The sequence below is a fragment of the Nocardia heshunensis genome (assembly GCF_054782115.1).
Genome location: NZ_BAAGTC010000009.1, coordinates 169,861 through 394,464, shown reverse-complemented (window position 1 = coordinate 394,464; position 224,604 = coordinate 169,861). Strand labels below are relative to the sequence as shown.

Sequence of the window (224,604 nt, the reverse complement as noted above, 5' to 3'; positions counted from 1 at the left end):
TGGTTCAAGAGCAGCTACAGCCAGGCCGGTGGGGAGTGCGTCGAAGTTGCGTTTCTCGATGCAGGAACCGTCGGGGTCCGCGATTCGAAGGATGCCGGCGGTCCGGCGCTGGTTTTCTCGCCACGCGCGTGGGACGCGTTCACCAGCGGTGTTCGCAGCGGCGAATTCGATTGAGCCACGGCTACGTGGCTGCGCGGTGTTGTTCCCGGGCCAGGAAGTGGGCGGTGGATTTGGTTGCCTCGTAGAGGGATCGGTAGTGGCGGTAATACGCGTCGTACTGGGCGGTGTGGGCAGGGTCGGGATCGACCGTGGTGATGATCGGGTTCCAGGTGGAGGTGTCCAGGCCCTGGGATTCGGCGGCTAGGAGGGCGTTGCCTAGGGCTGCGCCTACCGTGTCGGCTGGGAGTTGTTGGGGGAGGCCGGTTATGGCGGAGACTATGCGGGTCCAGAGGCCGCCCTTGGTGCCGCCGCCTACGGCTACCAGGCGGGTGGCGGGGGTGGGGATGGTTTCGAGGTTGTGACGGACGCCGTAGGCGGTGCCTTCGAGGATGGCTCGGTAGAGGTCGGCGCGGGTGTGGGTGAGGGTGAGGCCGGCGATGATGCCGCGGGCGTCGGGGTCGAAGAGGGGGGTGCGTTCGCCGGCGAAGTAGGGGAGGACCAGGAGGCCGCGGCTGCCGGGTGGGACGTGGGTCGCCTCGTCGAGGAGGTCGGTGAAGTCGGTGGCGGTGAGGGTGCGCAGCCAGTCGGTGACCGCGCCGGAGGTGGCCATGCCTGCCGCGGAAGTGTAGGTGCCGGGCCAGGTTCCGCAGGTGGTCCAGAGGCCGGGGTGGGGGTGCGGGGTGGTGAGGACCTGGGTGAGGAACATGGTGGTGCCGTACATGATCATGCAGTCGCCGGGGTGGCGGACGCCGACGCCCGCTGCCTCGGCCCAGGCGTCGATGGTGCCGGTGGTGACGGGGACGCCGACGGGGAGGCCGGTGGCGGCAGCGGCCTCGGGAGTCACTCGGCCGACTATCTCGGTGGGCCAGGCCAATTCGGGTAATCGCAGGCCGGGGGCGACGGATTCGGCCCAGTCGGTGGCCCAGTCGCGGGCGAGCAGGTCGTACATGGGCACGCATTGGCTGGCGGACTGGTGGTCGAGGACGTAGCGGCCGGTGAGGCGATGGACCAGGAAGGAACTGGCCATCAGCAGCATTCGGGTGGACTGCCACACCTGCGGTTCGTGGCGGATCAGCCAGCGTAGCTTCGGGCCGATGGCCTGACTGGTGAGCGGCGACCCGCAGCGCTCCAGCACGGTGTGCGCGCCCAATTCCGCGTTCAGTTCCTCGATTTCGACGCTGGCACGGGTGTCGACCCCGTAGAGGATGGCGGGGCGCAGCGGGTTGCCGTCGGCGTCGGCGGGCAGCAGGCACGGACCGATACCGCTGACCGCGAGCGCGTCGATCGGCTCGCCGTCGGCGGCCTGCACGAGGTCGCGGGCGATCGCGACGAAGTCGGCCCACCATACGGTTTCGGCGTCATGTTCCACCCACCCGGGCCGGGGTGTCGAAACCCGGTGCGGCCGTTCGGCTCTCATTGCGACCAGGCCGGAGTGATCGACCAGGACGCCCTTGGACCCGGAGGTGCCGATATCGATGCCCAGCAGCATGTCAGCTCGCCCTGGTGAATTCGTCCAGGGTGACCCCGAGCAGCTCACAGGCCCCCCGCACGGTCGCACGATGGTCACCCGGCACGGCGTGAATGTGATTGGCGCCGAAGCGGGACAGGAAATCCCCGGCGTCCGCGTCGAGCCGGGCGAAGGCGTGCGGCCACTCCCAGGTGGACTGCTTCATCAGCGACTCATTGGTGGCCGCGTCGTAGGTCTCGAACTCGCCGAGCATCAATTGCATACGGTAGGAACCGTTTCGGCGGGTGAGCCGGGCCAGCGTCATCTGCCCGGGCGCGGCCAGATGATGCACCGACGCACCTCCGGCCGGGAAGAAGAACACCTCGGGATACAGGTGCACGCGCGCCAGATTCTCGGCCGGATCGTCGCTGCGGGCTGCGTACCAGGTGGCGTGCTGGCCGGAATTGCACAGATCCCAGATGTCGCGGTCGGCGTGATAGTGGCGGACATCGGCGAAAAGCACCGGGGTGTCGGCGATTCGGTGCAGCAGCTGCATGGTGAGCGCGCCGTCCATGTCCGCCTCGGTGGCGCAGATGTGCGGGCGTTTGGGCCCGTTCCAATCGTACGGATCGTTGAGGAACGCCTCGGTGATATCCATGGTGGCGAAGTACTGGGTCAACTCCGGCTGCCCCTTGATGCCGGAGAAGTCCAGATGCCATTCGGCGATCAGATCCCGCATGGCCAGGTAGGCGCGGATCTGGCGTTCGAGCAGTTCGGGCGTCAGCTTGCGGCCGTCGTAGTGGACTCCCGCGGCATTGCGCTCCAACCATTCCCGCGCCGCCTTGGCCTCACCGGGATCGGCGAGTTCGGCACGGCGCACGATCTCCCACTGGTCGATCTCCTCCACGTCGACCCCGAACAGCCGCTGCCACTGATCGGTATTGGCGACCGCGGTGTTCATACCCATGGGCCGACCGCCGATGCGCCCGAAGGTGCTGCCGCGCAGGCTCGCCACCGCCGCCGCGGCCCGCGCCCGCTCCCCGATGGCGGCGATCAGTTCCGGATCGGCGGGATCGCCCCACAGCCGGGCGTGTTCGCGCCCGATCTGATCGAGTGCGCCGCCCGCGGCCAGCATGCCCACCATGCCCGGCTGTACCGGATCGATATTCGACAGCAACAACAGCGGCCCGTCGAGGGCTCCGGCCGCCAGCATGGTGAAGTGCGGGAACGCCCATACCGCGTAGTGCAGCACGGTCAGATCCACCCCGGCGGCCGCCACCTGCCTGGCCACCGTCACCGCGCACTCGTTGCCGCCGATGGGTTCCACACCGCGAATCACGGTGTGCCCGGCCGCGGTCAACTCGGCGACGAGCCGATCCTCCGCCGTCCGAATGAATCCGACGATGCCGCCGTGCACGTAGTCGCGGCCGTCGGAAAGACTGATCACGCCGATTCGGGCCATGCGCCTGCCTCCCCGCACTGGGTGGGACTCTCGACTCCCGATTCAGAATCCCAGTTCAGACCGCACGCCACGCCCGAAATCGGATTATCGGTCCGTTCGGGAAAGGCTCGCTCAGGCCGGGAAGTGCAAGGGCGCGAGGAAGACTCCGCCCTGTCCCCAGCCAGCATGGGTGATCCACGCGGTGCCGTCGTGGACGAGCACCTCGGCGGCGTGCGCGGGAATGTGCCCCACGCGGTCGGACGTGTCGAAGTGAAAAGGGTTGTCGCTGCGAAAGATCTCGGTACCGACGTAGTCCGGGCGGGGGCCGATCAGGAGATACCAGGCGTCGTCGTGGCCGAGAACGAACGGTGATTCGGTATTGCCCGCGCCCGTGCCGGTGGTCGGATCGGTGTAGGCGATGCGGCGATCGCTCCAGTGCACGAGGTCCGCGCTGGTGCGGTAGGCGACGACATGGTGCCCGCCGCTGGGAGCGCTCGTCGCGCAGTAGTACATGACCCATTGATCGTTCAGACGAAGGACCATGGGGTCGCGGGCGTCGTAGCCGTCGCGGAAGACCGGGCTGCCGGGATGCCGGGTCCAGTGGAACAGATCGGTGGAGGTGGCCAGGCCCATACCCGTTGCGGTGCGGTCGGTTCCGCCGCCGTCGTAGAACATGAAGTAGCGGTCACCGTCGTGGACGACGAACGGAGCCCACAGGTGGGTCTCGCCGCGCTGTGGGTCGACGGTCAGGACCGGCGGATGCTTGGTCCACGGTCCGTGCGGGTCCGCGGCGCTGGCATGCGCGAATTCGGTCTCGTCGAACGGGTCGGCGGGTTCGGGATGGGTGATCCCGAACAGATGCCAGCGCCCGGCGGCGTCTCGAATCACGCAATGATCATTGATGTACCAACACTGATCCGGCTCACTCGGGTCGTAGATGTGCCGGAACTCCCCCGCTCGCACCCCGTCCATAATCTCACCCTCCATCTAGGACCAGAACTGTCCTACTCGGCATCGACACTGGATTCATGCCGGAACTCTCACTGCGCACCCTGAACCGCACCCTGCTGCTGCGTCAGCAGCTGAACGAGCGGGTCACCATGCCCGCCGCCGACCTGATCCACCATCTCGTCGCAGTCCAAGCGCAGGACCCGAACTGGGCCTACATCGGCCTGTGGACCCGGCTCACCGACTTCCGCCACGACGACCTGACCTCCCTGCTGCGCGACCGAACCGTGGTGCGCGCCACTATGATCCGCCGCACCGTTCACCTGGCCACCGCCGCCGACTACCGCTGGCTGTACCCGACCGTGCGCCCCGACATCGAACGCACCCTGCGCTCGTTCTACCTCCGAGACGCCACCGCGAACCTCGATATCACCGAATTCGCCACCACCGCACGTCAATTGCTGACCGGCCGCACCCTCCCCCGCCGAGACCTCGGCAAACTCCTGACCGAACACTTCCCCGGCCGCGAACCCGGCCACCTGGTCCACGCCCTCGGCGTCGTCCACCCGCTGCTCCACGACGACGCCGCGGGCACCTGGGGCGCCTGGCGAGGCCGCTCGGTCGCGGTCTCCCTGGCGGAGGAATGGCTCGACGCGCCCCTCGAATCCCCCCAACCGGAAACCCTGATCCGCCGCTACCTCGCCGCCTACGGCCCCGCCACCGTCGCCGACATCCAGGAATTCGCCGGCGTCACCCGCCTGGCCGAGGTAATGACCCGCCTCCGCCCCGACCTCCGCATCTACCGCGACGAATCCGGCCGCACCCTCTACGACCTCCCCGAAGCCCCGATCGCCGACCCGGATCTGCCCGCCCCGGTCCGTTTGCTCCCGGCCTTCGACAACTCCTGCCTGGGCCACCGCGACCGCACCCGCATCATCGGCGACAGCGACCGAGCCCGCATAGCCAAAACCGCCTCCGGCGGCGTCCCCTTCTACCTAGTAGACGGCTTCGTCCACGGCCGCTGGGACCTCGACGGCTCCACCATCCGCATCACCCCCTGGCATCCGCTCTCCAAGTCCGTCGAAGCAGCCGTTCGCGCCGAGGCCGAACAGCTGCTCCCGGTGATCGCACCGCACGAGGACGGCAAGATCGTGATCGAAGGCCGTTGATTCAGCCGCGGCGGGTGGCGCGGAGGAGGTCTCGGTTGAGGCGGCCGATGACGTCCTGGGGGATTTCTTTCGGGCAGGCGAGGGTGCATTCGCCGGTGTTGGTGCAGCCGCCGAAGTCGAGGTTGTCGTGGGTTTCGAGCATGGCGGTGACTCTGGAGCTGCGCTCTGGTTGGCCTTGGGGGAGGAGGCCGAGGTGGGTGATCTTGGCAGCGGTGAAGAGCATGGCGGAGCCGTTGGGGCAGGCGGCTACGCAGGCGCCGCAGCCGATGCACTCCGCCGCTTGGAAGGCGAAGTCGGCGTCGGGTTTCGGGACGGGGACCGAGTGGGCTTCGGGGGCGGTGCCGGTGGGGGCGGTGATGTAGCCGCCGGATTGGATGATCTTGTCGAAGGCGGAGCGGTCGACGACCAGGTCCTTGACGACCGGGAAAGCCTTGGCGCGCCAGGGTTCCACGGTGATGGTGTCGCCGTCGGAGAACTTGCGCATGTGGAGCTGGCAAGTCGTGGTGGCCTTTTCGGGGCCGTGCGGGGTGCCGTCGATGACGAGCGAGCACATGCCGCAGATGCCTTCGCGGCAGTCGTGGTCGAAGGCTATCGGCTCCTCGCCCAGGTCGGTGAGCTGTTCGTTGAGGACGTCGAGCATCTCGAGGAAGGACGCGTCGGGTGAGATGTTCACGCGGTAGTCGACCAGGCCGCCCTTGGCGCTGGAGTCGCGCTGCCGCCAGATCCGCAGTGTGAGTTTCATTTCCGGTGCTCCCCTAGTTGTACGACCGGGTGGTCGGGTGGACGTGCTCGAAGGTGAGCGCCTCGCGGTGTAGCGTCGGCGGCTGCCCGCCGGTCCATTCCCAGGCCGCGACGTACGCGAAGTTCTCGTCGTCGCGGCGGGCCTCGCCGTCCTCGGTCTGCGACTCGGCACGGAAGTGGCCACCCGCGGATTCGGTGCGGTGCAACGCATCGACGACCATGAGTTCGGCCAGTTCGAGGAAGTCGGCGACCCGGCCCGCGCGTTCGAGCGACTGGTTGAGATCGTCACCGGAACCGGGCACGTTGACCCGCTCCCAGAACTCCGCGCGCAGGGCGGGAATCAGCGAGAGCGCCTTGCGCAGACCCGCCTCGGTGCGTTCCATGCCGCAGTACTCCCACATGAGGTGGCCGAGTTCCCGGTGGAAGGAGTCGACCGTGCGGTCACCCTTGATCGAGAGCAATCGGTCGATCATCGAAACCACCCGCGTCTCAGCGGCTTTCACCGCCTCCTCGGGCACTTCCCCGATCGGCCCACGAGCCAGGTAGTCACCGAGCGTGGCGGGCAGCACGAAGTACCCGTCGGCCAGCCCCTGCATGAGCGCCGATGCGCCCAGCCGGTTCGCCCCGTGATCGGAGAAATTGGCCTCCCCGATGACGAATAACCCGGGAATGGTGGATTGCAGGTCGTAGTCGACCCACAGCCCGCCCATCGTGTAATGCACGGCCGGGAAGATGCGCATGGGCCGCGCGTACGGATCCTCGCCGGTGATCCGCTCGTACATCGTGAAGAGGTTGCCGTACTTGGCTTTCACGGCATCCAACCCGAGCCGCCCGATCGCCTCGGCGAAGTCCAGGTAGACGCCCAGCCCGCCCGGCCCGACCCCGCGGCCTTCGTCGCACACGTTCTTGGCGGCCCGCGACGCGATATCGCGCGGCACCAGATTGCCGAAGGCGGGGTAGATGCGCTCGAGGTAGTAGTCCCGCTCGTCCTCCGGAATGTCTTCGGGCGCACGGTGATCGCCGACCCGCGCGGGCACCCACACCCGCCCGTCGTTGCGCAGCGACTCCGACATGAGCGTCAGCTTCGACTGATGGTCTCCCGACACTGGGATACAGGTCGGATGGATCTGGGTGAAGCAAGGATTGGCGAAGTACGCGCCGTGCTTGTGAGCACGCCAGGACGCGGTGACATTGGAGCCCATGGCATTGGTCGACAGGAAGTAGGCGTTGCTGTACCCGCCCGAGGCCAGCACCACCGCATCCCCGGTGTAGGACCGAATCTCCCCGGAGATGAGATCGCGCACGACCACACCCCGCGCCACCCCGTCGACCATGATCAGGTCGAGCATCTCGTGCCGGGCATGCAATTCCACTGTGCCCGCGTCGATCTGACGCATGAGCGCCTGATACGCACCCAGCAGCAACTGCTGTCCCGTCTGCCCGCGCGCGTAGAATGTCCGCGACACCTGCGTCCCGCCGAAGGACCGATTGTCCAGCAGCCCGCCGTACTCGCGTGCGAACGGAACCCCTTGCGCCACACACTGATCGATGATCTGCGTGGAGATCTCCGCGAGCCGGTGCACATTCGACTCTCGCGACCGGTAGTCCCCGCCCTTGACGGTGTCGTAGAACAGCCGATGCACACTGTCACCGTCGTTGCGATAGTTCTTGGCGGCATTGATACCACCTTGCGCCGCAATGGAATGCGCGCGGCGCGGCGAATCCTGGAAGCAGAACTGGACGACGTGATAGCCCTGCTCCCCCAGGGTCGCACCCGCCGAGCCACCGGCCAGCCCGGTCCCGATGATGATGACCGTCTTCTTGCGCTTGTTCGTCGGATTGACCAGCTTGGCCTCGAACTTGCGGGTGGTCCAACGCTCGGCGATCGGCCCGCCCGGAGCCTTGGTGTCGGTGATCGGTGCACCGACCTCGAAAAGGGGTTCACTCATTGCTATTTCACCCATCCGAACGTGACGGCAATCGGGACGGCCAGGAACCCCGCGACCAACAGGCCCGAAACAAAGGCCGCCACCCGGTCATAGGCCCGATAACTGACGGAGCTCGCCAGGCCGAGTGTCTGGAAGGCACTGCGCACCCCGTGCCGCAGGTGCAGCCCCACCAGCACGATGGCGACGACATAGAACACGGTGACGTACCAGTGCGACGGCGCGAAGTCGGCGACCACCTTCTCGTATGGAGTCGCATTGCGCCCCAACGGATTCACCGCGCCGAAGGTCAGATCCAGCAGATGCCAGACCACATACAGCGCGATGATCACCCCGCCCCACCGCATGGTGTGCACGGCATACCCGTTGGCATGCGACTTCTTCTTCGCCGCGTACCGCACCGGCCGCGCCCGCCGCGCGGTGCGCGCCAGCGACACCGCCGACCACATGTGCGCGATCACGCTCACCCCGAGCACGACCTCCGCCGCCGACAACACCCCCCGCCGCGGGATGGCGGGCTCGCCGATGGTGCGCAGCCACTCGGCGTAATGGTTGAACTCGGACGCGCCCAGAAAGACCTTCAGGTTCCCGGCCATGTGGGCGATGAGGAAGAGAACAAGGATGCCCCCGGTCACCGCCATCACGGCCTTCTTGCCCACCGTCGTGCGGTAGAGCTCAGGTAATGCGATAGCCACGAGCGGAAAGTACGTCCGCCGCGCGCACCCGGTCCAAGTCCGCTTGGGTCTGGTGACCATGACCCTGGCCTATGGACCGAGCTGTGCACCGAATTACTACTGCCGGTAGTGAATTCGGGGCGTGAAGGATGTCACACGGCGACTGTGATCATCGACTCGGCATCGAAATTCCGAAGTCCATAGTCCTAGGCTATCGGCGTGCAGTTGCAGCAGTTGACGTACTTCCTGGGCGTGGCGCAGGCCAGGCATTTCACCAAGGCCGCCGATGAACTCGGCGTCGCCCAGCCCTCGCTGTCCAAGCAGATCCGCACCCTGGAAACCGAACTCGGCACCGAGTTGTTCAGCCGCGCCCGCGGCAATATCACCCTGACCCCGGCCGGTGAGGCGCTGCTGCCACTGGCCACCCGCATCCTGGCCGATGTCGACACCGCCCGGCTCGAGGTGCAGGAACTGGCCGGACTGCGGCGCGGCCGGGTGCGGCTCGGGGCGACGCCCTCGCTGTGCTCCGGGCTGCTGGCCGACATCCTGCACCGCTATCACGACGCCTACCCGGGGATCAGTCTGCTGGTCGAGGAGGGCGGATCCCGCGATCTGGTGCGCCAATTGACCAGGGGCGCACTGGATTCGGCGCTGGTGATCCTCCCGCTCGCCGAAGACACCCCGTTGGCCACCACGCCGATCCTGCGCGAAGATCTGGTGATCGCCACCAGGACCGGCGACGACTCCCTGCCACAGCGCCCGCACCTGCGCGTCACCGACCTGAGGGATCGGCCCCTGGTCATGTTCCGCACCGGCTACGACCTGCGCGAAGCCACGATCAGCGCCTGCCGCGAGGCCGGCTTCGAACCCCGCTTCGCCGTCGAAGGCGGCGAGATGGATGCCGTGCTGCGCTTCGTCGAGGTCGGCCTGGGCATCGCGGTCGTACCGAGCACGGTGCTGGCCGGACGCCCTGGACTGCGCGGCATCCCGCTCTCGGGCGACGGCGGCCATGCCGCCCACGGCCTGCACCGCACGGTCGCCCTCGCGCATCGCAAGGACGTCACCCCCACCCACGCGGCCCGCGCCTTCCGCACCACCCTGGAAACCTTCATCCGCGAGGCCGCCCTGACCGGTGACCTCCCGACGGGTGTGCGGTCACTGCTGCCGGTGGCGTGAACTGTCCGCATGTGGCGTGACGGCGTCGGACCATCCCACCAAATCGCTTCTTACGCTCCATAAGTCGATATCCGCCATGCGATGAAGGAGCAACATGAGTGAGCTGACCGGCAAAGTAGCGTTGGTGACCGGAGGCAGCCGCGGCATCGGCGCGGCCATCGCCCGGAAGCTGGCCGACGCGGGCGCGGCCGTCGCGATCACCTACGCCCAGTCGAAGGATCAGGCGCACGCGGTCGCCGAGCAGATCGAAGCGGACGGCGGCCTGGCGCTGGTCATTCACGCCGACCTGACCGACCCGACCACCGCGGCGGCCGCCGTCGAGGAAACGGTGAACCAGCTGGGCCGCATCGACATTCTGGTCAACAACGCCGGATTCCTCGCCTACGGCCCGCTGGCCGAGACCACCGCCGAGGACCTCGATCGGGTGCTCGCCGTCGACGTCAAGGCGATCTACCTGGCCGCCCAGGCCGCAGCCCGCCACCTGGGCGAAGGCGGGCGCATCATCAATATCGGCTCCTGCTTCACCGGCCGCGTCCCCGGCGAGAACTTCGTGCTGCAGGCCATGGCCAAGACCGCCCTCATCGGCCTCACCAAGGGCCTCGCCCGCGAGCTCGGACCGCGCGGAATCACCGCCACCACAGTGGATCCCGGCCCCATCGATACCGACATGAACCCGGCCGACGGCGATTCCGGCGACTTCCAGCGCGACCTCACCGCGCTGGGCCGCTTCGGCGAGGCCGAGGACATCGCCGCCGCCGTGGCCTACCTGGCGGGCCCCGGCGGCCGCTACATCACCGGCACGTCGCTGGCGGTGGACGGCGGCTACACCGTCTAGGACTCGACCAGAACCTCGCGCAGCCGCTGGAGCTCGGCGGGCGAAAGGCCGTTGGCCAGTAGCCATTCGGCCGCGCCGCCGTGTTCGGCGTGCAGGTTCTTCAGGAAGCCGAGCATGACCTCCGGGGTGACAGCCAGAATGCCCGTATTCGCCTGCGGGAGGCCCTCGTACGACGGGAGGGCGTCGAGCCGGTCACGCACGCGCTGCATGCGCTCATTGGTGAGGGCGTAGTCATCGGCAATGGGCTCGGCGGGCACGCCGACCGCGTCCAGCAGGACGGCGGCCAGCACGCCGGTGCGGTCTTTGCCTGCGGCGCAATGGAACAGGACCGAGTGGCGAGCCGGATCGATGATGAGGCGGACCGCCTCGACAATGTGCTCGCCACTGCCGACGAGCAGCAGCCCGTACAGCTCGGTCAGGTCGACGCGGGTCTTGTCGGGCACCAGATCCCTTGCCGCCAGCGAGGACTGGGGCGACTTGCGGATCGGGAGGTTGGCGATGTGGACGTCCGCGTCGCCGATCAGGCCGTAGCCCTCCCGTTCCACCTCGTCGGGCAGGCGCAGGTCGATGACCGTGCGCAGGCCCTGGGTGACGAGCAGCTGCGCGAGGTCGTCACAGGTGGCCTGCTGCAGGGTGCTGGAACGCAGCACGACGCCGAATCTGGTGGTGCCGCCGCCGGTTACGGGGAGGCCGCCCAGATCACGGACATTGTCGATCTGGGCGAGATCGACCCAGCGGCTGTTCACGGGCTCGGTGGCTGACACACGCTCAGTGGGCACGGCCGGCCGCCGCTTCTTCCGCACGGGTCAGGCCGCACAGCCCGATCAGATCTTCGTGTAGCTCGAACCAGACAGTGTGGTAGCTGTCCATGATCGGGCGCGCCACATAGGTGTGGTCACCCTCGCCGATCCGCTCCACCGCCCGGTCCAGCCGGTCCAGGTAGCGCGACAGGCGCGGGGCCAGACCACCCAGCCGCCCGATGAGCGGGCGCAGCCGCCGATGCGTGTCACCCAGGCGAGCCAGCACCGACGCGTCGTACTCGGCATCGGCGTGATCGTTGACGGTGGCCGCGTCCTTCATCTGCCAATCGGTGATGATCACCTTGAGATCGGCGTTGTAGACACAGAATTCGTCGTAGGCGGCGGTCATGGCGGCCGCGTCCACGGTGGCGCGCTCCTCGGTCAGCAGGTGCTCGAGACGCGGACGGCCCTCCGGGGTGATGCGGAAACCGGCGGGCGTCGTCGCGCAGTACCCGGCGGTCACCAAATGCTCACAGCAGGCGGCGATCTCGGTGGTCTCGGCGAACAGGCTGGCGGCCAGATTGTCGGCGTTCACCCGGCCCTTGATGCCGACCAGCCGCAGCACGGCCAGTTCGGTGACAGGAGCGTGCACGGAAACCTCTTCCTGCTCGGTGCTTTCCGGCTCGGTGTCTTCCGGACCGGCGGACTCGCCGCTGACAGGAGCGCGACGCTCCAGCCGCTCGGCCAGCTCCGCGCCGTCCACGCCCGCCCACTGGGCGAGCTGCGCCACATCCGCGAGCACGGCCTGCTCGACCGGCTTGCCGGTCACCTCGCCCGACAACACCAGCCCGGCCCCGCCGTCCACGGTCACGGTCCGGCCGACCAGCGCGTCGACCACGCCCGGCCCGCACCCGACCACGCAAGGGCGGCCCAGTTCCCGGCTCACCAACGCGGCATGCGAAGTGGTGCCGCCCAATTCGGTGACAACGGCCCGTGCGGCGATCATGCCGTGCAGATCGTCGGGGCTGGTGGTGGGACGCACCAGAATGACGTCCTCCCCCGCCTCCGCCCGCGCCTCGGCCTCGTCCGGATCGGTCACGACCACACCGGAAGCCAGTCCGGGGCAAGCGGATTCGCCGCGCGCCAACGGTTCCTGACCGGCACTGTCACCGGAGGCCGGGCGCAACACCTCGCGCACCTGCTCGGCGGTGACCCGATCGAGGGCCTCGTCGGCGCTGATCAGCCCCTCGGCGACCATAGCGACCGCCGCCCGCACCGCGGCCCGCGCCGAACGCTTGGCCGCACGCGACTGCAACAGCCACAACGTCCCGGATTCGACCGTGAACTCCACATCCTGGATGTCACGGCCGTCGCGCTCCAGCAACTGCACCGCGGTGATCAGCCGCTCGTGCACCGCGGGCTGGGTGGCGGCCAGCTCGTCGAGCGGGCGCGGGGTCAACCGGCCCGACACCACGTCCTCGCCCTGCCCGCCGACCAGCCACTCGCCGTAGACGGGCCCGTCGCCGGTGTTCGGGTTGCGGGTGAAAAGCACTCCGGTGCCCGAGGATTCGTCGAGATTGCCGAACACCATGGCCTGCACGGTGACCGCGGTGCCGAGGGTGTCGGACACACCGCGATTGGCGCGATAGGTCTTGGCGCGCGCGGAATCCCAGGACCGGAACACCGCCTCGACCGCGCCGCGCAACTGCTCCCACGGATCGGCCGGAACGTCACCGGCCGGATCACCGAGCACGGTCTCGCGGTACTGGTGCACGAAGCGCTGCCGGGTGTCCTGCGCGTACTCCGGATTGCGGGTCTCGGCGGCCAGCGCCTGCTGCACCGCATCGGTGATGCCGAGGTTCAGGACGGTGTCCATCATGCCGGGCATGGAGATCGCCGCACCCGAACGCACCGACACCAGTAGCGGCCGTTCCGCGGAACCGAAGCGCCGCCCGGTGCCGCGCTCGATCATGGCGATGCCGTCGCGCACCTGCGCCCAGATCTCCTCGGCGATGACGCCGCGGCGGGTGTAGTCGGCCCAGCCGTCGGTGGTGATCACGAACGCGGGCGGCACCGGCAGCCCGAGGGCCCGCATGTGGTCGATGCTCCACGCCTTGCCGCCGATCCGCTCGCGCGACAGGCCGCACGCGCCGTCGAGTTCGACAACGGTCGCGGTGTCCGCATCGGGACGCCGCACCAACTCCGTTCCGGCCGTCATGTCACTCCTCCGAGATCCTGGATTCATTTCGCACTCCAGCGCTCCGCCGCTGCTCGAGCGGCCTGCCGGGCAATCTCCCGTCCCCCACGGGACCACAACAACGAGCGTGCCGGGTGACCGCCCCCACACCCAAGTCCCATCCCGATCAGCGGACTGCCGACCCACGTCACGTTGCCCAACGCGACAACTGATCTCGCGCCGACCGGGGTAACTCCCCGGGTACCCCCAAAATCGGTGACCCTCCTGACCGCCGGCACGGATGCGAATCCGGCGACGTCTCCCAAGCCGTCCGCCAAAGGCGCGGGGAGGCGGAACAGCATGCACCTTGGCACGGCCGGTCAGTGGGATGGCACAGCGAAAATGGGGATTCATCGAGTGGCGCTGGGGCAGGATGGGCGGATGGATCGGCGGCACTCGGGCGGGAGCTCCACGGTCGGACCCGTGACGACCATCCCGGCACTGGTGGCGGACAGAGCGCGCCGGTACCCGGAGGCAATGGCCATGGCCGGCCCGACTGGTCGCCTGACATTTGCCGAACTGGCCGAAGAGGTCGCTGCGGTGACCCGGGCCGCCATGGCGTCCGGGTTGGAAGTCGGCGATCGGGTCGGGATCTGGGCGCCCAACAGTGTGCGCTGGGTGGTGACCGCGCTCGGAATGCTCGGCGCGGGAGCCACTCTGGTGCCGATCAGCACTCGGTTGCGCGGACCGGAGGCCGCCGACGTGCTGGCCCGCAGTCACGCCAAGGCGGTGTGCACGGTGCAGGAGTTCCTGGGCCGGGACTATCCGGGCATGCTGGTCGAATCCGGCGTTCCGCTACCGGATCTCGAGCATCTGATCCTGCTCGACGACGCCCGCGGCGAGGGCGAGACGGACTGGGACATCAGCTCGTGGGAGGGATTCCTCGCCCCCGGCACCGTGATCGCGCCACAGTCGACCACCGAACGCCTCGCCGAGATCGAACCGGACGCCGTCTCCGACATCCTGTTCACCTCCGGCACCACCGGTGCGCCTAAGGGCGTGCTCGCCACCCACCGGCAGAGCCTGGAGGTGTTCGCGCAGTGGGCCGATGCGGTCACGCTGCGCGCCCGCGACCGGTACCTGCTGGTGAATCCGTTCTCGCACACCTTCGGATACAAGGCCGGAATCCTGGCCTGCCTGCTCAAGACCGCGACCATGGTGCCGATGGAGCGCTTCGACGCCACCCGCGCCCTGCAGCTCATCGAGACCGAACGCATCACCGTGCTGGCCGGTCCGCCAACGCTTTTCACCGATCTTCTGGCCGCCGACCACGACAACCACATGCTGGGTTCGCTACGGCTGGCAGGCACCGGTGGTGCGACCATCCCCACCGAACTGGTGCGCCGCATTCGTGACGACCTGCGGGTCCCGTTCGTCTTCACCGCCTACGGCCTCACCGAATCCATCGGCGTCGTCTCCATCTGCCCGCCCGACGCCCCCGCCGAATTGGTGGCCGGGACGGTGGGAAAGCCGATGGCGGGCAGCGAAGTCCGCATCCTGGACCGCGACGGCAAGGACGTGGAGACCGGTGAGCCCGGCGAGATCGTCGTGCGCGGCCCGAACGTGATGCTCGGCTACCTCGACGACCCGGAGGCCACCGCCGCCGTCATCGACGACGGCTTCCTGCACACCGGCGATATCGGCACCCTCGACCACGACGGCTACCTGCGCGTCACCGACCGGCTCAAGGACATGTTCATCGTCGGCGGCTTCAACGCCTATCCCGCCGAGATCGAGCGAATCCTGCTGCAGCATCCCGATATTCGCGACGTCGCGGTGATCGGTGTTCCGGACGAGCGGCTGGGTGAGGTCGGCCGCGCGGTGGTGGTGGCTGCCGACGGGGTCACCCTCGAACCGGCCAGCGTCATCGAATGGTCGCGCACGCGGCTGGCCAGCTACAAGGTGCCACGGGAGGTCGTCCTCGTCGACGACCTCCCGCGCAATACCGGCGGCAAGGTGCTCAAACAGCAGCTGCGCGAACCGAACTGAATCAGTTCCCGAGCACCGGGCCGTCCGCCCACCGGTAGAGATGCGCGATGGCCGGTTCCACGATCGCGCCCGGGATCTCCGCGTCGAACCAGCGGTCCACGTGCGTCCAGTGGTAGGGATGCAGCAGATAGTCGCCGTTGAGGCCGTCCGGATCGGCGAACTCCTGCTCCCACACGTGCGTCCAGCGCGGGTGGCCCGGGACCCGGCTCAGCGACCAGGACTTGATGGCGGGGATGTGGGCGGGCATGGCCATCAGATCGGATTCGAAGCGCGCCACCGTTTCCGGCGAGGTGTCGTGCCGCACCGTGAGCAGCAGCGTGCGTTTGATGCGACGGGCCGAGTCCAGCCGTGCCACCCGGGCGTGCACCGGGGCCAGCGGCACCACATCGGCGTCCGCGGGCAGGCCGGGCAACACGGTGGCGGGCGCGGAATCGGCGACCAAGTCCCACAGTGCACCCTGCCCGCCGGTGCTGCCGGGCAGATCGACACCGGCCGAGCAATGCGTGACACCGGAGGCCGCTGCCGCTTTCGCGGCCGCGTCGGCGAGCCCGGCATCAACGTCCGCCCCGCTCGGTGCGCTCGAGAGAATCACCCAGCGGCTCATGGCTTCTCCTCCTGTACCGCCAGCACGTGACGCTCACGGGTGACGGCGACGGCATCGGTGTCCGACCAGAAGGCCGCGACCGAGGGATCGCCTGCCGCAGCGCCCCGCATTCCGTAGAAGTCGTAGATGCCGGGCAGCTCCCAGACGATCTGCACGGCCACGGAATCCGTTCCGGTGTACTCGCGCAGCACCTGCGGCGCACGCAGCCCGCGGGCGGTCGCACCGGGCAGGTAGTCGCTGCGCCAGAAGGTCAGCCAGCTCTCAGCGCGGTCGACGGGCAGCACGATGCGATCGACGACGCGGACCGCGGTAGCGGGGTTCACAGCTTCGCCTCCACCTCGTTGCGATACCGATCCACGTACCCCGCAAGGCTTTCCACGCCATTGAGCAGGGATTCGGGGCCGAACATGGGCGGGGTGAGCACCAGGCGACTCGCCCCGGCGGCGACATAGGGGCGCACGTACTCGGGATCGAACTCGCGGGTGAAGTCGAATGAGCCCGGCCAGATCGTCATCTCGACGGCGTCCTCGGAACGTCCTGCCGCGGCGCCGATCTCACGAATCTTGTCCGCGCCGCGCGCGAAATCCTCCGACGAGATGGTGTACGGGAACCAGCCGTCACCCACCTTGGCCGCCCGCCGCACCGCCGGAGCGCTGTTGCCGCCCAACACGATCGGGATCGACCGCTCCGGCTGCGGCAGACAGTTCTGCCGCTCGAACGACACATGCTCGCCGCTGAAGCTCGCCGGCGCCTGCGTCCACAGCGCGCGCATGGCCCCGATGCAGTCGTCCAGCCGCGCCCCGCGCTCCTCGAACGGCACGCCGATGGCCGCGTATTCCTCCTTCTGCCAGCCGATTCCGAGACCGAGCAGCACTCGCCCACCGGACAGCCGGTCCAGCGTCGCGGCGCGCTTGGCCAGCACCACCGGGCTGTGCAGCGGGGCGACCACCATGGCGGTACCCAACGTCAGAGTGCTGGAGGCCGCCGCCAGGAATGCCAGGGTCTCGAGCGGATCCGTCATGGGCACCGCGAGATCCCCGCCGGGCATCTTCCCATCCGGCGAATACGGATACAGCGGCTCGTAATTCTCCGCCACCACAACGTGTTCCACGGTCCAGATGGAGTCGAGTCCGCATTCCTCGGCGGCCGCCGCGAACTCCCGCAGAAATCCCCCCGAAGTAACCAAGCCATCCAAATACGGCATGAGCATGCCAATCCGCATCGGCCGCCCTCCATCCTTACGAGTACGTCCCCTCAACGGGCCATACCTTCGAGCCTGGCGTGTAACCGCAGTCACAAACGGGGTCGATCCCGGTCAGCGAGATTCGAAAAACAGCAGGTCAAGTGCCGTAGTCCGGGTTACGAAGGCTAGCCCCGCACCAATCGGTGCGGGGCTGGCCTAGGCGTCATCCAGGCGTGCGACCACCTGTCATCCCGGCGTGTTTGTGGCCGGGATCCACACCCGCAGCGTTGGATTCCGGCCAAAAGCACGCCGGAATGACGGGGGTGGAGTTGCGCTACGGGTTCAGATTTCCTTGCGCATCTGGGCGGTCAGGGGCTTCATGTAGCCGGAGCCCAGGAGCCGGCGCATGATGTTCATGGCCTTGGCGTCCTTGCCGATCAGGATGAGCGGCTTGTTCTTTCGGATGCCGCCCACGATGGTTTTGGCGCAGTCCTCCGGGCTGGTCTGGGCCAGGCGGTCGAAGTTGGCGGCCAGGTCGTCGCGGTCGCGGGTGGCGGCGGCCCTTGCCTTCCAAGCGATTTCGGTCTTGATCATGCCGGGGTGGATGCTGGAGACGCCCACGTTGTACCCGGCGATGATCATCTCCTGGCGCAGCGCGTCGCTGATGGCGTGCATGGCGTACTTCGACGAGCTGTAGCCGCCCTGGCTGGGGCAGGCCACCAGGCCGAACATGCTGGAGACATTGGCGATGTGCCCGTCACCGGAGGCGATGACGTGTGGCAGGAACGCCTTCACACCGTGCAAGGTGCCCCAGTAGTTGATGCCGAAGATCCACTCCAGGTCCTCCCAGGAGACTTCCTCGATATTGGCGGTCAGCGAGACACCGGCATTGTTGATGACGATATTGACCTTGCCGAAGTCGGCGACGACCTCGTCGGCGTGCGCGTAGACGGCGGCGCGATCGGTCACGTCGAGCTTGTAGGCGCGGGCCTTCGCGCCCTCCTTCTCGCACAACGCCGCGGTCTCCGCGACGTTCTCGAGATTGCGCCCCGACAGCGCCAGCTGCGCACCGTTGCGAGCCAGCTCCAGGGCCAGCGCCCGGCCGATGCCCGCGCCCGCACCGGTGATGACGGCGACCTTGCCGTGGAAGTCCTTCATGGGTGTTTCCTTGTCTCGCAACGGAGTTACTACTGAGAGGTGAAGCCGCCGTCGGCCACGAATTCGGAGCCGGTGCTGTAGGAGGAGTCGTCGGAGATGAGGAACAGGACGAGATTGGCCAGTTCCTCGGGGCGGGCGGGCCGGGCGATGGGCTGATTGGCCGCGATATTCGCCGAACGGTCCGATGCCGCAACCATTTCGGTCGCCACGATGCCCGGGTGCACGGAGTTGACGCGGACATTGTCGACCGCGAATTCCTGTGCGGCCGTTTTGCTCATGCCGCGCACGGCCCACTTGGAGGCCACGTAACCGAGGATGTTGTTGTAGCCGATCAGGCCACCGGTCGAGGAGATGTTCACGATGGAACCGACCCCGGCCCGACGCATGGAACCGATGACGGCCTTCATGCCCAGGAACACCCCGACCTGATTGACGTCGATCACCTTGCGGTAGTCGGCTTCCGAGAGCTTCTCGATCGGATCCACGTGCACGATGCCCGCATTGTTGACCAGACCCGAGACGGGCCCGAAGGCCGCCTCGGTCCGCGCGACCACGTCGTTCCACGCGGCCTCATCGGTGACATCCAGCGGGAAGAACCTTGCGGCATCACCGATTTCGGCGGCGACGGCCTCACCGGCCTCGACCAGCACATCGGTGATCACCACCTGCGCGCCCTCGGCCGCCAGCTTGCGGGCGAAGGCCGCCCCCATGCCGCGCGCACCACCGGTGACGATGACAACCTTGGAATCGACCCGTCCCATATCAGTTCTCCTGTGCCGCTGCGGATTCGATGTCAGCGAGATGGTTGGCGGCGATATAGCCGAACACCATGGCGGGACCGATGGTCGCGCCGGCACCGGCGTAGTCGTTGCCCATCACGGCCGCGGAGTTGTTGCCCGCCGAGTACAGGCCCGGGATGACCGTGCCCTGATCGTCGAGCACGCGAGCATGCTCATCGGTGACCAGACCGCCCTTGGTGCCCAGATCGCCCGGTACCATCTCGACCGCATAGAACGGGCCGCGCTCGAGCGGGGCCAGAGTCGGGTTGGGCTTGACGGTCGGATCGCCGTAGTAGCGGTCGTAGGCCGAGTCGCCACGCGCGAAGTCCTCGTCGCGGCCATTGCGCGCGAACCCGTTGAAGCGCTCGACGGTGGCGGCCAGCTTGTCGGCCGGAACACCCAGCTTGGCGGCCAGTTCCGCGAGGGTGTCGGCCTGCTTGATGATGCCCGCGTCGAAATACTTCTGGGGCAGCGGCCGCTTCGGGAAGTTGCCCAGGAACAGGTACCGGTCACGGAAGTTCTGATCGAAGATGAAGTGCGCCGGAATGCTGCCCGGGGCCTTCTTCTCCTGCTCGTACATGGTGTGCACGACATTCACGTACGGCGCGGACTCGTTGACGAAGCGCTGACCGTTGGCGTCGACCACGATCGCGCCGGGCTGCGAGCGCTCGGCCAGCATGAAGAACGGCGGGCCGTCGGGGTTGCGGACCGAGGGACCCCACCAGGCGTCGTCCATGAGATCGACTGCGGCACCGGCCTTCTGGCCCGCCAGGATGCCCTCGCCCACGTTCTCGGTCGCGCCGACGGTCCAGCCGGTGTCCTGCGGCCCGTCGATGTACTGCTTGCGCATCTCCAGGTTGTGCTCGAAACCGCCCGCGGCCAGCACCACACCGCGCCGGGCCTTGATGGTGACCGGACGGCCCTCGTGCTCGGCGTGAATGCCGACCACGACACCGTTCTCCACGATCAACTCGGTGAGCGGGGTGTTCAGCCACACCGGCACGCCCGCGTCGCGCAGCGACAGCCACAGCCGGGCGGCCAGCGCCTTGCCCAGGCTCAACGGCTTCGCGCCCTTGATCATGTTGAGCGCGGTCTGCGCGCCCACCTTCATGGCGGTCTTCTTGCCCGCCCAGGTGCGCGCGATCATGTTCAGGTCGTGGAAGTCCTTGACCGTGATGGCGATGCCCTTGGGCGCGGACATGGTCGGGCGGTTGATCTTGTCCAGATCCGCGCCGAGCAGGCGGCCGTCGATGATCTTGGGCTCGATGCTGCGCCCCTGCGCCAGCCCGCCGGGGAACTCGGGGTGGTAGTCGGAGTAGCCGCGGTCGTAGGCGAAGGCCCAATGCTTGGAGCGAGCGCCGATGTAGCGGAACATCTCCGGGCCCTGCTCCAGGAAGGCCCGCTGCTTGGCTTCCGGAACCCGGTCACCGACAACGGCTTTCAGGTAGGTGCGGGCCATCTCCGCGCTGTCCGGCACGCCCGCGGCCTGCAGCACCGGGTTGTTCGGCACCCAGATGCCGCCGCCCGAACGCGCGGTGGAACCGCCGAAGAGGCTGCTCTTCTCGATCAGGGTGACCGACAGGCCCCGGTAGGCGGCGGTCAGCGCGGCGGTCATGCCCGCCGCACCGGATCCCACGACGACGACGTCGAATTCGAATTCCATGAATCTCGATCCTTAATAGCCGCAGCTGGTCAGCATGCCGCCGTCGACGACGAATTCGCCTCCGGTGCAATAGCTCGAGGCGTCCGACGCCAGGAACAACGCCACCTCGGACACCTCGACGGGCTGGCCCCAGCGCGGAATGGGCAATTCGGAGAAGAAACTGTTGCCGTCCACCCCGGACGCGCCCGCCACGGACGCGGTCATGGGGGTGGCGATGCCGCCGGGATGAATCGAGTTCACCCGGATACCCGAGTGCCCCAGCTCCCGGGCGGCCGACTTGGTGAGCCCGCGCAGCGCGAACTTGCTCGCGCTGTAGGCCGACAGCCCGGCCGCACCGACGAAGCCCTCGACCGAGGACACATTCACGATGGACCCGCCACCGGCGCTGGTGAGGGCGGGCGCGGCCGTCTTGATGCCGAGGAAGGAGCCGGTGACGTTGATGTTCATGATGGTCTGGAACTCGTCCAGGCTCATCTCCACAATGCGCTTGAACCGCAGGATGCCCGCGTTGTTCACCAGCACATCCAGCTTGCCGAACTTGGTGGTGGCCGCGGAAACCGCTGCCTGCCAGTCGGATTCACTGGTCACGTCGTGATGCACGTAGTGCACCGCGTCGCCCAGCTCGGCAGCGAGGGCCTTGCCCTCGTCGTCCAGCACATCACCGAACACGATCCGCGCGCCCTCGGCAACGAACCGGCGCACATGCTCCGCTCCCATGCCGCGCGCGCCACCGGTCACCAGCGCTACCTTGCCGTCCAGCTGTCCCACCGAATCCTGCCTTCCTCTGCTCGTCTCCCGACGCTAAGTCCGGATGCGCGGACCCGGCACGGTGTGGTCCCGGCCACTGAGACATCCCGATGACCTGAGGCTTTGGGTGCAGAAGTATTCCGGTTAGGCATAAAGGCCCCGTGGGGTGCGGCTGAAACATTTCGGCACGGAGCCAGGGCGCGGCAAGGAGTCCGGATGAAGTTCTCGATGATCTTCGAAGCGCAGATGACCGACCCGACCGCTGCGCACGAAGCCCAGGTATTGCGCGATTGCGTGGAACAGGCGGTGCTCGCCGACGAGATGGGTTTCGACGCCGTGTGGGCGGTCGAGCATCACGGGCTCAAGTGGTACGCGCACATGAGCGCCCCGGAGATCTTCCTGACCTACGTGGCCGCCAAGACCACGCGGGTGCGCATCGGCCACGGCGTGGTCTGCATGCCCTTCGGCTTCAATCACCCCGTCCGCACGGCCGAACGCGCGGCCATGCTCGACGTGCTTTCCGGCGGCCGCCTCAACCTCGGCGCGGGCCGGGGCGCGACCGCGGTCGAAACCTCCATGTGCGGAGTCGATCCCGACCGTACCTATCAGGAGGTCGAGGAATCGCTGCGGATGATCGCGACGGCCTGGCAGGACCCTGAGGGCGAATTCGAATACCACGGTGAGCTATTGGACATCGATCCGCATCACCTGCTGCCGCGCCCGGTTCAGCGGCCACACCCGCCGCTGTTCATGGCGTGCACCAAGAAGGACACCCTGAAACTCGCCGCCGACTACGGAATCGGCGCGCTGGTCCTGGGTTTCGCGGGTATCGAGGAGATCGCCGAACTACGCGGCATCTACGACGCCGCCATTGCCGCACGCACCGGGGAACGCTTCGTCTCCACCGTCGTCAACGATCACTTCGCGGCGCTGTGCCCGACCATCGTCCTGGACGACCGCGAGCAGGCCCAGCAGATCGGCGCGCGCGGGCAACGCTTCTTCGCGCAGTCCATCAAGTACTACTACGGCGCGGGCCCGGTGCCCGACGAGGCCGTGGAGCCCGGCGTCGACGAGATCGCCAAGATGCGCGAAATCGCCGACGAGCACGTCGCTTTCCTGCACGAGGCCAAGATCCCGGTGAAGTCCGGGTCCACCGCGATCTTCAATACCGAGCACGCCTACGGCAATGCCGACGACGCCATCGCGTATGTCGAGCGACTGCACGAGGCAGGGGCCGACGAGATCCTGTGCCTGATCCAGATGGGCACCGTGCCACAAGCCGCATGCATGGAGACCATCCGCCAATGGGGCGAGAAGGTCATCCCCCACTTTCGCAACAAGTAGAAGGAAGTCGAAATGGCTGATCTGACAGGCAAAGTCGCCCTGATCACCGGTGCCGCGCGCGGCCAGGGCGCGGCCGAGGCGCGACTGTTCGTCGAGCGCGGCGCCAAGGTGGTCATCACCGACGTGCTCGAGACCGAAGGCAAAGAACTCGCCGAATCCCTCGGCGAGGCAGCGCGTTTCGTACGCCACGACGTCACCGACGCCGACAGCTGGGACGCCGCCGTCAAGGTCGCCGTCGATACCTTCGGCAAGCTCGACGTGCTGGTCAACAATGCCGCCATCTACATCATGAAGCCGCTCACCGAGACCAGCCCCGAAGAGCTGGACCGGATTCTGCAGGTCAACCTGGTCGGCGCGTTCCGCGGCATCAAGGCCGTGCTGCCCGCCATGACCGCGGCCGGCGGCGGTTCCATCGTGAACATCTCCTCGCAGGCCGGGCTCGAGGGCCTGATGAACCACTCCGCCTACGGCTCCTCCAAGTGGGGTCTGCGCGGCCTGTCCAAGATCGCCGCCCTGGAGCTCGGCCCCGCCCAGATCCGGGTCAACTCCGTACATCCCGGACCGATCGCCACCCCGATGGTCCCCTATCTGACCACCGGCCCCGGCAGCTTCCCCACCCTGCCGCTGGAGCGCACCGGCCTGCCCGAGGAGGTCGCCGAACTGGTCGCGTTCCTGGCCTCGGACGCCTCGGCCTACATCACCGGCGCGGAGGTGACCGTCGACGGCGGGCTCGCGGCGGGCAAGTTCATTCCGCGAAACATGTAGTCGGACAGCATGATCCAGGAAGGCCCGCAATGACCCTGTCCCCCGAATGGCAGACCTTCGTCGATGCCGCCACCGCGGCATTCCCGGCGCTGGGCACCGACGTGCTCGACGCCGCCGAAGCGCGGGCCTTCCTGGCCGCCCGCTCCGCCCCCGCCGTCGAACCGATTCCGGTTGCGGCGGTCGAGGACTGGCTGGTTCCCGGCCCCGAGGACGCCCCCGAGGTGCCGGTGCGGCTGTACCGGCCGCTGGATGCCGAGGCCGTGCCCGGCGTGGTGGTCTTCTATCACGGCGGCGGATTCGTGTTGTGCGACTTGAATTCCCACGACCGCTTCTGCCGCACCATGGCCAATACCGCCGGTGTCATCGTGATTTCGGTCGACTACCGCCGCGCCCCCGACGCCCGCTTCCCGGCCGCCGCCGACGACGCGTACGCGGTGCTGCGCTGGGTGGCCGACAATGCCGAATCCCTGGGCGGCGACCCCGACCGGCTGGCCGTCGCCGGCGACAGCGCGGGCGGCAATCTCGCCACCGTCGCGGCGCTCACCGCGCGCGACAACGGCGGTCCCGACATCGTCTTCCAGCTGCTCATGTACCCGATGCTGGACCCGAACTGCGACAGCCGTTCCTACACCGACAATGCCGAGGGCTACTTCACCACGGCCGCGCACCTGCGCTGGTATTGGCAGCAGTACCTGTCCTCGGACGCCGAACGCTCCGACCCCTACGCGAATCCTCTGATCGCGGACCTGACCGGACTGCCACCCGCGCACATCGCCACCGCCGAATTCGATCCGCTGCGCGACGAGGGCGAGACCTACGGCCGACTGCTGCGCGAGGCGGGCATCGAGGCCGAGATTCACCGCTGGAACGGCACCGTGCACGGCTTCATGTCCATGGCCTATCACCTGCGAGAGACCCAGCGCGCCAACACAACCGCGTTCGAGGCGCTGCGCCGTGCACTGTCCCGCACACCCGTCATGTGAAATTCCCAGTGGGTTCACAACCCCAGGGGTTAGCATCGCTTGCGTTCATCCGTTTGAAACGTGAGGAAATCACTTGTCGGTCGCACGCCACATCTCGTCCGTGACAGGCACCGCTCTGGCGGCCATGACCCTGGCCGCCGCCGTCGCCGGATCCGCACACGCCGCGCCCGGCAGCTATGGCACCCTGGCGCTTTCGCGCCTGAAGAACAGCGCTGTCGCCGAATCCGAGACCAGCAAGGTCGCCGCCGACGCCGCCGCCATCCGCAGCTGCTCCTACTACGACTGCGAGATCGTGCTGCGCTTCACCGACGGCTGCGGCGCGGTGGTCCAGGGCGCGGACGGCACCTGGGGCTGGGCGGTCGGCGGCAGCCTCGACGAGGCGCAGCAGAACGCCATCACCAGCCTGGGCCAGAGCGCTCCCCCGTTCCCGGACCTCGGCAGCGCCCAGCCCGTCGCCGCCCACGTGGTCGCCAGCACCTGCACCAAGGACTATCAGTAACAACGACTTTCGAGCCGAGGCTCAGTGCGGGTGCTGGGCCTCGTACGCCGCACGCTCGGCGGCACGACGGGCCGCGCGGGTCGGGTTCTCCAGATCCTCCGGGAACCCGTGCTTCACGAGCCGGTGCGCCCGGTTCATCGGCATGTAGGCCACGATGTAGAACAGCGCCAGCAGCACACCCAGCAGAATCACCGCGAGCTTCAGCGCCAGCTCACCCGGCAGCAGGAACGCCAGCGCGAAAACCGGGAGCATCGGCACCATTTGGCGCACGATGTGGCGGGGCACCGCCCAGGTGCCGGTGAGATCGTTGCGCACCCACTCCCGTAGTTCTTCGGGCAGTACGCGCCCGCAGGTGTAGCCGATCCACTGAACAGGGTTGGGGCGCTTCATTTCCGGCTTCCCTTCGTCGACACTTCGGGCTCCGCCAGGACCGATCGCCGCGCCGCCGCATTGACCCGGCCGAGCACCTCGCGCAACTCCTCGAGATCGGCCAGGCTCACCCCCAGCCGCGCCACCACCGCGGGCGGGATCTTCTCGGCCTCGGTGCGCAACTCCCGCCCGGCGGCGGTCAGATCCACCACGAGGTTGCGCTCGTTGTGGACGTCCCGCCGCCGGGTGATGAGCCCCGCCGCCTCCAGCCGCTTGAGCAGCGGGGAGAGCGTCGGCGAATCGAGCTGAATGGCCTCACCGATGTCCTTGACCGACATCGGCGCCTCACCCCACAGCGCCAGCATCACCAGATACTGCGGATGCGTCAGCCCCATCGGCTCGAGCAGCGGCCGATACACCGCCAGCACCGCCCGATTGGCGACCGCGAGCGCGAAGCACACCTGCCGGTCCAGCTGCAACGGGTCGATCGCCTCGACCCCGGTGTCTGCCGTCGGTTCCACCGCTACGCCCTCCTCGATCACCTTTGTTAGGGCAACAATAGTTAATGCACTAACTGTTAGTCGACGACTCGGCGAGTAATTGGCGTCACATGTCAGCCCTGCTGCTGCGCCAGCGACGCCATCAGCGTGACGATGCGGCCGGTGTCCATGTAGTCGCGGAACAGCGTGACCAGGCCGTCCTCGACGCGAATCACGTTGACGGAGCTGCGAACCCACTCGCGCGGCCGATCCGGGCGGGTGATGTCGATATCGCACTCGGTGACGAAGAGGCCTGGTTCGGTGGTCTCGTGCACGGTCGGACGGATCCCGTGCACCTCGACCCCGGCCATATGACTGCCGGACCAGCGCGCGGCCAGATACTCCCGGATCTGCTCGCGCCCCTCGATGCGGTCGGGCTGACCGGGGATCAGGAACGGGATCTCGAAGACGGCATCCGGTGCCATGAGCTCGGCGAAGCCGCCGGGATCACGCGAGGGCAGGCCTTCGAAGAGCCGCAGCACGACGTCGCGAGGGGTTTCGACGGATGTGGACATCACTACCTCCAAAACGGAACGTTGGACCCGCTTAATATTCGGGGCGTACGCCCCGGTTGTCAACGGGTAGGTAGGCTGACGGAGTGACGGAACGCCCCCTGCGCGCCGATGCCCGCCGCAATCGCGAGCGGGTCCTGGCCGCCGCCCAGGAAGCCTTTGCCGCCGAAGGCATTTCGGTGCCGCTCGATGAGATCGCGCGCCGGGCGGGCGTCGGGGCGGGCACCGTGTACCGCCACTTCCCCACCAAGGAAGCACTTTTCGAGGCCGCGATCCTCGATCAGGTCGAGCGGATCACCGCGCACGCGCACGAACTGACCGAAGCACACGATCCGGGCACGGTGTTCTTCGAATTCCTGGCCAAGCTGGTCTTGCAGGGCGGTGTCAAGCGCGACCTGGCCGACGCACTGCGGAGCACCGGCGGGCAATTCCCCCGCACGGCGTCCGACGACCTCAAATCAGCTCTGGCCATCCTGCTTTCCCGCGCCCAGTCGGCCGGGGCGGTGCGACCGGAGATCAGCGTCGACGACCTGCTCGCCATCATCAAGGGCATCTTCGTCTCTGTGCACGAGGCCGGAGCGGACCCCGGATTGCGCGACCGCATCTTCGCCGTGATCACCGACGGTCTGCGCGCAAATAACGGGCAATAAGTCGCTGAAATATTGCGGAAAGAACTGAAACGAGGGCGAATCGCCCGCATAGTTCCGCAATGTCCGCACGTTTTTGCAACTCTGATGATTTGATGCACCATGTGCTGATCGGTTGCCCTTTGGGCACCGCAGCCCGGGGCTGTTCTTCGAAGTTCATTCGTGCGAGTCGACGACAGGAGATCAGGTTCGATGAAGCGTGCGATCCGTGCCGTCGCCGTTACGGCTGGTCTGGCAGTGGCAGCCTGCGGTAACACCCCGAAACCCGACGCCGCGCCGCAACCGCCACCCCCGCGCACGCTGACCGTCGGCATCAAATTCGATCAGCCCGGACTGTCGGTCCGGGGACCCGACGGCAAACCCCACGGCTTCGACGTCGACACCGCCGTCTACATCGCCGACAAACTCGGCGTCACCCCCGACCACATCACCTGGCGCGAGGCCCGCTCCGAGCAGCGCGAGGACCTGTTGAACTCCGGCGCAGTCGATTTCATCGTCGCCTCCTACTCCATCACCGCCGCGCGCCAGCAGCTGGTCTCCTTCGCCGGGCCCTACCTGCTGGCCGGCCAGGACCTGCTGGTGCGCCAGAGCGAACGCGCCATCGACCAGCCCGAGGACCTCGACGGACGCACCGTGTGCACCGCCGAGGGCTCCACCTCCGCCGACAAGATTCGCCGCAGTTTCGCCCACAATGTGAAGCTCTCCACCCGAGACACCTACGCGCAGTGCGTCTCCGACCTGATCGCGGGCACCATCGACGCCGTCACCACCGACGATGTCATCCTGGCCGGGTACGCCCACGAACATCCCGGCGTGCTGCGCGTGGTCGGACACCGCTTCACCCGCGAGCGCTACGGCGTCGGCGTGCACAAGGGCGATCTCGACCTGCAGAACCGCATCACCTCGGCGATCCGGCTGATGATCGACGACGGCAGCTGGCGCCGCGCCATGGAGGCGAATCTGGCTGCCAGCGGCTACAAGCCGATGCCCGCGCCGGTGGTCTTCAATGCCCCCGATAAAGCGGTCGAACCCGGCGATCCGACCACCCTCGATCCCGAATTGGTGAATGCCGCCAAGGCCGTCGCCGCCACCTCCAATGCCCGTGACTGGGAAGGTTTTCGCTCGCTGGTCTGCCCCGAAACCGCCGACACCATCGACGAAATCGTTTTCCAGTACACCCCGCAATTCGACAAAAACCTCGGCGCGGAGGTGAAGAACGCGGGCTACACCAATACCGTCACCGGCGTCACCCAAAACGACCCGAACTCCGCGACCTTCGCATTCCACGAAACCTTCACAAACGTCCCCGAGAAATACCGCAGCTACTTCAAGGACATCGACTACACCGGCAGCATGGTCCGCCGCAACGGCTCCTGGAAACTCTGCAGCCTCGCCGCCGACTTCGTCGAACCCTGAGCCAGCACCTACCGCCGAAATAATGCGGTGCACCGGGACGGGCGGTGCACCTACCCTCGACGGCAGTCGAAAGAAAGGACAGTCCAATGTTTCCCGTCGAGCTGCGCGGTACTCGGGCGCAGACGCTCATGTGGGCCCACGAGCACGAGGTCGAACCGGCCGCGCTGCAGCAGCTGCGCAATATCGCACAACTGGAATGGGTCTACGGCGTACGGGTGATGCCGGACGTACACCTGGGCAAGGGGGCGACGGTCGGATCGGTCATCGCCATGAAGGACGCGGTCGCCCCGGCGGCCGTCGGGGTGGATATCGGCTGCGGGATGGAAGCGGTGCTGACCTCGCTCACCGCCGCCGATCTGCCGGACAACCTGCACTCGCTGCGGTCGCGCATCGAAGCGGCGGTGCCGGTCGGGTTCGCGGCGCACGACGACCCGGTGAACGTGAACCGTTTGAACGCAGAGGTTTTCGGCCAGCGCGCCGCGGGCACCACCATGCGCGCGGGCTGGGATCGCTTCTGGAAGTCGTTCGATGCGCTGGATCCTGCCGTTCAGTCGCGTGAGTCCAAGGCACACAAGCAGATGGGCACCCTCGGCGGAGGGAATCACTTTTGCGAGGTATGTCTGGATTCAGAGGGTCGCGTCTGGATCCTGCTGCACTCCGGTAGCCGCAATATCGGCAAGGAACTCGCCGAGCGGCATATGGCCGTGGCGCGCACCCTGCCGCACAACGTCGACCTGCCGGATCGCGATTTGGCCGTATTCCTCTCCGGGACACCGGAAATGGATGCCTACCGGCGCGACCTGACCTGGGCGCAGGAGTACGCGGCACGCAACCGGTCCGTCATGCTGGCCCTGGTCTGCCAGGCCGTCAGCACCGAATTCGACGGGTTGGCAGTGCGTTTCGAGACGCCGATTTCGTGCCACCACAACTACGTGGCCGAGGAGGTCATCGACGGGATGCCCATGCTGGTGACCCGTAAGGGCGCGGTGCGGGCGGGCGCGGGGGATCTCGCGCTGATCCCGGGCTCCATGGGGACGCGGTCGTATGTGGTTCGGGGCAAGGGAAATCCGGCCTCGTTCCAGTCGGCGTCGCACGGTGCGGGGCGGCGGATGAGCCGTAACGCCGCCAAGCGGCAGTTCACGGTCGCCGACCTGGTCGCGCAGACCGAGGGCGTGGAGTCCCGCAAGGACGCCGGGGTGATCGACGAGATCCCCGCGGCGTACAAGGACATCGATCAGGTCATCGCGGCTCAGGGCGACCTGGTCGACATTGTCGCCACGCTCCGCCAGGTGTTGTGCGTCAAGGGCTGAGCCAGGTGCTGTGTGTGAAGGGTTGAGTCAGGGGCAATGTGACGGGTTCAGCGGCGGCGGAAGGTCGCCGCTGCACCCGCACCGACCAGCAGGATGCCCACGATGAGCGGGAATCCCGTTTGCAGCCACTGGAACAACGCGATGTGCATGTCATCCGACACCGGCAGATCACCGATCAGCCGGAAGGTGTCGTCCGGGAAGATGAAGTGGATGATCCCGGGCAGCACCCCCCACACCAGCCCGGCGACGATGGTGCCCGCCGGCGAATAGGCGGCCATGGCCGCGACGATCAGGAACAGGATCGCGGCGGCCAGGATCTCGAAGGTCGAGCCGACCCGATCGGCGAAGTCCCCCAGAATCGTCCACTGTCTGGTGCCCGCCGCACCGCGGGCGGCGAGAGCGATGCCGACGGGGGTGATCAACAACCCCACCAGCGACGCGGTCACCGTGCGCGACACCCCTCCGCTACTGCGAAACTGCGCCCCGGGCGGAGTCCACCCCGCGGGCGATGGAAACTTCTCCGGCATCTGCGTCTCCCTGCGCACCCCCGGACGCCCTTCGTGCCCGGACCCCTATTGTCCGTCCGCCCACGGGATTCCGCGCGATCTTGACCGCTCCGCAACCAAGGCGCTGTTCACCGGTGTTTTACAGCGCGAATGCGTGTCCGGTTGGGAGTATTTGCACGTTTGTCTCCGGTGTGAAATCGGCTGCTGCGGCGGCGAAATGCTCCGCGCCGGATCGGTCACCCTTGGTCATGAGTCGGTCGCCGAGCGGCCCGCTGGAGAAGGCGTAGTGGATCGGCACGGCCACTCGGGGACGCAGGACGCGGGCGAGATCGGCCGCCTCCACCGCATCCATCACCACCTGCTTGTTGAGCGCCGGGCGGATACGCAGGCCGTTGACCGGGAGCAGGGCCAGGTCCAGATCCGGGAAACGCCTTGCAATGTCGTCCAACTCGGCGATGCGCAGGGTGTCCGCGCCGAAGAAGACGGTGTGCCCGTCCGCGCGCAGCACGAAGGTCACCTCGGGGACGCCATGGCTGGCCGGGGCAGCGGTCACCTCGACCGGGCCGAGGTGGGTGGACTGCCAGGGCGCGAGCTCGACAACGTTCGTAAAACCGGCCGCGCGCACCCTCTGCGCCAGCCCCGGCACCACCGCGAAGGGCACCGACTTATCGGGATAGGTGATGAGCGCAGCCAGATCACAGTGGTCGTAGTGGCCGTGACTGATGACGATGCCGGATAACTCCGGCAGCTCGGCCGCGGTGGCGAAGGCGCGCGGCTCACCCTGGCGGTAGAAGCGGGTCTCCGACAGCCACGGGTCGGTGAGGATTCGGGCTCCGCCGAAATCGATGAGGGCACTGGCATGAACGACGCGGGTGACCGTGAGCATGGCGTTTCCTAACAAGACGGGCGTCTACTTACTTTAAGTAGACGCCCGTCTTGTTACCCTGTCAATGTGCCGGACCAGCCCACCACCGCCCGCAATCGCAACCGCCGAGGCGAGGGCGCACGCTTGCGCGACGAACTCGTCACCGCCGCCAGCCGCCTGCTCGAAGACCTCGACGGCCAGGAAGCCCTGTCCCTGCGTGCCGTCGCCCGCGCCGCCGGAGTCGCCCCGCAGAGCGTCTACCTGCACTTCGCCGACAAACGCGAGCTCCTCACCGCCGTCTACCGACTCCGCTTCGGCGAACTCCGCGAAGCCCTGCTCACCGCCCTGGCCCCGATCCCCGAAACCGCTGCCGCCGAACGTCTTTCCGCCCTCTGCCACGCCTTCGTCGACTACGGCGTCACCCACCCCGGCCATTACCGCGTCCTCTTCGGCACCGCCGGAACCCCAGGCTGGGAACCCACCTCCGGCCAGCTCCCCGGCCTACCGACCATGGAACTGCTCACCACCACCGCGGCCGCCACCGGCACCCCCGACCCGGCCGCCACCGCCCAATGCCTCTGGGCAGGCATGCACGGCCTCATCACCCTCCGCCAAGACCGCCCCAGCTTCCCCTGGCTCCCCCTCGACCACCTGGTAGACACCCTCGTCACCGCTCACCTGGCCGGGGGCCGCTGATCCGTCCGATTCGCGGGCTTGGCGACCGCCCCCAGGGTGCGGAGTCCGGTCAATCGGGTGCGGTGTCCGGCCAACCGGGGGGTGCGAAGTTGGGGGAAGTTGCGGGCGGCGTGGGCGTGGTGTCGGTGCGGTGGGGCACGATGGTCGGCGTGACCTCAGCCGACTCGAACGCCTCCGACCTCGTCCCTGCTCAGCCCGGTGCGGGGGGATTGCGCGAGGATGCCGAGCGGCTGTTGCGGGAGCTGGCGGGGCCCGCGGCGCGGCTGCGGGAGGATCAGTGGGTTGCCATCGAGGCGCTGGTGGTGGGGCGGCGGCGGGCGCTGGTGGTGCAGCGGACCGGGTGGGGTAAGTCGGCGGTGTACTTCATTTCGGCGAAGCTGCTGCGGGCGCAGGGGCGGGGGCCGACGGTGATCGTGTCGCCGCTGCTGGCGCTGATGCGCAACCAGGTGGCGGCGGCCGAGCGGGCGGGAGTCGTTGCGGCGACCATCAATTCGGGGAATGTCACCGAGTGGGACGATATTCACGCGCGGGTGGCGTCCGGGGATGTGGACGTGCTGCTGGTGAGCCCGGAGCGGCTGAACAATCCGGACTTCCGGGATTCGGTGCTGCCCAAGCTGGCCGCCGACGCGGGGCTGGTGGTGATCGACGAGGCGCACTGTGTCTCGGACTGGGGGCATGATTTCCGGCCCGACTACCGCCGCATCCGCACGCTCATCGCCGATCTCGGGTCCGACGTACCGGTGCTGGCCACCACGGCCACCGCCAACGACCGGGTGGTCACCGATGTCGCCACCCAGATCGGCACGGACACACTGGTTTTGCGCGGCAGCCTGGATCGTGAGTCGCTGCACCTGTCGGTGGTCCGCATCGCCGACGCCGTCGAGCGCACGGCCTGGCTGAGCAAACGCCTGCAGGAGCTGCCCGGCTCGGGCATCGTCTACACGCTGACCGTCGCCGCCGCCCACGATCTGGCCGACGTGCTGAACTCCCACGGGCACACCGTCGCCGCCTACACCGGGCAGACCGACCCCACCGAACGCGAACACCTCGAAGTCGCGCTGCTGAACAACGAGGTGAAGGCGCTCATCGCCACCTCGGCCCTCGGAATGGGTTTCGACAAGCCGGATCTCGGCTTCGTCGTGCACCTGGGCGCGCCCTCCTCCCCCATCTCCTACTACCAGCAGGTCGGCCGTGCCGGACGCGGCACCGAACGCGCCGAGGTGGTGCTGCTGCCCGGCCACGAGGACCGCCAGATCTGGAGCTACTTCGCCTCGGTCGCCTTCCCGCGCGAGCACATCGTGCGCTCGGTGCTCGCCGCCCTCGACACCGATCGCCCACTGTCCACCGCCGCCCTGGAACCGCTGGTGGAGCTCAACCGCTCCCGCCTCGAGATGGTGCTCAAGGTCCTCGACGTGGACGGCGCGGTGCGCCGGGTGCGCGGCGGCTGGCTCGGTACCGGCGAACCCTGGACCTACGACACCGAACGCTATGAGCGCCTCAGCATCGCCCGTGAGGCCGAACAGCAGGCCATGATCGACTACGAGGCCACCGACGGCTGCCGAATGACGTTCCTGCGCAGCCAACTCGACGATCCCGGCCTGGCCCTGGGCACCGTCTGCGGCCGCTGCGACAACTGCACCGGCACCCGCCAGGACACCACCATCGATCAGACCGCCCTCGCCGAGATCCGCACCCGCCTGGATCGTCCCGGCATCGATCTCGCGCCCCGCAAGCAGTGGCCCACCGGCCTGGCGAAGCTGGGAATCTCGTTGTCCGGCAAGATCTCCGACGGCCCGGAGACCGGCCGCGTGCTGGGCCGCCTCAGCGACCTCGGCTGGGGCCAGCGCCTGCGCCCGCTGCTCGACGGCCCCGACGCCCCCATCCCGGACGAGGTATTCCGTTTCTGCACAACGGTATTGCGCGAATGGGATTGGGCGCAGCGCCCCACGGCGGTGCTGGCCCTGGACTCCGGCAGCCGCCCGATCCTGACCCGCTCCCTCGCCGCCCGGCTCGCCCAGGTCGGCCGCCTCCAAGATCTCGGCGTCTTGCACCTGCGCCCCGATCTCCCACCGGTCTCGGCCGCCAACTCCGCGCACCGCGTCGCCGCGCTCAACAATGCCTGGGAGACACCGGATCTCAGCGCTCTCGACGGCCCCGTCCTACTGGTCGACGCCCTCACCGACACCGGCTGGACCTTCACCATGGCCGCCCGCACGCTACGCGCCGCCGGAGCCCCCGCAGTCCTCCCCTTCGCGCTGGCCACCCCGTCCTAATTCTCCGCGTACCGTCGAATCGGGAGGGAGACACCATGACCGACACTCCGAACGACGAACCGGACCCGCGGGCACACTGGCGCAAGCTACCGCCCGAGCCCACCAAGTTCATCGAGGAAAAGGACACCGAGCCCGCGGCCATCGACTACGGGTCCGACTACGACCCGGACCGGGATGCTTCCCGGTACGGCACCGGGTAGCGCGGAAGCGCTCAGGCTTCCGCGGGGGGTTTGCGGTTCTTGAGATCGTCGACGGAGTCCACGTAGCGCAGCATCAAGCGGGCGAAATCGAGGCGATCCTGTTCGGCCCATTCGGCGGTGATGTATTCGAAGGCGGCGCGCTGCTGTCTGCGGAAGTTCGCCATGAATTCGTGTCCCTGCGGGCTCAATTCGAGCACCGCGCGACGACCGTCGAGCTGAGACGGGACCCGGCGCAGGTAGCCCGCCTTGATGCTGTCGGTGACCATGCGGCTGGCCACCGACGGGTCCACGCACAGGGCGGTGGCGATCCCACCGACGGTGATCTCCCCGGGCGGCTCTCCCGGGCCCACCGCCGGGCAGCCCAGGACCATGCCCAGCACCAGCGCCCGGGTCGAGTCCCGGGCGGAGATGGGATTCTCGACTTCCTGCAGGACGCTGCGCCTGAGCTTGCCGAATGCCGGGCCGACGGCATCGAGCAGCTCGTCGGGGGTGCGGTCGTCCTGTGTCATGTGCACATCGTATCTGCATGCATGACGGAACATATGTGTTGACTGTCAGATGTGTGCATGACAGCATGTATTTGTCCATATGCATGGATTCTCACTCGATCGGAGTTACCCATGACCATCCTCGTCACCGGTGCCCGCGGCCAGATCGGCCGCGCCGTCCTCACCGGCCTGCACGCCCGGGGCCTGCCCGTCCGCGCCACCAGCAAGGACCTGTCCGCGCTCGACCTGCCCGCCGGGGTGGAAGCCGTCGAGTTCAGCGATGATCCCGAAACCCTTTCCGCTGCACTGGAAAACGTGCGGCAGGTCTTCCTCTACGCCAACCCCGCACTCGCCGACACGTTCGTGGCCGCCGCCGAGAAGGCCGGGGTGGAGCACGTCGTGCTGCTGTCCTCCTCGGCGGTCGACGGCCCGAATCCCGACGGCAATCCCATCGGCGCCATGCACGTGGCCGTCGAAAGGTCGCTCGCCGCCGCAAGTTTCGCCACCACCACCCTGCGCCCCGGCGGATTCGACAGCAATGCCCTCGGCTGGACCGAGACCGTCGCGGCCGGGCAGCCGATCGAACTCCCCTACCCGCAGGCCGCCCTGTCCATGATCCATCCGCTCGACATCGCCGATATCGCCGTCGCCGCCCTCACCGGGGACGAATTGCGCGGTCGCACAGTCTCTCTCACCGGCCCGGCGCCGATCAGCTTCCGCGCGCAGATCGGCGAGGTGTCGGCGGCCATCGGGCGTGAGATCCCGGTCGTCACCGTCACCCCCGAGGCTGCCCGCGAGCAGATGACCCGCACCATGCCGCCCTTCATCGTGGATGCGCTGCTGTCGGCCTGGGCCGAGATGGCCGACCACCCCCAGGCGCCCGCCGACACCACCGAAACCCTGCTCGGCATCCCGGCGCGCACCTTCGGTCAGTGGGCTCGAGAGAACGCGGCCGCCTTCACCGCCGCCTGACCGGCCCACTGCCCGAGTTGCCCGGCCGTCGCGGAAACCACTGTCCACCAGGGGCGCGACGCGTACGCTCAGACAAATCCCGCAGTCGCCTAACGATCCCGGGGAGTTCATCATGGCGTCCGCAGCACCCAAAGCCCCACCCCTGCCACTGGTTCGCGCCATCGCTTGGTTCCGCGACAGCCTGGCCGCCCTGCACCGGCGGTTGGTGCCCGGGCACATCGCACTCCTGGAACTGTCGACCATCGGCTATCTCACCCAGGCCACCTGCGCGGCCGCCGAACTCGGTATCGCCGATGCGCTCGCCGCGGGTCCCCGGCAACCCGCCGACCTCGCGCGGGCGATCGGCGTCGACGAGCACGCGCTACGTCGGCTGATGCGGCTGCTCGTCAGCGGCGGGGTCTTCGCACAGCAGCGTGACGGGGCCTACCGATTGACCGGCATCTCCCAGGGCCTGCGCGGCGACGCGGAGGTCTCGCTGCGAGATCTGTTCCTGCTCTTGGGATCCGACCTGCATCGCAGGCACTGGTCCGACCTGACCGGCTCGGTGCGGCAGGGCAGGTCACTGTGGACCGAGACGGAGGGCATGGAGTTCTGGCAGTACGCCGAGGAGCATCCCGAGGTCGCGGAGGTCTTCGACCGCGCCATGACCAGCGTCAGCACCCTGGCCACCGAACCGTTGCAGGTCGCCTACGATTTCGGGCGCTTCGGCACCCTCGTCGATATCGGCGGCGGCCGGGGCAGCCTGCTCGTCGACATCCTGCGCCGGCACCCGACCATGCGCGGCGTCCTCTACGACCTGCCACGCGTCGTCGAGGGCCTGCCGGAACAGCTGCTGAGCCCCGGCCTCACCGGGCGCCTGACCTTCGAGGGCGGCAGCTTCTTCGACACCGTCCCCAAGGGCGGCGACGCCTACCTGCTCAAACACATCATCCACGACTGGAACGACGAGGACGCCGAACGCATTCTGCGCACGGTGCGCACCGCCATGGAATCCGAAGCGCGGCTGCTGATCATCGACATCGTCATGCCCGAGCATCACCGACCGCATCCGGGCAAGGTCATCGATCTGGAAATGCTGGTCAATACGCCCGGCGGCCGGGAACGCACCCAGACGGAATTCGGGAATCTGCTCTCCCGCAGTGGTTTCGTGCTCACCCGCGTGGTGCCCACGGTCGCACCGGACTGTGTCATCGAGGCCCATCCGGCCTGGTGAGGCCCGCTCACCGGAAGATGCCGACGACGGTCCGGGTGCTGATCGCCCCAGGCAGCGATCCCACCCGGACCCGTCGACGCTGCCCGTGGGGCGAGTGCGGCGCAATCCACACGCCCACCACGGGCGGCCGCCTCCCTGGTTCCGTTGTCGCGCAGCTACGTTCAGCTGTCAGGCGGAGCGCCGGACGCGTGGGCCGACAACCCCTGCGGCCCGATCGGTCCAGCCGTCCGCCATCTGCGCCAACAGGAACCAGGCGGCGTGTACTTGTTCGTCCGACACCTTCTCGGCCGTCTTCAGCAGATGCACGGCGCGTACATGCGCCGCCGCCATGGCATCCACCACGGCCCCGAGCGATTCGGCCCGCGCTACACCCCTCGGCAGCGCTCGGCTCGACACCCATTCGTCGATGAAACCGACCAGCTGGGTGCGTAGTTCGTCGATCCCGCCGGTGTCGCCGGACCGCTCCCGTCGCTGCAGGTGCAGTTCGGCCAGTGCCCGGGCCCAGCGGGTGACCACATGGTCGTCGGGCTGATCGCCGATGTGACCGCAGAAGGCCGCGAGCAACTCGTGCCAGTCGGGCAGTACCGGGCGATCGGCGAACCTGTCACGGCCGCTCGCCCGCCACAGCTGTGTGCTATCAGGTTGGGGTACGTACATACCTACCTCCACGGCGGTGCGGGCGCACCCGGGGCCGCGGGCGGTCACCGGACCGCGAGCCCGGCGCGGCAAGGGCGGACCGCGCCGGATCCGGGCAACCGCTATCGGCGAAGGGCACATCTCGATGCGGCACCGGGTGCTCCTCCAGAATGACCGCTCAGGCCGTCCCGCCCACTGCCCTTCCCCCGCCCTCCGACTGCCCCTCACCACCAAGACCAACCGACCGGTCCGCGCCCGTTACTCTCCCTCTCCCCCAACGCAATTCGGCCGTAACCCACCGACCCCCGAGCCGTCACACTGTCACACGACCGTGGCCTCACGCCCGGATCCCCGCAGCCGCTGTGGATTCCGGCCGAAGCAAACCGGAACGACGACGATGATCCCGAGCTGGAATGACGAATGCGGTAAAGCTCCCGGACGGGCGTGGTCGATCAGACTTTGACCAGGTCGTCGGCGTGGACGACGGGGCGTTGCATGCTGTCGGGGAGATCGGTGGTGGAGCGGCCCTTCATGGTGTCGAGTTCGTCGCTGTCGTAGGCGGCTACGCCGCGGGCTACGAGCTCGCCGTCGGGGGCGATCAGGTCGATGACGTCGCCGCCGTAGAAGTGGCCTGCCACCTGGGTGATTCCGGCGGCGAGGAGGGAGTGGCGGCGTTCGGCCACTGCGGCCACCGCGCCTGCGTCGAGGTGGACTGCGCCGCGGGCGTCGGCGGCGTGGCGGACCCAGAACTTGCGAGCGGAGAGGCGGGTGGGGCGGGCGGCGAAGGCGGTGCCGACGGTGGCGCCCGAAAGCGCTGCTGCCGCATCGGAAGCCGCGGCCAGTAGCACCGGGACGCCGGCGTCGGCGGCGAGACGGGCCGCGGACAGTTTGGAGGCCATGCCGCCGGTGCCGAGCGCGCCACCGGAACCGGCGATCACGCCGTCCAGGTCGGCGCTGCTGCGCACCTCGGGGATGAAGTTGGCCGCGCCCTTGCGCGGGTCGCCGTCGTAGAGGCCGTCCACGTCGGAGAGCAGGATCAGCGCGTCCGCGCCGACCAGGTGTGCCACCAGGGCCGCGAGCCGGTCATTGTCGCCGAAGCGGATCTCTTCCGTTGCGACGGTGTCGTTCTCGTTCACCACCGCGATGGCGTGCAGCGAGCGCAGTCGATCCAGGGTGCGCTGGGCATTGCGGTGCGGCTCGCGACGACCGAAGTCACCGGCGCTCAAGAGCACCTGGCCGACCACCCGGTCGTAGCGGGCGAAGGAGGTTCCCCACGCGTGCGCCAGGGCCAGCTGGCCGACGCTCGCGGCGGCCTGCTTGGTGGCGAGATCCTTGGGGCGCTTGGACAATCCGAGCGGGGCCATGCCGGCGCCGATGGCGCCCGAGGACACCACGACGAGGTCCGAGCCCGCGCGCATGCGGGCTTCCACCGCATCGGCAAGCTGGTCCAGACGCGCGGTGTCGAGGCCACCCTCCAGACTGGTCAGCGCCGACGACCCGATCTTGACCACGACGCTGCGCGCCGACGCGATCGCCTGCCGCGCCGCGCTCAGTTCAGCGATCGGAGTGCCACTCGAAACCACTTGCACCACACCTCAATTCGCCCGCGATGCCGCAGCATCGTCGCACCCGAATCCGTCGTTCCGCCACACCGGCCGCCCGCATCATCGCGAACGGCCCTGCGGCACAGTCCTACTCGTCGTCGTCGATCAGACCACGGCGTGCACGCGAGGCGTGCTTGCGCTCCGCGGCGCCGATGCGGTCGCTCTGATCCAGGCGCGGGTCCACGCCACGACGGGTCAGCAACGTCTCCACACCCGCGGAAATCGAAGGCTCCCAATCGAAGCAGTAGTCCGCGATGGTCACCGAGGCGCCCGGCTCGGCGCCCAGCTTGACCAGCTCCTCCTCGACACCGAGGCGGGCCAGACGATCGGCCAGGTAGCCCACGGCCTCGTCGTTGTCGAACTGGGTCTGGTGCACCCAGCGCTCCGGCCGCTCGCCGACGACGATGAAGCCGCCCTCCACCTCCGGATCCGGGAGCACCCGGAAACCGGTGTCGCCCTTGATAACCGGGCGAATGATCTGCCGCTTCGCCTCCGCCTTGGGATGTGCTTCGCGGTACTCGGCCACCAGATCCGCCAGCGCGAAGGTCAACGGCCGCAAGCCTTCCCGGCTCACCGCGGAAATCTTGAACACCGGCCAGCCGCGCTTGGCGAACTCCGGCATGACGAAATCGGCCAGCTCGTCGGCGTCGGGCACATCGGACTTGTTGAGAATGACCACGCGCGGGCGATCGGCCAGATCGCCCAGGCTCGCATCACCCTTCAGCGCGGGCTGATACGCGGCCAGTTCGGCCTCGAGGGCATCCACATCCGACACCGGATCCCGGCCCGGCTCCAGGGTGGCGCAGTCCACGACGTGCGCCAGCACCGCGCACCGCTCCAGATGCCGCAGGAAATCCAGGCCCAGACCACGGCCCTCGCTCGCGCCCGGAATCAGACCCGGCACATCGGCCACGGTGAAAGTCGTGTCGCCCGAAAGCACCACACCGAGATTCGGCACCAGCGTGGTGAACGGGTAATCCGCAATCTTCGGCTTGGCCGCCGACAGCACCGACACCAGCGACGACTTACCGGCCGACGGGAAACCCACCAGGCCCACATCCGCCACCGACTTGAGCTCGAGCACGAGCTCGCGCTCCTGCCCTTCCTCGCCGAGGAGCGCGAAACCGGGGGCCTTGCGCGCCTTGGACACCAGCGCGGCATTGCCCAGCCCGCCACGGCCACCGCGGGCCGCCACGTACTGCGCGCCCACGCCGATCAGGTCCGCGAGCACCTCGCCCTCGGGGCTCATCACGACGGTGCCGTCCGGCACCTTCAACAGCAGACCCTCGCCCTGCTTGCCATTGCGGTTGGAGCCCTCACCGGGCTTGCCGTTGCCGCCCTTGGCATGCGGGTGGAAGTGGAAGTCCAGCAGCGTGTGCACATTCGGGTCGACCTCGAGGATCACATCCCCGCCATTGCCGCCATTACCGCCGTCGGGGCCACCCAGAGGCATGAACTTCTCACGCCGCACCGAGGCACACCCGTGCCCACCCTTGCCCGCGCTCACGTGCAAAACAACACGGTCGATGAATTTGGACATATCGGTGATCATCCTCCTTCAGGACTGGTCGTCTGCGTTTGCAGGGCTCGTGTTGAAAACAGCACGGTGCTTGAACATAAAAAAGCGGGCCAGGGCTACTACGAACCCTGACCCGCTAGGAAGCTAGTGGAGCGAACTCCGGTGCGCCGGTCAGGCGTTCACCGGCTCCGGCACCACGATGTTGATGGTCTTGCGGCCACGCTTGGTGCCGAACTGCACCGCGCCCGCCGCGAGGGCGAACAGCGTGTCATCGCCGCCACGGCCGACGTTGACGCCGGGGTGGAAGTGCGTGCCGCGCTGGCGAACCAGGATCTCACCGGACTTGACGACCTGACCGCCGAAGCGCTTCACGCCGAGCCGCTGGGCATTCGAATCGCGACCATTGCGCGAGCTGGATGCACCCTTCTTATGTGCCATTTCAAACTCCTCGTGCAGGGGTGACGAACCCCAAGTCGGATTACTTGATGCCGGTGACCTTCAGGACCGTCAGCTTCTGACGGTGGCCCTGACGCTTGTGGTAGCCGGTCTTGTTCTTGAACTTGTGGATACGGATCTTCGGGCCCTTGGTCTGTTCGACGACCTCGGCGGACACGGAAACCTTCGCCAGCTTGTCAGCATCGGTGGTCAGCTCGGCGCCATCAACAACCAGCACCGGCGACAGCGACACCGAAGTGCCCGGCTCACCCTCGATCTTCTCGACCTTCACCAGGTCACCGACCGCGACCTTGTACTGCTTTCCGCCGGTCTTGACGATTGCGTACGATGCCATCGGTCGGCTGCCCTTCTCTCTGTTCACAAGTGCTAGGCACTCTGCTCGCACGGCCGGCATTCGATTCGCATCGAAAACCGCCGCAGACTGGTCTGGTGGTATTCACCGCCGCCTCGGGCCATTGGTTCTACGGTTCTTGGAACCGAACCGGCCCGCTCGCAGCACTAGTCACAAGAGAGTGCCATCGCGGGGGGCAGCGACTGACCAAGACTACAGGACCCTGCGACCCCCTCCAAACCGGGGTAGTCCAGCTCTCATCTCGAGGTGTCGCGTTCTTACAAGAACTTCCGGCGTACCCCGGGCACGATGGACGCATGCGAGCCACCGGAACCTTCACCGTCAAGTCCTTCGTCCCCACCGAGGTGACCCCCGACCCGGCCATCACCACCGCGCTGCCGGTCGGCGTGGCCAAGCTGGAGAAGCAGTTCGAAGGCGAGATCACCGGGCGCTCGGCGACCCTGTTCACCTCCGCGTTCGACCAGGCGTCGAGCGTCGGGACCTATGTGGCGATGGAATCGTTCGAGGGTGCGCTCAACGGGCGCGCGGGCACCTTCAACTTCGTGCACTGCGCTTCCACCGACGGCACCACCCGCACCGACATGTATTTCACGATCGTCGCGGGCAGCGGCACCGCCGATCTGGCGGGCATCACCGGCACCGGTGACCTCACCATCGACGATGACGGCACTCATCGCATGTGGTTCGAATACGAGCTCGCCTGACCCCTCCGAAAAGAACTGTGGCCCCACCGGATTCCCGGCGGGGCCACAGTCGTCTCACGCGACGAGGCTAGTTCTCGCCCTCCGGCGCACCGGCGGGACGGCCCGCGGCGCGACGACGCGGGCGAGCCCGCGGGGGCACCACTGCGGGGGTCAGCTCGTCGAGGTTGAAGCCCGGCTTGTCGGACTGGTCCGTGCTGGAGAGCACGAACACCGCGGGCGCACTGTCCGCGGCCGGAGCCGAGACGGTACGGGCCACCCGGCGACGGGCTGGACGACGAGTCGACAGCACCGGCTCGACGGCTTGGGCCGTCACGGCGGTGCCGTTGGTACTCGGCGCGGACGCCTGCTCGGGCTCGGCTGCCTCGTCCTCGGACTCGAGGTCGGCCACCGACCGTTCGGCCAGCGCCGCCTCGGCGGCCGCGTTCTCGGCCTCTCGCACGACGATCGACTCCGCGGCGGCGGCATCGGCCACAGTCGCGGAATCACCCTCGGCCAGTACCGCGTTCGCCGCGTCGGCGGCCGCGATGGCATCCTCGTCCGCCGCGTGCACGGCTTCCTCGGTGGCGTGCACGGCGTCGTCGTGGTGCGAAGCCATGGCCATGGCGACCGGGTGGGCGCGCTTGGCCGCGGCCTTCTCGGCCTCTTCGTGCCGGTCGTGCTTCTCGTGCTTGTCGGCCTTCTCCTCGACCACCGGTTCGACGACCGGGGTCTCGACGGCGGCCGCGTTGCGGTCCTTGCGGCGGCGACGCGAACCCTCGCGACGGCCCACACCCTCACCGCTGTCGCCGCTGGCCGGAGCCGACGACTCGACGGGGTAGTTGTGCACGAGAATGCCGCGGCCGTGGCAGGTCTCACAGGTGGTGGAGAACGCCTCGACCAGACCGGTGCCCAGCTTCTTGCGGGTCATCTGGACCAGGCCCAGCGACGTCACCTCGGACACCTGGTGGCGGGTGCGATCCCGGCCCAGGGCCTCGGTCAGGCGGCGCAGCACCAGATCCCGGTTGGATTCGAGGACCATGTCGATGAAGTCGACGACGATCATGCCGCCGATATCGCGCAACCGCATCTGGCGCACGATCTCCTCGGCCGCCTCCAGGTTGTTGCGGGTCACCGTCTCTTCGAGGTTGGACCCGCCCGCCCCGGTGAACTTGCCGGTGTTGACGTCGACGACGGTCATGGCCTCGGTGCGGTCGATCACCAGGGTGCCGCCCGAGGGCAGCCACACCTTGCGGTCGAGCGCCTTGGCCAGCTGCTCGTCGATGCGCAGGCTGCCGAACACGTCGACGGCGTGGTTGTCGTAGCGCTCGACCCGGGCCAGCATGTCCGGGGCGACCGTGCGGACGTAGTTCTCGACCGTGGTCCAGGCCCGCTCGCCCTCGATGATGAGCTTGGAGAAGTCCTCGTTGAACAGGTCGCGGACCACCTTGACCAGCAGGTCAGGCTCCTCGTACAGGGTCTTCGGCGCGCCGGAACCCTGCTTGGACTGCTCCTCGATGGTGCGCCAAGTGGCCTGCAGCCGTTCGACATCGCGCGCCAGCTCCGGCTCGGAGACACCCTCCGAGGCGGTGCGGATGATGACGCCCGCGTCCTGCGGCACGATGTCGCGCAGGATCTCCTTGAGCCGCTTGCGCTCGGTGTCGGGCAGCTTGCGCGAGATACCGGTGGAGGTGCCTCCCGGCACGTACACCAGGAAGCGACCGGCCAGGCTGATCTGCGTGGTCAGGCGGGCACCCTTGTGGCCCACCGGATCCTTGGAGACCTGCACCAGCACGGTGTCACCCGGGCGCAGCGCCTGCTCGATCTTGCGCTCCTTGCCGCCCAGACCGGCGGCCTCCCAGTTCACCTCGCCCGCGTACAGCACGCCGTTGCGGCCCCGGCCGATATCGACGAAGGCGGCCTCCATCGACGGCAGCACGTTCTGCACCTTGCCCAGGTACACATTGCCGACCATGGACGCGGAACCGGTCGAGGTCACGAAGTGCTCGACCAGGATGCTGTCCTCGAGCACCGCCACCTGGGTGGTGGAGGTCGGGTGGTCCTGGAAGTGCTTCTCGCGCACCACCATCACCCGGTCCACCGCCTCGCGGCGGGCCAGGAACTCCGACTCGGTCAGGATCGGCGGGCGGCGACGCCCGGCCTCGCGACCGTCCCGGCGACGCTGACGCTTGGCCTCCAGGCGGGTCGAACCACTGATGCCCTGCACCTCGTCGACGTCCTTGGCGGCGGCGCGGCGCTTGCTGCGCGGCTCCCGCTCGTGCACGACAGTGTTCGGCGGATCGTCGTCGGAGGTGGCTTCGGGCTCGTTATCCTCACCGCCCTTACGGCGGCGACGGCGACGGCGACGACGGCTGCTCGAGCCCTCCGGCACGGCGGCCGCATCGTCGTCTTCCTCGGACTCGTTCTCGGCGTCCTCGGCCGACTCGTCGGCCTCGTCACCCTCGAGCTCGTCGGACTCGTTGTCACCGTGCTGTTCACCGCGACCACGGCCGCGGCCACGACGGCCACGACGACGACGGCGAGAGGTGCCCTCGCGGTCCGCGTCGTCCTTGCCGGACTGCTCGCCGTCCCAGTCGCCCTCGTCCTCGGCGTCCTCGGACACCGGCTCCTCGGTGACGACCTTCGGGCTCACGGCCTTGGGTGCGACGACCTTGACCTCGGCGGCCTCTTCGACCTTGTCCTCGGTGCGGGTCTTGCGCTCGGTGCGGCGTACCCGACGCGCCTCCTCGGCGGCCGCGGCGTCGGGAGCTTGGAACAGCGGGGCGGCCACGACGGGGGCTGCCACATACTGCACCGGCTCTTCGACACGCGGGGTGCTCTGGAACGGGCTGGCGAACAGGGTGGTCTGCTTGGGCGCCGGGGTGACGGCCGCCTCGGCGGCCTCCACTTCCTCGGCCGCGAGCTCGTCGGCGGCGCGATCGTCACCGGCGGCGATGGCCGCGTCGACGGTCGTCTCGGCGATCGGCTGCGGCGAGACCGGCTCGGCCGCCTCGACGTCACGCGGGCCGAAGGCGTCGCGCACGGTTTCCGCGACGGTGCGGTCCAGACTCGATTGCGGGCTGCGCGCTTGCGCGCCCATCTCGGTCAGATGGGCCAGGATACGTTTGCTGGTAGTGCCCAGCAGCTTCGCCAGTGCGTGCACTCGGATCCGTTCCGGCAATTGTTCGGCAGCCGGGGTGATCTGAGCGCCCTCCCCGTCGCCGTTGCTCTGCGATGCTTCCAGCGGCTCTTGATCGGCCACGAATTCTCCTCGGGGCCCCCGGGCGCGTTCCTCTGAAAGAGTGACGCGGCCGTCGCGGGGGCGCTGTCTGTCGGCCTCACGCCCGCGGGCGTGATGTCGTAAGTCTTCGCGTCGCGTGGCCCGTTATCACCGGTATCTCGTCGTTCGGGCTAACTGGTCACGTGGCGCCTGGTTGGTTTGGCTCAACGCCGTGTCACGAGCGTTCATCCAGCGTGCCTGCCCGACGGCCGAGTCTTGGGTAGCCGTCGGCGGCAGCGATGATCGTCCGTCGCTCCGCGGTGTCAATCGAAGGTGGCTGACGCACGCCGCAAACGGCCCGCGTCGGTCACTTCCAGAGCCAGTATCCCACACCACGTCGGGGCGTCGCGCCCACGCGGCCCGGAGCGGGCCTCGCGAGTCTCGCGGGCAGCCGCCGCCTCCGGGGTCCGGGGGTGGGCCCCCGGACCTGATCGGTGGAGAGTACGGGTGAAGATCAGAGAGTGAACTCCGGGAACCACAGGGCGATCTCGCGCTTGGCGGACTCGGGCGAGTCGGAGCCGTGCACGAGGTTGTACTGGGTTTCGAGAGCGTAATCGCCGCGAATCGAGCCGGTGGCGGCCTTCTCGACGGGGTCGGTGCCGCCCGCGATCTGGCGGAAGGCGGGGATGGCGCGGGGGCCTTCGAGCACGATCGCGACGACCGGGCCGGAGGTGATGAATTCGATCAGCGAGCCGAAGAACGGGCGCTCGCGGTGCTCGGCGTAGTGCGCGACGGCGATCTCCTCGGAGACGTTCACCTGCTTCAGGGCCGCGATCTTCAGACCCTTGCGCTCGATCCGGGTGATGATCTCCCCGATGAGGCCGCGGGCCACGCCGTCGGGCTTGATGAGTACCAACGTCTGCTCAGTCACAGCCGCAACCTTAACCGGCGGGTACTCAGCAGGAAAAACGCAGACCGGGGCCGATGCCCCGGTCTGTCTGTTTACGGCGAATTGTTCAGGCGCCGGACATGCGCTGGCTGGGCAGCGTCCCGGCCTCCATGCGCTTCTTCACATCCGAGCGCAGGAACAGCACGAAGATCCAGACGGCGATGAAGACCACGCCGATCACCAGGATCGAGAGGTGGATGAAGCCGCCGAGCAGCAGCGCCACCTGCAGGGCCAGATTGAAGGGGATGGCCCAGGAGCGGCGCTGGACGCCCGCGCCCAGGAACATGATCACGGCCAGACCGACGATGTAGAGGATCGACCACCAGTGCAGGCCGCCGCCGACCGCGCTGATCACCGGCAGGGCGAGCAGCACGGTGATGGCCTCGAGGACCAGGGTGCCGGCCATGACGCCGCGCAGGCCCTTCCACGGGTCGGTGGCGGGCGGCGGCACCTCGGCGGTCTCGGGCTGGGCGTCCTCGGTCATGCGGGATCCTTTCCGAACAGGCTGCGGGCGGCCCCGGCGGTGACGACCGAGCCGGTGATCACAATGCCCGCGCCCGAGACCAATTCACCGTCTTCGCCGCCCTCGGCGAGGGCGATGGCGGTTTCGATGGCGTCGGCGAGATCGGTTGCCACGGCCACGCGTTCGTCGCCGAAGCGCTGCACGGCGAGGTTGGCGAGGTCGTCGACGGGTAGGGCGCGCGGGGAGCCGTTCTCGGTGATGACGATCTCGTCGAAGATCGGTTCCAGCGCGTCGAGGATGCCGCCGGCGTCCTTGTCACTCAGCACCGCGATCACGCCGACCAGTTTGCGGAAGTCGAATTCGCTTGTCAGCGTGGCCGCGAGGGCTTGCGCGCCGTGCGGGTTGTGGGCGGCGTCGAGGAAGATGGTGGGCGCGCTGCGCATGCGCTCCATCCGGCCCGGACTGACGGCATTCGCGAAACCCGCTCGGACAGCGTCGATATCGAGCTGCCTGGAGGCGCCCGCGCCGAAGAACGCCTCGACCGCGGCCAGCGCCAGCACCGCGTTGCGGGCCTGATGCTCACCGTGCATGGGCAGGAAGATGTCGTCGTAGACGCCGCCGAGGCCCTGCAGTTCCAGCACCTGGCCGCCGACGGCGACGCGACGCGAAAGCAGTTGGAACTCCGAGCCTTCGCGGGCGACGGCCGCGTCCACCTCGACGGTGCGGCGCAGCAGGACGTCCATGGCTTCGGGTTCCTGCTGGGCGATGACGGCGACGGTGTCGCGCGGGATCAGCTCGTCTTCCGGGGCCTTCTTGATGATTCCGGACTTCTCCCCCGCAATGGAGGTGAGGTCGGGGCCCAGGTAGTCGGTGTGGTCCAAGCCGATCGGGGTGATGACGGCGACCTGGCCGTCGATCACATTGGTGGCGTCCCAGCGGCCGCCCATGCCGGTCTCGATCACGGCCACGTCCACCGGGGCTTCGGCGAAGGCCGCGTACGCCATGGCGGTCAGCACCTCGAACTTCGACATGGCCGGGCCGCCAGCGGCTTCGGACTGTTTGTCGACGAGTTCGATGTAGGGCAGCAGCTCGCGGTAGAGCTCGACGTAGCGGCCCGGGGTGATGGGCGCGTTGTCGATGGCGATGCGTTCGGTGGCCAGCTGCAGGTGCGGGCTGGTGATGCGGCCGGTGCGCCGGTGCAGCGCGGTCAGCAGCGAGTCGATCATGCGGGTGACCGAGGTCTTGCCGTTGGTGCCCGCGATGTGGATGGCCGGATAGGACTGCTGGGGCGAGCCCAGCAGGTCCATCAGGGTCGCGATGCGGGTGAGCGACGGCTCGATCTTGGTTTCCGGCCAGCGCTTGTCGAGTTCTGCCTCGACCAAGGCCATTTCGGCGAGGTCCACCGGCGAGGTGCCGATGGGGGTCAGCGGGCCGTCTCCGTACTGGCGTTCCGGTTCGTCGTTCACTTCGCGGCCAGCTTCGCGATCTCGGCGAGGCGCGCGGTGATGCGCTCGACGTCGCCCTCGGCGATCTCCTTGCGCGCCTTGATCTTCTCGACCACCTCGTCGGGGGCCTTGGCCAGGAAGGCTTCGTTGCCGAGCTTGCCGTTGGTGCCCGCGAGCTCCTTCTGGGCTGCGGCCAGGTCCTTTTCGAGGCGACGGCGTTCGGCGTCGAGGTCGACCGTGCCCGAGGTGTCGATCTCGACGGTGACCGTGGCGGTGGTCAGGCGCACCTCGAGCGAGGCGGTGACGGCGAAGTCGTCGCCCGCGGCGGTGAGCTTGGCCAGGTTGGCGATGCTCGGCTCCTGGCCAGGCAGATCGGCGCTGTCGATGCCGACCAGCTTGGCGGCCACCTTCTGGCTGTCGGCCAGGCCCTGGTCGGCACGGAAGCGGCGGATCTCGGTGATCAGCTTCTGGGTGTCCGAGATGCGCCGGGCCGCAACCTCATCGGCGGCGTTGCCCGAGACGGTCGGCCAGGAGGAGACCACGATGGAATCGCCCTCCGCGCCCTCGGTCAGGGCCTGCCACAGGGTTTCGGTGACGAACGGGACGGCCGGGTGCAGCAGGCGCAGCACCGCATCCAGCACGTTGCCGAGCACGAGGCGGGTGCTGGCGGCGCGCTCCTCGGACTCCGCGAACTGGACCTTCGCCAATTCCAGGTACCAGCTGCAGAATTCGTCCCACGCGAAGTGGTAGAGGCCCTCGAGGGCCTTGCTGAACTCGTAGCGGTCCAGGGCGCCGTCGACCTCGGCGATCACCTCGTCGAGGCGATCGAGGATCCAGCGGTCGGTGTCGGTGAGGGTGTCGCGGGCGGGCAGTTCGCCCGGCTGCGCACCGTTCATCAGCGCGAACTTGGTGGCGTTGAACAGCTTGGTGATGAAGCTGCGCGACGCGGTCACGTGCGAGGTGCCGACCGACAGGTCACCGCCGGGCTGCGCGCCACGGGCGAGGGTGAAGCGGGTGGCGTCCGCGCCGTACTCCTCGATCCAGTCCAGCGGGTCGATGCCGTTGCCGCGCGACTTCGACATCTTCTTGCCGAATTCGTCGCGAATCAGGCCGTGCAGGAACACATCCTGGAACGGGACCTGCTTGGTGTCGGCGTCCTTGCCCGCGGTGAGCACCGCGTCCTCGGACACGTACATGCCGAACATCATCATCCGGGCGACCCAGAAGAAGAGGATGTCGTAGCCGGTGACCAGCACGCTGGTCGGATAGAACTTGGCCAGTTCGTCGGTGGCGTCGGGCCAGCCCATGGTGGAGAAGGGCCACAGGCCCGAGGAGAACCAGGTGTCGAGCACGTCCGGGTCCTGCACGTAGCCCTCGGGGGCCTGCTCGTCCGGGCCGACGCAGACGATCTCGCCCTCGGGGCCGTACCAGATCGGGATGCGGTGACCCCACCACAGCTGCCGCGAGATGTTCCAGTCGTGCATGTTGTCGACCCACTCGAACCAGCGCGGTTCCTGGCTGGCCGGGTGGATCTTCACGTCGCCGTTGCGCACGGCGTCACCGGCGGCCTTGGCGATGCCCTCGACCTTCACCCACCACTGCATGGACAGGCGGGGTTCGATGGGCTCGCCGGAACGCTCGGAGTGGCCGACCTGGTGCAGGTAGGGGAACTTGCGGCCGACCACGCGACCCTCGGACTCGAGGCGCTCCCGGATCTTGAGGCGGGCCTCGAAGCGGTCCATGCCGTCGAATTCGGTTCCGCTGTCGGCGATCTTGCCGGTCTTGTCCATGATCGTGGGCATGGGCAGGTTGTGGCGCAAGCCGAGCTCGAAGTCGTTGGGGTCGTGCGCGGGGGTGATCTTGACCGCGCCGGAACCGAATTCGGGATCGACATAGTCGTCGGCGACGACCGGGATCTGACGGCCGGTGATCGGGAGGTAGAGCGTGGTGCCGATGAGGTGCTTGTAGCGCTCGTCGTCGGGGTGCACCGCGACCGCGGTGTCGCCGAGCATGGTCTCCACGCGCGTGGTGGCCACGATCACATGCGGCTCATCGTCGTTCATGGAGCCGTAGCGCAGCGAGACGAGCTCGCCCTCGACTTCCTTGTGGTCCACCTCGAGGTCGGAGATGCCGGTCTCGAGCACCGGCGACCAGTTCACCAGGCGCTCGGCGCGGTAGATGAGGCCCGCGTCGTAGAGGCGCTTGAAGATGGTCTGCACGGCACGGGACAGCCCGTCGTCCATGGTGAAGCGGTCGCGGCTCCAGTCGACGCCGTCGCCGAGGCGACGCATCTGGCCCTGGATCTGGCCGCCGGACTCGCGCTTCCAGTCCCAGACCTTGTCCACGAACAGCTCGCGGCCGAAGTCTTCCTTGGTCTTGCCGTCGACGGCGAGCTGTTTCTCCACCACCGTCTGCGTCGCGATGCCCGCGTGGTCCATGCCCGGCAGCCACAGCACCTCGAAGCCCTGCATGCGCTTGCGGCGGGTGAGCAGGTCCATCAGGGTGTGGTCGAGGGCATGGCCCATGTGCAGGGTGCCGGTCACGTTGGGCGGGGGCAGCACGATCGAGTAGGCGGGCTTGGCGCTTGTCGGGTCGGCGGTGAAGTAACCCGCGGCTACCCAGCGCTCGTACAGGTCGGCCTCTACCTCGCTGGGGTTCCAGCTCTTGGGGAGGGCATCGGCACGATTACGTGGGTTCTCAGAGGCTGCGCTGGTCACCGGACGATTCTAAGGGCTGGGATTATGACCCAACGACCGGGTTTTTCCCAGACCCCTTCGCGGGCCTCTCGGCGGGCGAGTGCCGGACCGGAGATGGATAGCCGAAGGGCGAGGCTCCCGGTGGATGAGGGACACCGGAAACCTCGCCCTCGAAGCCCAGACTACCGCCGTTTCGGCCCCCGCTCCCGGATCCAAAGGGAATTCTCAGGATCTGGCCCAAATGGGCCAGGGTAGACCAGCTTTCGTTGCATCAACGTTGCGTCCGCCGCATTGTTTTCACGTCGTGACAACCCCGTTGCGAGGCGACCGACCGGTAGTCTCTAACCCATGAATCCGATTGTCGCGCGGGTGATGTCGACGGTAGCCGGACAGCTGGGCAATCCCCATGGTCTCCTCGGCAAGGGCGTAGCCGCATTCCTCAACCGCGGCAATCGCCCGATGATCGAGGCCGCCGTGACAGCCGCCGAGGTCAGCGGGGTAGACGCGGCCGCCGACATCGGCTTCGGCGGCGGCATCGGCCTCACCCTCCTGCTCGAGCGGGTGGGCACCACCGGCTCGGTGACCGGCGTGGAACTGTCCGAGGACATGCTGACCCGAGCCCGCTCGGAGTTCGCGGCCGACCTGACGGAAGGCCGCCTGAAGCTGATGACAGGCTCACTGACCGAACTCCCCCTGCCCGACGCCTCGCTCGACGCCGTGATCACCTGCAACACCATCTATTTCGTGGCGGACCTGGACCGCGCGTTCACGGAGCTGGCCCGAGTCCTGAAACCCAAGGGCCGCTTGGTCATCGGCATCGGCGACCCGAAGGCCATGGCCAAAATGCCCTTCACCTCATACGGATTCACGCTCCGCCCGGTCACCGAGGTAACCGCGGCCCTCGAGAAAGCCGGACTCACGGTCGAGCGCAAGGACCTCCCCAACCGCCCGATCTCCGGCCACCTACTCATCGCCCGCCCGGCATAGCCGAGCACTCCGCGCAACCGACCGCTCGATGTGGCCGACCATCCCATTTGCCCGGTCAGGGCACGTGTCGGAGGCCACACCCCAGGCGATCCGTGACCTGACTCGCTTTCCTCTTGCCACGTCTACCTGCGGTGATGTGTTCTAGCTATCCGGCTGGCGCCAGTCGTCATCAGTTCACCGCAGTACCGACACAGCTACCAGGGATCCCGGTCCCGCTGCAGGAAAGCGAGTCATCATGCGTGTTCGAACCCTCGCCGCCACGGCCGCCACTCTCACCGGTTTCGCCGTCGCAGGAATGGCTGTCGCCGGAACTGCTTCCGCCGCAACGCCGTTCGTGATTCCGCAGGCCGGTGCGGCCGGTCTGGAGCTGTCACCCGGAGAGACTCAGGCGCTTGCCAATGGGCCGGTTCCGGCCCTGGTCGATCGGTTCGCGCCGGACGGCTTGGTCTCGGTGGTCGTGCAGCCGGATTCGAAGTTGCCACAGGATGCCGACTACATCTACGCCGATATGCCGACGATCGTCGGGGAGGCTGCGTCGCATCCGAACGGGTCGGTGGATCTGGTGGTCGACTCCGAGGGGCTGGCTGTGATCCAGATCTGGTGAGTCCCACTCCCGAACCTACTGCGCCCCATGCTCGTTCGAGCATGGGGCGCAGTGCTGTGCCGAGACAACCGGCGGGAAGAGCCGGGTCCGTCAGGGCACCAGTACGTCCAGAGCGCCCGGGTTGGCGCGGAACAGGGCCGGGAGCAAACCCACGGGATCGCCGTCGGCGGTGGCGGGGGCGCCGGGGGCGGTGAGGCGGATCTCGCGGGCCTGGTACTGGGTCATGGCGGGGTGGTCGACGCGCTTGCCCGAGGAGAGGGCGGGGAGCAGGCGCACCATCTCCAGGCGGGACATGGCGCCGACGACGGTCAGGTCCAGCAGGCCGTCGTCGATGAGCGCGTCGGGGGCGACCATCATGCCGCCGCCGTAGGTGCGGGTGTTGCCGACCGCGACCATGACCGCGTCGAGTTCGAGCACGGTGCCGTCGGAGTGGTCGGGTGAGCCGGTGAGTTCGATGCGGTAGGGCACGGCCAGCTTGCCGACGAGTTCGATCAGGGCGGCGACGGTGTAGCGCATCGGGCCGTTGGGCCAGCGCAAAGCGTTGGCGCGCAGGGTGACCCGGGCGTCGAGACCGGTGCCGGTGACGGTGGCGAACCAGACGGCGCGGCCGGATTCGTCGGTTTCCACCGTGCCCAGGTCGATGGCGCGGGTCTTGCCGCCGAGCACGGCCGCGACCGCGGCGGCGGTGTCGTCGGGAATGCCGAGTTCGCGGGCCAGGTCGTTGCCGGTGCCTCCGGGCACCAGGCCCAGCGGGACGCCGGTACCGACCAGGGCCTGCAGGGTCACGCAGGTCAGGCCGTCGCCGCCCGCGGCCACGACCGCGTCGGGCCGCGCGTCGGGGTCGGCGAGGGCCTTGCGCACCAGCCGCTCGGTGTCGGCGGCCGAGTCGCCCTGGATCGGGGTGACCGCGATGTCGTGCCCGGCGAACAGGTTGGCCGCCTCGGCGGCGACCAGCGCGCCCTTGCCGTGCCCGGACAGCGGGTTGGTGACCAGGGCGATGGAGCGGATCGTTCTCACGGAATCAGCTTCCCAGGGTTGAGGATTCCGGTGGGGTCGACCGCGTTCTTCACCGCGCGCAGCACCTGCACGCCCAGGTCACCGATCTCGTCGGTCATCCACGGGCGGTGATCCGCGCCGATGGCGTGGTGGTGGGTGATGGTGCCGCCCGCGGCCACGATGGCGTCACCGGCGGCCCGTTTGGCCTTGGCCCACTGCGCGATCGGATCCTCGGCCTGCTTGCCGACGACGGTGAAGTACAGCGACGCCCCGGTCGGGTAGGTGTGCGAGATGTGGCACATGACCAGCGCGGGGGTGCCCTGGGCGGTGAGCGTGTCGGTCAGCGCCGCGGTCACCTGCGCCTTGAGATTGGCGAGATTCGCCCAGCTGGTGGCGGTTTCGAGGGTTTCGCAGAGCACGCCGACATCTAGCAGCGCGTCGCGCAGATAGGGGGCGGCGAAGCGGCCGTGCTCCCATTCCCGGGCCGGGGCCTCGCCGAGCGCGGTGCCCCCGGCGGCGACCAGCAGTTCCATCGCCTCGGCGCTGCGGCTGGCGACATGCGCGGCGGTGCCCTCGAAGGTGGTGACGGCCAGGCAGCCGCCGACGGCCGCGCCGCCGATGTCCCCGGCGCGGGCCAGGTTCAGGCCGGTCTCGGCCTCGTCGGACAGCCGCATGACGGTGGGGGCGGCCCCGGCCTGGATGACGGTACGCAGCGCGGCCGCGCCGGTGGCGAAGTCGGGGAACGACCAGGCCTGGTAGGCGATGGTTTCCGGGACCGGGTGCACGCGCAGGGTGACGGTGGTGATGATGCCGAGGGTGCCCTCCGAGCCGGAGAACAGTTCGCGCAGATCGGGTCCGGCCGCCGAGGCGGGGGCGCGACCCAGGTCGAGATCGCCTGCGGGCGTGGCGATCCGCATGCGCATGATCATGTCGTCGAAGCGCCCGTACCCGGCCGACGCCTGCCCCGAGGAGCGGGTGGCCGCGAACCCGCCGATGGTGGCGTACTCGAAGCTCTGCGGGAAGTGGCCGAGCGAAAGCCCGTGCCGGGCAAGCAGTTCCTCGGCCTGCGGGCCGGACAGGCCCGCGCCCAGGGTGGCGGTGCCGCTGACCGGGTCGACGTCGGTGAGGGTGTCGAGGCGGCGCAGATCGAGGGCCACGACGGCCGGGAAGCGACCGCGCGCGGGGTCGAGGCCGCCGACGACGCTGGTGCCGCCACCGAAGGGCACAACGGCGATCGCCTTGGCGGAGCAGTACTTCAGCACCGCGAGGACCTCGTCGTGGTCGGCGGGGAAGAGCACCGCGTCGGGCGCGTCCTGTTCGCCGTCGGCGCGGCGGCGCAGCAGGTCCGGCGTGGATTTGCCGCCCGCGCGGAGCAGGCGGTCGCGGTGGTCGATCGACAGGTTCTCGGCTCCGACCACCGCGACCAGCCCGGCGTGCTGTTCCGGCGTGAGCGCCGAGGCGCGCAGCGGCACGTCGCCCTCATCGCGACGGGTCACCGGCTCGCCGGACACCCCGAATACCTGTGCGAGCAGTCCCCGAATCTGATCGGGCAGCGGTTTGTGTCCGGATGGGGAGCCCCAGGCGTCCCACACCATACTCGCGCGGGCCTGCGGCTCGCCCGGCTTTCTCGCAACGACACTGCCCGTGGCGGGAGTGGGAGTGGATGCTTGTGTGTCGACCATGCGTTACAGTGTGACATGGAATGTCAAGCAGTAACGGATACTACTCTCCGGTGGTGCCAGCCATGAGTTCGACCGAATCATCCTCCGCCGTCGACCGCGCCATCCTCGACGCGGCGCGCGCCTGCGTGGCCGAGTTCGGCGTCCGCCGCACCACCCTCACCGAAGTGGCCCGCCGCGCGGGCGTCAGCCGCCCCACCGTGTACCGGCGCTGGCCCGACACCGGGTCGCTGGTGGCGGATCTGCTGGTGCGGGAACTGCGCGAGATCATCACCGACACCGCGCCGCCCACCGGCTCCGCGCGGGAGCGATTGGTCGGCTCGATCGTCGGCGGCGGCGCGGCCATTCGCCGTAATCCCCTGTTCGCCAAGATCTTCCGCGCCGACACCGACATCATGCTCACCTACGTGTTCGAACGGCTGGGCCGCAATCAGCGCGCCCTCATCGACCTGTTCGCCGCGGCCATCCGGGAAGGCCAGGCCGACAACTCGATTCGCCCCGGCGATCCGGAGCAACTGGCCGCCATGCTGCTGTTGATCGCACAGTCCGCGGTCCAATCGGCGGGCACCTTCGCCCCGGTTCTGGACACCGACCACCTCGACATCGAACTCACCCACGCCCTACACGGCTACCTCGCCGCGCATTGATCGAAAGGCTTTCCATGGCTACCAACACGACTCGGGCCGATTCGGCGTTGAATTCGGCACGGCGAGCGCGGGAACTGGTCGCGCTGGGCGCGGGCGAGACCGTCGACGTGCTGGTGATCGGCGGCGGAATCACCGGCGCCGGAGTGGCTTTGGATGCCGCGGCGCGCGGACTGCGCACGGTGCTGGTGGAGAAGCACGACTTCGCGTTCGGGACCAGCCGGTGGAGTTCCAAACTGGTACACGGTGGATTGCGATACCTCGCCAGCGGCGGGGTGGGGATCGCGCACGAGAGCGCGGTGGAACGCGACATCCTGCTGACCAGTACCGCACCGCACCTGACCCGGGCGCTGCCGCAGGTGGTGCCGTTGCTGCCGAGTATCGGTGCGGCGCAGAAGATGCTGGTGCGCACCGGATTCCTGGCCGGGGACGTGCTGCGGCGGGCGGCGGGGACCTCGCCGTCGGTGCTGCCGCGCTCCCGGCGGATCGCCGCCGCGGAGGCGCTGCGCTTCGCCCCGACCGTGCGGCGGGCCGGACTGCGCGGCGGATTGCTGGCCTGGGACGGGCAATTGGTGGATGACGCGCGACTGGTGGTCGGCATCGCCCGGACGGCCGCGCGGGAGGGCGCGACGGTGCTCACCCGGGTCGAGGCCACGAACGTCACCGGCACCTCGGCCACGCTGCGGGACACGCTGACCGGCGAAACCCTGGATGTGACAGCGCGTTCGGTGATCAATGCCGCCGGAGTGTGGGCGGATCAGGTGGATTCGAGCATCGAGTTGCGGCCCTCGCGTGGCACGCACCTGGTGTTCGACGCGGCGGCGTTCGGTGGCCTCACCGCCTCGCTGACCGTGCCGATCCCGGGCAGCACCAGCCGTTTCATCTTCGCGTTCCCGGCCGCGCACAACCGGGTCTACCTCGGCCTCACCGACGAGGAAGCGCCCGGCCCGGTGCCGGATGTCCCGCACGCCACCGACTCCGAGATCGACTTCCTGCTCGACACCGTCAACACCGTGCTGCGGGAACCGCTGAGCCGCAGTGATATTCGCGGCACCTTCGCGGGCCTGCGGCCACTGCTGCGCACCGGCGACGACAGCACCGCCGACATCTCCCGCGAGCATGCCGTCCTCACCTCGCCGACCGGTGTGATCACCGTGGTCGGCGGCAAGCTCACCACCTACCGCAAGATGGCGCAGGATGCCGTGGATGCGGCCGTCGCCCACGCGCACCTCTCCGCGGCTCCCTGCCGCACCCGCACCCTGCCGCTGGTGGGGGCGGTGTCCGGTGCGGCCCGGGATGCCATCGCCGCCCCGCCGCGCCTGGTCGAGCGCTACGGCACCGAGGCCGCGACGGTCCTCGAACTCGCCGAACGGGATCCGGCGCTGGCGGCGGAGGTCGCGCCCGGAATGGATGTCAGCGCGGCCGAATTCGCGTTCGCGGTGGCGTACGAGGGCGCGCTGGACGAATCCGACCTGCTGGATCGCCGCACCCGCATCGGACTGGTCGAGGCGGACCGCAAGGCCGCCGAACCCGCGGCGCGGGCCGCACTCTCCTGATCGAGCGCCTTCCCGTCGTCATTCCGGCGTGCTTGTGGCCGGAATCCACGCATCCGGCTAGTTGAAGACCATGCGGCTAGTTGAAGACATTGCAGCCGGAGCCGGTGGCGAAGCCGGTTCCGACGTGGACGTCGACGTAAGGGAAGACATCCTGGCTGTCCTTGCGGTACTGCCAGATCTGGATCCGATGCTGCCCGGTGGTGGCGGGCGTCCAGTGCGCCTGGGCGATCGCGCCGGACGGATTGACGACGGCGAAGGGAACGCTGTTGTCGTAGAAGACGACCGGGGTGACCGGATCGTCCACATACCCGTCGACGTCGTACCCGCAGCCGGTGCCGTAATTGCTGGCCATGCCGAAACTGAGGCCGGGGTCGAGCCCGACCCGGGTCCCTGTGGCCCCGGCGGGTGCGGCCAGTGCGGCGAGCGCGGCGCAGCCGACCGCGGCGGCAGCGGTGTTCCTGATGATCGAGCCCATCATGGTTCGGTCCTCATCGGGTGATGCCGGGCCCGGTTGCACCGGCACGATGCCTCGATCCTCGCCCGCGGGTCCCCGATATGGGTCGCATTGCGGCAATCTGGCGGGATCCGTGTCGCTGCGCGGGCGCGCCACGGGGCCCTATGCTTGGCTGCGAGTTCGTGAGCGGCATGGCTGCGTAGCGGTGCGCCGGGAGAGGGAGGCGCCGGATGGGTCGAATTCCGACGACGGTCGGGCTGGTTCCGGGGGCGGGCCTGGTCGCCCGATTCGGGAACGTGGTGCTGTTCCTGCCCGGTGAAAGCGGTTCCACGGACCGTATTCTCGGCGCCGCCGAGGCCGCGGCGAATGCCGCCGACCCGGGTGTGGCGATCGCGCAGCGACTGGCAGCGACGGTGTTCTCCCCCGGCTCCGCCCAGCCCCCCGCATTCGGCGTGGTCGCCCCGACCGCAGACGGCATCCTGATCCTGCTGCGCGGCCCGGTCACGGCCGCCGTCGACGGCCCCGAAGGCGCCCGCACCCTCTCCGGCGAGCGCGCCATGACCTGGGCCGACGAGATCGTGCGGGATCCGGTGCGGCGGCTCACGGTGATCGCCGACGGTGCGGGCAGCCCGGTCGCCCACACCGACCTCCGAGCCGGAGTCGTGGTCGGCGGCGGCTTCGTCCTGAACGCCCCGGTGTCCGGGCTGACCGCACAGCGCCCGCGTGAGTTGGCAGCCGAGCCGCAGGCCGGCGCGGCCTCGGCGCCCAAGGCCACGCTCCCGCAGGTCGCAGCGCCGAAGGCCAGCGAGGCGAAAAACGTGGAGCCGAAGCGACCGGAATCCGGTCCGCGACAGCAGTTCTCTCCCGAACCGGCACCCGGGCCCGAGAATCCGCGCAATGCTGCCACCACGCCGGCCCCCGGTTCACGGCTGGCCGGTGATTCCGGGGCGCACCAGCGGCCACGGGTGCCCGATGAGCGGGTGCGGATCGAGGTGCAGGCCGATTCGCTGCCCGAGACTCGCGCGACGCCCATGGTGGGTGAGGTGCCGCCCGCCCATGCCCACGGGCCTCGCGCCGCCGGGCCGGACCTGGCGAAACGGGATGTGCCCGGGGGTGGTTCGAAGGCCGCAGGTCCGGGGGCCGCAGCTGCGAAGGACTCGGGTTCGAAGATTCCGGCGGGGCGCCCGGATCCGGCGGATCAGCCGCCGACCGCCGCCTACAGTCCGGAGGCGGAGGTCGACGAGCCGCGGCCGCGGGGATCGGGTCCGGCGTTGCCGATCGCGGCGGCACAGCCTGGCACGCCGCCGCCGACCACCTCGACGCTGGCGGCCGTGGGTGGTGCGCTGACCGGGACCGGGGGTGAGGTGTATCCGCTGGATCGGCCGTATGTGATCGGGCGCGATCCGATGATCGACGAGGCGGTGCGGCGGGCGGTGGCCTCCCCCATCGTGATCGCGCGCGATCGGCACGTCTCGCGCGTGCATGCCCGGGTGTTCATCGAGAACGGCCTGGTCTATGTGCGGGATGCCGGGACGCCCGGCGGGACGTTCGTGGCGGCTCCCGGTGCGGCCGACTGGGTTCGGGTCGGGCAGCGGCCGACGGAGTTGCCGATCGGCTGGAGTCTGCGCATCGGCGAGCGCATCCTCACCTACCGCCTCAACTAGCTCCTACCTCCTGAATTAGCTCAGCGCGGACCAGTCTCCTTGTTGCAGGGCGTTGCGGGAGAACGGCGAGATTTCCCTGCGGGCGCGGACGGCCTGCTGGGCGGCGGCCACTTCGCCCGGGTGGTGACCGAGCACGATCGCGCCCACGGCCCGACCGCCGGAGATGACCAGGCGGCGGTAGGAGGGGCGCGGGGAGGCGTCGACGACGATCACTTCGTCGCGCTGGCCCGGTTCCACCTGTCCGATGCTGAACAGCTCCAGGCCCACCCCCTTCAGGATGGTCGCGGGAGTCTCGGCGGTGATCACCTGATCGCCGCCCAGGGCGTTGACGGCGGCGGCCTGGGCCTGCTCGGCGGCGATCGGCCACAGCCCGAGGACGCGGTCGCGATGCTCGGCCACATCCCCCGCCGCGAAGACGTTGGGTGCGGCGGTGCGCATGCGGTCGTCGACGAGAATGCCTCGGCGCACGGGGATTCCGGCGCGGGCAGCCAGTTCGGTGTTGGGCCGGATGCCGATAGCGGTCAGGAACACCTCGCAGGGCAGCACCGTGCCGTCCTTCAGCGCGACGGCCCGCACCGGATCGACATTGTTCGCCGCAGCTCTGGAATCGCCTGTCAGCGCGGCGGTTTCGGCCCGATGCCGGACCTCGATCCCGGCCCGGGTGAAGTGGTCGAGCACGATCGCCGAAGCGCGCGCGTCGAGCTGCTTGCCGAGCAGGCGCGGCCCGCGTTCCAGCACGGTGACCCGTAATCCCAACTGGTGCAGGGCATAGGCACCCTCCAGGCCGAGCAGGCCGCCGCCCGCCACCACCGCGCGCGTGCACGACCGCTGCTGAGCGTAGGCACGGATGTCGAGGGCGTCGGCGGCGGTGCGGAGCACGAAACTGCCGGGCCTGCGCAGGCCGTCGATCTCCGGCAGTGCGGCGGACGAGCCGGTGGCCAGGATGAGCCGGTCGTAGGGCAGTACGTCGCCGGTGCCGAGGTGGACGCGCTGGGCGCGCGGATCCAGCCGGGTCGCGAGGGTATTGAGCCACGGATGGATGCCGTGCTCCTCGTACCACTGTTCGGGCAGCAGGTGCAGACCCTGCATGGCGGAGCGGCCGGGGATGAGCCGGGAGATACCCATGCGGTTGTAGAAGTCGTGGGATTCCCGTCCGACCAGGTGGATTTCGCAGTCGGGGTGACCGCGGCGCAGGAAGTCGGCGGCGGTGACGCCCGCGATGCCGTTGCCGATGACGACCAGGCTCACCAAGGAGCGATCGAAGTTGACGGGGCGGTCACCGGCACCGCGACCGGGTTCCGGGGTGAGCGACACCTTGACTCCGCCGCCGTCCACGCGCGCGCAACAGGCCATGCGGGTGTTTGCGGCGAAACCCAGTCGCCGCAGGGTGTTCCGTTCATCGGCCGTCGGTTCACACAGTCGCTCGGCACCGTCCAGGACAGCGACCGGATCCGCGCCGCAGACACCCATCCGGCAGCCCGACTCCAGTGGCAGGTTCGCCCGCTCCGCCAGTTCGAGCAGGCTCGCGCCGGACTCGGCGGCCAATGCCGTGCCGTCGAAATCCACCGCGGCGCCGGGGGTCGTGGCGTTCCCGGTCTCGGTGCGCAGGCGCGGGAACGGCAGCACGACCGGTGCGGTGCGCGCACCGGTGGTCAACGCGTACTGCAGTTCGCTGACCCGGGTGCGGGCCAGGAACGCGACGGTGGCCGCGAGGATGAAAAGGCTGATCAGCCAGTGCATCCAGGCCGCGCTCACACCGGTGACGGTCGCGAACGAACGCATCAGCACGGGTCCGGCGAACCAGTAGAAGACATTCAGCGCGATGACCGCGTACACCGCCGACAGCATGGCCGGGCTGACCGGGGTCAGCGCCTCCAGCGCGAAATAGACGCCGATCGCGATGAGCAGCGAAACACCCAGCGCCAGATACCGATTCGGCACCGACAGTCCGGTGTGCCCGGCGAGTAGCATGAACCCGAGCACGAAGCCGGGCAGCGCCGCCACGAACAGCTTGCGCGGTGCCGCCCAGCCGCGTTCCGGGTCGGCCATATCGGCCTGGTAGGCGGCGCGCGGCTTGAAGTCGAAGCAGTTCTTGGCGCAGCCGACACACGGTTGGCAGTGATTGTTGGCGATGGTGACGAACGGGGTCTGCCCGTAGGCGCGCTGCAGCGGGAACAGCGGGCAGATGCTGCTGCACCAACCGCTCTTGCCCTTGAAGGCGACACCGCCGGTGAAGGCGGCCAGCAGCACCGCGGAAAGCACTGCGCCGGTGGCGATTCCACTGCGATCCAGGCCCGCCACCCGCGATCCGGCGATACCGAAGAACAGGGCGACCGCGATCAGATAGCCGCGCTTCTGCAGCCAGACCGGCGGGGTGGCGGCACGGGTGAAGCCGAACAGGCGCGGCAGCTGGTTGGTGGCGGCGAGCGGACAGGTGTTGCGCCACAGGCCGGGTGCGATGAGGAACAGGCCGGGCAGCAGCGGGACGATCACCGCGAAGAACCAGAACAGCCCGGCCGCGGGTCGCACGAACAGGGTGACGATCAACGCCAGGAACAGGCCGATGCTCACGAACCGCGCCGCCTGCCAGACCGGCAGGGGAATTCGGCTCGGCAGTTCGGTGAAGGCGGGGAACAGGTTCCGCTCGCCGGTGGGGTCGAGGCCGAGCACGCGATTGGCGACGTTCACCCAGCGCGGGAGTGGCGCTGCCGGGCCGGGCGGGCGCGGAATGGCCCCCGGCGGACCCAGCACGGTCGACGACCCCTCGTGGCCCTCGACATCGGCGGTGGGTGTGTGCAACACCAGGATCTCGCAGCGCCCCAGCCGCACCACGTCACCGGTGATCAGTTCGCGCCGCCCGGTCAATGCCACACCGTTCACGGTGGTGCCGTTCCGACTGCCCAGGTCCACCACCGACAGCGCGGTCGGGGTCGGTACCAGCCGCAGATGCTGTCGGGAGACCCCGTTGTCCGACAGCACCTCGTGGCTGTCGGCACGGCCGAACACGATCGGCCCGTCCAGCATGCGCCGCCGGGCAGGCCGCCCCCATTCCCGAATCTCGATAACCGGCCGCCCCGCCATACTTCCCACCCCGTCTCCCGTGCAGCCGGATCCCGCTGCGCTCGTGCCTATATCGCCTGAATCCAGGTTCACCATTACCGTGACCGGCAAATCCGGCCGCGCTCTCGCGGATCTGCAGACGTTCAGGCGCGCTCCCGAAGTCGTTGCACACGCACGTAGCGGTAGCGCTTACCGACCCGCCTACACCCCGACGCCAGTGCCAGCCCCGCCGCAATACCTCCAGCGGCACAGACGATCACCCCGAGCACCGTGGGTTCATGCCCCAGCAGCACCCAGGACGCGCCAACCGCCGCCACCCCGAGCAGACCGACACTGATCGCCAGCCCTACGGTGGAGGCGAAACGCGCACTCCCGCGCCGCAGTGTCCGCGCATTGGATTCGGCATACGCACCGGCGAACAACAGCAGCAGCAACAGCCCGACCGCGGTAGCCGTGGTGGTGGACCGTTGCCGAGTCCGCATCCCGAACTTGTAAACAGCCGTCTCGGCCCCATTGCGCGACAACGACAGTTCCCCGGTCAACCGCCCCGCCAGCACGTACTTGTTCACCGGCGCGCCCACTTCCCCCGCCCCACCCTGCAACGTCGCGGCCTGTCCCCCGACACCCACCCCGAGCACATCCACCGACAGCTTCGCCGCATCCGCATCACTCCCGCTGACCGTGATCGCCACCGGCTTCGTCAGATCCAGATCCACCACCGACGAAGCCGGATCCACCCCACCGACCCGAATCATCCCGGCAGGCGGCACATTCCGCTCCGCCGCCCCCACCCCGAGCAGTGCGACCACCCCGGTAGCTACAACGAGCACCGCGGCCACCAAGAACGGCACCCGAGGCGAAGGCAACGTAACCACCCGCTGCACCGGCACCAGATCCCCCCGCGCCACCTCCGCCAGCCGCACCCCACCATGCGGCAACGGTTCCTTCGGCCGCACACGCTCCATCGCCCTATTGGGTCCAGCCCCGCCCCCGGGCACGAATCCCGCCGGGCCGAATCCGGCAGGCCCACTTGCGGGCCCGAATCCCCCAGACCCGCCAGGCGCCCTGGACCGCGGCGGCATACCGCCCGCCGCACGACCCGGCGGTGCCATCGGACCCTGCCGGGGTGCCGACGACATTCCGCCCGGCATCGGTGACGACCCCGGCCGAAGCGTCGGCGCGCTGCGCGACCCGTCCGCTGCTGCCGGTCCACCGGGCTGGGCACCGCGGCCCTGCGAGGTCCGGGGCTGTTCCACGCCTTCGCGGGACAGTGAATCGGCGGTCGCGGCGTAGGGCGAATGGCGGGGTGGATTCGATTGCGGAGCAGGCGTCATCGGGCCGGGTTGTGGCGTCCAAGGGCCGGACTGCGACGTACCTGGGCCGGGTTGTGGTGTCCACAGGCTGGATTGGGGTGTGTTCTGGACCGGTGGCGGTGTCCCGTGGCCGGGTTGGGGGCTGTGGGAGCGGGAGCTGCCGGTGGCGGCGGCGACTATGGTGTCGGCGCCGATGACCGGGATGCCCACGGGGGTGAGCCAATTCGCGCCCCAGAGGTGGGCGGCGGGTTCGGCGAGGGCGATGCCGAAGGTTTCGGCGCTGTCGTAGCGGTCGGCGGGGTCGGGGGCGAGGCCGCGCATGACGGCTTCGGCGATGGGGCGGGGAATGAAGGGGGCCACGTCGGTGAGGGGGACGGGGTCGCCGTAGGCGTGGGCGAACAGGAGGGAGAGGGCGTCGGGGCCGGGCGGGAAGGGGAGCATGCCGGAGAGCAGCTGGTAGAGCATGGTGGCCAGGGCGTAGACGTCGGTGGCGGGGGAAAGCTGTTGGCCGCGGACCTGTTCGGGGGCGATGTAGGAGGGGGTGCCGATGATCTCACCGGCGCGGGTCACCAGGGTGTCCTCGCCGCCGACGATCTTGGCGATGCCGAAGTCGGTGAGTTTCAACGCGCCGTTGGCGGCGAACATGAGGTTGGAGGGCTTCACGTCGCGGTGCAGGATGCCGCCGCGATGCGCCGCGTCCAGTCCGGCGGCGCAGGACAGCGCCACGGCGAGGGCGGCGGTGGCCTCGAATCCCGCTGTGATGAAACGGTTCTCGACGGTTCCGCCGGGCAGGTACTCCAGCACCAGGAGGCACAGGTCCTCGTGCTCGACGTAGTCGTACACCGGCACCACGTGCGGATGGTCGAGCGCCGCCATCACCCGCGCCTCGGCCACGAAGCGCCGCCGCACCTGCATATCGTCGGCGAACTGCGCCGGAATCTGTTTGATGGCGACTCGGCGGCCCAACCCCCGATGCACTCCCGCCAGCACCACCCCGCAGCCGCCGCGCCCGATCTGACCGCCGACCTCGTAGCCGGGCAGCGCCGCCCGCACCCGCACCAGCTCGGTGTCGGCCCGATTCCCCGCGCTCATCGCCCCGCACCTCCGGTTCCTTCGCCGGGCAGGCTGCGAATCGTCGGTTCATCGTCGCCGGGCGGCGGCAATGGCGATCCGGGTTTACCCAGATCGACGCCGTGTCCGAGGGTCGTGTCGCCGAAACCGGGCGGCGTGCGCGGGCCCATCACGGTCGGCAGCCCACCCGAGTTCGGGTCCATCGCCGTCGCCAGTGGACCGCTGCCCGGGTACATGCCGCCGGTGTTGATCTTCTGGGTCCGGTCGTCGGCCCCCGGAATAGGTTGGGAGTACGCCTGATTCGGCGGCCCCTGTGGTTCGAGGTCGCGGTAGGTCCCGCCGGGTTGCCCCTGCGGGGTCAGGTCGGGATAGGTTCCGCCGTAGGGCGGGTTCGGGCCGACTCCGGCCGGGAACAGGGCCGGGGCGGGCATCGCCGCCGGATCCGACGTGCCACCAGCCGGGAAGCCGAGTGCGTCGAGTTCCCTTGCGGCGGCGAGATCTTCGGGATCCAGTCCCAGGTCGTCGGATTGCCGCGGCGTGGGCGAGAGGTAGCCCGCGAGGAAGAAGACCGCGGCGGTGGCCCCGGCCAGCGACAGCCACAACGCGGTGCCGGGCACCCACCAGCGCGCCACCGACGCGGTGAAGCCGATCATCAGACCGATGCCCAGTCCCGGGGCGAGCAGCCGCAGCCCACGCTGCCAGCGATTGGCCGAAAGCCGATGGCGCGCAACGGTCAGCGCGGCGTCGGCGATCGCCAGCCCGGTCAGCACCGCGATGATGATGCCGAACAGCCCGTACACCGACACCAGCGAGCCGCGCACATCGATGACGGTGTGCACGGCCGTGAGCGGTTTGCCGTCCCCGGCGATGAGGGTGAGATCCGAGCCGATCAACCCGGTCGCCTGCCCGTCGAGCCCGGCCGGATCCAGCCGGTAGGTGAGCTTCTCGGTCTTGCCCGCCCCGACCGTCAATTCGACTGTCGTGGAATAGGAATAGAAGTTCAGCCCGAGCACGTGCCCGGCCAGATCCACCCGCCGGATCGACACCGAGTTCGCGGTGGGATTGGTGACCTCGACGACGACCGGCACCACCTTCTTGGGATCCAGCCGCACCGGATTGTCGGCGCTCGCCCCGGCGATGGCGCGGCCGTCGATGGTCGCCTTCGCGCTCACCTCGCCCGCGGCGTGTGCGGGTCCGGCCGCGAAAACCACTGTCAGGACCAGGAATACGGCCAGTAACGCCGCTACCGCGGGCCCCCCTCGCGCGGATGTGCGACTCGTCATCATGGCCTCCGTGCGGGCAGATGGGAGATCAGGCGATGGCCGTAGAACCAGCCGCCGATGAGCAGGAAGAAGATCAGCACGGTCATGGTGGCCGCGCCGCCACCCACCTGACTGACCAGCACGATGTCCAAGGGAGCGGCCAGTTTCCGGCCGCAGTCCGCGGTCACCTCGTGCTGGCCGATCTCGGTGTCGCCGGTGACCAGGGTGGCCTCGAAGCCGCCGTCGGAGCGCGCCTTGGTGCCACCCGCGTCCGCACCGCCGATCGCCAGGCGCACATCCGATCCCGGATCACAGCCGGTGCCGCTGGCCGTCACCGGCGCGCCGGGCGGCACGGCGGGCGGGTTGAGCGACAACCCGGAGGTCTGCGCGGGAACGGGCGCGACCGTAGTGGTGGGCGCAACGCTCGGTGGAACCGCCGCGGCCGTCGTGGTCGGCGGCGGAGCGGCCGGAACGGTGGTCACGACCGGCGTGGTCGGCGGCGGATTCGGCTGCGGCTGTGGCCGATTCCCGGTCGACGGCGGCACCGGCGTGGTGATCACCGGCGGCGGATTGGCCTGAGTCGTCGGGCAGTTACCGCTCGCGGGCTTGACCGACCCGTCGGGACAGTACTGCGGCTGCGCCGACGGACAGACCCCGCTCGACGGCTTCACCGAACCATCCGGGCAATACTGCGGCACCGCCGAAGGACAAATCCCGCTGTCCGGCTTGACCGATCCGTCGGGACAATATTGCGGCTGCGCCGACGGGCACACCCCGCTCGACGGCTTCACCGAACCATCCGGGCAATACTGCGGCACCGCCGACGGGCAGATTCCGCTGCGCGGCTTCGCCGAACCGTCGGGGCAGTATTCGGGTTGGGCGGAGGAGCAGACGCCGCTGGCGGGTTTGACCGAACCGTCTGGGCAGTACTCCTGTTTCGGGGTGATCGGGCAGGTGCCCCAGGTGGGCTTCTCCGACCCGTCCGGACAGTATTGCGGCACCGGTTTGTCGCAGGCGGTGCCGCAGCCGGGGGTTTTGGGTTCGCTGGTGATGGGGCCGTCGTGGGTGCCGCCGCCGCAGTCGGAGCAGCTGTACTTCGGCTGCACGGTGGGCGGATTCTCGGTAACGGACGGAACTTTCACCGGTGCGGTGTACTGTGGCGCCGAGATCGGCACCGTGGTGATCGGAACCTGTTGGGTGGCATCGGGATTGGCCCAGCCGACAGCGGCCGGCGTAACGAGCGCGATGACCGCCGCGACCAGGAGGAACAGCCGCAGGGTTCGGGGTGAAAATCTCACCGCGCGGGTTGGTTTCGCATGCCGGTCCCCACCGGCACGCCGAACAGAATACGGATGTGTCTTCATCGGCGTGACCCCTCGCTTGTTCGATGGTAAGGCCAACCGAGCCCGCCGCCCTGTCTATCGCGGCAACGATCACCCACGTTGACGCAGAAGACCGACCAGTCCAGTAAGTCGGGCGTTCCGGACCTACGATGCGAGTACCGACTGGGACGGCCGCCGCGCCGGAGAGGACAATCGTGAGCATGCATCGTGCCGCGCCGAAGAGCGATATCGACGAGTCGGACCTGACCGTCACCGCGCCGAAGACCGAGGCGGCGGGCATCAAGGCGGTCACGGTCGCACTCGAGCGCGCGGTCGAGGAGATGGGTGTGGTGCGCACCGCCCGCACGCTGACCCGGGTGAATCAGCGGCACGGCTTCGACTGTCCGGGCTGTGCCTGGCCGGAACCGAGCGGTCGCCGCCGCCCGGCGGAGTTCTGCGAGAACGGGGCCAAGGCCGTCGCCGAGGAGGCGACCCTGCGGACCGTCACCCCCGAATTCTTCGCCGAGCACTCGATCGACGACCTCGCTGGGAAGTCCGGCTACTGGCTCGGCCAGCAGGGCCGCCTCACCCACCCGATGGTGCTGCGCGAAAGCGACACCCACTACTCCCCCATCGCCTGGGACGACGCCTACCGCCTGATCGCCGACAACCTGCGCGCACTGGCTTCCCCCGACGAGGCTGTCTTCTACACCTCCGGCCGCACCGCCAACGAGACCGCCTTCCTCTACCAGCTGCTGGTCCGCAGCTTCGGCACCAACAACCTGCCCGACTGCTCGAACATGTGCCACGAATCCTCGGGCACCGCGCTGACCAGCTCGATCGGCATCGGCAAGGGCTCGGTGACGATCGACGACTTCAACAGCGCCGACCTGATCATCGTGGCCGGGCAGAACCCGGGCACCAACCATCCGCGCATGCTCTCCGCGCTGGGTGAGGCGAAGGCGCACGGGGCCAAGGTCATTGCCGTCAACCCGCTGCCGGAGACCGGGCTCATCGGGTTCAAGGACCCGCAGACCGTGAAGGGCTTCACCGGCGGCATCACCATCGCCGACGATTTCCTGCAGATCCGACTCGGCGGCGATATGGCCCTGTTCCAGGGCCTGGGCAAGCTGCTGTTCGACGCCGAGGACCGCAACCCCGGCACCGTGGTGGACCGCGCCTTCGTGGACGCACATACCGCGAGCTTCGCCGAGTACGAAAAGCACATGCGCGCAGTCGATCTCACCGTCGTCGAGGAGGCCACCGGCCTGTCTCGCGCCGACCTCGACCGCACCGCGCAACTGCTGGCCGAGTCCAAGGCCACCATCATCTGCTGGGCCATGGGCCTGACCCAGCAGGTGCACGGCGTCGCCACCATCGAGGAGGCCACCAACCTGCTGTTGTTGCGCGGCATGATCGGCAAGCCGGGCGCGGGCGTGTGCCCGGTGCGCGGCCACTCCAACGTGCAGGGCGACCGCACCATGGGCATCTGGGAGAAGATGCCCGAGACCTTCCTCGCCGCCCTGGACCGCGAATTCGGCATCGCCAGCCCGCGCGAACACGGCTTCGACACCGTCAATGCCATCCGCGCCATGCGCGACGGCGGCGGCAAGGTGTTCTTCGGCATGGGCGGCAATTTCGTCTCCGCCACCCCCGATACCGAGGTCACCGAGGCCGCGCTGCGCAATTGCGCGCTCACCGTGCAGGTTTCGACCAAGCTCAACCGCAGCCACGTGGTGCACGGGCGGACCGCGCTCATTCTGCCCACCCTGGGCCGCACCGACGAGGACACCCAGGGCGGTGTGCGCCAACAGGTTTCGGTCGAGGACTCGATGTCCATGGTGCACCTGTCCACGGGTCGACTCACCCCGGTCAGCGATCAGCTGCGCAGCGAGGTCGCCATCGTGTGCGAGGTCGCCGAAGCGCTGTTCGGACCCGAGCACTCGGTGCCGTGGACCGCATTCAAGGGCGACTACGACAAGATCCGCGACGCTATCGCGAATGTGGTGCCCGGCTGCACCGACTACAACACGAAGGTCCGGGGCCGCAACGGTTTCCAGCTCCCGCACCCGCCCCGCGATGCCCGCGAGTTCCGCACCGCCACCGGCAAGGCCAACTTCGCGGTCAACGACCTGCACTGGCTGCCGGTCCCCGAGGGCCGCCTCATCCTGCAGACGCTGCGCAGCCACGACCAGTACAACACCACCATCTACGGGCTCGACGACCGCTATCGCGGCATCCACAACGGGCGACGCGTGGTGCTGGTCAATCCCGAAGACATCACCGCCCTCGGTTTCACCGAAGACGATCTGGTGGACGTGATCTCGGAATTCGAGGACGGCACCGAACGCCGAGTCATCGCCTTCCGGCTGGTCGGCTACGCCACCCCGCGCGGTAATGCCGCCGCCTACTACCCGGAGACCAATCCGCTGATCCCGCTCGACCATGTCGCGCGGCGCTCCAACACGCCCGTCTCCAAGGCCGTCACCATCCGCCTCGAACGCCACATCCACACCGCATGAGCAGAGTCACCGCCCGTCGCCGCACGCTTCGCATCTCGCCGACCGGAATCATCACCCGCCCCGACACGCTCGCCGTGGAGGAACCGCTCGAAATCCGTACGGGCGGGCAATCATTGACGGTCACCATGCGCACCCCCGGCGCGGATATCGATCTGATCCACGGCTTCCTCTACGCCGAGGGCATCATCGATTCGGCCGAGGACATCGTCACCGCCCGCTACTGTGCGGGCACCGACGAGAACGGGCAGAACACCTACAACGTGCTCGATGTGCAGCTGCGCAACCCCACGCCGATCACGCCGCGCCCCTTCCTGACCAACAGCTCCTGCGGCCTGTGCGGCAAGACCGCCCTGGACGAAGTTCAGACCCGGCTGCGCCACCCGATTCCGTCGGGCACGCCGCGCATCGACGTCGACACCCTCGCCAAGCTGCCCACCGAATTGCGTTCCCGCCAACAGGTTTTCGACGCCACCGGCGGCCTGCACGGCGCGGGCCTGTTCACCGCGGACGGCGAGGCGCTGGCGGTGCGCGAGGATATCGGCCGCCACAATGCCGTCGACAAGCTGATCGGCTGGGCGATGCGCGAAAACCGGCTGCCCGCACACGATCTCATTCTCATGGTGAGCGGCCGCGCCTCCTTCGAACTGGTCCAGAAGGCCGTCATGGCCGGGATTCCGATCCTGGGTGCGGTCTCGGCGCCCAGTTCGCTGGCGGTGGATCTGGCCGCCGAATCCGGCCTTACGCTGATCGGCTTCCTGCGCGGCGAGTCCATGAACGTCTACTGCGGCGAGGACCGACTCGCTCTGTGAGCAGTCGCGTCCACAGGGTGAGCCGCAGGGGTTTCTTCGGGCCGCCCGGCTGTTAGGCTCCGCAGTAGAACACGTTTCACTTTTGATGGGAGTCTCTCCATGGCAGCGCAGCCCCGGGATGTCGTCGAGCAGTACGTGAAGTTGGTGGCCACCGGACCGACGTCCGCCATCGTGGACCTCTACGCCGAGGACGCGGTCGTCGAAGACCCGATCGGGACGCCCGAGCGTCGCGGCCACGAGGCCATCGGCGAGCTCTACAAGGCGCTCGAGAACCTCGACCGGGAGACCGAACTGCACACCGTCAGGGTGGCGGGCAATAAGGTCGCCGCCCACTTCACCCTGGTCACCGTGTCCAACGGGCACCGCATGACCCTCTCCCCCATCGACGTGATGGAACTGAACGACGAAGGCAAGATCGTCGCCATGCGCGCCTACTGGAGCGCCGACGACCTGAAGATGGAGCAGATCTAGCTCTCGGGCTTGTCCCCTCCCCCTTCCCGAATTACGGTGGCAGCACAGTGATTCGGCGAAGGTGGGAGGGCCTGTGCGGATCTCGTTGCGCGGCACCGGTGACGGAGTTCGGGTCAACTTCCGGCTGGAGGTGAACCGGCGCCAGTGGATGACACTGTTCGGCCTGCTGGGCTTCCTGACCGCGGTCGGCGTCGTCACCGGGCTGTGGGCGATCGTCGCACCCGAGTCCTTCTACGACAGTTACCCTTTCGGCCTGCACTGGGTGCGCGGCGACGGACCCTACAACCACCACCTGATCACCGATGTGGGCGCGTTCTTCCTGGCGCTCGGCGCGATCGCGGGGGCCGCGCTGTGGTACCGCGACAGTGTCATCGCCCGGGTAACCGGATTCGGCTGGCTGGTCTTCGGCCTACCGCACGCCATCTACCACCTCTTCCATCGCCCGGACGGGCTCACCACCCTCAGCTACACCTTCGATGTGCTCGGGGTGCTGCTGCTTCCGGTGCTGGCCCTGGCGATTCTGCTGGTCGCTCCGCGCGAACGTTTCCCGGTCCCCGAGCCCGCGCCCTTCACGCTCAAACTGCCGCGCCGGCAGCAGCCGCCCCGGCGATGAATTCTCGCGCGCCGCACCGTCGTAACAGGTGACCCGACCACACCGATTTTCGGAGTAACGGAGTAAAGGTTCAACGGCGAACCACGGGGGATCAACGGCGATTCTCACCACGGGCGCGATCGGCTCCACCGACCGTCACCGACTCCACGGCTCTCCCACGGTGTCGTCTCACCGGCGCAGAGAGCTCACAGGAGAACATCATGGAACTGTCGGTCACCCAGTTCGTCACCATCGACGGCGTCTATCAGGCGCCGGGTGGACCGGAGGAAGATCCGAGCGGGGGGTTCGCGCACGGCGGCTGGTCCGCACCCTATGACGACGACGTCTTCGGTGATCGCATCGTCTCGGTGTTCGAGCGCGTGGACGCCTTCCTCTTCGGCCGCAAGACCTACGAGATCTTCGCGGAGTACTGGCCGCAGCACAATCCGCCGGGCCATCCGATCGCGAACAAGCTCAACGACCTCCCCAAGTACGTGCCGACCAGCACCCTGGACAAAGCCGACTGGTCGGGAACCGAACTCCTGCACGGGGATCTGGTCAAAGAGGTCACCGAACTGAAGGCCCGCCCCGGCCGCGAACTCCAGGTCCACGGCAGCGGCGAACTCACCGCCTCGCTGCTGGCCGCCGGTCTCGTCGATACCTTGAACCTCTGGGTCTGCCCGGTCATCCTCGGCACCGGCAAGCGCCTCTTCACCGCCGACGCGCTTCCGGCCGCGTTCGCCCTCACCGAATCGCTGATCACCCCGAAGGGCGTCATCCTCGCGACCTACCGCAAGACCGGTGACCCGACCTACGGTCTCATGGGCGCTGAATAGCGGATACAAAAAAAACCGGCTCCGCGAGAATGATTCTCGCGGAGCCGGTTTCGTTCAGTTCAGGCTTACGCCGACTTTTCCCGACGCTCCGGGGTCTGACGCTTGCGCGGCACGATGGTCGGCAGCACATTGTCGTTCACCGTGTCGGCATTCACGACCACCTTGGCCACGTCATCCCGGCTGGGGATGTCGTACATGACCGGGAGGAGCACTTCCTCCATGATGGCGCGCAGACCACGAGCACCGGTGCCCCGCAGGATCGCCTGATCCGCGACGGCCTCCAGCGCGTCCTGGGTGAACTCCAGATCCACGCCGTCCATCTCGAACAGCCGCACATACTGCTTGACCAGGGCGTTCTTCGGCTCGGCCAGGATCCGGACCAGGGATTCCTTGTCCAGGTTGGTGACCGAGGCGACGATCGGGAGACGGCCGATGAACTCGGGGATCAGACCGAACTTGATCAGATCCTCGGGCATCACATCCGCGAAGTGATCGGCGGTGTCGATCTCGGCCTTGGAGCGAACCTCCGCGCCGAAACCGATGCCGCGCTTGCCCACCCGGTCCTGCACGATCCGCTCGAGACCCGCGAACGCGCCCGCCACGATGAACAGCACGTTGGTGGTGTCGATCTGGATGAACTCCTGGTGCGGGTGCTTGCGACCGCCCTGCGGCGGCACCGACGCCTGCGTGCCCTCCAGGATCTTCAGCAGCGCCTGCTGCACGCCCTCACCGGACACGTCACGGGTAATGGACGGGTTCTCCGACTTGCGGGCGATCTTGTCGACCTCGTCGATGTAGATGATGCCCGTCTCGGCGCGCTTCACGTCGTAGTCCGCGGCCTGGATCAGCTTCAGCAGGATGTTCTCGACATCCTCACCGACATAGCCGGCCTCGGTCAGCGCGGTCGCGTCCGCGATGGCGAACGGGACGTTCAGCATCTTGGCCAGCGTCTGCGCCAGATAGGTCTTGCCACAGCCCGTCGGGCCGAGCATCAAGATATTGGACTTCATCAACTCGACCGCTTCACCGCGGGAGTCCCGGCCCTTGTCGCCGGCCTGAATTCGCTTGTAGTGGTTGTAAACCGCCACCGCGAGGGTCCGCTTCGCGGCGTCCTGCCCGATCACATACTGCTCGAGGAAATCCCGGATTTCCGCGGGCTTGGGCAACTCGTCGAGCTTGACCTCGCTGGATTCGGCGAGCTCTTCCTCGATGATCTCGTTGCACAGGTCGATGCACTCGTCGCAGATGTACACCCCCGGTCCCGCAATGAGCTTCTTGACCTGCTTCTGGCTCTTTCCACAGAAAGAGCACTTCAACAGATCGCCGCCATCACCGATGCGCGCCATCTCCTGGGTCCCTACTTCCTTGTCCGCGTGCAACCGTCTGTCCCCGGTTGCCGGCGAGCTGCCTTCTTCGAGCGTATGCCGCGACCCCTGAGTTTGCGGATCCGGCGATTCGGCTGTGTGTTCCACGATGCCCGAAAACGAGCATCTGTGTTGGATCCAAAAGCAGAGCCGACAACCACGAGCAAAGGTCCCTAGAGTGACCGTACCCGCTTCTCGTGACCGAGGTCGACAACTTGGGCACGTTTCTCACCGGACATGTGCGTGGACTCACCCCTGCCCTGGGCGGCGAGGGTGAGTTGTGCCCCGTGGGAACACAACCCGGGCCCCGCCGCCCACCCGGATCACTTCTGGGCGCTGAGCTTGCGGTACTCGAACACCGTGTCGACGAGCCCGTATTCCTTCGCCTCGTCGGCGGTCAGGATCTTGTCGCGATCGGTGTCCTTGCGGATGACATCCGCGTCCTTGCCTGTGTGGCGAGCCAGCGTGGTCTCCATCAGACGACGCATGCGCTCGATCTCCGCGGCCTGGATCTCCAGGTCGGAGACCTGGCCCTGGATACCGCCCGAGGTGGACGGCTGGTGGATCAGGATGCGGGCGTTGGGCAGCGCGGCCCGCTTGCCGGGGGCGCCCGCGGCGAGCAGCACGGCGGCGGCCGAGGCGGCCTGGCCCAGGCAGACGGTCGCGACGTCGGCGCGCACGTACTGCATGGTGTCGTAGATGGCCATCAGCGCGGTGAAGGAACCACCGGGCGAGTTGATGTACATGGTGATGTCACGGTCGGGATCCAGCGACTCCAACACCAGCAGCTGCGCCATGATGTCGTTCGCGGAGGTGTCGTCCACCTGCGCGCCGAGGAAGATGATGCGCTCCTCGAACAGCTTGTTGTAAGGGTTGGACTCCTTGACACCGAAGCTGGAGTGCTCGACGAACGAGGGCAGGATGTAGCGGCCCTGCGGCATCTGCATCCCGTTGGAGCCGGCGGCGGCGAAGGTGATGCCCGCGGCCCGCGGATCGATCATGTTGGACATAAACGTCTCCAAAAGTCTGGGTGGGTGGGCTGCGGAACTAGTTCGCGTTCGCCTGGCTCGCGCGGCTGATCACGTGGTCGATGAAGCCGTACTCGAGGGCCTCGGCGGCGGTGAACCAGCGGTCGCGGTCGGCGTCGGCGGTGACCTGCTCGATGGACTTGCCGGTGAACTGCGACTGCAGCTCGTTCATCTCACGCTTGGTGTACGCGAACTGCTCGGCCTGGATCGCGATGTCGGCGGCCGAGCCACCGATGCCCGCGGACGGCTGGTGCATCATGATCCGCGCGTGCGGCAGCGCGTAGCGCTTGCCCTTGGTGCCCGCGGCGAGCAGGAACTGCCCCATCGAGGCGGCGAGACCCAGACCGTAGGTGGCGATATCGCACTCCGCCAATTCCATGGTGTCGTAGATGGCCATACCGGCCGTCACGGAACCACCCGGGGAGTTGATGTAGAGCGAGATGTCCTTGGTGGGGTCCTCGGCCGCAAGCAGGAGGATCTGCGCGCACAGCTTGTTGGCGATGTCGTCGTCGACCTGAGTGCCCAGGAAGATGATGCGCGATCGCAGCAGGCGCTCGTACACCGAATCACTGAGGTTCAGACCAGCAGTCGCGGATGTCATGTGCACCCCTGCCTGATGAATTGTCACGGATACCTGCCCTCTCTCAACGGCTCGGTTAACAAGCCACCAACTGATCACTTGAATGTTCCAGCGCTGACACAAACCCTAACGAAACAGGGCGGCACCAGACTCCCGGTACCGCCCTGCTTCGCTCACAGCGCAAACCTATACTGCGCTGCGTTCCTTGCTCTTACTTGGCCTCGACCTCGGCGGCCTCGGTGGCATCGGCCACGGTCGCGAGCTCTTCCGCGGAAACCTCTTCGGCCTCTTCGGCCGGGTTGCCGAACATCTCGGCGGTGTCCACGGTGTTGCCGGCGGTGTCGGTGACGGTGGCCGCGACCACGACACCGGCAAGGGCCTTGCCGCGACGCACGTCGGCGAAGACCGCGCCCAGCTGACCGGCCTGCTGGATCTGCTGGATGAACTGATCCGGGCTCATGCCGTAGCGCTGCGCCTGGAAGATGATCCGCTCGTACAGCTCGTCCTGGCCGACCTGGGTGTTCTCGGCCTCGGCGACCGCGTCCAGCAGCAGCTGGGTCTTGACCGACTTCTCGGCGGCTTCCTTGGTGTCCTTCTTGAACTCCTCCAGCGAGGAGCCCTGGGCCTCGAGGGCCTCGGCCAGCTTGGCCTCGTCGTGGTCGAAGCCGTGGACGGCGTCGTGCTCGACGGCGTCGACCTCGGCCTTGACGACACCCTCGGGCAGCGGGATCTCGACGGCCTCGAGCAGGGCCTCGAGGACCTTGTCGCGGATCTCGCCGGCCTGCTGGACCTTCTTGACGCGCTCGACGCGGGTCTTGAGGTCTTCCTTCAGCTCGTCGATGGTGTCGAATTCGCTTGCCAGCTGGGCGAAGTCGTCATCGGCCGCGGGCAGCTCGCGCTCCTTGACCGACTGCGCGGTCACGGTGATCACGGCTTCCTTGCCCGCGTGCTCGCCGGCGACCAGGGTGGAGTTGAAGTCCTTGGACTCGCCCTCCTTCAGGCCGATGAGGGCCTCGTCCAGGCCCTCGATGAGCTGGCCGGAGCCGACCTCGTGGGACAGGCCGGTGGTGGAGGCCTCCTCGACGGTCTCGCCGTCGACGGTGGCGGACAGGTCGATGGAGACGAAGTCGCCGTTCTCGATCGCGCGCTCGACCGACTTCAGGGTGCCGAAGCGGGCCTGCAGCGACTGCAGCTGCTCTTCGATGTCGGCGTCGGTGATCTCGATCGGGTCGACGGTGACGGCCAGGCTGGAGAACTCCGGCAGGGTGATCTCCGGGCGGATGTCGACCTCGGCGGTGAAGGCCAGCTCCTCGCCATCCTCGATCTTGGTGATCTCGATCTCGGGCTGACCGATGACCTTGACCTCGGTCTCGATGACGGCCTCGCTGTAGCGCTTCGGCAGCACGTCGTTGACGACCTGCTCCAGCACCGCGCCACGGCCGACACGGGCCTCGAGGAGCTTGGCCGGGGCCTTGCCCGGACGGAAGCCGGGGATCTTGATCTGCTGCGCGAGGGCCTTGTAGGCGCGATCGAAGTCAGGCTTCAGCTCCTCGAAGGGCACCTCGACATTGATGCGGACCCGAGTCGGGCTCAGCTGCTCGACGGTGCTCTTCACGGACATGCTCCTTGTTCGTTGTACATGGTTGACGTCTTGGTTCCCCCCAAACGCATCCTGCCCAGGTTAGTCGACCGTCGTCTGGGGCACGCAATCGGATGCGTACGGGCCGCGACGACTGATTTGCCGCCGACCGGGGTAACTCGTCGGGCACGCCCGAAACCCAGCCCGACACCGGACAGGCGGCCCGGGGCGGGACGGGTGGGGGCACCCGACGACCGGCAAAAGTCGCGGGGAGGCGGGGGAGCTAGTTACCGACCTTGACGGCGTCGGTCACGAAGACCAGGGTCTCGTTCGGCTTGATGCCGTGTCCGCCCTGGCCGTAGCCGAGGTTAGGCGGGATCACCAGCAGGCGGCGGGTGCCCTGTGTGATGCCGACCAGGCCCTGGTCCCAGCCCTTGATGACCTGGCCCGCGCCCAGCGTGAGATCGAAGGTCTGGCCGCGGCTGAAGGAGCTGTCCAGCTTCTTCTTGTCCGACCAGGTGATCAGCGTGTAGTTGGTGCTCAGCTGCTGTCCGGCGGCCGCGGCCGGGCCGGTGCCGGTAACCAGGTCCTTGGTGAACAGCTCGGTCGGCGGCGTGCAGCCGTCGGGCAGGGTGATCCCGGGGGCTTCGCCGAACCCGCCGGTCACGGTGATGGTGCAGTCCTTGCCGTCGGCCTGCGGCAGCGCGACGGTGAACGTCTGCGCCGGCTTGGCCGAGGTCGAGGCCGTCGAGGTGTCGGACTTGCTGTCGCTCTTGCTGTCGCTGCTGCCGCAACCGGCCACCAGCACCAGCGCGGCCGCGACCGCACCGATCGCACCGACCTTGCCCACCAAGCGCATTCCCGCTCCTGTCCGTCTGATCCGGATTGCCGCACGGATTGCGACGCCGCGCCGAACCTACACGGCGCGGCGGGTTCGCACCGGATCGCAGGGCCGGAATCAGGCGGCGCGCACCAGCAGTGCGTACTGGGCGCTCGCCTTACGGTGCGCGGTGGTTTGATCCGGGCCGGAGACGACGGCCAGGTAGCGGCCGTGCAGGACGAGGCAGGTGACCACGTCGCCGTTCGATGCCGCGACCGGGTCACTCAGGCACAGCGCGTCCGGTATCCCGGACGGCGACGCTGCCTTGAACTGCGGCACCGTCGAGGCCTCCCGCTGACGCAGGGCCTTGCGCGCGGCGACCGCGTCGGCGAACCGCAGCAGGTGGGTCGAACCCACGACCGCCATGGCCTCCGGGGCGGTGTCGCCGAATCCCGACCAGGCGGCGGCCTCGACGGGCCCGTAGACCACCCCGGTCGCATCCCGTTGCCCACCCCACCCGGCGATACGACCGTCGTCGTGCACGAAAAGCTCTGGGTAGGGCCATTTTCCGGAGTCGGCGGGTAGGGCGCGGCTGATCATGCCGTCGGGATCCAGCGGGAGTGTTGGCAGCGCTTCGGCGGCGGTGGGCGCGAAGGCGTCCAGCCGGGGCAGTTCGGCGTCGAACGCGGCCGTGGCCAGGGCGCGCAGCGCCTCGCGATCGGTGGTCGGCGCGGTCAGGTACAGAGTGACGACGAACGGGCCGTGCGCAAGGGTGGCGGCCATGCTCGCCACCCGCGGCCGCCAATGTCCGTAGGTGGCAAAGTAATCGGGAAACCCGACGTCGACATTCTCGCGGGCGACCTTGGCATCGACCGCGTCGAGCTGCCGAGCCGCATCGATGGCGGCGACGTTGTCCCGCATCCGCAGCACGGTGAGCCGCACCGACCGGGCCTGCCCCGCCTGCGGCGTCCCGGACTCGGCGTCGGTACCGCCGATGCTGAAACCGGCAAGCATGCCGAAGCGAGCGAGGGTGTCCACGTTGACGTCGGCGAGAATGCCGACGGTCGCGGCGGGTGTCGGAAGCGGTGCGGCCGCAATGGCGCTCAGCGCCGGATCGATCACGCGCGGCGACACCACCGCCGCCGACATGCGCGCCGACTCCAGCAGTCCGCCGTATGCGGTGTCCGGTGGTGCGGACAGCGTCTGACCGCCGTAGCCGGTCAGATCGAGCCCGCCGAGATCCGGTTGCGTAGCGCGTGGTGTTCCGGCGATCGCGCAGGCGCTCGCCAACACCGCCACCGCCAGGCATGACGCCTGCCCGGGCCGTGTACGGCGAAGCCTCCCCGTGCTGCGACCACCGGTGAATTCCTCCCCTGGAAGCATCTTTTCGAGTGTGAGCCGGACCCGCTACATGGGCAACCGTTCAACTCGATATCGTTGCCGATTCGATTTCATTGCGGGACTGCGGGATACGCGAACACACACAAATATGTTTGCCGGGCCGACGCTATTACGGGAGCATCGCAGGATGCTGTTGACGATTTCTTGTACGCGACCCGATGACGCCGCCTGGCCTGCCAGCGACTTCGGCTTTCTGCTGCACAAGAATCCCGCCCGCATACAAACTTTCGAGCAGTCCTACGGCGTCGCCCACGTGCTGTATCCCGAGGCGTCCGAGCAGCGCTGCACCGCTGCATTGTTGCTGGAGATCGATCCGGTCCGGCTGGTGCGCGGGAAATCCAAGGGGACACCCGAATTCAGTCTCGGTCAGTATGTGAACGACCGCCCGTACGCGGCGTCGTCGTTGCTGTCGGTGGCGATCTCGACGGTATTCGGGACGGCCCTGCACGGGCGCTGCGCGCAACGCCCGGAATTGGCCGAGACCCCGCTACCGTTGCGCATCGAACTCCCGGCGGTGCCGTGCAAGGGCGGCGTGGAATACGCCGAGCGGGTGTTCGCACCGCTGGGCTGGAATGTGGTGGCCACTCCCCTGCCGCTGGACCCGGCGTTTCCCGAGTGGGGTGACTCGCATTACCTGCGGCTCGAACTCACCGGCACGCTGCGGCTTTCCGATGCGCTGTCGCACCTGTATGTGCTGCTGCCCGTGCTCGACGGCAGCAAGCACTACTGGCTCGACGGCGCCGAGATCGACAAGCTGCTGCGCTTCGGCGAGGGCTGGCTGGTCGGGCACCCGGAACGGGAGTGGATCACGCGTCGCTACCTGACTCGGCGGTACACGCTGGTTCGTACGGCCCTGGCCCGGCTAGCGGAGCTGGACGATGCGGAGCCGGAGGAGTTGGACGCGGTTGAGGTCGAACTCGACGACGACGCATCGGAAGCGGCTGCGGCGGGCACCGATTCGACCGGGTCCGAGCCGGGTACGGCCGAGACCGCGGCGGACGAGCCGGGACAGTCGCTCGCGGTGCTGCGGCGGCAGGCCGTGCATCGGGCGTTGTCGGCGGCCGGGGCCAGCAGGGTGCTGGATCTCGGGTGCGGGCAGGGGGCGTTGCTGCGAGAGCTGGTGGCGGACCGGGCCTTTACCGAGATCGTCGGGATCGACGTGTCGATGCGGGAGCTGCACATCGCGGCGCGACGCATGCGGCGGTTGCCGGAGTGGCAGTCGCGGCGGGTCACCGTGCGGCAGGGCGCGCTCACGTACACCGACGCCTCGCTGCGCGGGTACGACGCGGCCGTGCTCATGGAGGTGATCGAGCACGTGGACGCGCCGCGGCTGGCGGCGCTGGAGCATGCGGTGTTCGGGTCGGCCGCGCCGGGCGCGGTGCTCGTGACGACACCGAACAGCGAGTACAACGTGCGCTACGAGACCCTGCACGCGGGCACGTTCCGGCATACCGATCACCGATTCGAGTGGAGCCGGGCAGAATTCGCGGACTGGGCGCGGCGGGTCGGTGAAACATACGGGTACGCCGTGCGATTCGAGCCGATCGGGCCCGAGGATGCGGAAGTGGGGGCGTCGACACAGATGGCTGTGTTCACGAAAGACGGAAACAACGACAGCGACGAGAAAGGAGCCGCGTAATGGCTGAGCTGTCCATCCCGGTGCTGTCGCTGGTCGTGCTGATCGGCTCCAGCGGGTCCGGGAAATCGACGTTCGCGCACCGGCACTTCCGGTCGACGGCGATCCTGTCCTCGGATGCCTACCGGGGGCTGGTGAGCGATGACGAGGCCGATCAGTCGGCCACCAACGAGGCGTTCGAGCTGCTGCATCACGTCGCGGGCGTGCGGCTGCGGCGCGGGCTGCGCACCGTCATCGACGCCACCAATGTGCAGCCGAAGGCGCGACAGGCGCTGGTGGAGCTGGCGCGCGCCCACGATGTGCTGCCGGTGGCGATCGTGCTGGACGTGCCCGAGGCCGAGTGCGTGCGCCGCAACGCGCTGCGCGTGGACCGCGCGGATCTCGGCCCACACGTGGTGAACCGCCATCAGCGCGATCTGCGGCGCTCGCTGAAGTTCCTGGAGCGCGAGGGTTTCCGCAAGGTGCATGTGCTGCGCGGTGTCGAGGAGATCGACGCGGCGAGTATCCGCGACGAGCGGCTGTGGAACGACAAGTCCGATCTCACCGGGCCCTTCGATGTGATCGGCGATGTGCACGGCTGCCGTAGCGAACTGGAGACGCTGCTCGACGAGCTCGGCTACCTCATCGCCCGCGACGAGGACGGCCGGGCGGTGGACGCACGGCATCCGGAAGGCCGCACCGCGGTGTTCGTGGGCGACCTGGTCGACCGCGGGCCCGACACCCCGGGCGTGCTGCGACTGGTCATGGGCATGGTGGGCTCCGGAAACGCCTTGTGCGTCACCGGAAACCACGAGTTCAAGCTGGTGCGCGCGCTCGACGGCCGCCGGGTCAAGGTGGCGCACGGGCTGGCGGAGTCGCTGGCCCAGCTGGAGGCCGAGGACGCCGAATTCCGCAAGACCGCACAGGAATTCATGCGCGGCCTGGTCAGCCACTACGTGTTGGACGGCGGCAAGCTGGTGGTCGCGCACGCCGGGCTGAAGGAGGCGTACCACGGCCGTACTTCCGGCCGGGTGCGTGAGTTCGCCATGTACGGCGAATCCACCGGCGAGACCGACGAATACGGCCTGCCGGTGCGCTACCCGTGGGCGAGCGACTACCGCGGCAAGGCGCTGGTGCTCTACGGCCACACGCCGATGACCGACCTGGTGTGGGTGAACAACACCCTGTGCCTGGACACCGGCGTGGTGTTCGGCGGTCGCCTGACCGCGCTGCGCTACCCGGAACGCGAGCCGGTTTCGGTTGCGGCCGAACAGGTCTGGTTCGAGCCGGTGCGTCCGCTGGAGGCCGGAGTCTTCGCCACCGGCGAGGCGGTCGTGCAGCGGGATCCGGGCGTGCTGGATCTGGACGACGTGCTCGGCCGCCGGGTGGTGGAGACCCGCCACCTCGGCCGGGTGAACGTCCGCGAGGACGCCGCGGCGGCCGCGCTCGAGGTGATGAGCCGCTTCGCGGTGGACCCGCGCTGGCTGGTGTACCTGCCGCCGACCATGTCGCCGTGCGCGACCTCCACCCTGGACGGCTACCTGGAGCATCCGGCCCAGGCCTTCGAGTACTACCGCTCCGAGGGCGTGGACACCGTGGTGTGCGAGGCCAAACACATGGGTTCGCGTGCGGTGGTGGTGGTTTCGCGGTCGGCGACGGCCGCACGGGACCGCTTCGGCATCGAGGACAGCTCGACCGGCGCGGTGTACACCCGCACCGGCCGCCCCTTCTTCGACGATCCGGCGCGCACCGAGGCGCTGCTGGCCCGGGTGCGAGCCGCGGCCGAAACCGCCGGGCTGTTCGAGGAATTGGGCACCGACTGGCTGCTGCTGGACACCGAACTGCTGCCGTGGTCGGCCAAGGCGATGGGCCTGCTGCGCAGCCAGTACGCGGCGGTCGGCACGGCCGCGCGCGCCTCGCTCGCACAGGCCACGAACGTGCTGGCGGCAGCGGCCGAAAGGGGTTTGGACGTAGGCGATCTCGCGACGCGCACCGACGCGCGCCGCGCGGACGCCGACGCCTTCACCACCGCCTACGGCCACTACTGCTGGCCCACTGACGGTCTCGACGGCGTGCGCCTGGCCCCGTTCCAACTGCTGGCCGCCTCCGGCGCGAATCTCGCCGGGCGCGACCACAACTGGCACCTGGAGCGCATCGACCGCCTGGTCACCGCCGACCCGGAGTTCTTCACCCCCACCGACCGCCGCGTAGTCGACCTCACCTCCCCGGAGGCCGAGGCCGAGGCGACGGCCTGGTGGATCGAACTCACCACGGCCGGTGGCGAGGGCATGGTGGTGAAACCCCTGGCGTCACTGGTCACCGGCACCGGCACCCGCAGCGGCCGCCCGGTGCAGCCGGGCGTGAAATGCCGTGGCCCGGAATACCTCCGGATCATCTACGGCCCGGAGTACCTGCGCCCCGACCAGCTGCAGCGGCTGCGTTCGCGCAACCTCGGCGGCAAGCGTTCGATGGCGCTGCGCGAATACGCCCTGGGCCTCGAGGCCCTGGACCGCTTCGTCACCCGGGAGCCGCTGTGGCGGGTCCACGAGGCGGTGTTCGCGATCCTGGCGCTGGAGACCGAGCCGGTCGACCCGCGCTTGTAGGGCGCTCAGGCCAGGTGATCGTGGAGGCGAGTCAGGTAAGGGCGCTGGCCCTTACCCAGCTTGTCCTCCGCGGTCGCCAGGTCGAACCACTCGGCCCGGTCGATCTCGGGGAATTCCGCCATGCGACCGGAGCGTGGGGGCCATTCCATTTCGAAGGTGCCGGGGACGACCTGGGTCGGGTCGAGGTCGGCTTCGACTGCCCAGACGGTGAGTTGTTTCTTGCCGCGGCCGCTGCCGTATTCGACCTCGCCGAGCGGAATCCAGTCGCCGTCGGGAACCGGTAGGCCGAGTTCCTCGCCGAATTCGCGGCGGGCGGCGGCGGGGGCTTCCTCGTCGGCGGGGTCGTATTCGCCCTTGGGGATGGACCAGGCGGAGGCGTCCTTCTTGGCCCACAAGGGGCCGCCCATGTGTCCGAGGAGCACTTCCAGCCGATCGGTGCGGCGGAAGAGGAGGACTCCGGCGCTGAATCTGAGGCTCATGGGAAGGAGTTTGCCGAATCGGCGGGCGGGGGTGCACGTCGGGCGCTAGTGTCGGCGACACTGCGGCAATCCGGACGTCCAGGATAATCTCCCGATAACGGATGAATAGTTCCCGTCGGACATCTTGCTGCCGAAACCTATTCGGCATCTGTACCTTCCATTACGCTCCAGGCTTTGGACCTGCACCACACCTGATGATGGATTGGATAGCGCATGGAGTTCCGCACCGCCTCCGCGGCTGCCACCCTGGTGATCGGCGCACTCATCACCCCCGCCACGCTATGGCCGGGCGCTTCCCCGGCGAACGCCCAGCCCGCCGTCACCTCGCCCGACGCGCCGCATCTGACCTACTCGGCCAAGATGGTGGACAAGACGATCGTCACCACTCTGCGCGGCGGCACCTTCGAACTTTCGCAGCAGTCCGACGCTGCTCAGCCCGGCGCGGACGCCGCGCAACCGGGCAGCATTGCGGCCCGCCCCGTCGACGTGGTCACTGTGAAGGACTCCGACGGCAAGGTCCTGCTCACCCTGCCCCTGCAATTCCATCTGGGCCCCATCGACATTCCGGTCAAGCCCGAACTGCAGGAGAACAACACCGTCCTGGCGCTCACCCCGGACAAGCCGTCGGGCCTCTCGCTCACCGGCCCCCTCGCCGTGAAACCCGTTGCCTCCCAAGCGGAGAACGACCGCGCCCTGGGCAGCTTCGCCCAGCAGTTCGGCTTGGCCACCACCATCGGCACCTTCGTCGGCACCGCGATCGGTGCCACCATCGGCTGTATCGCCACCCTGGCCGCGGGTTGTCTGCCCGGTTTCGCCACCGGCGCGACCATCGGCGGCATCATCGGCACCATCGCCCTGGGCAGCCCCGTCCTGATCGCGTCGGGCATCGACCTGCTCAGCACCTGGCAGGCCCCCGATGGCACCACCCATTGGTCGGACAAGAAGGCCACCCCGGCGGCCACTCCGCAGCCCGCCACTCCGCAGCCTGCAGCCCAGCCCGCGAACTAACCTCACCCCGTCATTCCGGCGTGCTTTTTGGCCGGAATCCACAGCAGCCGTGTGGATCCCGGCCAAAAGCGCGCCGGGATGACGAGATCTCTCAGGCCGGTGGGATCGGGACCCGCCAAACGACCGTAGTACCGCGGCCGTCCAACCCGAGGCCGACCTCCACCACGCCGTCGAGTTCGGTGGCACGTTCGGCGATATTGCGCAGGCCGCCGCGCCTGGGCGCGTCACCGACGCCGATGCCGTTGTCCGCCACCGAGATCCGTAGTTCGCCGCGGGCCACACAGACGGTCACGTCGATGCGGGTGGCGTCGGCGTGGCGGACCGTGTTGGACAGTGATTCGCGCAGTACCGCCAGCGCCTGGCGGGCGGTTTCGGGCGGGACGACGGTGTCGATCGGCCCGTCCTGGTGCAGGCTCGGGGTGAAGCCCAGGTGGCGGGCAGCGGTGGTGACCAATTCGCTGATCTCGCTGCGCAATCCGCCCTGCCCACCGTTGGCCGATTGCAGCGAGAAGATGGTGCCGCGAATGTCCTGAATGGTGTCGTCCAGGTCCGCCACCACCCGTTCCAGGCGATCGGCGATATCGGCGCTGGGTTGCAGCCGCAGTGCGCCCTGCAAGGCCAGCCCCGAGGCATAGATGCGCTGGATGACCGAGTCGTGGAGGTCGCGCGCGATACGGTCGCGATCCTCCATGACCGCGATCTTGGCGGAGTCCCGCTGTCGCCGCGCCGTCTCCTGCTGAACCCGCTCGTACATGCGCACATTGGTGATCTTGACCGCGGCGATGACGGCCAGCGCCTCGATGATCCGCTCGTCCTCGTCGCTGAAGCCGCCGCCGCGCTTGTTGGTGAGATAGAGGTCACCGAGCACGCGCCCGCGGTAGCGGACCGGCACGCCGAGGAAGCTGCGCATGGACGGATGCCCCTCCGGCCAGCCCTCGAACGCGGGATGTTTGGTGAGGTCGGCCAATCGCACCGGGTCCTCGCCCGCCAGCACCGCGCCGAGTACGCCCCTACCGCACGGCCAGTGCCCGATGCGGTCGATGGTCGCCTGGTCCATGCCGACCGGAACGAACTGCGCCAGCCGCCGTTCCCCGGAGCCTTCGTCGGGTTCCAGCAAGCCCAGCGCACCGTATTCGGCGTTCACCAGCCGGACGGCCGCGGTCACCAGCTGCCGCAGCACCAGATCCACGTCGAGGTCCGAGACCACGGTGTACACCGCTTCGACCAGGTCGTGCAGCCGCTCCCGGGATGCGGTCAGCTCCCGCAATTCGTCGGGTACGACGCCCCACGACTCATCGGACATGAACCACAGGCTACCCACCGGTTACCTGAGGACATTTGTCTCTGGGACCGGGTGTCGCGAGGGAGAAGTCTGTTATCAGACCATTCGGCTGATTTAGGAGTCACACAATGACGATGATCGGAACCGAACCGCGCACCGAAGCCTGGACCGGATTCAAAGGCGGCCTGTGGCGGGACGCCGTCGACGTGCGCGATTTCATTCAGCAGAACTACCGGCCCTACGAGGGCGACGGCAGCTTCCTCGCCGGAGCGACCGCCCGCACCCTGGGCATCTGGGACAAGCTGAGCGCCATGTTCCCGGCCGAGCGCGAGCGCGGCATCTACGACGTGGACCAGCACACCCCTTCGACCATTACCGCGCACGAGCCGGGCTACATCGACGAGGACACCGAGCTCATCGTCGGCCTGCAGACCGATGCGCCGCTGAAGCGGGCGATCATGCCCTACGGCGGCTACCGCATGGTGCAGACCAGCCTCGCCGCCTATGGCGTGGAGGAGGACCCGCGCGTCGCGGAGATCTTCACCAAGTACCGCAAGACCCACAACGACGGCGTCTTCGACGCCTACACCGCCGATATCCGGGCCGCCCGCAGCGCGGGCATCGTGACCGGATTGCCGGATGCCTACGGCCGCGGCCGCATCATCGGCGACTACCGTCGCGTCGCCCTTTACGGTGTCGACAAGCTGATCGAGGCCAAGCAGGCCGATCGCGTCGCCCTCGACGATCTGTGGGCCGATGACGAAACCATCCGTCGCCGTGAGGAAGTCAGCGAGCAGATCCGCGCACTCGGCGAGCTGAAGGAGATGGCCGCCGCCTACGGCTTCGACATCTCCAAGCCCGCGAGCACCGGCCAGGAGGCCATCCAGTGGCTGTACTTCGCGTACCTGGCCGCGGTGAAGGAGCAGAACGGCGCGGCGATGTCGTTGGGCCGCACCGCGAACTTCGTGGACATCTACCTGGAGCGTGACCTGGCCGAGGGCCTGATCACCGAGGAGCGCGCGCAGGAGCTGGTCGACGACTTCGTGATCAAGCTGCGCATCGTGCGCTTCCTGCGTACCCCGGAGTACGACGAGCTGTTCTCCGGCGACCCGACCTGGGTGACCGAGTCCATCGGCGGCATCGGCTCCGACGGGCGACCGCTGGTGACCCGCACCAGCTTCCGCTACCTGCAGACCCTCTACAACCTGGGCCCGGCTCCCGAGCCGAACCTGACCGTGTTCTGGTCACCGGCACTGCCGACCGGTTTCAAGCGCTTCTGCGCCAAGGTGTCCATCGACACCAGCTCCATCCAGTACGAGTCGGATGAGCTGATGCGGCCGCGCTACGGCGACGACACCGCGATCGCCTGCTGTGTGTCGGCCATGGAGGTCGGCAAGCAGATGCAGTTCTTCGGCGCGCGGGTGAATCTCGCCAAGACGCTGCTGTACGCCATCAACGGCGGGCGGGACGAGAAGAAGGGCAAGGTCGTCGCGCACGGCTTCGAGCCGATCACCGCGGACGTCCTCACCTACGAGGAGGTCGACGCCAAGCTCGATCAGCTGATGGACTGGCTGGCCAAGACCTACGTCCACGCGCTCAACGTCATTCACTACATGCACGACAAGTACGCCTACGAGCGCATCGAGATGGCGTTGCACGACCTGGATGTGCGTCGCACCATGGCCTGCGGCATCGCCGGTCTGGCCGTGGCCGCCGACTCGCTCTCGGCCATCAAGTACGCCAAGGTGACTCCTGTTCGTGACGAGACCGGCCTGGCCACCGATTACGTGATCGAGGGCGACTTCCCGAAGTTCGGCAACAACGACGACCGCGTCGACTCCATTGCCGCCGAACTGGTGGAGCGGTTCATGCAGAAGGTCCGCAAGTACCCGACCTACCGCAATGCCGAGCACACCCAGTCGGTGCTGACCATCACCTCGAATGTGGTGTACGGCAAGAAGACCGGCAATACCCCCGACGGTCGTCGGGCGGGCGAGCCGTTCTCGCCGGGCGCCAACCCGATGAACGGCCGCGACACCCACGGCATCGTGGCCTCGGCCATGTCGGTTGCCAAGCTGCCGTACGAGCATGCGACGGACGGTATTTCGCTGACCACCACGGTGACGCCGCAGGGTCTGGGGCGTAGTGCCGAGGAGCGCATCACCAACCTGGTGGGCGTGATGGACGGATACGTCGCGACCAACGGCTTCCATATGAACGTGAACGTGCTCAATCAGGACACGTTGCTGGATGCCATGGAGCACCCGGAGAACTACCCGCAGTTGACGATTCGCGTCTCGGGCTACGCGGTGAACTTCGTTCGCCTGACCCGCGAGCAGCAGCTCGACGTCATCAACCGCACCTTCCACGCGAGCCTGTAACCCGCCCGCGCCGACATCGAAAGGTTGAAAGTCATGTCCACACCGGTCCTGCTGCAGCCGAGCATCGATGTCGGCGCACCCGGCGGTGACTCGCTCACCGGATCCGTTCACTCCTGGGACATCTCGACCGGGGTGGACGGGCCGGGCACCCGCTTCGTCACCTTCCTGAGTGGCTGCCCGCTGCGGTGCCTGTACTGCCAGAACCCCGATACGTGGTTGCGCGACAACGGAACTCGCATGAGTGTCGACGATGTGCTCGGCGAGGCGGCCAAATTCGTGCCGTTCATCCGTGCCTCCGGCGGTGGCGCGACCATCAGCGGCGGGGAACCACTGCAGCAGCCCAAGTTTGCGACCACCCTGCTGCAGGGGTTCCAAGGTCTCGGACTGTCCACTGCGCTGGATACTTCCGGCTACCTGGGGCGCCTTGCCTCCGATGAGCTGCTCGCGGCCACGGACCTGGTGCTGCTGGATATCAAAGCCGGACAGCCCGAGACCTACCGTCGCCTGACCTCCCGCGATTTGCAGCCGACCCTCGACTTCGCGGTCAAGCTGGCCAAGCGGGGCAAGCGGGTGTGGCTGCGGTACGTGCTGGTCCCCGGCATCACCGACGCGATCGAGGAGATCGGCGCGGTCGCCGGATTCGCGGGCGGGCTGGGCAATATCGAACGGGTAGATGTGCTCCCGTTCCACACGCTGGGCCAATCCAAGTGGGAGGCCCTCAACCGTCGTTTCGTGCTCGCTGACACCCCGACACCGACCTCCGAGCAGCTCGAAGAGGCACGAGACGTTTTCCGGGCCGCGGGTTTGACGGCCTACTAGACCTTGTCGGGGACAAGGAACAGGGAATGAGCGCGGCGGGTAGTGGAGGTTTCGGACCACCACCCGCCGCGTTCGCTACCCGGATCCGCACCGACCACCTGCGAGGATGATCACCGTGGACAACTCAGACAAGATCCGAGTCTTCCTGCTCGACGACCACGAGATCGTGCGTCGCGGCCTGCAGGACCTGCTGGAGGCCGAGGGCGACATCACGGTCGCGGGCGAGGCCGGCACCGCCGCCGAGGCGCTGCGCCGCGTCCCCGCCGTGCGACCCGATGTGGCGGTCCTCGACGTCCGGCTCGAGGACGGCGACGGCGTGACCGTCTGCCGCGACCTGATGTCCGAGATGCCCGATCTGAACGTCCTCATGCTCACCTCGTTCTCCGATGACGAGGCGCTGCTGGGCGCGGTGCTGGCGGGCGCGAAAGGCTATGTGCTCAAGCAGCTTCGCGGGCCGCAACTGGTGAACGCGATCCGCCGCGTGGCCGCCGGGGAATCCCTCATCGACCCGCGCACCGCCGCCGAGGTGACCTCGCGGTTGCAGGAACGCACCCCCGCCAACCCCCTCGCGGATGTCGATCTGACCGAGCGGGAGAAGCAGATTCTGCTGCATATCGGGCAGGGGCTGTCCAACAAGGAGATCGCGGGGAAGATCTACCTCTCCGAAAAGACGGTCCGCAACTACGTCTCCGCCCTACTCGGCAAACTCGGCCTGGCCCGCCGCTCCCAGGCCGCCATCCTCGCCGAACACCTGCGCCACGAGCACGGCGACAACTGGGCCGACGGCGTCCGCTGAATCCCCTTCGGACACAGGCTCGCACAACCGGCAACCGCGCACAGGTTCGCACGACCACTGTCGCTATGTCAGGCTCGTAGGCCCGGTAACCACGATCAGGGGTTCAGTGACTGCCGTACCCGGGCCGCCTCTCGGGTCAGGTGGTCGCGCTCGGGCATGTTGGTGGCCACTCGGGACGCCTCTGCATACAGGGCGGCGGCCTGCTCGAGCTCGCCTGCGCGTTCATGGAGGTAGGCGAGAACCGCGGTGTAGCGCGGCAACTCCGGGTCCAGGTCGACCAATGCGGCCAGACCGGCGTGGGGTCCATCGGCCTCGCCGACCGCCACCGCGCGGTTCAGGCGCACGATCGGGCTGTCGGTCAGGTGCAGCAGTTCGTCGTACCACTCCACGATTTGGACCCAGTCTGTTTCTGCCGCGGCCGGGGCGTCGGCGTGCAGGGCGGCGATCGCGGCCTGGGCCTGGAATTCGCCGAGCCGGTCGCGAGCCAGCGCGGTCTGCAGAATCTCCGCGCCCTCGGCGATAGCTCCTGTGTCCCACAGGGATCGGTTCTGTTGTGCGAGCGGCACCAGTCGGCCGCCCTCGCCCGTGCGCGACGCCCGGCGGGCATCATGCAGCAGCATGAGTGCCAGCAGCCCCGCGACCTCGGGATCGTCGGTGGCGACCGTGAGCTGGCGGGTGAGGCGGATGGCCTCGGCGGCAAGGTCGACATCGCCGCTGTAGCCCTCGTTGAAGACGAGGTAGAGCACGCGCAGCACCGTCGGGAGATCGCCGGGGCGGTCGAGTGGCTCGCCCGCGATGCGCCGCTTGGCGCGGCTGATCCGTTGCGCCATGGTCGCTTCCGGGACCAGGTAGGCCGCCGCGATCTGTCGGGTGGTCAGACCACCGACCGCGCGCAAGGTCAGAGCAACGGCCGACCCGGGCGACAGGGACGGGTGCGCGCACAGGAAGTACAGCCACAGCGTGTCGTCCGTGCCGGAGACCGGGCCCGACTCCGGCTCGATCTCCACGGCGAGTTCCCTTCCCCGCCGGGAGTTCTCGGAGCGCGCGGCATCGACGAACTTGTGCCAGGCGGCAGCGACGAGCCAGCCCTTGGCATCGCGCGGCGGATCGTCCGGCCAGGTCTCCAAGGCCCGGATCAGCGCTTCCTGCACCGCGTCCTCGGCCGCCGCGAAATCGGCTCCGCGGCGAACGAGGATGCCGATCACCGCGGGGACGAGGTCGCGCAGCACTGCCGGGTTTACTGGCAGCACAGCTTCGTTCACTCGGTCACCGTGGGCAGGCCGGTGAAGAACGGCCGGATCTCCAGCCACTCCAGGATCGGTTTGCCGCCCGCGCCGGGAGCCGCCGACAGTTCGGCGGCCAGTTCGAGTGCCCGCTCATAGGTTTCGACGTCGATGATCGTCCATCCGGCGATCAGGTCCTTGGTTTCCGCGAACGGGCCGTCGGTCACCGGCGGGCGGCCCTCGCCGTCGGAGCGGACGAAGGTGCCCTGCGGCGACAGCGCTTGATGCTCGACGAATTCGCCGGTCTGCTCGAGTCGCGTGGCGAAATCCGTCATGTATTGCACGTGGGCGGTGAGTTCCTCGGGCGTCCACTGGTCCATCGGCACGTCATTGGCGGGCGTCGGCGCGCCCCGATAGTGCTTGAGCAGCAGGTATTTCGGCATGATGGTCTCCTTCGGCTTCAGGCGTCGGTTCGCTTCAAGCGTCCTGGCGTTCGGCCCGCTGCCGGACCAACTCCTCGACCGCGGACGGCAGGGTGGTTTCGAAGTCGATGAGTTTCGCCCAGGTCGGGGTAATGACGATCCGGACCATACCGTCGTACAGCGACCGCACCTCGGCCTCCCACTCGACGCGCTGCTCCGGGCTCATCTCGTAGCTGCCGTTCATCTGCAGGTACTCCTCCGGAATCCCGTCCACCACGTCCAGCTCCACGGAACCGCGGATGAGCAGGATCTTGGGCGGGTGCACCTCGGTATCGATCGTCAACGCGACCTGCGGATTGTGCCGCAGCGACGCCAGTTTCGGCGCGTTCTTCGTCGTGCACACAACGATCTGCGTGCCGTTCCAGGTGAAGGCGATGGGGATGTTGCGCGGCGACCCATCCTTGGCCACGTAGGCCATCCGCAGCAGATCCCGAGCCAGCAACTCCTGGCTGATCGGACGGTCCAGAATCGCGGTGATCTCGTTCCACTGCATCGTTCGCTCCTTCGTCGATGTCGAGCCCGTTTTCGGCTGCTCGTACCCCTGGGACGGAGCCATCCACCCGTTCTCGACATCCCCCGCCAAGAATTTTCGAAATTATTCGCCGGCGGTCGCGTCGGCTGGTGCGTTGGCAGCATTGGCCCGGGCGATCTCGACCATATGATCTTCGGCCCAGGTCCGCAGCGCCGCCAACGGAACTTCCAGCGACAAGCCCAATGCGGTCAGCCGATAGTGCACCCGCGGCGGCACCGTCGGCTCCACCCGCCGAGTGACCAGACCATCCTTGACCAGGTTCTGCAGCGTCACCGACAGCATCTTCTGCGACACCCCGGGCATTCGCCGCCGCACCTCGGCAAACCGCACCTCCCCCGGATCCGCCTCCGCGAGCACCTTCACCGCCATCGACGTCCACTTCGTCCCGATGCGATCCAGCAGCTGCCGTGTCGGACATTGACTATCGAACAGATCCCCCCGACGCGGCGCCGCCGCGTCCACCGATCGAGCAGTCACCTGGACCTCACCACCTGTACTCGAAGTGCCGTCTAGGCAGCACCACCGAAGTTACTTACCGTTTTCTGGTAACCAATAGTAACCACCCAGGAGGCCCTGTGTCCCTCACACAGCTACCCCATGCCCCGTCCATCGAGCTGCGCCAGATCGAAACCAACGGCATCCGAGCCAACGTCGCGATATCCGGCTCCGGCCCCGCAGTCGTTCTCCTGCACGGCTTCCCCCACACCTGGCAACTGTGGACCGAAATCATCGGCCCCCTCTCCACCCACCACCGAGTAATCGCCCCCGACCTCCGCGGCTTCGGCGCCACCACCCGAGCCGCGACCGGCTACGACGCCGCCACCCTCGCCACCGACATCATCGGCATCCTCGACGCCCTGAACGAACCCACCGCCTCCATAGTCGCCATCGACGCAGGCACCCCCGTCGCCTTCCTCCTCGCCCTACGCCACCCCGACCGGGTCCGACGGCTGGTACTCATGGAAGCCCTCCTGGGCACCCTCCCCGGCGCCGAGGACTTCCTAGCCGCAGGCCCGCCCTGGTGGTTCGGCTTCCACGCCGTCCCCGATCTAGCCGAAACGGTCCTGCGCGGCCATGAGGCGACCTACATCGATTGGTTCCTAACCACCGGCACCCGCGGCCACGGCATCCGCCCAGACATCCGCAACGCCTTCACCAACGCGTTCACGGGAACCGACGCCCTACGCTGCGCCTTCTCCTACTACCGCGCCCTACCAACCACCGCCCGGCAAATCAATGACGCCGTAGCGACCACCCGACTCACCACCCCCACCTTGGCAATCGGCGCTCACCCGGTCGGCGACACACTCGAGCGTCAACTCCGCCCCATCACCGATAACCTTGTAGGCCAAGTAATCCCGGACTGCGGCCACATAATCCCCCTGGACCGCCCCCAAGAACTCCTCACCCTCCTCCTCCCTTACTTGCGCCGGTCATCTCGCCTGGTGGCGGCCTCGGAAATCAACTCCCGCGCCGCTTCCCCGGTCACGGACTGACCCGCCAGGACTTCAAATGTCCGGTGGTACAGCTTGATCTCTCGTGGCTGAGTGATCGTCAACTCCGCGGTAATCCCTTCGACGGTTACCCGTCGCTCATCGAACATGACGAAGTTCGTCAGCTGCATCGGAAGCTCGGTACCCAGGGGGACGATCCCGAACGTGACGCGGGGCAACCCCATTGCCGCTATCAGCCGGTCCAGCTGTCCCCTCCTCACCGGGTCGCCACCGACATTGTTGTATAGGGCTTGCTCACCCATCAGCAGATGAAACCGGCGGTCCCCCTTGTACAGAACCTGCTGCCGTTCAATACGTTTGGCTACACCCTCATCCAAGTCATCAGGTATCCCATGGAACTTGATAGACCTCCGCAGTACCGCCGAAGCGTATTCGGCGGTCTGAAGCAATCCGGGTACAAGCGACGGCTGATACACCCGAATCACCTTGGCCTGCTGCATCAGACGCAGGATCTCGTGCTGCTTCTGCTTGGTCCCACCGCTGAGGGTTCGACGCCACTCCCGGTACGCGGCGTCTATGTTCCGCAGAGACGCAACAAGGTCCGGTATCTCGCTCTCAGCCCCGGCGAGCTCGCACCACAGCTGAATATCGACCACCGAGGGCTTCGTCTTACCGTATTCGATCTTGGGAACCCTGGTCTGATGCCAGCCCGCCCTACGAGCAAACTCGCTACCGCTGAGACCGGCAGACTGGCGAAGCGCCCGGAGACGTTCCCCGAGCGCTTCCCGTTGTTGCTGTACCGAATCAGCCACCGGTCAGACTTCACCCACGTATTCCCGGAACGGCACCGCGGATTGCCACAGTTTCTCCTTCACGCTTCGGCAGTGCGCGGCTATGCCGGGGTCCGTGGTGATGGCCGCACCTGCAGGCTGCCCATCATCGTCCACCAGGTTGAAACCCACGGTGGTGTCGTCGAACAGCCACCAGTCATCCGATGGCACGTCACCGGCGAGATGCCGGGGTAGATACCGAATGTCTTCCCCTGCCTCGACATTGCCAGCTGTGATGGACAGCAGCCAACGCTGATAGTCCGAGTGCGGCTCGGTGACCACCCGGACACGGGCAACTCCGACACCCCGGCTGACGGTCTCCCGAACAAGCTCTGTCCACGGACGCGCACCGTACTCCGGTACCGGTGATTCGCCATTCATGAACCGCCGCAACGGTTCTGATTCGGCAGGCACGGAATAGCTGTCCCGCACCTCGAGGTGGAATGCCTCGCGTTGGGCCTCCCTGAACAGCTCAGGCCACGGGCTAGGCTGCCGCAGTAACACCGTAGAAAGTCCTCTCAGCCTTGGGCACTTCGATAGCGGTCTCGTGAGACTCCATGTCCAGCAGGACCACGGTCTGACCATCTGTGATCGGTCGGCCGGACACCAGGAACGTTCCCCGGCCGGTATCGGTCATGGTGGCACCAACGAAGGTATCCGGCTCCGCGAACCCCACCAGCAGATGCGGAATCTCGACCGTCTCCGGCGTCTCGGTCTTCCAGCCCACGACAACATAAGTGCTGGCGTCGGTCGCGTACAGCGAGGGGCACTCGCCGTCGCCCGAACCACCCTTGCCCAGGAATTTCAACAACATGATGACGCTCCTATCTGGACTAGGCGCAACTATGCTTGCGCATCCCGATTGTCCCGCTGAGATGTTTGGCCCAACCACCGAATAGGCCAATTTCGGCATAGTTCGGCATAGGTATGGCTTGGAGACTCACACGCTTCGTAGCGTCGGTCTATCCACCAGCGACACCAGGGGCAGCCATGACTGATCCAAGCGAGGGCGTGCCGCGTACCAGGCTGTTCCAATTCCCCGGCGGCGTACTGGAACTCCAGTGCAGCAGCCAGGACCCGACCGACGACTACGGCGGCTTCTTCCTTCAACTCCGCGACTCCACGGCCCTCGACGGCCACGACGATCGAAGGGCGGTTATGCGGTACACACCCACCGCGCTCGGGTATCTGCGCACTGACGTCTCCGGCGTGGGCCAGCTGTGGGATGAATCCGAGATACGAAGGCTTGCAGCACGATACGGGTACGATCTGGCCGAGATCGTGGTCTACGACCCGATCAGCGGTCGGCCACCGTTTGCGCGGTTGAAGGCCCAAGCGACCCGGCTGGATGCCGAAGCGGTCTTCGTGCCGTCGCTCCAGCATTTCGAGAACGGCGAGGCACCAGGCTCGCTGGTGCAGCGGCTGGACGTGGTGACCGTGCACCCCGAATCAACGTATTCGCCGCGGACGGCGCCTCTTTCGAGCCGTTCCGACGCTCCACAATGACGGCGACATTCCGACCGGACGTTATGCCTCGGGGGTCAGAATATGCTGCGGCACAACGTGATTCGCTCCTACAATTAGCGGGCAGTTTCCGGCGCGGTGCCGGGGCGCCTATGCAGAATCGCAGGTGAATCACCATGCGCATCCTTCTCTACGGCTGCGGCGACTTCTCCAATGTGATCGAGACCCTGTCCTTCATCAAGCAACAGCTGGGGTACCCGCCCTTCCAGCCGGTCGATGCAGCGCATGCCAAACCCAGCGACGATGTGCTGGCCACCGAGCTACGCAGCGAGAACGAACTGCTGAAGGTATACGGCGACAAGGTCGCCGCGAATGTCCAGGCCCTCGGAAATGCCGGTGTCGCAGTCGGATTCCAAACGGACGCCGCCGGCCATTACCCCGCCGGGCGATGGGATCTGATCATCTTCCGCAATCCGCACACCGGAACCTACGGCAACAGCCGAGACCCCGGCATGTCGACGTATCTGGAGTCGAGCACCGACAATCAGAAACTGCTGGTCGCCACCCTGGCGAACGCCAACGACATCCTGGTTGCCGGCGGACGCATTCTCATCACCGCCGTCGGCTGGCCCTATATCGGCAAGAACCCCAAGGGCGACCTGGGATTGAAGGGCATGCAACTCGAGGTCCCGGACTTCGCCGCCGAGTACGGCCATACGGCCGGACTCAAACACGTGGCCAATCTCGAGCTCGGCAAGATGTGGGTCGCACGCAACCAGGGCACGACCTTCGTCGCCGAAGAACTCGGGATCCTCTATCAGAAATAGGAGTCGGTGTCCCGACTCTGCTTTGACCATGGGCCACTCGACATTCGGGAGACGGGTGGTTCGTTAACGCTTGGGGTTGGGGTTTGCGATCTTGGATCGGCGATGGCGCGCGCTTCCCTGCGTCTCGTCCGGTTGGTGCTCCGGGAGCAGTCGAGGCGGACCCCGACCCGCCTCGTCCTCGGAGTGGCGACGTGAGGCCCCCGGTTCGGGTTTACCCGGGCCGGGGGTTTCACAGTGTCAGGGGTGGGTCCAGGATTGGGCGGTGTCGGTGAGGTTCCACCAGGAGACGTGGTGAGGTGGTTGGGATTTCAGGGTCCAGGTGGAGGCTAGGGATTCGAAGAAGGGGGTGCCGGCGGTTTTGCCGCCGGGGGGCTCGCCGATGTAGATGAGGTGGGTGCCGCCTGCGTGGGTGTAGTCGGCGAGGGCTTTGGAGGCCATGGGGTTGTCCCAGCCGGGGGGCCAGCACAGGAGTAGGACGTGGTTGTCGCGGCCTGCGTTGGTGGCGGCACTGGCGGTATCGGCGTGTACGGGATGCCAGAGGTCGGGTTGGCCCGAACAGGCTGGGAAAGAGGGGTTTTCGGTGGTTCCTGGGGGCTCGGAGTCGAAGGCGTGGACCGTCAGGCCTGCGCGGGACAGTTGGGCGGCCCAATAGCCGCGGCCGGCACCGATTTCGGTGAGGGGGCGACCGGCGCACGCTTCGGCCAGCCACTCGATCGTGGCGGGTGCGGGGATCGCGTAGGCGTAGGCCGCCTGCAGGATCGTTTGGGCGAAGGCGAGTCTCGGACTTCCGTTGACCCGGCCGCCGTCGACGACTCGGCGTCCGGCCACCTCGGAGACGGACGGGGCGACGATGTCCCAGTACGGGTTGTCCGAGGTGCCGCCGGTCAGATAGTGCACCAACCGCAGGTCGAAGGCCGCGTCGGCGCGGTCGTCACCCGTGCCGGGCAGGCGGGCGGCGGTGTCGAGATACTCTGCCACCCTGGGGAATTCGGCCCGTAGACGGGGTTCGTCGCCGAGCAGCTCCATCAGTTCGGTCCGGCGGTGCGGGGTGAGCGCGAGATCGGTCACCCGATCGATTCTGCCGCCGCCGCAGCGGCTCCGGGAGTGTGTCGCCCGAAATGCGTTGGCTAGAGGCGCAGACCGTCGACGAGGGCCAGCACCGCGGGTTCGGTTTGCAGCCGGGCGGCTTCCGGGTCCTCGGCATTGGCGATGAACATGGCGGCCTCGCCGAGCGCCGAGAGGATCAGCAGTGACAGCGGGCGAATGTCGAGGTCGCCGCGCAGGGCACCCGCCGCGATACCCGCCTGCAGACCCGCGACGACCAGACCGAGGCCGTACTTCTCGTCGACCTCCCGCCACTCCTGCCACCCCAGCACGGACGGCGCGTCGATGAGGGCGATGCGGACGCGTTCGGGGTCGACGCACGAAAGCAGGAAGTTGTGCAGTCCGGCCTCGAGCCCGGCCATGGCGTCGGTGGGCGGGGCCTGGGCCATGGTGTCGGCGACCTGCTGCAGGATCTCCTGCTGGACCTGCTCGTAGACCGCCCGGAACAGGTCTTTCTTGTCCTTGAACTGGTGGTACAGCGCACCGCGGGAGCTGCCGGCGCGCTCCACGATCTCGGGGGTGCCGACCGCGGCGTATCCGCGTTCGGCGAAGAGTTCGCGCGCGGCGGCTATCAGGGCCGCGCGGGTCGACTCGGATCGTTCGGCCTGCCTGATCATCGACACCTTTCCTGGCTCAGTTGTGGGGATCGTATCGCGAAACCATTGAAAACAGGCAGCCTGTTTGTTACTTTGAAATCCTCTTCACCGTCACAGCTCCAGAGGGAGTCATCCAGATGACGAACACCATCAGCCCCGAATCCCGCGCCGGTTGGCGCGCCCCCGCCCTCGGCACCCGGCGCGAGCTCACCCTGCCGCAAGGTCGACTGACCGTCTTCGACAGCGGCAGTGGCGATCCCATCGTTTTCGTGCACGGCCTGCTGGTCAACGCGAACCTGTGGCGCAAGGTGATTGCGCCGCTTTCTCGTGAATTCCGCTGCGTGGCAGTCGATCTGCCGTTCGGCTCGCACACCACCGCCATGCCCGACGCCGACCTGACCCCGCCCGGCCTGGCCCAGCTGGTCATCGCGGCCATCGAGAAACTGGAACTGGGCCCGGTCACGTTGGTGGGCAACGATTCCGGCGGCGCGGTGAGCCAGCTGGTCGTCGCCGCCCGCCCGGATCTCGTCGCGCGCCTGGTGCTGACCTGCTGCGACGCCTACGAGAACTTCCCGCCCCCCTTCTTCAACTACGTCGGCCTGGCCGCCCGCACCCCCGGCGCCCTGACCGCGCTCGCCCTGTCGCTGCGCATCCGCGCCACCCGCCGCCTGCCCATCGCGTACGGCTGGCTGATGCGCGGCGCGCTCGACCCCGCGGTCGGCGACTCCTACGCGCTGCCGGTCAACGATCGCGCCATCCGCGAGGATGTGCGCCGGGCCATCACCGGCCTCGACAGTCAGTATCTGCTCACCGCCGCAAAGACTTTCGCCGATTTCAAACAGCCGGTGCTGCTGGCCTGGTCAGCCGGGGATCGCTTCTTCCCGGAGCGCTACGCCGAACGCCTCGCCGCCGATTTCCCCGACTCCCGTATCGAATGGATCCACGACGCCCGCACCTTCTCCGCCGAGGATCAGCCCGCTCAGCTGACCGCCGCCATCTCGAAGTTCCTCGCCGAGGCCCGCGAAACGAACCCGCAATGACCGTGCTCGACCACGGGGCGACCGCGCGCGAGCAGGCGATCACCGCACGCGATCTGCCCCACCTCGCCGGCGTCGAGCACCGTTTCCTCGACGTCGGCGGGTTGCGCACCCACGTGGCACTGGCGGGCAGCGGCGAACCGCTGCTTCTGCTGCACGGCTGGCCGCAGCACTGGTGGCAGTGGCGGCACCTGATCGGCCCACTGGCGCAACAGTTCCGGGTGATCTGCCCGGATCTGCGCGGCCTCGGCTGGACCGATGCACCCAAGTCCGGCTACCGGCCCGCCGTCATGGCCGACGACATCTCGGGCCTGCTCGACCAACTCGGCGTCGACCGCTTCCACGCGATCGGCCACGACTGGGGCGGCCTGGTGGGATATCTACTGGCGCTGCGCTTTCCGGACCGCATGCGGCATTACATCGCCATCAATACGGTGAGCCCGTTCCTGCGCCCGAGCCCGCGCGTGCTGGCCGACGGCCTCCGGCTGTGGCATATCGCGGCGAATGCCACGGGTCCGGGACTTGCGGCCCATGCCATTCCGGCGTGGGCGCTGGATCACTGGATTCACCGCTCCGAGGCGATGACCGCCGCAGACCGGGCCGTCTTCCTCGACCAGTTCGCGGAACCGGCCCGGGTCGAGGCGACCGTGAGCTACTACCGCAATCTGATCGCCCGGGAGATCCCGCTGCTGCTGGCGGGTCAATACCGCTGGTCTCCGCTACGGGTGCCGACCATGGTCGTCGTCGGCAGTCAGGATCCGCTGCTCCCGGTCACCGCCGCCTGCGATTTCGGTTCGCTCGCAACGGATATCCGATTCGAGGTGTTCGAGGACGCGGGACACTTCCCCGCCACCGAGCAACCGGAACGGGTCACGGCACTGGCGCTGGAGTTCTTCGGTCAGAAGTCGCCGCCGTCGAACCCGTCGAAGCCGCCGAAGTCTCCGTAATCACCGAAGTCCGCGCCGCCCAGATCGGCACCGGGATCCATGCCGCCCTGGTCGTAACCGCCTTGGTCGAGACCGCCCTGGTCGTAGCCGCCGTCCGCCCCGGCGTCGAAGCCCGCCTGATAGCCGTCGCCGTAACCGTTTTCGAAGGCGGCGGAGTCATAACCGACCCCGGACATCCCGCTGAAGAGCGAGTTGAACAGGACCGCGGAGCCGACACCCCAGGCCCCGGCGACCAGGGCGGTCTTCCACCAAGGCTCGGAGTACCAACCGGCCGGGACGGGTCGACCCGCGACCCGGCCACCCGGGTAGTAGTTCGGGGTGGACGCCGACGGCGTGGGCGAGGCTTCGACCCGACGACCGTCGAAGTCGATGGCCCGCTCCTCGGTGACACTGCCCGCGCTGCGCTGCCCGTCCAGTTCGGGAACGGCCGGTCCCGGATCCATCCCCATGGCGGCCCGGGCGGCCCGCACGTAGTAGAGCCCCTCGAGCGCGGTTTCCTTCGCGAGCCGAGCCTGCGCGGGGGTCGTGGCCTGTTCGATCTGGGAGCCCGCGGCATTGAACCGCTCCCCCGCGTCGACCAGCGCCTGCTTGGAGGCGGCATCGGTGCCGCCGAGGTTGTAGACCTGCCCGCCGAGCCGCTCGATCACCCGGCGCGCATCCGCTTTCGCGTCCGCGAGCGCCAGGTCCGAGCGCGAGCGTTGAGCCCGGTTGACCACCACCACACCCAGCAGCACAACCAGTACGACGAGCAAGAGAACGACGACCGTAGCCATGCGCCCAGCCTACGCAGCAAAATTCGCTGAACAGTTGCCACTCGCTCTGAGCTGAATGAAGATCGCGACTCCGGCCGGGGCGACGCTGCCCTGCGGCCAGGGTGGGATCGCTATCCGGCCACGGCCGCGAAGCGCTCGGTGCGGCGGGCTGGTTCAACCTCCTCTTCGTCCGGCTCTGCCACCGCAAACTGGCGCTTACCAGCGGTTTTGGCCGAATACATGGCACGATCCGCGCTGCGCAGCAGATCCGAGAAATCGCATTCACGGCCCGGCGAACAGAAGGCGGTACCGACACTCGCCGACGCCGGAACATGCCCGGCGGCCGTCGGCACCGGCTCGCACAGGGCCGACAGCACTCGCATCGCAAGCTCGGCGAGGGTATTGCGCCGCGCCGGCACCGCGACCACGAACTCGTCGCCGCCGTAGCGCGCGATCACCGCCTCGGCCGGACAGGCCGCGCGCAGTCGCTGCGCGATGGTGACCAGCACCTCGTCGCCGACGGTGTGGCCGTAGCCGTCGTTGATCTGCTTGAAGTCGTCGAGATCGATGAGCAGCAGCCCCACGCCGCGGGCCGGATCGGTGGACATCACCCGCACCCGCTCCTGCAGCAGCGAGCGATTGGCCAGATCGGTCAGCACATCGTGGGTGGCCTCGTGCCGCAGCCGCGTCTGCAACGCCGCGATCTCCTGCACCCGCACCGACACCGCCTCCGAGAGACTGCGTTCCTGCTGGGCGAGGGCCCGCTGCTGCAGCGCCTCGGCATAGGCGTCGATGGCCTGGCTGGCGATGAAGGACCAGCGGGTCGCGATCAGCGAACCCCGCAGTCCCGGTGAGAGACCCAGCAGCGCGCGGCTGGCGGGCGCCAGCATGCGGGTGCGGTCGAACGGCGATTCGGCCAGGCTGCGACCGAGGCGGCGGGCCTCCTTCACCGGAAACGGTTCGGACCCGGCCAATTCCAGCAGCTCACCGATGAGACTGCCGAAGATGCGCTCGAGATCGTCGGCGGGAACCGCGGGCGTCTGCCCGAGTGCGACGCTGTTCGCGCCGGGGTGCACGGCCCGCACCCATTCCCGGATGGTCACCGCCACAATGGCGGAGGTTCGCGTGTCGAGACGGATGGACATCTGCGTTCACCCGGCGAACTTGAAGCCAGGACCAGCGGCCGCGCCGGTCACGCCCTTCGGATCGAACTCACTACTACGCGGTCGGCCACACCAGTGGTGCATGCTCACCGCCCCCTTTCCGATACCCCCGTCCGGACAAAAAGGATCCTAGCAAGCCACCCGACATCGAAAAGCCCTGATTCAGAACGGGTTCCCGCTGTCTCGCGAATGGCGATCGCTTGGTCATCGCTCTCGTCACGGCGGTGTTACACCCGTTTCCGGCATGTTTTCCGCGACGCGCCGGACACCGGGTGCGACCGGCCGTGACGTGCGGCGACGGGACCTGATTGGCATTCCGGGAGTGAGGTTCGGTACAGTGCTCAACGCACGCGGCATCCACGGATGCGGTGACTGCGGGTGTAGTTCAATGGTAGAACCTCAGCCTTCCAAGCTGATGGTGCGGGTTCGATTCCCGTCACCCGCTCTTCCCCCTCACGGGGTCACGGGGTGTAGCGCAGCTTGGTAGCGCATCCGCTTTGGGAGCGGAGGGTCGCAGGTTCAAATCCTGTCACCCCGACCAGATTCCTTCTCCACCAGGCATTTCGGCGGGTCCCGAATCGGGCTCGCGCCTCCCCCGAGCACCCCAAACATGGTGTGCTGTATGTCACTCACACAAGGTGGGTGAGTTAGAGACTCTTGCAACGCTTTTCGCGAAGTATGCCTGCTTCGAGCGCTGTCACCCGATCCCGCAGCAGCTCGGCGCGCGCCGTCCGCTCGACCGCGTAGGTCGCGCTCGCCGTGAGCTGTCCGGGGTGTTTGCGGTAGTGCAGGCCGACCCGGGGCAGGAACCAGCCTTCCCACCGTGTCGAGACCGTGAGCAGCATTCCGGTGTCCTCGGAGGCGGGCAGCGTCAGCCAGCCGCCCGCGGCGAGCAACAGGTCACGGCGGATGCAGATCGTCGCGGGATGCACGTTGAGCAGGTAGTCGTGCGCGAGCCACCAGGCGGCGATGTCACCGCGGCGGATCGGCCCGCCCGGCGGATCGGTGTCGAAGTGCCGCAGCGACCCGTCAGGCATGAGGTCCAGCGCCCGGCAGGTCGTCCAGCCGATCTCCGGCTCGGCCTCGAGCAATTCGATGCTGTCGGACAAGGCATGCGGGGTGAGGATGTCATCGGAGTCGAGATTGCGGATCAGCTTTCCGGCAGATCGTTCGAGTGCGATATTGCGGGTCGTGCCCGGCCCGCCCCGGGGGCCGGACGCGAGCCGCACGCGCGGGTCGGCACGGGCTTGCGGCGGGAGCCGAACGGGCTCGTCGCCATCGCCCTGCACGATCCATTCCCAGGCCCACCCCTCGGGCAGCAGCTGATCGCGGAGCGATCGGTAGGCGTCCGCGAGGAAGTCGGCCGGGGTGCGATAACAGGGGGTGATGACTGAGATCAGCGCCATTGCCATCGAACCTAGTGCAGGAGTTCCCTCGACCGCACCGGCGAACCCCCGGCCCGATTCTGTTGTGGGCCGGGGGTTCCGCGGGTCAGCTGTTGTCGTGGCCGGTGACCTGGACCGAGCTGACGCGCAGTTCGGGGTCGCCGAGGATCACGTCGCCGGTGATGGTGGCGGTGGCGGTGAAGTAGTCGTTCTCGACGAGGGCGTTGACGCCGGGGCCGGTGAGTTCGACGGAGGTGCCGTTGAGGACGTAGCTGTCGCTCGGGCCCGCGGTGGCGAAACCGGCGTGGCTGTCGCCGGTGACGTTGTACATCTCGCCGTAGATGGTGACCTGCTCGCCGATGTGGTGGGTGTGGTCGGCGAGGATCTCCTTCAGAGCCGCCTCCGAGGCCGGGGACTGCTTCTGAATGGCGACCACGGGCTGGGCCACGGCGGTACCGGCCGCACCGCCCGTGAACGCGACGGCGAGAACGGCGGCGGTGATGAGCTTGCGCATGTGTGCTTCCTGTCGAACCAACGCGGAGGACCACGCGCCCCCGCCGGTTCAAGATCGTCGGCACCGGTGTGAAACGTTAACCGCCAGTGGTGGACAGCCGCCGGACCGGTTGCCGCAGCGTCGGTTCCGCACCCAGGTCGCGCAGCCAGCGGTCCAGGTCGGCGAGGTCACGCGGGCCGAGCTGGTCGGGATCGATGGTGGTCCGGAGTTGATGCGCGACACCGGAATCCAGCAGCGCCCGCAGACTGCGGGCGGCGGGGCGGATGCTGCCGCGCGATCCGGTGATGTCGTCGTAGCGGCCGGGCGGGGCCTTCACATCGAATCCGACCCAATCCAGCAGATCCGCCGACAGCAACTGTTCCAGGCGGCGTGGGTAGGACCCGGCCGTGTGCAAGCCGGTCTCGAAACCCATGGCCCGCACCTCACGCAGTGCCTCCACCAGACCCGCCTGCAACAACGGCTCGCCGCCGGAGAACACGACCCCGTCGAGCAGTCCGCGGCGGCGGAACAGGTGCAGCCGGACGGCATTCCAGTCCACCACGGGCGGCGTGCGCGGTGAGAGCAGTTCCTGATTGTGGCAATAGCCGCACCGCCACGGACAGCCCTGCGTGAACAGGGTGGTGACCAGCTTGCCCGGCCAGTCGCAGGTCGACAGGCGCGACCAGCCGCCGAGGCGGATCACGCGCGCACCCCGGCGGATTCGAGGAACGGCACCCGTTCCGCGTGCTCACCGCGCTTGCCGATATTGAACGAGGACACCGGGCGGTGATAGCCCATCACCCGGGTCCAGACCTCGCACTCGGCACCGCAATTCGGGCAGGTCGGTTGCTCACCGGCCAGATAGCCGTGGCCGGGGCAGATCGAGAACGTCGGGGTCACTGTCAGATAGGGCAGCGAAAAGCGTTCCAGCGCACGCCGGACCAGGGTGCGGCACGCCTCGGCGGTCGTGATCTGCTCGGACATGTACAGGTGCAGCACCGTGCCCCCGGTGTATTTGCCCTGCAACTCGTCCTGACGTTCCAGCGCCTCGAACGGGTCGTCGGTCCAGCCGACCGGTAACTGCGACGAATTCGTGTAGTACGGATTGGATTCCGTCCCGGCCTGCCGGATGCCGGGGAAGCGCGCGCCGTCCTCCTTGGCGAACCGATACGTCGCGCCCTCGGCGGGCGTGGCCTCCAGATTGAACAGATGCCCCGTCTGTTGTTGGAACTCCACCATGCGGGCCCGCACGCGATCGAGCAGCCGCACCGCCATGGCATGCCCCTCCGGGTCGGTGATATCCGCTGCGCCGCCGGTGAAATTGCGGATCATCTCGTTGATCCCGTTCACTCCGATGGTCGAGAAGTGATTGCCCAGCGTGCCGAGATAGCGCTTGGTGTAAGGGAAAAGCCCGTCGTCCATGAGCCGTTGCACGGTCTCACGCTTGATCTCGAGGCTCTCGCAGGCCAGCTCCAGCAGCTCGTCCAGCGCCGCGAACAGCGCGTTCTCGTCTCCGGCGCAACGGAATCCGAGGCGTGCGCAGTTCACCGTCACCACGCCGACCGACCCGGTCTGCTCCGCGCTGCCGAACAGGCCGTTGCCGCGCGCGAGCAGTTCGGTCAGATCCAGTTGCAACCGGCAGCACATGGAGCGGATGTGGTGCGGTTCGCGATCGGAGTTCAGGAAGTTCTGGAAGTAGGGCAGCCCGTATTTGGCGGTCATGCCGAATAGCCGCAGTGCATTGTCGCTGTCCCAGTCGAAGTCGTGGGTGATGTTGTAGGTCGGGATGGGGAAGGTGAAGACGCGGCCGTCGGCGTCGCCCTCGGTCATGACCTCGATGTAGGCGCGGTTGATGAGATCCATCTCGGCCTGCAGGTCGCCGTAGCGGAACGGCATGGCGACACCGCCGATCACCGGCGACTCGTCGCGCAGGTCGGCCGGGCAGGTCCAGTCGAAGGTGAGGTTGGTGAACGGGGTCTGGGTGCCCCAGCGCGAGGGCACGTTCAGGTTGTGGATCAACTCCTGCATGCCCTGGCGCACCTCGCGGTAGGTCAGGCAGTCCTTGCGCACGAAGGGGGCCAGGTAGGTGTCGAAGGAGCTGAACGCCTGCGCGCCCGCCCACTCGTTCTGCAGGGTGCCCAGGAAGTTCACCACCTGCCCGCACGCGGCCGAGAAGTGTTGCGGCGCAGCCGAGGCGATCTGCCCGGGCACCCCGTTGAAGCCCTCGGTGAGCAGGCTGCGCAGCGACCAGCCCGCGCAGTAGCCCGACAGCATGTCCAGATCGTGGATGTGGATGTCACCCTCGCGATGCGCTCGCCCGACCGCGTCGGGATACACGCGATCCAGCCAGTAGTTCGCGGTGATCTTGCCCGCCGCATTGAGGATCAGCCCGCCCAGCGAATACCCCTGATTCGCATTGGCATTGACCCGCCAGTCACGGCGTTCGAGGTACTCGGTCACGGAATCGACAGCATCAACAGCGCTCACAGCAAACACCATATTGTGCCGAAAACTGTTCTGGCACACAATATCTTGTAGGACATTTGTCCCTGGACAGCCTTCGGCAACCCTCCCCCGGCCGCCGGACCAGCACTGACGGCCTCGATCGCGACCAGCGCGGCGATATCCGTCCCGCCGCAGTGTGATTCAGTGCTCGAAACCCACCGTCACTCCGAGCCCGGCCCGTCCGCCAAGGCGGCGGCCATGCGCCGCAGGGCCGTTCGATCCTCGGGGCCGAGCCGGTCGAGCAGGTGCCGCCGCACCGCCGCGGCGTGAATGGGCCGGAGCGCGTCGAGCGCGGTCGTCCCCGCCGCGGTCAGCACGATGTCGATGCCGCCGGGCACGCGCTCGCGGCGGATCAGCCCACGCTCCTGCATCCGCGTCAGCTGATGCGACATGGCCCCCTTGTTCAACTGCATCGACGCGGTGAGCGCCTGTTGCCGCAGGCGGCCGCCGCCGAGATCGGCCACCCGCGACAGCACCCCGTAGTCGGTGCCGGACATGCCCGAGGCGGCCGTGATGTCGGCGGCGACGCGACGGGTCACCTGATCGCCGAGCGTCTTGCAGGCATGCCAGATCGTCAGATCCTCGGGGGTGAGCTCGCTCATGGGAAACATCGTAGTTGTCATAGCAACTCAGCCCGTGCTTCACTGGTTGCTATGACAACTCCAGTCATTGTGACCGGCGCGTCCGCCGGGATCGGCGCGGCGATCGCGCGTCGCGTGAGCACCGCCGGGCACGACCTCGTCCTCACCTACCGATCCGGACGAGACCGGGCGGAGGCGGTGGTCACCGAGATCGAGAAGGCCGGTGGGCGAGCGGTGGCCGTCCGCGCCGATGTGGCGGTCCGCGCGGACATCCATGCCGTGTTCGACACCGCCGAACGGACATTCGGGCCGGTGTACGGGCTGGTCAACAACGCGGGCGTGGCGAAGGTCGCGTCCGTGGCCGACAGTGACGACGTTCTCGTCGAGGAATTGCTCGGGGTCAACCTGCTCGGCACCCTCTACGGCATGCAGGAGGCGGCGCAGCGACTCGCCGTGGGCGGCGCGATCGTCAACCTGTCCTCCACCGCGGTCGCGACCGCGACGCCCGGGCTCGGGGTCTATCTAGCCGCCAAGAGCGGGGTGGAGACCCTCACCCGGGTGGCCGCGAAGGAGTTCGGACCCCGGGGAATTCGCGTCAACGCGGTCGCGCCGGGTTTGATCGACTCACCGATGTTCCGCGACGGCAAGACCGAGGCGGATGTGCGGCGGTTCGCCGCACAGGCCCCGATGGGCCGACTCGGGGACAACGACGAGGTGGCGTCGGCGGTCGCATACCTGTTGCATCCGGATGCGTCCTGGGTGAACGGCCAGGTGTTGCGAGTCAACGGCGGCGTCGCCTGAGCGAATCCACACGACCGGCCGAACGCGCGGAAATCAGACCGCGCAGTAACCGGAAGTTGTGCCTCCGTTTAACTTGTGTTATCGATTTACAGTGCTGCTTGACCACGAGATGAACACTTCGCGCTCCTCGTTGTCGAGTAGTGGGGTCAAGTCGCGGGTTCTTCCGGTCGCCGCCCTGACCCTGGCGTTGGTCTTGCTGACCGCCGCGCAGGTGTGGGCCACCGCGCACGACATGCTCGGACCGCTGCGCAGCCTGCTCGACGACTACCTCGCCAATCCACAGTCCGCGGCCGTGTCCTGGGCCGGACTCGGGCTCGCCTGCGTCGGCGTGCCCACCCGGACCCGCATTGTGAGCCTCAGCGCCGCGGCCGTCCTGGACCTGCTGACCCTCGGCCTGCAAGCGGCCTGCGGATGGCACGTGTCCATCGGCACCGGCCCGACGCTGGCCCTCACCGGACTGATCGTGGTGGTCGCGCGCTGGGAGGGTCAGCGCCGCCGGACCGCCCTGCAGGCCATCGCCTTCGGTGTGCTGTTGATCATGGCCTCGAAGCTGGCCGACACCTGGCTGATGGTCAGCATCATCGCCGGGCCCCGGGTGCTGGACCAGTACGTCCAGCTCGCCGATCGCGCGCTGGGCGAACCGTCGTGGCTGGTCGGGCACGCGCTCGAATCACTCGGCTCGGTGCCGTCGCAGATCTTGCACGTGGTCTACATCCAGTTGCCGGTGGCCGCGGTCGTGGTCGCGTTCTGGCAGCTGCGCCGGGTCACCATCGACGGCTGGCCGCGGCATCACCTGGTGCGAACCTTCCTGGTGCTGGGCGTGATCGGACCGCTCGGCTACGTGCTGTTCCCGGTCGTCGGCCCGGTCTTCGCGTACGGCCCGCTCGGGCACGGACTCGAGATCGGCGACTGGCCGACGGTCTGGCCCGCCATGCTGTCCGATCCGCAGCCGATGCTGTTCGACTCCGAGACCGCCCGCAACTGCATGCCGTCCATGCACACCGCCTGGGCGACCGCCCTGTTCATCCACTCCCGCACCGGGCCGCGCTGGCTGCGCTGGGCGGGCGCGTTCTGGCTGGTGTGCACGCTGCTGGCGACGCTGGGCTTCGGCTACCACTACGGCAGTGATCTGGTGGCGGGCGCGGTGCTGTCGCTGACGGTGGAGTCCGCGCTGCGCGATCCGGAGCGAGGCTGGGACCACAATCGGGCCCGCATCGTGTCGCTCGGCGCGGCGGTACTCGCCGGATTGTTGCTGTCGTATCGCTTCCTGGCCGAGACCATGGCCGAGTATCCGGTGCCCGCCGGATTCCTGGTGCTGGGTTCACTGGCGGCGGTCGTGATCCTCTTCTATGCGACCTGGTTCGCCCGCCCGGGCAGCCGGTTGGCGTACTGGGGTGGCCGAACCCCGATCGACGGATTTGCCACTAATTTGCCCATCTCGCAAGGCAATCCGGACATCTTGCACGAAAGCCGAAAGGGTTAAATTCTCCCTGATGATCACTACGCGGGCGGGGCAACGAAGCTTGCTGGAGAACCTGAAGACCGAGGGCCGTGGCGGTCTGCCCCGCATTCCGATCTTGATCGGGCTGCTGGTGTCGCTGGCGATCACCGTGCTCTTCGCTTCCCTGCACGGCTTCCTGGACCTGCAGGTCTACCGCGTCGACACCAAGGGATGGCTGGAACACGGCACGCTGTACGGCGCGACCCTGCCGGTGGCCGGGCACACCGACCTGCCGTTCACCTATCCCCCGTCGGCCGCGGTGCTGATGATCCCGCTGGCCGTGATGCCGTTGTGGCTGGCCGAATTCCTGGTCACCACCAGCTCTTTGGCCTGCTTGGGCGTGACCATCTGGCTGGTGCTGTCGCGAGTGCGGCCGGATCTCAACTCGCGCAGCAAGATCACGTTGAGTGTTGCGGCGGTCGTGCTGGCACTGGCCATCGAACCGGTGCGCACCACACTGTGGTTCGGGCAGATCAATCTGGTGCTGATGGCGGCGGTCGCCCTCGACTGCCTGACCGAGAAACCGCGCTGGCCGCGCGGCGTGCTCATCGGCATCGCCGCGGTGACCAAGCTGACCCCGGCCGCGTTCGTGCTGTACTTCCTGATCCGCCGCGACTGGAAGGCCGCCGGGACCGCCGCGGCCACCGCGGTGGGGGTGATCGGCGCCGGATTCGTGTTGTTCCCCCGCGAATCTCGCGACTATTGGCTGCACGCCATCGTCGACACCAACCGCATCGGCTCCCCCGACTACGTCGGCAACCAATCGCTCAAGGGCATGGTGTTCCGGGTGGGAGTGCCGCATTCGGCGACCACCGCGGTGTGGCTCGGGCTCGCGCTGATCGTCGTGTGCGCGGGCGCAGCGCTGATGCATCACCTGATCACCGCCGAACGGGCTAAGGCGGACTTCTCCGGCCCGACGCCGGTGACCATCCTGTCCGTCACCGCGCTGCTCGTGAATGCCGCGGTGCTGCTGCTCATCTCACCGGTCTCCTGGACCCACCACTGGGTGTGGGTGGCGCCCGCGCTGGTGACGGCCGCCGCCTGGGCGTCTACCAGCCCGCGGTTCGCGCCCGCCGCCACCATTGCCGTGGTGGCCGTGCTGTTCCTGATCGGCCCCGGGTTGGTCCCCAACGGCAAGCACCGCGAGATGAATTGGGCTTGGTGGCAACACATCCCGGGCGACATCTATGTGATCGCGACGGCCGTTCTGCTGTCGGTCGGCCTGGGTAGGCTGATCTGGTCGCGCACCAGGACCGGCATCGAACGCTAGCCGGGGATCACAGAGATTCGAGAGAATGATCGAGCTGTCTGCCTTTCCACTGCCCTTCCTCGCCGACGGCATGACCGCGAGCTCGCGGCCGCGAACGTTGCGGGAATTGCAGATCATGCAGATCAGCGCGCACATCCGGGCCAAGCCGGACTGGTTCATGAAGATGAACGACGCCGAGATCGCGGCCAGGTGGGCGGCGGAGGCGACGGCTCAGGGGCTGACCGAGGACCAAATCCGTTATGTGATGGCGGAATTGGCGTATTACGCGGGGCTGCGGGACGGGTCGACCGGGATCGAGGTATCCGCGGTCGACGGGGTGTGGCAGTCCGACTCTTTGATCGATGCCGAGCTGAATTCCCGTCTGCGGGAGGCCGTTCGGGTGTTGGAGGACGTTCCCGACGCGGAGCTGGATTGGCATCCGGGTTCGGACGGTCAGGTTCTGGATCTGGTGCATCCTTCGCTGTTCTGTCTCGTGCGCGGGGTGAGCCCGGTGGACGACACGACCTGGCAGACACCGACGAAACGCGCTGAGCGGTATGCCTACTCGGAGAAGTTCCAGTGGCTGCCCACCGATGTCGAGGTCGGCGATGACGGCGCGGGCGTCTTCACGTCGTATGTGAACAACGTCCACCCGGTAGCGCATCGCGAACTCGAATCCGTGCTGCCGCAACTGTTCACCCGTGTGCTACCACTGTTCGAGCATGTGCTCACCGACCTGCGCCACCCCCGGCCGCGGCGCGATGACATCGAATTCTGGGGCTTCCACGAGCAGGAGCCGGTCGAGCCGGAAGACGACGACACCGATGCGCAGAGCGCCTACGAGGACGCCTGGGATGAGTGGTGGGACAACCGCACCCCGGATATCGGGGAGCTCCCCGTCTTCGCCCCGCCTGTCCGGCCCGACGACTTCGCGCCCGTCGACCTCAGCGGCCGCCGCCTGCAGGTGATCGTCAAGCTCGCCACCATCCACCTCACCCCCGAGAGGCCCGAATACCCTGGCGGCAGTTGGCATGTCGAGGCGATGATGAACGAACGCATCGTCTCCACCGCCCTCTACTACTGGGACAGCGAGAACATCACCGACAGCCTGCTGAGTTTCCGCACGGCCATCGACGACCCCTACTACGAGCAGAACGACCGCAGCGGCGTCCGCGGGGTCTTCGGCCTCGAGGACGAGGACCCGATGAACCAGGTCCTCGGCTCGGCCCACGCCCGCCCCGGCCGCTGCCTGGCCTTCCCGAACATCCTCCAGCACCGCGTGGCCCCCTTCCGCCTCGCCGACCCCACCCGCCCCGGCCACCGAAAGATCCTGGCGTTCTTCCTGATCGACCCGTCGACCACGATCACCTCGACCGCCGACGTGCCACCCCAGCAGCCGTGGGCAGAGACCTCGACCATGACCCGGACCGAGGCCGAGAGCTACCGCGAACAGCTGATGCAGGAACGCAAGTTCTTCGTCACCGAACACAACCAAGAGCTCTACGAACGCGAATTCTCCCTCTGCGAGCACTGATCACGAGCCGCCGGGCGGCCCGTAGCATGGGTGCATGCGAGCCGCGGGCGACACCGGTGACAGTGCGGTGCAAAGGGTTAGCGCATCTCCCTGGGGCGTCGCGCGCCCCGGGCGAGCAATCCGAATGCCAGGTGTGCGGATGGCGGGATTTCAGGACCGAGGCACCGACCTGATCGAAATGCCGGTCGTCCCCCACCCCGCCGTCACGCTCGTCCTCGACTTCGGTACCGGGGCACTCGTGGTGGACGACGGCGGCGGTGCGCGGGAGCCGGGCGGTCTGGTCGCCGGGCTGCTGCCGGGCCCGGTTCGGCTGCGCGGGCGGAACCTGACGTGTGTGGAGGTGCGCCTGTCGCCCCTGGCCGCGCGCAGGGTGCTGGGCGAGTGGGATCGCACGGTGATATCCCTCGAGGACGTGTGGGGCCGGGAGGCGTCCCGATTGCGGGAGCAACTGGCCGAATCATCCTCGTGGGGTGAGCGTTTCGCGTTGACGGAGGCGCAACTCGCTCGTCGCGGCGCGGCGGGGCGGGTGGTGGATCCGGAGGTGGCGCGGGTATGGAGCCGGATCCTCGGCACCCGCGGCCGGGCCCGGATCGACGATCTCGCCGTCGAGGTGGGCTGGAGTCGCCGGCGGCTGTGGGGGCGCTTCCGCGACCAGATGGGGCTACCGCCCAAGCAGGCCGCGAAGCTGGTGCGTTTCGACCACGCCGCGGGCCGGTTGGTCGCGGGCGAGGCCGCGGCCGACGTGGCGACGGTGTGCGGCTTCGTCGACCAGGCTCATCTGCATCGAGATGTCCAGGCGTTCACCGGGATGACGCCGGTCATGCTGGCGACCGACCTCGGACTCGCGGTGGACCACAGCGCTTACACGTGAATTCGGACCTTAATTCAACAATATTCCTTTTATTTCCGTATCTCCTGCGGAAGTAACACGCGCGACCAGCATTCTGATGTGTTCAGACAACACCCAATTCAGGAGGTCGGAATGCTATCTGCGAAGCGGCTTGCTGCCAGCGTTGTCGTTGCCACCGCGGCTGCGGGAACAATGTTCGCGACTGCTGGGGTTGCCCAGGCCGATGACGTGCCGGTATGGGCAGCGAACTGCCAGGTCTTCAACATCTTCAACACCGGCGGAATGTCCACCTGCCAGCTCCCCACCTGGCACCAGGTGAAACTCACCTGCATCGCCTGGCCCGTCCCCTTCACCTATTGGAAATACGGCCCCGCCCAATACGGCACGAACCAATCCTGGGCCAGTTGCGACTCGTACAACGCCCTGGTGAATGTCGAGGTCATCCAGGCGTGAGCGCCCCGGTCCGCAGTGACCGAACATTCGTACAAGATTGTCCGGGGTAGCGCCCATCAAATTGGGATCATGCGAATTCACGATCCCGCCACCCTCGCGAAAACCCTCTCTCCCTTCGATTTCCGCGAACTCGAGTCATTCAACGAAGGCATGTTCTGCATGTACTACGGCGACCGGCTCGAAACCTCGACCTGGGAGCTACACCCGGACACCGACGAACTCCTCATGGTGCTGTCGGGCACCGTCACCGTCGAAATCCTCACCGACACCGAAACCCACCGCCACAAACTCACCCCTGGCTCCTTCGTCATCGTCCCGAAAGGCCACTGGCACCGGCACATCGACATCCATGACGTGGTCGAAGTGTTCTACACCCCCGGCACCACCATCGAATCCACGGCCACCGACCCGCGACACTCTGAGGCGCGCTGTCCGCGTTTCGCGGGTTCGGCGTAGCTAGAGTGACTCGAACGTGCAGTTACCGGCCAGCAATGGATTGGGGGCGTTGCCATGTCAGCTACGTTGTCGGCCGGATTGGTCGAACTGGGCTCGGCGGCCCTGGCCCTCGCCGACACCGTCACGAGCATCGCCGCCAATGTCGTCTTCATTCTCAGCGCCTTCGGGTTGCTGTGACCGCCCGGCCCCGAGGAGGAGCATGAAGTACGCAGCGCATCTGACGGCCGTCGTCGTGGCCGCCCTGCTGGCCGGAATCCCCAGCGCACAAGCCGATCCCGGCGACACGCCCCGCGTGTGCACCGTTCCCACGGAGTTGGCCCACGGTACCGTCCTGATCCTCTACGGCAGCACCCCCGCCGTCCCCGCCGCACCCATCGGTGACTCGATGACCCTGGTGCGTTTCCCCGCCCCCGGCGCACTCCAGTACATGGTCGTCGGCAGCGGCGTCTGGCAGGACGGCACCTACACCTACAGCTCTCCCGAACAGGGCGTCGCCGTCATCGACAGCACCCAGACCAGCGCACCCCAACCGATTCCCTTCACGATGACCCTGCGCTGCCGCACCAATGACACCGGCCAATACGCCTACACCACCCCGGACGGTGCGCAGGCGACCGACGACAACGTGACGGTGTACCGCTTCACCCACGTCAACCGCTGACGCCCCACCGACCACCAGGAGTCCGCCGGTGACCGAACCCTCGAAACCTTCCGTCCTGTCCCGCATCTCGCCCAAACAGTGGCTCGCGATCATCCTGACCGCACTCGCCGTCGCGTTCATCGTCGTGAACCGTCACCAGGTGGACATCAAGTTCCTACTCATCACCGTCCGCTCCCCCATGTGGCTGGTCCTCCTCGTCACCTTCGCCGTCGGCTGGCTGGTCGGCCTCCTCACCCGCCGCGCCCGCCGCTGACCCGATCAACCGCTACGGCTCGCGAACACCGTTGACCGTCAGCTGTTTTCGGTGGTGGTCGTAGTGCTGTCCCGGATATCGGTAGATATCGGCGAGGGTCATGTAGCCGTGGAAATACGGGTCCCAGCGCTCGGGATACGGCATGCCGCGAGCGAAATCCGCATCGGCCGCGCGGAACAGGGACCGCCGGAGCGAGGCGATGACCCGGTCCATCTTGGCACCCATCCTGCGGCGGTTGTAGACGCGCGCCGCCAGGCGGGAGCCGTAAAAGTTGACCAGGTCGAACGGCTTGGTCGCCGCGTTGAGGAACCTCGAATTCGTGCGGGCGGCACCGGCGGGCAGGCGGCCGAACACTCGGAGGAGGATCAGCAGCTTCTGCACGATCATGTAGCCGAAGACCATATGGAACAGCAGCTCTTCGTTGGTCCAGCGCGTCCCATTCGTCGATGCTCTCCACTCATCGTCACGGGTTGTGCCGAGCAGGTGATGGAAATCGACTCGGGCCCGCTCGAGATCAGCGGCCAAGGCATCGCGTTCGACGCTCACCTATCGATCGTCGCGCGTCACCATCGAGTGTCAAGGCTTCCGGCGCTTTCAGTCGCGACGCTACACCCGACCGGTCGGCAGCAGTTCGTCGATGAGTTGTTCTACCCGCGCACGAATTTCGTCGCGAATCGGCCTAACTGCTGCGACGCCCTTTCCCGCCGGGTCATCGAGTTTCCAGTCGCGGTAGTCGATGCCGGGGAAGTAGGGGCACGTGTCCCCGCAACCCATGGTGATCACCACGGTCGAGGTCTGCACGGTGTCAGCGGCGAGGATCGTCGGCGTTTGGGCGGTGATATCGATTCCGAGTTCACCCATCGCCTCGACCGCGGCAGGATTGATGGTGTCGGCGGGCGCCGTTCCCGCGGAACGGACTTCGATCGCGTCACCCGCGAGATGGGTGAGGAACCCCTGCGCCATTTGGGAGCGTCCGGCGTTGTGCACGCACACGAACAGCACGCTGGGCTTGGTGGAAGTCATGGGCGGGCTGAGTCCCTTTCAGGCAGTGGGGATGTCGAGTTCGGTGGGAGTGTGGGCCGGTTCCGGGTGTGGGGTGACGACGTTCTCGGCGGGGAGCGGGTCGGGATAGATGAACCTGATCAGGCTGAGCCCGATTGCGCCGCCGAGGATTTGGGCGGCGATGAATGCGGCCACCGAGGCAGGGGCGATGCCGGCGAAAGTGTCGGAGAAGACGCGGCCGAGCGTGACGGCCGGGTTGGCGAAGCTGGTGGAGCTGGTGAACCAGTACGCCGAACCGATGTATGCGGCCACCGCCGCCGCGGACAGGGCTGCCCGGCCGGTGCGGGCGAGGGCGAAGATGAGCGCGATCAGCCCGGCCGTGGCCACCACTTCACTCACTAGATGCCCTGTGGTGGCGCGGTGGTGGGTGGAGATCTGGACGGCCCGCTGGTCGAACATGATGTTGGCCAGGACTGCCCCGGCTACGGCGCCGAGGACCTGCGCGCCGATGTAGGAGGCGAGTTCCGTGCCGGACAGCCCGGTACCGTTGCGCCGTCCGGCCACCCAATCGGCTGCCGAGACAACGGGATTGAAGTGCGCGCCGGAGACGGGTCCGAACATCAGGATCAGGATGCCCAATCCGAAGACCGTCGCCGTCGAGTTCTCCAGCAGCTGGATCCCGATGTCGTTCGGGGACAGTTGCTGGGCCGCGATACCGGAGCCAACCACCACGCACACCAGTAGTCCGGTGCCGACGAACTCGGCCGTCAGCCGTCGAGCGAGCATCGTCATCGCAGCACCTCGTTGGGAGCCGCGATATCGAGGAGCCTGGAAAGCTGTTGAAAGGCAGCGGGTTCGACGCGGTAGTACACCCACGACCCCCGCCGCTCGCTCGACAACAGCCCGGCCTCGCGCAGCACCTTGAGGTGGTGGGAAATGGTGGGCTGGGACACGTCGAAACCGTCGGAGAGGTCGCACACGCAGGCTTCCCGCCCGCTGTGGCTGGCCACCACGCTGAGCAACCGCAGCCGTACCGGGTCCGACAACGCCTTGAAGACTCCCGCCAACTCGACCGCGGCCTGCGAGGTCAAGGGTTGCCGGGCCAGGGGTGTGACCTCACACGCGGGTGAGGTCACCCCGGTCAGCGGTAGCTCTCGTTTCGACACTTATCGATATTGATGGTTATCGAATCAGATGGCAAGCGAACAGCGGGTGCACCCAGCACTCAGCCGCAGCAGGACTGACCCGAGACGACGGCCTCGGCCTTCGCGGCACTGCCACAGCACGCGCCCTCGGCAGCGGCTTCCTCGGCGGTTCCACAGCAAATCGCCATGGCCTGCTCATCGGTCGCGACCTGCCCGGACGCCAATACCGGTGCGGTGCCGAAGGTTTCACTGTCGGCCAGCACGGTGTAGACCTCCCAGCGCTCCGCGTCGGGAGCGGTGACCCAGACCTTGTCCTGGGTGGCGAAGCAACAGGTGGTGGCGATCTGCTCCTCGGTGAACATGCCCGCGCTCGACAGGCGGGCGATCTCGGAGTGCACCTGTTCGGAAGATTCGACCTCGACTCCGAGGTGGTTGAGGCTGCCGCCGTGGCCCTGATTTTCGATGAGTACCAGCTTCAGCGGCGGTTCGGCGATGGCGAAGTTGGCGTAGCCCGGTTTGCGCTTGGCCGGTTCGGTTTTGAACAACGTCGAATAGAACGTGATCGCCTGGTCGAGGTCGTCGACGTTGAGGGCGAGCTGTACACGGGACATGAGACCATACCTCCACTTGTGAGACATATGTCGAAGAACTAGTGCGACAGAGTGTGCCCTACCTTTTCGACATATGTCAACAAGGTGCGTAGGGTGGTTGTCATGCCCAAGGCGCTGCCCGTGATCGACATGTCCGCCCCGGTCTGCTGCGCGCCCGTCGCCGCCGCCCCGATCGACGATGACGCCGCCCTCGCAATCGCCTTACGGCTCAAGGCCATCGCCGACCCGGTCCGGGTGAAGCTGCTGTCACTCCTGCTCACCAGCCCCGCCGGGGAAGAGAACACCGGCGACCTCGCCGCGACGGTCGGACTCGCCGAATCGACCGTCAGCCACCACCTCGGGCAGCTCAAGAAGGCCGGACTCGTCGAATCCGAACGCCGCGGCATGAACACCTACCACCACGCCTACCGCGACGCGCTGTCCGCGCTATGCCTGGTACTCGATCCCAACTGCTGCCGCTGAACACCACCTTCGATCAATCGATGCCGGGCCCGCCTACTGACTCGATCCGCTGGTAACCGCCCCGAGTAGTCCGGAGAGCACGCTCGCGCCCAACCCGAGCGGCAGGCCATCCTTCGAGCCCGAGGCGAATCCGCCCGCGGATCCGGTCAGATACCCCTTCCCCGGCCCACCGGTCGAGCCGGTGAGTACGCCGGGTGCGTCATTGCCCAATTCGTTCAAGCCGCAGGTGGCCAGACCGGCCCCGGATCCGCTGGCCAGCGCGGTGAGGATGCCATTGGCTAAGCCCGCGGCGGAACCGGCCTGGGGTCCACCGCTGGATCCGCCGAGATATCCGAGTGCCGAACCGGTAACCGATCCGGTCGCGCCCGATTTGGCCGAGCCGCTGAGGAATCCCTGCACACAGGACTCCCCCGGCGGCAGGGCCGTGGCGTCGACGGCGTCGGCCGTACTCGGGCTCTCCACCGGGAGTGGTTCGGCGGCGGCCGGTCCCGCTCCGAGGGCGAGGGAGATAGCAATGAAGGCGGTGAGGAGAATGGTGTTGCGCATGGGATTGCCGCTCTCGTGTGGTTCTCGCCGGAGACGCGGCATTCGCCTGCCGCCCCTCCGCTGCACCCCACCGCTCGGATCGCGCTGCGGAACAACCAGGTTCGAGCAGCGGGGCATGCCGTCGCGGCAATAGCCCTCTCCCACACCAGCAATCACCTGGACGTGCGCCCAATTTAGCGCGCCCGGCACGGTCATACATGCCGATTGGTCCGCAATCCAGTTCTCCGATGGCTTCTCGCACCGCCGTCACGCTCCTCCAACGCTGACAGACGAGTCACCAGAACAGGTTTCGCGCATCCATGACCGAGGGTCAGAGCCGGTCGTAGATGGCGACCAGCCGATCGAGGACCTCGGCGGCGGAGCGCAGCGCCACGGTGTCCCGGTCGGACAACTCCGCCCGAAGAGCATCGCCCATGGCCGCCATTCGCTCGCGGCACCGGACACGTCCAGCCTCGGTCAGCGCGACCAGGACCGAGCGCTTGTCACCCGGCCCTCGTTCCCTGGTGACATATCCGGCGGCGACCAGGCCGTTGACCAGTTGCGTCGTTGCGGCACCGGTTGTTTCGGTCAGCGCGGCGAGCCCGCCGATCGTGAGCGGTCCCTGATCGTCCAGCGCGCGCAGGGCGCGGGCGTGCGTGAGCGATAGAGCCTCGGGCGATCTGGTCGCGCGACCCCGTAGCCGGGAGTCCGCGGCGCTGAGCCGGTAGGCGGCCCGCGCCAGTAGGTCGAGGGCCGCGGCGCGGTCCGGGTCGAGATCTTCGCTCACGAATGCATCTCCTGTCGACGGAACGTGGTGGTTTGACAATCAGCTTAACCTAAGTACTTAATAGATAAGTACTTAGTCATCCCCGGAAAGGAACTGCCATGACCATTCGATCCATCGGCCAGACCTGGGCCCTCGACATCGCCCTCGCCCAGGGCGGCTTCGACGCCCTGCACCCGCAGGCCAAGGGCACCATGGAGCAACTCGGTCACGACCACACCGACTTCGACAAGGTCTTCGAACTCACCCGGAGTGGCGCGATGCTGCCCAAGGCGTGGGCGAGCATTGCCGCGCAGGCCGAGGAACGCGCCGCCCATCACGAGCGAAACGGGTTCGCCCGCACCGCCGCCGACCTCTACACCCGCGCCGCGGTGATGTGGGGCCGGGCCCAATATTCGATCTTCGATGCCGCCGATCCCCGCAAACTCGCCTTCCGCGAGCGGACCAACCACTGCGTCGAACGACTGGGCCGGCTGCGCGGCGGACTGGTCCGGCGGGTGGCGCTCGACTTCGAGGGCAAGCAGATCTTCGCACTGCTCCACTTGCCCGCCGGGCCCGTGCACCAGGCGCCCGCGGTGATCCTCGGCCCCGGCATGGACATGATCAAGGAGGACTACATCGCCGCAGCCGAGCGGTATTACACCTCACGCGGCATGGTCGCCCTGTCCATCGAAGGCCCCGGTCAGGGCGAGAGCCGAGCACACGGCCTGGCGGTCGACCTCACCAACTACGAGCGGGCGGTGCAGACCTACATCGACTACCTGGCCGGTCTCCCGGAGGTGGATCCGGAGCGCATCGGCATGTTCGGCATCAGCATGAGCGGCTACTGGGGATCACGCACGGCCGCAACGGATCCCAGGCTGGCAGCACTGGCCGCCTTCGAAGCGCCGACCGGCGACTTCCGCACGATCTTCGAGCGAGCCCAACCGACCTTCAAGAACAACTACATGTACATGGCGGGCTACGAGGACGAAGCCGCCTTCGACCACGATCTGCGCGACCGCATGCCGCTGGGCGACCTGGTCGCCGCCATCACCTGCCCGGTGCTATACGGAATCGGCGAGTTCGACGAACTGACCCCACTCGAGCAGGCCCTCGCCAACTACGAACTAGTCCGCGCCCCCAAGGAGATTCGCGTCTACGAAGGCGAATTCCACCCACTCGGTGGCGTGGCGGCCGAGATCTTCCGCTTCGGCGCGGAATGGCTCGAGCGAGCGCTCGCCGGTGAATTCGCCACGCCCGGACGCGATGTCCGCCACTACGTCCACCGCGACGGCCGCACCACCGACGGGACCGCCGATCCCCAGTGGTGGTCGGGCGCAGTGCCCTTGGCAATCCAGCGACTGCGCTCAGCGTGAACCAGCGGTTGCTCCCGGCCTGAAACTGCCGATACCAAGTGGGTACCGGCAACGGTACCGTCGGACAGTTCTTCCCGAAGCCGGAATGACGCCCAGAACAGGACATGAAGTGATTACCGCAGTCTCGTACCTGAAAGATTCCCGAGGCGTTTTCGTGCCGGTGGAAGAGGCCGACTTCAAGCCTCCGAACCCTCGTCACGTCGAGGGCGCAATCGAGTTGGAGATCAATGGAGTCGCCATTCTCGACAAGACCCTGTGGGACGACGTCGATCAACTCTGGGCATACATCGTCAACGCGATCTGCGAGCTTCAGGTTAAAGGCGCGGCCACCACATCATTTCCGGATCAGCCCATCGAACTATCTTTCCGCAGGACAGGTGGGGACCACGTACTGGTGACGCTCGAGAGCAGAGCCATTCCGCGGCGAACGGCCGCCGCGGACGAATCCGAATTGATCGCCGCAATCCGGCACGCTGCCCACGGCTTCTTCTCGCGCTTGGGCAAGCTGCTCCCGGAGAACAGACCCGCCTACGAGGCCACCCTGAACGCGATGTCGGGAATCTGACCACGAACCCCGTCGGGCCGCACCCTGGTGCGGTTCAACCGGGCTGGCAGGTGGGGCACCAGAACAGGTTTCGGGCGTCCATGACCGAATGTAGGACGGTGGTGCCGCACAGGCGGCAGGGGTCGCCGACTCGGCGGTAGACGTAGGTGCGGGGGCGGTCGGCGGCATAGGAGGGGGCGCCGTGGTCGTGTTCGGGGCGGACGACGTGCATTTTGCCGCGGCGGACGCCGACCTTCATGAGCTCGACCAGGTCGGCCCAGATGGCGTCCCATTCGGTGCGGCTCAGCGACTTTCCGGGGCGGTGCGGTGAGATGTTGTGGCGGAAAAGGATTTCCGCGCGGTAGACGTTGCCGACTCCGGCGAGGACCTTCTGGTCCATGAGCATTGCGCCGATGGTGCGCTGGGAGCGGCTGATGCGGGACCAGGCACGGTCGGGGTCGGCGTCGCGGCGCAGGGGGTCGGGGCCCAAACGGGAAGTGAGAGCGGCGACTTCGGGGTCGTGCAGGATTTCGCAGGCGTTGGGGCCGCGCAGGTCGGTGCCGTGCAGGTCGCCGGTGCGGCCGCCGCCGATCAGGCGCATGCGGACCTCGCCGACCGGATCATCCATGGGGACGGCGGATTCGGTGAACTTGCCGTACAGACCCAGGTGGATGTGCAGGGTGACGCCCGAATCGTAGTGGTGCAGCAGGTGTTTGCCCCAGGCTTCGGCGCGGGTCAGCACGCGGCCGTCGATCAGGGCCGCGCCGTCGGCGAAGCGGCCCTGCGGGCTGGAGACTCGGACCTGACCGCCGGCGAAGCGCTGTTGATGCAGCTTCGCCAGGCGGTGCAGCGTATGGCCTTCGGGCACGGGTCAATGGCCTTCTGGCACAGCTCAGTTCGGCAGGGCCGGGGGGACGCCGGTCTTCTCGTACTCGGCGAGGATGTCGATGCGGCGCTGGTGGCGCTCCTCGTCCGACCACGCGGTGGTGGTGAAGGCGTCGACGATGGCGAGGGCTTCCTCGGTGGTGTGCATGCGGCCGCCGATGCCGAGCAGCTGCGCGTTGTTGTGCTGGCGGGCGAGCTGCGCGGTCTCCACACTCCAGCCGAGGGCGCAGCGCGCGCCGGGCACCTTGTTGGCGGCGATCTGCTCGCCGTTGCCGGAGCCACCGAACACGAAGCCCAGCGAGCCCGGGTCGGCGACGACGCGGCGCGCGGCCTCGATGCAGAAGGCCGGGTAGTCGTCGAGGGCGTCGTATTCCAGCGCGCCGCAGTCGACGACCTCGTGGCCCTGGCCCTCCAGGTGAGCCTTGACGTGGTTCTTCAGTTCGAAGCCGGCATGGTCGGCACCCAGGTATACGCGCATGGCCCCGATTCTGTCAGGACGCCCGCGTGCGGACACGCACGGGTCCGGACCCGCCGCGGTGAGACGAACCGTCGACACCCGCGAAACGTACTATCCAGGCATGACGTCCGACGACAGTTCGACACCGCCGAACGCCTATGGGGGGCAAACATCCGGCGGCCTACCGGGTCAGCCGCCCACGGGCAGCTATCCGGCCGTTCCGATCAACGGCATGACCGGCTGGGATCCCCGCCTGGGTGCGCCGGGTTGGGGTCCGCAGCAACCGTATTCGCCGCCACCACCGCCGATGGTGCAGCAGACCCGCGGCCTGTCCCCGTACGGGATGCCCGCGCGGCACAGCTGGGAGATCCCGATGCTGGTCATCGTGGTCACCATCACGGTGCTGGCGTACCTGTTCGCACTTCTGCTGCTGCTCACCGGAAATGCGGGCCAGATCACCCTGGTTCTGGTCTTCGCCCCGCTGATCGTCTACCTGATCCGCGGTATGAACTTCGCGACCCAGCGGGTCAACGGCGTGAAGATGTCGCCCACCCAGTTCCCCGAGGGGTACCGGATGGTGCAGGAGGCGGCGCAGCGCTTCGGCATGAAGAAGGTCCCCGACGCCTATGTGGTGCTGGGCAACGGCCAGGTCAACGCGTTCGCCGCGGGCCACGGTTTCCGCCGCTTCGTGGTCGTCTACAGCGACCTGTTCGAAATCGGCGGCGCCGCACGCAATCCCGACGCACTGGCGTTCATCATCGGCCACGAGGTCGGCCACATCGCGGCCGGGCACGTCTCCTACTGGCGGCAGCTCGGTATGTTCGCGGGCTCGTACATCCCGATCATCGGCAGCTCGCTGATCCGCACCCAGGAGTACACGGCCGACAACCACGGCTTCTGCAATCGACCGCAGGGTGCGGCCGCGGCCATGCAGACCCTCGCCGGCGGCAAGTACCTCAACAATCTGGTCGGCTTCGACGAGATGGCCGATCGCGCTCCCCAGGAGAAGGGCTTCTTCGTCTGGATCGTGAACGCCATGGCCAGCCATCCGGTGCTGACCTGGCGCATGTGGGCGCTGCGCGACCGCAGCCGCCACGGCAAGCTGTTCCTGCGACCGAACGCCCTGCCGCCCGCGATCGCGGCCCCGCCGTACGGTGGTTTCCAACCGCCCGCCGGCTACGGCCCGCCGCCTGGCTACGGTCCCCCGCCCGGCTACGGCGACACCACGACCTATCACGAATATCGCGGTCCGAACTGAGGTTTCGAACGCGCATCGGGCAGGGTCCGCAGCACGCGGACCCTGCCCGATCCATTATCCGGTCCTACCGAAAACCTGCCCAGCTCAGTCGAAGACGGGATCCTCGGTCCGAGTCCGCTTGAGCTCGAAGAAGTGCGGGTAGGCGGCCAGCGCGACCGCGGCGTCCCACACCTTGCCCGCCTCCTCGCCGCGCGGGATCCGCGAGAGCACCGGGCCGAAGAAGGCGACGTCATTGATGTGGATAGTCGGCGTGCCGACATCCGGGCCGACCTTGTCCATGCCCGCGTGGTGCGAGACCCGCAGGGCGTCGTCGAAGTCGGTGCTGGTGGCGGCCGCCGCCAGTTCGGCGGGCAGGCCGACCTCGGCCAGCGACTCGGCGATGATCTGCGCCAGCAGGTCGGTGCGCGAGCCGTCCTCCCGCTCGTACTCGGCGCGCCGGTTGTGCAGGCGGGTACCCATGGCGGTGTACAGCGGCAGCAGCACCTTGTCGCCGTGCTCGGCGGCGGCCGCGATGGCGACGCGCACCGGGCCCCATCCGGTGGCGAGCAGCTCTTCGTACTGCGGCGGCAGGCCCTCGCGGCCCTCGTTGAGCACCGACAGGCTCATGACGTGGAAGTGTGACTCGATATCGCGTACCTGCTCGACCTCGAGGATCCAGCGGGAGGTGATCCAGCACCACGGGCACAGCGGGTCGAACCAGAAGTCGACCTTGTCCTTCTTGGTGTCGCTCACAAGGAAGTCCTTTCGCAGTTTTCGGACGGCCGGAGGCAGCGCTCATTGCCGAGCACACGAGTGCCGTACTCCATGCGCAACAACCCGGATTGTTGCCGATATTTCCGCGCCGCCCACCTGCACCGGGGCTAGTGTCGGAATATCGGCCTCGAGGACGGCGGTTCCCCACCGGCGCAAGCAGGAGGATTCGGCATGACCACATCCAGGTTCGTGATCGCGGGCGGCGGACTGGCCGCGGCCAAGCTCGCGGAAGCCCTGCGGGCCAATGATTTCGACGGCACGGTGACGCTCGTCGGCGCGGAGGACCATCTGCCCTACGAACGGCCGCCCCTGTCGAAGGAGCATCTGCTCGGCAAGAAGGCGCTGGTCGACTTCACACCGAACCCGGCGCAGTGGTATCGCGACCACCACGTGGAGGTGATGCCCGGCACCACCGTCACCGCCGTGGATCGAGCCACCAAAACCGTTGTGCTGCCCGACGGTACGACCCTGTCCTACGACAAACTGGCTCTCGCCACCGGCTCCCGCCCACGGCTGCTGCGCCTGCCCGGCGCGGACGCGGCGGGCGTGCACGTGCTGCGCACCATCGAGGACTCCGACGCCCTGCTGGCACTGTTCGCCTCCGCACGGCGGCTGGCCGTGATCGGCGCGGGCTGGATCGGCCTGGAGGTGACCGCCGCGGCCCGGGCGGCGGGCGTGGAAGTGACTGTGCTGGAAGCGGAATCGGTGCCGCTGCGGGCCGCGCTGGGGCCGGAGATGGGCGAGGTCTTCGCGCAGCTGCACCGCGATCACGGCGTCGATCTGCGCCTCGGCGTGCAGGTCGCCGAGATCACCACCGCCGACGGTCGCGCCACCGGCGTCCGCCTGGCCGACGACACCCGGGTCGAGGCGGACGCGGTGCTGGTGGCGGTCGGCGCGCGGCCCAATATCGAACTGGCCGCCGACGCCGGGCTGGCCGTGGGCGCGGGCGTGCTGGTCGACGAGAGCCTGGCCACCAGCGACCCGGACATCGTCGCGGTCGGCGACATCGCCGATCAGCAGCACCCGGTGCTGGCGCAGCGAGTCCGCGTGGAGCACTGGGCGAATGCGCTCAACCAACCCGCGGTGGCGGCGCTGACCATGCTCGGGAAACCGGCCGTGTACGACCGGCTGCCGTACTTCTTCACCGATCAATACGACCTCGGGATGGAGTACACCGGATATGTCGCACCCCGGCAGCAGACCCGGGTCGTAGTCAGCGGCGACCTCGGCAAGCGGGAATTCGTGGCCTACTGGCTCGACTCCGGCAACCGGGTACTGGCCGGAATGAACGTGAACGTGTGGGATGCGGGAGACAAGATCAAGCAGCTGGTGCTCAGCGACGAGGCCGTGAACCCCGACGATTTGTGACCGTCGCCATAAAACCTGGTGTGCAGAGTACGTCGCACCGGCGTACGCGACTCCGACCTGTGGACGTGAGCGCCACCGCGGCGCACCGACGAAGGAGCCGACCGTGAAGTACATCCTGATCAAGACCTACAGCCCCGCCGCCTACTGCGACACCTTCATCGGCGATTGGGCGCCCGAGGAGATCCAGGCGCACATCGACTTCCAGCGCGCCCTCGGCGAGGAACTCGCCAAGTCCGGTGAACTGGTCGACGGCCAGGGCCTCGCCGACCCGGGCCAGGCCCGGATCGTCGTGTCCGACGGCCGCTCCGCGCCGGTGGTCACCGACGGCCCCTTTCCCGAGACCAAGGAGTTCCTGGCGGGCTACTGGATCATCGACGTCGACTCCCCCGAACGCGCCGTCGAGATCGCCGCGCAGGCGTCGGCCGCCCCCGGCCCCGGCGGTAAACCGATCGGCGAATACATCGAGGTGCGCCCGATCATGGGCGCCCCCACCACCGAGCTCTGATGCTCGATTCCACCCTCGAGGACCTGTTGCGCGAACTCGCGCCGCAGGTCCTCGGCGCACTGGTCCGCCGCTACGGCGACTTCGACGCCGCCGAGGACGCCCTCCAGGAGGCCCTCCTCGCCGCCGCCACCCAATGGCCTGCCGACGGCCGCCCCGACAACCCCCGTGCCTGGCTGATCTCGGTCGGCCAACGCCGCATGGTCGACACCATCCGCGCCGAATCCTCCCGCCGAAACCGCGAGGCCGCCACCGCTCTTCGCGATCCCGAGCGGCTGGATGCCGCGACACCAGACCCCGCGGACACGATGATCGCCGGATCGGACCGGGACGACACTCTGACGCTGTTCTTCTTGTGCTGCCATCCGGCGCTTTCTCCTGCGAGTGCGGTCGCGTTGACTCTGCGGGCGGTCGGGGGGTTGACGACCGAGGAGATCGCGCGGGCCTTTCTGCTGCCGGAACGGACTATGGCGCAGCGGATTACGCGGGCGAAGAAGCGGCTCGCGGCCGAAGAACGGCCCTTTGCCGCGCCCGACCCGTCGAATGGTCAACGGGGAGAGTGGAACGAACGGCTCGACAATGTGTTGCGGGTGCTCTATCTGATCTATACCGAGGGCCACACCAGCGGCGGGGAGCGACTGCACCGCACCGATCTGTCGACCGAGGCGATTCGGTTGGCGCGCGCACTGTATCGCGCGTTGCCGGAGAATCCGGAGGTCACCGGACTGCTGGCGATGTTGCTGCTGACCGATGCGCGACGCGAAGCCCGCACGGGCAGCCACGGTGAGCTGATCCCGCTCGAAGAGCAGGATCGCAGCCTCTGGGACCGCGAAATGATCATCGAGGGTGTGCGATTGGCGACCGCGTCCGTGCGCAGCGGCCTCATCGGCCAGTATCAGATCCAGGCCGCCATCGCCGCCCTGCACGCCCAGGCCCCATGTCCCGAACACACCGACTGGCCGCGAATCCTGTTGCTGTACAACGCCCTCGAACGCCAGGCCCCCAACCCGATGGTCACCCTCAACCGCGCCGTCGCACTCGCCATGGTGCACGGCCCCCAGGCGGGCCTGGATCTCACCGACACCCTCGAGCACACCCTGTCCGGCAACCACCGCCTCGACGCGGTCCGCGCCCACCTCCACGAAATGGCAGGCGACTCAGAGGAAGCCATCACCTGCTACCTCTCCGCCGCCCGCCTAACCACCAGCCTCCCCGAACGCAACTACCTCACCATCCGAGCCGCCCGCCTCCGCCACCCCTGACGCCGAGTGGCACACTTTTCCTCCCTTATCGGACAAATCCCCTCCCGGATGTGCCACTCGGCGAATCAGGCGGCGGCGCGGAAGGCGGTGGGTGACTGGCCTCGGTGGCGTTTGAAGGCGGCGGAGAAGCCGAAAGGGTCTGCGTAGCCTACGGATTTGGCGATTTGGGCGATGGTGAGGTCGGTGTCGATGAGGAGTTCCTCGGCCTCGTCCATGCGGGCATCGGTGAGGTAGGCCAGGGGTGGGCGGCCCATGACGGCGGTGAAGCGCTTGGCGAACAGAGCCCGGGAGACCTGGGCCTCGGCGGCCAGGGAGGCGACCGTCCAGGGTGCGCCGGGGCTGGTGTGGATGGCGTGCAGGGCCGGGGCCACGATCGGGTCGGCCAGGCCGCGGAACCAGGTGGGGGCGTCGGGTCCGGCCTGTTCGAACCAGTTGCGCATGGTGCAGACCAGACTCCAGTCCAGCAGGCGGTCCATCATGGCCTGCGAACCGGCGCTCTGATCGACGGCGGCGGCAGCCGCGTGCTCGAACCAGGCACAGGTGTCCAAGTCCTCGTAGACGACCAGTACCGAGGGCAGCGCACGCAGCAGGCGGTCATGCCTGCGGGAGGACGTCCGGTACGCGCCGACCAGCAGCGCGGTCGCCGCCGACTCGCTACCCCAGTTGATTCCGGTGAGCTCCTCACCCGCGCAGTCGGAACCCGATGCGAAGCAGGCGATCTCGTATTCGGTCGGCAATCGGCCGGAGCGATCGGCGCCCAAGTCCCCGGAATCGCCTGACACCAAATGGAATTCGTCCGGTCCGCGCACCAGTGCGGTATCGCCGACGGCGAGCTTCCGTTGCCCGCCGTCCGGTTGCAGCAAGGTGCCACCGCCGCGCAACACAGTGATCATGGTGAGCGGGGCGCGGTCGGCGAAGCGAATGGTCCAGGGCGCGGGCAGGACGGCGTGCGTGAGCACCGAGCCTTCGGCCCGGATGCCGCTCAGCAGTTTGCTCAGGGGATCCACCCGTCCAGGGTAGACGAATTCCTATCCTTCGTAGCTATTTACCTATGGATCGTCCACGTTCATACCGGTGTACTGGAATCACCGAACGGACGCACGACCTGCATTCAGGAGGCAATTCCTTGTCGCACAACGGTATCGACCATCGGGACAGCGATCGACAAACCCGCACCGCCCTGGTCGTGGTAGCCCACCACCGCTCCGATTCCCTGACCGCGTACATCGCCGACCGCACCGTCACCCGGCTGCAGGCGGCCGGATATCGCGTCGACCTGCTGGATCTGCGAGCCGAGGGCTTCGATCCCCGCATGACCGAGGCCGATCAGCCGGACTGGGGCAACCGCGAGAAGACCTACTCCCCCGAGGTCCACGAGCACATGGATCGCATCTTCGCCGCCGATGCGGTGGTAGCCGTCTTCCCGGTCTATTGGGCGAGCGTGCCCGCACTGCTCAAGGGCTGGATCGACCGGGTGTGGAACTACGGGCTCGCCTACGGCCGCAGCAAGCCCCGACTGGCGGGCAAGCGGATACTGTGGCTCGGCCTGGGCGGGTTGGGCTCGGACGATCCACTCGTTCCCGTCATGCAGCAGACCCTCGAGGGCCAGCTCAATGTGGGAATCGCGTACTACTGCGGCTTCTCGTACTCGGCAGTCGGTCTGGTGCCCGACGCCGAAGAACGCCGTCAGCGCCTCGACGCCGACGGGCAGTTGCTCATCGAGGCGCCCACCGTCGGCGCGGAACGCACGGCGCAATACGCCGAGCTGGAGCGCCGGGCCGACGGTTTCCTGGCGGACTTCCTTGCCGCCGAAGCGATTACGGTCTAGACGCCGTTCCAGGTCTGGCCGGTGATCATCTCGTAGGCCCCGACGTACTTCTGCCGGGTCACCTCGATCACCTCGGGCGGGATCTCGGGACCCGGGTATTCCTTGTTCCAGCCGGTCGAGGTGGACCAGTCACGTACGAACTGCTTGTCGAAGGACTTCTGCGGGCGGCCGGGCTCGTAGTCGTCGGCGGGCCAGAAGCGCGAGGAGTCCGAGGTCAGCACCTCGTCGCCGACGGTGAGAACGTCACCGTCCCAACCGAGTTCGATCTTCGTGTCGGCGATGATCACGCCGCGCGCGGCGGCGTGCGCGGCGCCGCGGGCGTAGATGTCGAGGGTCAGGTCGCGCAGCCGCTCGGCGACCTCCTTGCCCTCCTGGTTCACCACGTCCTCGAAGCTGATCGGCTCGTCGTGCCCGACATCGGCCTTGGTGCTCGGGGTGAAGATCGGCTCGGGCAGCTTGTCGCCGTCGCGCAGGCCGGGCGGCAGCGCGATGCCGGACACGGTTCCGGAGCGCTGGTATTCGGCCAGGCCGCCACCGGTCAGGTAGCCGCGCGCCACGCACTCGACCTTCACCATCTTCAGCGGCTTGACCCGCACCCCGCGGCCGGCGAACTCGGCGGGCACGTCGGTGGTGGACAGAATGTGGTTGGGCACATCGGCGAAGAACCCGAACCACCAGTTCGACAGCTGGGTGAGCAGCGCACCCTTGTCCGGGATCGGGGTCGGCAGGACCACGTCGTACACCGACACCCGATCGGATGCGACCAGGATCAGCGAGTCGCCGTCCTCGTACAGGTCGCGCACCTTACCGGCGTGGATGTGCTTCAACGGTCCTCCTCGTGCTGGGCGATTGCTGCCGCCGCAGAGCTTACCGACGCGTACCGCTCGCCCCGACGCCCGGTCGCACGCTCGATCGCCGCGACCAGGAGCAACCGGCTCGCGCGGGCCCGCGCCACGCGTGGGTGGGACGTGGCATTGTGGGAACGTCGTGTCCGTGCCGGGTCGCGAGTGGAGAATTTGTTGGTCCGCTCGATGGCCCGCGTGGACGCACCGCATTCCGCACCGAGTCCCGGGCAACGCCGCCCGGTGAGCCGGGTGCACCTGTACGGCAGCAGTTCTCCGAGAGCTAAGGAGCCTCCCTTGTCCGAACCGAATCTCACCCGCGAGCAGGCGATCGAACGCGCCGCGACGGTCCAGGTCGAGAACTACCGGGTCGAACTGGATCTGACCGGACAGCCCACCGATGCCGAAGCGCCGCGCCGGGAGAGCTTCCACACCAAGGCGACGGTCACCTTCACCGCGACCCCGGGCGCGCAGACCTTCATCGACTTCGTCGGCGCGGGCGTGCGCTCGGCCGTGCTCAACGGCGTGAGCCTGGACGTCAGCGGCTACGACCAGGAGCAGGGCCTGACCCTGCCGAACCTGGCCGCCAACAACGAGCTGGTGGTCGAGGCCGACGGCGAATACTCCAACACCGGCGAGGGCCTGCACCGCTTCGTCGACCCCACCGACAACAAGGTCTACCTGTACTCGCAGTTCGAGACCGCCGACTGCAAGCGCATGTTCGCCTGCTTCGACCAGCCCGACCTCAAGGCCACCTACGACGTGATCGTCACCGCGCCCGAGGACTGGGAGGTCATCTCCAACGGCGCGATCGTCGAGACCCACAAGATCGGCGCGGTGCTGCGGCACACCTTCGCGACCACCCCGCGCATGAGTACCTACCTGGTGGCCCTGATCGCCGGTCCGTACGCGAAATGGACCGATTCCTACCGTGATTCGCACGGCGAGATCCCGCTGGGCATCTACTGCCGCGCCTCGCTGGCCGAATTCATGGACCACGAGCGGCTTTTCACCGAAACCAAGCAGGGCTTCGGCTTCTACCACACCAATTTCGGTGTGCCGTATGCCTTCGGCAAGTACGACCAGCTGTTCGTCCCCGAATTCAATGCCGGGGCCATGGAGAACGCTGGCGCGGTCACCTTCCTCGAGGATTACGTCTTCCGCTCCAAGGTGACTCGCGCCTCCTACGAGCGCCGCTGCGAGACCGTGCTGCACGAGATGGCGCACATGTGGTTCGGCGACCTGGTCACCATGCGGTGGTGGGACGACCTGTGGCTGAACGAGTCGTTCGCCACCTTCGCGTCGGTGCTGTGCCAGGTCGGGGCGACCGAATACACCAATGCCTGGACCACTTTCGCGAATGTCGAGAAGTCCTGGGCGTACCGGCAGGACCAGCTGCCCTCGACCCACCCGATCGCCGCCGACATCCCGGACCTGGCCGCCGTCGAGGTCAACTTCGACGGAATCACCTATGCCAAGGGCGCTTCGGTGCTCAAGCAGCTGGTGGCATACGTCGGTGAGGAGCCGTTCCTGGCGGGCCTGCGCGACTACTTCACCGAACACGCTTACGGCAACGCCACTTTCGACGATCTGGTGGGAGCGCTGGAGAAGGCGTCGGGCCGCGACCTGTCGGACTGGGGTGCGCAGTGGCTCAAGACCACCGGCCTGAACATCCTGCGTCCCGACTTCACCGTGGACGCGGACGGCAATTTCGCGTCCTTCGCCGTCATCCAGGAGGGCGCGGCCCCCGGTGCCGGTGAGCGTCGCGTGCACCGCCTGGCCATCGGCGTGTACGACGATCAGGACGGAAAGCTGGTGCGCACCAAGCGCGTCGAGCTCGACATCGATCCGGCCGAGCGCACCGAGGTGCCGGAACTGATCGGTGTCGGCCGCGGCAAGCTGGTGCTGGTCAACGACGACGACCTCACCTACTGCTCGGTCCGCCTGGACGCCGACTCGCTCGACACCGTGGTGGCACGCATCGCCGATATCGCCGAGCCGCTGCCGCGCACCCTGGCCTGGTCGGCCGCCTGGGAGATGACCCGCCAGGCCGAGATGAAGGCCCGCGACTTCGTGGCGCTGGTGCAGTCCGGCGTCGGCGCGGAGACCGAGATCGGTGTCGTGCAACGGCTTCTCATGCAGGCCAACACCGCGCTCGGCGCGTACGCCGACCCGGAGTGGGCGACCGCGCAGGGCTGGCCCGCCTACGCCGACCGGCTGCTGGAACTGGCGCGCGCCGCCGGTGCGGGCTCCGATCACCAGCTGGCGTTCGTCAATGCGCTGACCGGGTCGCTGCTCTCGCCGCAGCACGTGCAGGTGCTGCGGCAGCTGCTCGCCGGTGACCCGGAAGGTGTCGGCCTGTCCGGCCTGACCGTGGACACCGACCTGCGCTGGCGGCTCACCCAGGCGCTCGCGGCCGCCGGAGCCATCGACTCCGACGGCCTCGAAACCCCGCTCATCGATGAGGAACTCGCCCGCGACAACACCGCGGCGGGTCGCCGTCAGGCCGCCGCGGCGGCCACCGCGCGCCCGCAGGCGGCGGTCAAGGAGCAGGCGTGGGACACCGTCATGGGTGACGACTCGGTCGCCAATATCACCGCCCGCGCCATCGTCGCCGGGTTCGCCCCGGCCGGTCAGGCGCAGTTGCTGACCCCGTACGTGGAGCGGTATTTCGCCGAGATCGCCTCGGTGTGGGAGCGGCGCTCGAGCGAGGTCGCCCAGACCGTCGTGGTCGGCCTGTACCCGCACTGGGCGGTCACCGAGGACGCGGTCGCCGTGGCCGACAAGTTCCTCGGCGGCGACCACCCGCCGGCCCTGCGCCGCCTGGTGGTCGAGGGCAAGGCGGGCATCGAACGCTCGCTGCGCGCCCGCACCTTCGACGGTTCGTAGCAAGATCGGAGCAAGTCCGGCAACACCTTTCGACGACGACAGCCCTCCCGTACACAAGTCGGGAGGGCTGTCGCCGTTCCCCCCGGAGTTCCGGGGGACTTTCCCCTCACCAGGGCAGGCCGTGCGGGCGACCCGGTCGACGAGATGGGCAGATCTCGAATCCCCTGGCGCTCAGCACGTTAGGACGTGCGGGCAGCGGTTTGTAGACCGCCGAACCGGTGCCCCCGGTTCCGGGGTCACGCCCTGCGCTGCCGTGCGATGGATTCGCGCTGCTGTGAGCGGATCTGCTCAGGGCAGCGTGGCGCGACTTTCCGGGTCCCGCTGCGGCACCGTGGAGCCATGGCCGACAACAAGACTCCGATGTTCAACTGGCGCACCCGCGAACAGCTCTACACCCGCCGGGTGCTGGTGCTGGACGGTCCGCTCGACGACGACAACGGCACCCTGCTCATGACCCAGCTGATGGCACTCGCCGCCGAGGACCCCGAGGCAGGAATCTCGCTGTGGATCCACTCGCCGGGCGGCTCGGTGCCCGCCATGCTCGCGATCCGCGACGTGATGCGCCTGGTTCCCTGCGAGGTCTCCACCCTGGCCCTCGGATTGGCCTGCAGCGCAGGGCAATTCCTCCTCTCCTCGGGCACTCCGGGCCGTCGCTTCGCGCTCCCGCACGCCCGCGTCCTGATGCACCAGGGTTCGGCGGGCATCGGCGGCAGCGCCGTCGAGGTCGAGGTGCAGGCCGACGACCTGCGCTACACCGTGCAGACCGTGCTGGGCCTGATCGCCGCCGACACCGGCCAGCCCTACGACCAGGTCTTCGAGGACTCCCTGCACGACCGCTGGTTCACCGCCACCCAGGCCCGCGACTACGGCTTCATCGACCACATCGTGGAGAACTTCCACCAGGTCATCCCCGAACGCCCGCGACTGGGCATCTCCGCCTGACTCGGCGTAATCCCCTGAGCCCCGGCCCATCTCCAGGAGGCACGGCATGACCAGCTACACCATCCCCAACGTGATCGCCCGCGACCCGCGCGGCGAACGCATCATGGACGTCTACTCGCACCTGCTCACCGAGCGCATCGTCTACCTCGGCACCCCCATCGACTCCGGCGTCGCGAACGCCCTCATCGCGCAACTGCTGCACCTGGACGCGGAAAGCCCCGGCCAGGACATCAACCTCTACATCAACTGCGAGGGCGGCGACCTGTCGGCCATGCTCGCCATCTACGACACCATCCAGCACATCCAGTCGCCGGTGGTCACCACCTGCGTCGGCCAAGCCATCGCGGTCGGCGCCGTCCTGCTGGCAGGCGGCGCGAAGGGCCGCCGCAACGTCCTCCCCCACTCCCGAATCGTGCTGCACCAACCCGCGATCCGAGGCCAGGGCACCATCCCCGACCTCATCCTGCAAGCCGACGAGATCGTCCGCATCCGAGCCCAGATCGAGTCCATCCTCGCCGCCCACACCGGCCAATCCCCCGAAACCCTCCGCCGCGATACCGACCGCGACCGCGTCTTCACCCCCGAAGCCGCCATCGCCTACGGCCTGGCCGACACCATCCTCGGCCCCCGCTGAGGATCAGGCGGCCAGCAGCAGACCGGAGTACGCCTGGGGCGCGGAGGTGCGAGAGAAGGTGGCGAGCTGACGGCGACGCAGCTGTTCGGCGACCTGCAGGGTGAGGTTCCCCAGGCTGATGCCGAGCGCGCCCGCCAGAGCCGCGATCATCTCGCTGGACGGTTCCTTGCGGCCGCGCTCGACCTCGGAGAGGTACTGCGGTGAAATCCCGGCCCGCCCAGCGGTTTCGGTGAGCTTCTCGCCCTGCTCGAGTCGCATTGCCCGCAATTGCTCGCCGAGCGCCTCCCGCCACAGCGGCTCCCGCTCGGCAGGAGCCTTGCGTTCCCTCGGGCGCGCCGACTCGTCGAGACCACCGGGGATAGCTGTCAAACGCGGATGCTCGGCCATACCCCGAGCGTAAATTCCGCACCCCGGCCCGCGCGCCCCGATCTGCTGTGGGCGAACTCCATCCCCTTGAAATGCAGACGGCCCGCACCACCCAGGTGCGGGCCGAATCCTTCCCCTCGGGGTTTGGGGGCTGAGCCCCCAAACTGCCCTTGGGGTTTCAGGGGCGAAGCCCCTGCACTACTGAGCGTCGGCTAGACGCGGCCGATGGCGGCGGCCATCACGCGCACGGCGGAAACCAGGCCGTCGATCAGCTCACCCTGACGGAAAGAGCTGGTGGCGGCGGTCGCGCCGAGCTGGCAGACGCGGTCGTTGGCACGCTCGGCGACGTCGCGGCCGGAGCGGACCTCGACGGAGCTGGTGTTCGGGTCCACCGCGATGAGGACCGAGCGGGCGGCCTCGGGGGTGGACGGGAACAGCGCGTCGACCCCGGCGCCGGAGTCGGCGCCCAGGTCGCCGATGAATATGTTGAAGCGCACCTTGGTGGCGCGGGTGGCATCGGTGAGCGCGTTGTCCATGAGCAGCCGCTCGCGGTCGGTGAACGGGACGTCGGCGAAGATGTCACCGGCCTCGTGCACACCGGAGACGCGACCGCTGACCGTGACCGCCCAGCCGTGGGGTAGTTCGGCTTCGTTCACCGCGGGCCAATTAGAACTTGCCACTTGCCCGGCCTCCGATCAGCTCCGCGGGGGCGGAATCAATTGCCGCATGGCTGCCATGCGAATCAGCAGTGTCGTGGTGACCGGATCCGGTCACCTCATCGGTCGCGCTCCACAGCACCGGAGGCTGCGTCCACTGGTCACCGAGTTCGTAGTGATCCGGTCGCTTGCCCGGCAGCGGCTTGCCGAGGAACGACAAGCCGGCGATCACCAGATAGATCGCCAACGGGATGCCGACGTAGATCAGCACTGTCTGGAGAATGCTCACCGGCCCAACGGTAGTCGATGCCATCGCGACTACTACGACCGGTAAGGGTTAGTGCGACCGTGTCGTAACAATCGCCTTTCAGACCAACCAGGCGGTCGAGTTCGCCGGCAGCTTCCGCGCGCTGACGGGTGCGCTGGTCAGCAACACCTCCCCGGCCGGCAACAGGATCGGCGCATCGGTGGCGTTCAGCACGCACAGCAATCCGCCCTCGCGCCGGAAGGCCAGGCAGCCGGGCGGACTCCCGTACCACTCGAAGCCCTGACCCTTGAATTCCGGCCGGACGGCCCGCAATTCGATCGCCATCCGATACAGCGACAGCATCGAATCCAGGCGCTCCAGCTGCGCCTCCACGGTCACGGCCGCCCAGTCGGGCGGCATCGGCAACCACGGTGTGCCCGTGGTGAACCCGAACGGCGGCTGCTGCCCCTCCCAGGGCAGCGGCACCCGGCAGCCGTCGCGGCCGCGCTCGGTGTGCCCGGAGCGTTCCCAGGTGGGGTCCTGCAATGCCGCTTCCGGCAGGTCGTCCACGTTCGGCAGCCCCAATTCGGCTCCGTTGTAGACGAATACCGCGCCCGGCAGCGCCAGCTCGAGCATGATCATGGCCCGCGCTCGCGCCTGGCCTTCGGCCCCGCCGCCGTAGCGGGTGACCTCGCGCTCGATGTCGTGATTGGACAAGGTCCAGGTGGGCGACGCCCCGACCCAGGCGACCGCCTGCAGTGAATTGTCGACGGCGGAGCGAATCCGGTCCGGGTGGAAGGGAGTCTGGGCCAGCCGGAAGTTGAAGGCCAGGTGCAGCTCGTCCGGGCGGACGTATTCGCCGAACCGGGTGTTGTCGTTGACCCACACCTCGCCGATCGACACCGCGTTCGGGTACTCGTTCATGACCGTGCGGATCAGCCGGTGGATCTCGTGCACGCCGGGATTGTTGAAGCGCGGATCGTCGTCCTCGAGATGCAGCATCTGCGTCGGAACATGCTCCATGTCGGGCAGACCCGCGGGTTTGGCCATGCCGTGCGCGACGTCGAGCCGGAAGCCGTCCACGCCGCGGTCCAGCCAGAACCGCAGGGTGTGCTCGAAATCGGCTGCGATCTCAGGGTTTTCCCAGTTCAGATCGGGTTGCTCGGCCGCGAAGATGTGTAGGTACCACTGCCCGGGTCTACCGTCCGGTTCTTTCACCCGGGTCCAGGCCGGACCGCCGAAGATGCTCGGCCAATTGTTCGGCGGCACAGCGCCGTCCGGCCCGCGCCCGTCACGGAAGTGGTAGCGCGCCCGCTCCGGACTCCCCGGCCGGGCCGCCAGCGCGGCCCGGAACCACGGATGCTGATCGCTGGTGTGATTGGGCACCAGATCCATGGTGACCCGCATATCGCGGTCGTGCGCCTCGGCGATGATCTCGTCCAGCGCCTCGATCCCGCCGAAGAGCGGATCGATATCGCGCGGATCGGAGACGTCGTAGCCGCCGTCGGCCATGGGCGACCGCATCACCGGACAGATCCACAGCGCGTCCACGCCGAGCAGTTCGAGATAGCCCAGCCTGTCGCGCAATCCGCCCAGATCGCCCACGCCGTCACCGTCGGAGTCCGCGAAGGAACGGGGGTAGACCTGGTAGAACACGGCCGACTGCCACCACGGGGCGGGCACGGCACCGGCCGGTTCGGCCGCGGCCGCGGCAGCCGTGCTCATTTCGGAAACGTCGCTCACAGCCGTAATGGTGCCAAAGCACAGCGTCTTTCGCGGGCGCGTCGTACGGAGTTGTCCAGTTTCAGCAAATGATCAGCGGCCGACCGCAGGCGGCCGGAAACGCTGTGGGGCACGGCGACTTCTGCGATACGAATTCAGTAAGGCGAGTTCATGAGCGAATTGGCAGCCATCTCGAAGTAGTTCAGCAGCTGCTGCCGATGCTCGGCATCGAGCACCTCCGGCTCGATCTCGGCGACCGCGATGTGCATGGCCCGCAGCCACGCGTCGCGCTCGATCGGCCCGACCTTGAACGGGTGATGCCGCATCCGCAGCCGCGGGTGGCCGCGCTCGTCGGAGTAGGTCCGCGGGCCACCCCAGTACTGCTCGAGGAACATCCGCAGCCGCCGCTCGGCAGGACCCAGATCCGCTTCCGGATACAGCGGCCGCAGCACCTCGTCGGCCGCCACCTCGCGGTAGAAGGCCGCCACGATCCGATGGAAGGTCTTCTCGCCGCCCACGGCCTCGTAGAAGGAAGTTGCAGTCTGCTCGCCGGAAGTCACGCCCCCATTCTGCCGTGTCCGGATCGGACCCCGCCCAGTCCAGCACGACAAGGTCACAAACCCGCCGCTGAGCTGGTGAAATACCGCCCCGACAGGCCGCCGGAGACCGGTCCTGGGAATTGTCACGCCCTGTTCATCCGAATGTGCCCGACAATGTGTCGAAAGAGATGGCATTGTGCGCGATTCCATGGTCAACTGGGTGGCAGTCTGCCGAGATACCACACAATCGGACGAATACGAAACCGGGGTATGGCCCATGAAGCAGCGGCACGGCGCCCGTGAGGCGCGGACGCATCGACAACTCCAGCCCGCCGACGTCCACAATCGTGGGTCGGGGGCCACTCCGCTGCACTTGCTGTCCGAACATTCTCATGCCGAGCATCACCCGGGCGCTCATCCCGAGCCTGCCCATCCGGGCGACCACCGCGACCATTCGCATCATCCGCCCAGCGCAGCACCCGTTCCCGCCTGGGCGAAACGGCGTGTACTGCTGCTCAACGCGACTTACGAGCCCCTCACCGCGCTGTCTGCGCGCCGCGCCATCGTGTTGCTGATCTGCGACAAGGCCGACACCGTGCACGACAATCCGGAGGGTCCGGTCGTGCATTCCGCCGGAACCGCGGTGGCACTCCCCTCGGTCATCCGACTACGCAACTACGTGCGCGTCCCCTACCGGGCACGGGTACCGATGACCCGGGCCGCCCTCATGCACCGCGACCGCTACCGCTGCGCCTACTGCGGCGGCAAGGCCGAAACCATCGACCACGTGATTCCGCGCAGCCGCGGCGGCGCGCACTCGTGGGAGAACTGCGTCGCCTCCTGCGCGCCGTGCAATCACCGCAAGGCCGACAAGATGCTCAGCGAACTCGGCTGGATCCTGCACCACCCGATGGTCGCCCCGAAGGGCCCGCACTGGCGGTTGCTCTCGGCCAGCAACGAGCTCGACCCGACCTGGCTGCAGTACCTCGGCGAGGGCGCGGCCTGAGCCGGATGGAACGGCCCGGGACCGCCTCGAAGGCAGCCCCGGGCGTCGGCAAACTCGGATGATCCTGGGCCGCCTCGCGCGGACCGTCGATCACCCGCCGTCAGGGGATGACGCACCGAGATCCCCGGCGCAGCAGCACAATTCGGCGATCAGCTGTATTCGCTGATCAGCATGCCCCAGGTGCCCGGTTCGAGCGCCTCGAAGACGTGCGGCATGTCGCCGGGGTAGCAGATGTAGTCGCCGGGCTCGAGGTGCACGGGCGCGTCGGCGGGGCCGACGCGCGCGCTGCCGACGCACAGGACGACATGTTCGACGACACCGCGGCTGTGGGGATCGGATTCGCGGGGGTGACCGGGTTCGGCGGTGAGCCGGTAGATGTCGCGGCGGACCGCGGGCGGCGAGGCGGCCAGCAGGGCGATGCGATATTCGGACTGCCCCGAGGCCAGGGCCGGGGCCTCACCCGCTCGAATGACCTGTACCGCCGGGCTCGGCGGATCCAGTAGTCGCGAGAACTGGATGTCCAGGGCGATGCAGAGCGCCCACAGGGTTTCGATGCTGGGATTGCCGGATCCCGACTCCAGTTGCGACAGTGTCGATTTGGCGATTCCGGCGCGCTTGGCGACCTCGGTCAGCGAGAGCCCGGAGCGAGCCCGCTCGCGGCGCAGGGCGGCGGCGATGGCCTCCTGCGGAGACCCGGGCGTCTCCGGCGCGGGGACCGGCAGGGAGCTGTCTGACTGGCTCATGATGTGGTTCACAGTACCGGGATATGGGGGTGCCCCTTTGACGAACCCGGCCTCCTGTGTTCATTATAGAAAACATGCGTTCGGCATGGCGAACACTCGATCGGGGTGTGCTCACAGGTATCGCGGCGATCTGCTTGGCAGTCGCCATGATCGGCATATCCTACGGCGCTACCGCCGTGACCTCGGGATTCCCCGCCTGGCTGCCGGTGCTGATGAGCGTGGCGGTGGTCGCGGGCGGCTCGGAATTCGTGTTCATCGGCATCCTCACCGCGGGCGGCGGCCTGGTCGCGGCCGTGTTGGCCGGGCTGCTGGTCAATGCCCGGCACCTGCCCTACGGGCTGTCGGTGCCCGATGTGGTCGGCACCGGCTGGCGGCGACTGCTCGGCACCCACGTCATGAACGACGAGTCGGTCGCCATGGCGCTGGCCCAGCCGGACCGGGATCGGCGACGGGCCGCCTACTGGCTGTGCGGGCTCGCGGTGCTGGCGGCGTGGCCGCTGGGCGCGGCCATCGGCGCGGTCCTCGGCGCGATCGTGCCGAACCCCAACGCCTTCGGTTTGGACGCCGTCTTCCCGGCCGTCCTGTTCTCCCTGGTCCTGCCCGCACTGCGCGAACCCCTCACCCGCACAGCGGCTCTCGCGGGTGCGGCTATCGCGGCCGTCACCACCCCGTTCCTGGGTGCGGGCCTGCCGGTCCTGCTCGCCCTGGCCGCGGTCCTGCTCGTCGTGCGACGCGCGGGTACGACGGAGTCGAAGACCGCCGACGAGACCGCCGCGACGGAACCCGGCGACATCGACAATGTCACCGCGGCAGCAGGGTCCGCCTGATGACCAAGGCATTGTTGATGGGTGCGATGGCGCTGGCCGTGGGCACCTTCGCCTTTCGATTCGCGGGGCCGCTGCTGCGCAGCCGGGTCAAAATCTCCCCGCGCACCATTCGGTTGCTGGAAATCGCGTCGGTGGTGTTGCTGACCGCGCTGGCGGTCACCACGCTGATGCCCGCGGGCGGAAGCCAATTCGGCTGGGCGCTGCCCGCGGGCGTGCTCGTCGCGGCGGGGCTGGCGTGGAAGCGGGCGCCGCTGCTGGTGGTGATCCTGTCCGCGGCCGTGGTCACGGCCGGGCTGCGCATGCTCGGCGTGCACTGACCGCTGCACCCGCGCGATCCCGCACGGGTCGAATCGGCTAGCCGCGCAGCAGATCCGCGAGCCGGGCCCACGCGTCTTCGGCGACCTCGGGCCGGTACCAGTCCCGGCCCGGGAACAGGAAGCCGTGCGGGGCCGTGTCGTAGACGACGATCTCGTGCTGGATGTCGTTGGCGCTCAGGGCGGTTTCGAGCTCGTCGCGGGCCTCGGCGTCGATGAGCGGATCCTCGCCGCCGAAGAACAGCGCGATCCGGCCGGTGATGCCGGAGGTCGCGTCGATCGTCGGTTCCGGGGTGGACAGCGGAATGTCGGTATTGGTCAGCCAGCCCGGGTAGAACGCGGCGGTGGCGTCCAATGGCAGCTGGGTCGCGGCGTAGTAGGCCACGTGGCCGCCCGCGCTGAAGCCGACCATGTTCAGCGAATCCGCACCGCGACGGCGCAATTCGTCCAGGCAGGCCGCGACGTCGTCGACGACGCCCGGGCGGCTCAGGGTGCGCAGCAACTCCAAGCCGCGCTCGCGGTCGACGTGCAGTTCCAGCTCGGCGCGCGGGGCGCTGCGATGGAACAGGTCCGGCATGACGGCGACGACGCCCAGCCCTGCCAGGCGGTCGACGGCCGCCCGGGCCGTGGCGTGCAGTCCGTAGATCTCGTGTCCCACAACGACTCCGGGGTAATCCCCGGGCTCGGCCGGGCGAGCGACGTAGGCGCTCATTACGGAATCGCCGACCTTCAGGTCGACCCACTCGGTCACGATTGCGACATCGGTCATGCCGCCAAAGTTAGATCAACCGCGCCCGGCGCGCACCGGCGTCAACACCCGGCCGCCGGTGCGAAGGCCGGAACCAGCAGCGCGATGGCCAGCGCCACACCCGCGAGCATGCTTCTCAAGATCATCATGGCGATCAACCTCCCGATGGTTGCGTTCGTCCCGTCTCGAACGTATCCGGGCTCGAAAACCATGACGAGCCAGGACATTCGGTGCCCCGGGCATTGGGGGCGGGATCTCGCGAAGCACACGGGCCGACTGCCGGGCGGCACGAATCCGCCCGGCGAGCTCAATGCGGCAGCAGCGGAAGCGCCGGACCGCGGCGGCGGGCGACCGACCCGTAGCGGGCGTCCAGGCGCAGCCAGGTGCGGGCCGCGCGCACCCGCACGATCTCGTCGACCGAGATGCGCCGGGAGTCGGTCTTCTCGCCGCCGTGCGGAATGAAATCCATGGCGGCGAGCGCGAACACCACCCGCATCGGCACCTCGACCTGCTCATCGCCGCCGGAGACGGTCAGCACCGGCTGATCCAGCAGCGCGGCGGGCGGGCCGTGCCGGCTGCCGTGCTCCTGCGCCAATTCGGCGCCGCGCTCGGCCAATTCGACGAGCATGCGGGCGGGCACGTCATCGATGTGGACGAACCCGGCCTCCGGGGGCAGTGCGGTGCGCCAGGACGAGTCCATGGCATAGCCGAGGCCGAAGGCGCGGGCGGCATCCGGGCCGTGCAGACCGGCGAGGATGGCACCCGCGCCGACCGTCACGTCGTCGATGCCGAGTTCGGCCACCACCGTACGCACCGCCAGCGCCTCGAAACCGGTACCGGCCCAGGCGGAGACGTAGCGGTCACCGCGGCGGCGCAGCCGGATGACGGCCGCCTGGTCGAGGCGTATCGCGTGCGATATGAAGGTGGCCAGGTTCTCTCGTTCCGCAGGATCCGGAACGGACAGGGTCAGTTCTCCCGACACAGTCGATCTCGGGTCAGTCGTTCAGCCACAGCGCGAGGTAGTCGCGTTCCTCGGTGGTGAGGCGACGGAGGCGCTGGGTGTCGATATCGAAGGCGGCCAGCTGGGTGGAGGCGATCACCGCGGGCGGGGAGTCCGGGGCCGCACCGGCGGCCCGGACCTCGTAGCCGACGGTGAAGTCCACCGCGCGCAGCCGATCGATCCACATGGAGACGTCCAGCGGTGAATCCTCGTGCCGGAGCTGACCCTTGTACTGCACCCGCAGGTCGGCCAGCACGCAACCGGCCCGCAGCTTGACGGTCGGTCGCTCGTCGAGGAACAGCCACGGAATGCGCGCCTCCTCCAGCAGGGTGACCATGCGGGCATGGTTGATGTGCTGGAAGGCGTCCATATCCGACCAGCGCACCTCCACCGTGGTGTGGAAACGCTTGGGCTCGGCCGCGGCCGGGGTCACCCCCGGCGCGGGCGTAGCAGTCTTCGCATGGCCGTTCAGCGAACCGACACTCGTCAACGCGGTACCTCCGATTGCGCACCCACCCCGCTCACCATGCTGCGCACCTGCCGCGCCGCAACCGACAGCGTGGCCAGGTCGTGGGTTCCGGACTCGAACAGTTCCGAGAGGGCACTGCGTGCGCGACCCAGGCGGGACTGGTTTTTCGACTCCCAGTATGCAATTTTCTCTTCGGCCGTCTCCTCCGGGTCACCCGCGGAGAGCACATCCAGGGTCAGCGAGCGCAGCGAACCGTACATATCGTCGCGCAGCGCGAGCCGGGCCAGGGCGTGCCAGCGGTCACCGCGTTCCAGGTGGCTGACCGCCTGCAACAGCCAATCGATCTTGAGGTGATCGTTGAGCGCGTAGTACAGCGCGCCCACCTCCTCACCGCTGCGATCGGTGATGTCCGCGATATCCAGCACGTCCAGCAGCGGGAACTGATTGAGCAGCCCGAACACCTCGGTCGCCAACGCCGAGGGCGCGCCCTGATCGACGATGGCCTGGCACTGATCGTTGAGGGTGTCGATGTGGTGGCCGCGCAGCCAGCCCGGCACCTTCGGCGAGAGCGAGCGCACGCCCTGGGCGTAGCGGTGGATCTCCGCGCCGACGGCGACCGGCTGCGGACGGTTGTTGAGCAGCCAGCGCGAGGCGCGATCCAGGGTGCGCTTGGTCTCCAGCTCCAGCGCATCCTTCATGCTCGTGGAGACGTTCGCGGCACGAATGCGGTTCCACACCGAATGCAGATCGAAGATCTGGGTGGCGGCGGTGAAGGCACGCACCGAGTCCGAGGCCGAGGCCCCGATCTCCTCGCCGAGCCGGAAGGCGTAGGTGATGCCGCCCAGATCCACCACCTCGTTGACCAGCATGGTGGAGGTGATCTCGCGGCGCAGGCGATGCCGCTTGATGGCGGTGGCGAAGCGGGTGCGCAGCGGTGTCGGGAAGTACTGCGGCAGGCGCGCCGAGAAGTACACGCTGTCGGGCAGATCGCTGGTCAGCAGGTCGGCCTTGAGCGAAAGCTTCACGTGCGCCATGAGATTCGACAGTTCGGGCGAGGTGAGGCCGACGCCCTGTTCCCGCCGCAACTTCATCTCCGCGTCGCTGGGCAGCGCCTCGAGCTCCCGGTCCAGGCCACGGCTGTCCTCCAGATCCTCGATGACGCGCTGGTGCACGTTGAGCATGTTCGGGGCCTCGGCCCGCGACATGCCCATCAGGATGTTCTGGGAGACGTTGTCCTGCAGCACGAGTGCCGAGACCTCGTCGGTCATGGAGGCCAGCAGCGAATTGCGGTCGGACTCGGGCAGTTCGCCGCTGGAGACCACCCCGTCGAGCAGGACCTTGATATTGACCTCGTGGTCGGAGCAGTCCACACCGGCGGAGTTGTCCAGGGCGTCGGTGTTCATCTTGCCGCCGTGGCGGCAGAACTCGATGCGGCCCAGGGCGGTGACACCCAGGTTGCCGCCCTCGCCGATCACCTGCAGGCGCAACTCGTTTCCGTTCACCCGGACCGCGTCGTTGGACTTGTCGCCGACGTCGGCATTGGTCTCGGAGCTGGCCTTGATGTAGGTGCCGATGCCGCCGTTCCACAGCAGCTGCACCGGGGACTTCAGGATGGCGCGGATCATCTCCGGCGGGGACAGCACGGTGACCTCGGGGGCCAGGCCGAGCGCCTCCCGCACCTGGTCGCTGACCGGGATGGCCTTGACCGTGCGGTCGTAGACGCCGCCACCCTCGCTGATCAGGTCACGGTTGTAGTCGGCCCAGGACGAGCGGGGCAGCGCGAACATGCGCTCGCGCTCCGAGAACGATGTCGCCGCATCGGGTTCCGGGTCCAGGAAGATGTGGCGGTGGTCGAACGCCGCGACCAACCGGATGTGCCGCGAGAGCAGCATGCCGTTGCCGAACACGTCACCGGACATGTCGCCGACGCCGACCACCGTGAAGTCCTGCGACTGGGTGTCGATGTCCATCTCGGCGAAGTGCCGCTTCACGCTCTCCCACGCGCCCTTGGCGGTGATGCCCATGGCCTTGTGGTCGTAGCCCACCGAACCGCCCGAGGCGAAGGCGTCGCCCAGCCAGAAACCGTAGGACTGGGCAACATCATTGGCGATATCGGAGAAGGTCGCGGTGCCCTTGTCCGCGGCCACCACCAGGTAGGTGTCGTCGCCGTCGCGGCGCAACACCCGCGCGGGCGGCAGTACCGCGCCGGTGGCGCGATCCACATTGTCGGTGATGTCGAGCAGGCCGGAGATGAAGGTGCGGTAGCAGGCGATGCCCTCGGCCTGCAGCGACTGGCGATCGGCGACCGGATCGGCGGTGGCGGCGGGCGGATTCTTGACCACGAAACCGCCCTTGGCGCCGACCGGCACGATGACGGCGTTCTTCACCGCCTGCGCCTTGACCAGGCCCAGGATCTCGGTGCGGAAGTCCTCCAGGCGATCCGACCAGCGCAGCCCGCCGCGCGCGACCGGGCCGAAGCGCAGGTGCACGCCCTCCACCCGCGGCGAGTAGACCCAGATCTCGAATTGCGGCCTCGGCTTGGGCAATTCGGCGATCTCCTGCGGTTCCACCTTGAACGACAGGTAATCCCGCGCCCGACCCTCGGCGTCGGTGATGTAGTAGTTGGTGCGCAGGGTGGCCTTGATCAGGCCGAGGATGGCGCGCAGGATGCGGTCGGCATCCAGGCTCACCACCTCGTCGATGCGATGACGGACCGCGGCCTCCAGCTCGGCGGCGTGGTCCGGGTTGGCCGAGTCCGGGTCGAAGAGCGCGCCGAACAGGTCGACGAACATGCTCGCGGCTTCCGGGTAGGCCAGCAGCACGCGGGTGATGGCGGCCTGGCTGTACGGGAATCCGGCCTGCTGCAGGTACTTCGAGTAGGCGCGCAGGATGGCGACGGTGCGCCAGTCCATCTCGGCGCGCAGCACCAGCTCATTGAGGCCGTCGGCCTCGGCACGGCCGTACCAGAGCGCCTCGAAGGCGGTGGTGAAGCGTTCCCGCAGCCCGCGCACATGGGCGTCGAGGGCATCCAGACGGCTGGCCGACTCGACCAGTTCGGCGTCCATATTGCGATCCATGGCACTGCGCAGCAGTTCCGGTCGGGCCAGCAGGCCGAAGTCGTAGACCCACTGGTCCGGACTGTGATCCAGTTCGACCTGATGGGGCCGCTCGTCGATCACCTCGACGCCGAGGCTCTGCAGCAGGGGCAGCACCTGGCTCAGCGAGATGCCGCTGCCGTCGATGTAGAGGGTGAAACGCCATGAGCCCGGGGCGGAATCGGGCCAGCGGTAGAGGTGCTGATCGATGCGGCCCTCGGCGAGGCCCTGCAAGCGCAGAATGTCGGCCACGGCGCGGGCGGGGTCGAAGTCTTCCTTGTAGCTCTCCGGGAGGGCCTCGGAGTAGCGCTGGGCCACGGCCGGGTCCAGTGCGCTGGAGGTGGAGACCTCGTCGCGCAGGTGGTCGTCCCAGGTGCGACTGGCCTCGGCGAGCAGGTGCTGCAGGCGCAACCGGTTGGTTTCGGAGGTGTCGGCCACCGAGCCCTGATCGGGCAGGCGAACAGTGAAATAGACGCTGGCGAGGTCGCTTTCGGACACGCGCGCCGAGTAGTCGATGGAGACGCCGCCGAGCTCGCGGGTCAGGATGTCCTGGATCTCCAGACGTACCCGGGTGGTGTAGCGGTCGCGCGGCAGGTACACCATGCAGGCCACGAAGCGGCCGTAGCCGTCCATGCGCATGAAGAGCCGAACCTGGCGGCGCATACCGACATTCAGGACCGCGCTGGCGGTGCGGCGCAGGGCGTCGCCGTCGGAGGAGAACAGTTCGGTGCGCGGGAAGGACTGGATGACCTCCAGCATCTCCTGACCGGAGAAGGATTCCAGGTCGAAGCCGCTGGCCTCGATGAGCGAGCGCACCCGGCGCTCGATGACCGGGATGTCGAGCACGTTCTCGTGCAGGGCGGTGACGGTGAAGACGCCGATGAACAGATGCTCGCCGGTGACCTCGCCGGATTCGTCCATTTCGGCGACGCCGACGAAGTACGGGTAGACCGCGCGGTGCACGGTGGCTGGGACCAGGCCCTGCGTCAGCATGAGCAGCGGCTGGTCGCCGCTGTTGTCGGGGACGCGGAAGTCGGTGCCGACATTGGGGCGCAGCACACCCAGGCTGGTCTCGGGCACGATGATGGACTTGGCCTGGCCGTCCACGGTGCTGCGCTCGTAGCGGGCGTAGCCGAGGACGGTGAAGTGACCGTCGGCCAGCCAGCGCAGCAGGTTGGCGCAGTCGGTGAGATCCGTTGCGGCGAAGGTGGATCTGCCCTGGGCGGCGGCATTGTCGAGTTCGTCGGCGACATGCTCCTGGGCCTCGCGCATGGCCTCGGTGTCCTCGATGACGCGGCGCACGTCGGTGAGCACATCGGGCAGCGCGGTCTCGATCTTCGCAAGCTGGGCGCGGCTGGTGGAGGGGTGCAACTGGACGTGCATCCAGGACTCGCGCAGGCCGGTGGAGCCGTTGCCGTCGACCTCGTGGGGCACCGCAGTTTCCAGGCGACCCGCGGCGTCACGGGTCACCTCGAAGATGGGGTGCACCACCTCGCTGACGCTGACGCCGATGCGGCTCAGCGACGAGGTGACCGACTCGACCAGCAGCGGCATGTCATCGGTGACCATCTGGACTGCGACGCCCAGGGCGGCTTCGTCATCCGCCTGGTACACACGGACATTCGCGGTGCCGGGGGTGCGTTCGATGGCCAGATCGACATGGCAGCGGAAGATATGGGTGGAGGTCGTCGGGATGGCGCAGTCCGCGTCCCCGGCGTCCACATGTCGGAAGTACGCCTCCTCCAGGGATACCAGGTTGCCACGCAGCGACGCGGGCAAACTCGCAGCCCAGGCAGCGCTGGACAATTCGGACGAGACCGTCATTTCGCCAACTCCTCGGATTCGGTTCCGTAACAAAGTGACGCCGATGCGAGAGTAGCTGGACGCAAGATGTGCCGGGCTGAATTCCTCTCAATGCCGCGCCGCGTCTCACAATACGGACGAACCAGACGGTTCGGGGCCCTAAACCCTCGCCCGAAACCTCCAGGTCGCCCCCGACAAACCTTGCACCCAAGCACAATTCACGCAAACGTGCGAATGCGAAACCACCTAGTTCGCTGCTGAATAGCCGTTCACCAGCAAGGCAATCACCCGCCACCCAGCGAACCCACAACCCTCCAGCAAACAACCGCTAGACCAACAAGCAGGTGACAAACGCATCACTCACACACCCACCGTGATGAACGGATCTCACCCGGCGCCATCGGCCAAGCTACTCCCCCTGCCCCACACCATATTTCGTACACCGTCAGCTCACCCGTAGCCGAATCTGACCGGCGAGTTCCGACCGGTCCACCCCGAGATGAAGGACCGTGTGTGACTGCAGCCGATCCCGACGGTCCCACCCCGGAGGGGCAGGACCGTGCGACGGAATCGGTTGGGGTGGGGCTTTTATCCGCGGGTGAGTTTGCGGTGGGTGACTCGGTGGGGGCGGGCGGCTTCGGGGCCGAGGCGCTCGATCTTGTTGGCCTCGTAGGCCTCGAAGTTGCCCTCGAACCAGAACCAGGCGGCCGGGTTGTCGTCGGTGCCCTCCCACGCCAGGATGTGGGTGCAGGTGCGGTCCAGGAACCACCGGTCGTGGGAGATGACCACCGAGCAGCCGGCGAAGTTCTCCAGCGCGTTCTCGAGCGAACCCAGGGTCTCGACATCGAGGTCGTTGGTGGGCTCGTCGAGCAGGATCAGGTTGCCGCCCTGCTTGAGGGTCAGCGCCAGGTTCAGGCGGTTGCGCTCACCACCGGAGAGCACGCCGGCCTTCTTCTGCTGATCCGGGCCCTTGAAACCGAACGCGGAAACGTAAGCACGGGAAGGCATTTCCACATTGCCGACCTGGATGAAGTCCAGACCCTCGGAAACGACCTGCCAGACGTTCTTCTCCGGGTCGATGCCGCCGCGGTTCTGGTCGACGTAGCTCAGCTTGACCGTGTCACCGACGCGGACGTTGCCGCTATCGGCGCTCTCCAGCCCGACGATGGTCTTGAACAGCGTCGACTTACCGACACCGTTGGGGCCGATGACGCCGACAATGCCGTTGCGCGGCAAGGTGAACGACAGGTCCTTGATGAGCACGCGGTCGCCGAAACCCTTGTCCAGATGGTCGACCTCGACCACGACACTGCCCAGGCGCGGGCCTGCCGGAATCTGGATCTCCTCGAAGTCCAACTTGCGCATCTGCTCGGCCTCGGCGGCCATTTCCTCGTAGCGGCCCAGACGCGCCTTGTTCTTGGCCTGCCGCGCCTTCGCGCCGGAGCGGACCCACGCCAGCTCCTCCTTGAGGCGCTTCTGCAGCTTCTGGTCCTTCTTGCCCTGCACCTCGAGGCGCTCGGCCTTCTTCTCCAGGTAGGTGGAGTAGTTGCCCTCGTAGGGGAAGGTGCGGCCGCGGTCGAGCTCGAGGATCCACTCCGCGACATTGTCGAGGAAGTACCGGTCGTGGGTGACGGCCAGCACGGCGCCCGGGTAGGAGGCCAGGAACTGCTCGAGCCAGAGCACGGATTCGGCATCGAGGTGGTTGGTGGGCTCATCGAGCAGCAGCAGGTCGGGCTTGCTGAGCAGCAGCTTGCACAGCGCGACACGACGACGCTCACCACCGGAGAGGTTGGTGACCGGCTCGTCCGGCGGCGGGCAGCGCAGCGCGTCCATGGCCTGCTCGAGCTGGGAGTCGATGTCCCACGCGTCGGCGTGGTCGAGGTCCTCCTGCAGCTTGCCCATTTCTTCCATGAGCTCGTCGGAGTAGTCGGTGGCCATGAGTTCGGCGATCTCGTTGAAGCGGTCCAGCTTCACCTTGATCTCGCCGAGGCCCTCCTCGACATTGCCGCGCACGGTCTTCTCTTCGTTGAGCGGCGGCTCCTGCATGAGGATGCCCACCGTCGCGCCGGGCGCGAGCCACGCGTCACCGTTGTTCGGCTGGTCCAGTCCCGCCATGATCTTCAGCACACTGGACTTACCGGCACCGTTCGGGCCGACGACACCGATCTTCGCGCCGGGAAGGAAGTTCAAGGTCACATTGTCCAGCACGACCTTGTCGCCATGGGCCTTTCGCACCTTGATCATCTGGTAAATGAACTCAGCCATATCGGCAAGCCTAACTGTGTGTAGTGGCGGGTTCTCCGGCAGTGTCCGCATCCACGGACGGCCGTTGAACGGGGTCGGTCCGGTCGGTTCGACCGAAGGTTTTGCGCACCACCGGGGCGGTGCAGCGACCAAGGTCGGGACCCACTGCGAGGGCCCGCATCTCGAGGTCGGTGCGTTCCGCGCCATCTCGGGTGGTGTACTCGTTCGAGCGCAGTTGCCCGTACGCGATGATCGGATCACCTCGCTGCAGCGACGCTTCGACTCCTTCGACGATCCCCCGTCGCCAACAGCTTACGGTGAGATACAGGGTGCCTCCGTCGACCCAGTCGCCGGCGCCCTGATCGTAGCGGCGGGCGGTGCTGGCCAACCGGAAGCTCAGGACGTGGTCCCCGTTCTGCATCACCCGCCGCACCGGATGGGTGACGATCCGGCCGATGACCGCGGTGTTCGCCTCGTACATTGCACTCCCCCTTGCCGATTCGAGCAACTGGTTTCCGACGACTTCCAGCTTCGCCCGTCGACAAGGTCGACGACAGACCCGATACGGCGAGTGTGGACAACACGCGGCCTGTGGACAACCCAGCCGCCGCGGTCCTACAGCGTCGCCAGATCCGTATTGGCCCCGCACAATACGATGACCGGCCGCTCCCCCGCCGCGGGTACGTACGCCCCGCTCTGGATCGCCGCCACCGCCGTCGCCCCCGCCGGCTCCACGACGATCCGGAACTCCCGCCACAGGTACTCCCGCGCCATCACGATGGCGTCGTCGTCGACCAGGATGGACCGCACGCCGTAGCGCAGTGCCACCTCCATGGCGATGTCCCCGATCCGGTTCGCGCCCAGCGCATCCGAGGCCACGCTGGCGACATCCACGTCGACCGGATGCCCGGCCGCGAGCGCCGCGTGCAGTGTCGGCGCGCCCAGCGGCTCGACCCCGATCACCCGCCCGCGCAGTCCCAGCGCGACCGCGACCCCGGCGACCAGTCCGCCGCCGCCGACGGCGACCAGCACCGGCGGCCGTCCCCGCACCTGCTCCTCGATCTCGAGCCCGACCACCCCGGCCCCGGTCACGATCTCGGGCAGGTCGTAGGCGTGCAGCGCCATCGCCCCGCGCTCGGCCGCCAATTGCCGCGCGTACTTGTGCGCCTCGGCGTAAGTCGTTCCGTGCCACAGCACTTCGGCCCCGTGCGACCACATGGCCGCCACCTTGGTGTGCGAGGCCGACTCGGGAACCACCACGGTGCACGACATTCCGCGCAACGCGCTGGCCAGCGCCGCCGCGATCCCGGCATTACCGGCCGAGGCCAGCACCACCCCGGTTTGGTCACCGCGGGCCTGCAGCAGCGCGTTGAGGCAGCCGCGCACCTTGAAAGTGCCACCGTGCTGCAGATGTTCGAGTTTCAGCGTCACCGGCACCGGACCGTGCGGGCCCTGGATGTCGGTGTGGAACACGGGGGTCTTGCGGGTGTGCCCACGCAACAGGCGGCGGGCCTGCCGCACGTCGGATCGGTAGAGCCGCTTGACTTTCCGGGTCGCCATGGCGACGTCGTTCACTTGCGCACCTCTCCGTCACGCCGGGCGAGCTCGGCGAACATGGCGTTGTACGCGGACAGGTCCGCATTGTCGTCACGTTCGGCCTTGCGGTCGATCCGGTTCGCCAGGCGGGTGTCGCTACGCGACCACTGGATGAGCAGCGCGAGCATCACCACCACCAGTGGTATCTCACCACTGGCCCACGCGAGGCTACCGCCGGTGTGCTGATCGGAGAGCAGATCCTTGTTCCAGCCCAGGCCGAGGCTGCGATAGAACCAACCGCCCATCACGGTGTCCATGCTCATCAGCGCGATACCGAAGAAGGCGTGGAACGGCAGCGAACCGAACACCATGCCCAGCTTGGTCAGCGGCTCCACCGGGCGCGGCTTGGGATCGATGCCGATCACCACCCAGTAGAAGAGGTAGCCGCTGAGCAGGAAGTGCACATTCATGAACAGGTGCGCGCCGTGCGTGCCCACGAACTTGTCGAAGATGCCGCCCAGGTACAGCGCGTAGAACCCGGCCACGAAGAACACCGCGGCGATCACGGGCTGGGTCATGAAGCGCGACACCGGGTTGTGCACGGCCGCCAGGATCCATTCGCGCGGTCCGGGCGGAGCGTCGCGACCGGCCGGTTGAATTGCCCGCAGCGACAGCAGCACCGGACCGCCCAGCGCGAACAGGATCGGCGCGAGCATCGACAGCATCATGTGCTGTGCCATGTGCACGCTGAACATGGCCGGGGCGTAGCGCCCGACGCCGGAACTGGTCGCGATCAGCAGCGTCGCGCAGCCCGCCATCCAGGCGATGGTCCGCCCGACCGGCCAGGCGTCACCGCGCCGCCGCAGCCGCCATACGCCCACCGCGTAGAGCGCAGCCAGCACGAGTGCGAGAGTGCCGAAGATCAGATCGAAGCGCCAGTCGAAGACCAGCCGGGCCACGGTCGGCGGACCGGCCAGGTTGTAGCCGATCTCGACCTCGGTCGGGGTGGGCACGGTGCCGAGGTCCGGCGGCGGGGTGCGGCCCAGGCCGACCGCGAGGCCGACGGTCGCGGCGAATACCAGCGCCTCGACGCCCGCGAAGCGAATCAGCGCGCCGCGATCGGTCGGGTCTTTCTCCAGATCCGGGATCGCGCGTCGCCGCTGCAGGAATCCGATGACGCCGAGAATGATCAGCGCGGTCGTCTTGGCGAGCACCAGCTTGCCGTAGGTGGTGTCGAACAGCTGCGACAACGGCACCCGCACATAGGCGTTGATCACACCACTGATCGCGATCACCACGAACGAGACGGTCGCCACTTTCGAGAATCGTTTGACCGCCAGCGCCGTGTACTTGCCGTCGCGCAACGCGTAGGCCAGCACCGCGAACAGTCCGCCCACCCAGAAACACGCCGAAAGCAGATGCAGGATCAGGCTGTTGGTGGCCAGATCGTGCGCGCCACCCGAGGACGAGTGACCGGTCAGCGCCACCGGCAGCAGCGACAGCACCGACAACCACAGCAGTACCGGCGTCCAACCCCAGCGCAGCGCGACCCGGCAGCCGATCGCCAGCACCACCACCATGAACACGGTGAACCGCCACGACCCGGCGACATCCACCTTGTCCGCGGCGCGCCAGACCTGTTCGGGCCGCAAGGAATTCTGCAACGGTTGCCCGGTGGTGTCCGACAGTGTCAGCGGCACCAGCAAAGCCGCCGCACCCGCCCACACCAGCGCCGCGTTCCCGGCGCGCCGCAAGGCCCGATAACCCCCGACATCCAGCACTCCGCTGCTCTGCGGCGGCACGAAGAACGCCGCGAACAGCAGCGACCCGACGGTCAGCGCCGCCGCGAAATCCGCGATCGCCCGCACCGCGGGCAACCCGTAGGTGGTCAACGGTCCCGGATCCGGAATCCCCAGCAAGGTCAGCGCCTGCGCGGCCGACAACGCCACGACCAGCGCCGCCACCAGCGCGGTCATCGCCATACCGACCGCCGTGATCACCGCGAACCGCAGCCCCGACCCCGACCCACTGGCTGAAACGTCCGATCCTGCGGGCGGGTCCTGCGCTGACGACATGGCCCCAGCGTAGTTCGGAGCGCCCATCCGGACTCCCCCAGGGTTTCCGGTCCTCCGGTCCGCACACCCCGCCCGACGCGCCGAACAGTTGCTAAGCGACCCACCTTCCCTGATCTGGACGCTCGCTATACTTAACGCGCTGGACACCGAGATCGATTTGGGTCAAGGTGTTTGGTGCCCGCATCACCACGATGCCCGCACTGCCTCCGTAGCTCAGTTGGATAGAGCAAGGGCCTTCTAATCCCTAGGTCGCAGGTTCGATTCCTGCCGGGGGCGCATCACGGGTGACCTGCGCGTATATCGCCAGGTTCACTCATACCCACACCCCGCCTCGCTCAAACAGCGGCGGTTGCCCCGCCTTCGGCCCAACCCTCGCCGCGCCGCCCCGGACGACACGTGACGCACGCGATACTCTGGCGACAAATTCCCGAGCTGACCGGTGCCATCCCCGTAGTGTTAGGACATGACCGCCGTGCATGAGTCACTCATGACGACCGAGGAGTTCGAGGAACTCGCCCGGGCGGCCGATCGTATTGCGGAGGGTGTGCGACTCGAGTTCATCAACGGACAACTGGGGGCCAAGGCAATGCCCGATGGGGACCACGCCCGGATCATCCAGTGGTTGATTCGAATCTTCGTGATCGCCCGCCCGGAGCTATTCCTCACCCCTGAGCAAGGTTTGAAGGTCGAGCAGTACCGCAAGGGTCGCGCTCGCCCCGACGGTGCGCTCGCAGGCGCCGATTCCTTTGTCGGCCAAGGCGAATGGGCCGACCCCAGCTCAGTCCTGATGGTCGTCGAGGTAACCTCCGACGATCAGGACACCGAACGCCGCGACCGCCAGGAAAAACCGCGCGCATACGCCGCCACCGGCATCCCCGTATACCTCCTGATCGATCGCGATTCCTGCGAGGTCACAGTCCACAGCGCCCCGAACGGCCCCCGCTACCAACACATCCTGACCGTTCCCTTCGGCAACACGGTCCCCCTCCCCGCCCCCGTGGGAATCGCCCTCGACACCACCCCGCTCATGGATTGGGTCCGTTAACCGTCGAAAGAAGGCCCCGTCGATCTAGTCGATGTCCTTGTGGCTGAGGACGACGGCGACTCTGCCGTCGTTCTTGATTTCCACCCACGTGCAGGCCTCGTACGAGTCGAGGATCCAGCCTTGGTGCCGGCAAGAGCCTTTCCATGTATCGGAATCGCCGGGGAAGGTCTGTTCGGGTGTGAAAGTCCATCCTTTGTTGTCGGTCAGGTACTGCCGAACCTGTTCAGCGATCTGCTCTGGTGTTCCGCTCTTTCCTGCGATGTAGAAAGTCCGCTCGCAGTCGGTGCCGTCGGAATCGTTGGCACATTTGGGGGCTTCGGTTTTGGTCATCGACAGCCCTTCGGGCAGTGAGCCGATGGCGTCAGCGGGAGGCATGGTCGCTGTTCCCAACTCCATCAGGCCCGTTGCGGTGATCATCAGCACTGCAAACCCACTCAGCAGACAGTACAAACCCCCGAGCGTCCAACCAATGCCTATGCGCGCCTTGACGACCCGGCCGAGCGGCACCACTCGGGTAGGCGCCAACTCCAGGATAGGCGCGAGAATCAGCACCACCATGACGAATACGGCCAGCCCTACGCCGACGGTGGCCTGGAAGTCGGTACCGAAAACCCCGTACTGCAGCGGGATCTGAATACCTGCCACGATGGTCAGCACCGTGACCCCGGCCCATCTGCCTCTCGGGGTCTGCGCCGCTAATGCCCAGCACAGCACCGGGAGCAGAAACACCAAGCAAAGAAATAACACGAACGCACCATATTCGATGCATTACGCTCGGGAGTCTCGCTCCGATGCTCCACCGCCGGAGGCTTTCTCCTTCATGAGTCGGCGTCGGAATCGGCGACGGCGGCCGAAGGTGGTCACGCCGATGACCGCTCCCAGGACCGGTTGGGACATCGTCGATCCTCTGCTTCGGCTCTCACATCTTCAGCGAGCGCACCCCCGTAACAGGCCAACATAACTTGTCCTCCACAGGGATTCGAGACGGCGGACCCGTGGTCCTCACTTGGTGGTCGAACCCAGTCTTGGACGTACCTCTGGTGTTCCGTGCCGCCAAAGGCAGTCAGATTGTGCGTGGATCGACATTTGCTGGTCGGACTCGCGTTTCAGCCTGAACATGTACTTGTACGAGTCGTGACCATCGCGGTCTGCGACCGTCTGGAAGTAGTCGCCGTCTGGAATGGTAGGACCAACCGATCCCATGGCACTGATCACCTCGGCTTGTCGATCCGGTGTCACGCCATCCAGGAGATAGTCGAGCTGAACCTCGACTTCTCCGGTCGGGCCATCACCGCCCTGCCAGCCGTAGCTGCAATTCCAGCTTGTCACTTCGGTTTTCGTCTGCGTCAGCGATACTGCGGAGCCCATTGTGGCAACCGCTTGCCTGAGCAGGGTGTCCATGCGATCTCGGGCCTCGTCGGCGGTGATCGTGGGGACCCCGACGGCATCGCCCGTGCCGAAATCTATGCAGTACAGGAGCGCCCATATCGCACCGACAATTATCAGGCAGCCCGCTGCCAGCCCCGCCAAGACCGACATCGCGTCGCCGATCACCCGCCGCATCTGCCCCCGACCCCTTACTCGACCCGTTCCTGGTATGCGACAACGCTATCCGCTGAGCACGTTGAAACCTCGGCGGAGCTGTGGAGACCCGGTTCGACATCTGCATGGACGTGGAAGGCCGCATACCCTCGGGAGAGTCGATGCGAAATCGGCTACAGCTCAGAGATTCGCTTCGATGCAGGGGTGGGATGACGGTTGGAAATCAGTGCGTCTCGTATCCGTATGCGGACGCGGCGACCCGACAGCTGGTGGTGGCGGTGGTCGTCACCGAACACGCCCGACAGCCAGGCGATCTCGCAGCGGTGCCTGGTCGAAACCTGTCGTCCCGGTGAGACATCGGCAGGCGGCGTGGGCCCTGATCATCGGTGCTCTCATCGGCATCACCCTGGCTGTACCCATGTGCGTCATCGACTGGAACAACCCCACACTGTGCATCGCCCTGCCCCGCCAACTGCACGCCCAGGGTTAACGCCGGGGGCAATCGTGTCGATCTTGTCAGCGATCGAGATCGGGGGGTGTAGTGAAACCTGTAGAGGCAAGGCCGGTCCGGTGGATTGGCCTACTTGGGGCTGGGTGGGTGTTGATGATATCGACGGGTTGCACTCGAGATCATGCGGTGCAGGGCGGGTCGCCGGCGTCGGCGCCGGGCACTGCACCCTTGACCCAAATGTTCATTCCGTTACCCGTGCCGACCACGACGACTCAGGTTCCGCAGCGCACATTGCCTCCGCAAACCACGATCGCGGCACCGCTGCAGGGCAATTTGCTGATCGGAGTTTGGCGTTCGGTGAAGGATCCGACCGATGTGCGGACCTTCGATGCCGACGGCACCGCCACCGAGCAGGCCGGCAGCACTCCGTACATCGGAACCACGCGGTCGCGATGGGCCTGGGTCACGCATGCGAGCGCGGTCGGAGGGCCTCCGGTCACGGATCTGGTACTCAGATTGAGCAACAGCGACGCCCCAACCCCACTGGGACTCGGTGACGTGTACTTCTATTCGGTCGATTTCGACGATCCGAACACACTCGAGCTGATGTATCTCGACGGGCCCGTCGTTGCACCACAGTACAAGCGTGTGGGATGACTCACGACCGAACCCGCAACAGACCGGCGGGACTCCAATTCGTCACGGTGGCAGCGATTGTCGCTGCGCTGGCGGGTGCAGCGCTGCTGACGAGCGGCTTCGAGCGGCGAAGCTCGCCGGTGCTGGTCACGTCACTGTTGGTGACGGTGGTCATGACCGTGAACGCGACAGCATTCACCGTGCGCACCGTGCGCGGGATCGGATGGCCCGCCCGTAGACGGGTGCTCGCCGCCGAGAAAACCCCGGCACGGGGTTGGCGCTGCCGTTCGCGGCCGGCGTCCTCCTCAACGATGGACAAGGTTTCAACGACTTCGTTGCCTGGGCGATCGTTTGGTGGACGGCACTTCCGCTGAGCATCGCCAGCGTCGTAACACTGTCCGCAAAAAAGCGACCCGGCACCCTGAGCCGATCCGACGCGATGGTCTGGACCGCGGCCTTCGGCATGGTCGCCGCCGCTGCCGCTGTCGGCACCGGTATCAATCTCCTGTCACCGACCCACCCTCGAACGGTCGGCCCGACCGCAACGGCACCCGCACCACCGATCACGGTCGACGACATCGTGGCGGTCGTGCGTGCCAGTGGAACAACCCTGCCCCTCGACGCCCAACAGGTATCGGAGTCGGTCGACACCACCGGCGGTGGTCGTGTGTTCATCGTCGAGGCGACCATCCGACCCGACGAGATGGATTCATTTCTGCGCGAATCACATGTGGACCCACCTCAGTCCCAGACCCCCGCCAACGTCCACCGGGTATGGCCGGACACCACTTTTGCGCCCGACGCTGCTTTCAGCGAGTCCACCAGCATGGAACCGTCCACGCGTTACGGCCGCACAGTGACCTTCGAGACAACCTCGACCGCAGTACGGATCCACGCCAAGATCTGGGCACGACCTTAATATTCGGCCCCCTCCCAACGATCTTGTTCACGGTCGAGGGTAGAGGAGAGATGAAATCTATTGCGGTGCTGGCAATCTGCTTGATTGCCCTGATGGGGTGTCTGAGTGCCTCCGCGGCCGAATCGGGGTCGCCTTCCGGTCCTACGACTTCCGCGACACCGGCGGGTCGAGGGTCGTATCGGGACATGCTCACACCCGAGGTGCGGCAGGCATTCGTTGACGCGGAGGCCGTCCGAGCACTCGATCCCTGTGGATTCCTCGACTACAGCGCTTTCGACCAGGTGCGTACATCGGAGCCGGCCGTGAGGTGGCCGCAGAGTTCGGACTGAACACGTGCGACATTCTTTTCGGCAGCAACACCACCGGACGGCTGAGTGTCATCGACTATTTCGAAATCGGGTCGATGTGGCCGGAAAAGGATTCGTGCGCAAGCCTTTCGACGATCGTCGAAGCGTCGGCGCATCTCATCCATACCCGGCCACTGCGCGAGAACTCGCCCTACCCCGGCATGAAAACGAAACTCGGCCACGTCGACCCTGCGGAGTACTGGACGGCCTGCTGAAGACCTAACCCCTCGGCCCCGGCGGTAGCTTCGACATCCGGCCCGACTGTACGTTTCATTATCAGCGATCGAGCGATCACTACCCCAAGACGGTGACGATCACCTTCGGCATCGATGAACCGAAGCGGGTGGATGCCCCACTCGCAGCCGGATGATTTCCGCTCCGCGGATCCGATCGACTCGGTGCCCATCGCGACCCAAACCTGGAACGGCGGCACCGTGACGGTGCTCGAACTCGGATACTCCAGCCCGATTCCGGTCAAGGTGGACTCCGACCACACCACAACGGAATTCGACACCTCCGCCGTCACATGCACCGGACAAGGCTGCGCCGACCTGGTCCATGCGATCACCGTCGCGCTGGTAGAGCTCTACCACCGAACCTCATAACTCATCCAGCGGACCCGCTTCGACATCTGCGCGCACGTAGTTCAGTTGGGGAGGACTGTGGCTGGGGATGGGAGGGTGCCGTCGATCAGGTAGTGGGTGATGGCGTCTCGGGTTTGGCCGGGGAGGAAGAAGGAGGTGTGGCCGTCACCGTCTCGGGTCAACAAGACCGCCTTGGGGATTTGGGTGGCGAGCAGTTGGGCCCAGCCGTAGGAGGTTGAAGGGTCGTGGGTGGCGTTGACCAAGAGTGGGGTGATTGTCGGGGTGGCGGTGCCGGGGTGGGGTGGGTTGCTGAAAGCGGCTGGCCAGCCTACGCATTGGGTTAGGTAGCTATAGCTCTGGCTGGCGCCGAGGGTGGTGGGGGCGAGGGTTCGCAGGAGGATTTGCTGGGTTTCGAAGGGGGCGAAAGTGGTGAAGTCGGCGCGGAATTCGGCGCAGCCTACGGCTAGACCGGCGTCACCGGTTTCGGTGGCGGTGGGTGGGGAGAGGGTGGTGGCGTCGCCTTTGCGGGCTTGGTCGAGGGCGGTGGAGAGGGCGGGCCAGCCGCCGAGGGAGAGGGTGGGGAGGACCGGTTTGAAGAGCAGGCTTTCCTGGATGTTCAGGAGGAGGTCGCCGGGACGGACCTGGGGTGCGCAGTGGCCGGAGGTTGCACAGCCGGGGGCCGGGAGTGGGGTTTGTCGGGCGCGGACGACCAGGTCGCGGACTACGGCGGTGGCGTCTTCGCCGTGCAGGGCGCAGTCGGTGGCGGTGTTGCACCAGGCGGCGAAGCGGTTGACGCTGTCTTCGAAGGCGGTGGATTCGTAGACGCTCATCGTGCTCGGCGGCAGCGAATGGACCAGGGCCCCATCGAGAGCCAGGGCGCGGCTGTTGGCGGGAAACAGGCGGGCGTATTCGTAGCCGATCTCGGTGCCGTAGGACAGTCCGAGATAGTTCAGCGGTGCTCCGCCGAGACGCTGACGCACCACATCGAGGTCTCGCGCGACGCTGACGGTGTCCACGTGATCGAGCAGCGGACCCGTCCGGGCCTGGCAGCTCTGACCGAATGCCTTGTTCGCCGTGACCATTTCGTCGAAGGCGGCCTGATCCGCGGGGAAGATGTCCGGCAGCTTGTCCTGGAGTGCGGGGTCGCAACGGACCGCCGGGCGACTGGTCCCGATGCCGCGTGGGTCCAGGCCGATGAGGTCGAATCGGGTCCTGATCTCGTCGGGAAACATGCCCGGGTGCTGACTTTCGACCGCGACCAACTCGGTCCCCGAACCACCCGGCCCGCCCGGGTTGACGACCAGCGGGCCGAGACTGCGGCCCGGATCGGTGGCAGGCAACCTGTCGATACCCACCGTGATCTTCTCCCCGTCGGGCTTGTCCCAATCCAACGGCACCTCGATATCCGCGCACTGCACGCTCGTGCCGTACTCGGCCGGGCAGGGTTTCCACGTAATCGGCTGCGGCGCACTACGAGTGGTGTCCGATGACCCGCATGCCGCGCAGATCGCGGCCAGCAGCACGGTGGACAGCAGCGCCTTCGCGGTAGGAGTGATTCGCATCTATCGTCCAATCGTCGGAAGCGGCCGGGGCCGCGAGTTCCGTTTCGGGATAGGGCGAATCGAGTATGCGTGATTCGTCAGGTCATGGGAGGTTGGTGGGATGGCTGACAGTTGGATCGCCGGGGACGCACACGCCGACGTGCGCATCGTGCACCTGAATCTCGAGACGTTCCGGGCCCTCGCGGCGGGCGATCTGGCGGCCGCCAATGCGGCGAGCCCGGTGCTGCTGACTGCACCGTTCGCGGGCCCGGAGTGGCGGGGAACGTGGTCGCGGCGCCAGGCCCAAGCAGAGCAGGATCCGGCAACTGCGGCCTGGGTCACCGGCGCCATCTGGGACGAGCGGAGACGACTTGCGGTGGGGCGAGCCGGTTTCCACGGGCCGCCCGACGAGTCGGGCATGGTGGAGATCGGGTACGCCGTGGATCCGGAGTATCGACGGCGCGGCTATGCGCGTGCGGCGCTGGAGAGCCTGTTGCGGCGGGCCGCGCGCGAGCCGCGGGTCCGCACGGTGCGCGTTTCGATCAGCCCGGACAACCTCGCGTCGAATCGGTTGGCAGCGCAGTACGGCTTCGTCGAGACCGGCCAGCAATGGGACGACGAGGACGGCCTCGAGATCGTCTACGAGGTCGCCGCGGGCAGGTTGTAGGGCCGTCTACTTCGGCGGACGCGCGAGCCACGGGCGTGGCTGGGTGGCCAAATCCCGCTGGTCGGCGGGGGCGGGAGGCAGAATGCGGCCATGCGAACATTTGCCCGGTTGTTGCAGGCTGTCGTCGTCGGGGCGTTGGTTGTGGTGGTCGGGCAGGGTGTCGCGGTGGCGCCCGCCGCGGCGGCGCCTCGAATCTCGTTGCCCTTCTTGGATTCCGAGCCGGACGGGGTGCAGGCTCCGGGTGCCGCGCTGGCCGACGGGGTGACCGGGACGATGTTGTGGTCGCGGGAGGCCGATACGGCGGTGCCGATCGCGAGCATCGCGAAGGTGATGACGGCGCTGCTCGCGATCACCGCGGGGGATCTCGATCGGGCCATCACCGTGCCGCCGGAGAGCATCGCCTACTGCGTCCGGCTCGACGGCAGTACCGCGGGACTGTCCGCCGGGGAGGTGCTCACCACCCATCAACTGCTGTACGCGATGATGCTGCCGTCCGGCTGCGACGCCGCCTACACGCTGGCCGAGGCGTACGGCCCCGGGCAGGACGGGTTCATCGGGAGGATGAACGACACGGCCCGGCAGATGGGATTGGCGGCAACGGCTTTCAGTGATCCCAGCGGGTTGCCCACCCCGACCGACTACTCCACCTACTCCACCCCGTCGGATCTGATCGCCCTCGGCCTGCGGGCCATGATGCTCCCGGTTTTCCGAGAAGTTGCCAGCGCCCAGACCTATCACCTCCCCGCCGGTCCGGCCAACCGCGACCACGTCTGGAAAACCACCAACCAACTGCTGCGTTCCTACCCCGGCACCATCGGCATCAAGACCGGCTCCACCGACGCCGCCGGCTCCTGCCTGCTGTTCGAATCCGTCCGGGCCGGCATTCCCCTGATCGGCGTCGTCCTGCACAGCTCCCCCGGCAGCGGCATCGCCGCCAAGAACGACGCCGAACGCATGCTCAACTGGGCCTACGACCCGGTCCTGAGCCGGCTCCCCATCGGCTGACGCAACCTACAGCGCCTCGCCCACAAGCGATTTCACCCCGGGTTCGACGGACTTCTCGAGGCAGGATGGTCGGCATGAAGGTGATCCTCTTCGGAGCGACCGGGATGATCGGGCAGGGCGTCCTCAACGAATGCCTACGGGACGGGCGGGTTGAGGAGGTGCTGGCTGTCGGGCGGAGTTCGGTGGGGGTCGAGAACTCCAAACTGCGGGAGTTGGTGCAGGCCGATCCCACCGATCTCTCGTCGGTGGCAGACGAACTGCCGGGCTTCGATGCTTGCTTCTTCTGCCTCGGGGTTTCCTCCGTGGGCATGAAGGAGGAGGACTATCGGCGCATCACCTACGACCTGGCCTTGGCGGTCGGGCGGACGCTGGCAGCGGCGAATCCCGAGCTGACGTTCATCTATGTCTCCGGGCAGGGTACCGACAGCACCGAGCGGGGACGGTCGATGTGGGCGCGGGTGAAGGGGAAGACGGAGAACGACCTGCTCGCGCTTCCCTTCCACGCGTACATGTTCCGGCCCGGATTCGTGCAGCCGATGGATGGTGTGGTCTCCAAGACCCGGCTGTATCGCGCCGGGTATGCGCTTGCCGGTCCGTTGATCCCATTGTTGCGGCGGATCGCACCGAACGCCGTCAATGACAATCGCGAGATCGGGCGGGCCATGATCGCCGTCGCAGCGTCCGGCGCGGACACCCGCGTGCTCGGGCCGCGGGAGATCGCGACCCGCGCCGGATAGCGTCCGAGAGCGGCTCAGTAGCTCTGGGAGAAGTTGTACGGGGTGCACAGGCCGGTGTCGCCGTTGGTCCAGCCGAAGAGAAGACCGTCGGTCAGGTAGCAGGTGCTGCCATTGGGGACGCATTGGCCGTTGGTGTTGATGACTGCGGTGCCGCCCTCGCATTTGGTGCCGGGCGGCGGTGCGGCGGGCGCTTCGGCCGTCGCGGTCAGTGCCAGTCCGAGGGCCGTCACGGTGAAGACGGCGAGACGCGACGCGGTGTGGAACATTAGTTCTCCTTATCGCATGAAACTGGTGGGTGCGAAGTTCCAAATTATTCGGGCGCCGGGGCTCGGGCGGGCGCATTCTGGGGATAGCGACGAATTTCCGGAGGTTCAGGGAGAAGGAATCATGGTCAAGGTGACTGCTGTCGAGGCCAACGGGGAACATTGGCATCCACATCCGGGGGATGCGATCGAGGATCCCGGGGAAGGCGCAGCTCTGGTGCTGTGTCTGCTCGGGATCGGGGCATTGGGGTTGACGATTACGGCGTTGGCGTCGGGGTATCACGGGTGGGCATTGCTGGGTGGTATCGCGACCGTGCTGCTGATTGTCTCGGGGCTGCTGTTGATTCGGTTCGAGTATTTCCGGGAGTTCCGACGGGAGCAGCGGCACGGGCGGCATGGGCACAATCCCTTGGTCGCCGGGAAATGGCGGCCGGGAATGGTGAGTTCCTGGCAGGAACGGCGCGGAGTCGTGTCCATGCCGCCGAAAACTTCATGAGGGCCGTCGAAAGGGTTGTGACAGCGCCTAATCGGTGGTGACGGCCAATAGTCCGAAACGGTTGACGGCGGCGTGGTGGTGGCCGTCGGCGCTGGTGATCACGACCTCGGCGGGGTTGGTGAGGGCGATGCAGCAGAAATTGCCCGCGTCGGGGTGGATCGAGAGCGACAGGAAGCGGGTGGAGTTGGCGCGCTGCCACTCGTCGAGGGCGGCGTAGAGCTCGCGCATGCTGGGGGCCTCGAAGTAGACGAGGTTGTGCTTGTTCACGTCGGACATGAGTCGATAGTGCATCGGCGAGCCGGATCGGGGTGCGGCATCGCCGTGAGTAGCGCTGTGCGCAGGTCGAGTCGGTCGTCGAGCCGGGACAGGTCGCGCCCGGTCAGTCGTTCGACGCGTTCGATGCGGTAGTGGACGGTATTGACGTGCAGATGCATGGCCTCGGCGGTACGGGTCCAGGAACCGTTGTGGTCGAGGAAGGCGACGAGGGTGTCGCGCAGCGCGGCGTGCGCGTCATCGTCGAGCAGGCTGCCCAGGACCCGGGTCCGGTAGGTGTCGCGGACCGGTTCGGGGATGCCTGCCAGTAGTTCGGGCAGGGTCGTCAGGTCGTCGGCGGCGGTGACGTGCGCGTCGAGGGTCTGGGCGGCCCGGCGGGCGTAGGTGGCCCGGATCCGAGCGTCACCCAGCTCGGCCAGTGTCGTCGGCGTCGAGATACCCACGGTGAGTGCGGCTTTCGGGTCGCAGGCGGCGACGGTGGCGTGGTGCTCATGCAGGAGGGCGGGCAGGTCCGGGCGATCCGGGACGACGGCGAGCGCCTGGCGGCCGTCACTCAGAACGGGGACGACGCCGGGCACGAACGCGGCCAGCAGTTCACGCAGGGCGTCGGCGGTGGCCCGGGATTGACGTGATGACAGCGCGGCGGCGACGGCGCGGTAGTGCCCGGACGGGGGCAGGCCGAGCGAATCCGGTTCCACTGCACCGGAATCGGCGATCGCACGCAGCACGAGCGCGGTGGCGGCCCGGTCGCGTTCGTCGCGCTGCGCCAGGACCCAGTCCCGGTATCGACTCAGCACGTCGATGATCTCCCGCAGCAAGCGCGGCGGCGCGGCGGATCCCGCGGGCAAGTGCAGGTACCAGCCGTCATAGCTCGAATCCGATTCGCCGACAGCATGATTGGATTCCGGCGCGGTCCGCAGTTCGCGTCGCACCGTCGCGGGTACCGAGACCAGCGCCGCCGAGGATCGGGCCAGCACCCGCCCGGTGACGGTGACCAACGCGCACGGCATGCCGCCCAGCTCGGCGGCGATCCGATCGAGCAGCAGTTCCGGTGCCGCTCCCCCATGAATGAGCCGATTCAAGGTCTGCCGGGCATCCTCGGGCAGCGATCGGTGCTGCGACTCACTGAGGTCGCTCCAGCGGCGCAGATACACCGCGTCGGTGATGGTCCGGAAGGTCGTGTCGGCCGGGACGGCCAGCAGCGGTATCCCCTGTTCCCGGCAGGCCGACACCAGGTCGTCGGGAATCCCGTTGTGCCGGGCGATCCCGGCCACCAGCGCGACCGCCCCGGCCGCCCGCAGCGCGGCCACGAACCGGTCGGCCTTGCCGCGCCCGCCGCGCGCGGTCCACCACACCAGCCCGGTGAGCACGATCTCGCCGGATCCCAGGTAGGCGCCGGGATCCTGCAGGTCGGTGGCGGTGACGCCGCTGACCTCGCGCCGCAGCAGCGCGGGCTCGCCCCACACCAGCTGTAGTCCCAGGGCTTCCAGCCGAAGCAGGTCATCCACTCGCATGACGTGCTCCTCGCAACCTTGGTGGATCAACCGATAACTCACGGCAGGCTACCCAATTTTCCGTACGCCACCGCCGATGCCCGCCGTGACCGGCGCGGATTGAATCGGGAGCATGGATCTGAACACGGTGCTCGAGGTGTGCGACGCCCGCGACCACCGCGAGTGGCGGGCCGGTGACGCCTGGCTCGGCGGCGGCACCGAGCTGTTCTCCGCACCGCGACCGCGGCTGCGCCGACTGGTCGATCTGAGCCGGATGGGGTGGCCGCCGCTGCGCCGACCGCCGGGCGGCGGCCTGGAGATCGCCGCGACCTGCACGATCACGCAGCTGAGCGACGGTGTCGACCGTCCACTGTTCCGGGAGTGCTGCCGCGCCTTCCCGGCCGCCTTCAAGATCTGGAACCAGGCGACGGTCGGCGGGAACCTGTGCACCTCACTGCCCGCCGGGCCGATGATCGCGCTGACCGCGGCCCTGGACGGGGTGTGTTTGCTGCGGTCGCGCACCGGCATCGAGCGGCGGGTGCCGGTCGCCGACTTCGTGATCGGCGCGGGCCGCACTGTCCTGCGCCCGGGTGAATTGCTGCGGTCGGTGACGCTGCCCGCCGCCGCCCTGGCCCGGCGCACCGCATTCCGGCAAGCCTCGCTTTACGGCTTGGGCCGTTCGTCGGCACTGGTCATCGGAACCAGCGACAGCGACGGGACGCAGCGCATCACGATCACGGCGGCCACGACCCACCCGTTCCAGCTGTCCTTCGCGCAGCGGCCGACCCGGACCGAGGTGGCCGCGGCGATCGACCACACCATCCCGGACGAGGCGTGGTGCGACGACATCGACGGCCTGCCGCGCTGGCGCAGGCATATGACCTTCCGGTTGGCCGAGGAGATCCGGATGGAACTGGCATGAGCTTCGAAATCCGAGTGAACGGGCTGTCTTTCGACGCTGCACCGCGGCCCGGGCAATGTCTGCGCAGCTACTTGCGCGATCGCGGCTGCTTCGGGGTAAAAGGCTGCGACACCGGCGATTGCGGGGCGTGCACGGTCCAGGTGGACGGCGTTCCGGTGCACAGCTGCGTGTATCCGGCGTTCCGGGCCGAGGGCCGCGCGGTCACCACGCCGGAGGGGTCTGCGCGTGGCGCTTCCGACCTCGAACCTCCCGGCCTGCTGCACATGAGGCTGCTGCGATCACCGCACGCGCATGCGCGGATCCTGGATATCGATGTCTCCGAAGCACTTTCGGTGCCGGGCGTCGAGGCGGTCCTCACCCACCGTGACACTCGGGCGCTCGACGAGGTGGTCCGCCACCCAGGGCAGCGGGTGGCAGCGGTGGTGGCCGACACCGAGACTGCGGCCGAGGCCGGGTGCCGCGCGATCCGGGTGGCCTGGGAGGTCCTGCCCGCGATCATCGATCCCGAGGAGGTCACGTGCTCCGGAGCACCCCTCGTACACAGTGAGATCGGTGATATCGAGGCTGGTTTCGCCGAGGCGGCGGTGGTCTACGAGCAGACCTTTCGGTCCCGTCGAGTGCGTCCCGAGAACCTCGAATCCCGCAGCGCCATCGCCTGGTTCGACGACGATGGCCGGCTCATCGTCCGTTCGGACACCCAAACGCCGTTCCTGACCCGGCGCGCCCTGTGCGCACTCCACGGTCTGCCCCTCGATCGGATGCGAGTAGTGGCGTGCCGGGTCGGGAACGGTTTCGACGGGACACCCGAAGGGCTCGGCGAGGACATCGTGACGGCGGCCGCGCTGGCATTGCGACGGCCGGTCCGGCTGGAATGCACACGCGCGGAACAGTTTCACGGCGCAGCCGACCGCAACCCGATCACCGTGCACATCAGGGCGGGAGCCAGTGCAAACGGTCGACTGACGGCGTTGCATGTGCGAGTGTTCGCCGACCTGGGCGCTTGCGAAACGCACATTCCCACAGCGGTTTTCCGCGCCACCGGCGAGTCGATCGCGGTGTATCGCTGCCCGAACAAGAAGATCGACGGATACGTCGTCCCCACGAATACCGCTCCCTCGGCGGAGTTTCGAGGCCACGGACTCGGTCCGGTGGTGTTCGGGATGGAATCGGTCATGGACGAGCTGGCTCGCCGGTTGACCATCGATCCGCTGGACTTCCGCGAGCGCACTATGATCGGTCGCGGCCTGGATCAGCACATCCAAGCGGTCCGGCCCACCGAGGACGATCTCTTCCCGGACGCCCCACCCGGCTGGCTCGTCGGCAGCGGTTCGGCACTGTCCAGGTCCGGCGCCGTCACGCCCGATGGCCGCCTCGTTGCCCAGCTGTTCCAGGTCGCGGTGAATCCGGGCACCGGGGAATGGCGCATCCTGCGCAGCGTCCATGCCACCGATACCGGTACCGGGATGGATCCGTCGCGACGTCGGCAGTGGGTGGAAGCCGGTGTGGCACAGGCACTTGGCGCGGCCCTGTCCGAGCCGTTGCCGACGGCTGCCCGCGTGCCGCGCACCGAGATCGCCTGCACCCGCGCCGCCGATTCGCCCGGCGCGCAGGCGATGCGCGAGAGCCCCTTCGATCCGGTGGCTCCCGCCCTGGCCAACGCGCTGCGCGACGCGACCGGCATCCGCTTCACCGAGCTGCCGCTGACCCGTGACCGGATCTGGCTTGCCCTGCACGAGAAGCAGACTCGGCGCTCAGCTCGCACGCGCGACATAGCGACACCGACCCGCGCGGAACTGGCCCTGCTCACCGACTTTCAGGTGCCGTGACTCGGCTCGGTCGAGTCATGCGCTAACGAGAGAGCAACTCCAGCAACCGATCGTGTGGCAAGGCCGGGGAGTGGTGACCATCGCGCCCGGTCATATCGGAATTGACGATAAGGGCGTTGAGCACCGACTCCTCGACCGCCTCGACAACGGCGGTGTAGAAGGCGTCCATGCGATTCCACGGCAGTCGCGGCGTGGTGACGAGGTGCTCGGCCGACGGCTCCCCGTGCGGAAAACCGGTGTCGGACGGGCGATCCGAGGCGGTGGAGAACGCCAGGAACAGATCCCCGGAGAACAGGCTCCCGGTGGTGCCGGTCCGCGCCAGCCCGAACGGCACCCGCCGCGCCATAGCCTTGCACTGCAACGCATCCACCGGTGCGTCGGTGGCGATGATGACAATGACCGATCCCGCCCCGCCCGGCGCCCGCACCCCGGACTCTCCGGGAACGCGGTGCCAGGGGGTCGTCTCCTGGGGGTTGTCGGCGGTCAGGGCTGCGCCGATGCGGCGGCCCGCGATCGTAAGTTCGCCGCGGGCACCGAAATTGGCTTGGACGAAGACGCCGACCGTGTAGGTGTCCGGGCCGAAGGGGACCTCACGGGAGGCGGTGCCGCTGCCGCCCTTGAAGCCGTAGCAGTTCATGCCGGTGCCGCCGCCGACCGAGCCCTCGAGCAGGGGCCAAGTGCGGGCCGAGTCGAGGGCTTCGGCGACGAGGGCGGGGGCGATGTGGCCGCCGTTGATGTCGTTGAGGTAGCCGTCCCAGGTTTCGGCGCAGACCGGCAGCAGCCATTCGCGGGCCAGGGCCGGGTGGGCGCGGTTGATCCATTCGACGACCCCGGCGTGGCAGGGGCCGATGGCGTGGGTGTTGGAAATCGTGATGGGCATGGACAATTGGCCGACCTCGTCGATCCAGGCGGTGCCGGTCATCTCGCCGTTGCCGTTGAGTGAATACCAGCCCGCCGCGCACGGCCGCCCGACCCCGGCGCGTCCGCGCGGCAGGATGGCGGTGACGCCGGTGCGGGCGGGACCGGAGCCGACGCGCAGCGGTCCGTCACCGAAAATCACCGTGCGATAGCCGACTTCGACGCCGGGCACGTCGGTGATGGCGTTCCACGGCCCGGGCCGACCGTCGGGCGCGATGCCCAGGCTGCGGGCGCGCGGGCGGCCGTCGGGTGAGCTCAGCTGAGGATCGGTCATGCGCGGGCCTCCTCGATGGGTGCGGTGATGTCGGGGCAGCGGGTGGCGGTGCGGGCGTAGGAGCAGATGAGCCCGGCGGCGGCGAGCTTGGTCATGGACCGGTTGCGGCTGATGATGTGCAGCCCGTAGGCGTCCTCGAGCGCCACCAGGTTGCGCGCGACGGTCAGGATCGGCTCTTCGATTGTGAAGTGCCCCTGCGCGATTCCCACTTCCAGCGCGCTGGCGTAGACCGCCACCTGCTGATTGAACAGGGCGGTGATGAGATCGCCGTGCTGGGCGGACACCGCGTGGTAGGAGGCCAGCCGGTAGAGCGCGGTGACCAGGGTGTCGTCGGGGGACTCCGGCAGTCCGGCCCACACCATCGCGCCGATTTTCGTTCTGGCATCGGGGATTTCGGTCACCATGGCCAGCCGGTCGCCGAAGAATCGGTCGCTGGCGAAGCGGTGCACCTCGTGCAGCAGGTTGGACAGGTCCTCGAAGTAGTAGTGCACGGTGGCGGGTGACACCCCGGCGCTGCCGGCGATCTCCCGAATGCGCGGGCCGTCGGCGCCGGGTGCGGCGACCGCGGCCAGCGCGGCGTCGAGGATCGCCCGCCGCGCCCGCTCCTGATCCTTCTTGCGCGCCATCCGAACCCTTCCGCCGATCGACAGTTAAGTCATTGTTACGTTGTTTCGCCCCACTTGTCCTGCTGAGTTACCGCATTCTTTGATGGTAAGTCAAAGAAAGGCCGAGCCATGGCGACCTATCCTCAGCAGCTCTCCCGGGCCCTCGGCATGGGCGAGAACATCCTCATCACACTGTCCGCGGTGACGCCGGCGTCCAGCGTGTTCATCATCATTCCGGCCATCCTGCTGGCCGCCGGGGGCGCCTCCGTGCTGACCCTCGCGCTGGCCGCGGTGGCCTCGGTATTCGTGGGCTTCTGCTATGCCGAACTGGCCACCGCCTACCCGATCGCGGGTGGCGAATACACCTGGGCGGCAAGACTGTTGGGACGCTCCAGCGGCTTCGCCATCTTCGTGCTGACGCTGGTGAACGGGGTGCTGATCATCGCGGTGATTGCGCTCGGCACCGGCGACTACCTCAGCGTCGCGATTCCCAGCCTCGGCGGCAAATGGGTCGGCGTGGGTGTCATCGCGGTGACCACGGTGGTCGCGCTGCTCAATATCAAGGCGAACGCCTGGGTCACCGGAGTCTTTCTGTGCGTGGAGGTTTCGGCCATCGCGGCGCTGGTGGTGCTCGGCGCGACGCACGCCGAACGCGGTCCGGCCACCTTCCTGCACGCGCAGACCGCCGCGGCCGACGGCCTGACCAACCCGGGCATCGGATCGCTGGCGTCCTTGATCCCGGTGGCGCTGTTCGCCTACAACGGTTACGGCGCGGCGGTCTACTACTCGGAGGAGACCCGCAATGCCACCCGGACCATCGGCCGGGTGATCATGATCTGCCTGACAGCCACGGTCGCCATCGAGATCCTGCCGCTCGCCGCCGTGGTGTTGGGCGCACCCTCGCTCACCGAGCTGCTGCACAGCGACGCGCCGATGAACTACTTCCTCACCGCCCGTGGCGGTTCGGCGGTGAACACCGCGGTGAGCGTTGGCATCGCGATCGCCATCGTGAACGCCGTGATCGCCATCATCCTGCAGATCGCGCGCCTGCTGTTCGCCTCGGCCCGCGATCGCAGCTGGCCGGATCCGATCGATCGCGCCCTGGGCGGGGTGCATCCGCGCCTGCATACCCCGGTGGTGGCGACCCTGGTGGTCGGCGCGTTCGCGGTGCTGGCCGCCGCGCTGCTGCCGATGCACTGGCTCATCGTGGCCACCGGCGCGGGTCTGGTGCTGGTGTACCTGTTCGTGGCGTTCGCGGCGCTGCGAATCCGGCTGGCGCGCACGGGGATCCAGGGCGGCTACCGGATGCCGTGGTGGCCGGTGCCGCCGGTGATCGTCATCGCGGTGATGCTGTACTCGGCCTACAGCCTGGGCCGCGACGACTGGCAGCAGATCGCGTTCGCGGCCGCCGCCATGGCCGCGGGCTATCTGTATTACGCGCTCTACCTGCATCCTCGACGCGGCGAGCGCTGGAGCCTGCCGGACCCGATCCACGAAGAGTGAGCCCCGGTCGCGCCCTCATCGACACGACCGGGGCTCGCGGCCCGCGTCTGCTACTTCGTCGGAGCCGGGACGAAGGGCTGGTTGATGGTGGTGAAGTACTGGACCGCGGCGGCGATGGCCACCGGGGCGGTGACGAGGATCATGCCCGCGATCGCGCCGAGCGCGCCTATGGCCGCGGCTCCCGCGAGGCAGCCGACGACGGCACCCGGCAGGAAGAAGAAGAGGCCGCCGATAATGCCCGTGGCCAGCGACGCTCCGGCGCCCACGGCGATGCCGCCCAGGGCACAGCCGACCGCGCCGCCGCCGATGCCGCCGACCAGGGTTCCGATGGTCGCGCCGATGGCGATGGTGTCCTTCATGCGGTTCCAGGCCGCCTGCTCACGGTCGTACGGGGTCTTCCACGGAGCGGTGTCCTCGAAGGGCAGCGCGACCGGCTGATAAACCGCGTGCTGCAGATCGAATTGCGGTGTCAGAGTGGCGGTCAGGCCCCTGATTTCGGTCGCGATGGGGAATACGAAATCGTCCACGCGGAAGGTGAGTTCGGTTCCAGCAACCACCGTGCCATCGGCACCGTGGATCTTGAAGACACCGTTCTCGACGTCCATCGAGCCGATATCGGTGGAAATGGTCGCCGACCGATCGGAAGCCGATGCCGTGTAATGGACGGCACCGACATCTCCGCTGGTAGGTTCGGCATTCACCGTTCCGGCCGTAATTGCTGTGACGGCGGCCACCAATGCGGTCACCGCGGCTAATCCGCTCTTGCGCACTTGATTTACCTCGATTTGATAGGCCCGCGTCATCAGAACTCATCGCAGGTTCAGTTATTGACAAGCAAACTTTAAGTCTGCTCTCAGGCATCAGCAATGGACATTTGCCCTTTAGTGACTCGATACACATATCCGCACCCCGTTTAGCAGCAAATAATCCGGTCGTTCGGGGAGTGGGCCGCCGGACTGCTTGCGGCACAACGGATTCCAGCGAACCGACCGGACCGGATTTGACAACGCCCTGGACCAGGCCCACCATTGCTCAGTCAGCACCTCGCTAGGCGAGGCTCCTGTACGAACACAGGCCACTGATCCGACGACGTCGAGAGACGCCCAGGGTTAGGACAGATCACCCCGGATTAAGGGGTGATCCGAAGTGGCTTCCCCGGGCCGCGAGCCCCCGGATACGTCGTGCAGTGCCGAAGCTCTGACGAGAGGGGTGCGGGGCGACACCACGGGTGTGCCCGAATCCCTTCTTGCCGTGCGTGATGCGACAGCACAGGTAGTGACGTCCGCGTACGTCCCGGCGGCAAGGAGGTGAGGGACGAACAATGAGTTCCGGCGATAGTCCGTATCCGAGTATGGATTTCAGAATCTTGACGTCCCCGGCTTGCCGCATTCCGGTCACCGGCTGACCCGTTCCCACACCGATCCGTCCCGCGTCGTCCCGACGCCGGTCGCGTCCCCACGTGTGCCTCGAACCGGTCGATCGTGCCCGAAATCGCTTGGCGGCCGGGTGTATTCCGCATGCCGATACACCTGATGATCGAAAGCGAGGGAAGTGCCATGGCCTTCTTCGCGAACGGCTCGCGCCGCTCCACCACCGTCGCCGCACCCGGCGCCGCCGCCAACGCCCACCCCAGCGATGCCCGCCCCGCCGGCGCTGTCATGGACAGCGCCCACGTCGGCGATATCGTCGGCGCGCTGGGCTCCATCGGACAGCACGACACCCTCGAGGGCCGCACCCGCGGCCAGCGGCTGCGCATGCTGCTGGCCATCATCGGCCCCGGCCTGATCGTGATGGTCGGCGACAACGACGCCGGCGGCATCGCCACCTACGCGCAGGCCGGGCAGAACTACGGCATGGCGCTGGTCTGGACGCTGGTGCTGCTCATCCCGGTGCTGTACGTGAACCAGGAAATGGTGGTGCGCCTCGGCGCGGTCGCCGGAGTCGGGCACGCACGCTTGATCTTCGATCGGTTCGGCAAGTTCTGGGGCGCGTTCAGCGTGGGCGACCTGTTCATCGTGAACGCGCTGACCATCGTCACCGAGTTCATCGGTGTCTCCATGGCACTCAACTACTTCGGCCTGCCCAAGGCGATCTCGGTGCCGCTGGCGGCGATCACCCTGTTCGCCATGGTGGCGGGCGGCTCGTTCCGGCGCTGGGAGCGGTTCCTGTTCGGGCTGATCGCGCTGAACATCGTCATGTTCCCGCTGGCATTCCTGGTGCACCCCCAGATCTCCCAGATCGGGCACGGCTTCATTCCGTCGTTCCCGGGCGGGTTGAACTCGACGCTGCTGCTGCTCATCGTGTCGATAGTCGGCACCACCGTCGCGCCGTGGCAGCTGTTCTTCCAGCAGTCCAACATCGTCGACAAGCGCATCACCCCGCGCTGGATCCGCTACGAGCGCATCGATCTGTGGGTCGGCATCGTCGTGGTGATGGTCGGCGCGGTGGCCATCATGGCCGCGGCGGCCTTCGGTCTCGCCGGCACCGACGCGATCGGCAACTTCACCGATGCCGGTGCGGTCGCCCAGTCCCTGCACGATCACATGGGCACCACGGTCGGCGCGCTGTTCGCCCTGCTGCTGCTGGACGCCTCACTGATCGGCGCGAATGCCGTCGGCCTGGCCACCACCTACGCGCTCGGCGACACCCTCGGCAAGCGGCACTCGCTGCACTGGAAGGTCAGCGAGGCACCGGCCTTCTACATCGGGTACGCCGCGCTGCTGGCCGTCGCGGGTGCGGTGTCCTTCAGCCCGGATCACGTGCTGGGTCTGCTGACCCAGGGCGTGCAGGCACTGGCCGGTGTGCTGTTGCCCTCGGCCACGGTGTTCCTGGTGCTGCTCTGCAATGACAAGGCCGTGCTGGGACCGTGGGTGAACACGGTGCGCCAGAACATCGTTGCCGGCGTCATCGTGTGGTCGCTGGTGCTGCTGTCGCTGGCGCTGACCGCGGCGGTGTTCTTCCCCGGCCTGTCCACGGCGACCATCGAGATCGGTTTCGGCGTCGGCGCGCTGGTCGGCATCCTCGGCGGTGCGGGCATGCTGATCTCCTGGCAGCGCGGCAAGCGGCGCGACACCGAGCGCACCGCACGGGAACTCGGCAACCTGGACCCGGACCAGGTGGAGGAGTTGGAGTCCACTCCCCTCACCCGGGCCGAGCGCAAGGCCATTCGTGAGGCCGACCGCGACACCTGGCGCACCCCCGCGCTCGACACCCTCGAGCGGCCGGCGTTCTCCACGGCGCGCACGGCGGGCATGTTCGCGCTGCGCGGTTACCTGGTGCTCGCGGTAGTCCTGGTGGGCGTCAAGATCTTCCAGTCCATCGGCTGAAAATCAGCACCCGGCCGGGATACCCGACAGGTCGATCCGGCCGTCACGCTGGACGCCGTCGCATGCACTCGCGACGCCGTCCAGCGTGATATCACTCAATGTGATTGCCGCACTGCCGATCTGCCCGCCGCTGCTGCTGGTGCGCAACAGTGCTTCCCGGGCCGCCGCGATCGAGGTGCGCGCGATCCAGCCGTGCAGCACCGCGGTGTCACCGACATTGCGAATGCTGATGCCGTTGGCGGCGCTCGCGCCGAGCACGGTGTCGTGGATGTCGAAGGTGAGTTCGGCGGTGCTGGGCTCGGATCCGGCCGGCGTGTAGGCGATCAGGCCGATGCCGTCGGCGCTGCAGTCACCGAGATCGGAGTCGGCGATGGTCAGGTCGGTGTGGGCGGCGCGGCCGAAATTGGTGGTCACCACGCAGGTTCCGAGGTTGGCGGGGATCAGCGAGTTCAGCACCGCGCCGGGAAAGGTGCTGTGGTGGGCGTACACGTTGCGCAGGGTCAGCGACTGGTGCGCGCCGCCGGTGCTGAGGTTGTAGTTCTCGATGACGTCACCGGCCACCGTGTCGAAGACGCTGTCGGTCACCGTGACTCGGCTGTCCGGGGCGCCGCTGGTGGTCACGTATTCGAGGCCGTTGGCGGAGAAGTTCCCGTAGCCGTTGTGGAATTGGTTGGCGTCCACCGTGATATCCAGGTGCGCCCGGCCCAGCGGGTTGATGAACACGCCCTCGCTGTCGGCCATCACGTTGAGCAGACTCGTGGCCGGGGTGGCGATCTCGGTTTCGGAGTTGCCGTCGAGCCGCCCGGTCAGCACGGCATCGTCGCCCGCCTGGACGCCGAGGGCGAGCACCGAGAGTTTGGCCAGGCCGAGATTGATGGTGCGCAGCGTATTTCCGGTCACGGCGGCGTCGATGCGGCTGCTGCCGAGTGCGCGGATGTCGATGCCGTCGCCGCAGGCGGTGTCGTGCACGGTATTGCCCTCGATGCGGACGGTGCCTGCCGCGCTGTGGAAGTCGGACATGATGGCGGCCCAGCCGTTGTTGAGGGTGATGAAGTCCGGCAGTGCGGGAATCGCCGCGCCCAGGGGCAGGGTGGGCGGCAGGCCGAAGGGCCCGATCAGGAAGCCGTCGGCGCATTGTTGATTGGTGGCGGTCACGTCGTTGCCGGTGATGACGGCGTTCACGGCGTCGGCGCCGTAGATGCCGCCGCGCCGGGCTCCGGTGATCACGAGATTGCTCACCTCCGTGTCGGAAGCGAGGCGCACGGCGTCGCCGTCGTGGTCCGCGGTGGTGTTCGAGATGCGCGGCAGTGCGGGGCTGTCGGCCGCGCCGCGAACCGCCGGGCCGTCACCACGGAGTTTCTGCCCCGGTTTGAGGGCGATTCCACCGTCGAGGGTGGCGGTGGAGGGCTGCACGATGATGGTGTCGCCGTCCCGCGAGACCGATTCCACCCGGGCGAGCGAGTCGAAAGGCGCGTCGGCGCTGCCGGTTCCGTTCGCGGGCGCACCCGCGCGGACATACCAGGTGCTCGAATCCGGTTGCGCCACGGCGAGTCCGGTGGTGTGCGCGCCGAGGGCCAGCAGGGCGGCCAGTAGCGCCGCGGTCCGGGCTCGGGGAGGGTGGGCGGTGGTCGGCCGCACGATGTTCATGCTCGCTGACCATGCCAGGCTGGAGCGCCGGGGCCATCCGGCAAAATCCCAGGATCCGGCCGGTTCGGCTGGCCGGTCACACAAACGACGAGGAGGTCTCAGTTCGTCGAGATCGGAAGCTCAGAGTTCGTCGAGTTCGGGAATGGGGGGCAGGACCGGCTCGGGCCACTCCTCCAGGGTTGCCACCTGCAGGTGGATGAAGGCTGCGATGCGGTGCCGGGCCGAGGACGGGAGTCGCTCGATGTCGGCCGCGCTCAGGACGTGTGCGCCGAAGGAGTGGGGCTGTGGCGCTTCGGGGTCAGGCGATTCGGGAACAACCTCTAGCTTTGGCCGCGAAGCAGTGGCCGGAATGACTGGTTCATCCGGTTCTGCGGCAGCGGCGGCGGTTCGCACCATGCCGTGACCATAACCCTTTGATAACGCTCGCGGGAGGCGTTGGCGCACTTGTGTCTTCGCGCTGCGAATTCAGCGAAGGCATTGTAAAGGCGAAAAGAATGTGCAGGCAGGCTCGGTCCTCGCAAAATCCGCTGCGCCTGCGCCGGAAGATTATGGTGATGGGAGTCACTCTGTCAACACTTCGGGCAAAACTCGCAGAGAGGACTCAAATCGGGCGGCGCGCAATGGCATACAGATCACGCGCCGGACCGGTCGGCTTCTGTCCGGTCGGCCAAATCGCGCGCAGTCGTCGCTCCAGATCCGGGCCGCCGGTCACGGTGGGCGAAACCAGCAGGCCCTCGGCCAATTCGGTGGCCACCGCCAGCGAGGAGAGCACCGCCGGTGCGAGGCCCTCGGCCACCGCGGTCTTGATGGCCGTGGTGGAGGACAGCTCCAGCGCAACATTCGGCTCCCAGCCCGGCCTGTCGGTGCGCATGGCCCGCTCGAAGGAATTGCGGGTGCCCGAACCGGGCTCGCGATAGATGAGGGGCGTTCGTGCCAACTCGGCCGCGTCGACCTGCGACCGCCGCGCCCAGGGGTGACCGGCGGCCACCACCACGAGCAGCCGATCCCGGCCCACCTCATGGCTTTCCAAACCACCGGGCAGCTGCGGGCTCTCCACGAACCCGATGCCGGCCCGGCCCTCCAGCACGGCCTTGGCCACCTCGGCCGAATTGCCCGATTCCAGGGCGATGGAGGTGTCGGGCATCCGCGCCCGCAAACCCATCAGCCACTTGGGGAACAGGTACTCCGCCACGGTCTGGCTGGCCGCCACCCGCAACCGCGAATCCCGCTGCGTGCGAAGCGTGTCGATCCCGGCGTCCAGCCGCGCCGCCGCGTCCACCACATCTCGCGCCCACTCCGCGATGAGCGCACCCGCCGCCGTCGGCCGCGACCCCAGCGTGGTCCGCTCCAGCACCGGCACCCCCACCAACTGCTCGAGATACCGAATCCGCGAACTCGCCGACGGCTGACTGATCCCGTGCGCCTTCGCCGCCCGCCCCAAACTCCCCAGCTCGATCACCGAGAGCAAAAGGTCGAGCGCGGCAAGATCAGGCACTCTCGGCGACAGCGGCATAGAGCGAGTCTATGCAGCGCCGACAGAAATCCAGGTCAGCGGGCGGCGACGCGTTCGACGACGGGACGCCAGGTTTCGAGGGGGTGGACGGTGAGGCCGATGACCTTGCCGGCGTCGTCGGCGCGGCGGAGGGCGATGGCGGCGGTGAAGTCCGGGTCGGATTCGAAGGCTGTTATCTCTTCGGGGGTCATCGGCCCGCCCTGGGCGATGAGGGTGCGCTGACTGGACGGGGACAGCGCGGCGGCGTGGGCGGAATCCGTCGCGGCCAGGTAGCGCTTGGCGACGACATGGAGTTCGACCAGGCGGGCTACGCGGTCGCCGAGCAGGGTGCGCACCATGGTGCCGCCGTGGATGCCGTGGCCCGCGTCGTCGCCGGGGATCAGGACGTGGCCGATGTCGTGGACCAGCCCGGCGACCTGGAGTTCTTCGTCGAGGGGGAAGTCGCGGCGCAGGATTTCGGCGCATTGGCGGTCGTGGTCGAGGATGTCGACGGGGTCGCCGCTGCGGTCGGGCATGTCCCAGGCGTCCTCGCAGTCGGCGAGCAGGGCCATGAGTTCATCGACGGTGGTCAAGGGTTCCAGGGCACGGGTCACGGGCCGAACCCTAGGGGTCGACAGACCGCGGCACCACCGGGCCGAGGGAAACATTCAGCAAATGTCCCCTGCGACCAATGGATTGGCAGGAACTACCTATCGGCGACCAGGGCCCGCGCGGATTGGCCGGAAATCTCTGCTCGGTCCGCGCGCGGAAACCTACGCTTCAGCCATGGCTGGCAAGACTCCCGCGACGTTGGAAGCGGCTGCGGCGGGCAAGATTCCGACCGAGTTCCGGTATCGGGAGCGCCTCGACGATCCGCGGGTGCAATGGGCGCGGCGGGTATGGCGCGGGGTGTTCCGGTTCGATCCGCAGCCGGACGAGGAGTTGGTGCGGGCCTTCGCCGGTGCCTACTACCAGGCCGATCCGGTCGCCGAGGCGTTCGTCGACGAGGTCTACCTCGGGGAGATCGGGCCGAAGGCCGGGCGGGCCATGCTGGATCGGGCGCTCGCGGACGGGGTGGACAGTGTGCCGGACGCGCCGCCGTCGCTGGTGCGGTTGTTCGAGGAGTTCGAGACGGACCCGGACTGGCTGGACCCGGAACTGGTCGCGCAGGGCGCGAGGGTGTTCCGGCGCTGGGGCACTTCGGTTTTCAGCTTCGCCACCACCAGCACATTGGAGATGTACTCGGAGAGTTCGATCACCAAACCGCTGTCGTACGCGGGCGGCTACGCCGGGGACAAGGCGCACAAGCGGCAACTCGAGACCGTCCGATTCTGGATCGACGTGTCCGACCCGGGCGGGCTGGATCCGGGCGCGCGCGGGCGGCAGACCGCCATGCGGGTGCGGATCATGCACGTGTTCATCCGGCGCAAGCTCATGCAGCGGCCGGAATGGGATTACGACGCCTGGGGTGTGCCGATCAGCATCGGCGACGCCACCCTCACCCTGATGGGCGGCAGCGTGGTGCCCGGACTGGCGCTGTGGAGCCTCGGGCACCAGACGACGGTCCCGGAAATCGAAGCGACCCTGCACTTCTGGCGCTACGTCGGCCATCTGCTCGGGGTGCAGCCGAGCTGGTATCCGCAGGACTTCCGGGCGGCGGTGCGACTCATGTTCGCCGCCTTCGTCAAACGCGCGTACACGGCGGGTGCGGACGGCGCGGAGCTGGTGGAGTCGTATCTGCCCGCGTTCGCGCCGAAGCCGGATACCCCGTGGGCCAAGCGGATTCGCGACGAGTTCAACTATCGCGTGCAGATCGGCTACACCGGTTTCTGGCTGCCACCGGCCACCTACGCCCGCCATCGCATGCCGCATCGGTTCCCGTGGGTGCTGCATCCGTTGGTGCAGGCACCGGTGGTGTTCGGCGCGGAAACCCTGCGCCGCACCGTGCCCGGCCTGGACGCGATCGCCGATCGGGTGCAGCGGCAGCGCCGCGAGCGGTGGTACCGCAACGAGGTCGGCGACCGGGCTGCCGAGTTCACCCCGGTCGAGGAGTTCCGGCGCTGAGCCGCTACTTCTTCTCGATGCGGCTCTGCGGCGGGTTCACCGCGGCATGCCCGCGCAGGTAGGTCTCCAGGGCGTCGAGATCGATGGGGCCGACGAGGGTTTCGCTGGCGTGCTCGAACACGGTGAAGCCGTCGCCGCCACCGGCGAGGAAGTTGTTGGTCGACACCCGATACGACGCGGCGAGGTCGAGCGGCTGCCCGCCGATCCGCACGCTGCCGTCGATCACCTTGTGCCCCTTGGGCGCACCGTCGGAGTAGGAGTAGCTGATGCCCGCGACCGACAGCACGGCGGGCTTGCTCACATTGTCCCACTGCTGTTCCAGCAGACTCAGGATCTGCTGGCCGGTCAGCGCCACCGCCACCACCTGATTGGCGAAAGGCTGTGCCGTATAGGCCTGTTCGTAGGTGATGCTGCCGCCGGTCAGACCCGCGCGCACGCCGCCGGGGTTCATGAACGCCGCCACCGCCCGCACATCGGTCATGGCATCGAGCATGGCGTCGGCGATGACGTCGCCGAGCGGGGAGTCACCGGCCGGTTGCGGATCGGCGGGCAGCGGCGCGGTGGCGCTGCCGATCACCCGCTCGGCGCGCGATTTGGATTGCGCCGCAAAGAAGTCCACCAGCTGGGCGGCGGCGGGTGCGGGTGTGATGTCGCGGGTGACGACCCGGTTGACGGCCTTGGCGTCGACCTTGCCGTCGTGGAAGCGCAGGGTCACATCGGTGATGAGACGCCCGAAGGACGCGGCCTGGGTGACGACCTTGCCGTCCAGGACACAGTTGTAGGCCTGGTGGGTGTGCGCGGTCAGCATGACCGACACCGCGGCATCGGTCTTGTCGGCCAGGGCTTTCACCTCGGGTGAGATGTCGACGCAGCCGTTGTAGTCGGTGCGGCCGCCGCGGGTCTGCTGGGCCCCGCCGTCGTGCAGCATTGCCACCACGGTCTCCGCGCCCGCCGCTTTCATGGCGGGCACGTATTTGTTGATGGCGTCGGCCTCGTCGCCGAAGTGATAACCGCGAATGCCATCGGCCATGACGATGTGCTCGGTGTCGGGGGTGACGGTGCCGACCACCCCGATCTTGTGCCCGCCGATCGTCAGCATCGTCCACGCCCGCAGGCCGGGCGGCAGTTGGCCGTTGCCGTCGGTCACATTGGCGGCCAGGTACGGGAATTTCGCGCCGGTGAACGGCTCGCCGGGGGTGCAGCCGTCGGCCGCGCAGCCACCCTGCTGCAGGCGCTGCAATTCGCCCACGCCATGGTCGAATTCGTGGTTACCCGCCGCCGAGGCCGCGACGCCGACGGAGTTGAGGAAGTCGATGGCCGGCTCGTCGTGGAACATCGACGAGATCAGCGGGCTGGCACCGATATTGTCCCCCGCCGCCACGACGGCGCTGTCCGGGTAGGCGGCCTTCAACCGGGCCAGATGCGCTGCCAGATAGGCCGCTCCCCCGGCGGTATACGCGCCCACCTTGCCATTGGTCCCGTCCGGCGGTTGCAGATTGCCGTGCAGATCGTTGATCCCGAACAAATGCACCTCGCCGCTCTGCGCGGCGGGCAGATCACCGGTCGAGATCAGCGGGATCGCACCGGATCCGGCGGGCTTCCCGGCGTCCGGACTGCCTCCGCACCCCGCCACCAGCCCGAGGCTCAGCACCGCCGCACACGCAACCACAACCCGCCGCCGCCCGTTCATAACCTTCGACTGTGGCAGACCTCGTCGACACGTGCCCGTCGAGCAGGTGAATTCACCGCCCCCGCCAGCAGGCCGCCGTCGGCCGCGCGGAGATGTGAGACCGAATACCCACGGCAGCGCGGATTATCGTGTTCGCGCCTTCGCCCCGGTCGATGCGGGTCGGGAAAATACCCACGGCGGCTACGTGTTTCGGATCCGGTATCGGGGAAATTCCGCGCCGAGTAGACAGAAAATATGACCACCCGGAATCTGACGCTCGCCACGGCGGTCTTCGCCTTGACCTTCTGGGCGTGGAATCTGATCGGGCCGCTGTCGTCGAGCTATACGAAGATGCTGGGGCTCTCGCCCGGCCAGACCTCGCTGCTGGTGGCGACGCCGGTGCTGGTGGGTTCGCTGGGGCGGATTCCGGTGGGGGTGCTGGCCGACCGGTTCGGCGGGCGGCGCATGCTGGCGGCGATCTGCTTTCTCACCATCGTGCCGGTGTTGTTCGTGGGTTGGGCGAATTCCTTTGCCGGACTGATGTGCTGGGGCTTCCTGCTGGGTATCGGCGGCACCTCGTTCGCGGTGGGGGTGCCGTTCGTGAACAACTGGTACGAGCCCGCCCGACGCGGCTTCGCCACCGGCATGTTCGGGCTGGGCATGGGCGGCACCGCGCTCTCGGCGCTGCTCACCCCCAGGCTGGTCGAACACCTCGGACGGGCGCAGACCCACGCGCTGCTCGCGGTGGCGCTGGCCGCGCTGGGCACGGTCGTGCTGTTGTTCGCCCGGGACGCACCGAGTTGGAAGCCTGCCACCGAGCCCGCACTGCCGCGGATCCGGGAAGCGTTGCGGCTGAAGGCGACCTGGCAGAGTTCGCTGCTGTACGCGGTGGCGTTCGGCGGCTTCGTGGCCTTCTCGACCTATCTGCCGACGGTGCTGCACAACGTCTACGAGTTCGCCCAGTCGGACGCGGGCATCCGCACGGCCGGATTCGCCATCGCCGGGGTGCTGGCCCGCCCGATCGGCGGCATCCTCTCCGACAAGGTTGGGCCGATCCGGGTGCTGATCGCCGCGTTCGCGGGGGCAGCGGTGCTGGCCATGGTGCTCGCGATCGAGCCCCCGGCAGAGCTCGCGGCGGGTTCGGCGTTGGTGGCCATGGCGTTCTGCCTGGGCTTGGGCACCGGCGGTGTGTTCGCCCTCGTCGCGGAGCTGGTGGCGCCCGAACGGGTTGGCACGGTGACCGGATTGGTCGGCGCGGCAGGCGGTCTCGGCGGCTACTTCCCGCCGCTGGTCATGGGCTTCGCCTACGGCCAGACCGACAGCTACACCATCGGCTACCTGCTGCTGGCCGGAACCGCGGCGGCCGCCCTGCTCTATACCGTGGCCCTGCGCCGCTCGGTGACGTCCGCCGCCGACCGGCAGGCGCACCCGACCCCGACCCCGGCGGTGCACCGCTGAGCCCCTCGACGCAGGTTCCGCGCGGGGAAACCGCAGCCGCCGCACCTTGACCGGGAGTGCGGCGGCTGTGGGCGTCGGATTCCAGCCGGGAGCGCGCCGGAATGACGGGGTGCGTCGCTAGCTGCTGGAGGCGCTCGCGAAGGGGGTGGCGGCAGGGGCGCTTGGACGCCGATTCGGGTGCTGCCACAGACCCTTTCGCTCCAGGATGGGCAGCACGCCCTCGCCGAACCAGTACGCCTCCTCCAGGTGCGGGTAGCCCGACAGCACGAACTGGGAGATGCCTGCCTTCGAGTATTCGATGAGGCGTTCGGCGACTTCCTCGTGCGAGCCGACCAGCGCGGTGCCCGCGCCGCCGCGCACCAGGCCGACGCCCGCCCACAGATTGGGGGCGATCTCGAGCCGGTCGGTGCTGCCGTTGTGCAGCTCCGACATGCGCCGCTGGCCTTCGGATTCGCTCTTGCCGAGGGCGGCTTGGACCCGTTCGATATCCGCGGGGTCGATGCCGGACAGCAGCTTGTCGGCGACCGCCCACGCCTCTTCGGAGGTGTCGCGGGTGATGACGTGGATGCGCAGCCCGTAGTCGAGCTTGCGGCCGTGATCCACGGCCAGGCCGCGAATCCAGTCCAGCTTGCGGCTGACCGCGAGCACCGGCTCACCCCAGGTGAGGTATGTGTCGGCGTAGCGGGCGGCGACCGGTCCGGCCGGGGCCGAGGAGCCACCGAAGAAGATCGGCGGGATCGGGTCGGGCCGATTGCTCAGCAGCGCGTTCTCGACGTGAATGTGCTCGCCCTGGAACGTGGTCGGCTCGTGCGACTCCCACAGCGAGCGCACCACGTGCAGGAATTCGCCGGTGCGGGTGTAGCGGGACTCCTTGTCGGCGAAGTCGCCGTAGGCGGCTTGTTCGAGGGGTTCGCCGCCGGTCACCACATTGATCAGCAACCGTCCGGCGGAGTGCCGCTGAAAGGTGCCCGCCATCTGCGCGGCCAGGGTCGGGCTCATCAGACCGGGGCGCAGAGCGACCAGGAATTTCAGCGTCTCGGTGGTCTCCACCAGCATCGCAGTGGTCAACCACGCGTCCTCGCACCAGGACCCGGTGGGGGTGAGCACGGCCTCGAACCCGTTGGATTCGGCGGCCGCGCCGATCTGGTTGAGGTAGTGCAGCGAGGCGGGCCGGTCACCCGACATCGGCGTGCCGTGCCCGCCGACCACGAGGCCGCGGGAGTCGCCGGAGGTGGGCAGGAACCAGTGGAACGACAAGCTCATTCGGGGACTCCTAGGAGGTGAAGCGGTCGTTGTAGCGGGTGTCGATGAAGTCGGTGATCTTCACCTTCCCGGGGATCAGCTTGGCGTCGGAGAAAGCGTCGGCCACCTGCTGTTCGGCGGTGATGGTCGCGTCGTCGAGCGGATGATCCTGGTAGTTGGCGCGATTCCCCGCCAGCAGGGTGACGTCGTATGGCACACCCGTGATTTCGGCGGACTGCTTGGCCCACTCCTCACGATGGTTGGTGGTCCAGACGTGCGCACGCTGGATGCGAGTGAGCAGGTCGCGCACGGCGGCGGCGGACGCCTTGTTTTCCAGGGTCTTGGTGCCCACCACGTAGAAGCTGTCCGGCTTCAGATAGCCGGTGCCGTCCACCAGCACCCGATTGCCGGACAATTCGGCCTGGGCCACATAGGGATCCCACACCACCCAGGCGTCGACCCGGCCGGTGGACAGCGCGGCGAGCGCGTCGGCGGGCGCCAGATACTGCGGCTCGATATCACCCCAGCCGAGTCCGTTCTTGGTCAGCACCGACAGCAGGTGATAGTGCGCCGAGCTGCCCTTGGTGACCGCGATCTTCTTGCCGCGCAGGTCCTTCGGGTCCTTCAGCGGCGAATCCTTGGGCACCACGACGGCCTGCCCCTTGGCGCCCGAATCGTAGGCGGCCGCGATCTTGATCTGCGACTTGGCCGCCGCCGCGAACACCGGCGGGGCGTCGCCGACACCACCGAAGTCGACCGACCCGGCATTGATGGCCTCCAGCATGGGCGGCCCCGCGGCGAAGCTGGCCCAGTCCAGCTTGTAGGGCAGGTCCTTGGCCTCGCCGGACGCCTCGAGCAGGGCCTGCAGCGACTGCCCCTTCTGGTCGCCGAGGTGCAGGGTCACCTTCGACAGGTCGACCGAACCGTCCGCGTTCACGCCCTTGTTGTCGTCCCCGCTCGAGCCGCAGGCCGCGGTGACGAGGGCCGTGGCGACCGCGAGCGCGGCAAGGAGGCGTTTGCGTTTCATGCGGTGGTTCCTTCTTCGGAGGTGACGCCCAGCTCGGCGAGCAATGCGGTACGCAGGGCCAGGAATTCGGGGTGGTCGCGCCGACGCGGGCGCGGCAGATCGATGGGGATTTCGCGGGCGATGCGGCCCTCGGCCAGCACCAGCGCGCGGTCGGCGAGCAACAGCGCCTCGTCCACGTCGTGGGTGACCAGCAGGACGCCGGGACGGTGCTTGGCCCACAGGTCCAATACCAGGTTGTGAATCGTGATGCGGGTCAACGCATCCAGGGCGCTGAAGGGCTCGTCGAGCAGCAGCAGTTCGGGTTCGCGGACCAGGGCACGCGCCAGCGAAGCGCGTTGCGCCTCACCGCCGGAGAGGGTGAGCGGCCATGCCCCGCCACGTTCGGCCAGACCCACCTCGGCCAGCGCGGCTTCCGCTGCGGCCTTGGGGTTCTGACGTCGCAGGCCCAGAGTGACGTTGTCGCGCACCCGCTTCCACGGCACCAGGCGCGGTTCCTGGAACGCGACGGCGACCTCGCCGGAGACGGCCAGTTCGCCCTCGGTCTTGTCGTCGAGCCCGGCCAGCGCCCGCAGCAGCGTGGATTTGCCGGAGCCGCTGCGGCCGAGCAGGGCCACGAATTCGCCGGGCCGGATGTCGAGGTCCAGGCCGTGCAGCACCCGGCGCTCGCCGAAGTCCTTGACCAGCCCGCGAATTCGCACCACCGAGTCGGTGGGAACGTCCGGGGTGGAGTTCTTCTCGATCTCGGCCAGCGTCGCCGCGATCACCGAATCGGTCAGGGTGCCAGGAAGCCGCGTCGCCATGACAGCGCTCTCCTCTCGATCGAACGGACCAGTGCGTCGGTCAGCAGACCGAGCACGCTGTAGACGAGCAGGCCGACCACGATCACGTCGGTGCGCAGGAATTCGCGGGCGTCGTTGATCATGAAGCCCAGGCCCGCATCGGCATTCACCTGTTCGGCCACGATCAGCGCCAGCCACGCCACCCCCAGCGATTGCCGCAACCCGACCAGGGCCTGCGGCAACGCGCCCGGTAGCACGATGTGCCGGATCAACTGGAAGCGGTTCAACCGCTGCACCTGCGCCAGCTCGGCGAGTTTGCCGTCCACACTGCGGATTCCGGCAAAAGTATTGAGGTACAGCGGAACCGCCACACCGAAGGCGACCAGCACGATCTTGGGCAGCTCACCGATCCCGAACCACAGGATGAACAGCGGAATCAGCCCGTAGAACGGCAATGTCCGCAGCATCTGCAGGAGCGGATCGACGAGGTACTCCCCCACCCGGCTCAACCCGGCCACCAGCGCCAGCCCGACACCGACGACCGCGCCGATGACGAAGCCCACCGCCGCCCGCTGCAACGACACCGAGAGCGCCTTGGTCAGCGTCCCGTCCTTGATCAGGTCGATCGCGGTCTGCACCACGGTCACCGGCGAAGCCAGCAGCCGCTCCGGCAGCACTCCGGTGGAGCTGGCCAGCTGCCAGATCACCACCAGCACAATCGGCGCGACGAACCGCGCCAGCACGGATACGCTCGGCAGGCGCAACCGGGCCGCGGGGGGCCTGGCCTGCACGGCAATGGAGGACACGACAGCACCTCGGAGCACAGGGGACGGGGACGGTGGCGGACGAGGGCCTTCACCCGCCGATACCGACCATGCCGGTCCGAAAGGACCCGGTCACCGGTTGTAATCCACGTGATTCTGGGCTTGCCCGATCCCTCGACTGCCACAATGGATCCGCAGCGAGGAGCCGAGGACGGTAATGAACAGTCCGAATCACCCGCTCACCGTCGGATCGCGGTTCGGCCCCTATCGGCTCGACCGGCTGATCGGACGCGGGGGTATGGGGGAGGTCTATCAGGCCTACGACACGGTCAAGGACCGCACGGTGGCCATCAAGGTGCTGCCGGAACGGCTCGCCGGGGACACCGTGTACCGGCAGCGCTTCCAGCGGGAATCCCATGCGGCGGCACGCCTTCGGGAAGCACACGTCATCCCGATCCACGATTACGGCGAGATCGACGGCCGCCTCTACATCGATATGCGGCTGGTGGACGGCGACAGCCTGCGCTCCCTGCTGCACCGGCACGGGCCCGGTAACCCGTCCGATGCGGTGACCGTCGTCGAACAGGTCGCCGCCGCACTGGATGCCGCGCACCATGACGGGCTGCTGCACCGAGATGTGAAGCCGGACAACATCCTCGTCACCCACCAGGGCTTCGTGTACCTGGTGGATTTCGGCATCGCCCAGTCGGCCACCGACGAATCGCTCACCCAGGACGGCGGCGCGGTCGGCTCGTACCGCTACATGGCCCCCGAACGCTTCGCGGACGTCGAGATCGGCCCGCCCTCCGACGTCTACGCCCTCGCCTGCGTGCTCTTCGAATGTCTCACCGGCACCCGGCCGTTCGCCGGCGGCAACGACGCGCAGATCATGGCCGCGCACATGTTCGACCCGATTCCCCGGCCGAGCCTGGTCCGCCCGACCGTCCCGGCCGCCTTCGACGTCGTGATCGCGCGCGGCATGGCCAAGGAGCCCGCCCAGCGCTACGGCAGCGCGGGCGAACTCGCCGCCGCGGCACGGGCGGTCCTCGACGATCGCACCGGCGGCCGCACCCCCGACCCGAGCGCGCCGCGCCCCACCGGCGGCGGCTCCGCCCCACGAGCGGCCACGAATCCGGCTCTGGCCCAGACCGATACGACGGGAACGGTGACCAGTGCCGCCACCGGATCGGCCGCGACGAACGCGCCGGGAGACCCGAGCATCGCCGCCTTCCAGGCGAATACCGATGGCAGCCGGGCGGAAACCGGCGGGAACAGGACGGATAGCGGTGGCCGCGGGGCGGAAACCGGTGGCGGCGAGGCGAAACCGCCGGTCGCCCGGTCCCGCCGCCGGCTGCGCCGAGCGGGCGCGATGCTCGCCGCGATGGTGCTGGTCGCCGCGTCACTGACCTTCGCGGGCTGGGCCTACCTCCGGCATACGACAGCGGGCACCCCGGTCGGGGATGCCGCGACATTGCGCGGACCCGACATCGAACTGCTCTCGATCGTCGGCTGGGCCGGATACCACCGCGCCAATTGTGGGCACGGGAACCCCGACGCCTCCACCACGTCTTTCGTCGTTTGCGATCCCAATCCCGACGCCTCCGCTCCGGCCGCCCGGTTCTTCCGGTTCAAGACCGCGACCGCGATGCACGACCTCTACAACAGCAATTTCCTCGGCGCGCTCGGCGCGACCGCCTGCCCGTCGGATCCCGCGGGTAAAGACGGGCCGTCGGTGAAGGACGGGCTGGAGGTGGGCCGCAAGGCCTGCTTCATCGACCACAGCCTGGGTGTGCCCAGACCGGGCATGGTGCTGACCGACGAAGCCCGGCTGACGCTGGCCACCTACATCTGGGACGACGCGACCATGACCGCACTGCGCGACTACTTCGCGAAAGCAAACCTCGGACGGTTCCGTGCGCAGGAGAACGCGCGCGATCCGGACGATTTCACCGCGGCCGACTACTACCTGCTCGATCACCTCAACGACCCGTACGTCCGCCGCAACTGCCGCCACTCCGACCCGCCGGTCGGTCCGCTGACCGCGATCGTCGACTGCGACACCAAGATCGACGCCCCGAGCGTCTCCTTCGTGGCCGCGCCCAACAGCGATACGGCGAAGACGCTCTATCAGGCCGATCTGAATCAGTTCCCCGGCCACGGATGCGGCGGGTCCGGCACGGACGAGGTGTGGCGCAAACAGAACACACCCATCGGGCGGTACTTCTGCTTCACCGACAAGACCGCTGATCCGCCCCGTCCCGCGATGCTCGCGGTGTACGAGGATCTGCACCTGTTCGTGCTGCTGACCGGCTCCACACCCGACTACCCGGAGAACGCCCCCAAAGACGATGCAGCGCTGCGCGCCTGGTTCGAGAAGTATTTCACCAAGTAGATGGTGCCGGGTTCCCTCCGCAGCTGGGAACCCGGCACCGGGGTCGGCCGCCGGTGTGGGCGGCGGCCGACGTCTTTACAGACCGTCGCGAACGATATCCACCGCGCGGCTGAGAATGCCCAGGCCGTGGGTGATTTCGTCATCGGTGACGGTGAGCGGTGGCAGCAGCTTCACGACTTCGTCGTAGGAGCCGGAGGTTTCGACGAGCAGCCCGTGCTCGAAGGCGACGCGGCACACCTTGGTGGCCTGTGAGGCGTCGGCGAAGACCAGGCCCTGCACCAGGCCGCGCCCGCGGGTGCTGATGCCGGTGCCGGATTCGGCCAGGGTGCTCAGGTGCCGGGCGATGCGCTCGCCCTTGGCCAGGGTCGAGGTCTCGAGTCGGTGGTCGGACCAGTAGTGGCGCAGCGCGACCTCGGCGGTCACGAAGGCCGCGTTGTTGCCGCGGAAGGTGCCGTTGTGCTCACCCGGGGCCCACTGGTCCAGTTCCCGGCGCATGAGCACCAGCGCCATCGGAAGTCCGTAGCCGCTGATGGATTTCGACAGCGTGACGATGTCGGGGGTGATGCCCGCGATCTCGAAGGAGAAGAACGGGCCGGTGCGCCCGCAACCCATCTGGACGTCGTCGACGATGAGCAGGATGCCGCGGTCGGAGCACAGCTCGGCGAGGTGGCGCAGCCACTGCGCGCGGGCCACATTGACCCCACCCTCGCCCTGCACGGTCTCCACGATCACGGCGGCGGGTTTGTCCAGGCCCGAGGAGCTGTCGTCCAGCGCCCGGCGCATCCACGAAAGGTCTTCGGCCTCATCGAGGTAGCCGTCGTAGGGCATCGGGGTGGTGTGCACCAGCGGGACGCCCGCGCCGGCGCGCTTGGCGGCATTGCCGGTGACCGAGAGCGCGCCCAGCGTCATGCCGTGGAAGGCGTTGGTGAAGTTCAGGATGCTGGTGCGGCCGGTCACCTTGCGGGCCAGCTTGAGCGCGGCCTCGACGGCGTTGGCTCCGGTCGGGCCGGGGAACTGCACCTTGTAGTCGAGTCCGCGCGGGGTCAGCACCAGTTCGCGAATCGTCTCCAGCAGACGGCGTTTGGCGACGGTGGACATGTCCAGGCCGTGGGTGATGCCGTCGCCGACGATGTAGTCGATGAGCGCCTGCTTGAGCACCGGGTTGTTGTGCCCGTAGTTCAGCGTGCCCGCACCGGCGAAGAAGTCGAGGTAGTCCTTGCCGTTCTCGTCGGTCAGCCAGGCGCCGCGGGCGGTGTCGAAGACGGTGGGCCAGGAACGGCAGTAGCCACGCACGTTGGACTCGAGCGCTTCGAAAACGGTCGATTCGGCGATGGTCATCAGCATGGTCCTAGCGTCGCAACAAAGTGAAACGCTGATGTTTCTACCAGTCCCCAGAGTGAAACATGACCATTTTCGACAAATCTCGCCAGACCTCGCAGCGTTTTGGCCGAACCCGGCCCCCGACACCGCCTTTGCCCGTAGCGTCAACCACTTGTGCGCAGCGACGTGGGGGTCTACTGGCAGCTGGTCAAGGCAGGGTTTCGCAGGCAATCGCACTACCGGCTCGCCATGCTGGCCGGTCTGTTCACCAACCTGATCTTCGGCTTCGTCCGGGCCGCGGTGCTCGGCGCGGCCGTGCACGCCAACAACGGCTTCGGCGGCTACGACCGCGGCACCATCGGGGCATACATCTGGCTCTCGCAGGGCCTGCTGGGGGCCATCGCCTTCTGGATCGTGCCCGACATCGTCGAGCGCATCCACACCGGCGACGTGGTCATCGACTTCCTGCGCCCCATCGACATCCAATTCGCGCACCTGGCCGAATATCTGGGACGGGCCGCCTGCACCCTGCTGGCCCGCGCGCTACCCAGCATCCTGGTCGGCGTGGTCACCTTCGGCCTCGCCTTCCCGACCACCGCGGGCCCCTACGTGCTGGGCAGCTTCAGCCTGCTGCTGGCCATGACCCTGTCGTTCCTGTCCATGTTCGCGGTCAGCCTGGCCGGGTTCTGGCTCATCGAGACCCGCGGGCTGCGCGCGCTGCACATGATCCTGGGCACCTTCCTGGCCGGGCTGTTCGCGCCCCTGCACCTGTTCCCGGACTGGTTGCGCGCCATCGCCTACGCCACGCCCTTCCCGTCCATGCTGCAGTGGCCCATCGATGTGCTCTCCGGCCGAACCACCGGGTTCGCCGCACTGGAACTCGTTGTCGTGCAATGCTTCTGGTTGGTGATACTGGTAGGGGCGGGCCAGCTGCTGCTCCGCGCCGGACGCCGCAAGCTGGAGGTGCAGGGTGGTTGAGACACTCCCCTCCCGGCTCACGCCCTACCGCGCCGTGCTCGGTTCGCGGCTGCGCGCCCAACGCGCCTATCCGCTGTCCTTCGCCACGGATCTGCTGAGCGCCTTCCTGATCGGGCTGGTGGAATTCGGCGAAATGTGGGTCATCTTCCACAATGTGCCGCGCCTGGGCGGACTCGATCTCGACGGTATGCTGCTGCTGTTCGGGCTCAGCAATACCTGTTTCGCCATCGCCGACATGGTCATGGGACACGCCGACACGCTGCCCACCTATATCCGCATGGGCCGGTTGGACGCCTTCTACCTACGGCCGCAACCATTACTGCTGCAACTGATGACCAGCGACCTGCAACTGCGTCGGGTGGCGCGCATCGCGGTCGCGACCACCGTGTTGTCATTGGGGTTGGCGCGCAACGGTATTGCCTGGACTCCCGCGCACGTCGTGCTGTTCGCGCTCACCCTGCTGTCCGGAATCATCATCTTCGCGGGACTTTTCGTGTGCGCGGCCGGAGTACAGTTCTTCCTGATCGACGGCGCGGAGCTGACCAATTCGTTCACCTACGGCGGGTCGTACGCCTCCATGCAGCCGACCTCGGTGTTTCCCACACCGATGAAACTCGTTTTCGGATTTCTGGTTCCGGTCGCGTTCACCTCGTATCTGCCCACCATCGCCCTGCTCGGCCTGCCCGGCCCGGCCCTGCTGCCGAACTGGCTGGCCTGGGCCGCGCCGATCGCGGCGCTGTGGGTGTGGAGCGCGGCACTGTTCCTGTGGCGACTGGGAACCCGGCACTATCAAGGAGGCGGCGGGTGAGTGGTGCGATCATCGATATCGAGGACCTGACACGAACTTTCGTGATCGGCCGCAAGGAGGGGCGCTGGCGGCGGCGCCGGGAACTGATCACCGCCGTGGACTCGATGAGCTTCCGCATCGAACCCGGCGCGGCGGTCGGCTACATCGGCGCCAACGGGGCGGGCAAGTCCACCACCATCAAGATGATCACCGGCATCCTGGTGCCCACCGCCGGACGGTTGCGCACCTGCGGGCTGGACCCGGTCCGGCAGCGGCGCGAACTGGCCGGGCGCATCGGCGTGGTGTTCGGGCAGCGCTCGCAGCTGTGGTGGGATCTGCCACTGCGCGAATCGTTCTCGATCCTCGCGGCCATCCACCGGCTGCCCGCGCACACCGAGCGCACCCGCACCGACGAGCTCGTCGGACGGCTGGAGATGGACGGCACCCTCGACACCCCGGTGCGGCAGCTCTCGCTGGGACAGCGCATGCGCGCCGAGGTCGCCGCGGCACTGCTGCACGGACCCGAGCTGATCATTCTCGACGAGCCCACCATCGGCCTGGATGTGTTGTCCAAGCAGCGATTACGCGAATTCCTGCGCTACGAGCGCACCCAGCGCGGCACCACCCTGCTGCTCACCACCCACGACATGGGCGATATCGAGCGGCTGTGCGAACGGGTGCTGGTGGTCGATCACGGGCGGCTGGTCTACGACGGCTCGCTGGCCGGGCTCGGCGCGACCGTCGGCGCCCAGCGGGTGCTGACCGTCGATCTCGCCGAGCCCACACCGGACCTCACGGATCTGCCCGGGGCCAAATTGCTCGACAGCGCGGGCGCGGGCATGCGGCAGCGGCTGGCGTTCGACACCGAGATCACCACTGCCGCACAGTTGCTCACGGCCGTCTCGGCCCGCGCGGAGGTCCGCGACCTGTCCATCGAGGAACCCGATATCGAGGACGTGGTGCGCCGGCTCTACGAGGCGGCGGCGTCGGGCTCCCTCGCACCCTGATCGAGGCGGAACGGCGGATAGGCGTCGGTCATCAGGGAGGCGTAGACGCGCACCCGGATCCCCCAGCGGTTGATGCCCATGGCGAAGTCGTAGAGGCCCGGCAGGTAGGCGCCGGTGAACAGCAGCCCGACGGCGGCGATGATGATCAGAATCGGCAACAGCGACATCATATTCCGACCGCCGCCCATGAATGCCGCGACAATCAGATACTGCGGAATCGCCAGCAGCCACCATTTGATCAAGACCATCCAGCGATTGAGCGTTTCGGGATAGTCGACTTCCAGATCAGCGGGATAGTTCGGATCGGCCGCGAGGCTGAACGGCGGGTAGCGGTCGGTTCCCAGTTGTGAGAGCGCATAGAAGCGAACACGCCAACTCCAGCGCAGCACACCGACATTGAAGTCGAACAGTGCTCTCGGATACACGCCCGTGAACAGGATGGCGAAGAACGCGATGATCGAAACGACAAGATAGGCGATGCTGAGGAAAAGCAACACCACATAATGTGGAATAGCAAGTATCCACTTGACTATCCACATCCAGCGCGACAACCCCGGGTCGAGATCGCCGCGTACACGCACCGGATAAGCAGGACTGGGCTGCATGACCGTCACTCCTCTCGAGCGCCGGCGGCCGGCTTGCTCGCGACCGCCGCCCGAACAACGGTGAGGCGTTGTTCACCCCATTGTTTCCCCGCCGACTCGGAGATCACATCTGCTTCTCACACATTGTGACCAGATTTGTAATAGCGCGCCCGACAGCGAGTTCCGCACGCCACACAGACCCGTTTTCACATTGCGGCACCCGCTCCCGTGTGCGACGTTGCTGACCATTCTCCAAGTGCGCGGCCCGGGTCGGCACAACAGCTGAGTTACGGGAGACGGAGTGAAAGTGCGTCCGGCACAGGTATTGCCCTCGGGTGATGGCAAGCTCACGCCACCGCTGGAACTGATTCGGCCACGCACCATCCGGGCCCGGCTACGCCGCATTCTGATCGTGTCGGTGGCCCTGGTGCTGGCGCTGCTGACGGTCATCGTGGCCCGCGAGGTGAGTGGGTTCCGCGAGACCGGCGACACCACCCGCGCGGTCCATCTGGCGCTGGCCGTGCAGGATCTCGTGCACGAGGTGCAGCGCGAGCGCGGCCTCACCAACGGTCTGCTCGGCGGTGACACGGCCTCGCGCCCGGCCCTGAGCAATCAGCGCCTGGCCACCGACAGCGTGCTGCAGGAACTGAATTCGACGCTGGCCGACAGCCCGCCGGGCGCGGATTTGGTGCGCACGGCGCTCGGGCAGTTCTCCGGGGTGACCGCCAATCGCGCCGACGTGGACGCGGGCCGCGCCGACCGGTCGGCCTCGTTCGGCTTCTACACCAATGCGATCGCGGCCCTGAACCAGACCCGGCCCGGCCTCGACAACGCGCCCGACGGCCAGCTGTGGCGCGGGCTGGAGACGCTCTACGCGCTCGGCGACGTCAAGGAGTACACCGGGCAGGAACGCGGATTCCTCAACGGCGTCTTCGCCGCCGGTGGGTTCGGGCCCGGCGAGTACGTGAAGTTCCTCGATATCCGCGCCGCCAAACAGGCCGCGGTGACCGCCTTCGACCGCGATGCCACCCCCGCCCAGCGCACCCTGCTCACCGACGCCATGCGTACCGACGAGTCGGTGCGCGCGGGCGATGCGGAGAACATCGCCCTCGGCTCCGAGCGCGGGCCGCTCACCGAACCGGTGAACGCCGGGGACTGGTGGCGCGACATGAGCTCGATCATCGACGGCCAGCGCAAGGTGCAGCGCAGCGTCGGCAGCGAGATCACCTCGCGCGCCAACGACCTGCGCCGCGACGCCGCGCTGCGCCTGACGCTGTTCGTGCTGGCCGCGGCGCTCGCCATCGCCGCCGAGGTGGCGCTGGTGGTGGCCAGCGTGCGGGCCATCGTGCGACCGCTGGCCGAGCTCGCGCACGAGGCCGATCTGGTGGCCGGTGAGCGCCTGCCCCAACTCATCTCGGCCTGGCAGGACTCCGAATCCGCCGAACCGGCCCCGCCGGAACCGGTGCGCGCCGACGAAAGCGCCGGAGCGGAAATCGTTTCCGTGGCCAACGCGCTGGACCGGGTGCAGACCACCGCCTACGAACTCGCCTCCGCCCAGGCCCGGCTGCGCCGCAACACCACCGAGTCGATGGCCAACCTGGCGCGGCGCAATCAGAACCTGGTGCGCCGCCAACTCGGCCTGATCAGCGATTTCGAGCGCGAGGAGCTCGATCCCAGCGCGCTGGGCAACCTGTTCGAGCTCGACCACCTCGCCACCCGCATGCGCCGCAATGCCGAGAGCCTGCTGGTGCTGGTCGGCGAGTCCAGTCCGCGTCGCTGGTCCAAACCCATTCCGCTGACCGACGTCATCCGCGCCGGACTCTCCGAGGTCGACGACTACCGCCGCGTGGTGCTGCGGCGGGTGGACGAGATCGCCATCGCGGGCGCGCACGTCAGCGAGGTCGCGCACATGCTGGCCGAGCTGATCGAGAACGGGCTGTCGTTCTCCCCGCCCGACCTCGAGGTCGAGATCTACGGGCGTCGCCTCGGCGGGCGGTACATGCTCGCCGTCGTCGACCACGGCGTCGGCATGCCGCCCGATCAACTCGCCACCGCCAATGCGCGGCTGCGGGGCGAGGCCGACTTCCTGGTCGCGCCGACGCGCTTCCTGGGCCACTACGTGGTCGGCCGGTTGGCGCGGCGGCTCGGCATCGAGGTCGAACTCACCGTCTCGCCCACCAGCGGCGTGGTGGCGCGCATGCTGCTGCCCGCCGAGCTGCTCGGCGATCCGGCCAGCGAGCGGCCCGCACCGCCCGAGGATGCCAAACACGCCGTGGGAGCGCAGCTTCCGACGGTCGCGGACGCCATGCCGGAGCCCACGCGCGGGCGGCACAGTTCCGCGCCCGCGGGCGGTGGTGGAGACCGGCCCGTCCCGGCGGCACCGGCCGCCACCGACCCGCTGTTCGACACCGCCGCGGTATTCGGCAGCGGCGCAGCGTCGTTCAGCGCCGCCACCGAGATCGACGAGGCGGTGCCCGCCACTCCGGTACCCGCCGTGCGGGAACGGCCGATCGGTGTCCCAGCCGAACCGCCGCATGCCACCGCGGCCGAACGTCTCCTCGGCGGCCCCGCCACCGGATCGTTCGCGATCCCGCAGATCGCGGCACCGCAGCCCGTCGCGCCGCGCAACGGTGCGGCGGTCGCCACCGCTGCGCCACAGCGCATTTCGGCCCCGGTGAACGGGAGCGCGGTACGCCCGGTTGCGGCGGGCTCACCGAGCGCCGAGGCGGAGGTTTCGGGAGCTGTCCCCGGGGTGCAACGTACGCGAAACGGTCTCGTCAAGCGCACCAGGAAGACTCACGACAATTCGGAGCCCACAGCGGGCAAGGCGCCAACGGCCGAGCGAGCCGGACCGACAGCAGAGCGACCCACACCAGGGAGTGCGGAGCGCTCACCCGACCAGGTGCGCAGCATGCTCGCCGGATTCCGGGCCGGGCATCAACGCGGGCAGGGCGGCGAACCGCCCGTGCCCGGATCGACAGCATAGGAGGGACCCCGGGTGACAACCCACTACACCGACACCGATCCGCACACCTTCAACTGGCTGCTGGCCGACTTCGTGCGCACCACCGACGGTGTGCGCGATGCCGTGGCGGTGTCCTCCGACGGGCTGCTCATGGCCATGTCCGCGGGCCTGGACCGGTCGGCGGCCGACCGGCTCGCCGCCATCGTCTCCGGGCTCACCAGCCTGGGCCGAAGCGCTTCGCGCAGTTACGATTTCGACGGCCTGCGCCTGATCATGATCGAGATGGGCCGGGGCTTCCTGCTGGTGTCCTCGATGGCCAACGGCAGCTGCATCGGCGTGATCGCCGATATGGCCGCCGATATCGGCCTGGTCGGCTATCAGATGGCGGTGCTCGCCGACCGGGCCGGCGCGCTGCTGACGCCCGCCCTGATCTCCGAGTTGCGGGAATCGCTGAGCCGATGAACGATTCGCACCGGCTTCCGGACGAGCGCATGATCGCGCTCACCCGCCCCACCGGGTGGTCCGGCGCCGCAGCGTCCGACACGGATTCCTTGCGGGAGAAGGGATCCGCCGAGGCGGAGGAGCAGGTGGTGCGACCGTTCATGATGACTTCCGGCCGCACCACCCCCGTGGTCGACGGGCTGCGCATCGAGACCCTCGTACGGGCAACTCCCGCAGCACTTTCCGCCCCGTTGCGCTTCGAGCTCGAACGGGTGGTACGACTATGCCAGCGCCCGCACTCCATCGCCGAAATCGGTGCCGCCCTACGGGTTCCGATCGGAGTGGCGCGAGTGCTGGTCAGCGACCTGGTGTCCGCGGGACACGTGTCGGTGGGCGGCACCGACGAACTCTCCACCGCTGCTCTGGAAAGGATCCGGGACCTTGTACGGAACCTCTGACAATCCCCCGCTGGCGTCCTCGGTGAAGATCGTGACCAGCGGCGGCTTCGGCGTCGGGAAGACCACCTTCATCGGGGCCATCTCGGAGATCGAACCGCTGGCCACCGAGGCCGCCATGACCGAAGTGTCGATGGGCGTGGACGATCCGGGCCTGGCCACCGGCAAGACCACCACCACGGTGGCCCTGGACTTCGGCCGCATCACCCTCGACGCCAGCCTGGTGCTGTACCTGTTCGGCACGCCCGGCCAGGAACGGTTCGAATTCCTCTGGGACGACCTGCTCGACGGCGCGCTGGGCGGTGTCATCCTGGTCGACACCGGTCGCGTCGAGGACTGCTACCCGGTGCTGGACTTCTTCGAACAGCGCCGCACCCCGTTCGTGGTGGCCGTCAACCGATTCGAGACCGGATCGCGCTTCGACCTCGACGAGGTGCGCGAGGCGCTGGATCTGGCGCCCACCGTGCATCTGATGGATTGCGATGCCCGCGATCGGGAATCGGTGAAATCGGTGCTGGTGGCGCTGCTCGAGCAGATTCTGCGCGCGCGGCGCACACCCGCTCTCGCCGGTTGACCAAAAATCGCCCCGGATGCTGATGCATCCGGGGCGATTGCCCGAAAACCCTTCGCTTAACGCGAATTAGCGGCCGAAAGAACCGGTCCAGAGGGTGTTGAGGAGGCCGCCCAGGGCGGCACTACCGGTGTTCAGAACGCCGTTCAGCGCAGCGGAACCAGTGTCGATGATAACCGGGATCATGTTTCAACCTCTCTCTAGTGACGCCGTCGCTCGGGATTTCCGCTCGACGACTGGGCCCACACTGCCGACCGTTTCTTAGGCGAACCTTTTCCATTGCTAAGAGGTTGCTGAGACGGGGTGTGTGGCCTGTCACACGAGAGAGAACTGTCCAGTTTCTACTGTGGCGGCGTCGTGCCCGCCGAGTAGAGACTCACCTCGCCGTCCTCCCCGAGAAACGCGTTGACCAGCATCGTTCCGCTGGAACGCAATTCGTCGGGATCGGGAGCGGTGGTGGTGATGGCGATCTGCGGGAGCGCACCCCAGTTCACGACGAATCGGTCGGGCGGTCCGTTGTCGTCGGAGAGATGCGCGAGACGGAACACCGACACCGTCCGGCGAACAATCAGATTCCGGACGACTTCGGCAATTCGCTCGGGGTCTTCCAGCGCGAACATGAAACCGAATCGCAGCTCCGGCGAAGACGCATAGGCGGGCACGAATACCGAGGCTAACGGACCGAGGCGCGTCGCGCCCCCGGCGCGCCGCATAGATAGCTATTCATAAGCCTTGGTAACCGATCTCCCGCGCCGCAGGGCTCGCCACGGTCGAGGCCCGCCCTCGAACCCATCTCACCCGCCGCCCACGCAGGTGTCGATCGGCCTTCAACCGCAGCGCCCATGTGACCGTCTTGTAATGCTGTATAACAATTTTCAGGCAGCTTCGACGATCACGCGCCCGATGGTTGCGCCCCTCCGACTATCGCGCTTTCCTGAATATGTCCCGCATTATCGGACAGTCTTCTCACCGCATCGTCGCGGATTTCCCGGTTACTTCACCGTGTCGCTGGTGGTGGGCTGTTGCGTTCCGGGTGCGGGGCTGCGCCGGAGCCGAGGGGAGCCCCTCCCCGAAACCCCCTCGGCCCTGGCGCATCCAAGCATGCGACGGCGAGGGTGGGATTTTTCATGGCAACCGACTACACCGGAGCGGGATTCGGGGCCGAACTCCCATCGCCATCAACGCTGTTGCGCGCCTTCCGGGAACCCATCGGCTCCGATCGCTCCGATCGCGACATCCTCGAATCAGCCCACGAACTGGTGCGATGCCATGAGAATCGACATCGCGCCCTGGAAGCGGCGCATGCCGCCGACGCCACCCCCGACGATGTCGCCGACTGGACCCACCGCATCGACAAGATCGACATCCAGCGCGACGACCTGGTGGCCCGCATCGACGACTGGGTAGCGGCCAATATCCCGCACCGCGCCGGAGCCTCGCTGCATACCGAGACGCTCGGCGCGGTGATCGACCGGATGGCCGCGAAATGGGTTGTCGCACAACGGGCCCTGGGCAACAATGGCCAGGACCCGCTGCGCGCTCCGAGAACAGCCGACGGACGCACACGGCGTCGCGCGGTCGCGCACCGCATCAGCGAGGACCGGCCCCGCCACGGGGTGGACACGGAAGCCCACCTGCAGTGGTACCGGCTCGCCGAGCTCGCCGACGGCTATCGGGATCTGATCACGGAAGTCGCCCAGCATCGCAGGCGACTCCCGACGTGGTAGGAAAGCCTCGTCATCCCGGCGTGCTCTTGGCCGGGATCCACACTCAGGGCGTTGGATTCCGGCCAAAAGCATGCCGGAATGACGGGTGGCGCGCCGCTAGCGCGGGTCGATGACTTCGGCGTCGATGACGTCGGCTCGCTCGCTCACGACCGGCTTGGGTGCCGAATTGTCCTGGGCGGGTGCGGGTTCCGGGGTCTCGTCGACATCGTCGTCGAGGTCGTCGGCCAGGCCCTCGGCCTCGGCGCGCTGGGCGCGGGCGTCCTGCTCGGCGGCCGCGGCGGCCTCTCGCATCTCGATGGCGTCGGTGATCCAGTCACCGATTTCGCGCGTCACCTCGGCGACGGTGCCGGTGATGATCGAGGCGATATTGCCGACGTGCCGGGCACCGGACGACGTCAATTCCTGGATCAGATCCTTGTTGCTCTCGAATTTCGAAATCATTCACACGCCCACTTCTGTCTGCGATACCGTGCTCGCCCCCTGGCGCATCACGATAACACCGGGATGTGTCGACTTCTTGACCAGGAACGGCGGCAATGCCAGCTTGAACAGCTTGCCCCAGACCGAGCCGATCTGCGCGGAGAAGCGTCCGGTGTTGTAGGGCAGGCCGTGCTTCTCGCACAGCGCGGCCACCTCGGGCGCGATCTCCGGGTAGCGGTTGGCCGGCAGGTCCGGGAACAGGTGGTGCTCGATCTGGTGCGACAGGTTGCCCGACATGATGTGGAACAGCTTGGAGCCGGTGATATTGGCCGAGCCCAGCATCTGCCGGACGTACCACTCGCCCTGCGTCTCCTCGGCGCATTCCTCCTGGGTGAACGTCTGTACGCCGGAGGGGAAGTGCCCGCAGAAGATGATCGAGAAGGTCCACAGGTTGCGCACGATATTGGCGGTGAAGTTGGCCGTCAGCGTGGACAGGAACAGCGGTCCGGTCAGCGCCGGGAACACCACGTAGTCCTTGAGCACCTGGCGACCGGCCTTGCGCATCTGCCCCTTGACCAGCGTCTTGATCTCCGACCAGGACTTCTTGCCGCGCACGATGTTCTCGACCTCGAGGTCGTGGCCCATCACGCCCCACTCGAAGGCCAGCATCAGGAAGAACGCGTAGAGCGGGTTGCCCAGCCGCAGCACGTTCCAGCTCTGCGCCTCGTCGATGCGCAGGATGCCGTAACCGATGTCGCGGTCCATGTCGAGGATGTTGGTGTAGGTGTGGTGCATGTAGTTGTGCGAGTGCCGCCACTGGTCGCCCGGGCAGACCGTATCCCATTCGAACACTTGGGAATTCAGGGTCGGCTCGCGCATCCAGTCCCACTGGCCGTGCATGACGTTGTGGCCGATCTCCATATTGTCGAGAATCTTGGAGATGCTCAGCGCGGCCACCCCGGCCAGCCAGAACGGGGGCAGGAAGCCGAGGTAGAGCAGACCGCGCCCGGCGATCTCGAAGCCGCGCTGGGCGCGGATGACGTTGTAGATGTACTCGCGGTCGGCGTCGCCCAGGTCCTCGGTGATGCGGGCACGCAGGGCGTCGAGCTCGCGGCCGATCTCCTCGACCTGTTCGACGGACAGGACGAGCGGGCCTTCGGTGGTTTCGGTGAGAATGGCCATTGGAATCCCCTTTTTCAGATCTATCTCAAAGAGCGATGTCGACGTCCCCGACGGGGGCGTTGATGCAGAGCTGGATGGGCTGATCCGGGTCGCCGTCGAGCTCCCCGGTGCGCAGATTGCGGGTGCAGCCGCTGCGCTTGACGGCCGTGCAGGTGAAGCAGATGCCCATGCGGCAGCCGTACTGCGGCGTCAGACCCGCGGATTCGGCCTGCTCGAGCAGGGAGGCGCCGGAGTTCTCGGCGACCACGCCGCTGTCGGAGAAGGTCAGCTTGCCCTCGGCGTCGTCGGGGTTCACCACGGCCGTGGCCAGGGTGAATTCCTCGCTGTGCAGCCGATCACCGAGCTGCTCGGCCTCGTAGACGGTGCGGACGGCGGCCATCAGTCCGGGCGGACCGCACAGGTAGGTCTGGGCGATCGGGAACCAGGGCGCGAGCGATTCCAGCTCGTCGTAGCCGAAATTGGCGTGGCGCTGGGTCTCCGGGTAGCGGAATTCGACGCGGACATTGTTGTGCTGCATGGCGATCGCCTCGAGCTCCTGGCGATGCGGCACGAATTCCGGAGAACGGTTGTAATGCAGGAACAGGATGCGGCCCTTGTAGCCCTCGTTGGCCAGGGTGCGCAGCATGGACAGCACGGGGGTGATGCCGCTGCCGCCGCTGATCAGCACGATCTGCTCGGGGCGCGGGGTGGGCAGGTGGAAGACGCCCGCAGCGGGCTCGAGATCGATCACCATGCCGGGAATCGCGTTCTCGTGCAGGTGGTTCGAGACCAGCCCCTGCGGGTGCGCCTTGATGGTGAGCTCGATGTGCCGGTCACGGCGGCCGTCGGCATTGACGGGCGAATAGCAGCGATTGTGGCGAACGCCGTCGATCACCACGCCGATCTGGATGTACTGCCCCGCGATATGCCCGGTCCACTGCCGGCCCGGCTTCAGCGTCAGGGTGACCGACCCGACCGCACTGCGCCGCACATGGGTGATCTCCGCGCGCATCGAGCGGCGGGCCAGCGTGGGACGGACCAACTCCAGGTAGCGGTCCAGCGGGTGCGGGGTGGTCATGGTCTTCTGCACGAGGTCGAGTAGTCCGACCATGCGAGCCTCCTGGATTTCGGTGCACATCTGTACACTGAGTTAGTGTGCCCGGTGAAGCCACTCCAGTTCAACCGGCAGTTCGTGTGACCCACACGACATCTCGCGAATGGAACGAATGTGAACGCATGTATGCTCATCGACGTGAGCGAGCAGGCAGCAACCCGAGGCGAACGCAAGGAGCGCACCCGCGCCGCACTGCTCGACGGGACCCTCGCCCTGGCCGCCGATCGCGGCTTCGCCGCCCTCTCGTTACGGGAGATCGCCCGCTCGGCGGGCATCGTGCCGACCGCGTTCTATCGGCATTTCACCTCGCTCGACGAGCTCGGCACCACTCTCGTCGAGGCGGGCGTGCGTCAATTGCGCTTGGCGCTCCGGGAAATGCGCCGCACCCCGAATTCGACGCTGGCGCAGACCGTGCGCTTCGTGTTCGAGCAGGTGGACGGCAATCGTGACCTGTGGGGATTCCTCATTCGCGAACGCCACGGCGGCTCGGCGGCGCTGCGCGGGGCCATCTCGGTCGAAATGCAGCTCATCGAGCGGGAATTGGTGGTCGACCTGTCGCGGGTGCGGGCACTGGACTCGTGGTCACCCGATGATCTGGAGTTGGCCGCCGACCTCATCGTGTCCACGGTCGCCGATCGGATCGCCGACTATCTGATGGCGGAATCCCGGGAGAGCGCGCGCACGATCGAGCGCGCGGTGCTGCAGGTCCGGCTCGTCGCGCTCGGCATGGGGTCCTGGCGGCCCTGAATCACCGGATTCAGCGGCCGCGCAGGTCGTCTCCGCGAACCGGCAGCAGCAGCATCAAACCGACGATCAGCACCAGCAGCAGGCCGACGATGCCCGCACGCTCGGCGTCGAAGGCCCAGACGAAGAAGCCGAAAAGAGTTGGGGCGAGGAACGATACGGCCCGGCCGGTGGTGGCGTAGAGGCCGAACAGCTGGCCCTCGCGTCCCGGTGGTGCCAGCCGGGCCAGGAACGAGCGCGCCGAAGCCTGTGCGGGACCGACGAATACGGTCAGCGCCAGGCCGAAGATCCAGAACATGAGCGGACCCGAGACCACCAGCAGGAACGCCCCGCACACGATCATGCCGACCAGCGCGGTGACGATCACCGACTTCGGGCCGGTGCGGTCGTCGAACCGGCCGCCCAGCAAGGCGCCCAGCGCCGCAACCACATTCGCGGCGATACCGAACAGCAGCACGTCCGAGTCGGCGATGCCGTACACCCGCACGGCCAGGATCGCGCCGAAGGTGAATACGCCCGCCAGGCCGTCCCGGAAGATCGCGCTGGCCACCAGGAAACCCACGGTCCGCCGGTCGACCTGCCACAGCTCCCGGACATCCCGCCACAGCACCCGATACGAGCCGAGAAACGCCCGCGCGGGCACCGCCGCGCCCGGATCGGCCTCGGTGCGAGGGACTTCGGGGACGTAGCGGAACAGCGGCAGGGCGAACACCGCGAACCACACCGCCGCCAGCACCGCCACCACGCGGATGTTCAACCCGTCCGCGATCGGCACCCCGAGCAGACCGCGGTGATCCCCCTTGCCCGCGATGAACCCGACATAGCAGATCAGCAGCAGCAGAATCCCGCCGAAATAGCCCATCGACCAACCGAATCCGGAGATCCGCCCGACGGTCGCGGGCGTGGAGACCTGCCGCAGCATCGCGAAATACGGCACATGCGAGAGCTCGAACGCCGCCGACCCCACCGCCAGCAACACCAGCCCCACCCACAGATAGTGGTAGTCCTCCCGCACGAAGAACATGGCCGCCATCATCACCACGGTGAACGCGGTCAAAACCCCCAGCGCCCGTTTACGTTTCGCCGTCGCATCGAACCACTGCCCCGCCACCGGCGCGGTCACCGCCACCACCAGCCCCGCCGCCCCCAACGCCCACCCCAACCACGAACTCGGCGAAATCCCGCCCGGCAACCCCTTCCCCACGTGATCGGTCAGATACACCGAAAACACGAACGTCAGAATCACCGCATTGAACGACGCCGCCGCCCAATCCCATAACCCCCACGCCCCCACCACCCGCCGCCCGGTGGCCTGCCCAACCGTCGCCTGTCCCACGCCTTCAGCCCCCGAGCCCTCGCCCATGCTGCGCAGACTACTGACCCGAACCCCCCAACGCCGGATACTCGGCCAGCCCCGTCATCCCGGCATGCCCGACCCCGTCATCCCGAGGTGGTTCTTCGCCCGATCCGGCGGGTTCAGGCCGGGACTCGGCCGGGGAGTTGCTCTGCGGGGTCGGCGGGCCAGGTGAGCGGGCGGCCGTGGACGGTTTCGACGTGCTCGGACCAGGGGCGGCGGCGTTCGTCGTGGGTCATGGCGAGCAGGGTGTGGAGTTTGGCCCAGGCCGCCTGATCGGACGGGGTCCAGACCTGCATCCAGGCCCCGGCGATCGACGGCAGGGACATGCTGGTCAGGTACATCTCGAGCTCGCCGATGGCGAGGTTGCGGATGAACCGGGTGCGGCCCAGCGGGAGTGCGACGTCGTTGCGGGCCCACAGTTCCGCGAAATGTGGGCTGTCGCGGACCATCTCGTCGATGAAGGCCACCCATTCGGGGTCGCCGAGGTTGCGGGCGTAGGCGGCACGCAGGTAGCCGACCATGCGCGCCAGGTGGTCGGGTTCCGAGTTGGCCGGGTAGGGCGTGCAGCATTCGTCGGCGAGGAAGACCTTGCGCAGCACATTCCTCGAACCGGTCAGGAACATGGGATACATGGCGAGGTAGGCGGCGTTGTAGGCGATCACATCGTATTTCGCGCTGAACAGGCAGGAGGGCAGCGGATACAGATGGTCGAGGATGATCTGCACCTCCTCCGGCACCAGATCCTGCACGAACGGGTTGGGCGCGGTCGGCACGTCCGCCAGCCGGTAGAGGTGCGCGTGCTCGGCCCCGTCCAGGCTCAGTGCCCGCGCGATCGCATCCAGAACCTGGACACTGCAATTGATGTCGCGCCCCTGCTCGAGCCAGGTGTACCAGGTGATGCCGACCCCCGCGAGCTGCGCAACCTCCTCCCGCCGCAGCCCCGGCGTACGGCGACGCGTCCCCACCGGCAGTCCGACATCCCCCGGCGCGATCCGCGCCCGCCGCGACTTCAGAAACGTCGACAACTCCTCCCGCCGCACCTTGCGCACCGACCTCGAATTGCCGTTGCGCGCGGCCGCTTCGGTGACCGTCTCGGTGAGACCGCCATTTCCCGCTCCTGACACCATCACTCCATGGTGACGGCATTCGCCACCGGTATCCAGGTGGTGCCGGTACCCGTATAAGCAGGCTCCTGTTACCGGTTGCGGCCGCGCCGCACGCTCATCTCATGACACAGAGTTCGACCCAAGCTCCACCCGTGGCGGTCTCCGCCCCGGTGACCGGCCGGCGACCGTTCGCCGTGCTGGCGGTGATTCTGCTCGGCCAGTTCATGGCCGTGCTGGACGCCTCCATCGTCAATGTCGCCATTCCCTCGATTCGAATCTCACTGCACGCCACGGGTTCCGGGCTGCAACTCATCGTCTCCGGCTATGTCATCGCGTACGCGGTGTTGCTGGTGACCGGCGCGCGGCTGGGTGACCGGTTCGGGCAGCGCACCATGTTCGTGGCCGGGCTGGCGGTGTTCACCGTCGCCTCGCTGGCCTGCGGGCTGGCCGGAAATGCGGGCTCGCTCATCGTCTTCCGGTTCCTGCAAGGTGTTGGCTCAGCCGCGATGGTGCCGCAGGTGATGACCCTCATCCAGCGTACGTTCACGGGAACTACACGGGCCCGGGCGCTTTCGGCGTACGCGGCCGTCATCTCCGGCGGCATGGTGGTCGGCCAGATCGCGGGCGGTGTGATCGTGAGCAGCGATATCGCCGGAACCGGCTGGCGCGGTGTGTTTCTCGTGAATGTGCCGATCGGCCTGGCGCTGCTGGCGGTCGCGCCGCGCGTGCTGCCCGCGGCCACCGTCCGCACGGATCGCAAGCTGGATCTTCCCGGCCTGGCCGTGCTCACCGCGTCCGTGCTCGCGCTGGTGGTGCCGCTGGTGCTGGGCCACGAACAGGATTGGCCACTGTGGACCCGAATCACGCTGGGCGCGTCCGTGATCGGCTTCGCGGGCTTCGCGCTGGTGGAACGCTGGGTGCATCACCGCGGCGGTGAACCACTGTTCGCCGACCGCGTACTGCGCGCACCCGGCCTGATCACCACCGCCATCGCCCTGTTCCTGGTGATGTGCACGTTCGGCGGCTGGATCTTCGTGCTCACCATCCACCTGCAGTCCACCCTGGGCTACAGCGCGCTGCACGCCGGACTGCTGTTCCTGCCCAATGGCGTGACCTTCGGCCTGGTGAGCCTGAATTGGACCCGCATCCCGGCCCGCTTCCACCGCGCCATGATCCCGGTCGGCCTGCTGGTCGCGGCCGTCACCACGATCATCATGGGCCTGCTGATGCGCACCGGCCACGGCCTCGGCATCCTCGACCTGACCGTCTTCGCCATCATGGGCGTCGGCTACGGCCTGGCCTTCAGCCCGCTGATGGCCCGCGCCACCGGCAAGATCCCGCTCGCCCTGGCCGCCGACGCCAGCGGCATCCTCGTCACCTGCGTCCAACTGGGCGTGGTGATCGGCATCGCGTCCTTCGGCTCGGTCTTCCTCACCCTCGCCGCTTCCACCGCCCTGTCCGCGGCCCACGCGGTCGGCGTCACCGCAATCGCCGAGGGCATCACCCTCCTCGTCGCCGCGGCCTTCGCCCTCCGTGCCGCCCGCTGAGCCAGCCCTCGGTGTCGGGCCGGTGTGACCGGCGACATACGGAACCGATGTCACGGTCGATGACGGGCGCGGTGTCAACGAGTACGTCCGCAAGATCGAGAGCGAAGGGGTGGCGTGATGAAGGCGTTGATCGTGTGTGTTTCGGTGTCACATGGCAATACGCGGCGGGTTGCCGAGGCCATGGGCGAGGTGCTCGGGGCCACCGTGGTGGAACCGGAGCAGGTTGTGGTGAGTCAGCTCGGCGACTACGACCTGGTGGGATTCGGGTCGGGAATCTTCAACCAGAGGTTCCACCCGCGGCTGCGCGGGTTCGTGCGTTCGCTGCCGAAACAGCAGCGCGGCAAGGCATTCGTCTACGCCACGAGCGGGTTCCCGCCGCAGCTGTGGCCACTCACCCGCCTGGCCCGGGGCCGTGGTTTCGAGGTGGTCGACACCTTCTCGGTGCGTGCCTTCGATACCTGGGCTCCGCTGCAATTGGTCGGCGGCATCAACAAGGGCAAGCCCGATGCCGCGGATCTGGAAGCGGCGCGGGTGTTCGCCGCGGGACTGCGCGCCCGGGTGACCGTCGGGTCCTGAAAGACCCGGGCGCGCAGCGGAACTCAGCTGACGGTGAAGGCGTAGGTGGGAACGGCGCTCGCACCCTTGGTGGCGTCGTAGCTCACCACGTAGTTGCCGGTACCCGGGGACGGGACGACGAACGTGGCGACCAGGTCGGCCTTGTCGATGGTCTGGTTGCGGTCGAGCAGCTCGTCGATGAAGCCGCGCGCGTCGGCGACCAGGGACTGGCCGTCGGGGGTCTTGATGCTGAAGTACTCGGTGAAGATGTTCGCGCCGCCGCCGCCGATGTCGGCACCGCCCACCAGCTTGATGTGCAGCGACAGTTCCATCTTGTTGCGCTCACCCTTGGTATAGCTGGGGGTGAGGGTGCCGCCGGTGATCATGACGGTGGTCGGATCCTGCACCAGCGTGCCGCTGACGTTCAGGGTCTTGGGCTGGACGCTGTCGACCTTGGCGTCGGTCTTCAGCGGAATGATCGTCTGATTCTCGGCGGCCGTGCCGTAGACGATATCGATGGTGTCGAGCAGGTGATCGGCGCTGTCGAACTTCTTCACCGAGGTGGTGAGATCACCTGCGGCCGAACCCTTTCCGGGGACGGTCGGGGTGTCGTAGGACGCGCCCTGATCGATGGCGCCGTTGATCTGCAGGCCCGCGGCGGCGCTCAGCGTCTTGTCCTTGGTGGTGTCGTTCTTGTAGGTGATATCGACCCGGATGCTCGCGCCGCCCGAGCCGTCCGGTGTGACAGTGGCCTTGTCGACGGTGATCTCGAAGCCCTCGTACCAGCCGGTCTTGCCGATAGTCCGTACGGTCGCTTGCGAATTCGAGCCGCCCTTGTCGGCCGAGCCCGGCGCTGCCCCGCCGCCGGTGGTCGCGCCGCCGGCCAGCGGGACCGCGCTCACCGAGGTCACGGGCGAGCCCTGGGTGTCCTTGTCATTGCATGCGGTCAACAACATCGCTGATGTCGCGACCAGTACCGCCGCTCCCACCGTGGTCAATTTCGAACGAGTGAATTTCGTACGCATGGCTGCCTCCCCGGTTGCCAAAACAGTGTGCTCCGCCCCAACCCTCCGGGCGTTTGATTCGCTCTGAAATCCGCCCCGAGGTCGGGCGCGTTAACCGTAGGCGACAAACCGAATGGTCGCTACATTTAGTGGGCATCCGAAGCTATGCACTGAATTGCATAGTACGTGGCGTAGCAGTTATCCTGTCGGCATGGCCCTCGAACACGCGCTGCTGGTGTCGCTGACCGAACGCGCCAGCTCGGGGTACGACCTCGCCCAGCGCTTCGACAAGTCCATCGGCTTCTTCTGGAACGCTACCCACCAGCAGATCTATCGCGTGCTCAAGCGCATGGACGAGCAGGGCTGGGTGATCGCGGAGACGGTCCCACAGGAGGGCCGCCCCGACAAGAAGGTCTACACCGTGTCCGAGGCCGGGCTGGACGAATTGATCCGCTGGATCAGCGAGCCCATCGAACTCGAACCCATGCGCAACGAGATGGGCGTGAAGCTGCGCGCGGCCTCGCTGGTCGACCCGGCCATCCTCGTGGCCGAGGTGAAGCGCCACCGCGACAAGCACGAGCACCGCCTCGACCTGTACCGCGCCTTCGAAAAGCAGGACTACCCCGCCCCGGATCAGCTCTCCGGCAAGAAACTGCACCTGTATCTCGTCCTGCGCGGTGGCATCCGCGTCGAGGAAGGGATCATCGACTGGTGCGACGAAGTACTCGACGCCCTGGCACGCGACACAGCCCGGTCGCAGGCGTCCGAACCGAAAGGCACTCAGCGATGAGCGCGTACCCGCACCTGTTCGAACCCCTGGACCTGGGATTCACCACGCTGCGCAACCGCGTGGTCATGGGTTCCATGCACACCGGCCTCGAAGATCGTGCCTGGCACATCAACCGGCTGGCCGCCTACTTCGCCGAACGCGCCAAAGGCGGTGTGGGCCTGATCATCACGGGCGGCTACGCCCCCAACCGCACCGGCTGGCTGCTGCCCTTCGGCGCGAAGCTGACCAACAAGACCGAGGCGTATCGGCATCGGACCATCACCAAGGCCGTGCACGCCGAGGGCGGCAAGATCGCGCTGCAGATCCTGCACGCGGGCCGCTATTCCTATATGCCGACCAGTGTTTCGGCCTCCGCCATCAAGGCCCCGATCAACCCGTTCAAGCCGCGCGCGCTGTCGGGCAAGGGCGTCGAGGAGACCATCGACGATTACGCGCGCTGCGCGTCGCTGGCCAAGTTCGCCGGGTACGACGGCGTCGAAATCATGGGTGGTGAAGGCTATTTCATCAACCAGTTCCTGGCCGAGCGCACCAACAAGCGCAAGGACAAGTGGGGCGGCTCGGCCGAGAACCGTCGCCGCATCGCCGGTGAGATCGTGCGCCGGGTGCGCAAGGCGGTAGGCCCCGACTTCATCATCGTCTTCCGGTTGTCCATGGCCGATTTCGTGGAGAAGGGTCAGACCTGGGACGAAATCGCCGCCGTCGCAAAGGATGTGGAGGCCGCCGGGGCCACCATCATCAATACCGACATCGGCTGGCACGAGGCCCGGGTGCCCACCATCGTCACCTCGGTGCCGCGGGCCGCGTTCGTGGAGTGGACTGCCAAGGTCAAGGACATCGTCGATATTCCGGTGTGTGCGTCCAACCGCATCAATATGCCGGAGACCGCCGAGGAGATCCTCACCCGCGACGACGCCGACCTGGTGTCGCTGGCCCGGCCGCTGCTCGCCGACCCGGAGTGGGCACGCAAGGCGCAGGACGCGCGCGCGGACGAGATCAATACCTGCATCGCCTGCAACCAGGCCTGCCTGGACCACGCCTTCCAGGCCAAAACCGTGTCCTGCCTGCTGAATCCGCGCGCCGGACACGAAACCGACCTGCAGCTGCTTCCCACCCGTCGCACGCGGAAGTTCGCGGTCGTGGGCGCGGGACCGGCCGGGCTCTCCGCAGCGGTCAGCCTGGCCCAGCGCGGGCATCACGTGGACCTCTACGAGGCCGACGACAAGATCGGCGGACAGTTCGACATCGCGCGCCGCATCCCGGGCAAGGAAGAGTTCAGCGAGACCATCCGCTACTACACTCGGCAGATCGAAATCACCGGCGTGCGTTTGCATCTGCAGACCAAGGCCACCGCGGAGCAGCTCATCGCGGGCGGCTACGACGAGATCATCCTGGCCACCGGCGTGAAGCCGCGCATCCCGAACATCCCCGGCATCGATCACCCGAAGGTGCTCACCTACGCGGAGCTGGTGCGCGAAGGCAAGCCGGTCGGCAAGAAGGTCGCGGTCATCGGTGCGGGCGGCATCGGCTTCGATGTCAGCGAATTCCTCACCGTCGAAGGACATCCCAGCCTCAAGCTCGACGAGTGGAAAGAAGAGTGGGGCGTCTCCGACGATCCGAACGTGCCCGGCTTCCTCACCACCCCGAACCCCTCCCCCGCCGCGCGCGATGTCGTCCTGCTGCAGCGCAAGTCGTCCAGCTTCGGCAAGGACCTGGGCAAGACCTCCGGCTGGGTGCACCGGGCCGCGGTCAAGGCCAAGGGCGTCGAGCAGATCGGCGGCGTCAACTACGAGCGCATCGACGACCGCGGCCTGCACATCAGCTTCGGCGAGAAGCGGCAGCGGCCGCGGATCATCGAGTGCGACAACGTGATCCTGTGCGCCGGCCAGGAATCCGTGCGCGACCTGCAGGAGCCGCTGCAGAACGCGGGCGTGAAGGTGCACCTGATCGGCGGTGCGGATCTGGCCGCCGAACTCGATGCCAAGCGTGCCATCAACCAGGGCACCCGCCTGGCGGCGGCGCTCTAATGCCGAACCTCACCCGCCTGGGCCTGCCCGGAGACGAGCAGGCCTGGGCGGCACTGGGTTTCACCATCCGCGACGGCCACATCCGCATCGGACAGGTCGACTGCACCCTGGGCGAGGCCGCCTGGGGCTTCGACGAAACCCACTCCGCGCCCGCCGCACTCGGTGTCCCCTACCTCGATACCCCGGCGGCCGAGGTCGATTGGCCGCCGGTGCACTCGAACGGCGTCACCTCCGTCGACCATGTCGTCTACTGGGCGCCGGACCTGGACGAGGCGGTCACCAATCTGACTGCCGTCCTGGGCATTCCGCCCCGCCGCCGGTTCTTCCCGCGCGGCCCCAAGGGACCGGAGATGGCCTTCTACCGGGTAGGCGAGCCGTTCATCGAGGCGGTCACCTCCGGTATGCCACCCGCCCTGGTCGGCGTCGCCTTCCTGACCCCCGACCTGGACGCCACGGTCGCCGCCGTCCGTGCCGCGGGCGGCCCCATCGGCGACCCCCGACCGGCCGTGCAGGGCGGCCGCATCGCCAGCGTCTGGCACGGTCACCTGACCTGGGGCATCGCCTTCATGGAAGCCAAATCCGCCGGGCTCGGCTGACACCCGTACCAGCCGAAGGCCCCGCCGATCACCGGTGGGGCCTTCGGCATTTCGGCAGCGCGACCGGGCCGGACTCTTCCACCTGGAACCGAAATGACCTATACGGCAACCGATTCAACTGGTCAGTAGTGTCGTACCGCTCTGCCATGATCGCGGAGCATTCGATTCACCTAATTCTCTCTGGGGGAGAACTTCTCTATGTCCCTGTCTCGTAAGGCCGCTTCGGGCCTGATCGCCTCCGCCTCCGCCGCACTGATGGTTGCCGGCATGGGCACCGCGCACGCGGATAGCGGCGACCTCTACGGCGCGATCGCTGTCGCCGACCTTGGCGACAGCTGGGCCGGCGCCACCTCCTTCGATGCGCCCGACCAGGCCACCGCCGACAACGTCGCACTCAGCCACTGCGGTTACACCAACTGCACGATCGAGGTGCGCTGGTCGAACGGCTGCGCCGCCGTCTCCTCGCGCACCGGCGACGGTCCGCTGTGGTGGGCGCTCGGCAGCACCCAGGCCCAGGCCGAGGCCGCCGCGCTCGCCGCGGCCGGCCCCGACCCGAACCCGCTGATGGTCAGCCTGGGCAGTGCCGAACCGAGCCGCGCCCACATCGTCGACTCGGTGTGCACCCGCAACGCGGGCTGATAGTTCCCGACGGGCGTGGGCAGAGGCACCGTCAGCCTGCCCGCCCCCAGCGCCGGATTCTTCCGCCTGCCATGGCATTTGTTTCATCGATCCTGGGGGAGAAATTCTCTATGTCTCTGTCTCTTAAGGCCGCCGCCGGTGTGGTCGCCTCCGCCGCGACCGCGCTGATGACCGCCGGAATGGGCTCGGCCCATGCCAGCTACTACGACTACTACGGGTCCTTCGCGGTCGGCGACCTCGGCGACCAGTGGGTGGTCGGGTACGCCCTCAACGCGGAGGACCAGGCGCGCGCCGACCAGGGCGCCATGGAGCAGTGTGGCGACGCCACCTGCTACGTCGCGATCCGCTGGGCCAACGGCTGTGCGGCCATCGTCGACCGCGACGGCCGTCTGTACACCGGCCGTGGCAACAATATCGGCGCGGCCGAGCACGCGGCCCTGGCCGCCTCCGGATCCGACCCGAACCCGCTGTTCGTCTCGCTGGGCAGCGCCGAACCCTCCACGGCCACCGTCCTCATCTCGAAGTGCACCGCCTGACCTGGAAGTGCACGGCAGGTAGGCTCCGTGGTCGTGAGCCTGCCTGCACCCACTGCTGACAATCGTGCCGTCGTCACCGGATCCTCCTCCGGCATCGGTGTCGCCCTCGCCGAAGAGCTTGCCTCCCGGGGCTACTCGCTGATCCTCGTCGCCCGGCGCGGCGACCTGCTGGCCGAGTTGGCGCAGCGGCTGACCGAGCGGTACGGCATCATCGCCGAGGTGCGCGCGGTGGATCTGTCCAACCGCGAGCAGCGCGCCCCGCTGGCCGAGGAGCTGGCGTCGCGCGATATCGCGATCCTGTGCAACAACGCCGGTGTCGCCACCTTCGGTCCGCTGGCCAAGCTGGATCTCGGCTACGAGCGCGACATCATGGAGCTCAATGCCGTTGCGGTGCACGACCTTACGCTGGCCGTGCTGCCGGGCATGCTGGAGCGGCGCGCGGGCGGCATCCTGATCACCGGGTCCGCCGCGGGCAATATGCCGATTCCGCACAACACCACCTATTCGGCGAGCAAGGCGTTCGTCAACACCTTCTCCGAGTCGCTGCGCGGGGAGCTCAAGGGCACCGGCGTGCACGTCACGCTGCTGGCCCCCGGCCCGGTGCGCACCGACAATCCGGATCAGGAAGAAATGGGCAGCAAGATCCCGGAGTTCATCTGGGTCACAGCCGCGCACACCGCCAAGATCACCATCGACGCACTCGCCCGCAACAAGATGCGGGTGGTTCCGGGCCTGATCAGCAAGGGTATGAGCCTGGCCGGACAGTTCGGGCCGCGTTCGCTCACCTCCGTGGTGGCGGGGGCCGCCTACAAGAAACTGGGCGAGTGACCGCCTTCAAGGTCAACAAGCCGTAAGGATCGACCCACACCGCGTCAAGGCCGCGTAGCCGGAGGTTCACCGGCTACCGGTACGGGCGTACTCCTGAGGTGACCCCGCAGAAAGGAAAGCGGGGACGCCCACAGGAGAAGCCTTGACGCTGCTCGAGATCTTTCCGTCGCTGCGTGACGGGGGCATGATGCCCCGCCTCGATCCGGCCATCTGGCCCGCGGACACCCACTACGACGGCGAGGGACGCATCACGATCGGCGGGGTCGCCCTGTCCGATATCGCCGATCGATTCGGCACCCCCACCTACGTTCTCGACGAGGGCGAGGTGCGCGGCCGCTGCCAGGCCTACCGCAAGCGCTTCCCCGACGCCGAGATCATCTACGCGGGCAAGGCGCTGCTCACCCGGGCGGTCGCCGAATGGATCACCGACGAGGGCCTCTCGCTGGACGTGTGCTCGGCCGGGGAACTGGCGGTGGCACTCTCGTCCTGGACCGATCCGGCGCGAATCGTCCTGCACGGCAATGGAAAACCCTTCGCCGAGCTGGAGACCGCCATCAACTGCGGGGTCGGGCGCATCGTCGTCGACTCGCTGACCGAGATCACCTTGCTGTCCGCGCTGGCCAGTCGGCCGCAGCGGGTGCTGCTGCGCGTCACCCCGGATATCGACATCCCGGGGCACCCGGCCGTCCGCACCGGCGTCACCGATCAGAAGTTCGGCTTCCCCATCGGCGGCCAGGCCGTGCTGGAGGCGGTGGATCGCATTGTGCGGCAACCGAATCTGGAATTCGCCGGGCTGCACTGCCATATCGGCTCGCAGATCTACGACACCTTCCCCTACGGCGAGGCGGTGCGCCGGATGATCGCCGAAATGGCGCGCATCCGTGACGAATTCGGCGTCACCCTGACCGAATTGGATCTCGGTGGCGGGCACGCGGTCGCCTACCGCAGCGGCGACGCGGAGATGAATCTGGCCGAACTGTCCGACATCATCGAGGACTCGCTCGACGCCGCCTGTGCACGGCACGGATTCCCGCGGCCCCATATCTCTTTGGAGCCCGGCCGGGCGATCGTCGCCCGCGCGGGCGTCACCCTCTACCGGGTGCTGTCGGTCAAGCACGTCGAGAACGGGCACACCTACGTGACGGTCGACGGCGGCATGAGCGACAACCCGCGCGTCGCGCTCTACGGCGCGCACTACGAGGCCGTCGTCGTCAACCGCCACCCCACCGGGCCGCACATGACCGCCACCATCGCGGGCCGCTACTGCGAGGCGGGCGACATCCTCGCCCGCGACGTCCGGCTGCCCGCGGACCTGCGCCCCGGCGAGGTCCTCGCCATGCCCTGCACCGGGGCCTACCACCACAGCCTCGCGTCCTCCTACAACGGCGTGGGCCGTCCGCCCATCGTCGCCGTCCGCGACGGGGACTGCCGTGAGTTGATCCGCCGCGAGACGATCGACGACCTCATGTGCCGCGATATCGGGCACTAGCGCTCAGCGTTTACGCGTCCCGAAGATGCTGCGGCTGATCTCGCGACCGGCCACGGTGGCGGCGGAGCGGAGAAGATTCTTGAACGCCGGGTTGTTCACGATCTTCTCCGCCATGGACTCCGGCTCGGGAGCAGGCTTGGACGAGCGGGAGGACTTGGCGGGCGCCTCCTCCGCCTGCTGCTGTGCGGCCGCCGCCAGCTTCTCGGTCAGGATCTCGTAGGCCGACTCGGCGTCGACGGTGGTGCCGTACTTGCCGTACAGCGTGGACTGCTGTGCACGGGAACGGATTCCGGCGTCACCGATGGTGTCCATGAGCGAGCGCGGCGGCTGCATGCGCGCCCATGCCACCGGGGTGGGCGCGCCCTTCTCCGACAGCACCGTCACCACCGCCTCACCGATACCCAGTGAGGTGAGCGCCTTTTCGAGGTCGTAGGTGGCGGTCTTGGGGTAGGTGCGGACCGTCTTCGAGAGCGCCGCCTGGTCTTCGGGCGTGAACGCGCGCAGGGCGTGCTGCACCCGCGCGCCGAGCTGCGACAGCACGGAATTCGGGATGTCGGTGGGCAACTGGGTGCAGAAGAACACGCCGACACCCTTGGAGCGGATCAGCTTGACCGTCTGCTCGACCTGGTTCAGGAACGCCTTGGACGCCCCGTTGAACAGCAGATGCGCCTCGTCGAAGATGAACACCAGCTTCGGCTTGTCCATATCGCCGACCTCGGGCAGCGTCTGGAACAGGTCGGCCAGCACCCACATCAGGAAGGTCGAGAACATCTGCGGGCGCGCGGCCTGCGCACCCAGTTCGAACAGGGTGATGACGCCCATGCCGCCCGCGGTGCGCATGAGGTCGGCCGGATCGAGCTCGGGCTCACCGAAGAAGGTGTCGCCGCCGTCGGCCTCCAGATTCACCAGGGCACGCAGGATCACGCCCGCGGTCGTCGCGGAGACGCCGCCGATGCCCTTGAGATCCTCTTTGCCCTCCGGACTCGTGAGGTACTGGATCACGGCGCGCAGATCCTTCAGATCCAGCAGGGCCAGACCGTTCTGATCCGACCAGTGGAAGATCAGGCCGAGCGTCGACTCTTGAGTTTCGTTGAGCCCCAAGGCCTTACTGAGCAGGATCGGGCCGAACGAGGTGATGGTGGCGCGGATCGGGACACCGATGCCCTCGGTGCCCAGGGAGACGAATTCGCAAGGGAAGCCCTGCGGTTTCCAGTCCGGGTCGCCGGTCTCCTGGGCACGCGCCAGCAACTTGTCGTTGGTCTGACCCGGCTGCGCCAAACCCGACAGGTCACCCTTGACGTCGGCCACCACCACCGGCACACCCGCCGCCGAGAGCTGTTCGGCGATGCCCTGCACGGTCTTGGTCTTACCGGTACCGGTGGCGCCCGCGATCAACCCGTGCCGGTTCATGGTCTTCATCGGAATCCGTACGCGCGCATCGGGATGCACGGTGCCGCCGGTGATGACGGTGCCCAATTCGAGCGCCAGGCCCTCCATGGCGTAGCCGGCCGCGATCTCCTGCGCGGCCACCGCATCCTTGTCCTGCGCCGTCGAATCGGCTTTCGCGGCAGTGCTTTTCGCAGGGGCGGCAGCATCCTTCGCAGTATCGGCCGCCCGATCGGCGGCTTCCTGATCGGCCGCCTCTTTCTCCGCGGCCTCCGCCGCCGCGACCGCTTCCGCCGCGATCCGCGCCGCCTCCTCCGCTGCCTTCCGTGCCGCCGCTGCCTTCTCCTGCGGGGTGGTCATCGCGCATTCCTCCTGCGAACTATTGCTCCGGGAAAACTGCCCAACCAAACATGCCGACCGCTCGTTACGTGTGGATCCGATGTGAACGATACTGCCGGAGAGTAGATTTATCGAAGATTGCCCGACGGGGGGCGCGACACATGGGTCCTCGGAACACCGCCGACATACTCCTGACCAACGACGACGGCTATTCCTCCATCGGCTTCTACCCAGTGCTCCACGAACTCTCACGCCACTACACGGTGTGCGCGGTCGCTCCGAAAACACAGCAGAGTCTGGTCGGGAAATCCATCACCGCGCACAATCACCTCTCGGTCGAAGAGCGGTTACTGGAAGACCTTCCCATTCTCACGGTGAGCGGAACACCCGCCGACTGCGTCCAACTCGGCCTCTATCACCTGCTCGAACGCAAGCCCGCGATGGTCGTGTCCGGCATCAACCTGGGCGTCAATCTCGGGCACGGCTACATCCTCAGTTCGGGAACCATCGGGGCCGCCATGGAAGCGGCCATCGACGGAGTGCGCGCGGTCGCGGTGTCGATGCATATTCCGCCGGACCCCGAACCACGCATCGACCTGTTCGATCGAAACAATTTCCCGCTGTACGAAACTGCCGCCGCGATCACCGCGAAACTGGTGGACATCCTGCTGAATACCGAGCTCTGCAATGGATTCGACCTGCTGTCGGTCAACATTCCCTTCGACGCGACACTCGACACGGAATTCGAGGTGACCACTCCGTACCGGGCCTCGTACGGCCGATTGTTCGACCGGGCCGACGGCACATTTCGAATCAGCCTCCCACCGGCCCGATTCGAAAGCACCGTGCCGGGCACCGACGCGCACGCCGTGGCGGCGGGCCGCATCTCCATCACTCCGCTCAGTCTCGAGTTGCTGGTGCCGCAGGACACCCTGCGCACCCTCGATCGGCAATTGCGAAACCATTGGTAGCCCAGGCTCGAACACCCGCACCGAACGGCTACGCTGACCCCGGTGAGCGACAAATACGTGGTGTGGATGGACTGCGAGATGACCGGCCTACAGCTGGACAGCGACAAGCTGATCGAGGTGGCCGCGCTCGTCACCGACAGCGACCTCAATATTCTCGGCGAGGGCGTGGACATCGTGATCCACGCCGACGACGCCGCGCTGGCCGCCATGCCGCCGGTGGTGACCGAGATGCACGCTCGATCCGGACTCACCGAAGAGGTCCGACGCTCCGTGGTGACGCTCGAGGAAGCCGAACAGCAGATCCTCGACTACATCAAGCAGTACGTGCCCACCCCGCGCACCGTCCCGCTGGCCGGCAACTCCATCGCCACCGACCGCGGCTTCATCGCCCGCGACATGCCGATCCTGGACGCGCACCTGCACTACCGCATGATCGACGTCAGCTCCATCAAGGAACTGGCCCGCCGCTGGTACCCCCGCATCTACTTCGGCCAGCCGGAGAAGGGCCTCGCCCACCGCGCCCTGGCCGACATCCAGGAATCCATCCGCGAACTCCAGTACTACCGCCGCACCGCCTTCGTCGCGCCCCCCGGCCCCTCCACCGCCGAAATCGCCGCCGTGGCCGCCGAACTCTCCACCCCCGCAGCAACCCCGCCCCGCACCAACTAAACCCCACCTGAACAGCCGATTAGGTACTCCTCGCGCCGACACGTTAATATCTACCGCGCCGGAAAGTTACGGCAATGGTGGCTGTAGTTCAGCTGGTAGAGCACCAGGTTGTGATCCTGGGTGTCGCGGGTTCGAGTCCCGTCAGCCACCCCGACGAGAGGCCCCGATCCATTCGGATCGGGGCCTCTTCGCATTTCTCACTCGCCTATCAGGGCTCGACGCGCACTATCGTTTCGACCTTTCCGATGCCCTTGTCGAAGGAAGCGATGCTTGATCCGGGGGCGGCTTCTGACAGAGCCACGAGATAGGCGTCGGCGAATGAAAGCCGATAGTGCTCATGGACATCGATCGTCCGGATGAGCAGAGCCGGATCGTCGGTCACGATGTTGCGCGAACTGACCAGCACGCGGGCCAAGGCGGCCACCTGAGGTCTGGCGACCTGATAGACGCTCTGCAGCACGTAGACCGTCTCGGCCAGGATCATGTCCGGCAGCTGCAGCGAATCCGATTGCGCCAGAAAGGCGGTCGCGCGTCTGCCCATCTCGGGCGGATCCTGGGTGAGATGGCGGATGAGGATGTTGGTGTCCAGGAAGACCGTCACGCCTCACCTTCTCGCCATTGCGATGCCCAGGCGGCGTCGCGGATCTCCTCCCAGGACCGTCCGCGAACCTGCGGCGGGACCGGAACACTGCCGGCCAGCTCGAGCAGGTCGGGAGTCCGGGCGAGCACCACGACCTGCCCCTCGACCCGAAACAGCACGTTGTCGCCGACGTGCAGTTCGAGCGCATCCCGAATCGCCTTGGGCACCGTTAGCTGGCCCTTCGACGTCAACCGAGCAACCGCGTCCATGATTCTCCTTACTTTGTCCCTGAAGTAAGGATAGCGGCGGTGGGTGGTTACGGGGCTTGGACGATGGTTAGTTGGGAGCGTTTGCGGAGGGTGAATCCCAAAGTCTCGTAGAGGCTTATCGCGGTGGTGTTGTGGGCTACCGCGTGGAGGAAGGGGGTGTTGCCGCGGTCGCGGATGGTTGCGCCTACCGCGCGGATGAGGCGGGAGGCGAGGCCGCGGCCTCGGAAGTCGGGGTGGGTGCAGACTGCGCTGATTTCGGTCCAGCCTTGGGGGCGGAGGCGTTCGCCTGCCATGGCGATCAGGTTGCCGTTGGAGCGCAGGCCGAGGTAGGTGCCCATTTCGATGGTGCGGACCGCGAACGGGCCGGGTTCGGTGCGGGCGATCAGGTCGAGGATCTCGGGCACGTCGGCGGCGGTCAGGACCTCGAGGTCCGGGTCGTGGGCGACGCGGAGCGCCGAACCGTCCATTTGCACGGATTCGATCGTGTCGAGCGTCGTCCAGCCCTGCGGTGCCACATGGCCGTGGCCGCGCAGGGCGGTCACGCCGCCCGGGCCGAGCAGGGCGGCCAGGTCGGCCCAGTCCTGTTGGTCCAGTACCGGCGGGTGGCCGAAGAACCGGGCGACCTCGGGGTCGTATCGCCCGATCCGTCCCTCCCAGCTGGCGAACCGGTGGTGGGCACCGCGCAGCGATGACCGCACCGGGTCATCGAGCGGGTGCAGTGAGATTTCGACATCGATGGCCGACTCCGTGGTCAAGGCGCACTCCTCCGCATCAGGTCTCCGACCCTAGAACGTTAGCGGGGCGTACTAGTGCCCGAACCGGTTGCGCTCATCCGGATTTCGATGCCGTGAACACTCACACCTCAGGCGAACTTGCCCGGATTCGCCGACACCGCACGGCGCAGGGTGGGGCGGTTCGCGCGGTAGGCGTCGACGACCGACTCCAGTTCGTGGGGGCTTGCCCCGTGCATGATGACCGAGTGGCAGCCCAGGTCGTATTCGCGGGAGATCTTCTTCACGCACTGCTCGGGGGTGCCGTAAGCGGCGGGCGCGAGCCACTCGTCGGGGAGGAGGGCGTCGAGCTGCTGCAGGGTCTCGAAGGAGGCCGAGGCGTCGATGGGTCCGGCCGCCGCGGCGGCCTGGTATAGCTCCGTCGCGCGGATGCGTTCCCACACCTGCGGGTCCCAGCCGTTGGTGGTGATCAGGATATCGGCGTACGCCTGCAGGTAGGTGATCAGACGGCCGGTGCGGCGGCGCAGCTGATCCTCCTCGGAGAGGGCGTCGCTCGCGGTCGCCAGGCACGACCAGATGCGCACACTGTCCGGGTCCTTGCCCGCGCGTTCCGCGCCACGACGCACGGCCGCAACAGAATTCGCCGTGGCCTCGTCGGAGAAGAAGGTGTGCAGGACGACGAAGTCGCCGATCGCGCCCGCGAACTCCATGGTCTTGGGGCCCACGGCGACGAAGCCGATCGGCGGCGCGTCGTCCAGCCCGTTCTGGTGGTACAGGACCGGCCATTTACCCGCGGGCCCTTCGTGATTCACGATGGTCTCCCCCGCCCACAGCCGACGCAGGATGCCCACGAAATCCCGCAGTTGCGCCTCGGTGACGGCGGGCAGGCCGATCGCCTTCCAGTTGGCCGCCATGCCACGCCCGAAGGCCATGGCGTACCGGCCTTCGGTCATGGCCTGCATGGTGGAACCGATGGTGGCCGTCACCATCGGGTGGCGGGTGTGGTGATTCGTTGCGGCCGCCGCGATTCCGAGATCGGTCGTGCATCCGGCGAGACCTCCGGACAGCACCGCCGAGTCCTTCACGGTCATGCGCTCGCCGATCATGCACGAGCCCAGGCCGAGCCGCTCCGCGTCCCGGGCTTCCGGGAGCAGCACTCGCGCATCGGCGGGGTGGCGGGTGATGCAGTAGTAGGCCAGTTCGTTCAGTTGTTCGATCACGAGAGTTGTACTTTCCCAAAGGGTATGCGGATGAGGAGGGTCGGATCGGTTGTCAGGCACCGAGTTCGGTGAGCAGCTCTTCGACGAGGACCCGGTGATGCAGCAGCAGTTCGATGTCCGCGGGCCGTTCCATCTCACCGAAGTGGATCTGCCGGCCGCCCGCGCGTAGGAAGACGACGCAGTAGTTGAGGGCGGCGTACATCGTGGACCAGGTGAGGTCGCCGAGCTGCACACCGGAATACTCGGCGTAGGCGGCCCGGACCTCGTCCTCGCGCATGAACTCCGGCATCCCGGGCAGGCCGAAGTTGGTGGCGATGGCGTGGAAGACGCGATGCCCGAACACGATCCAGGCCACATCCAGCTC

General features: G+C 67.7%; 224 protein-coding genes, 4 tRNA genes, 1 pseudogene and 1 riboswitch (2 of these 230 cut by a window edge). Of the genes and pseudogenes, 107 read left to right on the top strand and 122 right to left on the bottom strand.

Annotation, left to right across the window (positions count from 1 at the left end; all coding sequences use genetic code 11):
* On the top strand, nt 1-174 hold the 3' portion of the coding sequence (locus tag ACYVN4_RS29835; RefSeq protein WP_460725333.1) for a DUF397 domain-containing protein. It extends 12 nt beyond the left edge of the window; the window shows 174 of its 186 coding nt (coding positions 13-186); the start codon falls outside the window, past its left edge; the stop codon is at nt 172-174.
* 7 nt (nt 175-181) lie between these two features.
* Here the strand turns inward: ACYVN4_RS29835 and ACYVN4_RS29830 are convergent, their stop codons facing one another.
* The 3 genes from ACYVN4_RS29830 to ACYVN4_RS29820 all read right to left on the bottom strand — a co-directional run bounded on the left by ACYVN4_RS29830 (nt 182) and on the right by ACYVN4_RS29820 (nt 4,019).
* Nucleotides 182-1,648, bottom strand: a complete 1,467-nt coding sequence (locus tag ACYVN4_RS29830; RefSeq protein WP_460725332.1) for an FGGY-family carbohydrate kinase — start codon at nt 1,646-1,648, stop codon at nt 182-184.
* A gap of 1 nt (nt 1,649) precedes the next feature.
* Nucleotides 1,650-3,068: an L-fucose/L-arabinose isomerase family protein gene (locus tag ACYVN4_RS29825; protein WP_460725331.1), complete on the bottom strand. Its 1,419-nt coding sequence runs from the start codon at nt 3,066-3,068 to the stop codon at nt 1,650-1,652.
* A 111-nt stretch (nt 3,069-3,179) separates the two neighbouring features.
* A complete protein-coding gene (locus ACYVN4_RS29820) occupies nt 3,180-4,019 on the bottom strand; it encodes a glycoside hydrolase family protein (RefSeq protein WP_460725330.1) in 840 nt (279 codons plus the stop codon).
* Nucleotides 4,020-4,075: 56 nt separating this feature from the next.
* On the opposite strand from ACYVN4_RS29820, the gene ACYVN4_RS29815 reads away from it, so the two are divergent.
* Nucleotides 4,076-5,164 carry a winged helix DNA-binding domain-containing protein gene (locus ACYVN4_RS29815; protein WP_460725329.1) on the top strand — a complete coding sequence of 363 codons (1,089 nt, stop codon included), beginning with the start codon at nt 4,076-4,078 and terminating at the stop codon, nt 5,162-5,164.
* 1 nt (nt 5,165) lies between these two features.
* Here ACYVN4_RS29815 and ACYVN4_RS29810 read toward each other — a convergent pair whose 3' ends face one another.
* From ACYVN4_RS29810 to ACYVN4_RS29800, 3 genes are read right to left on the bottom strand one after another with little or no spacing between them, the layout of a single operon-like run.
* The gene (locus ACYVN4_RS29810; protein ID WP_460725328.1) at nt 5,166-5,906 is read right to left on the bottom strand and encodes a succinate dehydrogenase/fumarate reductase iron-sulfur subunit; all 741 of its coding nucleotides are present in this window, start codon (nt 5,904-5,906) and stop codon (nt 5,166-5,168) included.
* A gap of 13 nt (nt 5,907-5,919) precedes the next feature.
* On the bottom strand, nt 5,920-7,854 hold the full coding sequence (locus ACYVN4_RS29805; protein ID WP_460725327.1) for a fumarate reductase/succinate dehydrogenase flavoprotein subunit: 1,935 nt from the start codon (nt 7,852-7,854) through the stop codon (nt 5,920-5,922).
* 2 nt (nt 7,855-7,856) lie between these two features.
* Nucleotides 7,857-8,546, bottom strand: a complete 690-nt coding sequence (locus ACYVN4_RS29800; protein ID WP_460725326.1) for a succinate dehydrogenase cytochrome b subunit — start codon at nt 8,544-8,546, stop codon at nt 7,857-7,859.
* 198 nt (nt 8,547-8,744) lie between these two features.
* Between ACYVN4_RS29800 and ACYVN4_RS29795 the strand changes: the two genes are divergently transcribed.
* Both ACYVN4_RS29795 and ACYVN4_RS29790 read left to right on the top strand, forming a co-directional pair.
* Nucleotides 8,745-9,701, top strand: a complete 957-nt coding sequence (locus ACYVN4_RS29795; protein WP_460725325.1) for a LysR family transcriptional regulator — start codon at nt 8,745-8,747, stop codon at nt 9,699-9,701.
* A 94-nt stretch (nt 9,702-9,795) separates the two neighbouring features.
* A complete protein-coding gene (locus ACYVN4_RS29790) occupies nt 9,796-10,536 on the top strand; it encodes an SDR family NAD(P)-dependent oxidoreductase (protein ID WP_460725324.1) in 741 nt (246 codons plus the stop codon).
* On the opposite strand, the gene ACYVN4_RS29785 is transcribed toward ACYVN4_RS29790, so the two are convergent.
* Nucleotides 10,533-11,300: a tyrosine-protein phosphatase gene (locus tag ACYVN4_RS29785; RefSeq protein WP_460725323.1), complete on the bottom strand. Its 768-nt coding sequence runs from the start codon at nt 11,298-11,300 to the stop codon at nt 10,533-10,535. The genes ACYVN4_RS29790 and ACYVN4_RS29785 overlap by 4 nt on opposite strands.
* 4 nt (nt 11,301-11,304) lie before the next feature.
* A complete protein-coding gene (locus ACYVN4_RS29780; protein ID WP_460725322.1) occupies nt 11,305-13,494 on the bottom strand; it encodes a pyruvate, phosphate dikinase in 2,190 nt (729 codons plus the stop codon).
* A gap of 399 nt (nt 13,495-13,893) precedes the next feature.
* On the opposite strand from ACYVN4_RS29780, the gene ACYVN4_RS29775 reads away from it, so the two are divergent.
* Nucleotides 13,894-15,501, top strand: a complete 1,608-nt coding sequence (locus ACYVN4_RS29775; protein ID WP_460725321.1) for a FadD3 family acyl-CoA ligase — start codon at nt 13,894-13,896, stop codon at nt 15,499-15,501.
* A gap of 1 nt (nt 15,502) precedes the next feature.
* Here the strand turns inward: ACYVN4_RS29775 and ACYVN4_RS29770 are convergent, their stop codons facing one another.
* From ACYVN4_RS29770 to ACYVN4_RS29740, 7 genes are all read right to left on the bottom strand, one after another.
* A complete protein-coding gene (locus ACYVN4_RS29770; RefSeq protein WP_460725320.1) occupies nt 15,503-16,105 on the bottom strand; it encodes a Dabb family protein in 603 nt (200 codons plus the stop codon).
* A complete protein-coding gene (locus ACYVN4_RS29765) occupies nt 16,102-16,428 on the bottom strand; it encodes a hypothetical protein (protein ID WP_460725319.1) in 327 nt (108 codons plus the stop codon). The genes ACYVN4_RS29770 and ACYVN4_RS29765 overlap by 4 nt, the downstream gene beginning before the upstream one ends.
* Complete coding sequence (locus ACYVN4_RS29760; protein ID WP_460725318.1) at nt 16,425-17,327, bottom strand: LLM class F420-dependent oxidoreductase; 903 nt, start codon at nt 17,325-17,327, stop codon at nt 16,425-16,427. The genes ACYVN4_RS29765 and ACYVN4_RS29760 overlap by 4 nt, the downstream gene beginning before the upstream one ends.
* Before the next feature lie 303 nt (nt 17,328-17,630).
* Nucleotides 17,631-18,446, bottom strand: a complete 816-nt coding sequence (locus ACYVN4_RS29755) for an SDR family NAD(P)-dependent oxidoreductase (protein WP_460725317.1) — start codon at nt 18,444-18,446, stop codon at nt 17,631-17,633.
* Nucleotides 18,447-18,475: 29 nt separating this feature from the next.
* Complete coding sequence (locus ACYVN4_RS29750; RefSeq protein ID WP_460725316.1) at nt 18,476-19,207, bottom strand: glucose 1-dehydrogenase; 732 nt, start codon at nt 19,205-19,207, stop codon at nt 18,476-18,478.
* A 1-nt stretch (nt 19,208) separates the two neighbouring features.
* Nucleotides 19,209-20,888 carry a 3-oxosteroid 1-dehydrogenase gene (gene kstD / locus ACYVN4_RS29745; RefSeq protein ID WP_460725315.1) on the bottom strand — a complete coding sequence of 560 codons (1,680 nt, stop codon included), beginning with the start codon at nt 20,886-20,888 and terminating at the stop codon, nt 19,209-19,211.
* 12 nt (nt 20,889-20,900) lie between these two features.
* A complete protein-coding gene (locus ACYVN4_RS29740) occupies nt 20,901-21,656 on the bottom strand; it encodes a glucose 1-dehydrogenase (protein WP_460725314.1) in 756 nt (251 codons plus the stop codon).
* A 195-nt stretch (nt 21,657-21,851) separates the two neighbouring features.
* Here ACYVN4_RS29740 and ACYVN4_RS29735 point away from each other — a divergent pair, with 195 nt between their 5' ends.
* The 4 genes from ACYVN4_RS29735 (at nt 21,852) to ACYVN4_RS29720 (ending at nt 25,226) form a co-directional block, all read left to right on the top strand.
* Nucleotides 21,852-22,979: an LLM class flavin-dependent oxidoreductase gene (locus ACYVN4_RS29735; protein ID WP_460725313.1), complete on the top strand. Its 1,128-nt coding sequence runs from the start codon at nt 21,852-21,854 to the stop codon at nt 22,977-22,979.
* A gap of 12 nt (nt 22,980-22,991) precedes the next feature.
* Nucleotides 22,992-23,744 (top strand): SDR family NAD(P)-dependent oxidoreductase, encoded by a 753-nt coding sequence (locus tag ACYVN4_RS29730; protein ID WP_460725312.1) that lies wholly within the window; start codon nt 22,992-22,994, stop codon nt 23,742-23,744.
* A 29-nt stretch (nt 23,745-23,773) separates the two neighbouring features.
* A complete protein-coding gene (locus tag ACYVN4_RS29725) occupies nt 23,774-24,727 on the top strand; it encodes an alpha/beta hydrolase (RefSeq protein WP_460725311.1) in 954 nt (317 codons plus the stop codon).
* A 100-nt stretch (nt 24,728-24,827) separates the two neighbouring features.
* The gene (locus ACYVN4_RS29720) at nt 24,828-25,226 is read left to right on the top strand and encodes a DUF4189 domain-containing protein (protein ID WP_460725310.1); all 399 of its coding nucleotides are present in this window, start codon (nt 24,828-24,830) and stop codon (nt 25,224-25,226) included.
* A 21-nt stretch (nt 25,227-25,247) separates the two neighbouring features.
* On the opposite strand, the gene ACYVN4_RS29715 is transcribed toward ACYVN4_RS29720, so the two are convergent.
* The 3 genes from ACYVN4_RS29715 to ACYVN4_RS29705 form a co-directional block, all read right to left on the bottom strand.
* Nucleotides 25,248-25,616 carry a DUF5313 family protein gene (locus tag ACYVN4_RS29715; protein WP_460725309.1) on the bottom strand — a complete coding sequence of 123 codons (369 nt, stop codon included), beginning with the start codon at nt 25,614-25,616 and terminating at the stop codon, nt 25,248-25,250.
* Nucleotides 25,613-26,116, bottom strand: coding sequence for a MarR family winged helix-turn-helix transcriptional regulator (locus tag ACYVN4_RS29710; RefSeq protein ID WP_460725308.1), 504 nt, complete (start codon nt 26,114-26,116; stop codon nt 25,613-25,615). The genes ACYVN4_RS29715 and ACYVN4_RS29710 overlap by 4 nt, the downstream gene beginning before the upstream one ends.
* A gap of 92 nt (nt 26,117-26,208) precedes the next feature.
* Nucleotides 26,209-26,649 (bottom strand): nuclear transport factor 2 family protein, encoded by a 441-nt coding sequence (locus ACYVN4_RS29705; RefSeq protein ID WP_460725307.1) that lies wholly within the window; start codon nt 26,647-26,649, stop codon nt 26,209-26,211.
* Nucleotides 26,650-26,732: 83 nt separating this feature from the next.
* Between ACYVN4_RS29705 and ACYVN4_RS29700 the strand changes: the two genes are divergently transcribed.
* The 3 genes from ACYVN4_RS29700 to ACYVN4_RS29690 all read left to right on the top strand — a co-directional run bounded on the left by ACYVN4_RS29700 (nt 26,733) and on the right by ACYVN4_RS29690 (nt 30,019).
* Nucleotides 26,733-27,296, top strand: coding sequence for a TetR/AcrR family transcriptional regulator (locus ACYVN4_RS29700; protein ID WP_460725306.1), 564 nt, complete (start codon nt 26,733-26,735; stop codon nt 27,294-27,296).
* Nucleotides 27,297-27,485: 189 nt separating this feature from the next.
* Complete coding sequence (locus ACYVN4_RS29695) at nt 27,486-28,709, top strand: glutamate ABC transporter substrate-binding protein (protein ID WP_460725305.1); 1,224 nt, start codon at nt 27,486-27,488, stop codon at nt 28,707-28,709.
* A gap of 86 nt (nt 28,710-28,795) precedes the next feature.
* Nucleotides 28,796-30,019 carry an RtcB family protein gene (locus tag ACYVN4_RS29690; RefSeq protein ID WP_460725304.1) on the top strand — a complete coding sequence of 408 codons (1,224 nt, stop codon included), beginning with the start codon at nt 28,796-28,798 and terminating at the stop codon, nt 30,017-30,019.
* Between the two features lie 47 nt (nt 30,020-30,066).
* Here ACYVN4_RS29690 and ACYVN4_RS29685 read toward each other — a convergent pair whose 3' ends face one another.
* Nucleotides 30,067-30,477, bottom strand: a complete 411-nt coding sequence (locus tag ACYVN4_RS29685) for a hypothetical protein (protein ID WP_460725303.1) — start codon at nt 30,475-30,477, stop codon at nt 30,067-30,069.
* Nucleotides 30,478-30,664: 187 nt separating this feature from the next.
* Complete coding sequence (locus tag ACYVN4_RS29680; RefSeq protein WP_460725302.1) at nt 30,665-31,411, bottom strand: MBL fold metallo-hydrolase; 747 nt, start codon at nt 31,409-31,411, stop codon at nt 30,665-30,667.
* Nucleotides 31,412-31,477: 66 nt separating this feature from the next.
* On the opposite strand from ACYVN4_RS29680, the gene ACYVN4_RS29675 reads away from it, so the two are divergent.
* The 3 genes from ACYVN4_RS29675 (at nt 31,478) to ACYVN4_RS29665 (ending at nt 34,559) form a co-directional block, all read left to right on the top strand.
* A complete protein-coding gene (locus tag ACYVN4_RS29675) occupies nt 31,478-32,086 on the top strand; it encodes a TetR/AcrR family transcriptional regulator (protein WP_460725301.1) in 609 nt (202 codons plus the stop codon).
* A gap of 140 nt (nt 32,087-32,226) precedes the next feature.
* On the top strand, nt 32,227-34,359 hold the full coding sequence (locus tag ACYVN4_RS29670; protein WP_460726738.1) for a RecQ family ATP-dependent DNA helicase: 2,133 nt from the start codon (nt 32,227-32,229) through the stop codon (nt 34,357-34,359).
* Nucleotides 34,360-34,394: 35 nt separating this feature from the next.
* The gene (locus tag ACYVN4_RS29665) at nt 34,395-34,559 is read left to right on the top strand and encodes a hypothetical protein (protein ID WP_460725300.1); all 165 of its coding nucleotides are present in this window, start codon (nt 34,395-34,397) and stop codon (nt 34,557-34,559) included.
* An 11-nt stretch (nt 34,560-34,570) separates the two neighbouring features.
* Here ACYVN4_RS29665 and ACYVN4_RS29660 read toward each other — a convergent pair whose 3' ends face one another.
* Entirely contained in the window at nt 34,571-35,068 is a 498-nt protein-coding gene (locus ACYVN4_RS29660) for a MarR family winged helix-turn-helix transcriptional regulator (RefSeq protein ID WP_460725299.1), read from the bottom strand.
* 111 nt (nt 35,069-35,179) lie between these two features.
* On the opposite strand from ACYVN4_RS29660, the gene ACYVN4_RS29655 reads away from it, so the two are divergent.
* On the top strand, nt 35,180-36,019 hold the full coding sequence (locus ACYVN4_RS29655) for an SDR family oxidoreductase (protein WP_460725298.1): 840 nt from the start codon (nt 35,180-35,182) through the stop codon (nt 36,017-36,019).
* 112 nt (nt 36,020-36,131) lie between these two features.
* A complete protein-coding gene (locus ACYVN4_RS29650) occupies nt 36,132-37,232 on the top strand; it encodes a methyltransferase (protein ID WP_460725297.1) in 1,101 nt (366 codons plus the stop codon).
* Between the two features lie 168 nt (nt 37,233-37,400).
* On the opposite strand, the gene ACYVN4_RS29645 is transcribed toward ACYVN4_RS29650, so the two are convergent.
* The 5 genes from ACYVN4_RS29645 to rplU all read right to left on the bottom strand — a co-directional run bounded on the left by ACYVN4_RS29645 (nt 37,401) and on the right by rplU (nt 41,781).
* Entirely contained in the window at nt 37,401-37,889 is a 489-nt protein-coding gene (locus ACYVN4_RS29645) for a DUF4254 domain-containing protein (protein ID WP_460725296.1), read from the bottom strand.
* 431 nt (nt 37,890-38,320) lie between these two features.
* Nucleotides 38,321-39,421, bottom strand: a complete 1,101-nt coding sequence (gene proB, locus ACYVN4_RS29640) for a glutamate 5-kinase (protein WP_460726736.1) — start codon at nt 39,419-39,421, stop codon at nt 38,321-38,323.
* Nucleotides 39,422-39,560: 139 nt separating this feature from the next.
* Nucleotides 39,561-41,012: a GTPase ObgE gene (gene obgE, locus ACYVN4_RS29635; protein ID WP_460725295.1), complete on the bottom strand. Its 1,452-nt coding sequence runs from the start codon at nt 41,010-41,012 to the stop codon at nt 39,561-39,563.
* Between the two features lie 150 nt (nt 41,013-41,162).
* Nucleotides 41,163-41,429, bottom strand: a complete 267-nt coding sequence (gene rpmA, locus ACYVN4_RS29630; protein WP_460725294.1) for a 50S ribosomal protein L27 — start codon at nt 41,427-41,429, stop codon at nt 41,163-41,165.
* A 40-nt stretch (nt 41,430-41,469) separates the two neighbouring features.
* Entirely contained in the window at nt 41,470-41,781 is a 312-nt protein-coding gene (gene rplU, locus ACYVN4_RS29625) for a 50S ribosomal protein L21 (protein WP_379357164.1), read from the bottom strand.
* A gap of 314 nt (nt 41,782-42,095) precedes the next feature.
* Here rplU and ACYVN4_RS29620 point away from each other — a divergent pair, with 314 nt between their 5' ends.
* Nucleotides 42,096-42,503: a DUF3224 domain-containing protein gene (locus ACYVN4_RS29620; protein WP_460725293.1), complete on the top strand. Its 408-nt coding sequence runs from the start codon at nt 42,096-42,098 to the stop codon at nt 42,501-42,503.
* A 67-nt stretch (nt 42,504-42,570) separates the two neighbouring features.
* On the opposite strand, the gene ACYVN4_RS29615 is transcribed toward ACYVN4_RS29620, so the two are convergent.
* From ACYVN4_RS29615 to ACYVN4_RS29595, 5 genes are all read right to left on the bottom strand, one after another.
* Nucleotides 42,571-45,741 carry a translation initiation factor IF-2 N-terminal domain-containing protein gene (locus ACYVN4_RS29615; RefSeq protein WP_460725292.1) on the bottom strand — a complete coding sequence of 1,057 codons (3,171 nt, stop codon included), beginning with the start codon at nt 45,739-45,741 and terminating at the stop codon, nt 42,571-42,573.
* Between the two features lie 472 nt (nt 45,742-46,213).
* Nucleotides 46,214-46,630 carry a nucleoside-diphosphate kinase gene (ndk, locus tag ACYVN4_RS29610; RefSeq protein ID WP_460725291.1) on the bottom strand — a complete coding sequence of 139 codons (417 nt, stop codon included), beginning with the start codon at nt 46,628-46,630 and terminating at the stop codon, nt 46,214-46,216.
* A gap of 85 nt (nt 46,631-46,715) precedes the next feature.
* Complete coding sequence (locus ACYVN4_RS29605) at nt 46,716-47,132, bottom strand: DUF4233 domain-containing protein (protein WP_460725290.1); 417 nt, start codon at nt 47,130-47,132, stop codon at nt 46,716-46,718.
* Nucleotides 47,129-48,577, bottom strand: coding sequence for a bifunctional tetrahydrofolate synthase/dihydrofolate synthase (gene folC, locus ACYVN4_RS29600; RefSeq protein WP_460725289.1), 1,449 nt, complete (start codon nt 48,575-48,577; stop codon nt 47,129-47,131). Before folC ends, ACYVN4_RS29605 begins: the two co-directional genes overlap by 4 nt.
* Nucleotides 48,574-51,273 (bottom strand): valine--tRNA ligase, encoded by a 2,700-nt coding sequence (locus ACYVN4_RS29595; RefSeq protein ID WP_460725288.1) that lies wholly within the window; start codon nt 51,271-51,273, stop codon nt 48,574-48,576. The genes folC and ACYVN4_RS29595 overlap by 4 nt, the downstream gene beginning before the upstream one ends.
* A gap of 327 nt (nt 51,274-51,600) precedes the next feature.
* On the opposite strand from ACYVN4_RS29595, the gene ACYVN4_RS29590 reads away from it, so the two are divergent.
* Both ACYVN4_RS29590 and ACYVN4_RS29585 read left to right on the top strand, forming a co-directional pair.
* A complete protein-coding gene (locus ACYVN4_RS29590) occupies nt 51,601-52,239 on the top strand; it encodes a class I SAM-dependent methyltransferase (protein WP_460725287.1) in 639 nt (212 codons plus the stop codon).
* A gap of 235 nt (nt 52,240-52,474) precedes the next feature.
* Nucleotides 52,475-52,843, top strand: coding sequence for a hypothetical protein (locus tag ACYVN4_RS29585; protein ID WP_460725286.1), 369 nt, complete (start codon nt 52,475-52,477; stop codon nt 52,841-52,843).
* A gap of 90 nt (nt 52,844-52,933) precedes the next feature.
* Here the strand turns inward: ACYVN4_RS29585 and ACYVN4_RS29580 are convergent, their stop codons facing one another.
* Nucleotides 52,934-53,860, bottom strand: a complete 927-nt coding sequence (locus ACYVN4_RS29580) for a diacylglycerol/lipid kinase family protein (RefSeq protein ID WP_460725285.1) — start codon at nt 53,858-53,860, stop codon at nt 52,934-52,936.
* Nucleotides 53,857-55,434, bottom strand: coding sequence for an FAD-binding oxidoreductase (locus ACYVN4_RS29575; protein WP_460726734.1), 1,578 nt, complete (start codon nt 55,432-55,434; stop codon nt 53,857-53,859). Before ACYVN4_RS29575 ends, ACYVN4_RS29580 begins: the two co-directional genes overlap by 4 nt.
* A 149-nt stretch (nt 55,435-55,583) precedes the next feature.
* On the opposite strand from ACYVN4_RS29575, the gene ACYVN4_RS29570 reads away from it, so the two are divergent.
* Together ACYVN4_RS29570 and ACYVN4_RS29565 are read left to right on the top strand one after the other, a co-directional pair.
* Complete coding sequence (locus tag ACYVN4_RS29570; RefSeq protein WP_460725284.1) at nt 55,584-56,165, top strand: TetR/AcrR family transcriptional regulator; 582 nt, start codon at nt 55,584-55,586, stop codon at nt 56,163-56,165.
* 14 nt (nt 56,166-56,179) lie between these two features.
* The gene (locus ACYVN4_RS29565) at nt 56,180-57,718 is read left to right on the top strand and encodes a glycerol-3-phosphate dehydrogenase/oxidase (protein ID WP_460725283.1); all 1,539 of its coding nucleotides are present in this window, start codon (nt 56,180-56,182) and stop codon (nt 57,716-57,718) included.
* 76 nt (nt 57,719-57,794) lie between these two features.
* Here the strand turns inward: ACYVN4_RS29565 and ACYVN4_RS29560 are convergent, their stop codons facing one another.
* Entirely contained in the window at nt 57,795-58,196 is a 402-nt protein-coding gene (locus tag ACYVN4_RS29560) for a hypothetical protein (RefSeq protein WP_460725282.1), read from the bottom strand.
* A 206-nt stretch (nt 58,197-58,402) separates the two neighbouring features.
* Between ACYVN4_RS29560 and ACYVN4_RS29555 the strand changes: the two genes are divergently transcribed.
* On the top strand, nt 58,403-59,836 hold the full coding sequence (locus ACYVN4_RS29555; RefSeq protein ID WP_460725281.1) for an FHA domain-containing protein: 1,434 nt from the start codon (nt 58,403-58,405) through the stop codon (nt 59,834-59,836).
* Nucleotides 59,837-59,851: 15 nt separating this feature from the next.
* Here the strand turns inward: ACYVN4_RS29555 and ACYVN4_RS29550 are convergent, their stop codons facing one another.
* From ACYVN4_RS29550 to ACYVN4_RS29535, 4 genes are all read right to left on the bottom strand, one after another.
* A complete protein-coding gene (locus tag ACYVN4_RS29550) occupies nt 59,852-62,917 on the bottom strand; it encodes an FAD-dependent oxidoreductase (protein WP_460726732.1) in 3,066 nt (1,021 codons plus the stop codon).
* 122 nt (nt 62,918-63,039) lie between these two features.
* Nucleotides 63,040-65,301 carry a serine/threonine-protein kinase gene (locus ACYVN4_RS29545; RefSeq protein ID WP_460725280.1) on the bottom strand — a complete coding sequence of 754 codons (2,262 nt, stop codon included), beginning with the start codon at nt 65,299-65,301 and terminating at the stop codon, nt 63,040-63,042.
* Nucleotides 65,298-66,563, bottom strand: coding sequence for a hypothetical protein (locus ACYVN4_RS29540; RefSeq protein ID WP_460725279.1), 1,266 nt, complete (start codon nt 66,561-66,563; stop codon nt 65,298-65,300). The genes ACYVN4_RS29545 and ACYVN4_RS29540 overlap by 4 nt, the downstream gene beginning before the upstream one ends.
* Nucleotides 66,563-66,838, bottom strand: a complete 276-nt coding sequence (locus ACYVN4_RS29535; RefSeq protein ID WP_460725278.1) for a hypothetical protein — start codon at nt 66,836-66,838, stop codon at nt 66,563-66,565. The genes ACYVN4_RS29540 and ACYVN4_RS29535 overlap by 1 nt, the downstream gene beginning before the upstream one ends.
* A 22-nt stretch (nt 66,839-66,860) precedes the next feature.
* Here ACYVN4_RS29535 and ACYVN4_RS29530 point away from each other — a divergent pair, with 22 nt between their 5' ends.
* From ACYVN4_RS29530 to ACYVN4_RS29500, 7 genes are all read left to right on the top strand, one after another.
* Nucleotides 66,861-67,121: a hypothetical protein gene (locus tag ACYVN4_RS29530; RefSeq protein WP_460725277.1), complete on the top strand. Its 261-nt coding sequence runs from the start codon at nt 66,861-66,863 to the stop codon at nt 67,119-67,121.
* A gap of 147 nt (nt 67,122-67,268) precedes the next feature.
* On the top strand, nt 67,269-67,988 hold the full coding sequence (locus tag ACYVN4_RS29525; protein WP_460725276.1) for a hypothetical protein: 720 nt from the start codon (nt 67,269-67,271) through the stop codon (nt 67,986-67,988).
* Nucleotides 67,989-68,085: 97 nt separating this feature from the next.
* The gene (locus ACYVN4_RS29520; protein ID WP_460726730.1) at nt 68,086-70,386 is read left to right on the top strand and encodes an FdhF/YdeP family oxidoreductase; all 2,301 of its coding nucleotides are present in this window, start codon (nt 68,086-68,088) and stop codon (nt 70,384-70,386) included.
* A complete protein-coding gene (gene fdhD / locus ACYVN4_RS29515) occupies nt 70,383-71,195 on the top strand; it encodes a formate dehydrogenase accessory sulfurtransferase FdhD (protein ID WP_460725275.1) in 813 nt (270 codons plus the stop codon). Before ACYVN4_RS29520 ends, fdhD begins: the two co-directional genes overlap by 4 nt.
* 99 nt (nt 71,196-71,294) lie before the next feature.
* Nucleotides 71,295-71,666 carry a nuclear transport factor 2 family protein gene (locus tag ACYVN4_RS29510; RefSeq protein ID WP_460725274.1) on the top strand — a complete coding sequence of 124 codons (372 nt, stop codon included), beginning with the start codon at nt 71,295-71,297 and terminating at the stop codon, nt 71,664-71,666.
* Nucleotides 71,667-71,739: 73 nt separating this feature from the next.
* Nucleotides 71,740-72,279, top strand: a complete 540-nt coding sequence (locus ACYVN4_RS29505; protein WP_460725273.1) for a hypothetical protein — start codon at nt 71,740-71,742, stop codon at nt 72,277-72,279.
* A 200-nt stretch (nt 72,280-72,479) separates the two neighbouring features.
* A complete protein-coding gene (locus tag ACYVN4_RS29500) occupies nt 72,480-73,094 on the top strand; it encodes a dihydrofolate reductase family protein (protein ID WP_460725272.1) in 615 nt (204 codons plus the stop codon).
* 65 nt (nt 73,095-73,159) lie between these two features.
* Here ACYVN4_RS29500 and clpX read toward each other — a convergent pair whose 3' ends face one another.
* From clpX to ACYVN4_RS29470, 6 genes are all read right to left on the bottom strand, one after another.
* A complete protein-coding gene (gene clpX / locus ACYVN4_RS29495; RefSeq protein WP_379357211.1) occupies nt 73,160-74,440 on the bottom strand; it encodes an ATP-dependent Clp protease ATP-binding subunit ClpX in 1,281 nt (426 codons plus the stop codon).
* Between the two features lie 341 nt (nt 74,441-74,781).
* A complete protein-coding gene (locus ACYVN4_RS29490) occupies nt 74,782-75,405 on the bottom strand; it encodes an ATP-dependent Clp protease proteolytic subunit (RefSeq protein WP_379358286.1) in 624 nt (207 codons plus the stop codon).
* Nucleotides 75,406-75,505: 100 nt separating this feature from the next.
* Nucleotides 75,506-76,087, bottom strand: coding sequence for an ATP-dependent Clp protease proteolytic subunit (locus ACYVN4_RS29485; RefSeq protein ID WP_460725271.1), 582 nt, complete (start codon nt 76,085-76,087; stop codon nt 75,506-75,508).
* 190 nt (nt 76,088-76,277) lie between these two features.
* Nucleotides 76,278-77,681, bottom strand: a complete 1,404-nt coding sequence (gene tig / locus ACYVN4_RS29480) for a trigger factor (RefSeq protein WP_460725270.1) — start codon at nt 77,679-77,681, stop codon at nt 76,278-76,280.
* A gap of 247 nt (nt 77,682-77,928) precedes the next feature.
* Nucleotides 77,929-78,504 (bottom strand): FKBP-type peptidyl-prolyl cis-trans isomerase, encoded by a 576-nt coding sequence (locus ACYVN4_RS29475; protein WP_460725269.1) that lies wholly within the window; start codon nt 78,502-78,504, stop codon nt 77,929-77,931.
* A 99-nt stretch (nt 78,505-78,603) separates the two neighbouring features.
* Nucleotides 78,604-79,848 (bottom strand): DUF7373 family lipoprotein, encoded by a 1,245-nt coding sequence (locus tag ACYVN4_RS29470; protein WP_460725268.1) that lies wholly within the window; start codon nt 79,846-79,848, stop codon nt 78,604-78,606.
* 145 nt (nt 79,849-79,993) lie between these two features.
* On the opposite strand from ACYVN4_RS29470, the gene ACYVN4_RS29465 reads away from it, so the two are divergent.
* Both ACYVN4_RS29465 and ACYVN4_RS29460 read left to right on the top strand, forming a co-directional pair.
* Nucleotides 79,994-81,505: a 3' terminal RNA ribose 2'-O-methyltransferase Hen1 gene (locus tag ACYVN4_RS29465; protein ID WP_460725267.1), complete on the top strand. Its 1,512-nt coding sequence runs from the start codon at nt 79,994-79,996 to the stop codon at nt 81,503-81,505.
* On the top strand, nt 81,505-84,084 hold the full coding sequence (locus ACYVN4_RS29460) for a polynucleotide kinase-phosphatase (protein ID WP_460725266.1): 2,580 nt from the start codon (nt 81,505-81,507) through the stop codon (nt 84,082-84,084). The genes ACYVN4_RS29465 and ACYVN4_RS29460 overlap by 1 nt, the downstream gene beginning before the upstream one ends.
* A 5-nt stretch (nt 84,085-84,089) precedes the next feature.
* Here the strand turns inward: ACYVN4_RS29460 and ACYVN4_RS29455 are convergent, their stop codons facing one another.
* Nucleotides 84,090-84,563, bottom strand: a complete 474-nt coding sequence (locus tag ACYVN4_RS29455) for an NUDIX domain-containing protein (RefSeq protein WP_460725265.1) — start codon at nt 84,561-84,563, stop codon at nt 84,090-84,092.
* Between the two features lie 213 nt (nt 84,564-84,776).
* On the opposite strand from ACYVN4_RS29455, the gene ACYVN4_RS29450 reads away from it, so the two are divergent.
* The gene (locus ACYVN4_RS29450) at nt 84,777-85,571 is read left to right on the top strand and encodes a hypothetical protein (RefSeq protein WP_460725264.1); all 795 of its coding nucleotides are present in this window, start codon (nt 84,777-84,779) and stop codon (nt 85,569-85,571) included.
* 91 nt (nt 85,572-85,662) lie between these two features.
* On the opposite strand, the gene ACYVN4_RS29445 is transcribed toward ACYVN4_RS29450, so the two are convergent.
* On the bottom strand, nt 85,663-86,874 hold the full coding sequence (locus ACYVN4_RS29445) for a GAF domain-containing sensor histidine kinase (protein ID WP_460725263.1): 1,212 nt from the start codon (nt 86,872-86,874) through the stop codon (nt 85,663-85,665).
* Between the two features lie 107 nt (nt 86,875-86,981).
* Here ACYVN4_RS29445 and pflB point away from each other — a divergent pair, with 107 nt between their 5' ends.
* The 3 genes from pflB (at nt 86,982) to ACYVN4_RS29430 (ending at nt 90,849) form a co-directional block, all read left to right on the top strand.
* Nucleotides 86,982-89,234, top strand: coding sequence for a formate C-acetyltransferase (gene pflB / locus ACYVN4_RS29440; RefSeq protein ID WP_460725262.1), 2,253 nt, complete (start codon nt 86,982-86,984; stop codon nt 89,232-89,234).
* A gap of 33 nt (nt 89,235-89,267) precedes the next feature.
* Nucleotides 89,268-90,053: a pyruvate formate-lyase-activating protein gene (gene pflA / locus ACYVN4_RS29435; RefSeq protein ID WP_460725261.1), complete on the top strand. Its 786-nt coding sequence runs from the start codon at nt 89,268-89,270 to the stop codon at nt 90,051-90,053.
* A 115-nt stretch (nt 90,054-90,168) separates the two neighbouring features.
* Nucleotides 90,169-90,849, top strand: a complete 681-nt coding sequence (locus ACYVN4_RS29430) for a response regulator (RefSeq protein ID WP_460725260.1) — start codon at nt 90,169-90,171, stop codon at nt 90,847-90,849.
* A gap of 95 nt (nt 90,850-90,944) precedes the next feature.
* Here ACYVN4_RS29430 and ACYVN4_RS29425 read toward each other — a convergent pair whose 3' ends face one another.
* From ACYVN4_RS29425 to ACYVN4_RS29410, 4 genes are all read right to left on the bottom strand, one after another.
* Nucleotides 90,945-92,111, bottom strand: coding sequence for an RNA polymerase sigma factor (locus tag ACYVN4_RS29425; RefSeq protein ID WP_460725259.1), 1,167 nt, complete (start codon nt 92,109-92,111; stop codon nt 90,945-90,947).
* Complete coding sequence (locus tag ACYVN4_RS29420) at nt 92,108-92,515, bottom strand: YciI family protein (protein WP_460725258.1); 408 nt, start codon at nt 92,513-92,515, stop codon at nt 92,108-92,110. The genes ACYVN4_RS29425 and ACYVN4_RS29420 overlap by 4 nt, the downstream gene beginning before the upstream one ends.
* Nucleotides 92,516-92,549: 34 nt before the next feature.
* A complete protein-coding gene (locus ACYVN4_RS29415) occupies nt 92,550-93,047 on the bottom strand; it encodes a pyridoxamine 5'-phosphate oxidase family protein (protein ID WP_460725257.1) in 498 nt (165 codons plus the stop codon).
* A 102-nt stretch (nt 93,048-93,149) separates the two neighbouring features.
* Nucleotides 93,150-93,548, bottom strand: coding sequence for a winged helix-turn-helix transcriptional regulator (locus tag ACYVN4_RS29410; RefSeq protein WP_460725256.1), 399 nt, complete (start codon nt 93,546-93,548; stop codon nt 93,150-93,152).
* Between the two features lie 113 nt (nt 93,549-93,661).
* Here ACYVN4_RS29410 and ACYVN4_RS29405 point away from each other — a divergent pair, with 113 nt between their 5' ends.
* Nucleotides 93,662-94,582, top strand: coding sequence for an alpha/beta fold hydrolase (locus tag ACYVN4_RS29405; protein ID WP_460725255.1), 921 nt, complete (start codon nt 93,662-93,664; stop codon nt 94,580-94,582).
* Here the strand turns inward: ACYVN4_RS29405 and ACYVN4_RS29400 are convergent.
* From ACYVN4_RS29400 to ACYVN4_RS29390, 3 genes are read right to left on the bottom strand one after another with little or no spacing between them, the layout of a single operon-like run.
* Nucleotides 94,507-95,352, bottom strand: a complete 846-nt coding sequence (locus tag ACYVN4_RS29400; protein ID WP_460725254.1) for a helix-turn-helix domain-containing protein — start codon at nt 95,350-95,352, stop codon at nt 94,507-94,509. The genes ACYVN4_RS29405 and ACYVN4_RS29400 overlap by 76 nt on opposite strands.
* A 3-nt stretch (nt 95,353-95,355) precedes the next feature.
* A complete protein-coding gene (locus ACYVN4_RS29395; protein ID WP_460725253.1) occupies nt 95,356-95,955 on the bottom strand; it encodes a DUF6879 family protein in 600 nt (199 codons plus the stop codon).
* A complete protein-coding gene (locus ACYVN4_RS29390) occupies nt 95,855-96,184 on the bottom strand; it encodes a hypothetical protein (protein ID WP_460725252.1) in 330 nt (109 codons plus the stop codon). The genes ACYVN4_RS29395 and ACYVN4_RS29390 overlap by 101 nt, the downstream gene beginning before the upstream one ends.
* Before the next feature lie 176 nt (nt 96,185-96,360).
* Here ACYVN4_RS29390 and ACYVN4_RS29385 point away from each other — a divergent pair, with 176 nt between their 5' ends.
* Nucleotides 96,361-96,876, top strand: coding sequence for a hypothetical protein (locus tag ACYVN4_RS29385; protein WP_460725251.1), 516 nt, complete (start codon nt 96,361-96,363; stop codon nt 96,874-96,876).
* Nucleotides 96,877-97,010: 134 nt separating this feature from the next.
* Complete coding sequence (locus tag ACYVN4_RS29380) at nt 97,011-97,661, top strand: Rossmann-like fold-containing protein (RefSeq protein WP_460725250.1); 651 nt, start codon at nt 97,011-97,013, stop codon at nt 97,659-97,661.
* Between the two features lie 237 nt (nt 97,662-97,898).
* Here ACYVN4_RS29380 and ACYVN4_RS29375 read toward each other — a convergent pair whose 3' ends face one another.
* Entirely contained in the window at nt 97,899-98,729 is an 831-nt protein-coding gene (locus tag ACYVN4_RS29375; RefSeq protein WP_460725249.1) for a hypothetical protein, read from the bottom strand.
* Between the two features lie 59 nt (nt 98,730-98,788).
* Complete coding sequence (locus tag ACYVN4_RS29370; RefSeq protein ID WP_460725248.1) at nt 98,789-99,382, bottom strand: TetR/AcrR family transcriptional regulator; 594 nt, start codon at nt 99,380-99,382, stop codon at nt 98,789-98,791.
* A gap of 116 nt (nt 99,383-99,498) precedes the next feature.
* Between ACYVN4_RS29370 and ACYVN4_RS29365 the strand changes: the two genes are divergently transcribed.
* Together ACYVN4_RS29365 and ACYVN4_RS29360 are read left to right on the top strand one after the other, a co-directional pair.
* A complete protein-coding gene (locus ACYVN4_RS29365) occupies nt 99,499-100,401 on the top strand; it encodes an alpha/beta fold hydrolase (RefSeq protein ID WP_460725247.1) in 903 nt (300 codons plus the stop codon).
* Complete coding sequence (locus tag ACYVN4_RS29360; protein WP_460725246.1) at nt 100,398-101,345, top strand: alpha/beta fold hydrolase; 948 nt, start codon at nt 100,398-100,400, stop codon at nt 101,343-101,345. Before ACYVN4_RS29365 ends, ACYVN4_RS29360 begins: the two co-directional genes overlap by 4 nt.
* On the opposite strand, the gene ACYVN4_RS29355 is transcribed toward ACYVN4_RS29360, so the two are convergent.
* Complete coding sequence (locus ACYVN4_RS29355) at nt 101,297-102,118, bottom strand: DUF1542 domain-containing protein (RefSeq protein WP_460725245.1); 822 nt, start codon at nt 102,116-102,118, stop codon at nt 101,297-101,299. The genes ACYVN4_RS29360 and ACYVN4_RS29355 overlap by 49 nt on opposite strands.
* Before the next feature lie 110 nt (nt 102,119-102,228).
* A complete protein-coding gene (locus tag ACYVN4_RS29350) occupies nt 102,229-103,242 on the bottom strand; it encodes a diguanylate cyclase domain-containing protein (protein ID WP_460725244.1) in 1,014 nt (337 codons plus the stop codon).
* Between the two features lie 392 nt (nt 103,243-103,634).
* Between ACYVN4_RS29350 and ACYVN4_RS29345 the strand changes: the two genes are divergently transcribed.
* Both ACYVN4_RS29345 and ACYVN4_RS29340 read left to right on the top strand, forming a co-directional pair.
* Nucleotides 103,635-103,705 (top strand) — tRNA-Gly (locus tag ACYVN4_RS29345).
* A 19-nt stretch (nt 103,706-103,724) separates the two neighbouring features.
* A tRNA-Pro gene (locus ACYVN4_RS29340) sits at nt 103,725-103,801 on the top strand.
* A gap of 106 nt (nt 103,802-103,907) precedes the next feature.
* Here ACYVN4_RS29340 and ACYVN4_RS29335 read toward each other — a convergent pair.
* From ACYVN4_RS29335 to ACYVN4_RS29315, 5 genes are all read right to left on the bottom strand, one after another.
* Nucleotides 103,908-104,666, bottom strand: coding sequence for a glycosyltransferase family 2 protein (locus ACYVN4_RS29335; protein WP_460725243.1), 759 nt, complete (start codon nt 104,664-104,666; stop codon nt 103,908-103,910).
* Nucleotides 104,667-104,751: 85 nt separating this feature from the next.
* A complete protein-coding gene (locus ACYVN4_RS29330) occupies nt 104,752-105,159 on the bottom strand; it encodes a hypothetical protein (RefSeq protein ID WP_460725242.1) in 408 nt (135 codons plus the stop codon).
* Nucleotides 105,160-105,235: 76 nt separating this feature from the next.
* Nucleotides 105,236-105,841, bottom strand: a complete 606-nt coding sequence (locus tag ACYVN4_RS29325; RefSeq protein WP_460725241.1) for an anaerobic ribonucleoside-triphosphate reductase activating protein — start codon at nt 105,839-105,841, stop codon at nt 105,236-105,238.
* Nucleotides 105,838-107,637: a ribonucleoside triphosphate reductase gene (locus ACYVN4_RS29320; protein ID WP_460725240.1), complete on the bottom strand. Its 1,800-nt coding sequence runs from the start codon at nt 107,635-107,637 to the stop codon at nt 105,838-105,840. The genes ACYVN4_RS29325 and ACYVN4_RS29320 overlap by 4 nt, the downstream gene beginning before the upstream one ends.
* 167 nt (nt 107,638-107,804) lie before the next feature.
* Nucleotides 107,805-108,245 (bottom strand): MarR family winged helix-turn-helix transcriptional regulator, encoded by a 441-nt coding sequence (locus ACYVN4_RS29315; protein ID WP_460725239.1) that lies wholly within the window; start codon nt 108,243-108,245, stop codon nt 107,805-107,807.
* Between the two features lie 51 nt (nt 108,246-108,296).
* Here ACYVN4_RS29315 and ACYVN4_RS29310 point away from each other — a divergent pair, with 51 nt between their 5' ends.
* The 10 genes from ACYVN4_RS29310 (at nt 108,297) to ACYVN4_RS29265 (ending at nt 115,982) form a co-directional block, all read left to right on the top strand.
* Entirely contained in the window at nt 108,297-109,025 is a 729-nt protein-coding gene (locus ACYVN4_RS29310; RefSeq protein ID WP_460725238.1) for an SDR family oxidoreductase, read from the top strand.
* Nucleotides 109,026-109,134: 109 nt separating this feature from the next.
* Nucleotides 109,135-110,508, top strand: coding sequence for a phosphatase PAP2 family protein (locus tag ACYVN4_RS29305; protein WP_460726728.1), 1,374 nt, complete (start codon nt 109,135-109,137; stop codon nt 110,506-110,508).
* A 10-nt stretch (nt 110,509-110,518) separates the two neighbouring features.
* A complete protein-coding gene (locus ACYVN4_RS29300) occupies nt 110,519-111,796 on the top strand; it encodes a glycosyltransferase family 87 protein (protein WP_460725237.1) in 1,278 nt (425 codons plus the stop codon).
* Between the two features lie 25 nt (nt 111,797-111,821).
* Nucleotides 111,822-113,309, top strand: coding sequence for a DUF4246 domain-containing protein (locus ACYVN4_RS29295; RefSeq protein WP_460725236.1), 1,488 nt, complete (start codon nt 111,822-111,824; stop codon nt 113,307-113,309).
* 139 nt (nt 113,310-113,448) lie between these two features.
* Nucleotides 113,449-114,180 (top strand): helix-turn-helix domain-containing protein, encoded by a 732-nt coding sequence (locus ACYVN4_RS29290; protein WP_460725235.1) that lies wholly within the window; start codon nt 113,449-113,451, stop codon nt 114,178-114,180.
* A 171-nt stretch (nt 114,181-114,351) separates the two neighbouring features.
* Nucleotides 114,352-114,612 carry a hypothetical protein gene (locus tag ACYVN4_RS29285; protein ID WP_460725234.1) on the top strand — a complete coding sequence of 87 codons (261 nt, stop codon included), beginning with the start codon at nt 114,352-114,354 and terminating at the stop codon, nt 114,610-114,612.
* A gap of 69 nt (nt 114,613-114,681) precedes the next feature.
* Nucleotides 114,682-115,068: a cupin domain-containing protein gene (locus ACYVN4_RS29280; RefSeq protein ID WP_460725233.1), complete on the top strand. Its 387-nt coding sequence runs from the start codon at nt 114,682-114,684 to the stop codon at nt 115,066-115,068.
* 54 nt (nt 115,069-115,122) lie between these two features.
* Nucleotides 115,123-115,245, top strand: coding sequence for a hypothetical protein (locus tag ACYVN4_RS29275; protein WP_379357292.1), 123 nt, complete (start codon nt 115,123-115,125; stop codon nt 115,243-115,245).
* A gap of 22 nt (nt 115,246-115,267) precedes the next feature.
* A complete protein-coding gene (locus ACYVN4_RS29270; RefSeq protein WP_460725232.1) occupies nt 115,268-115,729 on the top strand; it encodes a hypothetical protein in 462 nt (153 codons plus the stop codon).
* A gap of 28 nt (nt 115,730-115,757) precedes the next feature.
* The gene (locus ACYVN4_RS29265) at nt 115,758-115,982 is read left to right on the top strand and encodes a LapA family protein (RefSeq protein WP_460725231.1); all 225 of its coding nucleotides are present in this window, start codon (nt 115,758-115,760) and stop codon (nt 115,980-115,982) included.
* A gap of 12 nt (nt 115,983-115,994) precedes the next feature.
* Here ACYVN4_RS29265 and ACYVN4_RS29260 read toward each other — a convergent pair whose 3' ends face one another.
* From ACYVN4_RS29260 to ACYVN4_RS29240, 5 genes are read right to left on the bottom strand one after another with little or no spacing between them, the layout of a single operon-like run.
* A complete protein-coding gene (locus ACYVN4_RS29260) occupies nt 115,995-116,528 on the bottom strand; it encodes a DinB family protein (protein WP_460725230.1) in 534 nt (177 codons plus the stop codon).
* 60 nt (nt 116,529-116,588) lie between these two features.
* A complete protein-coding gene (locus ACYVN4_RS29255) occupies nt 116,589-117,005 on the bottom strand; it encodes an arsenate reductase ArsC (protein ID WP_460725229.1) in 417 nt (138 codons plus the stop codon).
* An 18-nt stretch (nt 117,006-117,023) separates the two neighbouring features.
* A complete protein-coding gene (locus ACYVN4_RS29250) occupies nt 117,024-117,776 on the bottom strand; it encodes an aquaporin (protein ID WP_460725228.1) in 753 nt (250 codons plus the stop codon).
* Nucleotides 117,773-118,150 (bottom strand): ArsR/SmtB family transcription factor, encoded by a 378-nt coding sequence (locus ACYVN4_RS29245; protein WP_460725227.1) that lies wholly within the window; start codon nt 118,148-118,150, stop codon nt 117,773-117,775. The genes ACYVN4_RS29250 and ACYVN4_RS29245 overlap by 4 nt, the downstream gene beginning before the upstream one ends.
* A 59-nt stretch (nt 118,151-118,209) precedes the next feature.
* Nucleotides 118,210-118,740 (bottom strand): ArsI/CadI family heavy metal resistance metalloenzyme, encoded by a 531-nt coding sequence (locus tag ACYVN4_RS29240; RefSeq protein ID WP_460725226.1) that lies wholly within the window; start codon nt 118,738-118,740, stop codon nt 118,210-118,212.
* A 102-nt stretch (nt 118,741-118,842) separates the two neighbouring features.
* On the opposite strand from ACYVN4_RS29240, the gene ACYVN4_RS29235 reads away from it, so the two are divergent.
* Nucleotides 118,843-119,202, top strand: coding sequence for an Rv2640c family ArsR-like transcriptional regulator (locus ACYVN4_RS29235; RefSeq protein WP_460725225.1), 360 nt, complete (start codon nt 118,843-118,845; stop codon nt 119,200-119,202).
* Between the two features lie 33 nt (nt 119,203-119,235).
* On the opposite strand, the gene ACYVN4_RS29230 is transcribed toward ACYVN4_RS29235, so the two are convergent.
* On the bottom strand, nt 119,236-119,748 hold the full coding sequence (locus tag ACYVN4_RS29230) for a hypothetical protein (RefSeq protein ID WP_460725224.1): 513 nt from the start codon (nt 119,746-119,748) through the stop codon (nt 119,236-119,238).
* A gap of 310 nt (nt 119,749-120,058) precedes the next feature.
* On the bottom strand, nt 120,059-120,514 hold the full coding sequence (locus ACYVN4_RS29225) for a MarR family winged helix-turn-helix transcriptional regulator (protein WP_460725223.1): 456 nt from the start codon (nt 120,512-120,514) through the stop codon (nt 120,059-120,061).
* Between the two features lie 98 nt (nt 120,515-120,612).
* Between ACYVN4_RS29225 and ACYVN4_RS29220 the strand changes: the two genes are divergently transcribed.
* Together ACYVN4_RS29220 and ACYVN4_RS29215 are read left to right on the top strand one after the other, a co-directional pair.
* A complete protein-coding gene (locus tag ACYVN4_RS29220) occupies nt 120,613-121,869 on the top strand; it encodes an alpha/beta hydrolase (protein ID WP_460725222.1) in 1,257 nt (418 codons plus the stop codon).
* A gap of 109 nt (nt 121,870-121,978) precedes the next feature.
* Nucleotides 121,979-122,434 (top strand): hypothetical protein, encoded by a 456-nt coding sequence (locus ACYVN4_RS29215; protein ID WP_460725221.1) that lies wholly within the window; start codon nt 121,979-121,981, stop codon nt 122,432-122,434.
* A 34-nt stretch (nt 122,435-122,468) separates the two neighbouring features.
* Here ACYVN4_RS29215 and ACYVN4_RS29210 read toward each other — a convergent pair whose 3' ends face one another.
* Both ACYVN4_RS29210 and ACYVN4_RS29205 read right to left on the bottom strand, forming a co-directional pair.
* Complete coding sequence (locus ACYVN4_RS29210) at nt 122,469-123,281, bottom strand: Fpg/Nei family DNA glycosylase (protein WP_460725220.1); 813 nt, start codon at nt 123,279-123,281, stop codon at nt 122,469-122,471.
* A gap of 24 nt (nt 123,282-123,305) precedes the next feature.
* Nucleotides 123,306-123,776 carry a ribose-5-phosphate isomerase gene (locus ACYVN4_RS29205; protein ID WP_460725219.1) on the bottom strand — a complete coding sequence of 157 codons (471 nt, stop codon included), beginning with the start codon at nt 123,774-123,776 and terminating at the stop codon, nt 123,306-123,308.
* Nucleotides 123,777-123,987: 211 nt separating this feature from the next.
* Between ACYVN4_RS29205 and ACYVN4_RS29200 the strand changes: the two genes are divergently transcribed.
* Nucleotides 123,988-125,013 carry a M48 family metallopeptidase gene (locus ACYVN4_RS29200; protein WP_460726726.1) on the top strand — a complete coding sequence of 342 codons (1,026 nt, stop codon included), beginning with the start codon at nt 123,988-123,990 and terminating at the stop codon, nt 125,011-125,013.
* 84 nt (nt 125,014-125,097) lie between these two features.
* Here ACYVN4_RS29200 and ACYVN4_RS29195 read toward each other — a convergent pair whose 3' ends face one another.
* Complete coding sequence (locus ACYVN4_RS29195) at nt 125,098-125,745, bottom strand: mycothiol-dependent nitroreductase Rv2466c family protein (RefSeq protein ID WP_460725218.1); 648 nt, start codon at nt 125,743-125,745, stop codon at nt 125,098-125,100.
* Nucleotides 125,746-125,937: 192 nt separating this feature from the next.
* Here ACYVN4_RS29195 and ACYVN4_RS29190 point away from each other — a divergent pair, with 192 nt between their 5' ends.
* The 3 genes from ACYVN4_RS29190 (at nt 125,938) to ACYVN4_RS29180 (ending at nt 128,898) form a co-directional block, all read left to right on the top strand.
* Nucleotides 125,938-127,134, top strand: coding sequence for an NAD(P)/FAD-dependent oxidoreductase (locus ACYVN4_RS29190; RefSeq protein WP_460725217.1), 1,197 nt, complete (start codon nt 125,938-125,940; stop codon nt 127,132-127,134).
* 103 nt (nt 127,135-127,237) lie between these two features.
* Nucleotides 127,238-127,639 carry a YciI family protein gene (locus ACYVN4_RS29185; protein WP_460725216.1) on the top strand — a complete coding sequence of 134 codons (402 nt, stop codon included), beginning with the start codon at nt 127,238-127,240 and terminating at the stop codon, nt 127,637-127,639.
* Nucleotides 127,639-128,898: an RNA polymerase sigma factor gene (locus tag ACYVN4_RS29180; protein WP_460725215.1), complete on the top strand. Its 1,260-nt coding sequence runs from the start codon at nt 127,639-127,641 to the stop codon at nt 128,896-128,898. Before ACYVN4_RS29185 ends, ACYVN4_RS29180 begins: the two co-directional genes overlap by 1 nt.
* 65 nt (nt 128,899-128,963) lie before the next feature.
* Here the strand turns inward: ACYVN4_RS29180 and ACYVN4_RS29175 are convergent, their stop codons facing one another.
* On the bottom strand, nt 128,964-129,905 hold the full coding sequence (locus ACYVN4_RS29175) for an AraC family transcriptional regulator (RefSeq protein WP_460725214.1): 942 nt from the start codon (nt 129,903-129,905) through the stop codon (nt 128,964-128,966).
* Between the two features lie 119 nt (nt 129,906-130,024).
* On the opposite strand from ACYVN4_RS29175, the gene ACYVN4_RS29170 reads away from it, so the two are divergent.
* The gene (locus tag ACYVN4_RS29170; RefSeq protein WP_460725213.1) at nt 130,025-130,726 is read left to right on the top strand and encodes an NAD(P)H oxidoreductase; all 702 of its coding nucleotides are present in this window, start codon (nt 130,025-130,027) and stop codon (nt 130,724-130,726) included.
* Here the strand turns inward: ACYVN4_RS29170 and ACYVN4_RS29165 are convergent.
* Complete coding sequence (locus ACYVN4_RS29165) at nt 130,723-131,553, bottom strand: phosphoribosylaminoimidazolesuccinocarboxamide synthase (RefSeq protein WP_460725212.1); 831 nt, start codon at nt 131,551-131,553, stop codon at nt 130,723-130,725. The two genes, ACYVN4_RS29170 and ACYVN4_RS29165, sit on opposite strands and share 4 nt — an antisense overlap.
* A gap of 312 nt (nt 131,554-131,865) precedes the next feature.
* On the opposite strand from ACYVN4_RS29165, the gene pepN reads away from it, so the two are divergent.
* The 3 genes from pepN to ACYVN4_RS29150 all read left to right on the top strand — a co-directional run bounded on the left by pepN (nt 131,866) and on the right by ACYVN4_RS29150 (nt 136,033).
* Nucleotides 131,866-134,457 (top strand): aminopeptidase N, encoded by a 2,592-nt coding sequence (gene pepN / locus ACYVN4_RS29160; protein ID WP_460725211.1) that lies wholly within the window; start codon nt 131,866-131,868, stop codon nt 134,455-134,457.
* Nucleotides 134,458-134,796: 339 nt separating this feature from the next.
* On the top strand, nt 134,797-135,399 hold the full coding sequence (locus tag ACYVN4_RS29155) for a ClpP family protease (RefSeq protein WP_460725210.1): 603 nt from the start codon (nt 134,797-134,799) through the stop codon (nt 135,397-135,399).
* A 46-nt stretch (nt 135,400-135,445) separates the two neighbouring features.
* The gene (locus ACYVN4_RS29150; protein WP_460725209.1) at nt 135,446-136,033 is read left to right on the top strand and encodes a ClpP family protease; all 588 of its coding nucleotides are present in this window, start codon (nt 135,446-135,448) and stop codon (nt 136,031-136,033) included.
* Nucleotides 136,034-136,036: 3 nt separating this feature from the next.
* Here the strand turns inward: ACYVN4_RS29150 and ACYVN4_RS29145 are convergent, their stop codons facing one another.
* The 5 genes from ACYVN4_RS29145 to ACYVN4_RS29125 all read right to left on the bottom strand — a co-directional run bounded on the left by ACYVN4_RS29145 (nt 136,037) and on the right by ACYVN4_RS29125 (nt 139,584).
* Nucleotides 136,037-136,420: a helix-turn-helix domain-containing protein gene (locus ACYVN4_RS29145; RefSeq protein WP_460725208.1), complete on the bottom strand. Its 384-nt coding sequence runs from the start codon at nt 136,418-136,420 to the stop codon at nt 136,037-136,039.
* Nucleotides 136,421-136,611: 191 nt separating this feature from the next.
* On the bottom strand, nt 136,612-137,055 hold the full coding sequence (locus tag ACYVN4_RS29140) for a DUF5130 domain-containing protein (RefSeq protein ID WP_460725207.1): 444 nt from the start codon (nt 137,053-137,055) through the stop codon (nt 136,612-136,614).
* 10 nt (nt 137,056-137,065) lie between these two features.
* Nucleotides 137,066-137,344, bottom strand: coding sequence for an aa3-type cytochrome oxidase subunit CtaJ (ctaJ, locus tag ACYVN4_RS29135; RefSeq protein ID WP_460725206.1), 279 nt, complete (start codon nt 137,342-137,344; stop codon nt 137,066-137,068).
* Between the two features lie 78 nt (nt 137,345-137,422).
* Complete coding sequence (locus ACYVN4_RS29130; protein WP_460726724.1) at nt 137,423-139,027, bottom strand: glycoside hydrolase family 13 protein; 1,605 nt, start codon at nt 139,025-139,027, stop codon at nt 137,423-137,425.
* A 152-nt stretch (nt 139,028-139,179) separates the two neighbouring features.
* Nucleotides 139,180-139,584: a globin gene (locus ACYVN4_RS29125; RefSeq protein ID WP_460725205.1), complete on the bottom strand. Its 405-nt coding sequence runs from the start codon at nt 139,582-139,584 to the stop codon at nt 139,180-139,182.
* A 256-nt stretch (nt 139,585-139,840) separates the two neighbouring features.
* Here ACYVN4_RS29125 and ACYVN4_RS29120 point away from each other — a divergent pair, with 256 nt between their 5' ends.
* Entirely contained in the window at nt 139,841-140,569 is a 729-nt protein-coding gene (locus ACYVN4_RS29120) for an HNH endonuclease (RefSeq protein ID WP_460725204.1), read from the top strand.
* A gap of 149 nt (nt 140,570-140,718) precedes the next feature.
* On the opposite strand, the gene ACYVN4_RS29115 is transcribed toward ACYVN4_RS29120, so the two are convergent.
* Nucleotides 140,719-141,312 (bottom strand): helix-turn-helix domain-containing protein, encoded by a 594-nt coding sequence (locus tag ACYVN4_RS29115; protein ID WP_460725203.1) that lies wholly within the window; start codon nt 141,310-141,312, stop codon nt 140,719-140,721.
* 74 nt (nt 141,313-141,386) lie between these two features.
* On the opposite strand from ACYVN4_RS29115, the gene ACYVN4_RS29110 reads away from it, so the two are divergent.
* A complete protein-coding gene (locus ACYVN4_RS29110) occupies nt 141,387-142,139 on the top strand; it encodes an AzlC family ABC transporter permease (protein WP_460725202.1) in 753 nt (250 codons plus the stop codon).
* Nucleotides 142,139-142,456, top strand: a complete 318-nt coding sequence (locus ACYVN4_RS29105) for an AzlD domain-containing protein (RefSeq protein WP_460725201.1) — start codon at nt 142,139-142,141, stop codon at nt 142,454-142,456. The genes ACYVN4_RS29110 and ACYVN4_RS29105 overlap by 1 nt, the downstream gene beginning before the upstream one ends.
* A 37-nt stretch (nt 142,457-142,493) precedes the next feature.
* On the opposite strand, the gene ACYVN4_RS29100 is transcribed toward ACYVN4_RS29105, so the two are convergent.
* From ACYVN4_RS29100 to ACYVN4_RS29065, 8 genes are all read right to left on the bottom strand, one after another.
* Nucleotides 142,494-143,222, bottom strand: a complete 729-nt coding sequence (locus ACYVN4_RS29100; protein WP_460725200.1) for a dienelactone hydrolase family protein — start codon at nt 143,220-143,222, stop codon at nt 142,494-142,496.
* Nucleotides 143,223-143,508: 286 nt separating this feature from the next.
* On the bottom strand, nt 143,509-144,183 hold the full coding sequence (locus ACYVN4_RS29095) for a hypothetical protein (protein ID WP_460725199.1): 675 nt from the start codon (nt 144,181-144,183) through the stop codon (nt 143,509-143,511).
* Between the two features lie 13 nt (nt 144,184-144,196).
* Nucleotides 144,197-144,634, bottom strand: a complete 438-nt coding sequence (locus tag ACYVN4_RS29090; RefSeq protein WP_460726722.1) for an acyl-CoA thioesterase — start codon at nt 144,632-144,634, stop codon at nt 144,197-144,199.
* A 53-nt stretch (nt 144,635-144,687) separates the two neighbouring features.
* Entirely contained in the window at nt 144,688-149,589 is a 4,902-nt protein-coding gene (locus tag ACYVN4_RS29085; RefSeq protein ID WP_460725198.1) for an NAD-glutamate dehydrogenase, read from the bottom strand.
* A 567-nt stretch (nt 149,590-150,156) separates the two neighbouring features.
* Nucleotides 150,157-151,833 carry an energy-dependent translational throttle protein EttA gene (gene ettA, locus ACYVN4_RS29080; RefSeq protein WP_460725197.1) on the bottom strand — a complete coding sequence of 559 codons (1,677 nt, stop codon included), beginning with the start codon at nt 151,831-151,833 and terminating at the stop codon, nt 150,157-150,159.
* Between the two features lie 10 nt (nt 151,834-151,843).
* Nucleotides 151,844-152,293: a single-stranded DNA-binding protein gene (locus ACYVN4_RS29075; RefSeq protein ID WP_379357361.1), complete on the bottom strand. Its 450-nt coding sequence runs from the start codon at nt 152,291-152,293 to the stop codon at nt 151,844-151,846.
* Between the two features lie 134 nt (nt 152,294-152,427).
* Nucleotides 152,428-153,372, bottom strand: a complete 945-nt coding sequence (locus ACYVN4_RS29070) for a threonine/serine dehydratase (RefSeq protein WP_460726720.1) — start codon at nt 153,370-153,372, stop codon at nt 152,428-152,430.
* Between the two features lie 11 nt (nt 153,373-153,383).
* Nucleotides 153,384-155,450, bottom strand: coding sequence for a cytochrome c oxidase assembly protein (locus tag ACYVN4_RS29065; protein WP_460725196.1), 2,067 nt, complete (start codon nt 155,448-155,450; stop codon nt 153,384-153,386).
* A gap of 175 nt (nt 155,451-155,625) precedes the next feature.
* Between ACYVN4_RS29065 and ACYVN4_RS29060 the strand changes: the two genes are divergently transcribed.
* Both ACYVN4_RS29060 and ACYVN4_RS29055 read left to right on the top strand, forming a co-directional pair.
* Nucleotides 155,626-155,699, top strand: a tRNA-Arg gene (locus tag ACYVN4_RS29060).
* A 187-nt stretch (nt 155,700-155,886) separates the two neighbouring features.
* Nucleotides 155,887-156,468, top strand: coding sequence for a Uma2 family endonuclease (locus tag ACYVN4_RS29055; RefSeq protein WP_460725195.1), 582 nt, complete (start codon nt 155,887-155,889; stop codon nt 156,466-156,468).
* Nucleotides 156,469-156,492: 24 nt separating this feature from the next.
* Here the strand turns inward: ACYVN4_RS29055 and ACYVN4_RS29050 are convergent, their stop codons facing one another.
* Both ACYVN4_RS29050 and ACYVN4_RS29045 read right to left on the bottom strand, forming a co-directional pair.
* The gene (locus ACYVN4_RS29050) at nt 156,493-157,125 is read right to left on the bottom strand and encodes a hypothetical protein (protein ID WP_460725194.1); all 633 of its coding nucleotides are present in this window, start codon (nt 157,123-157,125) and stop codon (nt 156,493-156,495) included.
* 345 nt (nt 157,126-157,470) lie between these two features.
* Nucleotides 157,471-158,031 carry a hypothetical protein gene (locus ACYVN4_RS29045; RefSeq protein WP_460725193.1) on the bottom strand — a complete coding sequence of 187 codons (561 nt, stop codon included), beginning with the start codon at nt 158,029-158,031 and terminating at the stop codon, nt 157,471-157,473.
* Nucleotides 158,032-158,359: 328 nt separating this feature from the next.
* Here ACYVN4_RS29045 and ACYVN4_RS29040 point away from each other — a divergent pair, with 328 nt between their 5' ends.
* Entirely contained in the window at nt 158,360-158,500 is a 141-nt protein-coding gene (locus ACYVN4_RS29040) for a hypothetical protein (protein ID WP_460725192.1), read from the top strand.
* 198 nt (nt 158,501-158,698) lie between these two features.
* Nucleotides 158,699-159,118, top strand: coding sequence for a hypothetical protein (locus tag ACYVN4_RS29035; RefSeq protein WP_460725191.1), 420 nt, complete (start codon nt 158,699-158,701; stop codon nt 159,116-159,118).
* 1 nt (nt 159,119) lies between these two features.
* On the opposite strand, the gene ACYVN4_RS29030 is transcribed toward ACYVN4_RS29035, so the two are convergent.
* Nucleotides 159,120-159,296, bottom strand: a complete 177-nt coding sequence (locus ACYVN4_RS29030) for a hypothetical protein (RefSeq protein ID WP_460725190.1) — start codon at nt 159,294-159,296, stop codon at nt 159,120-159,122.
* Nucleotides 159,297-159,371: 75 nt separating this feature from the next.
* Between ACYVN4_RS29030 and ACYVN4_RS29025 the strand changes: the two genes are divergently transcribed.
* From ACYVN4_RS29025 to ACYVN4_RS29015, 3 genes are all read left to right on the top strand, one after another.
* Nucleotides 159,372-160,016 (top strand): hypothetical protein, encoded by a 645-nt coding sequence (locus ACYVN4_RS29025; RefSeq protein ID WP_460725189.1) that lies wholly within the window; start codon nt 159,372-159,374, stop codon nt 160,014-160,016.
* Nucleotides 160,017-160,323: 307 nt separating this feature from the next.
* The gene (locus ACYVN4_RS29020; RefSeq protein WP_460725188.1) at nt 160,324-160,578 is read left to right on the top strand and encodes a hypothetical protein; all 255 of its coding nucleotides are present in this window, start codon (nt 160,324-160,326) and stop codon (nt 160,576-160,578) included.
* Between the two features lie 132 nt (nt 160,579-160,710).
* Complete coding sequence (locus ACYVN4_RS29015; protein WP_460725187.1) at nt 160,711-160,968, top strand: hypothetical protein; 258 nt, start codon at nt 160,711-160,713, stop codon at nt 160,966-160,968.
* A 41-nt stretch (nt 160,969-161,009) separates the two neighbouring features.
* Here the strand turns inward: ACYVN4_RS29015 and ACYVN4_RS29010 are convergent, their stop codons facing one another.
* A complete protein-coding gene (locus ACYVN4_RS29010) occupies nt 161,010-162,509 on the bottom strand; it encodes an alpha/beta hydrolase (protein ID WP_460725186.1) in 1,500 nt (499 codons plus the stop codon).
* A 100-nt stretch (nt 162,510-162,609) separates the two neighbouring features.
* Between ACYVN4_RS29010 and ACYVN4_RS29005 the strand changes: the two genes are divergently transcribed.
* From ACYVN4_RS29005 to ACYVN4_RS28995, 3 genes are all read left to right on the top strand, one after another.
* Nucleotides 162,610-163,155, top strand: coding sequence for a GNAT family N-acetyltransferase (locus tag ACYVN4_RS29005; protein ID WP_460725185.1), 546 nt, complete (start codon nt 162,610-162,612; stop codon nt 163,153-163,155).
* A 90-nt stretch (nt 163,156-163,245) separates the two neighbouring features.
* On the top strand, nt 163,246-164,160 hold the full coding sequence (locus ACYVN4_RS29000) for a D-alanyl-D-alanine carboxypeptidase family protein (protein ID WP_460725184.1): 915 nt from the start codon (nt 163,246-163,248) through the stop codon (nt 164,158-164,160).
* 74 nt (nt 164,161-164,234) lie between these two features.
* Nucleotides 164,235-164,897, top strand: a complete 663-nt coding sequence (locus tag ACYVN4_RS28995; RefSeq protein ID WP_460725183.1) for an NAD(P)H-binding protein — start codon at nt 164,235-164,237, stop codon at nt 164,895-164,897.
* Nucleotides 164,898-164,911: 14 nt separating this feature from the next.
* On the opposite strand, the gene ACYVN4_RS28990 is transcribed toward ACYVN4_RS28995, so the two are convergent.
* On the bottom strand, nt 164,912-165,163 hold the full coding sequence (locus tag ACYVN4_RS28990; RefSeq protein ID WP_460725182.1) for a hypothetical protein: 252 nt from the start codon (nt 165,161-165,163) through the stop codon (nt 164,912-164,914).
* Nucleotides 165,164-165,179: 16 nt separating this feature from the next.
* Here ACYVN4_RS28990 and ACYVN4_RS28985 point away from each other — a divergent pair, with 16 nt between their 5' ends.
* Complete coding sequence (locus ACYVN4_RS28985) at nt 165,180-165,656, top strand: hypothetical protein (RefSeq protein WP_460725181.1); 477 nt, start codon at nt 165,180-165,182, stop codon at nt 165,654-165,656.
* A 27-nt stretch (nt 165,657-165,683) separates the two neighbouring features.
* Here ACYVN4_RS28985 and ACYVN4_RS28980 read toward each other — a convergent pair whose 3' ends face one another.
* Both ACYVN4_RS28980 and ACYVN4_RS28975 read right to left on the bottom strand, forming a co-directional pair.
* Complete coding sequence (locus ACYVN4_RS28980) at nt 165,684-165,932, bottom strand: hypothetical protein (RefSeq protein ID WP_460725180.1); 249 nt, start codon at nt 165,930-165,932, stop codon at nt 165,684-165,686.
* Nucleotides 165,920-167,443, bottom strand: coding sequence for a helix-turn-helix domain-containing protein (locus ACYVN4_RS28975; protein ID WP_460725179.1), 1,524 nt, complete (start codon nt 167,441-167,443; stop codon nt 165,920-165,922). The genes ACYVN4_RS28980 and ACYVN4_RS28975 overlap by 13 nt, the downstream gene beginning before the upstream one ends.
* A 112-nt stretch (nt 167,444-167,555) precedes the next feature.
* On the opposite strand from ACYVN4_RS28975, the gene ACYVN4_RS28970 reads away from it, so the two are divergent.
* From ACYVN4_RS28970 to ACYVN4_RS28960, 3 genes and pseudogenes are all read left to right on the top strand, one after another.
* Nucleotides 167,556-168,344 (top strand): FAD binding domain-containing protein, encoded by a 789-nt coding sequence (locus ACYVN4_RS28970; RefSeq protein ID WP_460725178.1) that lies wholly within the window; start codon nt 167,556-167,558, stop codon nt 168,342-168,344.
* Nucleotides 168,341-169,561: pseudogene (locus ACYVN4_RS28965) on the top strand (molybdopterin-dependent oxidoreductase); the annotation flags it as partial. The gene ACYVN4_RS28970 and the pseudogene ACYVN4_RS28965, both read left to right, overlap by 4 nt.
* 12 nt (nt 169,562-169,573) lie before the next feature.
* Entirely contained in the window at nt 169,574-170,170 is a 597-nt protein-coding gene (locus tag ACYVN4_RS28960; protein WP_460726718.1) for a molybdopterin cofactor-binding domain-containing protein, read from the top strand.
* 22 nt (nt 170,171-170,192) lie between these two features.
* Here ACYVN4_RS28960 and ACYVN4_RS28955 read toward each other — a convergent pair whose 3' ends face one another.
* Together ACYVN4_RS28955 and ACYVN4_RS28950 are read right to left on the bottom strand one after the other, a co-directional pair.
* Entirely contained in the window at nt 170,193-171,362 is a 1,170-nt protein-coding gene (locus tag ACYVN4_RS28955; RefSeq protein WP_460725177.1) for a DmpA family aminopeptidase, read from the bottom strand.
* On the bottom strand, nt 171,359-171,988 hold the full coding sequence (locus ACYVN4_RS28950) for a TetR family transcriptional regulator (RefSeq protein WP_460725176.1): 630 nt from the start codon (nt 171,986-171,988) through the stop codon (nt 171,359-171,361). The genes ACYVN4_RS28955 and ACYVN4_RS28950 overlap by 4 nt, the downstream gene beginning before the upstream one ends.
* A 108-nt stretch (nt 171,989-172,096) precedes the next feature.
* On the opposite strand from ACYVN4_RS28950, the gene ACYVN4_RS28945 reads away from it, so the two are divergent.
* Nucleotides 172,097-173,470 carry an APC family permease gene (locus tag ACYVN4_RS28945; RefSeq protein WP_460725175.1) on the top strand — a complete coding sequence of 458 codons (1,374 nt, stop codon included), beginning with the start codon at nt 172,097-172,099 and terminating at the stop codon, nt 173,468-173,470.
* A gap of 50 nt (nt 173,471-173,520) precedes the next feature.
* Here the strand turns inward: ACYVN4_RS28945 and ACYVN4_RS28940 are convergent, their stop codons facing one another.
* Nucleotides 173,521-174,273, bottom strand: a complete 753-nt coding sequence (locus ACYVN4_RS28940) for a hypothetical protein (protein ID WP_460725174.1) — start codon at nt 174,271-174,273, stop codon at nt 173,521-173,523.
* A 233-nt stretch (nt 174,274-174,506) separates the two neighbouring features.
* Nucleotides 174,507-174,686, top strand: a riboswitch (M-box (ykoK) riboswitch).
* 340 nt (nt 174,687-175,026) lie between these two features.
* Here ACYVN4_RS28940 and ACYVN4_RS28935 point away from each other — a divergent pair.
* On the top strand, nt 175,027-176,796 hold the full coding sequence (locus ACYVN4_RS28935; protein ID WP_460725173.1) for an NRAMP family divalent metal transporter: 1,770 nt from the start codon (nt 175,027-175,029) through the stop codon (nt 176,794-176,796).
* A gap of 3 nt (nt 176,797-176,799) precedes the next feature.
* On the opposite strand, the gene ACYVN4_RS28930 is transcribed toward ACYVN4_RS28935, so the two are convergent.
* The 4 genes from ACYVN4_RS28930 to ACYVN4_RS28915 form a co-directional block, all read right to left on the bottom strand.
* Nucleotides 176,800-178,443, bottom strand: coding sequence for a hypothetical protein (locus ACYVN4_RS28930; RefSeq protein WP_460725172.1), 1,644 nt, complete (start codon nt 178,441-178,443; stop codon nt 176,800-176,802).
* Nucleotides 178,444-178,563: 120 nt separating this feature from the next.
* The gene (locus tag ACYVN4_RS28925; RefSeq protein ID WP_460725171.1) at nt 178,564-178,839 is read right to left on the bottom strand and encodes a hypothetical protein; all 276 of its coding nucleotides are present in this window, start codon (nt 178,837-178,839) and stop codon (nt 178,564-178,566) included.
* 205 nt (nt 178,840-179,044) lie between these two features.
* Nucleotides 179,045-179,956, bottom strand: a complete 912-nt coding sequence (locus ACYVN4_RS28920) for a LysR family transcriptional regulator (protein WP_460725170.1) — start codon at nt 179,954-179,956, stop codon at nt 179,045-179,047.
* A 35-nt stretch (nt 179,957-179,991) separates the two neighbouring features.
* On the bottom strand, nt 179,992-180,549 hold the full coding sequence (locus tag ACYVN4_RS28915) for an HD domain-containing protein (protein ID WP_460725169.1): 558 nt from the start codon (nt 180,547-180,549) through the stop codon (nt 179,992-179,994).
* 172 nt (nt 180,550-180,721) lie between these two features.
* On the opposite strand from ACYVN4_RS28915, the gene ACYVN4_RS28910 reads away from it, so the two are divergent.
* Complete coding sequence (locus ACYVN4_RS28910; RefSeq protein ID WP_460725168.1) at nt 180,722-181,999, top strand: oxygenase MpaB family protein; 1,278 nt, start codon at nt 180,722-180,724, stop codon at nt 181,997-181,999.
* 4 nt (nt 182,000-182,003) lie between these two features.
* Here the strand turns inward: ACYVN4_RS28910 and ACYVN4_RS28905 are convergent, their stop codons facing one another.
* A complete protein-coding gene (locus ACYVN4_RS28905; protein WP_460725167.1) occupies nt 182,004-183,689 on the bottom strand; it encodes a bifunctional metallophosphatase/5'-nucleotidase in 1,686 nt (561 codons plus the stop codon).
* A 234-nt stretch (nt 183,690-183,923) separates the two neighbouring features.
* Between ACYVN4_RS28905 and ACYVN4_RS28900 the strand changes: the two genes are divergently transcribed.
* A complete protein-coding gene (locus ACYVN4_RS28900; protein WP_460725166.1) occupies nt 183,924-185,126 on the top strand; it encodes an MFS transporter in 1,203 nt (400 codons plus the stop codon).
* Nucleotides 185,127-185,243: 117 nt separating this feature from the next.
* On the opposite strand, the gene ACYVN4_RS28895 is transcribed toward ACYVN4_RS28900, so the two are convergent.
* The 4 genes from ACYVN4_RS28895 to ACYVN4_RS28880 are packed head-to-tail and all read right to left on the bottom strand — an operon-like array spanning nt 185,244 to nt 188,980.
* Nucleotides 185,244-186,389 (bottom strand): LLM class flavin-dependent oxidoreductase, encoded by a 1,146-nt coding sequence (locus ACYVN4_RS28895; RefSeq protein WP_460725165.1) that lies wholly within the window; start codon nt 186,387-186,389, stop codon nt 185,244-185,246.
* A gap of 10 nt (nt 186,390-186,399) precedes the next feature.
* Nucleotides 186,400-187,395: an ABC transporter substrate-binding protein gene (locus ACYVN4_RS28890; RefSeq protein WP_460725164.1), complete on the bottom strand. Its 996-nt coding sequence runs from the start codon at nt 187,393-187,395 to the stop codon at nt 186,400-186,402.
* Nucleotides 187,392-188,195 (bottom strand): ABC transporter ATP-binding protein, encoded by an 804-nt coding sequence (locus ACYVN4_RS28885; RefSeq protein ID WP_460725163.1) that lies wholly within the window; start codon nt 188,193-188,195, stop codon nt 187,392-187,394. The genes ACYVN4_RS28890 and ACYVN4_RS28885 overlap by 4 nt, the downstream gene beginning before the upstream one ends.
* Nucleotides 188,168-188,980, bottom strand: a complete 813-nt coding sequence (locus tag ACYVN4_RS28880) for an ABC transporter permease (protein ID WP_460725162.1) — start codon at nt 188,978-188,980, stop codon at nt 188,168-188,170. The genes ACYVN4_RS28885 and ACYVN4_RS28880 overlap by 28 nt, the downstream gene beginning before the upstream one ends.
* Nucleotides 188,981-189,155: 175 nt before the next feature.
* On the opposite strand from ACYVN4_RS28880, the gene ACYVN4_RS28875 reads away from it, so the two are divergent.
* A complete protein-coding gene (locus tag ACYVN4_RS28875) occupies nt 189,156-191,330 on the top strand; it encodes a serine/threonine-protein kinase (protein ID WP_460725161.1) in 2,175 nt (724 codons plus the stop codon).
* Between the two features lie 75 nt (nt 191,331-191,405).
* Here ACYVN4_RS28875 and ectB read toward each other — a convergent pair whose 3' ends face one another.
* Nucleotides 191,406-192,668, bottom strand: coding sequence for a diaminobutyrate--2-oxoglutarate transaminase (gene ectB / locus ACYVN4_RS28870; protein WP_460726716.1), 1,263 nt, complete (start codon nt 192,666-192,668; stop codon nt 191,406-191,408).
* A 156-nt stretch (nt 192,669-192,824) separates the two neighbouring features.
* Between ectB and ACYVN4_RS28865 the strand changes: the two genes are divergently transcribed.
* Genes ACYVN4_RS28865 through ACYVN4_RS28855 form a run of 3 tightly spaced genes read left to right on the top strand, consistent with a single transcriptional unit; the run spans nt 192,825 to nt 195,422 of the window.
* The gene (locus tag ACYVN4_RS28865) at nt 192,825-193,628 is read left to right on the top strand and encodes an ABC transporter permease (RefSeq protein WP_460725160.1); all 804 of its coding nucleotides are present in this window, start codon (nt 192,825-192,827) and stop codon (nt 193,626-193,628) included.
* A complete protein-coding gene (locus tag ACYVN4_RS28860; protein WP_460725159.1) occupies nt 193,621-194,436 on the top strand; it encodes an ABC transporter permease in 816 nt (271 codons plus the stop codon). Before ACYVN4_RS28865 ends, ACYVN4_RS28860 begins: the two co-directional genes overlap by 8 nt.
* On the top strand, nt 194,433-195,422 hold the full coding sequence (locus ACYVN4_RS28855) for an ABC transporter ATP-binding protein (RefSeq protein WP_460725158.1): 990 nt from the start codon (nt 194,433-194,435) through the stop codon (nt 195,420-195,422). Before ACYVN4_RS28860 ends, ACYVN4_RS28855 begins: the two co-directional genes overlap by 4 nt.
* Here ACYVN4_RS28855 and ACYVN4_RS28850 read toward each other — a convergent pair.
* Nucleotides 195,386-196,027, bottom strand: a complete 642-nt coding sequence (locus ACYVN4_RS28850) for a DUF4389 domain-containing protein (protein ID WP_460725157.1) — start codon at nt 196,025-196,027, stop codon at nt 195,386-195,388. The genes ACYVN4_RS28855 and ACYVN4_RS28850 overlap by 37 nt on opposite strands.
* A gap of 286 nt (nt 196,028-196,313) precedes the next feature.
* On the opposite strand from ACYVN4_RS28850, the gene ACYVN4_RS28845 reads away from it, so the two are divergent.
* From ACYVN4_RS28845 to ACYVN4_RS28830, 4 genes are read left to right on the top strand one after another with little or no spacing between them, the layout of a single operon-like run.
* A complete protein-coding gene (locus tag ACYVN4_RS28845; RefSeq protein ID WP_460725156.1) occupies nt 196,314-198,992 on the top strand; it encodes a sensor histidine kinase in 2,679 nt (892 codons plus the stop codon).
* A 12-nt stretch (nt 198,993-199,004) separates the two neighbouring features.
* Nucleotides 199,005-199,433 (top strand): roadblock/LC7 domain-containing protein, encoded by a 429-nt coding sequence (locus ACYVN4_RS28840; RefSeq protein WP_379357444.1) that lies wholly within the window; start codon nt 199,005-199,007, stop codon nt 199,431-199,433.
* The gene (locus tag ACYVN4_RS28835) at nt 199,430-199,870 is read left to right on the top strand and encodes a DUF742 domain-containing protein (protein ID WP_460725155.1); all 441 of its coding nucleotides are present in this window, start codon (nt 199,430-199,432) and stop codon (nt 199,868-199,870) included. The genes ACYVN4_RS28840 and ACYVN4_RS28835 overlap by 4 nt, the downstream gene beginning before the upstream one ends.
* A gap of 10 nt (nt 199,871-199,880) precedes the next feature.
* Entirely contained in the window at nt 199,881-200,441 is a 561-nt protein-coding gene (locus ACYVN4_RS28830) for a GTP-binding protein (RefSeq protein ID WP_460726714.1), read from the top strand.
* A gap of 338 nt (nt 200,442-200,779) precedes the next feature.
* Here ACYVN4_RS28830 and ACYVN4_RS28825 read toward each other — a convergent pair whose 3' ends face one another.
* Nucleotides 200,780-201,100: a hypothetical protein gene (locus ACYVN4_RS28825; RefSeq protein ID WP_460725154.1), complete on the bottom strand. Its 321-nt coding sequence runs from the start codon at nt 201,098-201,100 to the stop codon at nt 200,780-200,782.
* Nucleotides 201,101-201,565: 465 nt separating this feature from the next.
* Here ACYVN4_RS28825 and ACYVN4_RS28820 point away from each other — a divergent pair, with 465 nt between their 5' ends.
* A complete protein-coding gene (locus ACYVN4_RS28820; protein WP_460725153.1) occupies nt 201,566-202,165 on the top strand; it encodes a DUF4254 domain-containing protein in 600 nt (199 codons plus the stop codon).
* Nucleotides 202,166-202,261: 96 nt separating this feature from the next.
* Here ACYVN4_RS28820 and ACYVN4_RS28815 read toward each other — a convergent pair whose 3' ends face one another.
* The 3 genes from ACYVN4_RS28815 to ACYVN4_RS28805 are packed head-to-tail and all read right to left on the bottom strand — an operon-like array spanning nt 202,262 to nt 204,857.
* A complete protein-coding gene (locus ACYVN4_RS28815) occupies nt 202,262-202,606 on the bottom strand; it encodes a hypothetical protein (RefSeq protein ID WP_460725152.1) in 345 nt (114 codons plus the stop codon).
* Nucleotides 202,607-203,767 carry a fatty acid desaturase family protein gene (locus ACYVN4_RS28810; protein WP_460725151.1) on the bottom strand — a complete coding sequence of 387 codons (1,161 nt, stop codon included), beginning with the start codon at nt 203,765-203,767 and terminating at the stop codon, nt 202,607-202,609.
* 25 nt (nt 203,768-203,792) lie between these two features.
* Complete coding sequence (locus tag ACYVN4_RS28805) at nt 203,793-204,857, bottom strand: ferredoxin reductase (RefSeq protein ID WP_460725150.1); 1,065 nt, start codon at nt 204,855-204,857, stop codon at nt 203,793-203,795.
* A 129-nt stretch (nt 204,858-204,986) separates the two neighbouring features.
* Here ACYVN4_RS28805 and ACYVN4_RS28800 point away from each other — a divergent pair, with 129 nt between their 5' ends.
* Nucleotides 204,987-205,607, top strand: a complete 621-nt coding sequence (locus tag ACYVN4_RS28800) for a TetR family transcriptional regulator (RefSeq protein ID WP_460726712.1) — start codon at nt 204,987-204,989, stop codon at nt 205,605-205,607.
* A gap of 10 nt (nt 205,608-205,617) precedes the next feature.
* Here ACYVN4_RS28800 and ACYVN4_RS28795 read toward each other — a convergent pair whose 3' ends face one another.
* Together ACYVN4_RS28795 and ACYVN4_RS28790 are read right to left on the bottom strand one after the other, a co-directional pair.
* Nucleotides 205,618-206,967: an MFS transporter gene (locus ACYVN4_RS28795; protein WP_460725149.1), complete on the bottom strand. Its 1,350-nt coding sequence runs from the start codon at nt 206,965-206,967 to the stop codon at nt 205,618-205,620.
* 113 nt (nt 206,968-207,080) lie between these two features.
* Nucleotides 207,081-208,088 carry a helix-turn-helix transcriptional regulator gene (locus tag ACYVN4_RS28790; RefSeq protein WP_460725148.1) on the bottom strand — a complete coding sequence of 336 codons (1,008 nt, stop codon included), beginning with the start codon at nt 208,086-208,088 and terminating at the stop codon, nt 207,081-207,083.
* A gap of 101 nt (nt 208,089-208,189) precedes the next feature.
* On the opposite strand from ACYVN4_RS28790, the gene ACYVN4_RS28785 reads away from it, so the two are divergent.
* Nucleotides 208,190-209,614, top strand: a complete 1,425-nt coding sequence (locus tag ACYVN4_RS28785) for an MFS transporter (RefSeq protein ID WP_460725147.1) — start codon at nt 208,190-208,192, stop codon at nt 209,612-209,614.
* Nucleotides 209,615-209,731: 117 nt separating this feature from the next.
* Nucleotides 209,732-210,190: a flavodoxin family protein gene (locus tag ACYVN4_RS28780; protein ID WP_460725146.1), complete on the top strand. Its 459-nt coding sequence runs from the start codon at nt 209,732-209,734 to the stop codon at nt 210,188-210,190.
* A gap of 23 nt (nt 210,191-210,213) precedes the next feature.
* On the opposite strand, the gene ACYVN4_RS28775 is transcribed toward ACYVN4_RS28780, so the two are convergent.
* Nucleotides 210,214-211,194, bottom strand: a complete 981-nt coding sequence (locus tag ACYVN4_RS28775) for a hypothetical protein (RefSeq protein ID WP_460725145.1) — start codon at nt 211,192-211,194, stop codon at nt 210,214-210,216.
* Nucleotides 211,195-211,384: 190 nt separating this feature from the next.
* Between ACYVN4_RS28775 and ACYVN4_RS28770 the strand changes: the two genes are divergently transcribed.
* From ACYVN4_RS28770 to lysA, 7 genes are all read left to right on the top strand, one after another.
* The gene (locus ACYVN4_RS28770; RefSeq protein ID WP_460725144.1) at nt 211,385-211,963 is read left to right on the top strand and encodes a PadR family transcriptional regulator; all 579 of its coding nucleotides are present in this window, start codon (nt 211,385-211,387) and stop codon (nt 211,961-211,963) included.
* The gene (locus ACYVN4_RS28765; RefSeq protein ID WP_460725143.1) at nt 211,960-213,987 is read left to right on the top strand and encodes an oxidoreductase; all 2,028 of its coding nucleotides are present in this window, start codon (nt 211,960-211,962) and stop codon (nt 213,985-213,987) included. The genes ACYVN4_RS28770 and ACYVN4_RS28765 overlap by 4 nt, the downstream gene beginning before the upstream one ends.
* Complete coding sequence (locus tag ACYVN4_RS28760; RefSeq protein ID WP_460725142.1) at nt 213,987-214,583, top strand: VOC family protein; 597 nt, start codon at nt 213,987-213,989, stop codon at nt 214,581-214,583. Before ACYVN4_RS28765 ends, ACYVN4_RS28760 begins: the two co-directional genes overlap by 1 nt.
* Nucleotides 214,584-214,781: 198 nt before the next feature.
* Nucleotides 214,782-215,222, top strand: a complete 441-nt coding sequence (locus ACYVN4_RS28755; RefSeq protein ID WP_460725141.1) for a DUF4189 domain-containing protein — start codon at nt 214,782-214,784, stop codon at nt 215,220-215,222.
* Nucleotides 215,223-215,332: 110 nt separating this feature from the next.
* Complete coding sequence (locus ACYVN4_RS28750; RefSeq protein ID WP_460725140.1) at nt 215,333-215,758, top strand: DUF4189 domain-containing protein; 426 nt, start codon at nt 215,333-215,335, stop codon at nt 215,756-215,758.
* Nucleotides 215,759-215,791: 33 nt separating this feature from the next.
* Nucleotides 215,792-216,586, top strand: a complete 795-nt coding sequence (gene cmrA, locus ACYVN4_RS28745) for a mycolate reductase (RefSeq protein WP_460725139.1) — start codon at nt 215,792-215,794, stop codon at nt 216,584-216,586.
* A 142-nt stretch (nt 216,587-216,728) separates the two neighbouring features.
* Nucleotides 216,729-218,075 (top strand): diaminopimelate decarboxylase, encoded by a 1,347-nt coding sequence (lysA, locus tag ACYVN4_RS28740; protein WP_460725138.1) that lies wholly within the window; start codon nt 216,729-216,731, stop codon nt 218,073-218,075.
* A gap of 3 nt (nt 218,076-218,078) precedes the next feature.
* Here lysA and ACYVN4_RS28735 read toward each other — a convergent pair whose 3' ends face one another.
* Nucleotides 218,079-219,821, bottom strand: coding sequence for a helicase HerA-like domain-containing protein (locus ACYVN4_RS28735; protein WP_460725137.1), 1,743 nt, complete (start codon nt 219,819-219,821; stop codon nt 218,079-218,081).
* A 140-nt stretch (nt 219,822-219,961) separates the two neighbouring features.
* On the opposite strand from ACYVN4_RS28735, the gene surE reads away from it, so the two are divergent.
* The 3 genes from surE (at nt 219,962) to ACYVN4_RS28720 (ending at nt 221,590) form a co-directional block, all read left to right on the top strand.
* Complete coding sequence (gene surE / locus ACYVN4_RS28730) at nt 219,962-220,771, top strand: 5'/3'-nucleotidase SurE (RefSeq protein WP_460725136.1); 810 nt, start codon at nt 219,962-219,964, stop codon at nt 220,769-220,771.
* A gap of 42 nt (nt 220,772-220,813) precedes the next feature.
* Complete coding sequence (gene orn, locus ACYVN4_RS28725; protein ID WP_460725135.1) at nt 220,814-221,440, top strand: oligoribonuclease; 627 nt, start codon at nt 220,814-220,816, stop codon at nt 221,438-221,440.
* Between the two features lie 77 nt (nt 221,441-221,517).
* A tRNA-His gene (locus ACYVN4_RS28720) sits at nt 221,518-221,590 on the top strand.
* 58 nt (nt 221,591-221,648) lie between these two features.
* Here the strand turns inward: ACYVN4_RS28720 and ACYVN4_RS28715 are convergent.
* From ACYVN4_RS28715 to ACYVN4_RS28695, 5 genes are all read right to left on the bottom strand, one after another.
* The gene (locus ACYVN4_RS28715; protein WP_460725134.1) at nt 221,649-222,041 is read right to left on the bottom strand and encodes a PIN domain-containing protein; all 393 of its coding nucleotides are present in this window, start codon (nt 222,039-222,041) and stop codon (nt 221,649-221,651) included.
* The gene (locus ACYVN4_RS28710) at nt 222,038-222,289 is read right to left on the bottom strand and encodes an AbrB/MazE/SpoVT family DNA-binding domain-containing protein (RefSeq protein WP_460725133.1); all 252 of its coding nucleotides are present in this window, start codon (nt 222,287-222,289) and stop codon (nt 222,038-222,040) included. The genes ACYVN4_RS28715 and ACYVN4_RS28710 overlap by 4 nt, the downstream gene beginning before the upstream one ends.
* Before the next feature lie 47 nt (nt 222,290-222,336).
* Complete coding sequence (locus tag ACYVN4_RS28705; protein WP_460725132.1) at nt 222,337-223,044, bottom strand: GNAT family N-acetyltransferase; 708 nt, start codon at nt 223,042-223,044, stop codon at nt 222,337-222,339.
* A gap of 107 nt (nt 223,045-223,151) precedes the next feature.
* The gene (locus tag ACYVN4_RS28700) at nt 223,152-224,237 is read right to left on the bottom strand and encodes a TIGR03857 family LLM class F420-dependent oxidoreductase (protein WP_460726711.1); all 1,086 of its coding nucleotides are present in this window, start codon (nt 224,235-224,237) and stop codon (nt 223,152-223,154) included.
* Nucleotides 224,238-224,292: 55 nt separating this feature from the next.
* Nucleotides 224,293-224,604, bottom strand: the end of a protein-coding gene (locus ACYVN4_RS28695) for a phosphotransferase family protein (RefSeq protein WP_460725131.1). Its footprint extends 822 nt past the window's final position; the window shows 312 of its 1,134 coding nt (coding positions 823-1,134); its start codon lies beyond the right edge, outside the window; it ends in the stop codon at nt 224,293-224,295.

Excerpts from the sequence above, each read along its gene's own strand:
- ACYVN4_RS29830 (WP_460725332.1), bottom strand. The coding sequence starts at position 1,648 with ATGCTGCTGGGCATCGATATCGGCACCTCCGGGTCCAAGGGCGTCCTG.
- ACYVN4_RS29825 (WP_460725331.1), bottom strand. The coding sequence starts at position 3,068 with ATGGCCCGAATCGGCGTGATCAGTCTTTCCGACGGCCGCGACTACGTG.
- ACYVN4_RS29820 (WP_460725330.1), bottom strand. The coding sequence starts at position 4,019 with ATGGACGGGGTGCGAGCGGGGGAGTTCCGGCACATCTACGACCCGAGT.
- ACYVN4_RS29815 (WP_460725329.1), top strand. The coding sequence starts at position 4,076 with ATGCCGGAACTCTCACTGCGCACCCTGAACCGCACCCTGCTGCTGCGT.
- ACYVN4_RS29810 (WP_460725328.1), bottom strand. The coding sequence starts at position 5,906 with ATGAAACTCACACTGCGGATCTGGCGGCAGCGCGACTCCAGCGCCAAG.
- ACYVN4_RS29805 (WP_460725327.1), bottom strand. The coding sequence starts at position 7,854 with ATGAGTGAACCCCTTTTCGAGGTCGGTGCACCGATCACCGACACCAAG.
- ACYVN4_RS29790 (WP_460725324.1), top strand. The coding sequence starts at position 9,796 with ATGAGTGAGCTGACCGGCAAAGTAGCGTTGGTGACCGGAGGCAGCCGC.
- ACYVN4_RS29780 (WP_460725322.1), bottom strand. The coding sequence starts at position 13,494 with ATGACGGCCGGAACGGAGTTGGTGCGGCGTCCCGATGCGGACACCGCG.
- ACYVN4_RS29775 (WP_460725321.1), top strand. The coding sequence starts at position 13,894 with ATGGATCGGCGGCACTCGGGCGGGAGCTCCACGGTCGGACCCGTGACG.
- ACYVN4_RS29770 (WP_460725320.1), bottom strand. The coding sequence starts at position 16,105 with ATGAGCCGCTGGGTGATTCTCTCGAGCGCACCGAGCGGGGCGGACGTT.
- ACYVN4_RS29760 (WP_460725318.1), bottom strand. The coding sequence starts at position 17,327 with ATGCGGATTGGCATGCTCATGCCGTATTTGGATGGCTTGGTTACTTCG.
- ACYVN4_RS29755 (WP_460725317.1), bottom strand. The coding sequence starts at position 18,446 with ATGAAGGACTTCCACGGCAAGGTCGCCGTCATCACCGGTGCGGGCGCG.
- ACYVN4_RS29750 (WP_460725316.1), bottom strand. The coding sequence starts at position 19,207 with ATGGGACGGGTCGATTCCAAGGTTGTCATCGTCACCGGTGGTGCGCGC.
- kstD (WP_460725315.1), bottom strand. The coding sequence starts at position 20,888 with ATGGAATTCGAATTCGACGTCGTCGTCGTGGGATCCGGTGCGGCGGGC.
- ACYVN4_RS29735 (WP_460725313.1), top strand. The coding sequence starts at position 21,852 with ATGAAGTTCTCGATGATCTTCGAAGCGCAGATGACCGACCCGACCGCT.
- ACYVN4_RS29730 (WP_460725312.1), top strand. The coding sequence starts at position 22,992 with ATGGCTGATCTGACAGGCAAAGTCGCCCTGATCACCGGTGCCGCGCGC.
- ACYVN4_RS29725 (WP_460725311.1), top strand. The coding sequence starts at position 23,774 with ATGACCCTGTCCCCCGAATGGCAGACCTTCGTCGATGCCGCCACCGCG.
- ACYVN4_RS29715 (WP_460725309.1), bottom strand. The coding sequence starts at position 25,616 with ATGAAGCGCCCCAACCCTGTTCAGTGGATCGGCTACACCTGCGGGCGC.
- ACYVN4_RS29705 (WP_460725307.1), bottom strand. The coding sequence starts at position 26,649 with ATGTCCACATCCGTCGAAACCCCTCGCGACGTCGTGCTGCGGCTCTTC.
- ACYVN4_RS29695 (WP_460725305.1), top strand. The coding sequence starts at position 27,486 with ATGAAGCGTGCGATCCGTGCCGTCGCCGTTACGGCTGGTCTGGCAGTG.
- ACYVN4_RS29690 (WP_460725304.1), top strand. The coding sequence starts at position 28,796 with ATGTTTCCCGTCGAGCTGCGCGGTACTCGGGCGCAGACGCTCATGTGG.
- ACYVN4_RS29680 (WP_460725302.1), bottom strand. The coding sequence starts at position 31,411 with ATGCTCACGGTCACCCGCGTCGTTCATGCCAGTGCCCTCATCGATTTC.
- ACYVN4_RS29670 (WP_460726738.1), top strand. The coding sequence starts at position 32,227 with ATGGTCGGCGTGACCTCAGCCGACTCGAACGCCTCCGACCTCGTCCCT.
- ACYVN4_RS29665 (WP_460725300.1), top strand. The coding sequence starts at position 34,395 with ATGACCGACACTCCGAACGACGAACCGGACCCGCGGGCACACTGGCGC.
- ACYVN4_RS29660 (WP_460725299.1), bottom strand. The coding sequence starts at position 35,068 with ATGACACAGGACGACCGCACCCCCGACGAGCTGCTCGATGCCGTCGGC.
- ACYVN4_RS29655 (WP_460725298.1), top strand. The coding sequence starts at position 35,180 with ATGACCATCCTCGTCACCGGTGCCCGCGGCCAGATCGGCCGCGCCGTC.
- ACYVN4_RS29650 (WP_460725297.1), top strand. The coding sequence starts at position 36,132 with ATGGCGTCCGCAGCACCCAAAGCCCCACCCCTGCCACTGGTTCGCGCC.
- ACYVN4_RS29645 (WP_460725296.1), bottom strand. The coding sequence starts at position 37,889 with ATGTACGTACCCCAACCTGATAGCACACAGCTGTGGCGGGCGAGCGGC.
- obgE (WP_460725295.1), bottom strand. The coding sequence starts at position 41,012 with ATGTCCAAATTCATCGACCGTGTTGTTTTGCACGTGAGCGCGGGCAAG.
- rpmA (WP_460725294.1), bottom strand. The coding sequence starts at position 41,429 with ATGGCACATAAGAAGGGTGCATCCAGCTCGCGCAATGGTCGCGATTCG.
- rplU (WP_379357164.1), bottom strand. The coding sequence starts at position 41,781 with ATGGCATCGTACGCAATCGTCAAGACCGGCGGAAAGCAGTACAAGGTC.
- ACYVN4_RS29620 (WP_460725293.1), top strand. The coding sequence starts at position 42,096 with ATGCGAGCCACCGGAACCTTCACCGTCAAGTCCTTCGTCCCCACCGAG.
- ACYVN4_RS29605 (WP_460725290.1), bottom strand. The coding sequence starts at position 47,132 with ATGACCGAGGACGCCCAGCCCGAGACCGCCGAGGTGCCGCCGCCCGCC.
- ACYVN4_RS29590 (WP_460725287.1), top strand. The coding sequence starts at position 51,601 with ATGAATCCGATTGTCGCGCGGGTGATGTCGACGGTAGCCGGACAGCTG.
- ACYVN4_RS29585 (WP_460725286.1), top strand. The coding sequence starts at position 52,475 with ATGCGTGTTCGAACCCTCGCCGCCACGGCCGCCACTCTCACCGGTTTC.
- ACYVN4_RS29575 (WP_460726734.1), bottom strand. The coding sequence starts at position 55,434 with ATGGTGTGGGACGCCTGGGGCTCCCCATCCGGACACAAACCGCTGCCC.
- ACYVN4_RS29570 (WP_460725284.1), top strand. The coding sequence starts at position 55,584 with ATGAGTTCGACCGAATCATCCTCCGCCGTCGACCGCGCCATCCTCGAC.
- ACYVN4_RS29565 (WP_460725283.1), top strand. The coding sequence starts at position 56,180 with ATGGCTACCAACACGACTCGGGCCGATTCGGCGTTGAATTCGGCACGG.
- ACYVN4_RS29560 (WP_460725282.1), bottom strand. The coding sequence starts at position 58,196 with ATGATGGGCTCGATCATCAGGAACACCGCTGCCGCCGCGGTCGGCTGC.
- ACYVN4_RS29555 (WP_460725281.1), top strand. The coding sequence starts at position 58,403 with ATGGGTCGAATTCCGACGACGGTCGGGCTGGTTCCGGGGGCGGGCCTG.
- ACYVN4_RS29550 (WP_460726732.1), bottom strand. The coding sequence starts at position 62,917 with ATGGCGGGGCGGCCGGTTATCGAGATTCGGGAATGGGGGCGGCCTGCC.
- ACYVN4_RS29545 (WP_460725280.1), bottom strand. The coding sequence starts at position 65,301 with ATGAGCGCGGGGAATCGGGCCGACACCGAGCTGGTGCGGGTGCGGGCG.
- ACYVN4_RS29540 (WP_460725279.1), bottom strand. The coding sequence starts at position 66,563 with ATGACGAGTCGCACATCCGCGCGAGGGGGGCCCGCGGTAGCGGCGTTA.
- ACYVN4_RS29520 (WP_460726730.1), top strand. The coding sequence starts at position 68,086 with ATGCATCGTGCCGCGCCGAAGAGCGATATCGACGAGTCGGACCTGACC.
- fdhD (WP_460725275.1), top strand. The coding sequence starts at position 70,383 with ATGAGCAGAGTCACCGCCCGTCGCCGCACGCTTCGCATCTCGCCGACC.
- ACYVN4_RS29510 (WP_460725274.1), top strand. The coding sequence starts at position 71,295 with ATGGCAGCGCAGCCCCGGGATGTCGTCGAGCAGTACGTGAAGTTGGTG.
- ACYVN4_RS29500 (WP_460725272.1), top strand. The coding sequence starts at position 72,480 with ATGGAACTGTCGGTCACCCAGTTCGTCACCATCGACGGCGTCTATCAG.
- clpX (WP_379357211.1), bottom strand. The coding sequence starts at position 74,440 with ATGGCGCGCATCGGTGATGGCGGCGATCTGTTGAAGTGCTCTTTCTGT.
- ACYVN4_RS29490 (WP_379358286.1), bottom strand. The coding sequence starts at position 75,405 with ATGCAGATGCCGCAGGGCCGCTACATCCTGCCCTCGTTCGTCGAGCAC.
- ACYVN4_RS29485 (WP_460725271.1), bottom strand. The coding sequence starts at position 76,087 with ATGACATCCGCGACTGCTGGTCTGAACCTCAGTGATTCGGTGTACGAG.
- ACYVN4_RS29475 (WP_460725269.1), bottom strand. The coding sequence starts at position 78,504 with ATGCGCTTGGTGGGCAAGGTCGGTGCGATCGGTGCGGTCGCGGCCGCG.
- ACYVN4_RS29470 (WP_460725268.1), bottom strand. The coding sequence starts at position 79,848 with ATGCTTCCAGGGGAGGAATTCACCGGTGGTCGCAGCACGGGGAGGCTT.
- ACYVN4_RS29465 (WP_460725267.1), top strand. The coding sequence starts at position 79,994 with ATGCTGTTGACGATTTCTTGTACGCGACCCGATGACGCCGCCTGGCCT.
- ACYVN4_RS29460 (WP_460725266.1), top strand. The coding sequence starts at position 81,505 with ATGGCTGAGCTGTCCATCCCGGTGCTGTCGCTGGTCGTGCTGATCGGC.
- ACYVN4_RS29455 (WP_460725265.1), bottom strand. The coding sequence starts at position 84,563 with ATGAGCCTCAGATTCAGCGCCGGAGTCCTCCTCTTCCGCCGCACCGAT.
- ACYVN4_RS29450 (WP_460725264.1), top strand. The coding sequence starts at position 84,777 with ATGGAGTTCCGCACCGCCTCCGCGGCTGCCACCCTGGTGATCGGCGCA.
- ACYVN4_RS29445 (WP_460725263.1), bottom strand. The coding sequence starts at position 86,874 with ATGTCCGATGAGTCGTGGGGCGTCGTACCCGACGAATTGCGGGAGCTG.
- pflB (WP_460725262.1), top strand. The coding sequence starts at position 86,982 with ATGACGATGATCGGAACCGAACCGCGCACCGAAGCCTGGACCGGATTC.
- pflA (WP_460725261.1), top strand. The coding sequence starts at position 89,268 with ATGTCCACACCGGTCCTGCTGCAGCCGAGCATCGATGTCGGCGCACCC.
- ACYVN4_RS29420 (WP_460725258.1), bottom strand. The coding sequence starts at position 92,515 with ATGCCGAAATACCTGCTGCTCAAGCACTATCGGGGCGCGCCGACGCCC.
- ACYVN4_RS29415 (WP_460725257.1), bottom strand. The coding sequence starts at position 93,047 with ATGCAGTGGAACGAGATCACCGCGATTCTGGACCGTCCGATCAGCCAG.
- ACYVN4_RS29395 (WP_460725253.1), bottom strand. The coding sequence starts at position 95,955 with ATGGTCAGACCGTGGTCCTGCTGGACATGGAGTCTCACGAGACCGCTA.
- ACYVN4_RS29390 (WP_460725252.1), bottom strand. The coding sequence starts at position 96,184 with ATGTTGTTGAAATTCCTGGGCAAGGGTGGTTCGGGCGACGGCGAGTGC.
- ACYVN4_RS29385 (WP_460725251.1), top strand. The coding sequence starts at position 96,361 with ATGACTGATCCAAGCGAGGGCGTGCCGCGTACCAGGCTGTTCCAATTC.
- ACYVN4_RS29380 (WP_460725250.1), top strand. The coding sequence starts at position 97,011 with ATGCGCATCCTTCTCTACGGCTGCGGCGACTTCTCCAATGTGATCGAG.
- ACYVN4_RS29370 (WP_460725248.1), bottom strand. The coding sequence starts at position 99,382 with ATGATCAGGCAGGCCGAACGATCCGAGTCGACCCGCGCGGCCCTGATA.
- ACYVN4_RS29365 (WP_460725247.1), top strand. The coding sequence starts at position 99,499 with ATGACGAACACCATCAGCCCCGAATCCCGCGCCGGTTGGCGCGCCCCC.
- ACYVN4_RS29360 (WP_460725246.1), top strand. The coding sequence starts at position 100,398 with ATGACCGTGCTCGACCACGGGGCGACCGCGCGCGAGCAGGCGATCACC.
- ACYVN4_RS29355 (WP_460725245.1), bottom strand. The coding sequence starts at position 102,118 with ATGGCTACGGTCGTCGTTCTCTTGCTCGTCGTACTGGTTGTGCTGCTG.
- ACYVN4_RS29350 (WP_460725244.1), bottom strand. The coding sequence starts at position 103,242 with ATGTCCATCCGTCTCGACACGCGAACCTCCGCCATTGTGGCGGTGACC.
- ACYVN4_RS29335 (WP_460725243.1), bottom strand. The coding sequence starts at position 104,666 with ATGGCGCTGATCTCAGTCATCACCCCCTGTTATCGCACCCCGGCCGAC.
- ACYVN4_RS29330 (WP_460725242.1), bottom strand. The coding sequence starts at position 105,159 with ATGCGCAAGCTCATCACCGCCGCCGTTCTCGCCGTCGCGTTCACGGGC.
- ACYVN4_RS29320 (WP_460725240.1), bottom strand. The coding sequence starts at position 107,637 with ATGGTGTTTGCTGTGAGCGCTGTTGATGCTGTCGATTCCGTGACCGAG.
- ACYVN4_RS29315 (WP_460725239.1), bottom strand. The coding sequence starts at position 108,245 with ATGAGCGAGCTCACCCCCGAGGATCTGACGATCTGGCATGCCTGCAAG.
- ACYVN4_RS29310 (WP_460725238.1), top strand. The coding sequence starts at position 108,297 with ATGACAACTCCAGTCATTGTGACCGGCGCGTCCGCCGGGATCGGCGCG.
- ACYVN4_RS29305 (WP_460726728.1), top strand. The coding sequence starts at position 109,135 with ATGAACACTTCGCGCTCCTCGTTGTCGAGTAGTGGGGTCAAGTCGCGG.
- ACYVN4_RS29300 (WP_460725237.1), top strand. The coding sequence starts at position 110,519 with ATGATCACTACGCGGGCGGGGCAACGAAGCTTGCTGGAGAACCTGAAG.
- ACYVN4_RS29295 (WP_460725236.1), top strand. The coding sequence starts at position 111,822 with ATGATCGAGCTGTCTGCCTTTCCACTGCCCTTCCTCGCCGACGGCATG.
- ACYVN4_RS29290 (WP_460725235.1), top strand. The coding sequence starts at position 113,449 with ATGGCGGGATTTCAGGACCGAGGCACCGACCTGATCGAAATGCCGGTC.
- ACYVN4_RS29285 (WP_460725234.1), top strand. The coding sequence starts at position 114,352 with ATGTTCGCGACTGCTGGGGTTGCCCAGGCCGATGACGTGCCGGTATGG.
- ACYVN4_RS29280 (WP_460725233.1), top strand. The coding sequence starts at position 114,682 with ATGCGAATTCACGATCCCGCCACCCTCGCGAAAACCCTCTCTCCCTTC.
- ACYVN4_RS29275 (WP_379357292.1), top strand. The coding sequence starts at position 115,123 with ATGTCAGCTACGTTGTCGGCCGGATTGGTCGAACTGGGCTCGGCGGCC.
- ACYVN4_RS29270 (WP_460725232.1), top strand. The coding sequence starts at position 115,268 with ATGAAGTACGCAGCGCATCTGACGGCCGTCGTCGTGGCCGCCCTGCTG.
- ACYVN4_RS29255 (WP_460725229.1), bottom strand. The coding sequence starts at position 117,005 with ATGACTTCCACCAAGCCCAGCGTGCTGTTCGTGTGCGTGCACAACGCC.
- ACYVN4_RS29250 (WP_460725228.1), bottom strand. The coding sequence starts at position 117,776 with ATGACGATGCTCGCTCGACGGCTGACGGCCGAGTTCGTCGGCACCGGA.
- ACYVN4_RS29240 (WP_460725226.1), bottom strand. The coding sequence starts at position 118,740 with ATGTCCCGTGTACAGCTCGCCCTCAACGTCGACGACCTCGACCAGGCG.
- ACYVN4_RS29235 (WP_460725225.1), top strand. The coding sequence starts at position 118,843 with ATGCCCAAGGCGCTGCCCGTGATCGACATGTCCGCCCCGGTCTGCTGC.
- ACYVN4_RS29230 (WP_460725224.1), bottom strand. The coding sequence starts at position 119,748 with ATGCGCAACACCATTCTCCTCACCGCCTTCATTGCTATCTCCCTCGCC.
- ACYVN4_RS29220 (WP_460725222.1), top strand. The coding sequence starts at position 120,613 with ATGACCATTCGATCCATCGGCCAGACCTGGGCCCTCGACATCGCCCTC.
- ACYVN4_RS29205 (WP_460725219.1), bottom strand. The coding sequence starts at position 123,776 with ATGCGCGTATACCTGGGTGCCGACCATGCCGGCTTCGAACTGAAGAAC.
- ACYVN4_RS29200 (WP_460726726.1), top strand. The coding sequence starts at position 123,988 with ATGACCGGCTGGGATCCCCGCCTGGGTGCGCCGGGTTGGGGTCCGCAG.
- ACYVN4_RS29190 (WP_460725217.1), top strand. The coding sequence starts at position 125,938 with ATGACCACATCCAGGTTCGTGATCGCGGGCGGCGGACTGGCCGCGGCC.
- ACYVN4_RS29180 (WP_460725215.1), top strand. The coding sequence starts at position 127,639 with ATGCTCGATTCCACCCTCGAGGACCTGTTGCGCGAACTCGCGCCGCAG.
- ACYVN4_RS29155 (WP_460725210.1), top strand. The coding sequence starts at position 134,797 with ATGGCCGACAACAAGACTCCGATGTTCAACTGGCGCACCCGCGAACAG.
- ACYVN4_RS29150 (WP_460725209.1), top strand. The coding sequence starts at position 135,446 with ATGACCAGCTACACCATCCCCAACGTGATCGCCCGCGACCCGCGCGGC.
- ACYVN4_RS29145 (WP_460725208.1), bottom strand. The coding sequence starts at position 136,420 with ATGGCCGAGCATCCGCGTTTGACAGCTATCCCCGGTGGTCTCGACGAG.
- ACYVN4_RS29130 (WP_460726724.1), bottom strand. The coding sequence starts at position 139,027 with ATGAGCACGGCTGCCGCGGCCGCGGCCGAACCGGCCGGTGCCGTGCCC.
- ACYVN4_RS29120 (WP_460725204.1), top strand. The coding sequence starts at position 139,841 with ATGAAGCAGCGGCACGGCGCCCGTGAGGCGCGGACGCATCGACAACTC.
- ACYVN4_RS29115 (WP_460725203.1), bottom strand. The coding sequence starts at position 141,312 with ATGAGCCAGTCAGACAGCTCCCTGCCGGTCCCCGCGCCGGAGACGCCC.
- ACYVN4_RS29110 (WP_460725202.1), top strand. The coding sequence starts at position 141,387 with ATGCGTTCGGCATGGCGAACACTCGATCGGGGTGTGCTCACAGGTATC.
- ACYVN4_RS29105 (WP_460725201.1), top strand. The coding sequence starts at position 142,139 with ATGACCAAGGCATTGTTGATGGGTGCGATGGCGCTGGCCGTGGGCACC.
- ACYVN4_RS29100 (WP_460725200.1), bottom strand. The coding sequence starts at position 143,222 with ATGACCGATGTCGCAATCGTGACCGAGTGGGTCGACCTGAAGGTCGGC.
- ACYVN4_RS29085 (WP_460725198.1), bottom strand. The coding sequence starts at position 149,589 with ATGACGGTCTCGTCCGAATTGTCCAGCGCTGCCTGGGCTGCGAGTTTG.
- ettA (WP_460725197.1), bottom strand. The coding sequence starts at position 151,833 with ATGGCTGAGTTCATTTACCAGATGATCAAGGTGCGAAAGGCCCATGGC.
- ACYVN4_RS29075 (WP_379357361.1), bottom strand. The coding sequence starts at position 152,293 with ATGTACGAGGCGAACACCGCGGTCATCGGCCGGATCGTCACCCATCCG.
- ACYVN4_RS29070 (WP_460726720.1), bottom strand. The coding sequence starts at position 153,372 with ATGGCGACCCGGAAAGTCAAGCGGCTCTACCGATCCGACGTGCGGCAG.
- ACYVN4_RS29065 (WP_460725196.1), bottom strand. The coding sequence starts at position 155,450 with ATGGGCGCTCCGAACTACGCTGGGGCCATGTCGTCAGCGCAGGACCCG.
- ACYVN4_RS29055 (WP_460725195.1), top strand. The coding sequence starts at position 155,887 with ATGACCGCCGTGCATGAGTCACTCATGACGACCGAGGAGTTCGAGGAA.
- ACYVN4_RS29045 (WP_460725193.1), bottom strand. The coding sequence starts at position 158,031 with ATGCGGCGGGTGATCGGCGACGCGATGTCGGTCTTGGCGGGGCTGGCA.
- ACYVN4_RS29035 (WP_460725191.1), top strand. The coding sequence starts at position 158,699 with ATGTTCATTCCGTTACCCGTGCCGACCACGACGACTCAGGTTCCGCAG.
- ACYVN4_RS29015 (WP_460725187.1), top strand. The coding sequence starts at position 160,711 with ATGCCCCACTCGCAGCCGGATGATTTCCGCTCCGCGGATCCGATCGAC.
- ACYVN4_RS29010 (WP_460725186.1), bottom strand. The coding sequence starts at position 162,509 with ATGCGAATCACTCCTACCGCGAAGGCGCTGCTGTCCACCGTGCTGCTG.
- ACYVN4_RS29005 (WP_460725185.1), top strand. The coding sequence starts at position 162,610 with ATGGCTGACAGTTGGATCGCCGGGGACGCACACGCCGACGTGCGCATC.
- ACYVN4_RS29000 (WP_460725184.1), top strand. The coding sequence starts at position 163,246 with ATGCGAACATTTGCCCGGTTGTTGCAGGCTGTCGTCGTCGGGGCGTTG.
- ACYVN4_RS28995 (WP_460725183.1), top strand. The coding sequence starts at position 164,235 with ATGAAGGTGATCCTCTTCGGAGCGACCGGGATGATCGGGCAGGGCGTC.
- ACYVN4_RS28990 (WP_460725182.1), bottom strand. The coding sequence starts at position 165,163 with ATGTTCCACACCGCGTCGCGTCTCGCCGTCTTCACCGTGACGGCCCTC.
- ACYVN4_RS28985 (WP_460725181.1), top strand. The coding sequence starts at position 165,180 with ATGAAACTGGTGGGTGCGAAGTTCCAAATTATTCGGGCGCCGGGGCTC.
- ACYVN4_RS28980 (WP_460725180.1), bottom strand. The coding sequence starts at position 165,932 with ATGTCCGACGTGAACAAGCACAACCTCGTCTACTTCGAGGCCCCCAGC.
- ACYVN4_RS28975 (WP_460725179.1), bottom strand. The coding sequence starts at position 167,443 with ATGCGAGTGGATGACCTGCTTCGGCTGGAAGCCCTGGGACTACAGCTG.
- ACYVN4_RS28970 (WP_460725178.1), top strand. The coding sequence starts at position 167,556 with ATGGATCTGAACACGGTGCTCGAGGTGTGCGACGCCCGCGACCACCGC.
- ACYVN4_RS28960 (WP_460726718.1), top strand. The coding sequence starts at position 169,574 with ATGATCGGTCGCGGCCTGGATCAGCACATCCAAGCGGTCCGGCCCACC.
- ACYVN4_RS28955 (WP_460725177.1), bottom strand. The coding sequence starts at position 171,362 with ATGACCGATCCTCAGCTGAGCTCACCCGACGGCCGCCCGCGCGCCCGC.
- ACYVN4_RS28950 (WP_460725176.1), bottom strand. The coding sequence starts at position 171,988 with ATGGCGCGCAAGAAGGATCAGGAGCGGGCGCGGCGGGCGATCCTCGAC.
- ACYVN4_RS28945 (WP_460725175.1), top strand. The coding sequence starts at position 172,097 with ATGGCGACCTATCCTCAGCAGCTCTCCCGGGCCCTCGGCATGGGCGAG.
- ACYVN4_RS28940 (WP_460725174.1), bottom strand. The coding sequence starts at position 174,273 with ATGACGCGGGCCTATCAAATCGAGGTAAATCAAGTGCGCAAGAGCGGA.
- ACYVN4_RS28935 (WP_460725173.1), top strand. The coding sequence starts at position 175,027 with ATGGCCTTCTTCGCGAACGGCTCGCGCCGCTCCACCACCGTCGCCGCA.
- ACYVN4_RS28930 (WP_460725172.1), bottom strand. The coding sequence starts at position 178,443 with ATGAACATCGTGCGGCCGACCACCGCCCACCCTCCCCGAGCCCGGACC.
- ACYVN4_RS28925 (WP_460725171.1), bottom strand. The coding sequence starts at position 178,839 with ATGGTGCGAACCGCCGCCGCTGCCGCAGAACCGGATGAACCAGTCATT.
- ACYVN4_RS28920 (WP_460725170.1), bottom strand. The coding sequence starts at position 179,956 with ATGCCGCTGTCGCCGAGAGTGCCTGATCTTGCCGCGCTCGACCTTTTG.
- ACYVN4_RS28910 (WP_460725168.1), top strand. The coding sequence starts at position 180,722 with ATGGCTGGCAAGACTCCCGCGACGTTGGAAGCGGCTGCGGCGGGCAAG.
- ACYVN4_RS28905 (WP_460725167.1), bottom strand. The coding sequence starts at position 183,689 with ATGAACGGGCGGCGGCGGGTTGTGGTTGCGTGTGCGGCGGTGCTGAGC.
- ACYVN4_RS28900 (WP_460725166.1), top strand. The coding sequence starts at position 183,924 with ATGACCACCCGGAATCTGACGCTCGCCACGGCGGTCTTCGCCTTGACC.
- ACYVN4_RS28895 (WP_460725165.1), bottom strand. The coding sequence starts at position 186,389 with ATGAGCTTGTCGTTCCACTGGTTCCTGCCCACCTCCGGCGACTCCCGC.
- ACYVN4_RS28890 (WP_460725164.1), bottom strand. The coding sequence starts at position 187,395 with ATGAAACGCAAACGCCTCCTTGCCGCGCTCGCGGTCGCCACGGCCCTC.
- ACYVN4_RS28885 (WP_460725163.1), bottom strand. The coding sequence starts at position 188,195 with ATGGCGACGCGGCTTCCTGGCACCCTGACCGATTCGGTGATCGCGGCG.
- ACYVN4_RS28875 (WP_460725161.1), top strand. The coding sequence starts at position 189,156 with ATGAACAGTCCGAATCACCCGCTCACCGTCGGATCGCGGTTCGGCCCC.
- ectB (WP_460726716.1), bottom strand. The coding sequence starts at position 192,668 with ATGACCATCGCCGAATCGACCGTTTTCGAAGCGCTCGAGTCCAACGTG.
- ACYVN4_RS28850 (WP_460725157.1), bottom strand. The coding sequence starts at position 196,027 with ATGCAGCCCAGTCCTGCTTATCCGGTGCGTGTACGCGGCGATCTCGAC.
- ACYVN4_RS28835 (WP_460725155.1), top strand. The coding sequence starts at position 199,430 with ATGAACGATTCGCACCGGCTTCCGGACGAGCGCATGATCGCGCTCACC.
- ACYVN4_RS28820 (WP_460725153.1), top strand. The coding sequence starts at position 201,566 with ATGGCAACCGACTACACCGGAGCGGGATTCGGGGCCGAACTCCCATCG.
- ACYVN4_RS28815 (WP_460725152.1), bottom strand. The coding sequence starts at position 202,606 with ATGATTTCGAAATTCGAGAGCAACAAGGATCTGATCCAGGAATTGACG.
- ACYVN4_RS28810 (WP_460725151.1), bottom strand. The coding sequence starts at position 203,767 with ATGGCCATTCTCACCGAAACCACCGAAGGCCCGCTCGTCCTGTCCGTC.
- ACYVN4_RS28805 (WP_460725150.1), bottom strand. The coding sequence starts at position 204,857 with ATGGTCGGACTACTCGACCTCGTGCAGAAGACCATGACCACCCCGCAC.
- ACYVN4_RS28800 (WP_460726712.1), top strand. The coding sequence starts at position 204,987 with ATGCTCATCGACGTGAGCGAGCAGGCAGCAACCCGAGGCGAACGCAAG.
- ACYVN4_RS28795 (WP_460725149.1), bottom strand. The coding sequence starts at position 206,967 with ATGGGCGAGGGCTCGGGGGCTGAAGGCGTGGGACAGGCGACGGTTGGG.
- ACYVN4_RS28790 (WP_460725148.1), bottom strand. The coding sequence starts at position 208,088 with ATGGTGTCAGGAGCGGGAAATGGCGGTCTCACCGAGACGGTCACCGAA.
- ACYVN4_RS28785 (WP_460725147.1), top strand. The coding sequence starts at position 208,190 with ATGACACAGAGTTCGACCCAAGCTCCACCCGTGGCGGTCTCCGCCCCG.
- ACYVN4_RS28780 (WP_460725146.1), top strand. The coding sequence starts at position 209,732 with ATGAAGGCGTTGATCGTGTGTGTTTCGGTGTCACATGGCAATACGCGG.
- ACYVN4_RS28775 (WP_460725145.1), bottom strand. The coding sequence starts at position 211,194 with ATGCGTACGAAATTCACTCGTTCGAAATTGACCACGGTGGGAGCGGCG.
- ACYVN4_RS28770 (WP_460725144.1), top strand. The coding sequence starts at position 211,385 with ATGGCCCTCGAACACGCGCTGCTGGTGTCGCTGACCGAACGCGCCAGC.
- ACYVN4_RS28765 (WP_460725143.1), top strand. The coding sequence starts at position 211,960 with ATGAGCGCGTACCCGCACCTGTTCGAACCCCTGGACCTGGGATTCACC.
- ACYVN4_RS28760 (WP_460725142.1), top strand. The coding sequence starts at position 213,987 with ATGCCGAACCTCACCCGCCTGGGCCTGCCCGGAGACGAGCAGGCCTGG.
- ACYVN4_RS28755 (WP_460725141.1), top strand. The coding sequence starts at position 214,782 with ATGTCCCTGTCTCGTAAGGCCGCTTCGGGCCTGATCGCCTCCGCCTCC.
- ACYVN4_RS28750 (WP_460725140.1), top strand. The coding sequence starts at position 215,333 with ATGTCTCTGTCTCTTAAGGCCGCCGCCGGTGTGGTCGCCTCCGCCGCG.
- ACYVN4_RS28735 (WP_460725137.1), bottom strand. The coding sequence starts at position 219,821 with ATGACCACCCCGCAGGAGAAGGCAGCGGCGGCACGGAAGGCAGCGGAG.
- surE (WP_460725136.1), top strand. The coding sequence starts at position 219,962 with ATGGGTCCTCGGAACACCGCCGACATACTCCTGACCAACGACGACGGC.
- ACYVN4_RS28710 (WP_460725133.1), bottom strand. The coding sequence starts at position 222,289 with ATGGACGCGGTTGCTCGGTTGACGTCGAAGGGCCAGCTAACGGTGCCC.